The organism is Saccharothrix australiensis, from assembly GCF_003634935.1.
In the GTDB taxonomy this organism is placed as follows: Bacteria; Actinomycetota; Actinomycetes; order Mycobacteriales; family Pseudonocardiaceae; genus Actinosynnema; species Actinosynnema australiense.
Window position 1 is genome coordinate 1 of sequence record NZ_RBXO01000001.1, and the last position, 222,353, is coordinate 222,353.

At 72.6% G+C, this 222,353-nt stretch carries 234 protein-coding genes and 1 tRNA gene (1 of these 235 running past the window's edge); 105 read left to right on the plus strand and 130 right to left on the minus strand.

The annotated features are described in order from the left end of the window. Positions 1–94 precede the first annotated feature (94 nt). Positions 95–2,788: an LCP family protein gene (locus C8E97_RS00005; RefSeq protein ID WP_121000408.1), complete on the plus strand. Its 2,694-nt coding sequence runs from the start codon at positions 95–97 to the stop codon at positions 2,786–2,788. Between the two features lie 107 nt (positions 2,789–2,895). Continuing rightward, a complete protein-coding gene (phoU, locus tag C8E97_RS00010; RefSeq protein WP_121000410.1) occupies positions 2,896–3,561 on the plus strand; it encodes a phosphate signaling complex protein PhoU in 666 nt (221 codons plus the stop codon). A 113-nt stretch (positions 3,562–3,674) separates the two neighbouring features. Here the strand turns inward: phoU and C8E97_RS00015 are convergent, their stop codons facing one another. From C8E97_RS00015 to C8E97_RS00060, 10 genes are all read right to left on the minus strand, one after another. Continuing rightward, the gene (locus C8E97_RS00015; protein ID WP_121000412.1) at positions 3,675–4,472 is read right to left on the minus strand and encodes an ESX secretion-associated protein EspG; all 798 of its coding nucleotides are present in this window, start codon (positions 4,470–4,472) and stop codon (positions 3,675–3,677) included. Next, entirely contained in the window at positions 4,469–6,028 is a 1,560-nt protein-coding gene (locus C8E97_RS00020) for a hypothetical protein (protein WP_121000414.1), read from the minus strand. Before C8E97_RS00020 ends, C8E97_RS00015 begins: the two co-directional genes overlap by 4 nt. Positions 6,029–6,043: 15 nt before the next feature. Further along, positions 6,044–6,616, minus strand: coding sequence for a DUF3558 family protein (locus C8E97_RS00025; RefSeq protein WP_170211538.1), 573 nt, complete (start codon positions 6,614–6,616; stop codon positions 6,044–6,046). Position 6,617: 1 nt separating this feature from the next. After that, positions 6,618–6,977 (minus strand): hypothetical protein, encoded by a 360-nt coding sequence (locus tag C8E97_RS00030; RefSeq protein WP_246018570.1) that lies wholly within the window; start codon positions 6,975–6,977, stop codon positions 6,618–6,620. A gap of 315 nt (positions 6,978–7,292) precedes the next feature. Then, a complete protein-coding gene (gene pstB / locus C8E97_RS00035; RefSeq protein WP_121000418.1) occupies positions 7,293–8,069 on the minus strand; it encodes a phosphate ABC transporter ATP-binding protein PstB in 777 nt (258 codons plus the stop codon). A gap of 10 nt (positions 8,070–8,079) precedes the next feature. After that, a complete protein-coding gene (pstA, locus tag C8E97_RS00040) occupies positions 8,080–8,994 on the minus strand; it encodes a phosphate ABC transporter permease PstA (RefSeq protein ID WP_121000420.1) in 915 nt (304 codons plus the stop codon). Continuing rightward, entirely contained in the window at positions 8,991–10,049 is a 1,059-nt protein-coding gene (pstC, locus tag C8E97_RS00045) for a phosphate ABC transporter permease subunit PstC (protein WP_246018571.1), read from the minus strand. The genes pstA and pstC overlap by 4 nt, the downstream gene beginning before the upstream one ends. 34 nt (positions 10,050–10,083) lie before the next feature. Further along, positions 10,084–11,196 (minus strand): phosphate ABC transporter substrate-binding protein PstS, encoded by a 1,113-nt coding sequence (pstS, locus tag C8E97_RS00050; RefSeq protein WP_121000422.1) that lies wholly within the window; start codon positions 11,194–11,196, stop codon positions 10,084–10,086. Positions 11,197–11,390: 194 nt separating this feature from the next. After that, positions 11,391–12,269 carry a mycothiol synthase gene (mshD, locus tag C8E97_RS00055; protein WP_121000424.1) on the minus strand — a complete coding sequence of 293 codons (879 nt, stop codon included), beginning with the start codon at positions 12,267–12,269 and terminating at the stop codon, positions 11,391–11,393. Between the two features lie 127 nt (positions 12,270–12,396). Beyond that, a complete protein-coding gene (locus tag C8E97_RS00060; protein ID WP_121010453.1) occupies positions 12,397–13,122 on the minus strand; it encodes a winged helix-turn-helix domain-containing protein in 726 nt (241 codons plus the stop codon). A gap of 147 nt (positions 13,123–13,269) precedes the next feature. On the opposite strand from C8E97_RS00060, the gene C8E97_RS00065 reads away from it, so the two are divergent. The 11 genes from C8E97_RS00065 to C8E97_RS00110 all read left to right on the plus strand — a co-directional run bounded on the left by C8E97_RS00065 (position 13,270) and on the right by C8E97_RS00110 (position 22,246). Continuing rightward, a complete protein-coding gene (locus C8E97_RS00065) occupies positions 13,270–14,040 on the plus strand; it encodes an alpha/beta hydrolase family protein (protein WP_246018573.1) in 771 nt (256 codons plus the stop codon). Positions 14,041–14,050: 10 nt separating this feature from the next. Beyond that, on the plus strand, positions 14,051–14,854 hold the full coding sequence (locus C8E97_RS00070; protein ID WP_121000428.1) for an LmeA family phospholipid-binding protein: 804 nt from the start codon (positions 14,051–14,053) through the stop codon (positions 14,852–14,854). 4 nt (positions 14,855–14,858) lie between these two features. Then, entirely contained in the window at positions 14,859–15,284 is a 426-nt protein-coding gene (locus tag C8E97_RS00075) for a TlpA family protein disulfide reductase (RefSeq protein ID WP_121000430.1), read from the plus strand. A 66-nt stretch (positions 15,285–15,350) separates the two neighbouring features. Beyond that, entirely contained in the window at positions 15,351–15,440 is a 90-nt protein-coding gene (locus C8E97_RS36740; RefSeq protein ID WP_425470437.1) for a putative leader peptide, read from the plus strand. A 91-nt stretch (positions 15,441–15,531) separates the two neighbouring features. Next, positions 15,532–15,999, plus strand: coding sequence for a DUF4395 domain-containing protein (locus C8E97_RS00080; RefSeq protein ID WP_121000432.1), 468 nt, complete (start codon positions 15,532–15,534; stop codon positions 15,997–15,999). After that, entirely contained in the window at positions 15,996–16,841 is an 846-nt protein-coding gene (locus C8E97_RS00085) for a sulfurtransferase (RefSeq protein ID WP_121000434.1), read from the plus strand. Before C8E97_RS00080 ends, C8E97_RS00085 begins: the two co-directional genes overlap by 4 nt. After that, positions 16,842–17,141 carry a DUF1416 domain-containing protein gene (locus C8E97_RS00090; protein WP_121000436.1) on the plus strand — a complete coding sequence of 100 codons (300 nt, stop codon included), beginning with the start codon at positions 16,842–16,844 and terminating at the stop codon, positions 17,139–17,141. It begins immediately after the preceding gene. 261 nt (positions 17,142–17,402) lie between these two features. Beyond that, positions 17,403–18,041 carry a heme-binding beta-barrel domain-containing protein gene (locus tag C8E97_RS00095; protein ID WP_121000438.1) on the plus strand — a complete coding sequence of 213 codons (639 nt, stop codon included), beginning with the start codon at positions 17,403–17,405 and terminating at the stop codon, positions 18,039–18,041. A gap of 77 nt (positions 18,042–18,118) precedes the next feature. Next, a complete protein-coding gene (gene pxpB / locus C8E97_RS00100) occupies positions 18,119–18,724 on the plus strand; it encodes a 5-oxoprolinase subunit PxpB (protein WP_121000440.1) in 606 nt (201 codons plus the stop codon). Then, entirely contained in the window at positions 18,721–19,584 is an 864-nt protein-coding gene (locus C8E97_RS00105) for a 5-oxoprolinase subunit C family protein (protein ID WP_121000442.1), read from the plus strand. The genes pxpB and C8E97_RS00105 overlap by 4 nt, the downstream gene beginning before the upstream one ends. Before the next feature lie 109 nt (positions 19,585–19,693). Next, the gene (locus tag C8E97_RS00110) at positions 19,694–22,246 is read left to right on the plus strand and encodes a glycosyl hydrolase family 18 protein (RefSeq protein ID WP_121000444.1); all 2,553 of its coding nucleotides are present in this window, start codon (positions 19,694–19,696) and stop codon (positions 22,244–22,246) included. 91 nt (positions 22,247–22,337) lie between these two features. Here C8E97_RS00110 and C8E97_RS00115 read toward each other — a convergent pair whose 3' ends face one another. After that, a complete protein-coding gene (locus tag C8E97_RS00115) occupies positions 22,338–23,180 on the minus strand; it encodes an aminodeoxychorismate lyase (RefSeq protein ID WP_121000446.1) in 843 nt (280 codons plus the stop codon). 34 nt (positions 23,181–23,214) lie between these two features. Here C8E97_RS00115 and C8E97_RS00120 point away from each other — a divergent pair, with 34 nt between their 5' ends. The 5 genes from C8E97_RS00120 (at position 23,215) to C8E97_RS00140 (ending at position 27,802) form a co-directional block, all read left to right on the plus strand. Then, on the plus strand, positions 23,215–23,649 hold the full coding sequence (locus C8E97_RS00120) for a Fur family transcriptional regulator (protein ID WP_246018574.1): 435 nt from the start codon (positions 23,215–23,217) through the stop codon (positions 23,647–23,649). Beyond that, positions 23,646–24,737, plus strand: a complete 1,092-nt coding sequence (ygfZ, locus tag C8E97_RS00125) for a CAF17-like 4Fe-4S cluster assembly/insertion protein YgfZ (RefSeq protein ID WP_121000450.1) — start codon at positions 23,646–23,648, stop codon at positions 24,735–24,737. Before C8E97_RS00120 ends, ygfZ begins: the two co-directional genes overlap by 4 nt. Before the next feature lie 39 nt (positions 24,738–24,776). After that, on the plus strand, positions 24,777–25,625 hold the full coding sequence (locus tag C8E97_RS00130; RefSeq protein ID WP_121000452.1) for a beta-keto acid cleavage family enzyme: 849 nt from the start codon (positions 24,777–24,779) through the stop codon (positions 25,623–25,625). A gap of 60 nt (positions 25,626–25,685) precedes the next feature. Further along, a complete protein-coding gene (locus tag C8E97_RS00135) occupies positions 25,686–26,267 on the plus strand; it encodes an RsiG family protein (RefSeq protein WP_121000454.1) in 582 nt (193 codons plus the stop codon). A 278-nt stretch (positions 26,268–26,545) separates the two neighbouring features. After that, complete coding sequence (locus C8E97_RS00140; RefSeq protein WP_246018575.1) at positions 26,546–27,802, plus strand: MFS transporter; 1,257 nt, start codon at positions 26,546–26,548, stop codon at positions 27,800–27,802. Positions 27,803–28,161: 359 nt separating this feature from the next. On the opposite strand, the gene C8E97_RS00145 is transcribed toward C8E97_RS00140, so the two are convergent. Then, entirely contained in the window at positions 28,162–29,043 is an 882-nt protein-coding gene (locus C8E97_RS00145) for a DUF8083 family protein (RefSeq protein ID WP_121000456.1), read from the minus strand. A 162-nt stretch (positions 29,044–29,205) separates the two neighbouring features. On the opposite strand from C8E97_RS00145, the gene C8E97_RS00150 reads away from it, so the two are divergent. Then, positions 29,206–29,391, plus strand: a complete 186-nt coding sequence (locus tag C8E97_RS00150) for a DUF3073 domain-containing protein (RefSeq protein ID WP_121000458.1) — start codon at positions 29,206–29,208, stop codon at positions 29,389–29,391. Between the two features lie 69 nt (positions 29,392–29,460). Here C8E97_RS00150 and C8E97_RS00155 read toward each other — a convergent pair whose 3' ends face one another. Continuing rightward, a complete protein-coding gene (locus C8E97_RS00155; protein WP_121000459.1) occupies positions 29,461–30,525 on the minus strand; it encodes an NADH:flavin oxidoreductase/NADH oxidase in 1,065 nt (354 codons plus the stop codon). A 323-nt stretch (positions 30,526–30,848) separates the two neighbouring features. Between C8E97_RS00155 and C8E97_RS00160 the strand changes: the two genes are divergently transcribed. From C8E97_RS00160 to C8E97_RS00170, 3 genes are all read left to right on the plus strand, one after another. Beyond that, a complete protein-coding gene (locus tag C8E97_RS00160) occupies positions 30,849–31,556 on the plus strand; it encodes a Crp/Fnr family transcriptional regulator (protein WP_121000461.1) in 708 nt (235 codons plus the stop codon). Between the two features lie 117 nt (positions 31,557–31,673). Beyond that, positions 31,674–32,471: a hypothetical protein gene (locus C8E97_RS00165; RefSeq protein WP_121000463.1), complete on the plus strand. Its 798-nt coding sequence runs from the start codon at positions 31,674–31,676 to the stop codon at positions 32,469–32,471. Positions 32,472–32,488: 17 nt separating this feature from the next. Continuing rightward, positions 32,489–33,118 (plus strand): hypothetical protein, encoded by a 630-nt coding sequence (locus C8E97_RS00170; protein WP_121000465.1) that lies wholly within the window; start codon positions 32,489–32,491, stop codon positions 33,116–33,118. Positions 33,119–33,197: 79 nt separating this feature from the next. Here the strand turns inward: C8E97_RS00170 and C8E97_RS00175 are convergent, their stop codons facing one another. The 9 genes from C8E97_RS00175 to C8E97_RS00215 form a co-directional block, all read right to left on the minus strand. After that, positions 33,198–33,995: an ATP-binding cassette domain-containing protein gene (locus C8E97_RS00175; protein ID WP_121000467.1), complete on the minus strand. Its 798-nt coding sequence runs from the start codon at positions 33,993–33,995 to the stop codon at positions 33,198–33,200. Next, positions 33,992–35,047: an ABC transporter permease gene (locus tag C8E97_RS00180; protein ID WP_170211539.1), complete on the minus strand. Its 1,056-nt coding sequence runs from the start codon at positions 35,045–35,047 to the stop codon at positions 33,992–33,994. Before C8E97_RS00180 ends, C8E97_RS00175 begins: the two co-directional genes overlap by 4 nt. Continuing rightward, positions 35,044–36,036, minus strand: coding sequence for a substrate-binding domain-containing protein (locus C8E97_RS00185; protein WP_121000469.1), 993 nt, complete (start codon positions 36,034–36,036; stop codon positions 35,044–35,046). Before C8E97_RS00185 ends, C8E97_RS00180 begins: the two co-directional genes overlap by 4 nt. Before the next feature lie 107 nt (positions 36,037–36,143). Continuing rightward, the gene (gene arfB / locus C8E97_RS00190; protein ID WP_121000471.1) at positions 36,144–36,572 is read right to left on the minus strand and encodes an alternative ribosome rescue aminoacyl-tRNA hydrolase ArfB; all 429 of its coding nucleotides are present in this window, start codon (positions 36,570–36,572) and stop codon (positions 36,144–36,146) included. 10 nt (positions 36,573–36,582) lie between these two features. Further along, positions 36,583–37,356 carry a hypothetical protein gene (locus C8E97_RS00195; RefSeq protein ID WP_121000473.1) on the minus strand — a complete coding sequence of 258 codons (774 nt, stop codon included), beginning with the start codon at positions 37,354–37,356 and terminating at the stop codon, positions 36,583–36,585. Then, the gene (locus tag C8E97_RS00200) at positions 37,353–37,847 is read right to left on the minus strand and encodes a SigE family RNA polymerase sigma factor (RefSeq protein WP_121000475.1); all 495 of its coding nucleotides are present in this window, start codon (positions 37,845–37,847) and stop codon (positions 37,353–37,355) included. The genes C8E97_RS00195 and C8E97_RS00200 overlap by 4 nt, the downstream gene beginning before the upstream one ends. Before the next feature lie 144 nt (positions 37,848–37,991). Then, positions 37,992–39,065 (minus strand): phosphoribosylformylglycinamidine cyclo-ligase, encoded by a 1,074-nt coding sequence (gene purM, locus C8E97_RS00205; protein WP_425470438.1) that lies wholly within the window; start codon positions 39,063–39,065, stop codon positions 37,992–37,994. A 17-nt stretch (positions 39,066–39,082) separates the two neighbouring features. Next, the gene (purF, locus tag C8E97_RS00210) at positions 39,083–40,606 is read right to left on the minus strand and encodes an amidophosphoribosyltransferase (protein WP_121000477.1); all 1,524 of its coding nucleotides are present in this window, start codon (positions 40,604–40,606) and stop codon (positions 39,083–39,085) included. A gap of 275 nt (positions 40,607–40,881) precedes the next feature. Beyond that, positions 40,882–41,613: a maleylpyruvate isomerase N-terminal domain-containing protein gene (locus C8E97_RS00215; protein WP_121000479.1), complete on the minus strand. Its 732-nt coding sequence runs from the start codon at positions 41,611–41,613 to the stop codon at positions 40,882–40,884. 137 nt (positions 41,614–41,750) lie between these two features. On the opposite strand from C8E97_RS00215, the gene C8E97_RS00220 reads away from it, so the two are divergent. Both C8E97_RS00220 and C8E97_RS00225 read left to right on the plus strand, forming a co-directional pair. Next, positions 41,751–42,056 (plus strand): hypothetical protein, encoded by a 306-nt coding sequence (locus C8E97_RS00220; RefSeq protein ID WP_246018576.1) that lies wholly within the window; start codon positions 41,751–41,753, stop codon positions 42,054–42,056. Then, on the plus strand, positions 42,053–44,038 hold the full coding sequence (locus C8E97_RS00225; RefSeq protein ID WP_121000481.1) for an alpha/beta hydrolase: 1,986 nt from the start codon (positions 42,053–42,055) through the stop codon (positions 44,036–44,038). The genes C8E97_RS00220 and C8E97_RS00225 overlap by 4 nt, the downstream gene beginning before the upstream one ends. A gap of 19 nt (positions 44,039–44,057) precedes the next feature. Here the strand turns inward: C8E97_RS00225 and C8E97_RS00230 are convergent, their stop codons facing one another. The 6 genes from C8E97_RS00230 to C8E97_RS00255 form a co-directional block, all read right to left on the minus strand. Then, on the minus strand, positions 44,058–44,396 hold the full coding sequence (locus C8E97_RS00230) for a hypothetical protein (RefSeq protein WP_121000483.1): 339 nt from the start codon (positions 44,394–44,396) through the stop codon (positions 44,058–44,060). 94 nt (positions 44,397–44,490) lie between these two features. Then, positions 44,491–44,868: a sterol carrier family protein gene (locus C8E97_RS00235; protein WP_121000485.1), complete on the minus strand. Its 378-nt coding sequence runs from the start codon at positions 44,866–44,868 to the stop codon at positions 44,491–44,493. A 33-nt stretch (positions 44,869–44,901) separates the two neighbouring features. Then, entirely contained in the window at positions 44,902–45,708 is an 807-nt protein-coding gene (locus tag C8E97_RS00240; protein WP_121000488.1) for an ESX secretion-associated protein EspG, read from the minus strand. A 107-nt stretch (positions 45,709–45,815) separates the two neighbouring features. After that, positions 45,816–47,126, minus strand: coding sequence for a PPE domain-containing protein (locus C8E97_RS36390; RefSeq protein ID WP_170211545.1), 1,311 nt, complete (start codon positions 47,124–47,126; stop codon positions 45,816–45,818). Positions 47,127–47,210: 84 nt separating this feature from the next. Beyond that, positions 47,211–47,597, minus strand: a complete 387-nt coding sequence (locus tag C8E97_RS00250) for a transcriptional regulator (RefSeq protein ID WP_121000492.1) — start codon at positions 47,595–47,597, stop codon at positions 47,211–47,213. 116 nt (positions 47,598–47,713) lie between these two features. Further along, positions 47,714–48,310, minus strand: a complete 597-nt coding sequence (locus C8E97_RS00255; protein ID WP_170211547.1) for a DUF3558 domain-containing protein — start codon at positions 48,308–48,310, stop codon at positions 47,714–47,716. A gap of 139 nt (positions 48,311–48,449) precedes the next feature. On the opposite strand from C8E97_RS00255, the gene C8E97_RS00260 reads away from it, so the two are divergent. Continuing rightward, complete coding sequence (locus C8E97_RS00260) at positions 48,450–51,149, plus strand: glycoside hydrolase family 2 protein (RefSeq protein ID WP_147454964.1); 2,700 nt, start codon at positions 48,450–48,452, stop codon at positions 51,147–51,149. Positions 51,150–51,173: 24 nt separating this feature from the next. Then, on the plus strand, positions 51,174–52,226 hold the full coding sequence (locus tag C8E97_RS00265) for an alcohol dehydrogenase catalytic domain-containing protein (protein WP_246018577.1): 1,053 nt from the start codon (positions 51,174–51,176) through the stop codon (positions 52,224–52,226). Positions 52,227–52,313: 87 nt separating this feature from the next. On the opposite strand, the gene C8E97_RS00270 is transcribed toward C8E97_RS00265, so the two are convergent. Both C8E97_RS00270 and C8E97_RS00275 read right to left on the minus strand, forming a co-directional pair. Next, complete coding sequence (locus C8E97_RS00270) at positions 52,314–54,473, minus strand: putative bifunctional diguanylate cyclase/phosphodiesterase (protein ID WP_211346882.1); 2,160 nt, start codon at positions 54,471–54,473, stop codon at positions 52,314–52,316. 90 nt (positions 54,474–54,563) lie between these two features. Continuing rightward, a complete protein-coding gene (locus tag C8E97_RS00275; protein WP_121000498.1) occupies positions 54,564–55,385 on the minus strand; it encodes an SAM-dependent methyltransferase in 822 nt (273 codons plus the stop codon). 538 nt (positions 55,386–55,923) lie between these two features. Here C8E97_RS00275 and C8E97_RS00280 point away from each other — a divergent pair. Then, positions 55,924–56,979, plus strand: a complete 1,056-nt coding sequence (locus tag C8E97_RS00280) for a pentapeptide repeat-containing protein (protein ID WP_211346883.1) — start codon at positions 55,924–55,926, stop codon at positions 56,977–56,979. Here the strand turns inward: C8E97_RS00280 and C8E97_RS00285 are convergent. Next, positions 56,890–57,765 (minus strand): LysR family transcriptional regulator, encoded by an 876-nt coding sequence (locus C8E97_RS00285; RefSeq protein ID WP_121000500.1) that lies wholly within the window; start codon positions 57,763–57,765, stop codon positions 56,890–56,892. The genes C8E97_RS00280 and C8E97_RS00285 overlap by 90 nt on opposite strands. A 108-nt stretch (positions 57,766–57,873) precedes the next feature. Here C8E97_RS00285 and C8E97_RS00290 point away from each other — a divergent pair, with 108 nt between their 5' ends. Together C8E97_RS00290 and C8E97_RS00295 are read left to right on the plus strand one after the other, a co-directional pair. After that, positions 57,874–58,719: an aldo/keto reductase gene (locus C8E97_RS00290; protein ID WP_121000502.1), complete on the plus strand. Its 846-nt coding sequence runs from the start codon at positions 57,874–57,876 to the stop codon at positions 58,717–58,719. Positions 58,720–59,206: 487 nt separating this feature from the next. Further along, complete coding sequence (locus C8E97_RS00295; RefSeq protein ID WP_121000504.1) at positions 59,207–60,004, plus strand: lysozyme; 798 nt, start codon at positions 59,207–59,209, stop codon at positions 60,002–60,004. A gap of 375 nt (positions 60,005–60,379) precedes the next feature. Here the strand turns inward: C8E97_RS00295 and purL are convergent, their stop codons facing one another. The 4 genes from purL to C8E97_RS00315 all read right to left on the minus strand — a co-directional run bounded on the left by purL (position 60,380) and on the right by C8E97_RS00315 (position 64,312). Next, positions 60,380–62,641: a phosphoribosylformylglycinamidine synthase subunit PurL gene (gene purL / locus C8E97_RS00300; protein ID WP_121000506.1), complete on the minus strand. Its 2,262-nt coding sequence runs from the start codon at positions 62,639–62,641 to the stop codon at positions 60,380–60,382. Next, positions 62,638–63,309: a phosphoribosylformylglycinamidine synthase subunit PurQ gene (gene purQ, locus C8E97_RS00305; protein WP_121000508.1), complete on the minus strand. Its 672-nt coding sequence runs from the start codon at positions 63,307–63,309 to the stop codon at positions 62,638–62,640. The genes purL and purQ overlap by 4 nt, the downstream gene beginning before the upstream one ends. Next, entirely contained in the window at positions 63,306–63,545 is a 240-nt protein-coding gene (purS, locus tag C8E97_RS00310; protein ID WP_121000510.1) for a phosphoribosylformylglycinamidine synthase subunit PurS, read from the minus strand. The genes purQ and purS overlap by 4 nt, the downstream gene beginning before the upstream one ends. Positions 63,546–63,772: 227 nt before the next feature. Next, the gene (locus C8E97_RS00315) at positions 63,773–64,312 is read right to left on the minus strand and encodes a DUF3800 domain-containing protein (RefSeq protein WP_121000512.1); all 540 of its coding nucleotides are present in this window, start codon (positions 64,310–64,312) and stop codon (positions 63,773–63,775) included. 376 nt (positions 64,313–64,688) lie between these two features. On the opposite strand from C8E97_RS00315, the gene C8E97_RS00320 reads away from it, so the two are divergent. Then, the gene (locus C8E97_RS00320; RefSeq protein ID WP_121000514.1) at positions 64,689–65,660 is read left to right on the plus strand and encodes an NAD-dependent epimerase/dehydratase family protein; all 972 of its coding nucleotides are present in this window, start codon (positions 64,689–64,691) and stop codon (positions 65,658–65,660) included. Here the strand turns inward: C8E97_RS00320 and C8E97_RS00325 are convergent. Further along, a complete protein-coding gene (locus C8E97_RS00325) occupies positions 65,644–66,801 on the minus strand; it encodes a trypsin-like serine peptidase (RefSeq protein ID WP_121000516.1) in 1,158 nt (385 codons plus the stop codon). The two genes, C8E97_RS00320 and C8E97_RS00325, sit on opposite strands and share 17 nt — an antisense overlap. 109 nt (positions 66,802–66,910) lie before the next feature. On the opposite strand from C8E97_RS00325, the gene C8E97_RS00330 reads away from it, so the two are divergent. Further along, positions 66,911–67,522: an MBL fold metallo-hydrolase gene (locus C8E97_RS00330; RefSeq protein ID WP_121000518.1), complete on the plus strand. Its 612-nt coding sequence runs from the start codon at positions 66,911–66,913 to the stop codon at positions 67,520–67,522. Here C8E97_RS00330 and C8E97_RS00335 read toward each other — a convergent pair. Next, positions 67,444–68,163, minus strand: coding sequence for a DUF2334 domain-containing protein (locus C8E97_RS00335; RefSeq protein ID WP_121000520.1), 720 nt, complete (start codon positions 68,161–68,163; stop codon positions 67,444–67,446). The two genes, C8E97_RS00330 and C8E97_RS00335, sit on opposite strands and share 79 nt — an antisense overlap. 176 nt (positions 68,164–68,339) lie before the next feature. Continuing rightward, positions 68,340–69,224: a phosphoribosylaminoimidazolesuccinocarboxamide synthase gene (locus C8E97_RS00340; protein ID WP_121000522.1), complete on the minus strand. Its 885-nt coding sequence runs from the start codon at positions 69,222–69,224 to the stop codon at positions 68,340–68,342. A gap of 64 nt (positions 69,225–69,288) precedes the next feature. Here C8E97_RS00340 and C8E97_RS00345 point away from each other — a divergent pair, with 64 nt between their 5' ends. Genes C8E97_RS00345 through C8E97_RS00360 form a run of 4 tightly spaced genes read left to right on the plus strand, consistent with a single transcriptional unit; the run spans position 69,289 to position 72,219 of the window. Beyond that, positions 69,289–70,140 (plus strand): ABC transporter substrate-binding protein, encoded by an 852-nt coding sequence (locus C8E97_RS00345; protein ID WP_121000524.1) that lies wholly within the window; start codon positions 69,289–69,291, stop codon positions 70,138–70,140. Beyond that, positions 70,137–70,970, plus strand: a complete 834-nt coding sequence (locus tag C8E97_RS00350; protein ID WP_121000526.1) for an amino acid ABC transporter permease — start codon at positions 70,137–70,139, stop codon at positions 70,968–70,970. The genes C8E97_RS00345 and C8E97_RS00350 overlap by 4 nt, the downstream gene beginning before the upstream one ends. Beyond that, complete coding sequence (locus C8E97_RS00355) at positions 70,967–71,716, plus strand: amino acid ABC transporter ATP-binding protein (RefSeq protein WP_121000528.1); 750 nt, start codon at positions 70,967–70,969, stop codon at positions 71,714–71,716. The genes C8E97_RS00350 and C8E97_RS00355 overlap by 4 nt, the downstream gene beginning before the upstream one ends. Positions 71,717–71,766: 50 nt before the next feature. Further along, complete coding sequence (locus C8E97_RS00360; protein ID WP_121000530.1) at positions 71,767–72,219, plus strand: hypothetical protein; 453 nt, start codon at positions 71,767–71,769, stop codon at positions 72,217–72,219. Between the two features lie 115 nt (positions 72,220–72,334). On the opposite strand, the gene purB is transcribed toward C8E97_RS00360, so the two are convergent. The 7 genes from purB to C8E97_RS00395 all read right to left on the minus strand — a co-directional run bounded on the left by purB (position 72,335) and on the right by C8E97_RS00395 (position 77,661). Then, the gene (gene purB, locus C8E97_RS00365) at positions 72,335–73,765 is read right to left on the minus strand and encodes an adenylosuccinate lyase (protein WP_121000532.1); all 1,431 of its coding nucleotides are present in this window, start codon (positions 73,763–73,765) and stop codon (positions 72,335–72,337) included. A 113-nt stretch (positions 73,766–73,878) separates the two neighbouring features. Continuing rightward, positions 73,879–74,634: a hypothetical protein gene (locus C8E97_RS00370; RefSeq protein ID WP_121000534.1), complete on the minus strand. Its 756-nt coding sequence runs from the start codon at positions 74,632–74,634 to the stop codon at positions 73,879–73,881. Next, the gene (locus C8E97_RS00375) at positions 74,631–75,161 is read right to left on the minus strand and encodes an RNA polymerase sigma factor (RefSeq protein ID WP_121000536.1); all 531 of its coding nucleotides are present in this window, start codon (positions 75,159–75,161) and stop codon (positions 74,631–74,633) included. Before C8E97_RS00375 ends, C8E97_RS00370 begins: the two co-directional genes overlap by 4 nt. Before the next feature lie 44 nt (positions 75,162–75,205). Continuing rightward, on the minus strand, positions 75,206–75,793 hold the full coding sequence (locus tag C8E97_RS00380) for a TetR/AcrR family transcriptional regulator (RefSeq protein ID WP_121000538.1): 588 nt from the start codon (positions 75,791–75,793) through the stop codon (positions 75,206–75,208). 127 nt (positions 75,794–75,920) lie between these two features. Beyond that, the gene (locus tag C8E97_RS00385) at positions 75,921–76,244 is read right to left on the minus strand and encodes a DMT family transporter (RefSeq protein WP_121000540.1); all 324 of its coding nucleotides are present in this window, start codon (positions 76,242–76,244) and stop codon (positions 75,921–75,923) included. Positions 76,245–76,366: 122 nt separating this feature from the next. Further along, positions 76,367–77,125, minus strand: a complete 759-nt coding sequence (locus C8E97_RS00390; protein ID WP_121000541.1) for a hypothetical protein — start codon at positions 77,123–77,125, stop codon at positions 76,367–76,369. A gap of 17 nt (positions 77,126–77,142) precedes the next feature. After that, positions 77,143–77,661, minus strand: coding sequence for a SigE family RNA polymerase sigma factor (locus tag C8E97_RS00395; RefSeq protein WP_121000542.1), 519 nt, complete (start codon positions 77,659–77,661; stop codon positions 77,143–77,145). A 154-nt stretch (positions 77,662–77,815) separates the two neighbouring features. Between C8E97_RS00395 and C8E97_RS00400 the strand changes: the two genes are divergently transcribed. Then, complete coding sequence (locus tag C8E97_RS00400; RefSeq protein WP_121000544.1) at positions 77,816–78,835, plus strand: threonine aldolase family protein; 1,020 nt, start codon at positions 77,816–77,818, stop codon at positions 78,833–78,835. A 210-nt stretch (positions 78,836–79,045) separates the two neighbouring features. Here C8E97_RS00400 and C8E97_RS34200 read toward each other — a convergent pair whose 3' ends face one another. From C8E97_RS34200 to C8E97_RS00455, 12 genes are all read right to left on the minus strand, one after another. Further along, positions 79,046–79,219 carry a hypothetical protein gene (locus C8E97_RS34200; protein ID WP_170211550.1) on the minus strand — a complete coding sequence of 58 codons (174 nt, stop codon included), beginning with the start codon at positions 79,217–79,219 and terminating at the stop codon, positions 79,046–79,048. Between the two features lie 37 nt (positions 79,220–79,256). Further along, positions 79,257–80,402: a pyridoxal phosphate-dependent aminotransferase gene (locus C8E97_RS00405; protein WP_121010474.1), complete on the minus strand. Its 1,146-nt coding sequence runs from the start codon at positions 80,400–80,402 to the stop codon at positions 79,257–79,259. A 9-nt stretch (positions 80,403–80,411) separates the two neighbouring features. Next, on the minus strand, positions 80,412–81,593 hold the full coding sequence (locus tag C8E97_RS00410) for a transglycosylase SLT domain-containing protein (RefSeq protein WP_121000546.1): 1,182 nt from the start codon (positions 81,591–81,593) through the stop codon (positions 80,412–80,414). A 4-nt stretch (positions 81,594–81,597) separates the two neighbouring features. Then, positions 81,598–81,903, minus strand: a complete 306-nt coding sequence (locus C8E97_RS00415) for a hypothetical protein (protein ID WP_121000548.1) — start codon at positions 81,901–81,903, stop codon at positions 81,598–81,600. A 68-nt stretch (positions 81,904–81,971) separates the two neighbouring features. Next, positions 81,972–82,745, minus strand: coding sequence for an ESX secretion-associated protein EspG (locus C8E97_RS00420; protein ID WP_121000550.1), 774 nt, complete (start codon positions 82,743–82,745; stop codon positions 81,972–81,974). Next, a complete protein-coding gene (locus C8E97_RS00425; RefSeq protein WP_121000552.1) occupies positions 82,742–84,064 on the minus strand; it encodes a hypothetical protein in 1,323 nt (440 codons plus the stop codon). The genes C8E97_RS00420 and C8E97_RS00425 overlap by 4 nt, the downstream gene beginning before the upstream one ends. A 10-nt stretch (positions 84,065–84,074) precedes the next feature. After that, the gene (locus C8E97_RS00430) at positions 84,075–84,671 is read right to left on the minus strand and encodes a DUF3558 domain-containing protein (protein ID WP_121000554.1); all 597 of its coding nucleotides are present in this window, start codon (positions 84,669–84,671) and stop codon (positions 84,075–84,077) included. Next, complete coding sequence (locus C8E97_RS00435) at positions 84,658–85,119, minus strand: hypothetical protein (RefSeq protein WP_147454965.1); 462 nt, start codon at positions 85,117–85,119, stop codon at positions 84,658–84,660. Before C8E97_RS00435 ends, C8E97_RS00430 begins: the two co-directional genes overlap by 14 nt. A 195-nt stretch (positions 85,120–85,314) precedes the next feature. Beyond that, a complete protein-coding gene (gene purD, locus C8E97_RS00440; RefSeq protein WP_121000558.1) occupies positions 85,315–86,568 on the minus strand; it encodes a phosphoribosylamine--glycine ligase in 1,254 nt (417 codons plus the stop codon). A 26-nt stretch (positions 86,569–86,594) separates the two neighbouring features. Next, complete coding sequence (locus tag C8E97_RS00445; protein ID WP_121000560.1) at positions 86,595–87,575, minus strand: TAXI family TRAP transporter solute-binding subunit; 981 nt, start codon at positions 87,573–87,575, stop codon at positions 86,595–86,597. Next, positions 87,568–89,547, minus strand: a complete 1,980-nt coding sequence (locus C8E97_RS00450; protein WP_121010477.1) for a TRAP transporter permease — start codon at positions 89,545–89,547, stop codon at positions 87,568–87,570. Before C8E97_RS00450 ends, C8E97_RS00445 begins: the two co-directional genes overlap by 8 nt. A 123-nt stretch (positions 89,548–89,670) precedes the next feature. After that, entirely contained in the window at positions 89,671–89,931 is a 261-nt protein-coding gene (locus C8E97_RS00455; protein ID WP_425470439.1) for a UBP-type zinc finger domain-containing protein, read from the minus strand. 28 nt (positions 89,932–89,959) lie between these two features. Between C8E97_RS00455 and C8E97_RS00460 the strand changes: the two genes are divergently transcribed. Then, positions 89,960–91,513 (plus strand): Na+/H+ antiporter, encoded by a 1,554-nt coding sequence (locus C8E97_RS00460; RefSeq protein WP_121000564.1) that lies wholly within the window; start codon positions 89,960–89,962, stop codon positions 91,511–91,513. 129 nt (positions 91,514–91,642) lie between these two features. Next, entirely contained in the window at positions 91,643–92,764 is a 1,122-nt protein-coding gene (locus tag C8E97_RS00465) for a glycerophosphodiester phosphodiesterase (RefSeq protein WP_211346884.1), read from the plus strand. A gap of 183 nt (positions 92,765–92,947) precedes the next feature. Here the strand turns inward: C8E97_RS00465 and C8E97_RS00470 are convergent, their stop codons facing one another. The 6 genes from C8E97_RS00470 to C8E97_RS00490 all read right to left on the minus strand — a co-directional run bounded on the left by C8E97_RS00470 (position 92,948) and on the right by C8E97_RS00490 (position 98,111). Beyond that, the gene (locus tag C8E97_RS00470; RefSeq protein WP_121000566.1) at positions 92,948–94,090 is read right to left on the minus strand and encodes an LLM class flavin-dependent oxidoreductase; all 1,143 of its coding nucleotides are present in this window, start codon (positions 94,088–94,090) and stop codon (positions 92,948–92,950) included. Continuing rightward, a complete protein-coding gene (locus tag C8E97_RS00475) occupies positions 94,087–95,037 on the minus strand; it encodes an ABC transporter substrate-binding protein (RefSeq protein WP_121000568.1) in 951 nt (316 codons plus the stop codon). Before C8E97_RS00475 ends, C8E97_RS00470 begins: the two co-directional genes overlap by 4 nt. Beyond that, positions 95,021–95,737, minus strand: a complete 717-nt coding sequence (locus tag C8E97_RS00480; RefSeq protein ID WP_121000570.1) for an ABC transporter ATP-binding protein — start codon at positions 95,735–95,737, stop codon at positions 95,021–95,023. The genes C8E97_RS00475 and C8E97_RS00480 overlap by 17 nt, the downstream gene beginning before the upstream one ends. After that, positions 95,722–96,546: an ABC transporter permease gene (locus tag C8E97_RS00485; protein WP_121000572.1), complete on the minus strand. Its 825-nt coding sequence runs from the start codon at positions 96,544–96,546 to the stop codon at positions 95,722–95,724. Before C8E97_RS00485 ends, C8E97_RS00480 begins: the two co-directional genes overlap by 16 nt. Before the next feature lie 42 nt (positions 96,547–96,588). Then, complete coding sequence (locus C8E97_RS36745; protein ID WP_425470649.1) at positions 96,589–96,669, minus strand: putative leader peptide; 81 nt, start codon at positions 96,667–96,669, stop codon at positions 96,589–96,591. Positions 96,670–96,821: 152 nt separating this feature from the next. Further along, positions 96,822–98,111, minus strand: a complete 1,290-nt coding sequence (locus C8E97_RS00490; RefSeq protein WP_121000574.1) for an adenylosuccinate synthase — start codon at positions 98,109–98,111, stop codon at positions 96,822–96,824. Positions 98,112–98,197: 86 nt separating this feature from the next. Here C8E97_RS00490 and C8E97_RS00495 point away from each other — a divergent pair, with 86 nt between their 5' ends. The 3 genes from C8E97_RS00495 (at position 98,198) to C8E97_RS00505 (ending at position 99,861) form a co-directional block, all read left to right on the plus strand. Next, positions 98,198–98,875: a diacylglycerol kinase catalytic domain-containing protein gene (locus tag C8E97_RS00495; RefSeq protein ID WP_425470440.1), complete on the plus strand. Its 678-nt coding sequence runs from the start codon at positions 98,198–98,200 to the stop codon at positions 98,873–98,875. A gap of 117 nt (positions 98,876–98,992) precedes the next feature. After that, positions 98,993–99,613 carry an HNH endonuclease family protein gene (locus C8E97_RS00500; RefSeq protein WP_425470650.1) on the plus strand — a complete coding sequence of 207 codons (621 nt, stop codon included), beginning with the start codon at positions 98,993–98,995 and terminating at the stop codon, positions 99,611–99,613. Continuing rightward, positions 99,613–99,861 (plus strand): hypothetical protein, encoded by a 249-nt coding sequence (locus C8E97_RS00505; RefSeq protein WP_121010483.1) that lies wholly within the window; start codon positions 99,613–99,615, stop codon positions 99,859–99,861. The genes C8E97_RS00500 and C8E97_RS00505 overlap by 1 nt, the downstream gene beginning before the upstream one ends. Here C8E97_RS00505 and C8E97_RS00510 read toward each other — a convergent pair. After that, positions 99,852–100,946, minus strand: a complete 1,095-nt coding sequence (locus C8E97_RS00510; protein WP_246018581.1) for an FUSC family protein — start codon at positions 100,944–100,946, stop codon at positions 99,852–99,854. The genes C8E97_RS00505 and C8E97_RS00510 overlap by 10 nt on opposite strands. 11 nt (positions 100,947–100,957) lie before the next feature. Then, the gene (locus tag C8E97_RS00515; RefSeq protein ID WP_121000582.1) at positions 100,958–101,365 is read right to left on the minus strand and encodes a DUF3151 domain-containing protein; all 408 of its coding nucleotides are present in this window, start codon (positions 101,363–101,365) and stop codon (positions 100,958–100,960) included. A gap of 285 nt (positions 101,366–101,650) precedes the next feature. On the opposite strand from C8E97_RS00515, the gene C8E97_RS00520 reads away from it, so the two are divergent. Then, on the plus strand, positions 101,651–102,787 hold the full coding sequence (locus C8E97_RS00520; RefSeq protein ID WP_121000584.1) for a hypothetical protein: 1,137 nt from the start codon (positions 101,651–101,653) through the stop codon (positions 102,785–102,787). 83 nt (positions 102,788–102,870) lie between these two features. Next, entirely contained in the window at positions 102,871–103,059 is a 189-nt protein-coding gene (locus C8E97_RS33920) for a hypothetical protein (protein WP_147454966.1), read from the plus strand. Between the two features lie 61 nt (positions 103,060–103,120). Here C8E97_RS33920 and fbaA read toward each other — a convergent pair whose 3' ends face one another. Next, entirely contained in the window at positions 103,121–104,155 is a 1,035-nt protein-coding gene (gene fbaA, locus C8E97_RS00525; RefSeq protein ID WP_121000586.1) for a class II fructose-bisphosphate aldolase, read from the minus strand. Positions 104,156–104,248: 93 nt separating this feature from the next. Between fbaA and C8E97_RS00530 the strand changes: the two genes are divergently transcribed. Beyond that, complete coding sequence (locus tag C8E97_RS00530) at positions 104,249–104,533, plus strand: DUF427 domain-containing protein (RefSeq protein WP_121000588.1); 285 nt, start codon at positions 104,249–104,251, stop codon at positions 104,531–104,533. A gap of 63 nt (positions 104,534–104,596) precedes the next feature. Here C8E97_RS00530 and C8E97_RS00535 read toward each other — a convergent pair whose 3' ends face one another. Next, positions 104,597–105,424 (minus strand): LLM class F420-dependent oxidoreductase, encoded by an 828-nt coding sequence (locus C8E97_RS00535; RefSeq protein ID WP_121000590.1) that lies wholly within the window; start codon positions 105,422–105,424, stop codon positions 104,597–104,599. A gap of 112 nt (positions 105,425–105,536) precedes the next feature. Between C8E97_RS00535 and C8E97_RS00540 the strand changes: the two genes are divergently transcribed. Further along, positions 105,537–105,827, plus strand: coding sequence for an aldo-keto reductase family protein (locus C8E97_RS00540; protein WP_121000592.1), 291 nt, complete (start codon positions 105,537–105,539; stop codon positions 105,825–105,827). Between the two features lie 36 nt (positions 105,828–105,863). Then, the gene (locus tag C8E97_RS00545) at positions 105,864–106,838 is read left to right on the plus strand and encodes a short-chain dehydrogenase/reductase (protein ID WP_121000594.1); all 975 of its coding nucleotides are present in this window, start codon (positions 105,864–105,866) and stop codon (positions 106,836–106,838) included. A 7-nt stretch (positions 106,839–106,845) separates the two neighbouring features. Here C8E97_RS00545 and C8E97_RS00550 read toward each other — a convergent pair whose 3' ends face one another. After that, positions 106,846–107,124, minus strand: coding sequence for a YciI family protein (locus tag C8E97_RS00550; RefSeq protein WP_121000596.1), 279 nt, complete (start codon positions 107,122–107,124; stop codon positions 106,846–106,848). A gap of 84 nt (positions 107,125–107,208) precedes the next feature. Between C8E97_RS00550 and C8E97_RS00555 the strand changes: the two genes are divergently transcribed. The 6 genes from C8E97_RS00555 to C8E97_RS00580 all read left to right on the plus strand — a co-directional run bounded on the left by C8E97_RS00555 (position 107,209) and on the right by C8E97_RS00580 (position 112,749). Continuing rightward, positions 107,209–107,787, plus strand: coding sequence for a SigE family RNA polymerase sigma factor (locus tag C8E97_RS00555; RefSeq protein ID WP_121000598.1), 579 nt, complete (start codon positions 107,209–107,211; stop codon positions 107,785–107,787). Between the two features lie 752 nt (positions 107,788–108,539). Continuing rightward, positions 108,540–109,430 carry an ROK family protein gene (locus tag C8E97_RS00560; protein WP_211346885.1) on the plus strand — a complete coding sequence of 297 codons (891 nt, stop codon included), beginning with the start codon at positions 108,540–108,542 and terminating at the stop codon, positions 109,428–109,430. After that, positions 109,427–110,584 (plus strand): N-acetylglucosamine-6-phosphate deacetylase, encoded by a 1,158-nt coding sequence (gene nagA, locus C8E97_RS00565; RefSeq protein ID WP_121000602.1) that lies wholly within the window; start codon positions 109,427–109,429, stop codon positions 110,582–110,584. Before C8E97_RS00560 ends, nagA begins: the two co-directional genes overlap by 4 nt. Positions 110,585–110,588: 4 nt before the next feature. Continuing rightward, positions 110,589–110,774 carry a hypothetical protein gene (locus C8E97_RS00570; protein ID WP_121000604.1) on the plus strand — a complete coding sequence of 62 codons (186 nt, stop codon included), beginning with the start codon at positions 110,589–110,591 and terminating at the stop codon, positions 110,772–110,774. A gap of 9 nt (positions 110,775–110,783) precedes the next feature. Next, positions 110,784–111,497 carry a DedA family protein gene (locus C8E97_RS00575; RefSeq protein ID WP_211346886.1) on the plus strand — a complete coding sequence of 238 codons (714 nt, stop codon included), beginning with the start codon at positions 110,784–110,786 and terminating at the stop codon, positions 111,495–111,497. A 91-nt stretch (positions 111,498–111,588) separates the two neighbouring features. Next, entirely contained in the window at positions 111,589–112,749 is a 1,161-nt protein-coding gene (locus tag C8E97_RS00580) for a glycoside hydrolase family 18 protein (RefSeq protein ID WP_121000606.1), read from the plus strand. A 73-nt stretch (positions 112,750–112,822) separates the two neighbouring features. Here the strand turns inward: C8E97_RS00580 and C8E97_RS00585 are convergent, their stop codons facing one another. Next, on the minus strand, positions 112,823–114,196 hold the full coding sequence (locus C8E97_RS00585; protein WP_121000609.1) for an FAD-binding oxidoreductase: 1,374 nt from the start codon (positions 114,194–114,196) through the stop codon (positions 112,823–112,825). Positions 114,197–114,324: 128 nt separating this feature from the next. On the opposite strand from C8E97_RS00585, the gene C8E97_RS00590 reads away from it, so the two are divergent. Next, positions 114,325–114,993: a DedA family protein gene (locus C8E97_RS00590; RefSeq protein ID WP_121000611.1), complete on the plus strand. Its 669-nt coding sequence runs from the start codon at positions 114,325–114,327 to the stop codon at positions 114,991–114,993. Here C8E97_RS00590 and C8E97_RS00595 read toward each other — a convergent pair whose 3' ends face one another. Next, entirely contained in the window at positions 114,994–115,821 is an 828-nt protein-coding gene (locus tag C8E97_RS00595; RefSeq protein WP_342776160.1) for a nucleoside/nucleotide kinase family protein, read from the minus strand. A gap of 311 nt (positions 115,822–116,132) precedes the next feature. Here C8E97_RS00595 and C8E97_RS00600 point away from each other — a divergent pair, with 311 nt between their 5' ends. Further along, a complete protein-coding gene (locus tag C8E97_RS00600; protein ID WP_121000615.1) occupies positions 116,133–117,089 on the plus strand; it encodes a LacI family DNA-binding transcriptional regulator in 957 nt (318 codons plus the stop codon). An 11-nt stretch (positions 117,090–117,100) separates the two neighbouring features. Here the strand turns inward: C8E97_RS00600 and C8E97_RS00605 are convergent, their stop codons facing one another. From C8E97_RS00605 to pyrE, 5 genes are all read right to left on the minus strand, one after another. After that, entirely contained in the window at positions 117,101–118,189 is a 1,089-nt protein-coding gene (locus C8E97_RS00605) for a glycoside hydrolase family 76 protein (RefSeq protein ID WP_121010489.1), read from the minus strand. 26 nt (positions 118,190–118,215) lie between these two features. Beyond that, entirely contained in the window at positions 118,216–118,908 is a 693-nt protein-coding gene (locus C8E97_RS00610) for a TrmH family RNA methyltransferase (protein WP_121000617.1), read from the minus strand. Positions 118,909–118,956: 48 nt separating this feature from the next. Then, positions 118,957–119,343, minus strand: a complete 387-nt coding sequence (locus C8E97_RS00615; protein WP_121000619.1) for a DUF2784 domain-containing protein — start codon at positions 119,341–119,343, stop codon at positions 118,957–118,959. 63 nt (positions 119,344–119,406) lie between these two features. Beyond that, entirely contained in the window at positions 119,407–120,096 is a 690-nt protein-coding gene (locus C8E97_RS00620; protein WP_121000621.1) for a hypothetical protein, read from the minus strand. Continuing rightward, positions 120,096–120,650, minus strand: a complete 555-nt coding sequence (gene pyrE / locus C8E97_RS00625; RefSeq protein WP_121000623.1) for an orotate phosphoribosyltransferase — start codon at positions 120,648–120,650, stop codon at positions 120,096–120,098. The genes C8E97_RS00620 and pyrE overlap by 1 nt, the downstream gene beginning before the upstream one ends. A gap of 51 nt (positions 120,651–120,701) precedes the next feature. Here pyrE and C8E97_RS00630 point away from each other — a divergent pair, with 51 nt between their 5' ends. Continuing rightward, complete coding sequence (locus C8E97_RS00630) at positions 120,702–121,262, plus strand: hypothetical protein (RefSeq protein WP_121000625.1); 561 nt, start codon at positions 120,702–120,704, stop codon at positions 121,260–121,262. Positions 121,263–121,268: 6 nt separating this feature from the next. Here C8E97_RS00630 and C8E97_RS00635 read toward each other — a convergent pair whose 3' ends face one another. The 5 genes from C8E97_RS00635 to C8E97_RS00655 form a co-directional block, all read right to left on the minus strand. Beyond that, positions 121,269–121,694, minus strand: coding sequence for a hypothetical protein (locus C8E97_RS00635; RefSeq protein ID WP_121000627.1), 426 nt, complete (start codon positions 121,692–121,694; stop codon positions 121,269–121,271). Further along, positions 121,691–122,626: a WXG100 family type VII secretion target gene (locus tag C8E97_RS00640; protein WP_121000629.1), complete on the minus strand. Its 936-nt coding sequence runs from the start codon at positions 122,624–122,626 to the stop codon at positions 121,691–121,693. Before C8E97_RS00640 ends, C8E97_RS00635 begins: the two co-directional genes overlap by 4 nt. Beyond that, positions 122,623–122,976 (minus strand): hypothetical protein, encoded by a 354-nt coding sequence (locus C8E97_RS00645; RefSeq protein WP_121000631.1) that lies wholly within the window; start codon positions 122,974–122,976, stop codon positions 122,623–122,625. Before C8E97_RS00645 ends, C8E97_RS00640 begins: the two co-directional genes overlap by 4 nt. A gap of 91 nt (positions 122,977–123,067) precedes the next feature. Continuing rightward, positions 123,068–123,847 (minus strand): SDR family NAD(P)-dependent oxidoreductase, encoded by a 780-nt coding sequence (locus C8E97_RS00650; RefSeq protein WP_121000633.1) that lies wholly within the window; start codon positions 123,845–123,847, stop codon positions 123,068–123,070. Further along, a complete protein-coding gene (locus C8E97_RS00655) occupies positions 123,844–124,539 on the minus strand; it encodes a type III secretion system chaperone family protein (RefSeq protein WP_121000635.1) in 696 nt (231 codons plus the stop codon). The genes C8E97_RS00650 and C8E97_RS00655 overlap by 4 nt, the downstream gene beginning before the upstream one ends. 340 nt (positions 124,540–124,879) lie before the next feature. On the opposite strand from C8E97_RS00655, the gene C8E97_RS00660 reads away from it, so the two are divergent. Then, positions 124,880–126,085, plus strand: a complete 1,206-nt coding sequence (locus C8E97_RS00660; RefSeq protein WP_121000639.1) for an IS110 family RNA-guided transposase — start codon at positions 124,880–124,882, stop codon at positions 126,083–126,085. Positions 126,086–126,270: 185 nt separating this feature from the next. Here the strand turns inward: C8E97_RS00660 and clpB are convergent, their stop codons facing one another. Further along, the gene (gene clpB, locus C8E97_RS00665) at positions 126,271–128,853 is read right to left on the minus strand and encodes an ATP-dependent chaperone ClpB (RefSeq protein ID WP_121000641.1); all 2,583 of its coding nucleotides are present in this window, start codon (positions 128,851–128,853) and stop codon (positions 126,271–126,273) included. 167 nt (positions 128,854–129,020) lie between these two features. Here clpB and C8E97_RS00670 point away from each other — a divergent pair, with 167 nt between their 5' ends. The 3 genes from C8E97_RS00670 to C8E97_RS00680 all read left to right on the plus strand — a co-directional run bounded on the left by C8E97_RS00670 (position 129,021) and on the right by C8E97_RS00680 (position 131,410). Further along, positions 129,021–129,398: a VOC family protein gene (locus C8E97_RS00670; RefSeq protein WP_121000643.1), complete on the plus strand. Its 378-nt coding sequence runs from the start codon at positions 129,021–129,023 to the stop codon at positions 129,396–129,398. Positions 129,399–129,439: 41 nt separating this feature from the next. After that, positions 129,440–129,820, plus strand: a complete 381-nt coding sequence (locus C8E97_RS34205) for a VOC family protein (protein ID WP_170211552.1) — start codon at positions 129,440–129,442, stop codon at positions 129,818–129,820. A 486-nt stretch (positions 129,821–130,306) separates the two neighbouring features. Next, positions 130,307–131,410 (plus strand): FAD-binding oxidoreductase, encoded by a 1,104-nt coding sequence (locus C8E97_RS00680; RefSeq protein ID WP_121000647.1) that lies wholly within the window; start codon positions 130,307–130,309, stop codon positions 131,408–131,410. Between the two features lie 69 nt (positions 131,411–131,479). Here the strand turns inward: C8E97_RS00680 and C8E97_RS00685 are convergent, their stop codons facing one another. The 8 genes from C8E97_RS00685 to C8E97_RS00725 form a co-directional block, all read right to left on the minus strand. Beyond that, a complete protein-coding gene (locus tag C8E97_RS00685; RefSeq protein WP_121000649.1) occupies positions 131,480–131,908 on the minus strand; it encodes a heat shock protein transcriptional repressor HspR in 429 nt (142 codons plus the stop codon). Continuing rightward, complete coding sequence (gene dnaJ, locus C8E97_RS00690; RefSeq protein WP_121000651.1) at positions 131,905–133,068, minus strand: molecular chaperone DnaJ; 1,164 nt, start codon at positions 133,066–133,068, stop codon at positions 131,905–131,907. The genes C8E97_RS00685 and dnaJ overlap by 4 nt, the downstream gene beginning before the upstream one ends. Positions 133,069–133,493: 425 nt before the next feature. Continuing rightward, entirely contained in the window at positions 133,494–134,222 is a 729-nt protein-coding gene (gene grpE, locus C8E97_RS00695; protein WP_121000653.1) for a nucleotide exchange factor GrpE, read from the minus strand. Next, a complete protein-coding gene (gene dnaK / locus C8E97_RS00700) occupies positions 134,219–136,087 on the minus strand; it encodes a molecular chaperone DnaK (protein ID WP_121000655.1) in 1,869 nt (622 codons plus the stop codon). Before dnaK ends, grpE (C8E97_RS00695) begins: the two co-directional genes overlap by 4 nt. Before the next feature lie 441 nt (positions 136,088–136,528). Next, positions 136,529–137,338, minus strand: coding sequence for a DUF4097 family beta strand repeat-containing protein (locus C8E97_RS00710; RefSeq protein WP_170211553.1), 810 nt, complete (start codon positions 137,336–137,338; stop codon positions 136,529–136,531). 199 nt (positions 137,339–137,537) lie between these two features. Then, positions 137,538–138,110, minus strand: a complete 573-nt coding sequence (locus C8E97_RS00715; RefSeq protein WP_121000661.1) for a hypothetical protein — start codon at positions 138,108–138,110, stop codon at positions 137,538–137,540. Positions 138,111–138,133: 23 nt separating this feature from the next. Beyond that, positions 138,134–138,670, minus strand: a complete 537-nt coding sequence (locus tag C8E97_RS00720; RefSeq protein WP_121000664.1) for a TetR/AcrR family transcriptional regulator — start codon at positions 138,668–138,670, stop codon at positions 138,134–138,136. Continuing rightward, a complete protein-coding gene (locus C8E97_RS00725; protein WP_121000666.1) occupies positions 138,654–138,986 on the minus strand; it encodes a DMT family transporter in 333 nt (110 codons plus the stop codon). Before C8E97_RS00725 ends, C8E97_RS00720 begins: the two co-directional genes overlap by 17 nt. Positions 138,987–139,116: 130 nt before the next feature. Here C8E97_RS00725 and C8E97_RS00730 point away from each other — a divergent pair, with 130 nt between their 5' ends. Beyond that, positions 139,117–141,387: a (Fe-S)-binding protein gene (locus C8E97_RS00730; RefSeq protein ID WP_121000668.1), complete on the plus strand. Its 2,271-nt coding sequence runs from the start codon at positions 139,117–139,119 to the stop codon at positions 141,385–141,387. A 77-nt stretch (positions 141,388–141,464) separates the two neighbouring features. Here C8E97_RS00730 and C8E97_RS00735 read toward each other — a convergent pair whose 3' ends face one another. Continuing rightward, positions 141,465–141,845 carry a phage holin family protein gene (locus C8E97_RS00735; protein WP_121000670.1) on the minus strand — a complete coding sequence of 127 codons (381 nt, stop codon included), beginning with the start codon at positions 141,843–141,845 and terminating at the stop codon, positions 141,465–141,467. Between the two features lie 120 nt (positions 141,846–141,965). On the opposite strand from C8E97_RS00735, the gene C8E97_RS00740 reads away from it, so the two are divergent. Next, complete coding sequence (locus C8E97_RS00740; protein ID WP_121000672.1) at positions 141,966–142,937, plus strand: cation diffusion facilitator family transporter; 972 nt, start codon at positions 141,966–141,968, stop codon at positions 142,935–142,937. Here the strand turns inward: C8E97_RS00740 and dcd are convergent. Beyond that, positions 142,934–143,515: a dCTP deaminase gene (dcd, locus tag C8E97_RS00745; protein ID WP_121010492.1), complete on the minus strand. Its 582-nt coding sequence runs from the start codon at positions 143,513–143,515 to the stop codon at positions 142,934–142,936. The genes C8E97_RS00740 and dcd overlap by 4 nt on opposite strands. 38 nt (positions 143,516–143,553) lie before the next feature. Here dcd and C8E97_RS00750 point away from each other — a divergent pair. The 5 genes from C8E97_RS00750 (at position 143,554) to C8E97_RS00770 (ending at position 145,693) form a co-directional block, all read left to right on the plus strand. After that, a tRNA-Gly gene (locus C8E97_RS00750) sits at positions 143,554–143,624 on the plus strand. A 205-nt stretch (positions 143,625–143,829) separates the two neighbouring features. Continuing rightward, the gene (locus C8E97_RS36395; RefSeq protein WP_121010495.1) at positions 143,830–144,591 is read left to right on the plus strand and encodes an ArsR/SmtB family transcription factor; all 762 of its coding nucleotides are present in this window, start codon (positions 143,830–143,832) and stop codon (positions 144,589–144,591) included. Beyond that, on the plus strand, positions 144,588–144,890 hold the full coding sequence (locus tag C8E97_RS00760) for a DUF1905 domain-containing protein (RefSeq protein WP_170211554.1): 303 nt from the start codon (positions 144,588–144,590) through the stop codon (positions 144,888–144,890). Before C8E97_RS36395 ends, C8E97_RS00760 begins: the two co-directional genes overlap by 4 nt. Further along, positions 144,887–145,261, plus strand: coding sequence for a VOC family protein (locus C8E97_RS00765; protein ID WP_121000674.1), 375 nt, complete (start codon positions 144,887–144,889; stop codon positions 145,259–145,261). Before C8E97_RS00760 ends, C8E97_RS00765 begins: the two co-directional genes overlap by 4 nt. Before the next feature lie 57 nt (positions 145,262–145,318). Further along, complete coding sequence (locus C8E97_RS00770) at positions 145,319–145,693, plus strand: FYVE zinc finger domain-containing protein (RefSeq protein ID WP_121000676.1); 375 nt, start codon at positions 145,319–145,321, stop codon at positions 145,691–145,693. Between the two features lie 4 nt (positions 145,694–145,697). Here the strand turns inward: C8E97_RS00770 and C8E97_RS00775 are convergent, their stop codons facing one another. The 3 genes from C8E97_RS00775 to C8E97_RS00785 are packed head-to-tail and all read right to left on the minus strand — an operon-like array spanning position 145,698 to position 146,972. Then, positions 145,698–146,102, minus strand: coding sequence for a DUF5313 family protein (locus tag C8E97_RS00775; RefSeq protein WP_121000678.1), 405 nt, complete (start codon positions 146,100–146,102; stop codon positions 145,698–145,700). After that, the gene (locus tag C8E97_RS00780) at positions 146,099–146,557 is read right to left on the minus strand and encodes a MarR family winged helix-turn-helix transcriptional regulator (RefSeq protein ID WP_121000680.1); all 459 of its coding nucleotides are present in this window, start codon (positions 146,555–146,557) and stop codon (positions 146,099–146,101) included. Before C8E97_RS00780 ends, C8E97_RS00775 begins: the two co-directional genes overlap by 4 nt. Positions 146,558–146,591: 34 nt before the next feature. Next, entirely contained in the window at positions 146,592–146,972 is a 381-nt protein-coding gene (locus C8E97_RS00785) for a hypothetical protein (RefSeq protein ID WP_121000682.1), read from the minus strand. A 276-nt stretch (positions 146,973–147,248) separates the two neighbouring features. Here C8E97_RS00785 and C8E97_RS00790 point away from each other — a divergent pair, with 276 nt between their 5' ends. Both C8E97_RS00790 and C8E97_RS00795 read left to right on the plus strand, forming a co-directional pair. Continuing rightward, entirely contained in the window at positions 147,249–147,872 is a 624-nt protein-coding gene (locus C8E97_RS00790) for a response regulator transcription factor (protein WP_246018585.1), read from the plus strand. Positions 147,873–147,987: 115 nt separating this feature from the next. Beyond that, a complete protein-coding gene (locus C8E97_RS00795) occupies positions 147,988–149,826 on the plus strand; it encodes an acyl-CoA dehydrogenase (protein WP_121000686.1) in 1,839 nt (612 codons plus the stop codon). Positions 149,827–149,865: 39 nt separating this feature from the next. Here the strand turns inward: C8E97_RS00795 and C8E97_RS00800 are convergent, their stop codons facing one another. The 4 genes from C8E97_RS00800 to C8E97_RS00815 all read right to left on the minus strand — a co-directional run bounded on the left by C8E97_RS00800 (position 149,866) and on the right by C8E97_RS00815 (position 155,348). Next, a complete protein-coding gene (locus tag C8E97_RS00800; protein WP_121000688.1) occupies positions 149,866–150,669 on the minus strand; it encodes a DUF1206 domain-containing protein in 804 nt (267 codons plus the stop codon). 43 nt (positions 150,670–150,712) lie between these two features. Next, positions 150,713–152,446, minus strand: coding sequence for a VanW family protein (locus tag C8E97_RS00805; RefSeq protein ID WP_170212071.1), 1,734 nt, complete (start codon positions 152,444–152,446; stop codon positions 150,713–150,715). Positions 152,447–153,179: 733 nt separating this feature from the next. Continuing rightward, entirely contained in the window at positions 153,180–153,473 is a 294-nt protein-coding gene (locus C8E97_RS00810) for a GroES family chaperonin (RefSeq protein ID WP_121010501.1), read from the minus strand. Between the two features lie 48 nt (positions 153,474–153,521). Next, entirely contained in the window at positions 153,522–155,348 is a 1,827-nt protein-coding gene (locus C8E97_RS00815) for an NHL domain-containing thioredoxin family protein (protein WP_121010504.1), read from the minus strand. 193 nt (positions 155,349–155,541) lie between these two features. Between C8E97_RS00815 and C8E97_RS00820 the strand changes: the two genes are divergently transcribed. Both C8E97_RS00820 and C8E97_RS00825 read left to right on the plus strand, forming a co-directional pair. Next, on the plus strand, positions 155,542–156,027 hold the full coding sequence (locus C8E97_RS00820; protein ID WP_170211555.1) for a helix-turn-helix domain-containing protein: 486 nt from the start codon (positions 155,542–155,544) through the stop codon (positions 156,025–156,027). 3 nt (positions 156,028–156,030) lie between these two features. Further along, positions 156,031–156,471, plus strand: a complete 441-nt coding sequence (locus C8E97_RS00825; RefSeq protein ID WP_121000692.1) for a VapC50 family PIN domain-containing toxin — start codon at positions 156,031–156,033, stop codon at positions 156,469–156,471. A gap of 60 nt (positions 156,472–156,531) precedes the next feature. Here C8E97_RS00825 and C8E97_RS00830 read toward each other — a convergent pair whose 3' ends face one another. The 3 genes from C8E97_RS00830 to C8E97_RS00835 all read right to left on the minus strand — a co-directional run bounded on the left by C8E97_RS00830 (position 156,532) and on the right by C8E97_RS00835 (position 158,978). Beyond that, complete coding sequence (locus tag C8E97_RS00830; protein WP_121000694.1) at positions 156,532–156,906, minus strand: PIN domain-containing protein; 375 nt, start codon at positions 156,904–156,906, stop codon at positions 156,532–156,534. Positions 156,907–157,368: 462 nt separating this feature from the next. Beyond that, positions 157,369–157,515, minus strand: a complete 147-nt coding sequence (locus C8E97_RS34210) for a hypothetical protein (protein ID WP_170211556.1) — start codon at positions 157,513–157,515, stop codon at positions 157,369–157,371. Between the two features lie 269 nt (positions 157,516–157,784). Continuing rightward, entirely contained in the window at positions 157,785–158,978 is a 1,194-nt protein-coding gene (locus tag C8E97_RS00835) for an ATP-binding protein (protein WP_121000696.1), read from the minus strand. 131 nt (positions 158,979–159,109) lie between these two features. On the opposite strand from C8E97_RS00835, the gene C8E97_RS00840 reads away from it, so the two are divergent. Continuing rightward, positions 159,110–159,736 carry an SIMPL domain-containing protein gene (locus tag C8E97_RS00840; protein ID WP_121000698.1) on the plus strand — a complete coding sequence of 209 codons (627 nt, stop codon included), beginning with the start codon at positions 159,110–159,112 and terminating at the stop codon, positions 159,734–159,736. 178 nt (positions 159,737–159,914) lie between these two features. Here the strand turns inward: C8E97_RS00840 and C8E97_RS00845 are convergent, their stop codons facing one another. After that, positions 159,915–161,192, minus strand: coding sequence for an acetyl-CoA C-acetyltransferase (locus C8E97_RS00845; RefSeq protein WP_121000700.1), 1,278 nt, complete (start codon positions 161,190–161,192; stop codon positions 159,915–159,917). An 82-nt stretch (positions 161,193–161,274) separates the two neighbouring features. On the opposite strand from C8E97_RS00845, the gene C8E97_RS00850 reads away from it, so the two are divergent. Then, complete coding sequence (locus tag C8E97_RS00850; RefSeq protein ID WP_121000702.1) at positions 161,275–162,603, plus strand: 3-oxoacyl-ACP reductase; 1,329 nt, start codon at positions 161,275–161,277, stop codon at positions 162,601–162,603. After that, a complete protein-coding gene (locus C8E97_RS00855) occupies positions 162,600–163,454 on the plus strand; it encodes a MaoC family dehydratase (protein WP_121000704.1) in 855 nt (284 codons plus the stop codon). The genes C8E97_RS00850 and C8E97_RS00855 overlap by 4 nt, the downstream gene beginning before the upstream one ends. Here C8E97_RS00855 and C8E97_RS00860 read toward each other — a convergent pair. Beyond that, entirely contained in the window at positions 163,451–164,164 is a 714-nt protein-coding gene (locus C8E97_RS00860; RefSeq protein WP_121000706.1) for a TetR/AcrR family transcriptional regulator, read from the minus strand. The genes C8E97_RS00855 and C8E97_RS00860 overlap by 4 nt on opposite strands. A gap of 96 nt (positions 164,165–164,260) precedes the next feature. Between C8E97_RS00860 and C8E97_RS00865 the strand changes: the two genes are divergently transcribed. The 5 genes from C8E97_RS00865 to C8E97_RS36750 all read left to right on the plus strand — a co-directional run bounded on the left by C8E97_RS00865 (position 164,261) and on the right by C8E97_RS36750 (position 167,415). Continuing rightward, positions 164,261–164,911 (plus strand): SCP2 sterol-binding domain-containing protein, encoded by a 651-nt coding sequence (locus C8E97_RS00865; protein WP_121000708.1) that lies wholly within the window; start codon positions 164,261–164,263, stop codon positions 164,909–164,911. Positions 164,912–164,918: 7 nt separating this feature from the next. Continuing rightward, a complete protein-coding gene (locus C8E97_RS00870) occupies positions 164,919–166,133 on the plus strand; it encodes an acyl-CoA dehydrogenase family protein (RefSeq protein ID WP_121000711.1) in 1,215 nt (404 codons plus the stop codon). A gap of 291 nt (positions 166,134–166,424) precedes the next feature. Continuing rightward, positions 166,425–166,553, plus strand: coding sequence for a hypothetical protein (locus C8E97_RS36400; RefSeq protein WP_281275500.1), 129 nt, complete (start codon positions 166,425–166,427; stop codon positions 166,551–166,553). 57 nt (positions 166,554–166,610) lie between these two features. Then, entirely contained in the window at positions 166,611–166,964 is a 354-nt protein-coding gene (locus tag C8E97_RS35125; RefSeq protein WP_211346890.1) for a hypothetical protein, read from the plus strand. An 85-nt stretch (positions 166,965–167,049) separates the two neighbouring features. Further along, entirely contained in the window at positions 167,050–167,415 is a 366-nt protein-coding gene (locus C8E97_RS36750) for an HAD family hydrolase (RefSeq protein WP_121000715.1), read from the plus strand. Here the strand turns inward: C8E97_RS36750 and C8E97_RS34215 are convergent. The 3 genes from C8E97_RS34215 to C8E97_RS00900 form a co-directional block, all read right to left on the minus strand. Further along, the gene (locus tag C8E97_RS34215) at positions 167,375–168,340 is read right to left on the minus strand and encodes a hypothetical protein (protein WP_211347317.1); all 966 of its coding nucleotides are present in this window, start codon (positions 168,338–168,340) and stop codon (positions 167,375–167,377) included. The genes C8E97_RS36750 and C8E97_RS34215 overlap by 41 nt on opposite strands. Positions 168,341–168,531: 191 nt before the next feature. Continuing rightward, positions 168,532–169,056, minus strand: a complete 525-nt coding sequence (locus C8E97_RS36755) for a DUF4365 domain-containing protein (RefSeq protein ID WP_121000717.1) — start codon at positions 169,054–169,056, stop codon at positions 168,532–168,534. 754 nt (positions 169,057–169,810) lie between these two features. Further along, complete coding sequence (locus C8E97_RS00900; RefSeq protein WP_246018587.1) at positions 169,811–170,716, minus strand: MerR family transcriptional regulator; 906 nt, start codon at positions 170,714–170,716, stop codon at positions 169,811–169,813. A 74-nt stretch (positions 170,717–170,790) separates the two neighbouring features. Between C8E97_RS00900 and C8E97_RS00905 the strand changes: the two genes are divergently transcribed. Further along, positions 170,791–171,435: a hypothetical protein gene (locus C8E97_RS00905; RefSeq protein WP_121000721.1), complete on the plus strand. Its 645-nt coding sequence runs from the start codon at positions 170,791–170,793 to the stop codon at positions 171,433–171,435. Here the strand turns inward: C8E97_RS00905 and C8E97_RS00910 are convergent. Genes C8E97_RS00910 through pdhA form a run of 3 tightly spaced genes read right to left on the minus strand, consistent with a single transcriptional unit; the run spans position 171,335 to position 174,994 of the window. Then, entirely contained in the window at positions 171,335–172,765 is a 1,431-nt protein-coding gene (locus C8E97_RS00910) for a dihydrolipoamide acetyltransferase family protein (RefSeq protein WP_121000723.1), read from the minus strand. The genes C8E97_RS00905 and C8E97_RS00910 overlap by 101 nt on opposite strands. A 13-nt stretch (positions 172,766–172,778) precedes the next feature. Continuing rightward, the gene (locus tag C8E97_RS00915) at positions 172,779–173,801 is read right to left on the minus strand and encodes an alpha-ketoacid dehydrogenase subunit beta (protein ID WP_121000725.1); all 1,023 of its coding nucleotides are present in this window, start codon (positions 173,799–173,801) and stop codon (positions 172,779–172,781) included. Continuing rightward, positions 173,801–174,994 carry a pyruvate dehydrogenase (acetyl-transferring) E1 component subunit alpha gene (pdhA, locus tag C8E97_RS00920; protein ID WP_121000727.1) on the minus strand — a complete coding sequence of 398 codons (1,194 nt, stop codon included), beginning with the start codon at positions 174,992–174,994 and terminating at the stop codon, positions 173,801–173,803. The genes C8E97_RS00915 and pdhA overlap by 1 nt, the downstream gene beginning before the upstream one ends. 492 nt (positions 174,995–175,486) lie before the next feature. On the opposite strand from pdhA, the gene C8E97_RS00925 reads away from it, so the two are divergent. From C8E97_RS00925 to C8E97_RS00955, 7 genes are all read left to right on the plus strand, one after another. Next, a complete protein-coding gene (locus tag C8E97_RS00925) occupies positions 175,487–176,899 on the plus strand; it encodes a M20/M25/M40 family metallo-hydrolase (RefSeq protein ID WP_121000729.1) in 1,413 nt (470 codons plus the stop codon). Between the two features lie 145 nt (positions 176,900–177,044). Next, positions 177,045–179,720 carry an MGH1-like glycoside hydrolase domain-containing protein gene (locus tag C8E97_RS00930; protein WP_246018588.1) on the plus strand — a complete coding sequence of 892 codons (2,676 nt, stop codon included), beginning with the start codon at positions 177,045–177,047 and terminating at the stop codon, positions 179,718–179,720. Positions 179,721–179,878: 158 nt separating this feature from the next. Next, a complete protein-coding gene (locus tag C8E97_RS00935; RefSeq protein ID WP_121000733.1) occupies positions 179,879–180,691 on the plus strand; it encodes a transporter substrate-binding domain-containing protein in 813 nt (270 codons plus the stop codon). Positions 180,692–180,768: 77 nt separating this feature from the next. After that, positions 180,769–181,581 (plus strand): amino acid ABC transporter permease, encoded by an 813-nt coding sequence (locus C8E97_RS00940; RefSeq protein WP_121000735.1) that lies wholly within the window; start codon positions 180,769–180,771, stop codon positions 181,579–181,581. A gap of 4 nt (positions 181,582–181,585) precedes the next feature. After that, positions 181,586–182,368: an amino acid ABC transporter ATP-binding protein gene (locus tag C8E97_RS00945; protein ID WP_121000737.1), complete on the plus strand. Its 783-nt coding sequence runs from the start codon at positions 181,586–181,588 to the stop codon at positions 182,366–182,368. Between the two features lie 120 nt (positions 182,369–182,488). Beyond that, complete coding sequence (locus C8E97_RS00950) at positions 182,489–184,633, plus strand: translocation/assembly module TamB domain-containing protein (protein WP_121000739.1); 2,145 nt, start codon at positions 182,489–182,491, stop codon at positions 184,631–184,633. A 34-nt stretch (positions 184,634–184,667) separates the two neighbouring features. After that, on the plus strand, positions 184,668–185,573 hold the full coding sequence (locus C8E97_RS00955; protein WP_121000741.1) for an ROK family protein: 906 nt from the start codon (positions 184,668–184,670) through the stop codon (positions 185,571–185,573). 500 nt (positions 185,574–186,073) lie between these two features. On the opposite strand, the gene mctP is transcribed toward C8E97_RS00955, so the two are convergent. From mctP to C8E97_RS00970, 3 genes are all read right to left on the minus strand, one after another. Continuing rightward, positions 186,074–187,744, minus strand: a complete 1,671-nt coding sequence (mctP, locus tag C8E97_RS34220; protein WP_170211559.1) for a monocarboxylate uptake permease MctP — start codon at positions 187,742–187,744, stop codon at positions 186,074–186,076. Continuing rightward, positions 187,745–188,008 carry a DUF3311 domain-containing protein gene (locus tag C8E97_RS00965; protein WP_121000743.1) on the minus strand — a complete coding sequence of 88 codons (264 nt, stop codon included), beginning with the start codon at positions 188,006–188,008 and terminating at the stop codon, positions 187,745–187,747. It abuts the gene before it with no gap. A 122-nt stretch (positions 188,009–188,130) separates the two neighbouring features. Beyond that, positions 188,131–188,829 carry a GntR family transcriptional regulator gene (locus tag C8E97_RS00970; RefSeq protein ID WP_121000745.1) on the minus strand — a complete coding sequence of 233 codons (699 nt, stop codon included), beginning with the start codon at positions 188,827–188,829 and terminating at the stop codon, positions 188,131–188,133. 159 nt (positions 188,830–188,988) lie between these two features. Here C8E97_RS00970 and C8E97_RS00975 point away from each other — a divergent pair, with 159 nt between their 5' ends. Next, on the plus strand, positions 188,989–190,296 hold the full coding sequence (locus C8E97_RS00975) for a pyroglutamyl-peptidase I (RefSeq protein ID WP_121000747.1): 1,308 nt from the start codon (positions 188,989–188,991) through the stop codon (positions 190,294–190,296). 4 nt (positions 190,297–190,300) lie between these two features. After that, entirely contained in the window at positions 190,301–191,137 is an 837-nt protein-coding gene (locus C8E97_RS00980) for a septum formation family protein (RefSeq protein ID WP_246018589.1), read from the plus strand. A gap of 70 nt (positions 191,138–191,207) precedes the next feature. On the opposite strand, the gene C8E97_RS00985 is transcribed toward C8E97_RS00980, so the two are convergent. The 5 genes from C8E97_RS00985 to C8E97_RS01005 all read right to left on the minus strand — a co-directional run bounded on the left by C8E97_RS00985 (position 191,208) and on the right by C8E97_RS01005 (position 195,518). Further along, positions 191,208–191,708 carry a hypothetical protein gene (locus C8E97_RS00985; RefSeq protein WP_121000749.1) on the minus strand — a complete coding sequence of 167 codons (501 nt, stop codon included), beginning with the start codon at positions 191,706–191,708 and terminating at the stop codon, positions 191,208–191,210. A gap of 99 nt (positions 191,709–191,807) precedes the next feature. Continuing rightward, positions 191,808–193,619, minus strand: coding sequence for a phosphoenolpyruvate carboxykinase (GTP) (locus C8E97_RS00990; RefSeq protein ID WP_121000751.1), 1,812 nt, complete (start codon positions 193,617–193,619; stop codon positions 191,808–191,810). 355 nt (positions 193,620–193,974) lie between these two features. Next, complete coding sequence (locus C8E97_RS00995; protein WP_121000753.1) at positions 193,975–194,361, minus strand: GntR family transcriptional regulator; 387 nt, start codon at positions 194,359–194,361, stop codon at positions 193,975–193,977. Continuing rightward, the gene (locus C8E97_RS01000; protein ID WP_121000755.1) at positions 194,358–195,239 is read right to left on the minus strand and encodes a hypothetical protein; all 882 of its coding nucleotides are present in this window, start codon (positions 195,237–195,239) and stop codon (positions 194,358–194,360) included. The genes C8E97_RS00995 and C8E97_RS01000 overlap by 4 nt, the downstream gene beginning before the upstream one ends. Positions 195,240–195,296: 57 nt before the next feature. Further along, on the minus strand, positions 195,297–195,518 hold the full coding sequence (locus C8E97_RS01005; protein WP_121000757.1) for a hypothetical protein: 222 nt from the start codon (positions 195,516–195,518) through the stop codon (positions 195,297–195,299). Between the two features lie 108 nt (positions 195,519–195,626). Here C8E97_RS01005 and C8E97_RS01010 point away from each other — a divergent pair, with 108 nt between their 5' ends. The 5 genes from C8E97_RS01010 (at position 195,627) to C8E97_RS01030 (ending at position 197,768) form a co-directional block, all read left to right on the plus strand. After that, entirely contained in the window at positions 195,627–196,481 is an 855-nt protein-coding gene (locus C8E97_RS01010) for a helix-turn-helix domain-containing protein (protein WP_121000759.1), read from the plus strand. Between the two features lie 11 nt (positions 196,482–196,492). Then, entirely contained in the window at positions 196,493–196,675 is a 183-nt protein-coding gene (locus C8E97_RS01015; protein ID WP_211346891.1) for a DUF397 domain-containing protein, read from the plus strand. A 140-nt stretch (positions 196,676–196,815) separates the two neighbouring features. Beyond that, complete coding sequence (locus tag C8E97_RS01020; RefSeq protein WP_121000763.1) at positions 196,816–196,998, plus strand: DUF397 domain-containing protein; 183 nt, start codon at positions 196,816–196,818, stop codon at positions 196,996–196,998. A gap of 411 nt (positions 196,999–197,409) precedes the next feature. After that, positions 197,410–197,589, plus strand: a complete 180-nt coding sequence (locus C8E97_RS01025; protein ID WP_121000765.1) for a DUF397 domain-containing protein — start codon at positions 197,410–197,412, stop codon at positions 197,587–197,589. Continuing rightward, positions 197,586–197,768 (plus strand): DUF397 domain-containing protein, encoded by a 183-nt coding sequence (locus C8E97_RS01030; RefSeq protein ID WP_121000767.1) that lies wholly within the window; start codon positions 197,586–197,588, stop codon positions 197,766–197,768. Before C8E97_RS01025 ends, C8E97_RS01030 begins: the two co-directional genes overlap by 4 nt. Positions 197,769–198,010: 242 nt before the next feature. Here the strand turns inward: C8E97_RS01030 and C8E97_RS01035 are convergent, their stop codons facing one another. Both C8E97_RS01035 and C8E97_RS01040 read right to left on the minus strand, forming a co-directional pair. Further along, positions 198,011–198,400: an SRPBCC family protein gene (locus C8E97_RS01035; protein WP_121010513.1), complete on the minus strand. Its 390-nt coding sequence runs from the start codon at positions 198,398–198,400 to the stop codon at positions 198,011–198,013. Positions 198,401–198,405: 5 nt separating this feature from the next. Then, entirely contained in the window at positions 198,406–199,008 is a 603-nt protein-coding gene (locus C8E97_RS01040; RefSeq protein WP_121000769.1) for a CGNR zinc finger domain-containing protein, read from the minus strand. 21 nt (positions 199,009–199,029) lie between these two features. On the opposite strand from C8E97_RS01040, the gene C8E97_RS01045 reads away from it, so the two are divergent. Beyond that, a complete protein-coding gene (locus C8E97_RS01045; RefSeq protein WP_121000771.1) occupies positions 199,030–199,482 on the plus strand; it encodes a VOC family protein in 453 nt (150 codons plus the stop codon). Between the two features lie 260 nt (positions 199,483–199,742). Here the strand turns inward: C8E97_RS01045 and C8E97_RS01050 are convergent, their stop codons facing one another. The 4 genes from C8E97_RS01050 to C8E97_RS01065 all read right to left on the minus strand — a co-directional run bounded on the left by C8E97_RS01050 (position 199,743) and on the right by C8E97_RS01065 (position 204,262). Then, entirely contained in the window at positions 199,743–200,438 is a 696-nt protein-coding gene (locus C8E97_RS01050) for a hypothetical protein (RefSeq protein ID WP_121000773.1), read from the minus strand. A gap of 130 nt (positions 200,439–200,568) precedes the next feature. After that, positions 200,569–202,386, minus strand: coding sequence for a dynamin family protein (locus tag C8E97_RS01055; RefSeq protein ID WP_121000775.1), 1,818 nt, complete (start codon positions 202,384–202,386; stop codon positions 200,569–200,571). After that, complete coding sequence (gene grpE, locus C8E97_RS01060) at positions 202,383–202,748, minus strand: nucleotide exchange factor GrpE (protein ID WP_121000777.1); 366 nt, start codon at positions 202,746–202,748, stop codon at positions 202,383–202,385. Before grpE (C8E97_RS01060) ends, C8E97_RS01055 begins: the two co-directional genes overlap by 4 nt. Continuing rightward, positions 202,745–204,262 (minus strand): dynamin family protein, encoded by a 1,518-nt coding sequence (locus tag C8E97_RS01065; RefSeq protein ID WP_121000779.1) that lies wholly within the window; start codon positions 204,260–204,262, stop codon positions 202,745–202,747. Before C8E97_RS01065 ends, grpE (C8E97_RS01060) begins: the two co-directional genes overlap by 4 nt. An 85-nt stretch (positions 204,263–204,347) precedes the next feature. Here C8E97_RS01065 and C8E97_RS01070 point away from each other — a divergent pair, with 85 nt between their 5' ends. The 3 genes from C8E97_RS01070 (at position 204,348) to C8E97_RS01080 (ending at position 206,756) form a co-directional block, all read left to right on the plus strand. Then, complete coding sequence (locus C8E97_RS01070; protein ID WP_121000781.1) at positions 204,348–204,806, plus strand: hypothetical protein; 459 nt, start codon at positions 204,348–204,350, stop codon at positions 204,804–204,806. A 120-nt stretch (positions 204,807–204,926) separates the two neighbouring features. Continuing rightward, positions 204,927–206,090: a sensor histidine kinase gene (locus tag C8E97_RS01075; protein WP_121000783.1), complete on the plus strand. Its 1,164-nt coding sequence runs from the start codon at positions 204,927–204,929 to the stop codon at positions 206,088–206,090. Between the two features lie 9 nt (positions 206,091–206,099). After that, positions 206,100–206,756, plus strand: a complete 657-nt coding sequence (locus tag C8E97_RS01080; RefSeq protein WP_121000785.1) for a response regulator — start codon at positions 206,100–206,102, stop codon at positions 206,754–206,756. Positions 206,757–206,888: 132 nt separating this feature from the next. Here the strand turns inward: C8E97_RS01080 and C8E97_RS01085 are convergent, their stop codons facing one another. From C8E97_RS01085 to C8E97_RS01095, 3 genes are all read right to left on the minus strand, one after another. After that, positions 206,889–207,914 carry a YVTN family beta-propeller repeat protein gene (locus tag C8E97_RS01085; RefSeq protein WP_246018590.1) on the minus strand — a complete coding sequence of 342 codons (1,026 nt, stop codon included), beginning with the start codon at positions 207,912–207,914 and terminating at the stop codon, positions 206,889–206,891. A 341-nt stretch (positions 207,915–208,255) separates the two neighbouring features. Then, entirely contained in the window at positions 208,256–209,164 is a 909-nt protein-coding gene (locus C8E97_RS01090; protein WP_121000786.1) for an SDR family oxidoreductase, read from the minus strand. Further along, complete coding sequence (locus C8E97_RS01095; protein ID WP_121000789.1) at positions 209,165–209,734, minus strand: TetR/AcrR family transcriptional regulator; 570 nt, start codon at positions 209,732–209,734, stop codon at positions 209,165–209,167. A 49-nt stretch (positions 209,735–209,783) separates the two neighbouring features. On the opposite strand from C8E97_RS01095, the gene C8E97_RS01100 reads away from it, so the two are divergent. Then, on the plus strand, positions 209,784–210,578 hold the full coding sequence (locus C8E97_RS01100) for an HAD family hydrolase (protein WP_246018591.1): 795 nt from the start codon (positions 209,784–209,786) through the stop codon (positions 210,576–210,578). A gap of 41 nt (positions 210,579–210,619) precedes the next feature. On the opposite strand, the gene C8E97_RS01105 is transcribed toward C8E97_RS01100, so the two are convergent. The 3 genes from C8E97_RS01105 to C8E97_RS01115 all read right to left on the minus strand — a co-directional run bounded on the left by C8E97_RS01105 (position 210,620) and on the right by C8E97_RS01115 (position 214,488). Next, positions 210,620–212,212 (minus strand): SPFH domain-containing protein, encoded by a 1,593-nt coding sequence (locus tag C8E97_RS01105; RefSeq protein WP_170211561.1) that lies wholly within the window; start codon positions 212,210–212,212, stop codon positions 210,620–210,622. A gap of 1 nt (position 212,213) precedes the next feature. After that, on the minus strand, positions 212,214–213,407 hold the full coding sequence (locus C8E97_RS01110; RefSeq protein ID WP_147454969.1) for a GUN4 domain-containing protein: 1,194 nt from the start codon (positions 213,405–213,407) through the stop codon (positions 212,214–212,216). Positions 213,408–214,053: 646 nt separating this feature from the next. Continuing rightward, on the minus strand, positions 214,054–214,488 hold the full coding sequence (locus tag C8E97_RS01115) for a PPOX class F420-dependent oxidoreductase (protein ID WP_121000797.1): 435 nt from the start codon (positions 214,486–214,488) through the stop codon (positions 214,054–214,056). Positions 214,489–214,701: 213 nt separating this feature from the next. Between C8E97_RS01115 and C8E97_RS01120 the strand changes: the two genes are divergently transcribed. The 3 genes from C8E97_RS01120 to C8E97_RS01130 all read left to right on the plus strand — a co-directional run bounded on the left by C8E97_RS01120 (position 214,702) and on the right by C8E97_RS01130 (position 217,466). Next, entirely contained in the window at positions 214,702–215,616 is a 915-nt protein-coding gene (locus tag C8E97_RS01120) for an ABC transporter ATP-binding protein (protein WP_121000799.1), read from the plus strand. A 1-nt stretch (position 215,617) separates the two neighbouring features. Further along, entirely contained in the window at positions 215,618–216,385 is a 768-nt protein-coding gene (locus C8E97_RS01125; RefSeq protein WP_121000801.1) for a hypothetical protein, read from the plus strand. A 172-nt stretch (positions 216,386–216,557) separates the two neighbouring features. Then, complete coding sequence (locus tag C8E97_RS01130; RefSeq protein ID WP_121000803.1) at positions 216,558–217,466, plus strand: ABC transporter ATP-binding protein; 909 nt, start codon at positions 216,558–216,560, stop codon at positions 217,464–217,466. Positions 217,467–217,489: 23 nt separating this feature from the next. On the opposite strand, the gene C8E97_RS01135 is transcribed toward C8E97_RS01130, so the two are convergent. Then, the gene (locus tag C8E97_RS01135) at positions 217,490–218,689 is read right to left on the minus strand and encodes a S8 family serine peptidase (RefSeq protein WP_121000804.1); all 1,200 of its coding nucleotides are present in this window, start codon (positions 218,687–218,689) and stop codon (positions 217,490–217,492) included. A gap of 232 nt (positions 218,690–218,921) precedes the next feature. On the opposite strand from C8E97_RS01135, the gene C8E97_RS01140 reads away from it, so the two are divergent. The 4 genes from C8E97_RS01140 to C8E97_RS01155 all read left to right on the plus strand — a co-directional run. Then, complete coding sequence (locus C8E97_RS01140) at positions 218,922–219,503, plus strand: hypothetical protein (protein WP_121000806.1); 582 nt, start codon at positions 218,922–218,924, stop codon at positions 219,501–219,503. Positions 219,504–219,741: 238 nt separating this feature from the next. Beyond that, positions 219,742–220,383 (plus strand): tRNA (guanosine(46)-N7)-methyltransferase TrmB, encoded by a 642-nt coding sequence (trmB, locus tag C8E97_RS01145; protein ID WP_425470651.1) that lies wholly within the window; start codon positions 219,742–219,744, stop codon positions 220,381–220,383. Between the two features lie 154 nt (positions 220,384–220,537). Then, positions 220,538–221,653: a nitric oxide synthase oxygenase gene (locus C8E97_RS01150; RefSeq protein ID WP_121010519.1), complete on the plus strand. Its 1,116-nt coding sequence runs from the start codon at positions 220,538–220,540 to the stop codon at positions 221,651–221,653. 271 nt (positions 221,654–221,924) lie between these two features. Further along, positions 221,925–222,353, plus strand: the 5' portion of a protein-coding gene (locus tag C8E97_RS01155) for a sensor histidine kinase (RefSeq protein WP_121000810.1). 741 nt of this gene lie beyond the right edge of the window; 429 of the gene's 1,170 nt are visible here — the first part of the coding sequence; it begins with the start codon at positions 221,925–221,927; the stop codon falls past the right edge of the window.

A 222,353-nucleotide genomic window follows, 5' to 3' on the forward strand; every position in this document is an offset into this window, starting at 1 on the left:
CGGGCGACGCGCACGACCCACCCCACCCGAGGACACCGGACGTCGCGCACGACCCACCCCGCCCGAAGAGACCGGGCGGCGGCCTGCCGGGCCCGTGCCGCCCGAGGACACCGGGCGGCGTGCCCGACCGGCCGACGCGTTCGGACCGTCCCCGGAGGCCACCGGGCGACGGCCGCGACCGCCCGCCGGTCCGGGTTCCCGCGAGGACACCGGCCGGCGGCCCGTCCCGCCGAGCCCGGCCGGTCCCGCGCCCGACGACGTCGCCCAGCGCCTCGTCGGACCCGACGCCACGGGGCGACGGCCGCACCCGGCCGGCGCGCCCGAGGACGCGGGCAGGCGACGGCCGCCCGCGAACGGCGCGCCCGGACGGCGGTTCGCGCCCGACGACCCGCGCCGCCCCGACGCCACCGGACGACGGCCCCGCCCCGACGCGGAGCGCCCGGCGACCGGCCCGGACGGCGCTGCGCGCAGGCAGGCGGGCGAACCCGACGGCGGCCCGCGCCGCCTCGCGCACGACCCCGCCGAGGGCGCGCCCGCGCGCGGCCCGGCGGACGGCAGCGGGCCGCGCAGGCCCGCACCGGGCGGACCCGACGCCGGACCCCGACGCCCCGTCGACGGCGCACCCGGTGGCCGACGCCCGCCGGAGGGCGGCCCGGACGGCAGCGGGCCGCGCAGGCTCGCGCCCGGCGGCCCCGACGGCAGCGGCCCGCGCCGCCTCGCCGAGGACGGCCCCGGACCGCGCAGGCCGGTCGACGGCGCGCCGGACGGACCCCGCAGGCCCGTCGAGGGCGCGGCGGAGGGGCCTCGACGACTCGCGGACGGCCCGCCGGAAGGGCCCCGGCGACCGGCGGAGGGCAAGCCCGACCCGCGCAGGCTCGCGGGCGAAGGGCCCCGCAGGCCCGCCGGCGGACCGGACGGCAGCGGTCCCCGGCCCGTCGGGGACGGTGCCCGACGCCCCGCGGCGGCGGCCGACGGCGACATCGCGGGCCGGCTCGGCGCAGGCGCGCCCGAGCCGCGCGAGCAGGTCGACCCGGCGAGCCTCACCACCGAGATGGAGGCCATCAGCGACGACGTCAAGAAGCGTCGCGAGGTCGACCACACGCTGGCGCGGTTCTCCGCCGTGCACGACGAACTCGCCGAGCAGGAGCGCCAGCGCAAGGAGCGCAGGCAGAAGCTCATGCCGTGGAAGGCCGAGCACGACGACGAGGCGACCGTGCACACGCCGCCCGTCGACGGCCCGGACGACCTGGAGACGCCGCGCCGCGGCGTGCGGACGGTCAGGCACAGCAAGATCGTCCGGGTGGTCAAGACGCTGTCGCTGACGGCCGCCGTCCTGGTGTTCCTCTCGACCGGCCTCGGGTGGGTCGCGCTGCGCTACGTCGACAGCAAGATCAACGAGATCGACGCGCTCAACGAGAACTCCGCCGCGGTGCACGAGGCCGAGAAGCAGCTCGGCGACGAGAACTTCCTCATCGTCGGGTCCGACACCCGCGCAGGGGCCAAGCCCACCGACGGCGTCGGCGACGCGGACGCCGAGCCGGGCGCGCGGTCGGACGTCCTCATGCTCGCCCACATCCCGGCCGACCGGAAGCGGGTCGTCGTGGTGTCCGTGCCGCGCGACCTCCAGATCACCCGGCCCGAGTGCGAGAAGTGGAACTGGGAGACCGGCGAGTACACCGGCGAGGTGCTGGCCCCGGTCAAGGGCGTCAAGGCCAACCAGGCGTACGCCGACGGCGGGCCGAAGTGCGTCAGCACCTTCATGACCGAGCTGACCGGGTTGACCATCAACCACTTCATCTCCGTGGACTTCAACGGGTTCAAGGGGATGGTCGACGCCGTCGGCAAGATCAAGGTCTGCGTGCCGAAGGTGATGGACGACGAAGAGCTGGGCATGATCTTCGACAAGCCCGGCCAGTACGAGGTGGACGGTCAGAAGGCGCTGGACTACGTGCGCGCCCGGTACGTGAAGACCGAACCCCTCGGCGACTACGACCGCGTCACGCGGCAGCAGAAGTTCCTGTCCTCGCTGCTGCGCACGGCGTTGTCCTCCGACATGCTGCTCAACCCCGGCAAGCTCAACAACTTCCTCAACGCGTTCGCCGCGTCCACGGTCGGCCAGAACATCGGCGTGAAGGACATGTTGACGCTCGCGCAGTCGTTGCAGGGCATCGAGGCCGGGCGGGTCAGCTTCATCACGGTGCCGCACGTGACGGACGAGGGCCCCACCAAGTCCAACAACGACAACATCGAGCTGCTGAAGGTGGACGAGACCAAGGCGCTGTTCCAGGCCATCATCGACGGGACGCCGCTGCCGGGCGAGACTCCGGACGCGCCCGTCACGCCGAGTCCCCAGCCGGAGAAGGCCGAGGAGCCGAAGAAGGCCCCCGAGCCCAAGCAGGGCAAGGTGGTCGACCCCAAGGGCTTGAAGGTCCAGGTGTTCAACGGCGACCAGGGCAACCCCGGCGCGGCCAAGCGGACCAAGAACGCGTTGGCGGAACTGGGTTTCGAGATCGTCAACAGCGGTGACGGCGAGCCGGTCGGCAAGACGGTCATCCGCTACGGCGCGGGCGGCGAGGACGCGGCGTTCACGCTCGCGGCGGCGGTCCCCGGCGCCACGCTGGAGGTCGCGCCCACCCAGGGCGGCGCGGTGACCCTGATCATCGGGCCGGGCTGGGACGAGAAGGTCGTCAGCCCCAAGCCGAACGGGACGGGCGCGGAGGAGCCCGGCAAGACGACGCCGCCGGCGGACCTGTCCATCGTGAACGCGGGGAAGGACCCGTGCGCGTGACGGTTGGGCCATCCGGCCCGACCGTTGGGCCATCTGGACGTCACGGGTTCACCTCCGGTTCACCTGGGAATGTCGCTACCGCGATGACCTGCACGTAGGCTGACGCCATGCGTGAGGCTTACCACGACCAGCTCGGACAACTCGCCGACCAGCTCGCCGACATGTGCGGGATGGCCGGGGACGCGATGGAGCGCGCGACCACCGCCCTGCTCCAGGCGGACCTCGGCGTGGCCGAGCAGGTGATCGGTGACGACGCCAAGATCGACGACGTCCGCGCCGGCATCGAGGAGCAGGCGTACGCGCTGCTCGCCCTCCAGGCGCCGGTCGCGACCGACCTGCGCATCGTGCTCGCGGTGATCCACGCCGCGGAGAGCGTCGAGCGGATGGGCGACCTCGCGCTGCACGTGGCGAAGGCCGCGCGCCGCAGGCACCCCAACCACGTGCTGTCGGACACGGTGCAGCCGTACTTCGCCGAGATGGGCCGGATCGCGGTCGAGCTGGCGCGCGAGGCGACCGACATCATCCGCACCCAGGACGTCGAGCGGGCGCGTTCGCTGGAGGACGCCGACGACGCGATGGACGACCTGCACCGGCACCTGTTCACGGTGATCATGGACAAGGACTGGCCGCACGGCGTGCCGTCCGCCGTGGACACCACGCTGCTGGGGCGGTTCTACGAGCGGTTCGCCGACCACGCGGTGTCGGTGGCCAAGCGCACGGTCTTCGTGGTGACCGGCCGGATGCCCGGCTACAGCGGCGAACTGGACGACTGAGCCGCCGACCGCGCATCCCGTTCCGGGCGCGCGGTCGCCTCCGGGGGAACGTGCGACGGCCCGGCGGGTGGACCCTGTCGAGTCCACCGGCCGGGCCGTCGCGCGTCCCGCCGTCAGGCGAGCAGGCCGGTCAGCTCCTGGGCGAGCTGGGAGGCGATGCGCGCGTTGTCGGCGGGCGCGTGGGTCAGCCACTTCCGGCCGTCCTGCCCCGGCTTCGTCTGCGACAGGTAGCGGCCCTGGTCGTTGTCGAACCAGCCGACCTGCGGCGCGCGCTGCTCCCGGCCGTGCCTGCCGCGCACCGTCACCCCGAACTGGCCCGCCCGCAGCCGTGGCCGTTCGAAGACCGCTTCCAGGGCGCGCACCTGCGTGGCCGCAGTGGACCGCGGGGCCATCGCCTGCGTGAAGGTGGCGCTGTCGAAGTCGTCGTCGCGGCGGCTCGGTGCCGGTGGCGCGGACGTCGGCACGGGCACCGTCACCGACTGGCCGGGACCGGGGCGCCCCGGTGGGATCAGGTCGACGACCGCGCGCAGCAGCGCCGACGACCGCAGGGTGTCGACCTTCAGCTGCCGGTCGTCCAGCACGGCCAGCGCGGCGACCTCACCCCGCGCGCCGCTGCGGGCCAGCAGCTGCCGCTCGACGTTCTTCGGGTCCAGCGAGGCGATCGCGTTCAGCGAGTAGTCGAACCGCACGAGCAGGGTCAGCGCCTCCTCGACCTCCGCCGAGACCCGGCCGCGCACGGCCAGCCCCCGGGACTCCAGGTCCCGGTAGACGGCGTTGCGGATGCCGCGCCGCTCGTCGTGGGTGCGGCCCAGGTAGGGGAAGTCGAACGGGTAGGGGCGGCTGCCCAGCTCCAGGTCCTCCCAGAGCACGTCGGCCGCCGCGTGGGAGAGGGCGAACGAGAACACCGTCACCCGCCGATGACCGGCGGCGCGACCATCGTGCCGTCACCGAAGACGTCCTCGGTCTCGACCAGGTACGAGGCGGCCTTGTGCTCCTTGTCCTCGTCGCCCTGGCCCTTGCCCGCGCCGGCGCCCATGCCGCCCGCGCCCATGCCCGTGCCGCCCGCACCGCCACGACCGGCCAAGCCGCCACCCGCGGCACTCGGGCCGGCCGGCCCGAAGCCGCCCGCGCCGGAGCGCCCGGCCTCGCCCAGCACGCCAGAGGCGCCACCGGGCCCGAACCCGCCGCCGCGTCCGGCGGCGGCCATGCCGCCGGGACCACCCATGCCGCCGGGCAACCCACCGCGACCACCGGGGCCGCCACCGCCGCCGGGCAGGCCGCCACCGCCGCCGGGCAGACCACGTCCGCCGCCGGGGAGACCCGGCGGGCGTCCACCGGGGCCGGGCAGGCCGGGTGGCCGGCCGCCGGGCAGGCCGGGCGGGCGACCTCCGGGACCGGGTGGCCGGCCACCGGGACCGGGCACCCAGCCGTTGCCGGAGCCGTCGCCGGGACCGGTGCCGGGCCCGCCACCGGTGCCAGGGCCGGGCAGGGGCAGGCCGGTGGGCGGCTTCCAGCCGGACTGGTTGGTGTTGCCGCCACCCGAACCACCGCCACCGGGACCACCGCCACCGGGACCGGGCACGCCGGCGACACCCGTGCCACCCGTGCCGCCACCGGGACCGTCCGGGACGCTCGGACGGCCGCCGACACCGGGCTGCTGGGGGTTGGACGAGTCACCCGTGCCGCCGCCCGTGCCCTCCATCGGTGGGGGCGGGGAGAACGCGGGCATGGTGGAGCCGGACTCCTGGAACGAGGTCGACATGGACGTCATGACCTCGGCCGCCCGCTCGTGCGCCTGCTGCTTCTCCTCGAACTTCTGCTCGATCTTGTCGATCGTCTCCGCCCACTTGAACGGGTTCGGCTCGGAGAAGAACATCTTGTAGGCGTCGGCGGTGCTGAAGTCGACCGGTTCCGGCATGTTCGCCTTGGCCGTCTCGGCGGCCTGGCTCTGCTGGTAGAGCTTGTTGCCGGTCAGCTGCGCGCCCTGGGCGGCGTTGCCCGACCAGGCGGCCATGTTGGTGAAGTAGCCCTGCGCGGCGCTCGCGGCCTTGCCCTGCCAGGCGCCCTTGCCGGCCTCGGTGGCCTTGGTCAGGTTGTTCTGGAGGTCGACCAGCGTGTTGCCGATCTTGGTCCACGCCTCGCCCTGCTCGTTGGCCGAACTCGGCGACATGTTGTCGGTGACCATCGACTTGAGCTGCTCGTGCGGGTAGCCCAGGTAGTGCGACCCGGCCGTCGACATGGGCGGCCGGTAGTTCTCGACCACCTGCTCCAGGTCCTTCTCCTGCTTGGCCTGGTACGCCGCCGCCTCGCTCTTGTACTGCACGTAGGCGAGCACGTTGGGGACGAGGTTGACGAAGCCGGGGTTCTCCTCGACCTTGCGCTGGTACTCGTCACGCAGCTCCGCCTCGGTCTGACCGGCGTAGTCGACCTTGGTCGCGTTCGGGCTCTGCGAGTTCGGCGGTGCCACGTTCCACTCCTGTCCTTACTTGGGCAACTTCGGTTCGATCGCTTCTGCCAACTGCTTGGCCGTGTCGCAGGACTCTTCGACGGACGTGGTCGACGTGGCGTAGAAGTCGACCCTGGAGGTGGCGTTGACCTCGACGGCGATGAGGCACGAGACGTCGGTCAGGCCGGCTTCGACGCGCTTCGCCTTGCGGGAGCCGACGGTGGTGTCGGAGATGCGCGCGCTGGAGCCCCCGGTGGCCCCGCTGAGGCCCACCTCGGGGAACGCCTTGACCCCGACGGCGGTCGTCGTCTGCCCCCACCGCGCCGTGCAACCACGCGCGCCGTCCTTCTCCACCCGGGACAGCGAGAACCGGCTCGCGACGGCGTTCAGCTCAGCGCACGCGTCGAACCTGGCCAACTTGTCGCCACCGCCGGAGGGTTCCGACGTGGCGGTCGACTTCTCCGAGGTCTTGGTCGTGGTGGAGGTGCTGCCACCACCCGGCGTGGCGCTACCAGGGTCCTTGGTCGTGCACCCCGCCAGCACCAGACCGACCACCGCGATCGGCAGGACGGAACGAATCACCGGGTTCCTGGTCAACTGCATCCCCATCTCAGTAACGCTTGAGGCCGTTGGCCGCCGCGTCATCGACTTCGCGGTAGTTGTCGACCGCCTTCTGCAGAGCGGCCCTCGCGTCGACCAAGGCGGCCCTCAACTGCTTGATCGCCGGCACGACACCTGTTGTGCCACCGCCACCGTTCGCGCTTTCCAGGTTGTAGCTGCTCATCGCCTGCGCATCGGGGCTGGTGCCCAGCTTGGTCGGCTGCTGGAGCATATTCAGCTGGACGTCGATGGTGTTGAGTTCGAACTCCGCGTCGTCGATGGCCTTGATGTACGCCTCGGCACCGGACTTGCTGATGGCGAACGACCCCGACTCCGCCGCCTGCTTGAGCCCCTGCATGTTCGACGTCATGGCACGCATGGACTCCGCGCCCCACGCTCCCTGTGCCGCCACCACTACCCCCTGCGATCACGCGATTCCTGCGAGCACGGTACCGCGCACGTCAGAACCTGTCCTCGCTATGACGATGCCCGAATCGGCCCGGTTCCGCCCGACGTGGGCAGCGGTGTGGCGACGCCCACGGCCCGCCGCCCCGACCACGGCCGCGGGCCGGGGACGAGGGTGGCGCGGGCCGAAGGGCGGAGCCGGCGTGACGAGAACCACACCGCAGGGAACGGCGAAGGGGCCTTCCCGCGCGCGGCGGGAAGGCCCCTTCGGACGACGGGCTCAGCCGAAGCGGCCGGAGATGTAGTCCTCGGTCGCCTTCTGGCTGGGGTTGGAAAAGATCTTCTCCGTGTCGTCCACCTCGATCAGCCGACCGGGCTGGCCGACGCCCAGCAGGTTGAAGAACGCGGTCTGGTCGCTGACCCGCGCCGCCTGCTGCATGTTGTGGGTGACGATGACGATCGTGTATTCCTTCTTCAACTCCGTGATCAGGTCCTCGATCGCCAGCGTGGAGATCGGGTCCAGCGCCGAGCACGGCTCGTCCATCAGCAGCACGTCGGGCTGCACGGCGATGGCCCGCGCGATGCACAGGCGCTGCTGCTGACCACCGGACAGCCCGCCGCCGGGGCGGTCGAGGCGGTCCTTCACCTCGTTCCACAGGTTGGCCCCGCGCAGCGACCGCTCGGCCACCTCGTCGAGCTTCTTCTTGTTCCGCTCGCCCGCGAGCTTCAGGCCCGCCACCACGTTGTCCCGGATGGACATCGTGGGGAACGGGTTGGGCCGCTGGAACACCATGCCGATGGTCCGGCGCACCTGCACCGGGTCGACGGTGGAGGCGTAGATGTCCTCACCGTCCAGCAGCACGTTGCCCTCCACCCGTGCGCCGGGCGCCACCTCGTGCATCCGGTTCAGCGACCGCAGCACGGTGGACTTGCCGCAACCCGACGGGCCGATGAACGCGGTCACGTTCTTCGGCGGCACGGCAAGCGAAACCCCGTCCACGGCGTGGAACTTGCCGTAGTACAGGTTGAGGTCCTTCACGTCGATGCGCTTGGCCATAACCGCCCGCTCACTTGGTCTTCGGGGCCAGCCACCGCGAGATCGCGGTCGCCAGCAGGTTGAACAGCGTGATGATCAGGACCAGGGTGATCGCCGCACCCCAGATCCGCTCGAAACCCGCCTGGGTCGGGTTGTTCCGCTCGTTGGCCATCAGCAGCGGGAGCGACGCCATCGGCCCGTCGAACAGGTTGTAGTTGATGAACGGCGCGTACGCGGCCAGGACCAGCACCGGCGCGGTCTCGCCCATGACGCGGGCCAGGGCGAGCATGACGCCGGTCAGGATGCCGGACAGCGCCGTCGGGATGACGATCTTGACGATGGTCTTCCACTTGGGGATGCCCAGCGCGTAGGACGCCTCGCGCAGCTCGTCCGGGACGATCTTCAGCATCTCCTCGGTGGTCCGCACGATCACCGGCACCATGAGCAGCACCAGCGCCAGCGACACCGCGAAACCGCTGCGGCCGAAGCCGAACGTGGTGATCCACAGCGTGTAGACGAACAGCGCGGCCACGATGGACGGCACACCGGTGAGGATGTCGACCATGAACGTGGTGGCCTTCGCCAGCCGGGACCGGCCGCCGTACTCGACCAGGTAGATCGCCACGAACAGGCCGATCGGCACGGAGATCAGGCCGCACACCAGGCCCTGCGACAGGGTGCCGTAGATCGCGTGGTAGACACCGCCGCCCTCCTGCTTGGACAGCAGGCCGGACAGCGACTTCTGCCACCAGTCGACGTCGAGGACGACCGGCAGGCCGCGCTGCACGACGGTGTAGAGCACCCACGCGAGCGGCACGATGGCGATGGCGAACGCCAGGTACACCAGGGCGGTCGCGACACCGTTCTTGAACTTGCGCGCTCCGCTGACGCTCTGGAACGTCGGCGGCGTCGCGAGGCGGTTCAGGTCCGCCGTCTCGGTCGTCATTCGTACTCCTTGTGACCGGCGACGATCGACCGTGCGATGGCGTTGACCACGAAGGTCAGCAGGAACAGGACCAGGCCGGCGGCGATGTACGCGCCCGCCGAGCGCGGGTCGTTGAACTCCGGCGCGGCCAGCGCGATCTTGGACGCGAAGGTCGCGCCGCCGTCGAAGAGGCTCCAGCCGAACGCCGAGTTGGTGGCGCTCAGGATGATCATCAGCGCGATCGTCTCGCCGAGCGCGCGACCGAGGCCGAGCATCGAGGCGCTGACGTAGCCCGCCTTGCCGAACGGCAGGACGGTGGTGCGCACGACCTCCCACTTGGTCGCGCCCAGCGCGATGGCGCCCTCGATGTGGGCGGGCGGCGTGCGCTCGAACACCTCGCGGCTGACGGCCGTGATGATCGGCAGGATCATCACGGCGAGCACGATGCCGGCGGTGAAGATGGTGCCGCCCAGCTCGATGCTCACGTTGCCCTGGGCGAACAGCGGGATGAAGCCGAGCGCGCTGGTCAGCCACTCGCCGATCGGCGTCAGCACCGGCGCGAGCACCAGCAGGCCCCACAGGCCGTAGATGATCGACGGCACGGCGGAGAGCAGGTCGACGACGTACGCGAACGGCCGGGCGAGCCGCCGCGGCGCGTACTGGGTGAGGAACAGGGCGATGCCCAGCGCGATCGGCATCGCGATGACCAGGGCGAACGCGGACGACACCACGGTGACCAGGAGCAGGTCGAGGATGCCGTACCGCATGTTGTTCACATCGCCGGTGGACCACTCGCGGCTGGTCAGGAAGTTGACCTGGTCCAGCGCGAGCGACGGCACCGCCTGCAGCAGCAGGAACAGCCCGATGGCCCCGATGAGGACGACGATGAAGATGCCCGAGCCGGTGGCGAGGCCGCGGAAGATCCGGTCACCCGGCCGGACGTGTGGTGCTTTCTGATCGGCTTCCGTGGTCGGGGGAATCGGAGCCTCCGAGTCGGATCGAGCAGCCGGAACGCCCCGACGGGCACCGGTCGTCCCGGTGCCCGCGGGGCGCTGGGCCACAGTGCGGTCGTTCATCGCTATGGCGTTGGCGTCGGGTGTGCCGGCCGGATCAGGCGATGGCCTTGATCGCGGTCAGCAGCTTGTCCTGGAAGGACTTGGGGACCGGAGCGTAACCCGCGTCCGCCAGACCGGCCTGGCCGTCCGTCGCCGCGACCGTGAGGAAGGCGCGGATGGCCTTCGCGGTGTCGGCGTCGTAGCCCTTGGAGCAGACGATCTCGTAGGTGGCCAGCAGCAGCGGGTACGCGCCCGCGGTGGTGCTGCCGTAGATCGAGTCGAGGTCGAGGACCAGGTCGTTGCCCTCGCCCTTGATCTTCGCGCCGTCGATGGCCTTGCCGACGCTCTCGCTGGTCAGCTCGACCGGGCCGGAGCCGTTGTCGAGCTTGGCCAGCGAGAGCTTGTTCTCCTGCGCGAACGACAGCTCGACGTAGGTGATGGCGCCGTCGACCGAGCCGGCGGCCTGCGCGACACCGGCGGACTTCTCCTTGCCCTCGCCGACACCGCCCTTGAACTGCTTGCCGTCACCCTGCGTCCACGCGCCCTTGGACGCGATCTTCAGGTACTTCTGGAAGTTGTCCGTGGTGCCGGACTCGTCGGACCGGTAGACGACCGTGATGTCCTTGTCCGGCAGCGTGGCGGAGGAGTTGAGCGCCTTGATGGCCGGGTCGTTCCACTTCTTGATGCCACCGTTGAAGATCTTGGCGGTGACGTCGCCGTTGAGCACCAGGTCCTGGACGCCGTTGAGCTTGTAGCCGATGGCGACCGGGCCGAAGACCAGCGGGAGGTGCCAGGCCGGGTTCGTCGCGCAGCGCTTGGCGGCGGCCTCGACCTCGCCCTTGTCCTTGGACAGCGCGGAGTCCGAGCCGCCGAAGTCGACCTGGCCGGCGTTGAAGTTCTTCACGCCCGTGCCCGAACCGGACGCGTTGTAGGCGAGGTCGGAGCCGGGGCACCGCTGCTGGTACGCCTGGATGAACGTGTCGATCGCGTTCTTCTGCGCGGAGGAGCCCTCTGCGTTCAGCTTGGTCTTGCCACCGCACTCGACGGGCACGCCGGACGTGTTCGTCGGGGCGCCCGAGCCGGCGTTGTTGTCGCTGCCACATGCGGTGAGCAGAAGCGCACCGGCCGCGATCAGGCCGACGACGGCGCCGTGCCGCTTGGTCTTCACCTGGGTCCTCCACCTAACGGAAGCGGAATTGACGCGACGAACTCGCCGCTCGACACGGACGGTAGGCAGCGCGAGTGGACAAGTGCCCAGGAGTAGATGAACGGGAGGTGAACTCCGTACGGGAGGTGACTGGTCACACCGCCATTCGGGTGGTGATGTGACCTGCACGTTTGCTTGACGTGACAGGTTTGTCACTACTTGGCGTATTGGGCGTCCGAATCCCACCGGCTGAATCCCAACCGCGTGTACACGGCCAATGCCGGAGCGTTGTCGGATTCGACGTACAACATCACTTCACGTGATCCCGTCCGCCGCAGGTGCGCCAGGCCGGCGAGGGTCAGCGCCTTGCCGAGCCCGCCGCCCTGGGCGTCGGGGTCGACGCCCACGACGTAGACCTCGCCCAGCTCGGCCGTGTGCGCCTTGGTCCAGTGGAAGCCCAGCAGCCGGTCCTCGGCGTCCACCGCCAGCAGGAAGCCGGCGGGGTCGAACCAGCGCTCCTCCTCCCGCTGCCGCACGTCCTCGATGCTCATCGCGCCCTGCTCGGGGTGCCAGGCGAACGCGCGGTGGTTGACGTAGACGACCGCCGCCTCGTCCTGACCGGGCACGAACGCGCGCAGCCGGACGCCCTCGGGCAGCACCGGCTCGGGCAGCGCGTCGTCCAGGGCGCGGCGCAGCCGGAGCAGCTCGCGGACCTTGCGGTAACCGAGCGCGGCGGCGAGCGCCCGCGCACCGGGGTGGTCGCCGTGCGCCCAGACCCGCAGCGGCTCGGCGCGCTCGGCGGCGGCCGTCACCAGCGCCGTGCCGATGCCTTGGCGGCGGTGGTCGGGGTGGACGGCCAGCTCGGCGACCCGGTTGCCGTCGGCGTCGCCGAACAGGTCCAGGTGGAGGTAGCCGACCAGCGCGCCGCCGTCCCGCGCCAGCAGGTGACCGCTGCCCGGCGCGCCGGGCCGCAGGCGCAGGACCACCTGCTCACCCACGGGCGCCACGCCGTCGACGCGCTCCGCGGCCTCGAGCAACCTCGCGACCTCGGCACCCTGCTCAGCGGAAAGCGACTCGATCCAGCTCAATTCCACACCACGAACCTACCCGCGACGCACCGCTCACAACCACACAGCTGATCACGCCACGACCACCGCGCGAGATCTCGTCGGCAGGTCGCGACTCATTTCCCGTCGATCACGCTCTTCGATCGACGGGAGATCAGGCTCGACCCGCCGACTCCTCGGCGATCGAGCCCCGACCTGACGAAGGGAGGTCGAATCCAACGCAGTACTTGTAACCCACGTTCCGCACTGTCCCGATCAAGGACTCGTGCTCGGGACCGAGCTTCGCGCGCAACCGCCGCACGTGGACGTCCACGGTGCGGGTGCCGCCGAAGAAGTCGTAACCCCAGACCTCCTGGAGGAGCTGCGCGCGGGTGAACACCCGGCCGGCGTGCTGCGCCAGGTACTTCAGCAGCTCGAACTCCTTGTACGTCAGGTCGAGCGGTCGGCCGCGCAGGCGGGTCGTGTACGTCGCCTCGTCGATGACCAGCTCGCCGAGTTGCAGCGTGCCGTCGCCGTCCGGCTTGGTCGCGCCGCGCCGGGCGCGCACCAGGCGCAGCCGGGCGTCCACCTCGGCCGGCCCGGCGGTGGGCAGCAGGATCTCGTCCACGCCCCACTCGCCGTTCACCACGACCAGGCCGCCCTCCCGCACGACCGCGACCACGGGCACGTCGACGCCGCTGGAGCCCAGCAGCCGGCACAGGCCGCGCGCGGCGGCCAGGTCGACGCGGGCGTCCACCAGGACGACGTCGTGCGGACCGGCGTCCAGCAGCGCGGACACCTCGGGACGCAGCGGGCGGACCTGGTGCGGGAGCAGCGCCAGCGCGGGCAGCACCGCCTCGGGGTCCGGGTCGCTGGTCAGCAGCAGCACGTCGATACCCATCGCGGCGCCCTCCTGTTCGGCCGGGTGTCCGGTCACCGGACCGGACGGCGGCGAAGTACGGTGACCGGGCCCCGTTGCCTGCGGATGTCGGAGACGATACCGGTGCACACCACGAAAGGCCCAGGTCAGCAGGGCAGCGTCACACTCGTGTCCCCGACCGCCACCCCGGTCACCGCCGTGGCGCGGGACGGGGTCGTCCTGCGCGGGGTGCACGTCACGACCGCCCCAACCGTGACGGAACTGGCGTTCGTCGTGGGCCACGGGTTCACCAACCACGTCCGGAAGCCGTACGTCTCCCGCGTGCTGACCCGATTCGCCAGGCACGGCGGCGTGGTCGCCCTGGACTTCCGCGGCCACGGCCGGTCGGACGGCCTGTCGTCGGTCGGCGGTGACGAAATCCACGACCTGGCGGCCGGTGCCGCGCTGGCGCGCCGCCTCGGGTACCGCCGCGTGGTGACCGTCGGCTTCTCGATGGGCGCCTCCGTCGCCCTGCGCCACGCCGCGCTGCACGCGGAGCGACCGGACGCGATCGCGGCGGTGAGCAGCCCGTCCCGCTGGTGGGTGCGCGACACGCCCGCCATGCGCCGCGTGCACTGGCTGTTGGAGCAGCCGCACGGCCGGCTCGCCGCGCGGGCGCTGGGCGTCCGGCTCGCGCCGCCCTGGCGGACGGTGCCGGAGACCCCGCTGGAGGTCGTGCACCGCATCGCGCCCACGCCGCTGCTGCTCGTGCACGGCGAGGACGACCACTACTTCGGCCCGGCGCACGCCCACGCGCTGCACCGCGCGACGGGCGGGTCCGCCGAGCTGTGGCTGGAGCCGCGCGTCCGGCACGCCGAGTCCGCGATGACGCCGGCTCTGGTAGACCGGATCGCGACCTGGCTCGACCGCGAGACCACCGACCGCGAGACTGTTAGCTGAGGGACGACCGATGACCGCCACGAGCACGAACCGCCGCCCGACCAGGGGCCGCAAGCTGATCATCGCCGGATTGGTGGTGGTCGGCCTGCTGGTCGCGGCCGACTTCGGGCTCGCGGCGGCGGGCGAGTACCAGGTGGCGCAGAAGATGCGCGCCAAGTTCCAGCTCGCCGACGACCCGACGGTGCGGATCAACGGGTTCCCGTTCATCTTCCAGGCGCTGGCCGGCGACTACCGGGACATCGAGATCGCGGCGACCGGCGTGCCGGTCCGCGACGCGCTGCGCGACGTGGAGATCAGGGCGAACCTCCGGCACACCCGCATCGGGCTGTCCGACCTGCTGGCCGGCAACACCCGCAACGGCCGGATCGACCAGGTCACGGGCAGCGTCAAGATCAAGTCGAGGGACCTGAACCGGCTGGTGAACTCGGTCACCCCGTTCTCCGACATGGCGATCGAGCCGGACAACCGGCCGGCGGCGACGCCGACCCCGACGCCCGTCAACCCCGACCCGACCAAGGCGGCGGTGAAGCTCAGCGGCAGCACCACGGTGGCCGGTCGCAAGATCCGGCTGGCCGCGTACGGCACGGTCGCCCTGGTCGGCGGCCAGGTGGCGGTGTCGGTGAGCGACGTGGAGCTGGACGACACGTCGCTCGCGGGCCTCACCGAGGCGCTGGGCGTGGTGAAGCAGGCGTTGAGCGTCACCATCGACCCCGGCGCGCTGCCCTTCACGGTGACGCCGACGGCGGTCCGGGTGGAGAGCGGCGCGCTGACCGTGGAGGGCACCGTCAACGACATCCCGCTCGACGAGGGCTGAGCCGGTGACCGGCGTCTGGGCGTTGGCGGGCGCCGTCGCGGTCGCGCTAATCGTCGGCGCGGTGTGGCGGGCGCGGAACGGGCGGGTCCGGCGCGCGGACCGGCCGGTCGAGCTGCCCGAGCCGGTGCGCGAGCTGCTGGACCCGCCCGCCCCGGTGACGCTGGTTCAGCTCTCGACGGCGTTCTGCGCGCCCTGCCGGCACACCCGCGCGCTGCTGGCGGACCTGGCCGACCGCACGGACGGGCTCCGGCACGTGGAGCTCGACGTGACCGACCGGCCCGACGTGGCCGCGGCGCTGGGCGTGCTGCGGACCCCGACGACGCTCGCGGTGGACGCCGCGGGCGTCGAGCTGCTGCGCGTCGGCGGCGTGCCGGACCGGGGCGCGCTCCTGGCCGCGCTGCGCCCCCATCTACCTCGACCGATCGGGTGAACCTGGGAACTCCCACACTGTGGACGCCACTCCCGGCAGCAGGGACGACCGACTACCCTCCAGCGCATGGGCACGCTGCTGACCAAGCGACTCGCGGTAGACCTGTGCCGCGTGCGCAGCAGCCTGTGTCGCGCGACGAGCCGACCGGGCGGTTAACCCGGCGGTCGGACACCTTGACGGGTGAACGCGGCTGCCTCTACACCGCCTGAAGACGGACTGCCAGCCACGTCCCCGCCAGGAGGTCGCCGTGCCGAGTGATGCCCCCGTGGACCCCCGCGGCCCGCGGTTCAGCGCCTGGATCACGTCCGCGATCCTCGCGGTCGCGCTGCTGACCGGGTCGTGGCGCCTGCTCGCGGCGCAGACGATCCTGTTCGCCCTCTGCGCCTTCGTCTCGCTCAAGCTCAACCCCTGGGGGCACGTCTACCGGTTCGCCGTCCAGCCGCGGCTCACGCCGACGTCCGAGCGCGAGGAGGCCGCCCCGCTGCGGTTCGCGCAGGGCGTCGGGTTCGTGTTCGCCCTGGTCGGGACCGTCGGGTACGCCTCCGGCCTCACCGCGCTCGGAGCGGTCGCCACGTCCGCCGCGCTGGTCGCCGCGCTGCTCAACGCGGCGTTCGGCCTGTGCCTGGGCTGCGAGGTGTTCCTGCTCCTGCGCCGCTACGCACCCGCCCTCGCCCGCCCCAGTAAGTCCGGAACAGAAACAGGAGCGACTCGATGAGCCGTGAAGACGTCCTGGTCTCGGCCGCTTGGTCCGAGGAGAACCTCGACACGCCCGGTGTGGTGTTCGTGGAGGTCGACGAGGACACCACCGCCTACGACGGGGGCCACATCCCCGGCGCGGTGAAGGTGGACTGGAAGAACGAGCTCCAGGACCCGGTCCGCCGCGACTTCGTGGACCGCGAGGGTTTCGAGAAGCTGCTGTCCGCCAAGGGCATCTCCAACGACGACACCGTGATCCTCTACGGCGGCAACAACAACTGGTTCGCCGCCTACGCCTACTGGTACTTCAAGCTGTACGGCCACGACGCGGTGAAGCTGCTCGACGGCGGTCGCAAGAAGTGGGAGCTGGACGGCCGCCCGCTGGACAAGGAGGTCGTCACCCGCGAGGCCACCCAGTACCGGGCGAAGGAGCAGGACCTGTCGATCCGCGCGTTCCGCGACGAGGTCGTCGAGGCCATCGGCAACAAGAACCTGGTCGACGTGCGCTCGCCCGACGAGTTCTCCGGCAAGCTGCTCGCGCCCGCGCACCTGCCGCAGGAGCAGGCCCAGCGCGCCGGCCACATCCCGTCCGCGATCAACGTGCCGTGGAGCAAGGCGGCCAACGAGGACGGCACGTTCAAGTCGAACGAGGAGCTGGCCGCGATCTACGGCGAGGCCGGGTTCGACGGCTCCCGCAAGACGATCGCGTACTGCCGCATCGGCGAGCGCTCGTCGCACACCTGGTTCGCGCTGCACGAGCTGCTCGGGCACGAGGACGTGAAGAACTACGACGGTTCCTGGACCGAGTACGGCTCGCTGGTCGGCGTGCCGGTCGAGCTCGGCAGCGGCAAGGAGGGCTGAATGAGCGACGGTTGCGGCGCGCCGGTGCAGGGCGTCGACATCGCGGTGGGCGCGGACGAGGTGGTGCTGACCGGCAAGGTGAGCACGCCCGAGGGCCCGGTGGGCGGCGCGTTCGTGCGGCTGCTCGACTCGTCCGGCGAGTTCACCGCCGAGGTCGTGTCCTCCCCGGAGGGCGACTTCCGCTTCTACGCCGCGCCGGGCACGTGGACGATCCGGGCGCTGCACCGGTCGGGCAACGGCCAGGCGTCGGTGTCCGCCGACGGTCCGGGCGTGCACCCGGTGTCGGTGTCGGTGGCGTGACCCCCGAGGGGTCGCGCGGGTAGGCCGGCACCCGGTGCCGCGGCGGTCGCGCTCGTCGATCGCCGCGGCACCGGGGCCGGACCGCGCGAGCCGGGTCGACCGGCGTGGTGTCGTTGACCACCGCGGCCCGGTCCGGCCGCGCCGGGGGCGATAAACTCGGCGGGTGGAACACTTCTTCACAGGGCTTCTGGTCTTGGTGTCGCTGCTGGTCGTGTGGTTCGCCGGGTACGTGGTGTACCGCCTGTACTCCGACCAGCGCTGATGGCCGACGACAACGCACCGGTGCCGGGCAGCGGCGACGCGGCCGTCCAGGCCGCCGCCTCGCGCGCCAGGGTGACCGGCTCCCGCAACCTGCCGCAGTTCGACGACCTGCCGATCCCGGCGGACACCGCGAACCTGCGGGAGGGCCCGTCGCTGCACGACGCCTGCCTGGCGCTGCTGCCGCTGGTCGGCGTGTGGCGCGGTGAGGGCGAGGTCGTGTACCCGACGATCGACGGCCCGTACCGGTTCGGCCAGCAGGTCACGTTCGCGCACGACGGCCGCCCGTTCCTGTACTACGAGGCGCGGTCGTGGCTGCTCGACGCCGACGGCGCGGTGATCCGCCCGGCGGCCCGCGAGACGGGTTTCTGGCGTCCCCAGCCCGACGACACGATCGAGGTGCTGCTGACGCACAACACCGGGATCGTGGAGCTGTACTACGGCAAGCCGCGCAACCAGACGTCCTGGGAGCTGGGCACGGACGCGGTGGTCCGCACGGCGACCGCCAAGGAGGTCACCGGCTCGCAGCGGCTGTACGGCATCGTCAACAACGGCGACCTGGCGTACGTCGAGGAGCGGGCGATGGTCGGCCACCCCCTCCAGCCGCACACGTCGGCGCACCTCAAGCGCGTCGTCGGCTGAGGACCGCCGCTCCGGTCGTCCGAAAGTTCACTCATCGGATTGTTCAACAATCCCCCTCGACCACCTACCCTGTAGCTATGCGGCTGCGGCGTTGCGGTACCGACGCGGTGCTGGTCGAGGTCGACTCGACCGGCGAGGTGGAGGCCGTGCGCGCGGCGGTCCGGGCCGCCGACCCGCCCGAGGTGGTCGAGGTGGTGCCGGCGGCGCGCACGGTGCTGGTCGCGGCGCGGCCCGGCGGCCTGCCCGCCGTGCTCCGGCTCCTGGGCACCGTGGACCTGGCGCACCGCGTGGACGTGCCGTCCCGGCAGGTGGTGATCCCGGTCGTGTACGACGGGCCGGACCTGGAGCTGGTCGCGGCGACCGCGGGCGTCACCGCCGACGAGGTGGTCCGGCTGCACGCGGCGGCGACGTACTCGGTGGCGTTCTGCGGTTTCGCGCCAGGGTTCGCCTACCTCGTGGGGCTGCCGCCGCCGCTGCGCCAGCCGCGGCTCGACTCGCCGCGCACGAAGGTCCCCGCCGGCGCGGTCGGCGTGGCGGGCGAGTACACCGCCGCGTACCCGCGCTCGACGCCCGGCGGGTGGCGGCTGATCGGCCGCACCGACGCGCCGCTGTTCGACCCGACCGGTGACGTCCCGGCCCTGCTGGCGCCCGGCGACCGGGTCCGGTTCGAGGCGGTGGGATGACCAGCCGGTCGCTGACCGTCCTGCGCACCGGCCCCCTGGCGCTGGTCCAGGACCTGGGCCGACCCGGCCACGCGCACCTGGGCGTGCCGCCGTCCGGCGCGCTCGACCCGCCGTCCCTGCGCCTGGCCAACCGCCTGGTGGGCAACCCGGAGGACGCCGCCGGCCTGGAGGTCCTGCTCGGCGGGCTGGTCGTGCGGGCCGGCGCCTCGTGCACCGTCGCGGTCACCGGGCCGAGCGCGCCGGTGCTGGTCGGCGGCGCGCACCGCGACTCGCCGTGCCACCTGCGGCCGGGCGACGAGCTGGCCATCGGCGCGCCGACCGGCGGCCTGCGCTGCTACCTGGCCGTCTCCGGTGGCGTCGCGACGCCGCCGGAACTGGGCAGCCGCGCGACCGACCTGCTCTCCGGCCTCGGGCCCGCCCCGCTCGCGCCCGGCGACGAGCTGCCGCTCGGCGCGGTGACCGGCGTCCCGGTCGGCGCGGACGTCCTCCCGCCCGTGCGCGTCGGCGACGAACTGGCGGTGCCCGTCCACCTCGGACCCCGCGACGACTGGTTCGACGACCCGGTGGGCCGGCTCCGCGCCGGGCGGTGGACCGTGTCCGAACGGAGCAACCGGGTCGGCGTCCGGCTCCGGGGCCCCGCGCTCGACCGGACCGACCGCCACCGCGGTCGGGAGCTGCCCAGCGAGGGGCTCGTCACCGGCGCGGTCCAGGTGCCCCCGGACGGCCAACCAGTGGTATTCCTCGCCGACCACCCCACGACGGGCGGCTACCCGGTGATCGGCGTGGTCCCGACGGACGCGCTCCCGCTGCTCGGCCAGGCGCGCCCCGGCACGCGGCTCCGGTTCCACCCGCGCGGCTGAACGGACGCAATTGGTCTAGACCCATTGTCATTCGAGGGAGCACGACCTACGTTCAGACCTGGCCGCCGTGGTTCTCGACTGTCCCTGTCAATCGAGAGGCACAACCGACATGCGCCGACTAGCCATCGCGCTGGTGGCACTCGCCACCATCGCCACCACCGTCACGCCGGCATCAGCCGCTGCGGGCCTGACCGCGACGTTCACCAGAACGGGCACCACGGGCAAGTTCGTGGTCTCCAACCCGACGTCGGCCGCCGTCACCGGCTGGTCGATCAAGTTCGACGTGCCGGCCGGCGTCACGGTCAGCGGCGCGCAGAACGCGTCGACCACGCAGAACGGGACCAGGGTCACGCTCACCCCGGCCTACTACATCAACACCATCCAGCCGGGCCGCAACACCGACCCGTTCAGCCCGACGTTCACGCTCAGCCGGGAGGCCGACCCGACCTCCTGCACGCTCAACGGCGCGAACTGCGACGGCACCGGCCCCGAACCGCCCGCGCCCGCGCCGGTCACCGCGGACTTCAGCCTCTCCGGCTCCACCGGCAAGTTCATCGTCGCCAACAACACCGACGCCACCCTGTCCGACTGGGCGATCACCTTCACGCTGCCCTCGGGCGTCACGGCGAGCAACGCCAACAACGGCACCGTCAGCCAGACCGGCAACACGGTCACGCTGGCGCCGGTCCACTACAACAAGTCGGTGGGCCCGCGGAAGACGACCGAGCCGTACAGCCCGACGTTCACGCTCAGCCGGGCCGTCGAACCGGTGACCTGCCGGATCAACAACGCCAACTGCGACGGCTCGCCGGACGTCCCGCCGACCGCGCCGGGCGACCTGCGCTCGCCGGCGAAGACGACCAAGAGCGTCTCCCTGGCCTGGAACGCCTCCACGGCGGGCTCGCTGCCGGTCGCGGGCTACGACGTCTACAACGGCTCGACGCTGGCCACCACCGTCACCGGCACGAGCGCCACGGTCACCGGCCTCACGCCGAACACCGCGTACTCGTTCACGGTGAAGGCCAAGGACACCAAGGGCACCCAGTCGCCCGCGAGCAACGCGCTCAGCGTCACCACGAACAACCCGGCCGACGACACCCAGCCGCCGAGCGCGCCGGGCAACCTGCGCGGCACCGGCAAGGACGCGGGCAGCGTGACGCTCACGTGGGACGCGGCCACCGACAACAGCAAGGTCGCGAACTACGACGTCTACCAGGGCTCCACGGTCCGCGCCACGGTCACCGAGACCACGGCGAAGATCGACGGCCTGTCGCCGTCCACCGAGTACACGTTCTCGGTGAAGGCGCGCGACATCTACGACAACGTGTCCGGCGCGAGCAACTCCGTCAAGGTGACCACGTCGGACATCGTCGGCGGGTACGCGAAGGTCGGCTACTTCGTCCAGTGGGGCATCTACGGCCGCCAGTTCTTCGTGAAGAACCTGGACACCAACGGCGCGGCGGCGAAGCTGACGCACATCAACTACGCCTTCGGCAACATCGACCCGGTCAACCTGACGTGCCTCCACGGCGTCACGAAGGGCACCTCGCCCAACCCGCAGGACCCGAACCAGGGTGACGGCGCGGGTGACGCGGAAGCCGACTACAGCAGGCCGTTCAGCTCGGCGCAGTCCGTGGACGGCGTGGCCGACACCGGCTGGGAGCCGTTGCGCGGCAACTACAACCAGCTCAAGAAGCTCAAGGCCAAGCACCCGCACCTGAAGATCCTGATCTCGCTGGGCGGCTGGACGTACTCGAAGTACTTCTCGGACGTCGCGGCCACGGACGCGTCGCGCAAGAAGTTCGTCGCGTCCTGCCTGGACATCTACCTCAAGGGCAACCTGCCGACCTACAACGGCGCGGGCGGTCCGGGCACGGCGGCGGGCATCTTCGACGGCGTCGACCTCGACTGGGAGTGGCCGGGCGCGGAGGGCCACCCCGGCAACCACATCAGCCCGAACGACAAGCGGAACAACACCCTCCTGATCGAGGAGTTCCGCAAGCAGATGGACGAGCTGTCCAAGACCACCGGCAAGCGGTACCAGCTGACCGCGTTCACCCCGGCCGACCGGGCGAAGATCGACGCCGGCTGGGAGCTGGCCGAGGTCGCGAAGTCGATGGACATCTTCAACGTCCAGGGCTACGACTTCCACGGCTCCGGCAGCGACAACTCGTGGGAGCCGAACCGGACCGGCCACCAGGGCAACCTGTACAAGGACGCGGACGACCCGTACCCGTTCCACTTCAGCGTGGAGGACACGGTCAACGCCTACCTGGAGGCGGGCGTGAACCCGCGCAAGATCACCGTCGGGCTGGCGTTCTACGGCCGCGGCTGGCAGGGCGTCCAGGACGGCGGGAAGAAGGGCGAGTGGCAGTCGGCGACGGGCGCCGCGCCGGGGCAGTTCGCGGAGGAGGCCGGCACGCGCGGGTACTCGAACCTGCTCGCCAGCGTGCCCAACTGCACGGTGTACCACGACGAGGCGGCGGTCGCGACGTCCTGCTTCACCGGCAACGGCGGGCAGTGGTGGACGTTCGACGACGCGTGGGCGATCCAGAAGAAGACCGCGTGGATGAAGCAGCGCGGCCTGCTGGGCGCGATGATCTGGGAGATGTCCGGTGACACCGGCGTGCTGATGAGCGCCGTGGACAACGGGCTCAAGTAGGCGCCCGGTCCCGTCGGCCGTCCGAGTCCGCTCCCGATCCGGGACCGGGCTCGGACGGCCCGTCCACCGGGCGGAGTTCCGGTGGGCGGGGTCAGTACTCCGACTCGTACAGCTCGACGAGCCGCGCGTGCAGGTCCCTGGAGTCGGGCAGCGTCTTCCCGTCCAACGTGTGCACGCGCGTGATCCTGCGGACGCTGGACACCAGCAGCACGCCGTCCGCGTCGTACAGCTCGTCCACCGCGACCGGGGCGACCTCCACCGCCCACCCGGCGCGCTCGGCGGCCCGGAACAGCGCGGCCTGCGTGGTGCCGGGCAGGATGCCGAGGGTCGCGGGCGGCGTGGTCAGCCGGCGGCCGCGCACCGCGATCAGCGTCGACGTCGGGCCCTCCAGCACCGAGCCGTCCGACGTCGTGAACACGACCTCGGACGCGCCGCGCCGCTCGGCCTCCCGCAGGGCCGCCATGTTGACCGCGTACGACAGCGTCTTCGCGCCCAGCAGCAGCCACGGCGCGCGCTCGGCCAGGCCCGGCTCGACACCGCGCTCCAGGGTCACCGCCGCGAGGCCGTCGGCGCGCTGGGCGACCGCCTTCGGCGGGACCTCCACCCCGAGCGCGAACCCGGTGGGCGTGCCGTCACCACCCTCCACGCCCCGCGTGTGGACGAGCTTGAGGGCGAACTCCCGTCCGCCGGTCCAGGCGCCCAGCACCCGGTCGATCGCCCGCCCGAACGCGGCGCGGTCCGGCGCGGGCAGGTCCAGCATGGCCGCCGAGCGGTCCAGCCGGTCCAGGTGGGGCTCCAGTTCCCTGGGCCGGCCGTCGACGACGAGGATCGTCTCGAAGACGCCGTCGCCGCGCACGAGGCCCAGGTCGTCGATCCGGATGAGGGGTTCGTCGGGATCGGCGAGGGTTCCGTCCAGTAGTGCGAGCACACGCATACCGTGAGACTACTCACGGCCTACCATCGGGTTCGTGGACACCGCTAGCGGCCCGAAGGCCCTGCGCAAGACACTGCACGACCGCGGCATGCGGATGACGCCCCAGCGCCAGCTCGTGCTGGACGCGGTGCGCGAACTCGGCCACGCCACCCCGGAGCAGATCTGCCGCCGGGTGCGCGTCACCGCGCCGACCGTGAACATCACGACGATCTACCGGACGCTGGACCTGCTGGACCGGCTCGGCATGGTGCGGCACACCCACCTGGGTCACGGCGCGCCTACCTACTCGGTGGACGAGCACGAGCACGTGCACCTGGTGTGCCACCGGTGCGGGCACATCGACGAGGCGCCGTGCGAGGCGCTGACGCACCTCGGCGGAACACTGAGGGCCGACTACGGGTTCGAACTGGACGCAAGCCACCTCGCGCTGTCCGGCACCTGCCGAGACTGCTTGAAGGAGAACTCGTGACGTCACCGCTGCTGTCCGTGCCCGGAGCTGTCGCCCCGTTCGAGGGCGCCGTCGACCAGGGCGTGCCCTGGCACTTCGGCGACCCGTTCGCGGAACAACGGTCGGCGGCGCGGTCGGTCGCGGTGTTCGACCGGTCCCACCGGGCCGTGCTGGCGGTGCCCGGCGACGACCGGCTCACCTGGCTGCACTCGCTGACCAGCCAGCACTTCGAGGCGCTCGGCGAGGACCGCGGCACCGAGGCGCTGGTCCTGGACGTGCAGGGGCGGGTCGAGCACCACGCCGTGGCGGCGAACGTCGGCGGCGCGGTTTACCTCGACACCGAGGCGGCGACCGCGCCCGCGCTGCTCTCGTACCTGACCAAGATGGTGTTCTGGTCGAAGGTCGAGCCGCGGGACGCGACGGCCGAGCTGGCCGTCCTGTCCGCGGTCGGGCCGGAGGTCGCCGGGCTGCTCGCCCGGCTGGGGGTGCCGGTGCCGGACGGGTCGGGCGTGGCGGCGCTGCCCGGCGGCGGTTTCGTCCGGCGGATGCCGTGGCCCGGCCACGACGCGGCCGACCTGGTGGTGCCCCGGGGGTCGCTGGTCGAGTGGTGGGGCCGGCTCACCGACGGCGGCGCGCGACCGGCGGGCAGCTGGGCGTTCGAGGCGCTGCGCGTCGAGGCGCTGCGGCCCCGGCTGGGCGTGGACACCGACGAGCGGACCATCCCGCACGAGGTGAACTGGATCGGTTCGGCCGTCCACCTGGACAAGGGCTGCTACCGGGGCCAGGAGACGGTGTCGAAGGTGCACAACGTCGGCCGCCCGCCCCGGCGGATGCTGCTGCTGCACCTGGACGGCTCGCGCGAGGTCCAGCCGGAGACCGGCGACCCGGTGCTCGTCGGCGACCGCGTGGTGGGCCGCGTCGGCTCGGTCGCGCTGCACCACGAGCTGGGGCCGATCGCGCTGGCGCTGGTCAAGCGGTCGGTGCCGGTGGAGACCGAACTGCTGGTCGGCGCCGAGGACCGGGTCGTGCAGGCGGCCGTCGACCCCGACTCCGTGCCGCCGGACACCCCCGGCCTCGGGCGGGAGGCAGCCCGCAACCTCGGGCGGTAGCCGGGTCGGGCGGCGCGGGTTCTGTGCCAGGATCACGACATGCCCCGACCCGGTTCCCACGGCACGCTGCTCACCGTCGCCCCCACCGGGGCCGAGCACGCCAAGGCCGACGTGCCGCAGCTGCCCGTCACCCTCGACGAGCTGGTCGCCACCGCGCAGGCGTGCGAGCAGGTCGGTGCGGCGATGGTCCACGTCCACATCCGGGGCGAGGACACCCGGCCGACGCTCGACCTCGGCCGGCTCAGGGACACCGTGCAGGCGCTGCGGGAGCAGACGTCGCTCGTCGTCCAGCTGTCCACGGGCGGCGCGGTGACCGACCCGGAGGCGGACCGGCTGCGCGTGCTGGACGCGCTGCCCGACTCGGCCTCCTGCACGATGGGCACGGTGAACTTCGGCGACGACGTCTTCCTGAACCGCTGGGAGTTCGTGGTCGCCCTGCACAAGGGGATGCAGGAACGCGGGATCGCGCCCGAGTACGAGATCTTCGACCTCGGCCAGCTCGCCTCGCTGCGCAGGCTGCTGGACCGGCACGGCCTGCCCGCGGGCGGGAAGGTGCACGTCGACCTGGTGATGGGGGTGCCGGGCGGCATGCCGGGTGACGCGGAGACGCTGGTCGCGGCGCTGCGCCTGCTGCCGGACGGCGCGTCGTTCTCGGCCACCGGCATCGGCCGGACGTCCCTGCCCGTGCTGCTGGCGGCGCTGAGCACCGGCGGTCACCTGCGGGTCGGCCTGGAGGACACCCTCAGCTACGCCAAGGGTCAGCCGGTGCGCGACAACGCGCAGCTGGTCGCCCGCGCGGCGGGTCTGGCGAAGATCGCCCAACGGCCGCCGCTGTCCCCGGACGAGGCGCGCGAGCTGCTCGGCGTGCGCGGTCCGGTACAGGTTTGAGACAACTTTGGAAGCAGGTTTGTGTTGGCGGGTGGGCAGGAACTACCTCAGGATGAGTACGTGATCGAGGTGCGTCCTGGCGGGCGCCGCCGAATCGACCGGGTGCTCGCCCCCGACTACGCGGAGGGGGTCGAGCGGCTGTCGCTCGCCGAGGTGCGCGCGCTGCGCGACGAGGCGGCGCAGGAGGAGACCGACCTGTCGTACCTCCGGCGGCTGCTGCACGCGCGGATCGACATCGTGCGGGCCGAGCAGGCGCGGCGCACCGACGGCGGTTCGGCGGTGGTGGACCAGCTGGCGACGATCCTGGCGTCGAACGCGGTGGGTCCGGCGACCGGGCTGGGCCGGTACCAGACGCAGGAGCCGTCGCGGGCGGAGGCGCACCGGCGGCACGTCGAGGCGCTGGTGTCGGACGTGGACCTGTCAGACGTGAGCGCGTTGTCGGACGACAAGCTGGACCTGGCGCTGCGGACGTTCGTGAACGAGGAGGCGTCCGTGTCGGGGCGGCGGCGCGAGGTGCAGGTCGTGGTGGACCGGTTGAACGCGGAGATCGCGGACCGGTACCAGAACGGCCGGGCTTCGGTGGACGAGCTGCTGGCGGCGGAGCGCGGGTGGCCCACGAACCCCGGTCGGGCGAAGGACTGATCTCGACTTCCGTTCCCGCCGTCCTTCCGTTCCCGCCCCTTCCGTGCCTGCTGTCCTTCCGTGCCTGCCGTTCTTCCGTGCCTGCCGTTCTTCCATTCCTGCCGTTCTTCCGTTCCCGCCGATCACCCGATCGTGATCTTGCCCCCATTCGAACTCCCGTTCGACAATGAACACCGCCGGGGCACTGGACGAGGTGGAGGAGGTGATCAGCCCTGGACGATGTACCAAGACCTGGGATGACCCTCCCGGATCGTGAGCTGTCGCCCTAGCGTGCAGGCATGGGGTACCGCTGGGTGGTCCTGGCCGTGGGCGCGCTGGCGCAGGGCACGAACGCGGCGGTGTTCCTCGGGCTCCCCGCGATCACCCCGCACCTGCGCGAGCACTTCGACCTGACGCTGCCCGAGGTCGGGTTGCTGCTGGGCGCGGTCAACCTGGGCACGATGCTCGCCCTCGTCCCGTGGGGCGCTGTCGCCGACCGCCGGGGCGAACGCCTCGTGATGGCGCTCGGTGGCGTGGGTGCGGCGTCGTGCCTGGCGTTGGCGGCCTTGGACGGCCCGGTTGTCGCCGGGCTGGCGCTGGTGGGTGTCGGCCTGTTCGGGGCGAGCGTCAACGCGGCGAGCGGTCGCGCCGTGATGACGTGGTTCCCGGCGGGTCGTCGCGGCCTGGCGATGGGCATCCGCCAGACCGCGACGCCACTCGGCGCGGCGCTGACGGCCGCGGTGCTGCCGGTGGTGGCGGTCGCGGCGGGCGTGCCGGCGGCGTTCCTGGCGCTGGCGGGGGTCACGGCCTTCGTGGCGGTGGCGGTGGCGGTCCTGGTGCGGGAACCACCGGGCGCGCCCCGCACCCGGCACCGCCACGGCGTGGTCCTGTCCGATCGCAGGCTGATCCGCCTCAGCGCGGCCGGCGGGCTGCTGGTGGTACCCCAGTTCACCGCCGCCGCGCTGCTGGTGGAACTCCTGCACCGGCGCGGCGTGCCGGTGGGCGTCGCGGCGGGCCTGTTCGCGACCGCCCAGGTGCTGGGCGGTCTGGGCAGGCTCGGCGTGGGCGTGTGGTCGGACCGGGTGCGCGACCGGGTGGGCCCGCTGAAGGCCCTGAGCGTGGTCATCGCGGCGGGGTTCGCCGTGTGCGCGGTCCTCGATGGGGCTCCGGTGTGGCTGTCGGCGGCGGTGCTGGTGCCGACGACGGCGCTGGCGCTGTGCTGGAACGGCCTGGCCGTGACGGCCGCCGCCGAACTCGCGCCGGAGGGCAGCAGCGGCACGGCGCTGGGCATGCAGAACACGGCGAGCTACCTCGGCGCGACCATCACCCCGGCCGTGGCGGGGTGGGTGGCGGTGAGCCTCGGGTGGCCGGCGGCACTGCTCCTGGCCGCCGCCGGCGCGACGGCGGCCCGCCTCCTGCTCGGCCCCACCTCCGCCAGGGGCGACCTGACCGGGCAACCGGCCGGCACCGAGCCGACCACCGCCGAGCCGACCAGCACCGAGCCGACCAGCACCGAGCCGACCACAGGGCAACCGACCACCGACAAGCCGAACTGAACCAACCCGAGCCCGCCGTCACCACAGCTCCGGCAGCGCCTTCGACACGACCGCGCCGCGCCTACCGGGATGCGCGGCGAGGTCCGCGCGTGGGCCGCCACCGCCACCGGGCAGGAGCCGCGCTCGACGGGGGTCGCGCTGGGCGGATCGGACTCGGCGGGCCGCGCTGGGTGGGCCGGGCCGCGCTGGGTGGGCCGGGCCGCGCTGGTGGGCCGGGCCGCGCTGGGTGGGCAGGGCCGCGCTGGGTGGGCAGGGGCCGGGCCGGCAGGGACACCTTCGGCGGACTCGGACTTCGGACTTCGGACTCGGACTTCGGGCTCGGGCTCGGGCTCGGGTCGGCGGACGGCGGTCCGGGTGGGTCAGCCGTGGCGTTCGCGGCGGGCCAGGTCGCCCCAGAACTCGCGCAGCCGCTCGTAGCGGAGGGCGACCTCCTCCGCGTCCCCGGCCTCCAGCGCGTCGACGATCGCGTTGACGTCCTGCGCGGACGAGTCCTCCAGCAGGTCCCTGTCCTCGATCAGCTGCACGAGCCCGCCGTAGTCCAGCTCCACCGCCGAGTCGGGCGAGAAGTGGTCGAGCCACCGCCCCGTGTCCGCGAGCACCTTGGCCGGCCCCTCGTCGCCCAGCGACCGCGACACGACCGTCCGCGCCCGCGCCACGCGCCGCCGGGCGTCCGCCATCGACGCCCGCCACGACACCTGGCGCTCGGGGTCGTCGCGGGGCGCGGGCACGATGCGGCGCGCGTTCGGGTCGAACAGGGCGAACCACGGCAGCGGCACGGTCCAGGTGGTGGAGATGACGTGGACCGCGCCGCCCGTCAGCTCCGCCATGACGGCCGAGGCCCGCGCCCGGATCGTCTCGGGGCTCACCGACAGCGCCTCGTCCTGGAGCGGGCCGGTGGAGGTCGCCAGGAAGCCCACGAGGGCCGCCGCCGACCGCGCCCGGAGGTCGAGCGGGCACACCAGGGGTCCGGGGCCCACGTCGCCGGGGACCTCCGCCGGGCTGATGGTCATCACGTCGAGCGGCGTGTCGGGCGCGACACGCCCATCGGCGCGTTCACCCGGCAGCAATCGGCGCGGCCGGGCCAGTTGTGATCGCAGCCACAGCTCCCGTTCGCGGTTCCCGGCGTCCGCCCGGCTCAAAGGGCCCGCTTCCAGGGCTTTTCGCACCTGGTCCGCCAACGGCGGGTCAAGAGCCGACAGCGGTTCGTACACCCTGAGGTAGGCGACGAACGGTCTAGGCACCCGCGCATCCTCCCACGCGGAGAATTGGCGGCACGTGTCACGCCTACCGCGTCGCGAGGAACCCCTTCGACACGGTACGGTAGTTACCAGGAACTAGTTGTCGAGACGAGTGGGGCCGCCGTTCCCCCGGCCGCCCCCGTCCCTGTGCGAGGGGGTCGAGCCATGGGGCGCGGCCGAGCGAAGGCCAAGCAGACGAAGGTGGCGAGGGAGCTGAAGTACAGCTCTCACAACACCGACTTTGACGCCTTGCAACGCGAGCTGTCCGGCGATTCCGACGGTGGCCGTCGTAGTAGCGATGATCGCTACGACGACCCGTCGGACGACGAGTACGACGACTACCGTCGCTGACACACCGAGATCCGCTGAAGAGGTTGGGCTGCCGGTTCCGCACCGGCAGCCCGACCTTTGACGCGGCGCCTAGAACGCCCTGGCGTACTGCCGCGGCGGAGCGATCTGCGCCCCCAGCTCCTTGGCCGCGCGCCGAGGCCAGTACGGGTCGCGCAGCAGCTCCCGCGCGAGCAGGACCAGGTCGGCCGAGCCGTCGGCGACGATGCGCTCCGCCTGCCGGGCCTCGGTGATCAGGCCGACCGCCCCGACGGGCACGTCGGCCTTCCGGCGCACGGTCTCCGCGAACGGCACCTGGTAGCCGGGGCCGACCGGGATCTCCGCCTTGGGCACGTTGCCCCCGGTCGACACGTCGATCAGGTCCGCGCCCAGTGCGGCGAGGTCGCGCGCCAGCACGACGGCGTCCTCGTCGGTCCAGCCGCCCTCGACCCAGTCGGTGGCGGACACGCGCACCAGCACCGGCACGTCCTCGCCGACCGCCTCGCGGACCGCGGCCGTCACCTCCCGCGCGAGCCTGGTCCGGTTCTCCAGCGAGCCGCCGTACCCGTCGGTCCGCCGGTTGCTCAGCGGCGACAGGAACTCGTGCACCAGGTAGCCGTGGGCGGCGTGCACCTCGACGACCTCGAAGCCGGCGGCGACGGCCCTGCGCGCCGCGGCGGCGAAGTCCGCCACGACACCCGCGATGCCCGCCTCGTCCAGCTCGACCGGCGTCCGGTACGTCCCGCTGAACGGCACGGCGCTCGGCGCGACCGGGGTCCAGCCGCCCTCCTCGTCGGGCACGCCGCCGTGCCGCGACTCGAACGGCGCGTACGTGGACGCCTTGCGGCCGGCGTGGCCCAATTGCACACCGGGCACGGAACCGTTGGCCCGGATGAAGGCGGTGATCGGCCGCCACGCCTCGACGTGGGCGTCGTCCCACAGCCCGGTGTCGTCGGGCGAGATCCGCCCGACCGCCTGCACCGCGGTCGCCTCCGACAGCACCAGGCCGGCGCCCCCCACCGCGCGCGAACCCAGGTGGACGAGGTGCCAGTCGTCGGGGAAGCCGTCACGAGCGGAGTACTGGCACATCGGGCTGACCGTGATCCGGTTCGGGAGCGTGACCGAGCGGAGGGTCAACGGGCTGAACAGCGCACTCACAAGCGTCTCCTCGGGTGGTCCGTGCGACGACGGGTCCTTCGGGCCCGCCAACAGGTCCAAGGTCCCGGATCGGACAGCTGTTCCCCGCGTGACGGCGGTCCCACCGCTCGGGAGCAGCGCAATTCCATTCGATTCGGTATTGCGCGTGCATTAGCACGTGATCTTGAATAGGAGGTCGGTACGCAAAACGCCCGCCAAGACAGGGTCAGTTACGCCCATTCGGGTGTACTGTCCGCACCACGTTCGGGGAGACCATCACTTGCCGCCCGACGCAGGTCGGTTCGAATTGAGTTCCCGCCGGTCACGACAGTAACAGGAACCACATGCTGCCCATGCCGACCATGATGACAACGGAGCCAGGGTGGCCCAGCAACAGCCTGCTGGGTCGCCTCCGCGACAACACCCGACAAGAACTGCTGAACATCGGGACGGTCGTGCGCTACACGGCCGACCGGGAGGTCATCGAGCAGGACGCGAAGGACACTCACGTCCTCCTGCTGCTCGACGGCGTGGTGAAGGTGCAGACCACCGACGAGACGGGCGACACCGCGCTGCTCGCCATCCGGGTCGCGGGCGACCTGGTGGGCGAGATGGCGGCGCTCGACCAGAAGCCCCGCTCGGCCACCGTCGTGACGTGCGGTGACGTCGTCGCCAAGTTGATCACCAGCGGCGAGCTGATGACCTTCCTGCACCGGCGCAACGACGTGTTCGTGGAACTGATCGGGATGATCAACGACCGGCTGCGCTGGGCCAACCAGCGCCGCCGCGATTTCCTGTCCCACCCCGCCGCCGAACGGGTGGCCAGGGTGCTCGCGGAATTGGTGCAGACCTACGGCCGGGAGGAGGCCGCGGGCTGGACGCTCGGAATTCCGCTGACCAAGGTCGAACTCGCCTCCATCGCCGGGATGAAGCCCAGAACGGCGGAGAAGGCGTTCAGCGATCTGCGCAAAGCAGGGGTGGTCGTCAGCCACCTCCGACGTGATGTACTGGTGCCCGACCTGGAAAACCTGCGAAAATTCGCGGGCATCTGAAGAACTGTCCGCAGTTCTGCGGTTCCCGACCCCCGGCGCGGCACCTCGCCGCGGCTCCGCGCTCCGGGCGACCCCACGCGCGGTGGCGCGCCCGCACCACGTCGAAAGGCCGAGCCCATGAGTCCTGCCACCTTCCGACGCAGCCTGCTGGTCTGCTGCGACCTGCGGCGCTACGGCGCGGCTGACGACCGGTTGCAGCGTGACCTGCAGGAACTGCTGGTCCGCAGCCTCGACCGGGCGGGTGAGGAGGCCGGCCTCGACCGGTCGACGTGGCACCGCCAGGCCAAGGGCGACGAGGAGTGGGCGGTGCTGCCGCCGGACGCGCCCGAGCACGTCGTCGTCGACCGCTACGTCCGCGCGCTCAACGCGGAACTGTCCGCGTCGAACCGCTACCGGGTGCCCGAGGCACGCGCCCGGATGCGCCTCGCGATCCACCACGGCGCGGTGGTCGACGGCGCGAACGGATTCCCCGGCCAGGATTCCGTGCTCGTCTCACGTCTGCTGAACAGCGAACCGGCGCACCTCGCGCTGGAGCAATTCCCGGACGCCGATCTCGTCGTGGTGCTGTCCGAGATCGTCTATTCCACGTTGGTGCTGGCCGGGCACACCACGCTGAGCCCCGCCGACTTCCGCCGGGTCGAAGTGGTGGAGAAGACCTTCCGCGGCCACGGCTGGATGTGGATACCCGACGGCGACGTGCACGCGTTGCGCCTCGACGGCCCGCCGGCCGGGCACGCGACGCCGACCGTCGACCAGCACGCCGTCGCGAGCGGCGGGTCGACGGTGGTCCAGGCCGGCCGCGACGCGCACGTGCCGACCTGGCAGCGCGCCGACGTCATGCAGTACTTCGACCGCAACGACCAGCGCGGCTCGCACTTCGGCCCCACCTACCGCGAGGGCGGTAGAGCCGATTGAGCCGGGGAGGACCGCAGGTGCGTGAGGAACCGCTCCGGCTGCTGGCCGGCGTCGTCGCGAGCGCGTTGGCCAAGTCGGCGGACACCGATCAGTGGCCCGACCTGCGCGCACGGGTGGTGGCGGTGCTCGCGCCGACGCTGGTCGACGTGGTCAGCGCGCGGTTGGACGAGGCGCGCAGGCGGGTCGTGACCGCGCCCGGGGTGCGGCTGGAGCAGGCGCGGGCCGAGTTCACGACGGAGTGGCGCGGCTCGATCCACACGATGCTGTGGCAGCAGCCGGAGGCGGCCACGTCGCTGCGCGAGGTGCTGAACGCGGTGAGCCCGCGCCTGCCCCGGGTGACGGGCGAGGGCGAAGCCGTGCCGCACGCCGCGGCGTACGCGGTGCACCAGACCGGTCGGGAGCAGGCCGGTCGGAACCAGGCCGGTCGAGGTCAGGCCGGTCGAGGTCAGGCCGGTCGAGGTCAAGCCGGTCGAGGTCAGGCCGGCTGGGACCAGGCAGGCAGGGACCAGGCCGGCAGGGGCGGGGTCGGCTGGGACCAGGCCGGGCGAGGCGGGACCGGCCGGGAGCAGGTCGGGCGGGAGCAGGTCGGCAGGGCTCGGGTTCGCCTGGACCAGGTCGGCCGGGGTCGGGGCACTGCCGCGCGGTGATCGCGGCCCGCCCCGCTCACCCGGTCCGCTCACCCCGCCCCGCTCAGCCGATCAGCGGGCCGACCAGCGGACCCGCCGGTCACCCGTCGCCGCCCCGCAGCTCGTGCGCCAGCTCGTCCAGCTCGTCGGAACCGCCCGCCATCTGCCTGGCCAGCTCGTCGGGGCCGATCTCCGACTTCTCGTGCGCGCCCAGCACCCGCCCGCGCCTGAGCAGCAGGAACCGGTCCCCCACCGGGTACGCGTGGTGCGGGTTGTGGGTGATCAGCACGACGCCCAGGCCCCGGTCGCGGGCCCGCGCCACGTGCCTGAGCACCAGCCCGGCCTGCTTCACGCCCAGCGCGGCGGTCGGCTCGTCCAGCACCAGCACCTTCGCCCCGAGGTGGACGGCCCGCGCGATCGCCACGCACTGCCGCTCGCCACCGGACAGCGTGCCCACCGGCTGCTCCACGTCCCGGACGTCGATGCCCAGGTCGGCCAGCGCGGTCCGGGTGACCTCGCGGGCCGCGCGCCGGTCGAGGAACCGCAGCGGCCCGAACCGCGCCGTCGGCTCCGAGCCGAGGACGAAGTTGCGCCACACGCTCAGCAGCGGCACGAGGGCCAGGTCCTGGTGGACGGTCGCGATGCCGCGGTCCAGCGCCTCGCGCGGCGAGGAGAACCGGGTCTCCTCGCCCTCCACCAGCAGCGCGCCGCGGTCGTGCCGGTGCACGCCGGACAAGACCTTGATCAGCGTCGACTTGCCCGCGCCGTTGTCGCCCAGCACGCACGTGACCTCGCCGGCGTGGACCACGGTGGACACGTCCCGCAGCGCGACGACGCTCCCGTAGGTCTTGCCGACGCCCCGGACCTCCAGCAACGGGCGGTGCTCGGGCGGTGTCATCGCCGCGTCCTCTCCGCCCGCCGCCGCAGGGCGTTGTTGACCAGCACGGCCGCCAGCAGCAGCACGCCGAGGAACAGCTGGAACCAGTCGCTGTCCCAGTTGGCGTAGACGATGCCCTGCCGCGCCATGCCGAAGATCAGCGCGCCGAGCGCCGCGCCCACCGCCGAACCGAACCCGCCGGTGAGCAGGCAGCCGCCGATCACCGCCGCGACGATGTACTGGAACTCCAGCCCGACGCCCTGGTTGGCCTGCACGCTGGTGAACCGCAGGATGCCGATCGTCCCGACCAGCCACGCCGCGCCCGCGGTCGTGGTGAACAGCAGGACCTTCGTGCGCCGCACGGGCACGCCGACCGCGCGGGCCGCCGCCGCCGCGCCGCCGACCGCGAAGACCCGGTTGCCGAACCGGGTGTGCGCCAGGACCACCGCGGCGACCACCGTGACCGCCACCCACCACAGGACCGACACCGGGAACGCCGTGCCGCCGACGGGGAACGTCGACGCGAACACGAACCCCGCCGACTCGTAGCCCGCCGCCGACCGCATCCCGGAGACCTGCACGGTGCCGGTGACCAACCGGGTGACACCCAGGTTCAGGCCCTGGAGCGCGAGGAACGTGCCGAGCGTGACGATGAAGCTCGGCAGGCCGGTCCGCACCACCAGCCAGCCGTTCAGCGCGCCGACCGCCAGCGCGAACACCAGCGAGGCGGCGAGCGCGAGCCACACGTGCCAGCCCAGGCGCGTCGACAGGATGGCGGTGACCAGCGCGGTGGACGCCGTCAGGACGCCGGCCGACAGGTCGAACTCGCCGCCGACCATGAGCAGCGCCACCGCCACCGCCACGATGCCGAGCGTGGAGGCGTCGTCCAGCCAGGTCGCCACGCCGCCGGGGCTCAGGAACCGCTCGGTCACCGCGGAGAAGAACGCGAACACCAGCAGCGCGCCCAGCAGCGCGCCGACCTCGGGCCGCCGGACGAGCCGGTCCAGCGGCCCGGCCGACGCGGTCCGCTCGTCCGGCGCCCGCGTGCCGGGCGCCGTCGTCCGCGCGGTCACCGGGTGCCGCGCTCGGCGTGCTCGGCGACCACGTCCACGTTGGACCGGTCCACGAATCCGGGACCGGTGAGCACCGGTCTCCCGCCGCCCACGGTATTGGCGTTGTCGCGGTACAGCTTGAGCAGCACGATCGGCAGGTAGCCCTGCTCGTACTGCTGCTGGTCGACGGCGAACAGCACGTCGCCCGCCTTGATCGCGTCCGTCACGTCGGCGTCGAGGTCGAAGGTGGCGACCACCGCCGCGGCCGACGCGCCCCGGACCGCGCGCACCGAACTGGCCGCGACCTGCGGGTTGAGCGCGAGCACGGCGTCCACCTCCGGGTCGGCCCGCAACGCCCCGCCGATGCGGGACGCCACGTCGGTCGGGCTGTTGAGGTCGACCTGGAGGTCGGTGACCGCGCCGCCGAACCCGGCCCGCGCGCCGGCGCACCGCTGGGCGAGGCCGATGTTGCCCGCCTCGTGGATCACGCACAGCAGCTTCGCCTTGCCGGCGTCCCGGAGCCGGCGGCCCGCCTGCTCGCCGGCGATGCCCTCGTCCTGGCCGACGTGCCCGATCGCGCCGAACGACGCGCTCCGGTCGCCGCCGGAGTTGACGGTGACCACCGGGATGCCCGCCGACACCGCCCTCCCGATCGACGTCTTCAGCGCGTCCGGGTTGGCCATCGACACGACGAGGCCGCCGACCTCCTGCGCCACGGCGTTGTCGATCAGCGTGGCCTGGCGTCCGGGGTCGCCGTCGGAGTGGTAGTCCACGGCGACGCCGAGCTGCCTGCCCGCGTCCGTCGCGCCGTTCTTCACCACGTTCCAGAACGCGTCGCCGGCGGTGCCGTGGGAGATCACCGCGACGCGCAGGTCACCGCCGGGCCGCGCGCCGCCCGTGCCGGCGGTCGGCGGCGGGCCGGCCGCGCTGGGCCCGGTGCAGGCGGCCAGGACGGCGAGCGAGGCGAGCGCCAGGCTCACGCGCGGTAGCCGGGTGCGCAGGGACGTCATCTGCTCTCCTCCGCGGGGACGGTGGGCTCTCCGGTCGACCGGCTCGGGCTGGGCGTCCGTCGCGCCCGGACCTCGGGCGACGGTCCCGCGCGGCCGGCGGGCGGTCGCTAGTCCCAGCCGCCGCCGCGCCTGCCCTGCTTGGTCTGCGCGCGGCGCTTCTTCTCCGCGATCCGGCGTTCCTTCGAGCCCTTGGTCGGCTTGGTCGGGCGGCGCACCGGGGGCGGAGCCGCGGCGGCGTCCCGCAGGAGCCGCGCCATCCGCTCGCGGGCCGCCGCGCGGTTCTGCAACTGGGCCCGGTGCTCGCTCGCCGCGACCGTCAGCACCCCGTCGACCAGGCGCTTCTCCAACCGCGCGAGCATCCGCGACCGCAGCCACGCGGGCACCGACGGCGAGGCGGCCAGGTCGAACGACAGCTCGACGCGGCTGTCCGCCGTGTTCACGCCCTGCCCGCCGGGACCGGAGGACCGCGAGAACCGCTCGCCCAGCTCGGCCGCCGGCACCACCAGCGTCCGCGTCACGACCAGATCCTCCGCCACGGTGACCAGGTTAGAACGTCAACCCCGGTGCGGTCGCGATCTTTGCGGCCTCTTCGACGGTCAGCGGGGTGTCCGCGCCGGTCCGGCGGCCGTGCCCGTCCTCGTTCACCGCCGTCACCGAGACGGTGCCGCCGTCCGCGGTCGCCCCGGTGACGACGATCGAGCGCGACTGCTCGTAGTGGAAGGTCTGGACCGCGACCCGGACACCGCCGACGATCCGCCACTCGCAGGTCGAGTAGGACGGGTTCACCGGGACGCAGGTGAGCCGGCGGTCGCTCATCCGGATCAGCACCGTCCCCTTCCGGTCACCCGTCAGCTCGGCCGCGGCGCGGTACTCGTTCCAGCCGATGAAGAACTCCCACGGGAGGTCCGTCGCACCCCGCCCGCCCTTGGCCGGCACGGGCGGCAGCGCGCCGGAGTGGGCCAGCACCGCGGTCAGCTCGGCGGCGCGCCGCTCGGACAGCGGTTTGGCGGGCGGTGGCAGCGTGACGTCGGGCGGACCGGTCGGCGGCCGGCGCGCCGAGGGCGGCGGGGCGGACGAGGTCGAGGGCGCGGTGGTCACGATGTCGGACGGCGGCGGCGTGCCCGCGTCGACGCCCGGCCCGCGAGCGCCGAGCGCCAGGGGCAGGGATGCCGCCGCGACCGCGACGAGGACGGCGGCGGCCGTCGCGGAGCGCCGCAGGGCCACCCGGCGGCGGCCGGCCCGCACGATCGCCGCCGCGTCCAGCCGCGACGGCGGTTCGTCCGCGAGCGCGGTCGCCAGCACGTGCTTGATGTCGGTCACGCCCGCTCCTCGACCACGTGGTGCCCGAGCAGTCGGCGGAGCGTGGCGAGGCCCTTCGCCGCCTGGCTCTTCACGGTTCCCTCGGACCGACCGAGGAGGCGGGCGGTGTCCGCGACGCTGAGGTCCTCCCAGTACCGGAGCACGACGACGGCCCGCTGGCCGGCCGGGAGGGCGGCCAGCGCGTCCCGGACGTCGAAGTCGGCGGGGTCCGCGCCGGGCACCGGCGTCTCGGGCAGCGACGCCACGACCGTCTCCCGGCGGCGGAACCCGCGGCGCGACTCGTCGATCGCCGTGCGGACCAGGACCTTGCGGGCGTAGGCGTCGAGCGGACCGTCCCGACCCAGGCGGGGCCACGCGACGTAAAGCCTGGTCAGGGCGGTCTGCACCAGGTCCTCGGCGCGGTGCCAGTCACCGCACAGCAGGTACGCGGTCCGCCGCAAGGCCGGCGCGCGGGCGTCCACGAACTCCGCGAAGTCGCTGTCGCGCTCCACTCCGCCCTCCCTCGGTCACCGCTCCATACGGAACGGCCGGTGCGGGAGGTTGCCTCCGGCGGCGCGGAACACCCGCGCGGACCGACCGGTGGGCGGCACCGGGCACGCGGCCGGGCGGGGGACGCCCGCCCGGCCGCGTGCCCGTCAGAACCTCGGGTGGTCGCCGACCAGCGCGGTCGGCTCCTCGGACCGGCCCACCTCGCCCAGCACCCACGCGGGCACGTGGCGGGCGGTCAGCACGGCCAGTGCGCGGTCCACGTCCTCCGGGGACACGACGGCCACCATGCCGATGCCCATGTTGAACGTCTGCTCCATCTCCTCGCGGTCGACCCGGCCGCGCTGCGCGATCATCGCGAACACCGGGGCCGGCGTCCACGTGCCGCGGTCCAGGCGGGCGTGCAGGCCCTCCGGCAGCACGCGCGCCAGGTTCGCCGCCAGGCCGCCGCCCGTGATGTGGGCGAACGTCCGCACCTCGGCCTCCGCCGCCAGCGCCAGGCAGTCCTTCGCGTAGATGCGGGTCGGCTCCAGCAGCTCCTCGCCGAGGGTCCGCCCGAACTCCTCCACGTGCCCGGACAGCGGCATCCGCGCGATCTCCAGCAGCACGTGCCGCGCCAGCGAGTACCCGTTCGAGTGCAGCCCGGACGAGCCGAGGGCGATCACCACGTCGCCGTCGCGCACCCGTTCCGGCCCGAGCATCGCGGACGCCTCCACGACGCCGACGCCCGTGCCGGAGATGTCGTAGTCGTCCTCGCCCATCAGGCCGGGGTGCTCGGCGGTCTCGCCGCCCAGCAGCGCGCACCCGGCCAGCACGCAGCCCTCCGAGATGCCCTTGACCAGCGCGGCGACCTTGTCCGGCACCACGCGGCCGACCGCGATGTAGTCCTGGAGGAACAGCGGCTCGGCGCCGCAGACGACCAGGTCGTCCACCACCATCGCCACCAGGTCGATGCCGATGGTGTCGTGCTTGTCCAGCGCCTGCGCGACCGCGATCTTCGTGCCGACGCCGTCCGTGGACGACGCGAGCACCGGCTCCTTCCAGCGGTCCAGCCGCAGCTTGAACAGGCCCGCGAACCCGCCGATGCCGCCGAGGACCTCGGGCCGGTGCGCCTTCGCCGCCCAGGGCTTGAGCTTCTCCACCGCCTCGTCACCCGCGGTGATGCTTACTCCGGCGGCGGCGTAGGTGGCCTTGGCGGTGTCGGTCACGTCACTGGCTTCCATTGTCTGCGGGCATCCATTCAGGGCCGTCGGAGGGCGTCCTCGGCACCGTACCCGTTCGCCAGCACGGGAGCGGCCGAGCCCGCGACACCCCGGATGCCTTCCAACAGGTGCTTGCCGATCAGCGCGTCCTCGGGCAGCGGGATTGGGTAGTCGCCGTCGAAGCACGCCGTGCACAGGCGCGTCTTGGGCTGCTCGCTGGCGGCCACGAGCTGCTCCAGCGACACGTAGCCCAGCGAGTCGGACCCGATGGAGCGGCGGATGCCGTCGTCGTCCAGGCCGTTCGCGATCAGCTCGGCGCGGGACGCGAAGTCGATGCCGTAGAAGCAGGGCCACTTGACCGGCGGCGACGCGATCCGGACGTGCACCTCGACCGCGCCCGCCTCGCGCAGCATCCGCACCAGGGCGCGCTGCGTGTTGCCGCGCACGATCGAGTCGTCCACCACGACCAGCCGCTTGCCGCGGATCACGTCCCGCAGCGGGTTGAGCTTGAGCCGGATGCCGAGCTGGCGGATGGTCTGCGACGGCTGGATGAACGTGCGGCCCACGTAGGCGTTCTTGACCAGCCCCGACCCGTACGGGATGCCGCTGGCCTGTGCGTAGCCGATGGCGGCCGGCGTGCCGGACTCGGGCACCGGGATCACCAGGTCGGCGTCCGCCGGGTGCTCCTGCGCGAGCCGGCGGCCGATCTCCACGCGCGTGGCGTGCACCGAGCGCCCGGCGATCGTCGTGTCCGGCCGCGCCAGGTAGACGTACTCGAAGACGCAGCCCTTGGGCTCCGGTGCGGCGAACCGGCTGGAGCGCAGGCCGTTCTCGTCGATGGCGATCAGCTCGCCCGGCTCGACCTCGCGGACGAACGACGCGCCCACGATGTCCAGCGCGGCGGTCTCGCTCGCCACCACCCAGCCGCGTTCCAGCCTGCCGAGCACCAGCGGGCGCACGCCCTGCGGGTCACGGGCCGCGTACAGCGTCGACTCGTCCGAGAACGCGAGGCAGAACGCGCCGCGCAGGGTCGGGAGCAGCTGCATCGCGGCCTGCTCGATGCCGATGTCGGCCGCCGCCGCGGCGAGCAGCCCGCACACCACGTCGGAGTCGGTGGTCGCGCCGTGCCGGGTGTCGACGCCCAGCTCGCGGGCCTTCGCCAGCAGCTCGGCGGTGTTCACCAGGTTGCCGTTGTGGCCCAGCGACAGGCCGGAGCCGGTGGCCGTGGTGCGGAACGTCGGCTGCGCGTTCTCCCACGTCGTGGAGCCCGTGGTGGAGTACCGGCAGTGGCCGACCGCGACGTGGCCGTGCAGGGACGACAGCACCTGCTCGTCGAACACCTGGCTGACCAGGCCGAGGTCCTTGAAGACGACCACCTGGCTGCCGTCGCCGACGGAAATGCCCGCCGCCTCCTGGCCGCGGTGCTGGAGCGCGTAGAGGCCGTAGTAGGTGAGCTTGGCGACGTCCTCGCCGGGAGCCCACACGCCGAACACTCCGCACTCCTCGCGGGGCTCTTGCTCTTCGGTGTCGTTTCGGCCGGTTGCTGACGGGTCGGTGACCACCGAGTGCTCCCTAGCGACGAGGTCGGGCTGCACCTGCGAGTGTAAGGCGAACGGGGGGTGAACCACCCCTACCGGGGCCCACGGGAAGTGACGAAACGCACCCTCGACGGCGGAGCCCGTCCCCCGACCGGAGCCATGCACCGGCCCGTGACCACCACCCCGCCGAGCACTCCGGCGCGCGGCACACCGGCAGAAGGGTGACCACGAACACGAAGCAAGGGTTTCGCGCCGGTCGCGGTGCCCGGCCCCCGGCGAGGGGTCCGGGCACCGAGCCGTCAGTCCAGCCGCAACACGCCCAGCACGTCCCGATCGCCCTCGGCGGGCAGCGGCACCCGTCCCCACAGCCCGTAGTGCACGATCACGGCCTCACCGCTGACCAGCGCGTCGGTCTCCTCGCCGGGCCACGCGGCCCGCACCTCGGGCACCGAGCCGGGCTCCAGCCGGACCACCCACGCCTCCGGGACGTCGGTCAGCCGCACCAGCGCCGTGCCCTTGGCGGTGGGCGGCACGTCGGCGGCGTACTTCGCGGCCAGCAGCGTCCCCAGCGACTCCTCGATGCCGTCGACGGCGAAGTCCGCGTCGCCGGGCACGAGCGACCGCAGCGCGGCCTGCGCGTCCCACCGCCGCAGGTCGACCTCGTGCGCGATGCGGCGGTGCCACACCCACGCCAGGTCGGGCGAGGCGGGCGAGAACGTCCAGGCGGGCCGGTTGCCCGGCACGGCGGGCAGCACCTCGGCGGCCAGCGCGAGCTGCGCGTCCAGGTACTCCAGCGGCACCACGTCCACCGGCACCGGCGGCAGCCGCAACCGCGCGGTGCTGCCGCTGCGCAGGTACTCCAGCGAGGTCTGGAGGAACCGGCCGACGTGCAGGACGAGCTCGGTGAACGTCCAGCCGGGGCAGCTCGGCACCGCCGCGGCCGGGTCGGCCTCGCCGACCGCCGCGCGGAACATCGCCGCCTGCCTGGTGAACTCGTCCGTCCACCGCTGGGTGTGCCAACCACCGGCCACGCGTTTCCTCCTAGCTGTGCCGTCCGCGCCATCGTGCCGCACTCCGGCGTCGCGCCGAAGCGGAACCGATGATGATCCGCGTGCGTCGCACCGGTCGGAGCGGTCGGCGGCACGAAGGGTGGGAGACCGTGTTCGGTGTGCGGCCAGAGACGTTGCGCGAGGCGTCGAAGGGGTTCCACGACGGCGCGGAGGCGACCGGTGACGGGGCTGAGCTGATCTCGCTGCTCCGGCTCGACGCGGACGCGCTCGGCCAGGTGCCCGCGGCGGCGGAGTTCGTCGACGCGCTGGCCCGCTGGTCGGGCGAGCAGTCCGACGACCTGCGCCGGGGATCGGCCTGGTACCGCGACGCGGGCGACGGCCTGGTCGAGAACGCCGACTCGTACCAGCGCGCCGACGACGACTCGACCACCTCGTTCCGCGACCTGGAAGGCGGTCTCGCGTGAGCCACGTCGACCCCGAGGTCCTGTACGGGCAGCTGGCGGCGGGCGACGCCGGCCGGGTGGCCGCCGCGGCCGACCCGATCAGCGGCGCGATGAGCGCGGTGGGCCGGGCGGGCGAGGCCGTGACGGCCGGCGGTCGCACCGCCACGTCGTCCTGGCACGGCGGCACGGCGGAGAAGTTCGCCGCCCGCGCCGACCTGTCGAGCCGGTCGGCCGCGGTCGCCGGCGAACGCCTGGGCGCGGGCGCGGAGATCGTGCAGGCCGCGTCGCGGGCGTACGCGCAGATGCGCGGCAGCGCCGACCAGCTGATCGGCTTCTGGCGCGGCCGGCCGCCAGGGCTGGACGAGGCGCAGACCCGTGAGCTGGCGAACCGGGTCAACGAGCAGCTCACCAACATCAGGGGCGGCTACGAGAACGTCCTGCGCTCCTACGCGTCGGCGCTGGCCACCGTGCGGCCCGGCTTCCAGGAGACGGCGGGCAAGGACGCGGGCTGGGCGGCGACGGCGGCCCCGGGCGCGCGCACCACGGCGGCCGTGCCCGGTCCGGGCACCGACCCGAAGCAGGTCGCCGCTTGGTGGAAGTCGTTGACCAAGGAGCAGCAGGACGAGCTGCTGCGCACCAAGTTCCAGGAGCTGGGCCGACTGCGCGGCCTGCCGTCCGGTGTCCTGGACCAGGCCAACCGCGCCCGCATCCAGGACGACATCCGGCGGTTCGGCGCGCAGAGCGACCGGCTCAAGGCGGAGATGGCCGCCCGCGCGCGGGAGCTGGGCCTCGACCCGGCCAAGTCCGACGACCTGACCAAGCTGCTGAACGACCCGCGGTACGCGGAGCTGTCCGAGCAGCAGAAGGAAGCCGCCACCAAGGCAGCGAACGCCGAGAAGGCCCAGCACAGCCTCTCCGACGCGGAGGAGAAGGCCAGGGGCAAGGGCTGGGCCGAGAGCGACGTTCGGGTGCTGGCCTACGACCCGTACGGCCCGCGCGGCGACGGCGGCATGGCCATCGCGTACGGCGACCCGGACACCGCCAAGAACCTCGCGGTGTGCGTGCCCGGCACCGGTTCGGAGCTGGACAGCTTCTCCGTCGGCCAGGCCGCGAACCTGCGCGAGGCGATGGGCGCGGACGGCAACGCGACCATCCAGTGGCTGGGCTACGACGCGCCCGGCTGGTCGCCCGGCGAGGTGGACAACCCGGCGCAGGCGCGGGAGGGCGGCCGGAACCTCGTCGCCGACGTCGACGGCTACCGCGCCGCCGCCGAGGCCGCGGGCAACCGCCAGCACCTGACCGTGGTCGGCCACTCGTACGGCTCCACGACCGTCGGCTACGCGGGCATGAACGGCCTGGCGGCGGACGACATCGCGTTCGTCGGCTCGCCCGGCGTGGGCGCGTCGAACGTCGACCAGCTCTCGGTGGGCCCCGGCCACGTCTACGCGGGCGCGACCGAGCACGACCCGGTGGTGCAGGGCACCAGTTCGAGCTGGTTCACCGAGGACGGCTCGTCGGTCGGGCCGTACGACGACCGGTTCGGCGCGAAGGTGTTCGGCACCTCGGGCTCGACCATGATCGACGGCGCGCACTCGGCGTACTACGACCCGAAGTCCGAGTCGGTGCGGAACCTGGCCCGCATCGCGACCGGCGACGGCGGCTCGGTGACCGACCAGAAGTGGTACGACTCGCCGATCGGGCCGTCGCTGCCCGGTTCGCACCTGCCCGGCGTCGGGCCCGTGGTGGACGCGGTCGGCAGCGTCGGCGCGGGCGCGGCGGACCTGGTGGGCGACGCGGGCGCCGGGCTCTACAACGCCGGGCGCGAGGCGTGGCGGGGCAACTGGTCCGAGGCGGGCACCGGCCTGGTGAACACCGGCAAGGAGGCCGTCAGCGACACGCTCGACGTGGTGGTCGGCGGTGTCGGCGACGTGGTCGAGGCCGGCCGCGACGTGGTGGAGGGCGCGAAGGGCGCGTGGGACAGGACCGTGGGGTCCTGGTTCTGAGCGGTGCGCGAGCCCCGGCTCACGCCTTGCGGCACGCGCGGATGGTCTGCACCGCCTCGGCGTCGTCGAGCTTGCTCTCGTCGCGCTTGTGGACGGTGCAGACCAGCTTGTCGCCGACCGCGGTGCCGGGCGGCACCTGGTCGAGGTGGGCCCACGGGTCGCTGATCGGCGAGCCGGGCTGGTCCTGGTCCAGCTTGAGGGACACCCGGCCCGGCCCCCGCTGCCCGGACACGAGGTCCTCGCCCGGCTTCACCGCGGTGACCTCGAACCGGACGTCGCCGCTCCAGTCGCCACCGCCGCCGCACGCCGCGAGGAACCCGATCGACACCACGACCACACCCGTTCTGAACGCCTTCACCCGGCGAGCTTAGCCAGGCCGCGCACCGGTTTCCGGCGAATCCGGGCACCTCGACCGCACGCCGGCACGAGGTCCGCGCCAGGGGTGGGTGCGGTCAGAAGCGCAGCACCGGCAGCAGGCCGGACAGGTCGGCCCGGCTGCCCGACGCGGTGACCCGCGCGTCCTCCAGCGCCGTCGCCCAGTCCAGCCGGCCGACCGCCAGGCTCAGCCACGTCCGCGGGTCGGTCTCCACGACGTTCGGCGGCGTGCCGCGCGTGTGCCGGGGGCCCTCGACGCACTGCACGGCGGCGAACGGCGGTACGCGGACCTCGACGCTGCGGCCCGGCGCGACCTGCTCCAGGGTGCGCAGGCTGAGGCGGACCGCCGCCGCCAGCACGGGCCGCTCCGGCTGGTCGGCGGCGCCCTCCAACCAGGGCAGCACAGCGGCGACGGCGGCGCGCAGCTCGTGGGGGTCGACCGGTTTCGACGGCATCCGACCAGGCTAGCGGTGCGGCGGAGCGCCTGGTCAGAGCCCGGCCGACCGCACGGCCTCGGCGAGCAGCTCCTCCACCTGGTGCGCCAGCCGGCGCGAGTCGGTCGGCGAGAAGGTGCTCCACGGCACGGACCCGTTCGACGCCCGGCGCTGCTGGAGGTAGCGGCCGTCCTCGGTGTCGAAGAACGCCACCACGCGGTCCGGCCGGCAGCGCTTGCCGTACCGGTCACGGGCCGCCGCGCCGAAGTTGCCGGTGTGCACGAGGCCGGTGAACATCTTCACCAGCGTGGCCGCGTCCTCCTGCCGCACGCCGTGGCCGCGCAGCGAGTTCTCCAGGCTCTTGGGCGAGCCGTCGGACTTCTGCACCGCCGCCTCCAGGTCGGCGCTGGGCATCGTCACCGAGTGCCCGGTGCCCGCCGGGTGCGCGGGCAGCGTGGCCAGCACCGCCGACGGCAGCCCGCTGCCCGCCGCGCGGCGGAACGTCAACCGGTCGTCGGCCAGCGTCGCCACCGCGCCGTGGTCGCCGTTCGCCACGGCCAGCACGCGGACGCTCTTGCCCACCCACACCCGGCCGTCGACCTCGCGCTCCGGCCGGAAGAACAGCCGCAGCAGGTAGTCCAGCTCCGGGTGCAAGCCGGTCGGGCCGCCGAGGCCGCGCGCCCCGATGCCGTGCCACACCCGGCGTTCCAGCTCGGCCCGCTCCGCGTGCGTCCTGCCCGGCGACGGCACCTTGATCACCAACGGCATGGGGCCGAGGTCGAGGCGTTCCCACAGGACGTCGAACTCCTCGGCGGAGAGGGTGATCGGTTCCCGCTCCGCCTGCCCCCCGAAATAGGTCACTGCTGCTCCAGGTCGACCAAGCACCGGCCCCACCCCGACGGTGGGGCCCACCAACCGGTCCAGGCCAGGTCCGCGCGGGACCTGGCCTGGACGCCACGACGTCGGACCTACCTCGGGGTCTCCCCGATCACCGGCGGCGCGACCAGGCGGTCGTCGCCGAACACGTCGTCCGCCTCGACCAGGTAGTCGGCGGACTTGTGCTCGATGTCGTCCTCGCCGTTCGCGCCGTGCCCGGCGCCCGCGCCCATGCCGCCCGCGCCGGGGCCGCCGGGACGACCGGGCGCGCCACCGCCGGGACCGGCCGGACCACCGGGGCCGGCGGGACCGAAGCCGCCGACACCGGTCATGCCGCCGCGACCGGGCGCGGCGCTCGGCTGGCCGCCGGGCGCACCGGGACCACCGGGCGTGCCGAGCCCACCGGGACCGCCGGGCGCACCGGGGCCGAACCCGCGACCCTGACCGCCGGGGCCCTGGCCGCCGGGGCCCTGACCGCCGGGTCCGGGCAGACCGGGGTGGCCGGGCAGGCGGGGACCGGGCATGCCGGGTCGAGGGGGCAGGCCCTTGGACGTCACCGGGGGACCGCCGTTCGGCGGTCCTCCGCCCGGCGGCAGCCACGCCGGGACCGGCACGCCGGGCGGCTTCTGACCGGGCACCGGCCCACCGCCGGGCGGCGGGAAGGCGGGCGGGGGCGGAGGCGGCGGGGTCGGCGGCGCCCACGACGGGTGGGTGTTGCCGCCACCCGGCGGGACGATGCTCGGCGGCGGCGCGACCGGCGGCGGCGGCGCGACGGGCGGCGCCGACGAGGTCCGCGTGCTGCCGCCGTCACCCGGCGGGGTCCACGTCTGGGAGCTGGTGTAGTTCGCGCTGCTCTGGTTGTAGCTGCCCGGACCACCCGGCGGCGGCGTGTCGATCACGACCTGCGGCGGCGGCACGAACTCGCCCAGCGTGCCGCTGTTCCACTCGCTGCTGGACTGGTAGTTGTTCATCACCTCGACGGCCTTGGCCTCGGCGTTGTCCTGCGCCGCTTCCTGGGCCTCGTGGTCCTGCTGCTGCTTGATGACGTGCATCATGCCGATCGGGCCGGACAGCGCGCCGAGGATCTTGTCGCCGGTCGACGGCGCCTCGGTGGTCACCGGCACCGGCTCGGGCATCTGCTTCCGGGCGTCCGCGATGTACTCGCCCTGGAGCTGCGCGGACGTCTTCATGGTGTCCGAGCCCTGCTTGGCGTCGCCCGCCCAGGCGGCCAGCGGCGACAGCGCGGCCTGCGTCTCCTCGGCGGTGGAGCCCTCCCACTTCGCGCCGAGCTTGCCCAGCGCGGCGTGGATCGACTCGTCCACTTCGGCCAGGGCGTCGGACAGGCCCTTCCAGCCGTCCTCCACGGGACGGGAGGCGGCGACGCCGGGCCCTTCGTTGATCATGCGGTGCAGATCGGGGTGGGTATACCCGCGCCAGCGGTGGTCACCCATCGTGCTCGCCCCCCTCGGGTGCGTGGTCCATCACGGTCAGTCGTTGTGGATGCGTCCCCAGGACGCCACGTTGTCGCCCTCGACGCGGCGGTAGTCCGCCTCGATCGCGGTCAACTGGTCGACGCAGCCCTGGAGCTGGTCGCGGTAGGCCAGGATCGCGTTGATCGCCGCGGCGTCACCCGCGTCGAAGGTGTCCCGGTTGAACGCCTCGGCGGTCTCCTTGCTGACCGGGTCGCCCGCCCACGGGCGCGCCTGCACGGCGGTCAGCGCGCTGCGGATCTCCGGCTCCAGCCGGGCCAGCGCGTCCATGAAGACCTTGCGCGCCTCGGGGATCGCCGTGGGATCGACGCTCAGCTTCTGCTGCTTCCCGCTGTACTCGGGCGGAGTCGACGTGGACCCCCCACCACCATCCGCGATGAACACGGCACACCCTCCTCAGTGCTGCACAGACCCCAAGCGTGTGCATTCGGGACGACTCTAGCTCTGATGCACGACGCGGGTGGTCGGTTCCCGTCGCGAAGGGAGTAGTTGGAGTAGTTCTACTTGGCCATCAGCGTTGCCACGATCGCGCCGGCGACCCGGGGCGCGAGTTGGCACAGGGTGTCGACGTCGGTCTCGCCGAAGCTGCCGATGTTGGCGTCCACCATCTGGCCGTCGGAGACGTCGACCGCGACGACGCAGCTCGGCGCGCGGCCCGGTCGCTTCACCAGGACCGCCGGGAAGCCGCCGACCTCCAGCTTCTCGGCCTCGTCCCGCTTGGCGCTCCCGGTGTAGAACTCCAGGCCCTCGGTGGTGATCACGGTGGCGCCGACGATGTACTTGTGGTCGGCGCGGTTGAAGTAGCAGACCGACCAGTCGAGGTTCGGCACGGTGCTCTTCCGCGGCGCCTGGTCCGCGCCGAACTCGGCGCGCTGGGCCTCGGTGAGCAGCGTGCACGGGTCGACGTCCCGGACGTTGATCGTCTTCGGGCGCTTCTTGGGCTCGGCGGCGGACCCGGACCGGCTCGACGACGGCGGCGCGTCCGACGTCCCGGACGACCCGGTCGGTGCGGAGGCCGAGGTCGGGGAACCGGTCGTGGTCTGGGAGCAACCCGCGAGCAGCAACACGGCGGCGAGGATCGGCACGGCACGGCGCATGGGGCCAACGTATCGGACCACCGGGCACGGAGCGTCGCGAACGCGGGCACTCGCGTCACTCGTCAGCCGCATTGCCAGGCGTCACCCGGCCGGGAAACGCTCATCAGCGAGAGCCGCCGCCCTCGGATGGGGAGGAGCCATGCGCTCACGAGCAGCACCGCTCGTGGCGGCCCTGGTGCTCGCGTTCGCCGTGCCGGACGCCGTCGCACAGCCCGTCGCGCCACCCGCCGCGCCGCTCACCGGTCCGGGCGGTGGCGCGCCGCTCACCGGTCCGGGCGACCTCGGTCGAGCCGCCCCGCCGCCCGTCACGGCGACCGACCTCGCCGTCACCGCGTCGCCCGGTTCGGCGGTCGCGGTCCCCGACTGGCGGATGCAGTCCAGCGCCCGCGCCGCGCAGGGCGGCGACGTGCTCTCCAGGCCCGACTACGCCGACACCGGGTGGCTCACCGTGCCCGCCCGCTCCACGGTCCTCGCCGGGCTGGTCGCGAACAACCGGTACCCGGACCTGACCCACGGCGACAACCTCAAGCGGGTCGACCGCGCCGACTTCGCCGTCCCCTGGTGGTACCGCAAGGTGTTCAGGGCCGAGCCGACCGACGGCGCGCACGCCTTCCTCCGGCTCGACGGCGGCGTGATACCGCGCGGCGAGGTGTGGCTGAACGGCACGCTGGTCGCCGGGTCGGACCGGGTCGTCGGGGCGTACCCGACGCACGAGTTCGACGTGACGCGCCTGCTGCGCCGGGGCGACAACGCGCTGGCCGTCCGGGCCTCGCCGGCCGACCCGCGGACCGACCTCGCGATCCACTTCATCGACTGGGCGCAACTGCCGCCGGACCGCAACCAGGGCCTGTTCCGGGACGTGCGGCTGACCGCGTCCGGGCCGGTCTCGCTGCGCCACCCCCGCGCCACGGCCGACCTGCCGCTGCCGAGCCTGGCGTCGGCGGCGGTGACCGTGGAGGTGGAGGCGCGCAACAACACCGACGCGCCCGTGACCGCCGAGGTGACCGGCACGATCGGGCTCGCGCCGTTCCACCGGAGCGTGCCGCTGGCGGCGCGGCAGACCACGACGGTCTCGTTCACGCAGACCGTCGAGCGGCCGCGGGTGTGGTGGCCGTTCGGGCTGGGCGCGCAGCCGCTGTACACGGCGTCGCTGGAGGCGACCGCGGGCGGCACGCGCTCGGACGTGGCGTCCACCCGGTTCGGCGTGCGCGAGGTGACGTCGTCGCTGGTGGACGGCGGCGGACGGCGGTTCTTCGTCAACGGCGAGCCGTTCCTGGTGCGCGGCGGCGGGTGGGCGTCGGACCTGTTCCTGCGCACGGACGTCCGCAGGATCGAGGACCAGTTGACCCTGGTGCGCGACATGGGGCTGAACACCGTCCGGCTGGAGGGCAAACCGGAGAACGACGAGCTGTACGACCTCGCGGACCGGCTCGGGATCATGCTGCTCACCGGCTGGGAGTGCTGTTCCAAGTGGGAGGACTACGACTCGTTCGACGCCGAGGACAAGCGGGTCGCGGGCGAGTCGGCGGAGAGCGAGGCGCGGCGCGTCCGCAACCACCCGTCGATGCTGGGTTTCCTGATCGGCAGCGACGCCGCGCCCGGCGCGGAGCTGGAGGGGATCTACCTGGACGCGCTGGAGCGCGCCGACTGGGACCTGCCGGTGATCTCGTCGGCGAAGGCGCTCGCCTCGCCGCGGCTGGGCCCGTCCGGGCTGAAGATGGCGGGGCCGTACTGGTGGGTGCCGCCGAACTACTGGTACGACAAGCGGTTGGGCGGCGCGTCGGGGTTCGCGTCCGAGATCGGGCCGGGCCCGACCGTGCCGGAGCTGGACGAGCTGCGGAAGTTCCTCACCCCGTCGGACATCGCGCGGCTGACCGACTACGACGCGGTGCAGTACCACCTGTCGCCGTCGACCACGTTCAACCGGTTCTCGTCCTGGGGCACGGCGCTGGACCGGCGCTACGGCCGGCCGTCGTCGCCGGAGGCGTTGGCGCGCAAGGCGCAGCAGGCCAACTACGAGGCCAACCGCGCGCAGTTCGAGGCGTTCGGGCGGAACTCCTCGGACTCCTCCGCGCCGGCCACGGGCGTCATCTACTGGATGCTGAACGACGCCTGGCCGACGATGTACTGGCACCTGTTCGACTACCACCTCGCCACGGCCGGGTCGTACTTCGGCGCGAAGGCTGCGCTGCGGCCGCTGCACGTGCAGTACTCGTACGACGACGGGTCGCTGGCGGTGGTCAACACCGGCTTGGCCGACGTGCCCGGCCTGAGCGTGCGGGTGACGCTGTTCAACCTGGACGGCACGGTGAAGGCGGACGAGGCGCGGCCGGTGACCAGCCGCGCCAACGGCGCCGTGCGGGTCGGCGCGCTGCCGCGCCCGGACGGGCTGTCCACCACGCACTTCGCGCGGCTGCTGCTGACGGACGCCCGGGGCGCGGTGGTCGACCGGAACGTCTACTGGCTGTCCACGAAGCCCGACCTGCTCGACTACGCCGCCTCCACCTGGTACCACACGCCGCAGACCGCGTACGCGGACTACCGGGAGCTGGACCGCCTGCGCCCCGGACGGGTGGCGGTGACCACGGCGGCGAAGGACGGCGGCACCGAGGTGACGCTGCGCAACACCGGCACGTCCGTGGCGTTCTTCGTGCGGGCGTCGGTGCGCAAGGGCGTCGGCGGACCGGAGGTGCTGCCGACGCGCTGGAGCGACAACTACGTGACGCTGTGGCCGGGCGAGTCGGTGACGCTCGACGCCCGCTACCGCGCGGCCGACCTCGGCGGCGCGACCCCATCCGTGGAGGTGACGGGCCACAACGTCGCCCGGATCGTGCGCTGAGCGCGGAGAACGTAGCCTCGCCCCGTGGGCGACGACACGGGGCGGGGCGGCATCCGGGCGGCGCAGGTGGTGCCGGGACGGCCGGAGCTGGCGCGCGTGGTCGACCTGGCCGTCGAGGAGCGACCCGGCGAGGTCGTGGCGGACGGGCTGCTGGCCGGCGTGTGCGGCACGGACGTCGAGATCGTGCGCGACGGGTTCGGCGCGGTGCCGCCGGGCCGGGACGCCATCGTGCCGTTCCACGAGTCGCTCGGCCGGGTGGTCTCCGCGCCGGACGGGTCGGGGTTCGCGGTGGGCGACCTGGTCGCCGGCGTCGTGCGGCGGCCGGACCCGGTGCCGTGCCCGGCGTGCGCGGCGGGCGCCTGGGACTTCTGCCGCAACGGCCGCTACCGGGAGCGCGGCATCAAGGAGCTGGACGGCTACGGGATGCGGCGGTGGAGCGTGCCGCCCGGCTTCGCGGTGCGGCTGGACCCGTCGCTCGGCGACCTGGGCGTGCTGACCGAGCCCGCGTCCGTGGTGGCCAAGGCGTGGCGGCGGGCCCGCCTGCTGTGGGAGCACTCCCACCTGCCCGCGCGCTCGGTGCTGGTGACCGGCGCGGGGCCGATCGGGCTGCTCGCCGCGCTGCTCGGCGTGCAGGAGGGGTTCGCGGTGCACGTGGTGGACCGGGCGACCAGCGGGCCGAAGCCCGACCTGGTGCGGGCGCTGGGCGCGGCCTACCACACCGACGTCGACCAGGTCACCGCCGACGTGGACGTCGCGATCGAGTGCACCGGTGTCACGGCGCTGATCCGGGGCTCGGTGCTGCGGGCGTCCGTCACCGTGCTGGCGGGCATCACCGGCGACCAGGACCCCGTGCCGCTGGACCCGAGGGTGTTCGACGACGTCGTGCTGCACAACAAGGCCGTCGTCGGCACGGTGAACGCGGCCCTGGCCGACTACCGCGCCGGGGCCGACGCCCTCGCGCGGGCCGACCGGGGCTGGCTGGCCGGCCTCATCACCCGCCGCGTGCCGCTGGACGACTTCACCGACGCCCTCGACCGCCGGGAGGACGACGTCAAGGTCGTGGTCGACCTGGCCTGAGCGACCGGGGGCGCGGCGACCGGACGGCCGACGGCACCGTCCGACGGCGACACCGCCCCACCGCCCGGCGGGGTGGCGCCGCGCCGCTCAGCGGCGCAGCATCTCGTCGATCTCGGCGGGCTTCATCGGCTTGGCGAAGAACCAGCCCTGACCGGTGTCGCAGCCGATCCGGTGCAGGCGCTTGGCCTGCGCGGGCGTCTCGACGCCCTCCGCCGTCACGCCGAGCCGCAACGCGTGCGCCAGCTGCACCAGCGTCGACACGATCTGCACGTCGACCGCGTCCTCCTCGTCGGCCGCGCGCAGCCCCTCCATGAAGGAGCCCGCGATCTTCAGCTCGTGCACCGGCAGGTGCTTGAGGTAGGCCAGGTTCGAGTAGCCCGTGCCGAAGTCGTCGATCGCGATCCGCACGCCCATCTCCGACAGCGCGCGCAACGCCTCCAGCGGCTCGTCGGCGGTCCCCATGATCGCGCTCTCGGTCAGCTCCAGCTGGAGCTGGTTCGGCGGCAGGGCGCACTCGTCGAGGATCCGCTTCACGTCCCGCACCAGCTCCGGGTCGCGGGACTGGCGCACGGCGAGGTTCACGCTCACGAACGGCGCGCTCTCGCCGAACTCCTCCCGCCACCGCCGCGCCTGCTCGCACGCCCGGCGCAGCACCCACCGGCCCAGCGGCACGATCAGGCCCGTCTCCTCGGCCAGCTCGATGAACCGGTCCGGCGCGAGCCGCCCGAACTCCGGGTGCTGCCACCGCACCAGCGCCTCGACGCCGACCACGGTGCTGTCCTCCAGCCGCACCAGCGGCTGGTAGTCGACGTAGAACTCGTCGCGCTCCAGCGCCGCGGGCATCGTCGCGGAGAGCGTGAACCGGGCGACCTCCTTGGCGTTGCGGTCCGGGTCGTACAGCGCCCAGCGCGACTTGCCGTCGGCCTTCGCCCAGTACAGCGTGATGTCGGCGTCCCGCATCAGGTCCGCCGCGGTGGTGCCGGCCAGCGCGCGCTCGACGATCCCGATCGACGCCGACACCGTCAGCTCGTGCCCGCCGATCCGGATCGGCGACTCCAGTTCCCGTAAGACGCGGTCGGCGACGTCCACGATGTCCTGGGTGTCGCGCGAGCCCTCCACCAGGATCACGAACTCGTCGCCGCCCATCCGCGCGACCAGCTTGCCGTCGCCGGACACCGAGTGGTCGAGCCGCCTGCCCACCTCGACCAGCAGCTGGTCGCCGATGTCGTGGCCGAGGCTGTCGTTGATCACCTTGAACCCGTCCAGGTCCAGGTAGCACAGTCCCGCGCGCCGCCGCGCCCGGTTGTTGAACACCCGGCCCAGCCGCTCCAGGAACAGCGCCCGGTTCGGCAGCCCGGTCAGCGGGTCGTGCAGCGCCTGGTAGCGCAGCCGGTTCTGGAGCAGGTGCCGGTCGGTGACGTCCTCGATCATCGCCACCTGGTACTGCGGGTCGCCGTGGTCGTCGCGCACCAGCGACAGCGTCAGGTGCGTCCACACCTGCTCGCCGTCCGCGCGCCGGAACCGCTTCTCCGCCCGGTAGTGGTCGCACTCGCCCGCCGTGAGCTGGTCGTACAGCCGCCAGACGCCGGAGCCCTCCTCCGGGTGCATCAGGTCGCGGATGTTGTACTGCCGCATTTCCTCGACGCTGAACCCGAGCATCTCCTGCAACGCCTGGTTGACGTCCAGGATGCGGCCCTCGATGTCGGCGATGCCGATGCCGATCGCGGCCTCGGTGAACATCGCGCGGAACCGCGCCTCGGACGCCCGCAGCGCCGCTTCGGCCTGGTCGCGGGCGTCCAGCACGGCCGCGCGGATCGCCTCCTGCTCGGCCAGCGTCCGCTCGCGCAGCGCACGCGCGTACCCGGCGGCCAGCGCGCCCTGCAACGCGGCCAGCCGGGACCGCATCAGCTCGTCCGGCGCGATGCCCAGCTCGGCCAGCAGGTCGTCGCCGAGCAGCTGGACGCTGCGGCCCAGCGTGTCCGTGCCGGTGAAGTGGGCCTCGACCAGGCGTGCGCCGATCTCGTAGCCGGGCGCCGTGCGGAACGGGCTCGCGTACAGCGCGTGCACCAGGACCTCGGTCAGCGCCTGGAGGTGCTCCGCGACCTCGGCCCTGGTCATCGGGACGTAACTGCTGCCGATCACCGCGGTGGCCCAGGTCCGCGCGAACGACTCCGCCCCGGCCAGTACGGCGGGGTCGAGGTTCGATCGGCCTGGAGCTGCCACCCGATGGTCAACCTGTTCCGTCATGTCCGTCGGCCTACCGCCACAACGCAGAGGATACGGCCGGTCTCGTTGCGAGGTCGACAACCAAGGTACAGACCATTTCGTACGACACCATCAGGGCTTCCGTCCCATCGCGCCGAATCCGAGGAAGTGCGCGGAGTTCCCGTCCACGTCGTCCGGCGACTCCGGGTGCCACAGCGGCAGGCGCGCCACACCCGGCTCCACCAGGTCGAACCCCGCGAAGAACGCTTCCAGCTCCCGCTTCGTCCGGTACGTCATCTCGCTGACGCCCCGGTTGTACACGCCCTTGGCCTCGTCCCACGCCGGGTCCCACTCGCCCTCCTCGTACCCGGCGTGCGAGAGCGCCAGGTAGCTGCCGGGCGGGATGGCGTCGCGGTAGGCGGCCACGATGCCGCCCGGATCGTCCGAGTCGGGCACGAAGTGCAGCAGGGCGACCATCAGCACGGCGATCGGCCGGTCGAAGTCGAGCAGGTCGCGCACCTCGGGCGACTTCAGCACGCCGCGCGCGTCGCGCACGTCGGTCTGGAGCACGGCGACCGACTCGTTCCCGGTCAGGATAGCGCGGCTGTGCGCGACCGCCACCGGGTCGATGTCGACGTAGACCACCTTCGCGGTCGGGTCGACGGCCTGGGCGATCTCGTGCACGTTGCCGACGGTCGGTATGCCGGACCCGAGGTCGAGGAACTGCCGGATGCCCCGCGCGAGCAGGTAGCGCACCGCGCGCCGCAGGAAGGCCCGGTGGTTGAGGATGACGTTCTTGAGCACCGGCACGTCGCCGAGCACCTTGTCGCCGACCGCCCGGTCGACGGCGAAGTTGTGCGCGCCGCCCAGCCAGTAGTCGTAGACCCGCGCGATGCTGGGGCGGCCCAGGTCGACGTCGCCCGGTGCCCAGGCCGGCCGGTCCGCGTGCTCCACGTGCGCTCCTTCGGTTCCTCACCGTCGCGGTGACCCCCACATCATGGGCCAATCCGGTGAGTTGGCACACCGTTGGTTTGCCGACGGCTCGGATTCGGTCGTCCTGGCGCCGGTCACCCGGAAGAATGCCCCTCCGGTGGGCTACCGGGAAGCGCGGGTGTGGCGGGTGTTGACGTGACCGGGGTGTTGTTCGTGGTTCCGCGACGCGCGGGCGGTCGCCGGTCGTCGGCTGCCGCGCCGGGTGCGCCCGGCGCGTTCCGGCTGGTCGGGAGGGGGCCGCGGGTCGTGGGCCGGTGCCCGTCGGAGGGTCGGGCGGGCACGTGCGGCGGCCCGGCGGGTGGCGCGGGCGAGGGGCCGGGCACGCGGCGGCCGGGCGCTCGCGCCGGGCGGACGGCGGGAGGAGGCCCAACGGCCTGGTCCGGGCGGCGGCCATCGGCGGGCGCGCGGGCCGGGCACGACCGGTCGCGGAGCGTCGGCCGCCGGATCGCCCGATCGGTGGCACCACCGGGTCGGCCCACCGGTCCGGTGAGGGGCTGACGTGCGCGGCGGACGGTTGTTGCTCGCGGCCAGCGTGGCCGCGGCGATCCTGGTGACCGTGGCGACCACGGCCGTGCTGCTGTGGGTCGAGCCGAAGCTGTCCAAGGCGGAGGCGATCAAGACCGGCGGGCTCGCGGGCGGCGCGGTCGTGGCCCTGTACGCGCTGTGGCTCAACGACCGGCGGCGGCGCACCGAGGAGGCCCGGCACGAGCTGGAGAGCGACAAGGTCGCCGACGAGCGGTTCGCGCGGGCCGTGGAGATGCTCGGCAACGACGCCGACCAGGTGCGGGTCGGCGCGATGCACGCGCTGGCCGGCCTGGCGCGGTCCACGCCCCGGTACAAGCAGACCGTGCTGGACGTGCTGTGCGCGTACCTGCGGCGACCGTTCACGCACCCGGCGTTCGCGCGCCGGCCGGACGACCCCGACCAGGCGTTCCACCCCCGCGAGCAGGTCGCGCCGGTGGCCGGCGGCCCGGCGGGGAGCGCGGCCGAGGTCCCGGCGGGCGAGCGCGGCCCGACCCCCGAGGAGGACCGGGAGCGGACGGTGCGGCTCACCGCGCAGCGGCTGATCACCGACCTGCTGCCGTGGGGGCGCGACACCGACCCGACCCTGTACCACCTGGACCTGACCGGGGCGAGCGTCGAGTACCTCCGGCTCGAAGGCCGCCGCATCGGGCGGCTCACGGCGCGGCGCACGCGGTTCCACGGGATCACGACGTTCCGCGAGGCCCGGTTCGGCAAGCCCGCGCTGTTCTCCGGCGCGACCTTCCACGGTCGCGTCGACGTCCGGGACGCCCGGTTCCCCGGCGGGATGTCGTTGCAGGACGCGGCGTTCGGGCGCGAGGTCGACCTACGGGGCGCGGAGGTGGGCCTGTTCCTGCACCTGCCGCCGACCCCGCCGGAGCGGATCGGGACGCCGGCCGTGACGCCGGGCACGCGCGTGAAGGCCGACCCGACGGGCTGGGTGCTAACCGGCGGTGAGCACGCGACCTTCGAGCACCATGTCGAGCAGGACGGCGGCGGCGGCGCCGACGGTACCGCCGGTGACGACCGATGAGCCGGTGACCGGCGCGGCCTCCAGCGCCACGAAGCGGGCGCGGCTCTGCTTGTGCCGGAACGACTCGGGCACCAGCGCCACGCCGAGGCCGAACCCGACGAAGTCCAGCAGCGAGTGCACGTCGTTGACCTCCACCGCCACCCGGCGGTCCACCCCGGCCTCCGCGAGCGCGCGGTCCGTGTCCTCGCGGGTGCCCCAGCCTGGGTTGAAGTCCACGAAGGACTGACCGGCCAGGTCGGCGAGCCGGAGCGCTTCCCGCTGCGCGAACGGGTGATCCGCCGCGCACGCCACCACCATCGGCTCGCTGTCCACAGTGGACGAGCGCAGGTCGCCGACGTGCGCGGACGCGACGAACGCGAGGTCCAGCCGGCCGGCGCGGACCGCGTCGACCAGCTCGTCCGAGCCGGCCTGGCGCACGCGGACCTCCACGCCGGGGTGCAGCTCGTGGAACCGGGCGAGCACGGCGGCCAGGTGGACGGCGTGCAGGCACTGGATGCTGCCGACGGCCAGCGTGCCGCGCAGCAGCCCCTGCACGGCCGCCACCGCGTCGCGCGCGGCGTCGACGGCGGCCAGCGCGCGGCGCGCCTCGACCAGCAGGGCGCACCCGGCCTGGGTCAGCTCGACCTGGCGGGTGGAGCGCACGAACAGCGGCGCGCCCAGCTCGACCTCCAGCGCGCGGATCGACGCGGACAGCCCCGACTGGGCGACGTGCATCCGCCGCGCGGCCCGCGTGAAATGGCACTCCTCAGCCACGGCGACGAAGTACTCGAGCTGGCGCAGTTCCACGATTCATCACCCGTACTGCTGAATGGCATCAGGTCCTTCTGTTGGACAGCTTAATGCGCAGGGCGCAGGCTGGCGGCGGGAAGAGCACCACCGGGAGGGAACACCACCATGCGCCAGCGCCGGATCGCGGACGTCGAGGTCAGCGCCATCGGCCTCGGCACGATGCCGATGTCGTTCACCGGCAGGCCGCCGAGGGAGCGGTCGATCGCCACCATCCGGTCGGCCGTCGAGGCGGGCGTCACGCTGATCGACACGGCCGACGCGTACTCGGCCGACGACACCGACTTCGGGCACGGCGAGGAGCTGGTCGCCGAGGCGCTGCGGGGCGTCGACGGCGTCCTGGTCGCCACCAAGGGCGGCCACGTCCGCACGCCCGGCGGCGGCTGGGCGCTGGACGGGCGGCCCGAGCACCTGAAGGCGGCCTGCGAGGCGTCGCTGCGCCGGCTGGGCGTCGACGCGATCGACCTGTACCAGTTCCACCGGCCGGACCCGGAGGTGCCGACCGCCGAGTCCGTCGGCGCGCTGGCCGACCTGCTGGACGCGGGCAAGATCAGGTACGCGGGCGTGTCCAACTTCGACGTCGCGCAGATCCGCGAGGCCGACGACGTCCTGGGCGGTCGGCTCGCGGCGGTGCAGAACCAGCTCTCGCCCGCGTTCCGCTCCAGCGAACCGGAACTGGCGCTGTGCGCGGACCTCGGCATCGCCTTCCTGCCGTGGAGCCCGCTGGGCGGGATCGGGGCGGGCGGCGACCTGGGCACGCGGTTCCGCGCGTTCGCCGAGGTGGGCGCGGACCGCGGCGTCAGCCCGCAGCAGGTGTGCCTGGCGTGGCTGCTGGCCAAGGCGCCCGTGGTGATCCCGATACCCGGATCGTCGCGACCGGACAGCATCCGCGACTCGGCCGCCGCGGTGCACCTGGAGCTGTCCGACGAGGAGCTGAAGCGGCTGGACGGGTGAACGCCGGCATGCGGAAGCGGGAGGGAAGCGTGAGTATCTGTGTTGGATTGCCGCGACTCCGTCGCGGCGGCTCGGCCGCCCTGTGGTCGGGCCGTCGCGCCTCATTTCCCGCCGATCGAAAAGCGTGATCGGCGGGAAATGAGGCGCGACAACCCGACGGCGGCCTCGCGGCGCGGGAGCAGGTGGGCGGCGTGGGAGCAGGGAGGTGTGGAGCGGCGCGGGGGGTGTGGGGGAGCGACCAGGGCCGGTGAGAGTGGAGGTGGCGTGGTGGCCTGGTTCGGCGAGTCGGGTCGGTTGGGTCGGTGGGTTGATCGGGTTGATCGGGGTGATCGGGGTGATGGGGTGATCGGGTTGCGTGGGGATGACGTCGGGATGGCCGTGCCGGTCCGGTTCCGTGACTGATTAACACGAACTCTGGATGTTCGGTTAGGGCGGCGGCAGACTGCCCCACGAGTCACCACCCTGCACTGGCTCGAAAGGTATCGCGATGAGAGCAGTCCCGACCGGCGTGGCGGTCCTCGTCACCAGCGCCGTCCTCACCCTGACCACCGCGCTCGTCCCGGCCGCCGCGACGCCCGCCGCGGAGGACCACGCGATGGGCTCGCAGATCGCCAAGCACGAGGGCAACCGCGACCAGCGCGTCGTCATCGACACCGACCCCGGCGCCCGTGCGGTGGTCTACGGCATCGACGTGAGCAGCCACCAGGGCAACGTCGACTGGGCCCACTGGTGGGGTCAGGGCAAGCGGTTCGCCTACGTCAAGGCCACCGAGAGCACCACCTACCGGAACCCCTACTTCGCCCAGCAGTACAACGGCTCGTACCGGGTCGGCATGATCCGCGGCGCGTACCACTTCGCCCTGCCCGACCGCTCGTCCGGAGCCGCCCAGGCCGACCACTTCGTCGACAACGGCGGCGGGTGGTCGCGCGACGGGAAGACCCTGCCCGGCGCGCTCGACATGGAGTACAACCCGTACGGCTCCACCTGCTACGGGCTGTCGAAGGCGTCGATGGTGGAGTGGGTCAAGGCGTTCAGCGACCGCTACCACGGCCGCACCGGCCGCTGGCCCGTGATCTACACGTCGACGAGCTGGTGGAACCAGTGCGCGGCGGGCGACTTCAGCTCGACCAATCCGCTGTGGGTGGCGCGCTACTCGCCCAGCGTCGGCACCCTGCCCCACGCGTGGGCCTACCACACGATCTGGCAGTACTCGTCGTCACCGATCGACCAGAACGCGTTCAACGGCTCCCACGACCGCCTGCAAGCCCTGGCCAACAACACCTGACCAGGCCACTCCCCGCTCCCGCGCCGCCCACCTGCTCCCGCGCCGCGCGAGGCCGCCGTCGGGTTGTCGCGCCTCATTTCCCGCCGATCACGCTCTTCGATCGGCGGGAAATGAGGCGCGATGGCCCGACCACAGGGCGGCCGAGCCCGCCGTCTGCGAAGCAGCGGCAATCCAACACAGCGGGAAATGAGGCGCGATGGCCCGACCACAGGGGCGGCCGAGCCGCCGCGACGGAGGAGCGGCAAATCAGACACAGCTCTACGCCCTGCCCAACCGCTCCCGCCCCAGCTCCCTCTCGTCGCCAGCTCCCTACTAGTCGCCAGCTCCCTCTCGCCCCAGCTCCTCCTCGCCTCGCCCTGGCCTCACAACACCCGCTCAGTCGAACAACGCCGGCAGCGTCCCTTCCCAGGCCGCGCGCAGCTCGGCCAGCGGGAGGCGGCCCAGGTCCTGGACCTCCAGCGCGTCCGACTCCGGGTCGACCACGCCGACCTTGCGCCACGGCAGGCCGCGCGCCGTGCACATGTCGGTGAACCGCAGCTCCTCCGTGCGCGGCACGGCCACCAGCACCCGGCCGGCGGACTCGCTGAACAGCTCGGTGAACAGGTCGCCCTCCAGGAACACCCGCGCGCCGGTCTCGCCGATCAGGCAGGTCTCCACCAGGGCCTGCGCCAAGCCGCCCTCGGCCAGGTCGTGCGCGGCGGACAGCATCCCGTCCCGCGAACCGGCCACCAGGATCTCGCCGAGCAGCTTCTCGCGCGCCAGGTCCACCTTCGGCGGCACGCCGCCCAGGTGGCCGTGCACCACGTGCGCCCACTCCGAGCCGCCGAACTCCGGCCGGGTCTCGCCGAGCAGGAGCAGCGTCTCGCCCGCCTCCGCGCCGACCCCGGTCGGGATGCGGCGGCGCACGTCGTCGATCACGCCCAGCACGCCGACCACGGGCGTCGGCAGGATCGCCGTCGCGCCGGTCTGGTTGTAGAAGCTGACGTTGCCGCCGGTCACCGGGATGCCCAGGGCGACGCAGCCGTCCGCGAGGCCCTTCACGGCCTGCTCGAACTGCCACATCACGCCGGGGTCCTCGGGCGAGCCGAAGTTCAGGCAGTTCGTCACGGCGACCGGGGTCGCGCCGCTGGTCGCCACGTTCCGGTACGCCTCGGCCAGCGCGAGCTGCGCGCCCGCGTACGGGTCGAGCCGGGTGTAGCGGCCGTTGCAGTCCGTGGACAGCGCCACGCCCCGGTTGGTCGACTCGTCGATCCGGATCATGCCCGAGTCGGACGGCTGCGCGAGGACCGTGCCGCCCCGCACGTACCGGTCGTACTGCTGGGTGACCCACCGCTTGGACGCCAGGTTCGGCGACGCCGCCATCGTCTTCACCAGGTCCAGCAGCTCGTCCCGAGCCGGCCGGGGCAGCGCGTCCGGGGTGTTCGCCCGGAGTTCGTCCTGGTCCGCCGGGCGCTCGATCGGCCGGTGGTACACCGGGCCCTCGTGCGCGACGGTGCGCGGCGGCACGTCGACCACGACCTCGTCGTGCCAGGTGATGACGAGCCGGTCGCCCTCGGTGACCTCGCCGATCTCGGTGGCGATCACGTCCCACTTGGCGCAGACCGCCATGAACGCGTCCACGTCCTCGGGCCGCACGACCGCGCACATGCGCTCCTGCGACTCGCTGGACAGCACCTCCGCCGGCGTCATGCCGGCGGCGCGCAGCGGGACCCGGTCCAGGTACACCCGCATGCCGCCGTCACCGGCGCTGGCCAGCTCGCTGGTCGCGCAGGACAGGCCCGCGCCGCCGAGGTCCTGGATGCCGACGACGAGCTTCTCGCGGAACAGCTCCAGCGAGCACTCGATCAGCACCTTCTCGGTGAACGGGTCGCCGACCTGCACGCTGGGGAGCTTCTTGCGCTTGCCCGCCGTGTCGTCGAACGTCTCGCTCGCCAGCACGCTGACGCCGCCGATGCCGTCCAGCCCGGTGCGCGCGCCGTACAGGATGATCTTGTTGCCGGTGCCGCTGGCGTGCGCCAGGTGCAGGTCCTCGACCCGCATCGCGCCCACGCACAAAGCGTTGACCAGCGGGTTGCCCGCGTAGGTCGCGTCGAACACCACCTCACCGCCGATGTTGGGCAGGCCGAGGCAGTTGCCGTAGCCGCCGACGCCGGCCACGATGCCCGGCAGCACGCGGCGGGTGTCCGGCGCGTCGGCGGGACCGAACCGCAGCGGGTCCATCACGGCCAGCGGCCGGGCGCCCATCGCGAGGATGTCGCGCACGATGCCGCCCACGCCGGTCGCCGCGCCCTGGTAGGGCTCGACGTACGACGGGTGGTTGTGGCTCTCCGCCTTGAACGTGATCGCCCAGCCGTCGCCGATGTCCACGACGCCGGCGTTCTCGCCGATGCCCGCGAGCATCTTGGCCCGCATCTCGTCCGTGGTGGTCTCGCTGAAGTACTTCAGGTGCACCTTGGACGACTTGTAGGAGCAGTGCTCGCTCCACATCACCGAGTACATGGCGAGTTCGGCGTCCGTGGGGCGGCGGCCGAGGATCTCCCGGATGCGGGCGTACTCGTCGTCCTTCAGGCCCAGCTCCTTGTAGGGCTGCTCCTGGTCGGGCGTGTTCTCGGCGTTCTTGACGGTGTCCGTGGTCATGCGCTTACCACCGCGTCGAGCAGGGACAGGAACAGGCCGAGCCCGTCGTCGGTCGGGCCGGTGAGCGCGTCGATCGCGTGCTCGGGGTGCGGCATCAGGCCGACGACCCGGCCGTTGGCGCTGGTGATGCCGGCGATGTCGTTGCGCGAGCCGTTGGGGTTGCCGCCGACGTAGCGGAACACCACCCGGCCCTCGCCCTCCAGCTCCGCGAGGGTGTCCGCGTCCGCCTGGTAGCCGCCCTCGCCGGACTTGAGGGGCACGAGGATCTCGGCGCCCCGCTCGTAGCGGCTCGTCCAGGCGGTCTCGGTGTTCTCGACGCGCAGCCACTGGTCGCGGCACACGAAGTGCAGCTTGTCGTTGCGCGTCAACGCGCCCGGCAGCAGGTGCGCCTCGCAGAGGACCTGGAAGCCGTTGCAGATGCCCAGGACCGGCATGCCCTTGGCGGCGGCGTCGACCACCTCGCGCATGACCGGCGCGAACCGGGCGATCGCGCCGGCGCGCAGGTAGTCGCCGTAGGAGAACCCGCCCGGAACGATCACGGCGTCGACGCCCTTGAGGTCGTGGTCCGCGTGCCAGAGCGGGACGGCCTCGCCGTCGGCGTACTTCACGGCACGGGCGGCGTCGACGTCGTCCAGCGTGCCGGGGAACGTGATGACCCCGACCCTCATGCGTCGATCCGCCTGACGACCCAGTCCTCGATCACCGGGTTGGCGAGGAAGGACTCGGCGATCTTGGCGAGTGCTGCGTCGTCGACGTCGTCGGCGACCTCCAACTCGAAGTGCTTGCCCTGGCGGACACTGGCGATTCCGTCGAAACCAAGGCGGGGCAGCGCGTTGGCCACCGCCTGTCCTTGCGGGTCGAGGATTTCGGGCTTCGGCATGACGTCGACGACGACTCGGGCCACGACAGGCTGCTCCCTGGTAGGAGGGCTGGCGGTACCGGCAGAGCCTACCTGAGCTGGGTGTTCATCAACTTCGCAGGTGGCGGGCGGCACAGGCGCACCGGGATTCACCTGATCGGAACGGGCGCGCGGCCACGCCGGGCTGTTAACCTGGTCGCAGCTTCGGCCCGTAAGCCGGAGAAGTGAGCGCGGTCCCCCTCCGGACGGTCGGCGGCCGCGCTTCGCGCTGTTCAGGGCCAATCCAACCGGATCACCGAGCCGATCACCGGCGCCGCGCGACGAGCCCATTCACCACCTGCGCCGTGGCACCACACCGCGATGTCCGCCAACCACAACAACGGCTCGGCCGCGCTGTCCAGGTGCTCGTACACCACACCGGTCTCGCTGGCACATTTCCCCAGCGCGTGCCGAATGGTGAGGTCGTCGTGCGCGTTCCGCCCCTGCCGGCTGTCGAGGACGAGCCGTCGACCGTCGACATCCAGCAGGTCGTCGACCAGCCGCGCCAAGCACGCCTGCCGCGCCTTCTCCTCGCCGCTTCGACAGCCGGCCCGGTAGATGTCGACCCGGACCTGCCACGCCGACACCCGCGAGATGATCAAACGTCGCCGGGCCGGTTTCTCCTTGTAGAAGTGCAACTCCCGCTGACCGGGGAACAGCAGGGCACGCAATTGGGCCCGCAGCGGGTTCAGCCTGTCCGGTCGGACGACGGCGGCCGCGAGGTAGTACGTGTCGTTGCGGCGGGACTCGTCGACGAACGCGTGCACTGTCACGGCCGTGCATCGGCACCCTCCAGTGCCGACTGGAACGACTCCGCCCGAACGTGTGTTCGCGCACCGATGCCGCTCGGGGAGCCCGATGGCGCGGCGGCGGCGCTGTCAGCGCACAGGCGCACCGGGATTCACCTGATCGGAACGGGCGCGCGGCCGTGACTCGCTGTTGCCGTGCGGTCAGCTCCCGCCCGCGAGCCGGAGAAGTGGGCACGGTCCACGTCCGGACGGACGTCGGTCGGGCTCGCGCTGTTCGGGCCCGCGTGCCGGGCTCGCAACGGGCCGTGGGCGTCCACCGCGAAACGGGCGCGGCGGGATGGCGTGTTCGCTGTGGGCAAACGGGCTGGCGGGAGCGCCGCCCGGTCTCCAGGGTGGGACCATGCGGATGTTGGTGCTGGGCGGGACGGTCTTCCTCGGCAAGGCGGTCGCCGCCGAGGCGGTGCGGCGGGGGCACGAGGTCCTGTGCGCGGCGCGCGGCGAGTCCGGGCGGGTGCCCGACGGGGCCGCGCACGTCGCCGTCGACCGCGACCGCGGGTTGGGCGCGCTGGCCGACGAGTCGTTCGACGCCGTGGTCGACCTGGCCACCATGTCCGTGACCTGGGTCCGCGAGGCCGTCCGCACGCTGCGCGCGGGCCACTGGACGTTCGTCTCCACCTGCTCCGTCTACGCCGACCACTCGACGCCGGGCGCCCGCCAGACGCTGCCGCCGCTGGAGGACGAGCCCGGCGCGCCGAACACGCCCGAGCGGTACGGGTCGGTGAAGGTCGCCAGCGAGAACGCCGTCCACGAGGTCCGCGGCGACGACGCGTTCATCGTCCGCGCCGGGCTGATCACCGGTCCGGGGGACAAGAGTGACCGGTTCGGGTACTGGGCGAACCGGCTCTCCCGCGGCGGGCGGGTGGCGGTGCCGGACACGCCGGACCAGCCCGCCCAGCACGTCGACGTCCGGGACCTGGCCGCGTGGATCGTCGACTCCGCCGAGAACCGGAACACCGGCACGTTCGACGCGATCGGCCCGGCCAACCCGCTCAGCCTGGTGCTCGGCGAGATCGCGGGCGCGGTCGCGCCGCAGGGCACGGAACTGGTGCGCATCCCGGAGCCCGTCCTGCACGAGCACGGCGTCGCGCCGTGGTCCGGTCCGCGCAGCCTGCCGCTGTGGCTGCCCGACTCGCACCGCTGCCTGATGTTCCGGGACGCGGGCCCCGCGCTGTCCGCCGGCCTGCGCCCCCGGCCGACGGCCGAGACCGCGCTCGACTCCCTGGAGTACGAGCGCGCCCTCGGCCTCGACCGCCCGCGCCGCGCCGGCCTGCCCGCGGCCGACGAGGCCGCCCTGCTCACAGCAGCGGGTTGACCTCCGCCGCGACCAGGTCGATCCGCACGCCCTGGTTGGGGCAGCCGCCCCAGTGGTGCAGGCCGACCACCCGGTGCGTCCGCCGCGACAGCACCGGCGAGCCGGACGAGCCGCCCTCGGTGTCGCAGCGGTAGGCGATGTCGGACTGCGGCGAGTCGCCGTCGACGCGCACGCCCGACACCGTGCAGTAGCCGCCGGCGTTCTGGTCGTCGTGCAGGGACACCTTCTTCGGCTTCCCGGACGGGTGGCCGACGACGTACATCTCCTCGCCGACGTCGGGCACCCGCTCGTCGAGCGCCAGGTGGCCGAACGGGGCGAGCTTGTCGAAGTCCGTGACGCTGAACAGCGTGTAGTCCAGCGCGGTGCTGGTCTTGAGCACCGACGACACCAGCACCTTGGTGACGGTCCCGGTCGTGGTGCCACCGCAGGTGTCGCACTGGTAGTCGAACCACACCTCGATGCCCGCGCCGCTGGTGAAGCAGTGGTTGTTGGTGAGCATCCGGTTGTTCGGGCCGACCCGCCACGCCGTGCACAGCGAGCGGCCGTTGCGCAGGAGCCTGGCGACCGCCCCGGTGCGGCCGAACTCCCCGGGGTTGCTCGTCCGGTAGCAGACGGCGTCGCGGTAGTCGTTCGCGCCGCAGATGCTCCTCGGTGCGCGCTCGGCCGCCGCGGCCGACTCCGCCGGGGTGTGGCCGCGGGTGATCCGGTCGACCCGCACGCGGGACCCGGGGTGCGGCCGGCCGCCGTCCCGACCGGTCAGCGCCACCGCGGCGCGGTCGCCCGTGACGGACATCGCCCAGAACCCGGTCCCGTCGACGGACGCCGTGCCGGAGGCGCGCACGTCCGCCTCGTAGCGGTAGGTCTCCGCACCGGTGGGGTCGGCGACGGTGAGGACGTCGCCACCCACCAGCCGCAGGTCCGTGAAGTGGATCTTGACGTACCAGGAGCCGGGTCGCTCGACCGCGCCGGCCGGGGCCGACCCGTCGAGGGCGACCGACACGACCTCCTCCTCGCCGACCTGCCGGGGCTGCCCGGCGTGGCCGGTCGGCGGGGTCGGCGCGGGGTCCGCGGCGCTTGCGGTTCCCGTCAACACGGGTACAACGAGCAGGGCGGCGGCGAGGAGGCGCAGGGTGCTCCGCACGGGTTCACCTCACGGTGTGCGCAGGTATGGTGACACCTGGTGAGCCTGTCGGAGCCGCCCCGTCGTGTCTGCCGCCGAACGTCGGCACATCGCAACGGAAGGACCAGGGATGCGGATCGTCCACTTCGGACACTCGTGCGTGCTCGTGGACACCGGGACGGCCCGGCTGCTGTTCGACCCCGGCGCGTGGTCGACCGGGTTCGAGGGGGTGACGGGGCTGGACGCGGTCCTGGTGACCCACCTGCACCCCGACCACCTGGACGTGGACCGCCTGCCCGACCTGCTCGCCGCCAACCCGGGAGCCGCGTTCTACTCCGCCGAGGAGCGGCACGGCGCGACGCCCGCCCGGCCGGGCGACGTGCTGGACGTCGCCGGCGCCCGCGTGCACGTGGTCGACGCGCCGCACGGGCAGATCCACCGCGCGGTCGAGGTGCCGGTCAACGTCGGCTACCTGGTCGACCACGGCGCGTTCTACCACCCCGGCGACTCGCTGACCGTGCCGGAGCAGCGCGTCGACGTGCTGGGCCTGCCCACGGCCGCGCCGTGGATGAAGCTCTCCGAGACGGCCGACTTCCTGGCGGCCGTCCACCCGCGGGTCGCCGTCCCGATCCACGAGGCGGTGCTGGCCCGCACCGACCTGTACTACCGCCTCCTGGCGGCCACCGCGCCGGAGGGCGTGGAGCTGAGGGTGCTGCCGCGCGGCGAGTCGGCCGAGCTGTAGGTGGCGGGCTCGGCGGCGTGGTGCAGCGCGAGGTCGACGGACTCCAGCAGCACGTCCCGCACGCCGATCCGCGCCAGGTCGGCGGCGTCCACGCCGATCCGCACGAACCCGCCGCGCCGCGCCGCCCGGCCCACGCCGAGCAGGTAGTTCCAGTGCTCGGTGACCATCCGCACGCGGCCCGCGCGCACGTCGCCGGTGCGCAGGTCGCGCACGCCCGCCATGTCCGCGCACACCCCGAACCGGTGCTTGCGCAGCGCGACCAGCGTGCCGGGTGACGCCAGCCAGCCCGGCGGCGCGAACACGTCGGTGGCGAGGTCCAGCCGGTGCAGCGCGCCCCGCGCCGCGACCAGCCGCAGCCCGGCCTCGTGCGCGGGCAGCGCCGAGAACTCCGCGCGCCTGCGCAGCGGCACCGCGCGGCGGCACGGGTCGGCGCTGTGGTCGAACCCGTGCAGCACCAGCACGTCACGGCCGCGCACGCGCGAGCGGACCCAGTCCAGGGCCTCGCCCGCGACGGCCTTGCGCGGCGCGAGGAGCAGCGACAGCGGCACGCGCCGGCGGTCCAGCTCGGCGGCCAGGTCGGCGCACCGGGCGAGGGTGCCTGGCCCGATGCCGGACAGCGAGACCACGAGGGTGGCGACCATGTGACCCAGTGCGCCGCACGGGCGTGTCATCGGCCTGACCGCCAGGTGACGGGCCGTGACCGATCGCGCGAACTGTTGCGCCCAGGGGCCACCGAGCCGCGACCCGCACCCGCCGAGCCACCGGCCGCCCGACGGCCCCGGCCCCGGCCGCCCCGACCGCCCCGACCGCGGGCGCGCTACCGGATCCAGTCCGCGAACGACAGCCCCGTGATCCGCTCGTAAGCCTCGACGTACCGCGCACGGGTCGCGGCCACCACGTCCGCGGGCAGCGGCGGTGGCGGCGCGTCGGACGTCCGGTCCCACCCCGACGCCTCGGACGTCAGCCAGTCGCGCACGAACTGCTTGTCGAACGACGGCTGCACCCGCCCCGGCGCGTACCCCTCGGCCGGCCAGTAGCGCGACGAGTCCGGCGTCAGCACCTCGTCGCCCAGCACCAGCGCGCCGCTCCCGTCGACGCCGAACTCGAACTTGGTGTCCGCCAGGAGCAGGCCCCGCGACCGCGCGAAGTCCCGCGCCATCCCGTAGACGGCCAGCGTCGCGTCCCGCAGCCGGCCGGCGAGTTCCGGACCGACCTGCGCCGCGACCTGGTCGAACGAGACGTTCTCGTCGTGCTCGCCCAGCGCGGCCTTGGTCGCGGGCGTGAAGATCGGCTCCGGCAGCTCCGACGCCTCGACCAGGCCCGCCGGCAGCGGCACGCCGCACACCGCGCCCGACGCCCGGTACTCGACCATGCCCGAGCCGGTCAGGTAGCCGCGCGCGACGCACTCCACCGGCGCCATCGCCAGCCGGCGCACCAGCAGCGCCCGGCCGCGCACCTCCGCCGGGATGCGCGGGTCGTCCCAGGCCACGAGGTGGTTCGGCACCACGCCCGCCGTCTTCTCGAACCAGAACACGCTCATCGCGGTGAGCACGCGGCCCTTGTCCGGGATCCCGGTGGACAGCACGTGGTCGAACGCGGAGATCCGGTCCGAAGCGACGAGCAGCAGCAACTCGTCGTCCACCGCGTAGAGGCGGCGGACCTTGCCTGCGGCGACCTGCGGGTAGTCAGCGAGCTTGGGCACGGGCGGAAGCCTACTTCGTCCCGGACCGTGGGCAGCCCTTCCCACCTGCGGCAAGATTCCTCACATGCGCGTACCTGCCCTGCTACTCACCGTGACCGCGTTCGCCGCGGTCGCCTGCGCCCCCGCCGACCAGGCGCCGTCCGGGCCGACGGCGGTCGACGGCGTCGCCTGCTCGAAGGACAAGCTGCCCACCCTGACGCCGGGCAAGATCACCTTCGGCACGGACCAGCCGGCCTACTCGCCGTGGTTCGTGGACGACGACCCGACCAACGGCAAGGGGTTCGAGTCCGCCGTCGCCTACGCGGTCGCCGGTGAACTCGGCTACGCCAAGGCCGACGTGGTGTGGACGCGGGTGCCGTTCAACGCGGCCGTCCAGCCCGGCAAGAAGACCTACGACGCCGACATCAACGAGTTCTCCATCACCGAGGAGCGCAAGCAGGCCGTCGACTTCTCCGCGCCGTACTACGACGTGGACCAGGCGGTGATCACGCTGAAGACGGCCAAGGCCGCGGCGGCGAAGTCGCTGGCCGACCTGCGGTCGGTGAAGATCGGCGCGCAGGTCGGCACCACGTCGTTCCAGGCCGCCGAGCGCCTGTCCACCGAGCAGGACGTGGCCGTCTACAACACCAACGACGACGCCAAGGCCGCCCTGCGGGCCGGGCAGATCGACGCGCTGGTGGTCGACCTGCCGACGGCGTTCCAGATCACGTCGGCCGAGTTCGCGGACGGCCACATCGTCGGCCAGATCCCCGGCGGCGACGGCCGTCCCGAGCAGTTCGGGATCGTGCTGGACAAGGGCAGCGCCCTGACCGGGTGCGTGTCCAACGCCGTCGAGGCGCTGCGCTCGAAGGGCACGCTCGGGAAGCTGGAGCAGGAGTGGCTGTCGTCGGCGGGCACCGCACCCGAACTCAGGTGAGGATCAGCGAGCTACAGCGGGAACGCCTGGCCTACCAGCGTTCCCGCTCGCGGCGGTCCACCCTGGTCGCGCTGCTGTCGACCGCGGTGTTCGCCGTCGTCGGCTACCTCACCGTCACCAGCGCGCCGGGCTGGCCCCGCGTGCGCGAGGCGTTCTTCGACGTCGACACGGCGTGGCGCGCGCTGCCCGCCGTGCTGGAGGGGCTCTGGCTGAACCTGCGGGTGCTGGTCGTGTGCGGCGTCCTGATCCTGGTGCTGGCGCTCGGCGTGGCGGCGGTGCGCACGCTGCGCGGCCCGGTCTGGTTCCCGCTGCGCGTGCTGGCCACGGCGTACGTCGACGTGTTCCGCGGCCTGCCGCTGATCATCCTGCTGTACCTGGTGGGTTTCGGCCTGCCCGCGCTGCGGCTGTCCGGCGTGCCCAACGACTACGTCGTCCTGGGCGGCGCCGCCCTGGTGCTGGGTTACACGGCGTACGTGGCCGAGGTGTTCCGGGCCGGCATCGAGTCGGTGCACCCGTCCCAGGTGGCGGCGGCCAGGTCGCTCGGCCTGGACCCGCGCCGGACGATGCGGCTGGTCGTGCTGCCGCAGGCGGTGCGGCGGGTGCTGCCCGCCCTGCTCAACGACTTCGTGTCGCTCCAGAAGGACTGCGGCCTGATCTCCGTGCTGGGCGCGGTGGACGCGGTGCGGGCCGCGCAGATCGAGCAGGCGAAGTCGTTCAACTTCACCCCGTACGTGGTGGCGGGGCTGCTGTTCGTGCTGCTCGCGGTGCCGTCGGCGCGGTTCGCCGACGCCGCGGCCAGGCGCGCCGAGCGCAGGCAGGGCGCCCGGTGACCGCGCCGGTGCTGCGCGTGCGCGGCCTGGTCAAGCGGTACGGCGGCAACACCGTGCTGGCCGGGGTCGACCTCGACGTGCGCGAGCACGAGGTGGTGGCGCTGATCGGCTCGTCGGGCTCGGGCAAGTCGACCCTGCTGCGCTGCGTGAACCTGCTGGAGGAGCTGGACGACGGGCAGGTCCTGCTGGACGGCGAGGACGTGTCCGACCCGCGCGTGGACGCCGACGTGGCGCGCCGCGGCATGGGCATCGTCTTCCAGTCGTTCAACCTGTTCCCGCACATGAACGTGCTGGACAACATCACCCTCGCGCCGCGCGTGGTGCACGGCGTCCCGCGCGCCGAGGCCGAGCGGCGGGCGGTGGAGCTGCTGGACCGCGTCGGGTTGGCCGACCGCGCCGACAGCTACCCGGACCGCCTGTCCGGCGGCCAGCAGCAGCGGGTGGCGATCGCGCGGGCCCTCGCGTACTCGCCGCGGCTGCTGCTGCTGGACGAGATCACCAGCGCGCTGGACCCGGAGCTGGTCGGCGAGGTGCTGTCGCTGGTGCGGGAGCTGGCCGACGCCGGGCGCACCATCCTGATGGCCACCCACGAGATGGGGTTCGCCCGCCAGGTGGCCGACCGGGTGTGCTTCCTGGACGGGGGTCGCCTGATCGAGTCGGGACCACCCGATCGGGTGTTCGGCGCGCCGGAGCACGAGCGGACCAGGCAGTTCCTGCGGCGGATCGTCGAGGCGGGCCGCCTCTGACCCCTCCGGCGCTTGGGCATCCGCGGCGGGGGCCCTTACCCTGGCTCCCCGTGACGCCTCGGAAGGCAATCCGGGCACCCGCCGCGCTGGCCGCGGCGGGCGTCGGGCTCGGGCTGCTGCTGGGCGCGTGCGGCGAGCAGCGGGCGGCGCCCACCCCGGCTCCCACGACCGGCGGCCCGACGACGTCCACGTCCCGGTCGGTGCCCGCCGTGGCGTCGATCTCGGTGCGCCCGCTGCCCACCACGGAGACGACGACGACCGTCGAGCCGACGACCGGGGAACCGCCGCCGCCACCGCCACCGGAGCCGCCGCCCGCCACCGGGCAGCCGACCACGGCGGAGCCGACGACGACGTGGGTGGAGCCCACCCCGCCGGCCGACGACGAGGTGGCGTTGCGCGGCTTCCCGTGCGAGGAGGAGGGCGCGACCGCCGTCGACCCCGCCGGGCGTCCCCTGGTGTGCGCGAAGACGCGGCGGGGCCTGCTCCTCTGGCGGCGGGCCTGAGCCGACCGGGCGCGTCCGGTCGCGCCGACCCGGACCGCGCGGCCCCGGGGGCGCACGGCCGGGATCACACCGACGGGGCCGCGCCGACGGTACCGCGCGGCCCGTCCCGCGTCGGTTAGAGGATCGGCTCCGGCGCGTACCCCGCCGCGGCCGGGTACTTCGCCAGCACGTCCTCGACCCGCGCGACGACCGCGGCGACCTGCTCGCCGGCCACGCCGGTGAACGACAGCCGGTCGTCCAGCAACGCGGTCAACCCGGCCCGGTTGAGCGGGATCCGCTCGTCGGCGGCCAGGCGGTCCAGCAGGTCGTTGTCCGCGCCCCGCTCCCGCATGGCCAGCGCGACGGCGACCGCGTTCTCCTTGATCGCCTCGTGCGCCGCCTCCCGGCCGACGCCCTGGCGCACCGCCGCCATCAGCACCTTCGTCGTGGCCAGGAACGGCAGGTAGCGGTCCAGCTCGCGCGCGACGACCGCCGGGTACGCGCCGAACTCGTCCAGCACGGTCAGGAACGTCTCCAGCAGCCCGTCGAGCGCGAAGAACGCGTCCGGCAGCGCCACCCGCCGCACCACCGAGCAGGAGACGTCGCCCTCGTTCCACTGGTCGCCCGCCAGCTCGCCGACCATCGACAGGTAGCCGCGCAGGATGACGGCGAACCCGTTCACCCGCTCGCACGACCGGGTGTTCATCTTGTGCGGCATGGCGCTGGACCCGACCTGGCCGGGCTGGAAGCCCTCGGTCACCAGCTCGTGGCCCGCCATCAGCCGGATCGTCTTGGCCAGGCTCGACGGCCCGGCGGCGACCTGCACCAGGCACGACAGCACGTCGAAGTCCAGCGAGCGCGGGTACACCTGCCCGACGCTGGTCAGCACCTGCTCGAACCCGAGGTGGCCGGCGACGGAGCGCTCCAGCTCGGCCAGCTTCGCGTGGTCGCCGCCGAGCAGGTCCAGCATGTCCTGGGCCGTGCCGACCGGGCCCTTGATCCCGCGCAGCGGGTACCGGGCGACCAGCTCGTCCAGCCGCCGGAACGCGACCAGCACCTCGTCGGCCGCCGACGCGAACCGCTTGCCCAGCGTGGTCGCCTGCGCGGCGACGTTGTGCGAGCGCCCGGCCATCACCAGGTCGGTGTGCTCGGCGGCGAGCCGGGCCAGCCGGGCCAGCACCGCCGCCACCTTGCCCCGCACGTGCTCCAGCGACCGCAGCACCTGGAGCTGCTCGACGTTCTCGGTCAGGTCGCGCGACGTCATGCCCTTGTGGACGTGCTCGTGGCCGGCGAGCGCGTTGAACTCCTCGATCCGCGCCTTCACGTCGTGCCGGGTGACGCGTTCCCGCTCGGCGATGGAGGCCAGGTCGACCCGGTCCACCACCCGCTCGTAGTCGTCGACGGCCCCGGCCGGCACGGCGACGCCCAGCTCCGACTGGGCCCGCAGGACCGCGAGCCACAGCTGCCGCTCCAGCACGATCTTGTGCTCGGCGGACCACAGCGTGGCCAGCTCGGTGGAGGCGTAGCGACCTGCGAGGACGTTGGCGATGCGCGGCTTGCTCGTCACCGGGCCAGGATAGTCGGCCCGGACGCGGCCCCCGCCGCGCGGCGACGGCGGCCGGGCGGGGGGTGGGCGGCGGGCGCGGCTGCCGTGCCGCGCCCGCCGACCTGGAGGGGGGATCAGGACGCGGCGAGGTTCGGGTCGGTGGCCAACGTCGCCAGCTGCTCGGCGGTCACGGGCAGCGAGTCGCGCACCTGCCCGCCGCCGATCGGGTCGTAGTTGTAGCCGCTGACCTGGACCACCACCCCGTTCGCCCGGAAGTGGGCCACCGAGAAGGTGACCAAATCGTGGTCGGGGCTGCTGGACGTGGCGAACTCCAGGTAGGTGCCGTCGGGCTGCCGCCGGGGCGCGTCGCACCGCACGCCCGCGCAGAAGTTGTCGCGGGTGATCAGCAGGGGCGGGCCGCTCAGCTGGACCCACACGCCGCTGCTGCCCTGCTCGTCGACGAAGTGCACGAACCCGGTGACGTGGCCGGGCTGGCCCTTCAGGGAGTCGGTGAAGTCCGCTTCCACCTTCATCGCACCCGGCACGACCTGCGGGAACCGGTCCATGAGGTAGGCGCCCAGGTACTTGGCGCGCTCCAGGGTCGTGACCGGTGGGGGCGTCACGACGGGTGCGGCCGACGGCGCGGCCGACGTCGTCGTCAGCACCTGGCCCAGCGCGTCGACGTCGTGGCCGCGGTGCGGCGCGAGGGCGTTGGGCAGCGACAGCACCGTGGCGGTCAGCACGGCGGTCACCACGCCCACCGCCACCAGCGCGCGCCGCCGCTTCCGGGCCAGCCTGGCCCGCTGGATGAGGGCGTCCGCGTCGAACCGGAGGGGCGGTTCGTCGGCGACCACCGCGCGCAGGCCCTTCCGCAGGTCCTCCTCGCTCATGACGCCACCACCGCCCCCTTGTCCAACTCCTCCACCGCCGCCCGCAGCGCCACCAGGCCACGCGCGGTCTGGCTCTTGACCGTCCCCTCGGTGCACCCCATCGCCACGGCGACCTCGCTGACCGGCAGGTCCTCGAAGTAGCGCAGCACGAGCACCGCGCGCTGGCGGGGCGGCACCCGCAGCAGCGCCGCCTGCACCAGGTCGCGGGCCCACAGCCGGTCGCCCGCCGACGCGGGGTCGGCCGACGAGTCCGCCACGTCGGGCACCTCGCCGTCGCGCTGCTCCACCCGCCGCCACGGCCGGCGCTTCTCGTCCAGCCACGTCCGCAACAGCACCTTGCGCGCGTACGCCGAGGGGTGCTCGCGCCACTCCACCCGGTGCCACGCCTGGTAGAGCTTGAGCAGGCTGGCCTGCATCAGGTCCTCGGCGGTGTGCCAGTCGCCGCAGAACAGATAGGCCGTGCGCCGCAACGTCGCGGCGTGACCCACCGCGAAGTCGCGGAACGCCTGCTCGTCGGCCCCGCGCATACCAACCCCCTCCGGCACCCTCCACCCACTACACGCGGGCGGGGTCAGCGGGGTTGCATCGCCTTGGCGAGCATCCGGCGGGCCGCCGCGCGGGGGTCGGGGCTGATCTCCAGGAGGGCGTTGACCACGGAGCCGTCGACGAGGGCGATCAGCTCCTGCACCCGCTCCCGGTCGACCGGCCGGCCGGCGCGCCCGAAGATGTCGACCAGCAGGCCGTGCAGCTGGCCGCTGAGCCGGCGCATCACCGGCCGCAGGTAGGGCCGCCGGCCGGTCGCGACGAGCCGTTCGTAGCGCAGCAGCACGGCCTCCGCGTCGCGGTCGCCCGCGGGCGGACCGAGCAGGAGGTCCAGGACGAGGTCGATGAACGCGTCGCCGCCGCACTCGCCGGGGTCCAGCTCGGCCAGGCGGGCCTTGCCGTACGCCAGCTCGGTGTCCCCGTGGAACTCCAGCGCGGCGGTGATCAGCTCGTCGAGCGAGTCGAAGTAGTAGGTGGTGGAGGCCAGCGGCAGCCCCGCGCGCTCGGCGACCGCGCGGTGCCGCACCGCGTCGAAACCGCCGTCGACCAGCAGGCCCGCGGCGGCTTCGACGAGCGCCTGCCTGCGGCGCTCGCCCTTCGGCGTTGCGGCTGTCATTGGGGGGAAGGTACTAGGCGGGCGGCCCGGCGCGGACCCGATCGGGCGCCTCGGCGCCGCGACGGCGCCGGGCGCACGCCGCACCGGGGCCGGTGGTACCGGGGGACCGTCGCGCGCGGCACGGGCACTAGTGGCCGCCACCGGCCAGGTTGAGGCCGATCACGCCGCTGACGATCAGCCCGAGTGACACGAGCTTCAGCGTCGACACGCCGTCGCCGAGCCACACCATGCCGATCACGGCGGTGAGCGCCGCCCCGATGCCGGTCCACACGGCGTACGCCGGACCGGCGGGCAACTGCTTCATCGCCCAGGCCAGACCCGCGAAGCTGATCAGCGCGAACACGGCGAACGCGACCGTCCACCACAACCTGCTGAAGCCGTCGGACAGCTTCAGCGCGACCGCCCAACCGGCCTCGAAGAAGCCGGACACGATGAGCACGGCCCACGCCACGACAACCACCTCCAGAATCTGGCACGAGCGTACCAATTTACTGGTACACCCGTTCCAGAATGAGGCGGGGATCTCCACCGCGCAGCGCGGTGACCCGCCCGGACGGGGGGTGGGGCAAGCGCTCAGAGGCGGGACGCGACCCGCTCGGCCAGGCCCGGCAGCTCCGCCTCGAACGGCCCGGAGGTCGCGCCCTGCGCGGGCTCGCTCAGCAGGTGCACCGTGCCCGCGCCGCTGCGCGCCGGGCCGCGGGACTCGGCCACCGCGGTGGACGCCGGGGCGCCCTCGCCGGGCGGCACCAGCACCACCGACACCAGCCCCGTCACCCCGCGGTCGTCGCGCACCAGGTAGGCCGCGCCGCGCGCGCCGGACGGGCAGTTCGCCACCGCGTGGGAGGGCTGGAGCCCTTCGGCGGCCGGGAGCTCGTCGGCGAGGGCGACGGCGAGCTCCCGGTCCACCTCCTGGCACCCGGAGGCGCCACCGGTCGTCGGACGACCGGTTGTCCCCGAGGTTCCGTCCCCCTGCGTAGACGGGTCCTCGGGGATGCTCTCGGGCGGCTGCCCGCCGCTGGGCACGACCTCGGCGCGCTGCTCGCCCTCCCGCGGCTCGGGAACCGCGAACGGGGTGAGGTTAGGGGACTCGGGCGGCTGAGCGGAACCCGCAGAGGTCGTGTTCCCGTGGTCCGGCCGTCCCAACAGGTCGGCGGACACCAGCGCGCCGCCGAACACCAGCACCGCGGCGAGGGTGGACCCGAGCGCGACGCGCGACCGCCGCCGCGCGGTCGCCCGCGCCGACGCCGACCGGACGTTGCCCACGTCGAAGGACGCGGGCGGCGCGTCACCGGCCGCGGCGCGGAACAGCTCCGCGATCCTGCGCTCGTCCACCTACCCCCACCTACCCTTCACGACGCGGGCCGCAGGTCGTCCAGCGCGTCGCCCAACGCCTCGCGCAGCGCCTCCAGCCCGCGCGACGTCTGGCTCTTCACCGTGCCCTCGGAACACCCGAGCGCCTCGGCCGCGGCCGACACGTCCAAGCCCTCCAGGAACCGCAGCACGAGCACCGCCCGCTGCCGGGGCGGCACCCGCTTCAAACCCGCGACCAGGGCCTCGCGCGTCGCCACCGAGTCGGCGACCTCCCCGTCGTGCGCCGGCGTCTCCGGGACCTCGTCCACGAAGCGCTCCCGCCGCCAGGGCCGCCGCGACTCGTCGATCACCGCGCGCACCAGGGTCCGGCGGACGTAGGCGTCCAGGGCCTGCTTGTCCCGGACCTTCCGCCACCGGCGGTGCAACGCGACGAACGCGGTCTGCGCGAGGTCGTCCGCCCGGTGCCAGTCGCCACAGAGCAGGAACGCCGTTCGGCGCACGGCCTCCCGGCGAGCTGCGAAGTACTCCGCGAACTCCTGCTCGTCGCGCTGATCCACGCGGACTCTCTCCGCTCGTCGTGCTTGCACCTACCGGACGTAAGCGGGCCGCCCCGCGGTTGCACGACCGCGGTCCGAGACTTGCGTCACCCTCCCATCGTGGTACGCCCGGCACGGCCGGGTCAGGGCTTGCCGCGTGTGATGTGATCCATTCGTGACCCTGCACGCGCCCCTGGACTTCCGATCCGACACCGTCACGCGCCCGGACCAGGACATGCGCCTGGCCATGTCGGGCGCCGAAGTGGCCGATGACGTGCTCGAACACGACCCGACGATGCGCGCGCTGGAGGAGCGCGTCGCCGACCTGCTCGGCGTGGAGGCCGCGCTGTGGGTGCCGTCCGGCTCGATGGGCAACCTCATCGCGCTCACCGTGCACCTGCGCCCCGGCGACCGGTTCCTGGCCGCGCGCGGCGCGCACGTCCTGGACAACGAACTCGGCACGGCCGCGTGGATCGCGGGCGGGATGCCGCACGCCCTGGAGTGGGACGCGCCCGGCCGGTTCTCCGCGGAGGCCGTGCGCGCGGAGGCAGGCGCGGACGGGCCCTACTACACGCTGCGCACGACGCTGTTGTGCCTGGAGAACACCCACAACTCCGCCGGCGGGACCGTGACGCCGCCCGACGAGCACGCGCTGCTGGTGTCCGCCGCCAGGGAGACCGGCCTGCGCGTCCACCTCGACGGCGCGCGGCTGTGGAACGCGGCCGTGGCGCTGGGCCTGCCGCCCGCGGCGCTCACCGTCGGCGTCGACACCGTGCAGGTGTGCCTGAGCAAGGGCCTGGGCGCGCCCGTCGGGTCCGTCGTGGCCGGTTCGGCGGCGTTCGTGGCCGAGGCGCGGCGGGTGCGGAAGATGCTCGGCGGCGGCGTGCGGCAGGGCGGGGTGCTGGCGGCGGCCGGGCTGGTCGGCCTGGACCGGATCGACGACCTCGCCGCCGACCACGCGAACGCGAAGGCGCTGGCCAAGGGCCTCGGCGAGCTGGGCTGGCAGGTGACCGAGCCGGAGACGAACATCGTGCTGGCGGGCGTGCCCGACCTGGAGGTCACGCTCACCGGCCTGCGGCACCTCGGCGTCTACGCCGGGCCGATGGGCGGTCGGGTGCGGTTCGTGCTGCACCGGGACGTGAACGCGGCGGACGTGGCCGAGGCGCTGCGGCGCATCCAGTCGGTCAGCTCGTGACCCGCCGGGTGGTGTTCGACCACGCCGGGTGAGCAGCGAGCCGGTGTCGACGCCGGGCGACCTCGCGGCGCGGCCGGGCGTGCCGGGGACCGGTTCACGGCCGCCCACCGGGGCGCGGGCCGACTACGGCCGCGGGCTGCCCGACCTGGCGTTCCGGCGGTCGGTGGCCCGCGCGGTGGGCGTGCCGCGCCCGAGGTCGCCGGGCCGCGGTCAGCGGGAGCGGTCGACGCCCTTGCGGCCGCTGCTCTTGATCGCGCCGTACGCCGCGGTGGCGAGGAACAGCACGCCGCCGACGACCGCGAGCCAGAACAGGCCCTTGACCACCGCGCCCACCAGGGACAGCACCAGCCAGGCGGCGAGCAACCACAGGATTATCTTGACCATGTCCCTCCAACGCACGGCGTGACGTGCGGGTTCCGGCTCAGAGCCACGCCTTCAGCCGGCGCAGCGCCTCGCCCAGGTCGTCCGCCGACCCGGCGAAGGACAGGCGGACGAACTCGTGCCCCCGCACGGGGTCGAAGTCGACGCCCGGCACGATCGCCACGCCCGTCTCGTCGAGGAGCCGGCGGCAGAACGCCATCGAGTCGCCGGTGAGGTGCGACACGTCGGCGTAGGCGTAGAACGCGCCCTCGGCCGGCGCCACCCGGTCGACGCCGAGGTCCCGGAGGCCGGCCAGCAGGAGGTCCCGGTTGCGGCGGTAGCCGTCGACGAGCCGCGCCGCGTGGGCGTACGAAGCCGGCTCGAACGCCGCGACCGCCGCGTGCTGCGCGAGCGCGGGCGGGCAGAGCGTGAAGTTGCCGGTCAGGCGGTCGACCGCGCGGCGGAGCGCGGGCGGCAGGAGCATCCAGCCGAGCCGCCAACCGGTCATCGCGAACGCCTTGGAGAACGAGTTGACCACGACGGCGTCCCGCGAGGTCTCCCAGGCGCCGGCGAGCGGCGTGCCGTAGCCGGTGCCGTGGTAGATCTCGTCGCTGACCAGGCGTGCGCCGCGCTCGGCGCACCACTCGGCGAGGCCGGCCAGCTCGTGCGGGCGGAGCACCGTGCCGGTCGGGTTCGCCGGGCTGGCCACCACCAGGCCGGCGAGCGGGCCCGCCTCGTCCAGCATGTCGACGGTGGGCTGGAACCGGGTGTCCGGGCCGCACGGCAGCTCGACCACCTCGCAGCCCAGGGCGCGCAGGATGTTCCGGTAGGCGGGGTAGCCGGGCCGCGCGAGGGCCACCCGGTCGCCCGCGTCGAAGGCCGCCAGGAACGCCAACAGGAACGCGCCGGACGAGCCGGTCGTGACCACCACGTCGTCCGGCGTGACGGCCAACCCGTACTGCCGCTCGTAGTGGCCGGCCAGCGCCGCGCGCAGCTCCGCGGTGCCCAGCTGCTCGGTGTAGCCCAGCGGCTGCTCCCGCAGCGCCCGCTCGGCGGCGCGCAGCACCGGCTCCGGCGCCGGACCGGCCGGCTGGCCGGCGGCGAGCGACACCACGTCGCCGTGCGTCCGCTGCCGGCGCGCGGCGGCGGACACGATCTCCATGACGTGGAACGGCGGCACGTCGGCCCGCGCGGCGACACCCGGCATGGGCACAGGCTAGTAGCCCTGGTAGCCGCCACCGCCCGCCATCGACTTCAGGCCGGGGTGCCCCTCGAACCCGCCGTACCGGGAGAACGTGTAGCGGACGCCCGCGATGATGTTGTCGACCGGGTTCCAGATGTCGTCGTGGCCGGGCAGCTTGTGCGCCTGGAACGTGGGGTCGATGCACTGCATCAGGCCCTTGGACGGGGTGCCCTTGGCGGCGTTGGAGTCCCAGTCGTTGAGCGCGTGCGGGTTGCCGCCGGACTCCTTCTCGATGATCGTCCAGATCTCGTCGATGTTCTCCTCGGTCACCGGGATGCCGTTGGCCTGGAGGATCCTGATCGCCTCGCGGATCCACTGCTCGACGTTGCCGGGCGGCGGGCCGCTGCTCGGCGGGCCGCCGCTGGGCCCGAGGCCGCCCATGCCGCCACCACCGCCCCCGCCGACGCCACCGCCACCCGAGCCGCCACCGGAGCCGCCTGAGCCTCCTGAGCCGCCGCCGGGACCACCGCCCTGGGAGCCGCCCGCGGCGGGCGGCTGCGTCGGCTGCGGCTCCGCCGACGACGGCTTGGTCTCCGGCTCGGGCGTCGGGTTCCAGCTGATCGGCCGGCCGGGCGCGGGCACGAACGCCTGCGTGCCGGGGTCGGGCATGGTCGAGAACGCGGGCGTGATCGAGCCCGCGCGGCCCTTCAGCGCGCCCAGCGCCGTGCCCAGCGCCTGGTCGGCCTGCTCGATCACCGGCTGGGCGTCACCCGCGGCCTCCCCGCACAGGAGGCGGATCCCGTTGTCCACGTCCGCCTGCGACGTGCCCTGGCTCTGCTCGCGCAGCCGGCGCACGCGGGAGAGCAGCGTCTCGCAGATGCGCGTCACCGAGGACTTCGCCGATTCCAGCGCCGCCGCCGCCGAGTCGAGGTCGCCCGCCGCCCCGTCCAGCGCGTCGTGGAGGGCGTTGCCGCCCTTGGTGAACTCGGCCATGTAGGCGACGAACCCGTCGGCGGACCCGCCCTCCCACGCGCCGTCCAACCGCCCCACGGACTGCTGGACCGCGTTGCCCGACTCGGCGCACTTGGCGGCGGCCTGCCGCCACCGGTTCGCGATCTCCCGCACCGCCTCCGGCCGGGCCTTCTCCACCTTGCCCGCGAGCTCCGCCAACGCCTGCCCGCCGGGCAGGCCCGCGACCTCGTCCACCGCGCTCATCCGCTCACACCGCCCGGAACGAGGCCGCGTTCGCGCCCTCGGTGTCGACGACCGCGCCCTGGACCGCGTCCAGCGCCCGCTCCACCTTGCCCAGCAGCGATTCGGCCGCCGCGAACTCCGTGCCCGCCTTGCCGTCGAGTTCGCCGGCGGCCGAGGAAAGCCCGCCCGAATTCGCCAGCGTGCCGAATATGCCCGGATCGGTGTAAAGCCCGGAGAACCCGTCACCCACCGCGCCGAATTGCCCCGCCTGAGCGCTCACCGCGCTCCGGCACTGCTCCATCGCCTCGGCGTTGAACTTCGCGACCGCCATTCCCCGGATACTAGGGTTTCCGGCCGCCGCGCACCCCCGTAACGGGCGGATCGCGACCGCGCCCACCGCTAGATCTCCTGGACCAGTTCCCACACGCACGAGGCGAGCCGGGCGTTGTCGATCGGGGTGATGGTGCTCCAGCTCCGGCCGTCCGAGCTGGGCCGCACCTGGTGCAGGTAGCGGCCGGACGGCGTGTCGTGCCACGCCACCACGCGGTCGGCCCGCGCCGGGGAACCGCCGGGCCGGGCGCGCTCCGCGCCGAACTGGCCGCGGGTGCCCATGCCGTCGCACATGCCGGCCAGCTCCTGCGCGTCGCTCAGCGGCAACCCGCGCCGCTCCAGCGCCAGCACCAGCTTCTCGGCGTCCCGGCCCGCCTCGTCCGAGGCGGCGCGCAGCACGTCGTTGGGCAGGCTGATCGACCGGCCGTAGCCGGCGGGCATCTCGCCCGTGACGGACACCGCCGCCTCGGCCAGCGCGCTCGCCCGCGACTCGATCAGCCACACCTCGTCGCCGTCGACGACGGCCAGCACCGCCGCCTCGCCGACCGCCGCCGCCAACCCCTTGATCTTGCGCCGGTCGACCCAGATCCAGAGGTCGACGGCGACGTGCGGGTTGGCCAGCAGGGCGAAGGAGTCCGCCAGCTCCGGCGCCAGTCGCCGCCCGGACGCGAGGCCGCGCTGCTCCAGCGAACCCCACGCCCGGTCGACGAACACCGCCCGTTCCGCGTGCGTGACACCGGGGCTGGGCACGTCCAGCGCGACGTTGCGCCTGCTGAGCCGTTCGGCCTCCCACGCGACGTCGAACTCGAGCGTGGACAGGACTACGGTGCCCGCCGCGGTCACTTGCGCTCTGGCTCGTCGCCGATGACGGACTGCACGACCATCCGCTCGTCGCCGAAGACGTCGTCGGAGTCCACCCCGTACTTGCGGATGTGCTCGCCGTCCTCCTCGCCCTCGCCGTTCTTGGCGGTGGCGGCGGGGTGCAGCATCGAGCCGGCGGCGCCCGCCTTGCCGGTCGCCGCCGCGCCGGACGCGCCGGGCCGCGCGGGCACCCGCTCGTCCGGGTCGATGGCGCCGATGGTGGCGGAGACGCCCGCCTTGCCGGACAGCGGCGCCGCGCCGGGCAGGGCCACGCCCTTCACCGGCGCGCCCGGTGCCTTGCCGCCGCCGCCCGCGGCGCGCGGCGCGTCACCGGCCGGCTTGCCGCCGGGCCCGGTGGGCGTGTTCCGGACGACCTTCCCGCCGCGCGCGGCGCCCGCCGCGAGCCCCAGCGACGTCCCGGCCGCCAACCCGAGCCCGAGCCCGAGGCCCAGGTTCGAGGGACCCGCCTTGGCGGGCAGCACCGGACCGACGCCCGGCGCGGTGACGGGGTTCGGCACACCCGGCCCGATGCCGGTCGTGCCGCCACCCGGCAGCTGCGGCGCCGGGCCGACCGGGCCGCCGGGCAGGTGCCCCGGCACGCCGCCGCCGAGCGGGCTGCCCGCCACGCCTGCGGGCAGGCCGCCGGGCACGCTGCCCGGCACACCGCCGCCGACCGTCGGCACGCCGCCGCCGAACTGCTGCACGTGGGCGACCGGCGTGCTGACCGCGCCGGAGGTCGTGGTGACGTCGAAGCTCGACGGCTTCGTCATGCCCTGGTACTGGCCCAGCGAGTCGCGGCTGGCCTCGACGTACTGGTCGAACCCGCGGATCACCTGCTCGCGGGCGGCCTGCGTGGCCTTGACCTCCTTGGCGTGGTCCGTCTCGTACCCGAAGAACCCGCCCGCGTCGTCCCAGAAGCTGGTCTCGGTGTCGCCGCGCAACTTCTGCGACTCGGGCATCCCGTTCCGGGAGTGGCTGTAGGTCGCGCCCTGGACGGCGGTCGTCTGCGAGTTCTGCTGCCCGGCCTCGGTGCCCGAGGTGGCGACGTCGGCCGAGACCGTGACGGCCTTGCCGGAGTTCTCACCCGCCGCGCCCTGCCAGTCGATGCCGAGCTTCTTGAGCTGCTCGCGCAGGGTGCTGTCCACGGTGTCGAGGCTGGCCGCCAGCGAGCGCAGCGCGTGCGAGGCGTCGCTGAAGCGCTGGGCGGCGTCGCTGCTGGTGAACCGGTCCAGCAACTGCGCGAGCGCGCCGTTGTCGTATCCCTCGAACCGGTGATCCTTGAGCTGCTTGAAGTCGGTCACGACTTCCCCCTCACTTCAAGGTCTGCAAGGTCGCGAGCGCCACCTCGGTGGCCTGCTCGGCTTTCTGGCACATCTGGGCCTGGTCGAAGTCCCGGTTGTTCGGGAGGAACTGCACGTAGAGCTGCTCGCCGTCCGCCACGTCGACCGCGTAGAAGCAGTCGGTGCGCGTCGTGCCGGCGAAGTTGACCTGCACCGCCGGGAAGCCCGAGACCTTCGCCGGGTTCACGTCGAGGTTGCCCGACTCGTCCCAGTACCCGTACCCCTCCGGCACCAGCGAGACGTTGTACTCGAACGAGGGCAGCACGCCGGGCCCCGTCCGGAAGCTGCACGAAGGCGCGGGCTTGCCCTTGACCACCTCGGTCGGGCGGTTATCGGTCCTCGAAGTGCCCCACTCCTTGCGCTTCGCCTCCGGCAACAACGCACACGGGTCCACGCCGGAGAGCTTCAGCTCCTTCGGCCGGGCTTCCCTGGGCGCGCTCGACTTGGTAGTCGTGGTTCCGGTGGTGCCGGTCGGCGGCTCGGGGGTCGGAGTACCCGGCTCGTTCCCGCAACCGGCCAGGAGGACGGCGGCGAGGACGGCGAGCGCCGCGGGCTTAGCGAGCCGCACCGGCTGCCCCGAACGCCGCTTCGATCTCGCTCTCGGTGAACCCGTACTGCTCGGCCGCGGCGCGCAACTGGGAGACCAGCCCGTTCAAGCTGTTGACGTACGCGTTGACGCGCTCGGCGTACGACTCGGGGCTGTCCACCAACCGGTCGTTCCACGCGATGGCGATGTCCCGGTTGACCTCGTCCAAACCGTCGACCTTGATGCGCAGGCCGATCAGCGCATCCCCGTACGCGCGCTTCAGCTCCCAGATCTGTTCCTCGACGACCTTGGCGGCCTGGAGGACCGTGTCCCTGGACACGCTGAACTTCTGACCCGCGCCCGGCGAGTTGGTCACGGTGTCCGTGAGGTGCTTCTCCGCCGCGAACATGTCGCCGACCGCGCGCCCGATGGCACCACCCACGCCGGCGACGGCTCCCAGTAGGCCGTTCTCCTCTGCCACGACGCCCATCCCCCGTACGGTCGGTAACGGATTGGTCCCGGTTCGCAGGCTACCAACGCCCGCGTGAACCGCGTCCGAGGTTGGACGAACTCAGGGGCGGGCCGGTTCCGCCCTCGCCCGGATGTCGCAAGCACGGGTGGTGTGGATCACCCGATGTCGGGACGTCCGGACGGGTGCCCGGCGCCGGGCGCCCGTCCGGGCGGCTCACACCTCGATCTCGCCGTTCGCCGCGCGCAGCGCGATGTCCGTCCGGTGGTGTGAGCCGGTCAGGTGGACGCCCGCCACCCGCCGGTACGCGTCGTCCCGCGCCTCGCCCAGGGACGCGCCGGTGCCCACGACGGACAGGACGCGGCCACCGGTCGACACCACCGCGCCGTCCTCCCGCCGCCGGGTGCCCGCGTGCAGCACGCCCTCCGCGTCACCGCCGGTGATGACGTCACCGGTCCGGGGCCGGCCGGGGTAACCCTCGGCGGCCACCACCACGGTCACCGCGTACCCGTCCGACCACTCCAGCGGCTCGGCGGACGCCAGCGCCCCGTTCGCCGCCGCCAGGAACAGGCCCGCCAACGGCGTCCGCAGCAGGGCCACGACCGCCTGCGTCTCCGGGTCGCCGAACCGGCAGTTGAACTCGATGACCTGCGGCCCCGACGACGTCAGGGCGAGGCCCGCGTACAGCAGGCCGGTGAACGGCGTACCGCGCGCGGCCAGCTCGTCCACCACCGGCTGCACGCACGTCGACACGATCGTGTCCACCAGGTCGGGCGGCGCCCACGGCAGCGGCGCGTACGCGCCCATGCCGCCCGTGTTCGGCCCGGAGTCGTTGTCACCCACCCGCTTGAAGTCCTGCGCGGGCAGCAGCGGCACCACCGCGGCACCGTCCACCAGGCAGAACAGCGACACCTCCGGACCGTCCAGGAAGGACTCCAGCAGCACGGGGTGGCCGTTGTCGAGCAGCGTCATCGCGTGGGCGCGGGCCACCGCGCGGTCGGACGTGACCACCACGCCCTTGCCCGCCGCCAGCCCGTCGTCCTTCACGACCCACCGGGGGCCGAAGTGGGTCAGGGCCGCGTCCAGCCGGGCCGGGTTGTCCACCACCTCGGACGTGGCCGTCGGCACGCCCGCGGCGGCCATGACGTCCTTCGCGAACGCCTTGGAGCCCTCGATGCGGGCCGCCGCGGCGGACGGGCCGAAGCAGGGGATGCCCGCGTCGCGCACGGCGTCCGCCGCGCCCGCCACCAGGGGCTGCTCCGGCCCGACCACGACGAGGTCGGCGTTCCACTCCTTGGCCAGCGCGGCGACCGACTCGCGGTCGCCGACGTCGACCCCGCGGATCTCCGCCAGTCCCGCGATCCCGGCGTTGCCGGGCGCGCAGGCCAGCGCGGTCACCGCGGGGTCGCGCGACAGCGCGAGGACAAGGGCATGTTCACGGGCGCCAGACCCGATGACCAGGACACGCACGGGGGGAGCCTAGATGACCGAGCCGGTCATCCGCCGAACGCGTCCAGCGAACCGGCGTGCAGCGGCACCGGGTCGGTCAGCGCGGCCTTCTCCTTCAGGATGTCCTTCACCGCCGGGTGGATCTTCTCCAGCTCGGCCTTCTTGTCGAACAGCAGCCTGGTGATGGCGCACGCGTCACCGGCCGGGAAGTCGGACCGCACCAGCAGGACGTTCGGCACGACGACGGTCGGCACGTCGGCGGGTTGGCCGTAGGTGGCGGCCGGGATCGTGCCCCGGTCGTAGACCGGGTTCAGCTCCTTCAGCTCCGGCAGCAGCGGCGTGACGTCGATGAACTTGACCTGGTCGCGCAGCGACGTCGTGAGGTCGGTGAGCTGCGCGGTCGGCAGGCCGCCGGACCACACGAGCCCGTCGAGGCTGCCGTCCTTCATGCCGTCGGCGGTCTTCGCGAGGTCGAGCCGCTGCGCCGAGACGTCCTTCTCCGGGTCCAGGCCGGCGGCGGTGAGCAGCCGGTTGGCGATGACCTCGGTGCCGGACTTGGGCGACCCGGTCGAGATCCGCTTGCCCCTCATGTCGGCGATCGAGTCGATCCCGCTGGACGTCCGCACCAGGACCTGCGTGTAATTCGGGTACAGGCGGGTCAGCGCGCGCACCTGCTGCGGCGCGCCCTCGAACGCGCCCTTGCCGTTCACCGCGTCGGCGGCGGTGTCGGCCAGCGAGAACGCCACGTCGTAGTCGTCGGCGACCAGCTGCTGGATGTTCTGCACGGACGCGCCGGTCTCGGCGGCGGTCGCCTTCAGCTTCGTGTTGTCGCTGATCAGCTTGGCCAGCCCGCCGCCGACGACGTAGTACACGCCGCCCGAGTTGCCGGTCGCGATGGTGATCCGCCCGTCGGCGGCCTCACAGCCCGCGCCGGACCCGGTGTCGGTCGCGGCCCGCTTCCCGCCACAGCCCGCCGCGACCAGCGCGACCGCGAGCACGGCGACCGGGACCACCTTCCAGCTACGCATCTTGTTCCCTTCCCCGCGAGAAGACCTTCGGCAAGAGCACGTGCACGGCGACCGCCACCGCCAGCAGCCCCAGGCCGACGGCGACGGCGACCGGTTGCAGGTGGAGCAGGGCGACGGCGGCGAGCAGGCACAGCACCCGCTCCGGCCACCGCGCCGGACCGAACAGCCACCCGCCGGTGAGCGCGGCGAGCGCCGCCACCCCCACCGCCGACGCGGCGAACACCCACAGCGAGTCGACGAGCGACGACCGCAGCAGCAGGGCCGAACCGTGGTCGGTGAGCACGAACGCGAGCGGCACGAGGAACGCGGGCAGCGTGTACTTCCAGGTGCGCCACATCGTCTTCAGCACGTCGCCGCCGGTGATGGCCGCCGCGGCGACAGCGGCGAGCGCGGTCGGCGGCGTCACCTCGGACAGCACGGCGTAGTAGAAGATGAACATCGCCGTCTCCTCCCGCGCCACGCCGAGTTCGACCAGCGCGGGCCCGATCACGACCCACGAGATGATGAACGACGCGGTGACCGGCACGGCGAGCCCGAGCACGCTCACGGCGACCGCCGCCAGCACCACCGTCACGAACAGGACGACGGCGGGGTCCGACGACACGAACCCGGCGACGTCGACCAGCGCGGAGGCCAACTCCTGCCCCAGGCCGGTCTTGGTGATGGTGGAGGTGATCACGCCGGCCGCCGCGCACACGGCGACGACCGGCAACGCGCTCCGCGCGCCGGAGGACAGCGACTCCGCCATCGCCCGCGCCCAGCCGCGCACGTCACCGCGCCGCGCCACGAGCGCGAACACCGCCGCGACCCCCGTCGCGTACACCACGGCCGAGTACACCGGGATGTCCAGCGCCAGGAACACGACGATCACGCCGAGCGACAGGAAGTGGTACCCGCCGCGCTTGAGCAGCGCCCAGGGGCTCGGCGCGTCGATCTCGACGGGCGCGGCCCCGAACCGACGGGCGTCGACCTCGACCGCCAGCGCGATGCCCAGGTAGTAGAGCAGGGTGGGCAGGATCGCCCAGATCAGCACCTGGAGGTAGGAGGTCTCCAGGTACTCGGCGATGATGAACGCCGCCGCGCCCAGCGTCGGCGGCGACAGGATCGCGCCGATCCCCGACGCGGCCAGCAACCCGCCCGCGCTCTCCTTGGGGTAGCCGGCCTTCTTCAGCATGGGCCAGGTGACGGCGCCCAACGACACCGTCGTGGCCGTGCCCGACCCGGACACCGTGCCCAGCAGGAACCCGGCCGTGGCGGCCGTGCGACCGGGCGCGGTGCGGGACTTCCGGAACGCCGAGAAACTGATGTCCACGAAGAACGCCCCGGCCCCGGACGCGTTCAACACGGAACCGTAGATCGTGAACAGCACGATGTAGGTGGCGGCCACGTCCAACGGCGTGCCGTAAAAACCGGTGGCGTCGTTGTAGAAACCGTTGATGATCTGCCCGAAGTCCACCCCCGCGTGCGAAATGGACCACGACGGCGGCAGGTAACCGCCGTAATAGGCGAACGCGACGAACACCAGGCACACCACCGGCAACACCCACCCGGTGGTCCGCCGGCAAGCCTCCAGCACGACCAGCAGCAACACCGTCCCCGCCACCACGTCGAGCGCGGTCAACTGCCCCTGGCGGTCCAGGAACGCGTCGAACCCGCCGAACAGGGGATAGGCGCCCACCAGGAAAGCCACCCCGGCCAGCGCCCAGTCGACCGGCCCCGGGTCCTCCCGCCCGCCCCGCCGCCCGCGGTAGCAGAGGAACACCAGCGGCAGCGTCACGGCGAGGAAGATCACCAGGTAGTACTGACCACCCTCGCGGAACGGCCAGAAAACCTGCTTGAGCACCAGCAGCGCGATCCCGAGCCCGGCCACCCGGACGCCGTGCTCCCAACGCCGCGACAGGGCACGGGACGGCCGTTCCTCGTCATACTCGGCAATCAACCCGTCGACATCGGCCTGCGACTTGATCGACACGCGCACCCCTTCGTGTCGCGCCCGGAAAACCTGCGCCACCGAAGCTACTTGTGTCACCGGTCACAGCAATAGCCCGACCATCTAAAGGGACTGTAAAGACCCGTCACTCACACGCCCGGCCACTCACACCACCCGCCCATCCGGGTAACACCACCTCCACGACTCCCCCGGCTCGAACGAGCGCATCACCGGGTGCCCCGCCGAGTGGAAGTGCGCGGTGGCGTGCCGGCGCGGGCTGGAGTCGCAGCAGGCCACGTGCCCGCAGCTCAGGCACATCCGCAGGTGCGCCCAGTTGCGCTCGCCGGCGGCGAGGCAGTCCGCGCACCCGTCGACGGCGTCCGGGGTGACCGAGGCGGGCAGTTCGGCGAGGTGAGGACAGGTCATACCCGCCATCATCACGCAAGATGGCGCCATGCACGGACCGGAACTGCTGCTCCTCCTCGTCGGCGCCCTGCTGGTCACCGCCGTCGCCAAACGGCTGTCCGCCCCGGCGCCCCTCGTGCTCGTCGCGACGGGCCTGGCGGTCAGCTTCATTCCGGGCCTGCCCGAGTTCGCGCTGGAGCCGGAGCTGATCCTGGTGCTGGTCCTGCCGCCGCTGCTCTACTCGGCGGCCCTCGACAGCTCGTACCACAACATCCGGGCCAACCTTCGCCCGATCGGGTTGTTGGCGGTGGGCCTGGTGATCGCGACGACGGTCGGCGTCGGGTGGGTGGCGCATTTGGTGCTGCCGGAGCTGCCGCTCCCGGCGGCGCTCGTGCTGGGCGCGGTGGTCGCGCCGCCCGACGCCGTCGCCGCCGTGGCGATCGGGCGGCGGCTGAACCTCCCGCGCCGCACGATGACCCTGCTCACCGGCGAGAGCCTGATCAACGACGCCACCGCGCTCACCGTCTACAAGGTCGCCATCGCCGCCACCGTCGGCGCCACGGCCACCTGGGTCGACGGCGCGCGGACGTTCGCGCTCGGCGCGGGCGGCGGCGTGGTCGTCGGCCTGGCCCTCGGCGTCGCCGTGCGGTGGGTCCGGTCCCGGCTCGACGACGGCGTGATGGAGAGCGCCCTGGGGATGCTGGTGCCGTTCGGGGCGTACCTGTTCGCCGAGGAGCTGGGCTCGTCCGGCGTCCTGGCGGTGGTGGTGGCCGGCCTCTACATCGGGCACCACGCGCCGGAGGCGTCCTACTACACCCGCCTCCAGGACACCGCGGTGTGGCGGTCGGTGGACGTGCTGCTGGAGTCCCTGGTGTTCGCCCTGATCGGCCTCCAGCTGAAGAACATCGTGCTGGGCGTGGACGTCTCGACCGGCCTGGCCGCCGCGGCGGCCGTCGTGCTCGCGGCGACGATCGCGGTCCGGTTCCTGTGGATGTACCCGGCGGCCTACCTGCCGCGGCTGCTGTCGAGGCGCATCCGCGAGCGGGAGCCGGCACCCGGCTGGCGCGGCGTCACCGTGCTGTCGTGGGCCGGGATGCGCGGCGTGGTGTCGCTGGCCGCCGCCAGCGCGCTGCCGCTGGACCTGCCCGGCCGCGACGTGATCGTGTTCTGCGCGTTCGTGGTGACCGTCGGCACCCTCCTCGTCCAGGGGCTGACCCTGCCGTGGGTGATCCGGAAGCTCGGCGTCGAGGGCGACGAGGAGCGGGCGGACGCCCTGGCCGAGGCCCGGGTCCAGCACGCCGCCGCCCAAGCCGCGGTCGACCGCCTCGACGCGCTGGTCGACGAGGGCGACCGGACACCGGAGCACGTCGTGGAACGCCTGCGGGTCATGGCGCAGCACCGGGGCAACGCGGCGTGGGAGCGGCTGGGCCGCCAGGACGACGAGAGCCCCGCCGCGGCCTACCGCCGCCTGCGCCGCACCATGCTGGACGCCGAGCGGCAGGTCTTCGTGGCGGCGCGCGACGAGGGCCGGATCGACGACGAGGTGCTGTTCCGGGTGCTGCGCGAGCTGGACCTGGAGGAAGCGGCCATCTCCAGGGAATGACCCGCAGAACCGTCTGACCCACCACCCGTTCACCACGACGTGGCCCTCCCTTCACCCGGCGGAGACGAGCACGTCGTGGTGCGCAACAAGGCTGCGGCCCGACCGGTTCGCGGAACAGGGAGGTCGGCGATGGTGCGGACGAGGATCACCGGGGCGGCGCTCGCGGCGCTCGCAGTGCTCGCGGTCGGCGGGGCGGCGGTGACCGTGCCGTCGGCGGCGGCGCGCGACGACGCGCCGACGGCGGCCCACAAGCCGAGGGGCCCGGTCGTCATCGGCCACCGGGGCGCGTCGGGCTACCGGCCCGAGCACACGCTCGCGGCGTACGAGCTGGCGGCGCGGATGGGCGCGGACTACATCGAGCCGGACCTGGTGCCCACGAAGGACGGTCAGCTGGTCGCGCGGCACGAGAACGAAATCGGCGGCACGACCGACGTCGCGGCGAAGCCGGAGTTCGCGGCGCGCAAGACCACCAAGGTCGTCGACGGCGCGGCCGTCACCGGCTGGTTCACCGAGGACTTCACGCTCGCCGAGCTGAAGACGCTGCGCGCGAAGGAGCGCATCCCGGACACCCGGCCGCGCAACACCCTCTACGACGGCCGCTACGGGATCCCGACGCTCCAGGAGGTCATCGACCTCTCCCGCCGGCTGTCCCGCGAACTCGGCCGGGAGATCGGCGTCTACCCGGAGACCAAGCACCCCACCTACTTCCAGGACGCCGGGCTCGCCCTGGAGCCCCGGCTGGTGGACGTGCTCAACCGCAACGGCCTCAACCGGCGCGGCGCGAAGGTGTACGTGCAGTCGTTCGAGGTGGCCAACCTCAAGGCGCTCAAGAAGCAGCTGCGCGTGCCGCTGGTGCAGCTGGTCAACTCCTCGGGCGCGCCCTACGACTTCGTCAAGGCGGGCGACAAGCGCACCTACGACGACCTCGTCACGCCGGACGGCCTGCGGGAGATCCGCACCTACGCCGCCGGTGTCGGCGCGGCCAAGGACCGCGTCATCCCGCGCGACGCGCAGGGCTTCCTCCAGGCGCCGACCTCCCTCGTGCGGGACGCGCACGTGCGCGGCCTGATCGTGCACGCCTGGACCTTCCGCAACGAGAACGCGTTCCAGCCCGCCGACTTCCGCACGTCGACCGACCCGGCCGCGTACGGCCGGGCCTTCGACGAGTACGCGCGCTTCTACGCGACCGGCCTCGACGGCGTGTTCGCCGACCACCCGGACACCGCAGCCGAAGCCCGCGCTGCGCGCTGAAGCGAGGTCGCCGCCGCGACGAACTCACGACAATCCAACACAGCGAGGTCGCGTCGGTAGGTCGAGGCTCATTTCCCGGCGATCACGCCCTTCGATCGCCGGGAAATCAGACTCGAACTACCGACTCCCCGGCGACCTCGCCGTCGCGACGGAGTCGCGACAATCCAACACAATCCAACGCACTCAGCTCGCCGACGTGAGCACCCTGGCGCTCGGCGTGGGTTGCCCGACATCCAGCAATCCCCGCCGGGCCAGCTCGGGCCGCACACCCTCACCGAACCAGTACGCCTCCTCCAGGTGCGGGTAACCGGACAGCACGAACTCCGATACCCCGACCGAGTGGTACTCCTCGATCAGGTCCGCCACCTCCGAGTGGCTGCCCACCAGCGCGGTGCCCGCGCCACCGCGCACGAGCCCGATACCCGCCCACAGGCCGGGGTGGACCTCCAGCCCCCGCACGCCCTTCGACAGGTCACCGCCGTGCAGCGCGACCATCCGCTGCTGCCCCACGGACTGGCTGGCCCGCAACTGCGCCTGCGCCCGCTCCACCTGCGCGGGGTCCAGCGCCGCCAGCAGCTTCTCCGCCTCGCGCCACGCCTCGGCCGACGTGTCCCGGCTGATGGTGTGCAGCCGCACGCCGAACCGGATCGGCCGGTCACCGGCCAGCGCGCGCACCCGCCCGATCTTCTCCGCCACCTGCGCAGGCGGCTCGCCCCAGGTCAGGTACACGTCCGCCCGCCGGGCCGCCACCGGCAGCGCGGCGTCCGACGACCCGCCGAAGTAGATCGGCGGCACCGGCGACGGCGGCGTCGACAGGGTCGCGCCCTCCACCCGGTAGTGCGCGCCGGCGAAGTCCACCGGCCGCCCCGACCACACCGCCCGCACGACGTGCAGGAACTCGTCCGTCCGCGCGTACCGCTGGTCGTGGTCGAGCCAGTCGCCGAACCGCCGCTGCTCGACCGCGTCCCCACCGGTCACCACGTTCAGCAGCAGCCGGCCGCGCGAGATCCGCTGGTAGGTGGCGGCCATCTGGGCCGCCAGCGTCGGCGAGATCGCGCCCGGTCGGAACGCCACCAGGAACTTCAGCCGCTCGGTCCGCGCGATCAGCGCGGCGGTGGTGAGCCACGCGTCCTCGCACCACGTGCCGGTCGGCGTCAGCACGCCCTCGAACCCGTTGCGCTCGGCGGCGGCCGCGACCTGGGCCAGGTAGTCGATGTCCGGGTCGCGCTGGGCGGCGGGACCGGCCGACCGGTTCGCGTGGAAGCGCTCCACGACCGTCCGACCGTCGCCCGAGGTGGGCAGGAACCAGTGCAGCACCACGCTCATGACAGCTCTCCCTGGAACCGGGTGTCCACGAACTTCCTGAAATCGACCCCGCCGGGCAGCGTGCCGTCCGCCGTGAACGCGTCCGCCAGCTCCTGCTCGGACGCGATCACCGCGTCGTCCAGCGCCACCGGCAGGTCCGCGCCGCGGTCCACGGCCGCCCGCGCCACCTCGGGCTTCAGCCCGGTCTCCGCCGCCCACGCCCGTGCCCACTCGTCGCGGTGCGCGTCGGCCCACCGCTGCGCCTTGCCGATCCGGATCAGGTACTCCTTGATGGCGGCGCTCTTCCCTGGGTCGTCCAGCGCCGCGCGGCCCGCCACCTGGAACGCGTACCCGTTGGCCTTGCCCCGGCCGTCCGTCAGCACCCGCGCGTCGGTCTCCTGCAACGCCTGCGACGTGTACGGGTCCCACACCGCCCAGGCGTCGACCCGCTTCTGCCGGAACGCCGCGTAGGCGTCGGACGGCTGGAGGAAGTTCAGCCGGACGTCCTTGGTGGTCAAGCCGGCCGCGCCCAGCGTGAGCAGCACCTGCCCGTGCGCCGAGCTGCCCTTGGCCACCGCGATGCTCCTGCCCCGCAGGTCCGACGCGCTCCGCAGCGCGGAGTCACCCGGCACCAGGATCACGTCGCTCTCCACGTTCCCCTTGGCGGAGTACACGACGGCGATCCTGGCGTCGGCCGCCGCGGCGAAGATCGGCGGTGTGTTGCCCACCGCGCCGATGTCGATCGCGCCCGCCGACGCGGCCTCCAGCAGCGGAGGGCCGGACGTGAACGTGGACCACTCGATCCGGTGGGGGAAGTCGTCCAGCAGCCCGGCGGCCGTCAGCAGCGTCTTCGAGTTCCCCTTCTGGTCGCCGATCTTCAGCACGACCCCGCCGGACGACGACGGGGCCGCGCCGCACCCGCTCGCCACCAGCACCGCCGCGGTCAACGCGCTAAGCAGCTTCCACATCGTCCACCCCCAGGTCGGCGAGCACGTCCGCCCGCAGGTCGGCAAAGGACGCCCGGCGACGCGGGCGCGGCAGGTCGACCCGGTGCTCGGCGACGAGCCGGCCCGCGGCCAGCACGACGACGCGGTCCGCCAGCAGCAGCGCCTCGTCCACGTCGTGGGTCACGAACAGCACGGCCGGCCGGTGCTCGCGCCACAACTGCGCCACCAGGCGGTGCATCGCCGCCCGCGTCAACGCGTCCAGCGCGCCGAACGGCTCGTCCAGCAGCAGCAGCTCCGGTTCGCGGACCAGCGCCCGCGCCAGGGACACGCGCTGCGCCTCGCCGCCGGACAGCGTCAGCGGCCACGCGTCGGCGTGGTCGCCCAGCCGCACCTCCGCCAACGCCTCCTCGGCGACGCGCCGCGCCCAGTCCTTCGGCCGCCCCGCGCCGCGCAGCCCCAGCGTGACGTTGCGCCACACCCGCCGCCACGGCAGCAGCCGGGGCTGCTGGAACGCCACCGACACCCGGTCCGGCACCGAGACCGAGCCACCGATCTCCGGGTCCAGCCCGGCCAGGACGCGCAGCAGGGTCGACTTGCCGCACCCGCTGCGCCCGAGCAGCGCCACGAACTCGCCGCGCGCCAAGTCGAGGTCCAGCCCGTCGAGCACGCGGCGCGGGCCGAACTCCTTCACCAGTCCCCGGACCCTCACCGCGTCCGCCACCGCAGCACCCTCCGCTCCAGGCCGCGCACCAGGGCGTCGGTGGACAGCCCGAGCAGCGCGTACACCACCAGCCCCACCACGACGACGTCCGTGCGCAGGAACTCCCGCGCGTTGTTGATCAGGAAGCCGATACCCGCGTCGGCGTTGACCTGCTCGCCGACGATCAGCGACAGCCACGCCGCGCCGAGCGCGATCCGCAGCCCCACCAGGGTCTGCGGCACCGCCGACGGCAGCACGACGTGCGCGACCCGCTCGAACCGCGTGAAGCCCAGCGCCCGCGCGGCCTCCAGCAGCGCCGGGTCGGCCTGCCGGATGCCCGAGTGCAGGTTCAGGTACAGCGGGAACGCCGCGCCCGCCGCCACGAGGGCGATCTTGGGCTCCTCGCCGATGCCGAACCAGAGGATGAACAGCGGGATGAGCCCCAGGTGCGGCAGCGTGCGCAGCATCTGCACGGGCGGGTCGAGCAGCCGCTCGCCCCAGCGGGACAGGCCGGAGACGAGCCCGAGCGCGCCGCCGACCACCGCGCCGAGGGCGAACCCGACCGCGACCCGGCCGGTCGACACGAGGAGCGCGTCGACCAGCGAGCCGTCCAGCGCGAGGTCGCGCGCGGAGCGCAGCACGGTCACCGGCGAGGCGAGCTTGTCCGGCGGCAGCACGCCGGCGGCGCTCGCCGCCTGCCACAGCAGGACCAGGCCGATCGGGCTGAGCCAGCGGCGGAGGTCGGGCCGTCGGCGGTGCTTCTTGGCGGGTGCGCGCGGTATCGGTGCGGTTTCCGGGCGCGCGACAAAACCCGCGGTGGAAATCGACAAGATTTCTCCCGAGGACGCGGAAAATGAATCGGACGAGCTTCGTCAGCGCGCAGAACAGATAGCGCTCGCCTGCCGCCGCAGATCGACGTGCAGACGGGCGACCAGGATTCCGCGCCTACTCATGGAGCCGAGTTTTCGGTGCGCGTCGGGAGAAGTCAACGGTCCGCGGTCCGGTCCCGCGATGTGAAAGTGCCTCCGGTGCCGACAACATCGGCTCCGGAGGCACTTCCCCGCGGCGGTGGCGCGCGGCGGGCCCGGCCCACCGCCGCGCCGGATCAGGCCAGCATGTCGTGGCGGACGATGGTCTGGTCGCGGCCGGGCCCGACGCCGATCGCCGAGATCCGCGCGCCCGAGATGGACTCCAGGTGCTCGACGTAGGAGCGCGCGTTGGCGGGCAGCTCCTCGAACGTCCGGCAGTGGCTGATGTCCTCGAACCAGCCCGGCAGCTCCTCGTACACCGGGACGGCGTGGTGCACGTCGGTCTGCGTCATCGGCATCTCGTCCACGCGCTCGCCGTCGATCGTGTACCCCACGCACACCGGCACCTTCTCCAGGCCGGACAGCACGTCCAGCTTGGTCAGGAAGTAGTCGGTGATGCCGTTGACCCGCGACGCGTACCGCGCGATCACCGCGTCGAACCAGCCGGTGCGCCGCGAGCGCCCCGTGGTGACGCCGAACTCGCCGCCGGTCTTGCGCAGGTGCTCGCCCATCTCGTCGTTCAGCTCGGTCGGGAACGGGCCGGAGCCGACGCGGGTGGTGTACGCCTTCAGGATGCCGATCACGGTGGTGATCCGGCTCGGCCCGATGCCCGAGCCGGCGCTCGCGCCGCCGGAGGTCGGGTTGGACGACGTGACGAACGGGTAGGTGCCGTGGTCGACGTCGAGCAGGGTGCCCTGCGAGCCCTCCAGCAGCACCGTCTCGCCGCGCTCCAGCGCCTGGTTGAGCAGCAGCCGGGTGTCGGCGATGCGGGAGGCGAACCGCGCGCCGTGCTCCAGCACGCTGTCGACGACCTGCTCGGGGTCGAGCGCCTTGCGGTTGTAGACCTTGACCAGCACCTGGTTCTTGAAGTCCAGCGCGGCTTCCACCTTCTGCCGCAGGATCTTCTCGTCCAGCACGTCCTGGGCGCGCACGCCGACGCGGGCGATCTTGTCCTGGTAGCACGGCCCGATGCCGCGGCCGGTGGTGCCGATCTTGGCCTTGCCGAGGTACCGCTCGGTGACCTTATCGATCGCCACGTGGTAGGGCATGATCAGGTGCGCGTCGGCGGAGATGAGCAGGCTCGACGTGTCCACGCCCTGCTCCTCCAGGCCGGCCAGCTCGTCCAGCAGCACGCCGGGGTCCACCACCACGCCGTTGCCGATGACGCTGGTGACGCCGGGCGTGAGGATGCCGGAGGGGATGAGGTGCAGGGCGAACTTCTGCCCGTCGGGCAGCACGACCGTGTGCCCGGCGTTGTTGCCGCCCTGGTAGCGGACCACCCACTGGACGCGCTCACCGAGCAGGTCGGTGGCCTTGCCCTTGCCCTCGTCGCCCCACTGGGCGCCGATCAGCACTACGGCCGGCATGTGAAACTCCAAGCGGTTCGACGGGTAAGAGCGGAGCTTACGACGGCGCAGCCGTCACTTGCCGGTGCTCGAGGGTAGACCAGGAGATGATTGTGCGCGGAATCGTGTTGGCCTGCGGGAACTCGCTGTCGCCGTCGATCACTGACGGTGATCGGTTCGAGGTGCGCCGGCTGCCGACCCGACCGGGAAAGGCCGAGGTGGACCCGGTGCTGGCGGAGCTGGGTGAGCGGCGTCTCGTCGTGCACGGGACCGACGCCGACCTGAACGCGGTGGTGCTGAGGTTGCTTCGGACCGAACGCCTGGCCGAAGTGGCGGTCGGGTACGTGCCGGTGGACGAGCGGTCGGACGCGGCCCGCGTCTGGGGCCTGCCGACCGATCCGGGCCGCGCCCTCGACCTGGCGCTGTCCGGCGAGCCCGACCGCGTGTCGCTCGTCCGCGACGACGTGGGCGGCGTCCTGGTCGGCCTCGGCTCGCTCGGCCCGGTGCGCGGCGTCGGGTACGCCGACGACACGGTGGTGCTGCGGGGCCAGGCGAGCCGGCTGGAGGTGACGCCGGACCCGGACGGCGGCCTCGGCCTGCTGGTGACCGTGATCCACAAGAGGCTGTTCACCCGCAAGGCGCAGACGACCGAGGGCCGGGCGTTCCAGCTCGGGTGCCTGCCGGTCCAGGTCGACGTCGACGGTGTCGCGCACCCGCGCCCGATGGGCAAGTGGACCTGGTACCGCCACACGGAGGACCTCCGGCTGGTGCGCGGAGTGTCGTGACGCACAGTTCGTTCATCGTCCATTGGTGCGTCACTCGACAGCATTGAGCAGGCAGGAGAATCGACCCAAGGTGATTCCGACAGCTTCCCCCTCCGGAAGGTCGGAACCTTGTTACGGATCAGCACAGCCCCGCTCACCCTGTTCCTGACCGGCGCGCTCGTCCTCGGCGTCGCCGCGCCCGCGGCGGCCACGCCGCCCGACATCCCCGGCACGGCCACCGCCCAGGCCGAGCTGGCCGGGCTCACCGTCGCCGCCGAGGGCTCGACGGCGGGCTACTCGCGCGACCTGTTCCCGCACTGGACCACCGTCTCCGGCACGTGCAACACGCGGGAGACGGTGCTCAAGCGCGACGGCACGTCCGTGGTCACCGACGCCTCCTGCGCCGCGACGTCCGGCCGCTGGTACAGCCCGTACGACGGGGCCACCTGGAGCGCGGCGTCCGACGTGGACATCGACCACGTCGTGCCGCTGGCCGAGGCGTGGCGGTCCGGCGCGTCCTCGTGGACCACCGCGCGGCGGCAGTCGTTCGCCAACGACCTCGCCGGACCGCAGCTGATCGCCGTGACGGACGACGTGAACCAGGCCAAGGGCGACCAGGACCCGGCGCGGTGGCAGCCGCCGCTGACCTCCTACCGGTGCACCTACGCCAAGATGTGGGTGCACACCAAGCACCGGTGGGGCCTGAAGGTCGACTCCGCCGAGAAGTCCGCGTTGCAGTCGATGCTCGGGAGGTGCTGATGGCCGACCGCTCGTCCCGCCTCGTGGCCGGGCCCGGCGGCGTGATGACCGACGAGGTCGGCGTCGTCACGGGCGACCTCGAACTGCGCACCACGCTGGTGGACGGCGTGCTGCGGGCACAGGTGCGCTACGAGGGCGCGGACGAGTGGTACGCCGTCACGGGCGCCGAGTGCCGCATCGCGGACCCGCGCGACCACGACGCCGTGCACCGGGTGCTGGTGGGCGTGCTCCACCGGCCTCAGGGCTGACGGTCGTTGCCGCCCCGGCGCGTCAGGGGCGGCAACGCCTCCGCCGCCTCCGACCGCGACAACCCGGTGGCCTGGAGCAGGTCCACCGCCACGGACCGCACCTGGGCCAGCACCACCTTGGTGGACAGCCCCTCGCCGCCGAGCCGGTGGGCGGTGGCCGCGCGGGCCGCGTCCCGGACCGCCGCGCGGGCGCCCGCGGGCTCGTCGCCGCGGGCCAGCTCGACGCGCAGCAGGTCCACCGCGTCCGAGTACTGCCGCAGCACCTCCGGCAGGACCTCGGGCAGCTGCTCCCCGTCCCGCAGCGCCGCCAGCGCCCGCCGCGCGAGCACCCGCATGTTGCGCAACGCGTAGTCGACCGGCGCGGCGGTCGCCTGGTAGCGGCCCAGCTCGTCGCGCCGCCGCCAGCGGATCGGCGCGATGGTGGCGATCTCGCCGCCGGTGCGCAGCGCGGTCGTGAACTCGTCCAGCGCCTCCTGGCTGGTGCGCAGCCGCGCCAGCACGCCCGCCGCCTGCACCGCGTCGCGCTCCTCGACGGCCTTCGCCACCCCGCGCAGCGCGGTGGTCAGCTCGCCGAACACGACCTTGCCCTGCCGGTGCGCCACGGTCAGCGGGTTCGCGGGCAGCAGCGCCGTCACCGCCAGCCCGACCAGCCCGCCGACCAGCGCGTCCACCATCCGGTCCAGCCCGCCGCCCGCGCTCGGCGGCAGCAGGGTCGCGACCAGCACGGCGGACGAGCCGGACTGCAACGCGATCACCGCGCCACCGTCGAGCAGCACGGCCGTGGACATGGCCAGCGCCACGACCAGGCCGATCTGCCACGGGCCTGAGCCGATGAGCGAGATCAGCACGTCGCCGACACCGACGCCGACGGCCACGCCGACGACCAGCTCGACCACGCGCCGCAGCCGCTGCCCGAGCGACACGCCCAGGCACACCACGGCGGCGATCGGGGCGAAGAACGGGCGCGTGTGGCCCACGACGGAGGTCGCCACCAGCCACGACAGCCCCGCGGCGAGCCCGGCTTGGCCGATCGGCAAGGCCGTGCTCTGCCACCGCCGGAGCCTGCGCGCCACCTCGTCGCGCACGGCTCCCACGGTCAGCCCAGGCCGAGCGCGGCGGGTGCGGCGGGGTCGCTGTCGGCGAGGAACGTGGTGCAGCGCTCGTGCTCGTCGGCCTCGCCGATCCCGTCGGCCGCGCGGGCCAGCGCGGCGAGCGCCCGGAGGAAGCCCTGGTTGGGGCGGTGCGACCAGGGGATCGGGCCGAAGCCCTTCCAGCCGGCCCGGCGCAGCTGGTCGAGCCCGCGGTGGTAGCCGGTGCGGGCGTACGCGTAGGCGGCCACCGGGTCGCCCGCCTGGAGCGCGCGTTCGGCGAGCAGCGCCCACGCCTCGCTGAAGTCGGGGTAGGCGCGGACGATCTTCGCCGGGTCGGTGCCCGCCTCGGCGGCGGCCTGCGCCTCCGGCCGGTCGGGCAGCAGCGTCGGGTCGGGGCCGAGCAGGTTGTCCATGTGCTCAGGATAGGAAGGCGCGGGCCGCCGCAGCGACCAGTGCCAGCGCCAGGGCCGCCACGACGATCCCGGCGACGACTTTCCGTACCATGCTCGCCACTCCGTTCTCAGCAAACTCTCAGGCCGCACCTTGCCCGGCTCGGCTGAAAGGAGCAACGTTCGTCACCCTTTCGCGCCGACCCGCCGGGAAACGCGCAGGTCGGCCACGTCCCCTAGGGGTCGGTCCGGGAAAGACCAGGGGCGGGCGCGCTTCCCGACCGTCCACCCGCGACGCATCATGGGCGGGTGAAAACGGGGGTTACCGCACGCGTCGCGCAGTTCCGCGACCGGTACTGGGAGCGGGGCGAGCCGGGGCGCGAGTCCCCGCCCGCGCTCGTCGCGGGGCTGTACCGGCTGTGGCTGGTCGGCCTGCTGCTCAAGCTCCTCGGGTCGTCCTGGGACGTCGCGTGGCACTTCAAGTGGCTGCGCGACGAGCTGGCGCCGCCGCACGTGATCAACACGCTCGGCACGGTCATCGTCGTCGGGCTGACCCTGTTCCACACCTACACCGGCTACGGCGTCGACCGCCGCTCGCTGCGGCTGATGCAGTGGGGCACCGGGATCTTCCTGGTCGCGCTGCCGATCGACCTGATCAACCACCGGGTCAACGGCCTGGACATCACGTCGTGGAGCGGGTCGCACGCCCTGCTGTACCTGGGCACGGCGATCATGCTGGCGGGCGCGCTGCGCGGCTGGGTGCGCCTGTTCCCGGCGACGGCGTGGCGCGTGCCGGGCCTGGCGGCGCTGTGGTTCTTCTTCCTGGAGAACACGTGGTTCCCCAACCAGCACCAGGAGTACGGCGTGCTGGAGATCGCGTCCTGGGACCGGGGCGACCCGTACGCGGAACCGATCCTGCTCCGGTTCGCGGCCGACCAGATCGGCCGCCCGGTCGACCGGGAGTCGATCGTGCAGTTCTCGCTCCCGATCCCGGACTGGGTCTACCCGGTGTGGGGGCTGGTCACGGCGGCGCTGGTGCTCGTGGTGGCCCGGCGGACCATCGGCGGGCGCTGGGCGGCGACGGCGGTGGCCGCCGGGTACGTGGCCTACCGGTGCCTGATCTGGCCGCTGCTCGCGGGCATGGACTTCCCGCTGTCGGCCGTGCCGCTGTTCCTGGTGCTCGTCGGCCTCGCCGTGGACGCGGCCCACCTGGGCCGGGTGCCCGCGCCGCTCGCGGCGGTGCTCGGCGCGGCGGCGGTGACGGGCCTGGGCTACGGCGGCATCCGGGCGCAGCAGGCGCTCGACGCCGCGCCGCCGATCGACTTCACGTCGGCGGCCGTGACGTTCGTCGCGCTGGCCGCGCTGTGGACGGTCGGCGACCTCCTGGCGCGGCGCCGGGAACTCGCGGCGGGCGGCGCGGCGCGGGTGGGGGCAGCCCCGCTGTGAGCACGGGCGCCCGCCCGGTGTTCCGGGCGGGCACGGGTCCCGAGGATTGATCGCGCACCTGTCGATCACCCCCAGGGCCTTCGATGACGCGACTCCGAGCGCGCGTGCCCGCCGTCGTCCTGGTGGCCTGCCTGGCGCTGACCGCCGCCGGCCGCCGCACCGTGACCATGCCGGCCACCGCCACCTACGGCCTGCGCGCGCCGGGGGCAGCCGCCGCGCAGGACGAGCCGGTCGAGGCCGCCGTCTGCCGCATGTGCGGCCGGACCGGCTGACCCCGGACGCGGAACGGCCCCCGCCGGGTGTGGCGGGGGCCGTCGCGCGGGTCGACCGGGGTCAGCCGGCGATCATCCGACCGGAGGACTTCAGGTGCTCGCACGCCTGCGCGACGCGGGCCGCCATGCCCTGCTCCGCCGCCTTGAGGTAGCTGCGCGGGTCGTACGCCTTCTTGTTGCCGACCTCGCCGTCCACCTTCAGCACGCCGTCGTAGTTGGTGAAGAAGTGGCCCGCGATCGGGCGGGTGAACGCGTACTGCGTGTCCGTGTCGATGTTCATCTTGATCACGCCGTACGAGACCGCCTCGTGGATCTCCTCCAGCAGCGAGCCCGAGCCGCCGTGGAAGACCAGGTCGAACGGCTTGGCGCCGGCCGCGAGGCCCAGCTTCTCGGCCACCACGTCCTGGCCCTGCTTGAGGATCTCCGGGCGCAGCTTCACGTTGCCCGGCTTGTACACGCCGTGCACGTTGCCGAACGTCGCGGCCACCAGGTAGCGGCCCTTCTCACCGGTGCCGAGGGCCTCCACCGTCTTCAGGTAGTCCTCGGGCGTGGTGTAGAGCTTGTCGTTGATCTCGTTGGCGACGCCGTCCTCCTCGCCGCCGACGACGCCCACCTCGATCTCAAGGATGATCTTCGCCTTGGCGGTGGCCTCCAGCAGCTCCGCCGCGATCCGCAGGTTCTCGTCCAGCGGCACGGCCGAGCCGTCCCACATGTGCGACTGGAACAGCGGGTCGAGGCCGCGGTCGACCCGCTCCTGGCTGATCGCGACCAGCGGGCGGACGTAGCCGTCCAGCTTGTCCTTGGGGCAGTGGTCGGTGTGCAGCGCGATGTTCACCGGGTACTTCGCGGCGACGACGTGCGCGAACTCCGCCAGCGCGACCGCGCCGGTGACCATGTCCTTGACCTTGGTGCCGGACGCGAACTCGGCGCCACCGGTCGAGACCTGGATGATCCCGTCGCTCTCGGCCTCCGCGAAGCCGCGCAGCGCCGCGTTGAGAGTCTCGGACGAGGTGACGTTGATCGCGGGGTAGGCGAACTCGTTCGCCTTGGCGCGGTCGAGCATCTCGGCGTAGACCTCGGGGGTTGCGATGGGCATCGGTGGTCCTCCTCGGGTGCCCGGAACGCGGTGTCGGGGGCATCCTACGGGCACCGCCCGGTGGGAGAAGTCGATCACCGGCATAGTGGGGTCATGGCGATCGCACGGTGGAACGGCGAGATCATCGCCGAGAGCGAGCGGACCGAGATGGTGGAGGGGAACCACTACTTCCCCGCGGAGTCGGTGCACGCCCAGTACCTGAGGCCATCCGACACCACGACCGTGTGCCCGTGGAAGGGCACCGCGAACTACTACACGCTGCACGTGAACGGCGAGGAGAACGCCGACGCCGCTTGGTACTACGCCGAGCCGAAGGAGGCCGCGGCGAACATCAAGGGCCACGTCGCGTTCTGGCGCGGCGTCGAGGTCTCGGACTGACGGGTCGCGGGGGCGGTCCGCACCGCCCCCGCGGTCCCGCCGGCTCCGTCCCCCGCGGTCCCGCTACTCCGCGAGCGCGGCGGCGAGTTCGCGGAACTCCGGCGACGTGTCCTGCCGCTCGCCGAGCAGCTGCACGGACACGTGGTCCGCGCCCGCCTCGTGGTGCTCGCGCAGCCGCCGCGCGACCCGGTCCACCGGGCCCCACGCGACCAGCGCGTCCACCAGCCGGTCGCTGCCGCCGCCGCTCAGGTCCTCCTCGGTGAAGCCGCTGCGCAGCCAGTTCCGGGCGTAGTTCGACAGCCCCAGGTAGCGGCTGAGGTTCGCGCGGCCGATCTCGCGGGCCCTGGCCGGGTCCTCCTCCAGCACCACGTGCTGCTCGGGCGCGAGGACCGCGCCGGAGCCGATCGTCTCGCGCGCCCGCGCGGTGTACTCGGGCGTCACCAGGTAGGGGTGGGCGACGCTGGTGCGCGCGGCGGCCAGCCGCAGCACGCGCGGCCCGAGCGCGGCCAGGGCGAGCCGGTCGCGGGGCACGTCCAGCTCGTCCAGGTAGTGCACCAGCTTCTGGTACGGGCCGTGGTACTCCTCACCGACCCGCTCGCGGTGGCCCGCGCCGACGCCGACCAGGAACCGGTCGGTCCACGCGAGGTCGCGGTAGCCGGCGTTCACCTCGGCGGCCGGGGTCGTCCAGACGTTGAGGATGCCGGTCGCGACGACCAGCCGGTCGGTGGCGTCGAGCAGGTCGGACACCAGCCGCAGCACACCGCCGTCGGGCGCGCCGCCCAGCCACAGCGTGCCGAACCCGAGCCGTTCCAGCTCGGCCGCGGCCTCCGCCCGGCCCTCCCAGCGCTCGGCCAGTGCCCACACGCCGAACCTGCCCAGCTCCACGGTCATGTCGATTCCTCTCGAAAAACCCGGCGTCGACCACCGCAACCCGAACATCCGACCATTTAGTCCTGGCTGTGACGTTCAGCGCGCCCCCGCCCGGTGCGGTCGGGTTCCCAGCATGACGAAACCCTCCGTCTCCCGGCGCGAGGGGTTCGCCGCGCACGTGGCGCTCCAGCCGCACGACAACCTGCTGGAGCGGCCCTACGAGGGCGAGCCGCCAGCGGCGGTGGCGGACGCCGGGCCGTACTGGTCGCTCGCGCGCGACTCCCTCACCGGCGAGTACCGGCCGGGCGCGGACGTGGGCAGCGCGCGGGCCGCCGCCGCGTCGGGGCACCTGGACGAGCGGGGCCCGCGCGTCCTCGCCGTGCTGGACGAGGTGGCCCGGTCGACGGCCGCGAGCGACGCCTGAATTTCTTTAACTCGCCAGTAGCTTACTGTCGGTAAGTTGCGTTACGGTGACCTCCAGGCGAACCCGTTCGAGGAGGTCACCGTGGACGTTGCGGGCAAGGTTGTCCTGATCACCGGCGCGGCCAGGGGCATCGGCGCGGAGGTGGCCCGCCGGCTGGCGGCCGGGGGCGCGCGGGTGGCGCTCGTCGGGCTGGAGGGCGACGAGCTGCGCCGGGTCGCCGAGCGGTGCGGCGGCCGGGCGTGGGAGGCCGACGTCACGGACTGGCAGGCGCTGGAGGCCGCCGTCGAGGGCGTGGTCGGGCACTTCGGCGGCATCGACGTGGTGGTGGCCAACGCCGGCGTCGCCGCGACCGGGTTCGTGCGCTCCATCGACCCGGCCGCGTTCGAGCGGGTCGTCGACGTCAACCTGCTGGGCGTGTGGCGGACCGTGCGGACCTGCCTGCCGCACCTGATCGCCAGTCAGGGCTACTGCCTGGTCGTGTCGTCGCTCGCCGCGATCGTGCACATCCCCGGCAACGCGGCGTACTCGGCGGCGAAGGCGGGCTGCGAGGCGTTCGCGGACAGCCTGCGCGCGGAGGTGCGGCACCTGGGTGTCGGCGTCGGCGTGGCGTACTTCTCGTGGATCTCCACGGACATGGTCGAGAGCGCGGACCGGCACCCCGTCTTCGGGCCGCTGCGGCGCGGGATGCGCGGGCCGGCGGGCCGGAAGTACCCGGTGTCGGCCGCGGCCAAGGCCGTCGTGCGGGCCGTCGAGCGCCGCGCCCGGACCGCGCACGCGCCCGGTTGGGTCGCCGGCCTGAAGCTCTTCCGCGCCCTCGCGCCGAGGGTGGTGGACCAGCAGGCGGCGAGCCGGGTGCCCGCCGCCGACCGGGCGATGGCGGACGGCGTCCGGTCCGACCTGTCGGGCCTGGTCGGACCGGGCGGCCGGGCGGCGGGCCTGGCGAAGCCCGCCCAGGGGAAGGGCGCCCAAGGGAAGGACGCCCAAGGGAAGGGCGCCGACGCCGGCGGCTGACCCGAGGTCAGAGCCACATCCCCGTCACCGGCTGCCACTCGTGCACGCGCGTCTCGGCCACCACGCCGGCGGGCGTGTACGGGTCGGCGGCCAGGACCTCCCGCAGCTCGGCCTCGTCCTCGACGTCGTAGACCAGCACCGCGCCCGACTGGTCGGTGTACGGCCCGGACACCAGCAGCTTGCCCCGCTCGACCAGCGTCGCCAGGTACTCGCGGTGCGCGGGGCGCACGGCGAGCCGCTCGTCCCGGTTGTCCCCGAACACCAACTCGACCACGTACCGGGCCACCGTCCACCTCCGGAAGAGACCAATGTCCAGCCCGAAGTTACCGGCCGGCCCGAGCCCGACCACCCACCAGGTAACGTCTTTTCCGTGGTCGGTTCGGAACACAACAGCGGCGGCATCGCGCGTGTGCAGAACACGCTGACGAACCTGCGCATCCAGGACGGCGTGGCTCCGCCCCCGACCGGTCCCCTGACGCTGGAAGACCTCTACCGCCAGCACCGGATGAGGCTCGTCCGCCTGGCCCTGCTCCTCGTGGACGAACCGGCGACCGCCGAGGACGTGGTCCAGGAGGCGTTCACCGGCCTCCACCGGAACTGGTCCAACCTGCGGGACGCCCAGGCGGCCGTCGGCTACCTGCGCACGGCCGTCGTCAACGGCTCACGCAGCGTCCTACGCCGCCGCAAAACGGCCCGCGACTACACACCGCCCCACGTGGCGAACGCCCGCTCGGCCGAGAGCCTGGCCATGCTGACGGCGGAACACCAGGCGGTGGTCGCGGCCCTGTCCCAATTGCCGCCACGACAGCGCGAAGTGCTCGTGCTGCGCTATTACGGCGACCTCTCGGAAGCCGAGATCGCCGAGGCGACGGGCATTTCCAAGGGCACCGTGAAGAGCACGGCGAGCAGGGCCCTCGACGCACTTCAGAAGATCATGGCCGCCCGCTGACCGCCAGGACACACCTCTGCCGGCTGCGTGTCATCCCCGTACGGCCTGCCCGCAGGGCAACCACGCTTGGCAGGCCAGGTCAAGCACGCTTCACCGCTTGACCTGGCCTGACAAGCGTGGTGGTCTTTGACAGGCCGTACGGGGATGACACGCAGCCACAAAGCTTTTCACGCTTCGAAGAAGCTTGAAAAGCTCGCAAAGCTTCGAAGAAGCTTTGCCCTCATCCTTGGTGGCCTGCCCAGCGGCGAGCGCCCTTCTTTAAGCTTTGACCCGCTCAAACCGAAGAACTTCTGTGCTGATCTCAGCCGAAAGAAAAGAAACGCTCGCCGCTGGGCAGACCTCCGGGGAGGAAAAGCTTTAAAGGCGTCGTGTTCTCCCCGCATGACCTGTCAAAGACCACCACAGTCGGTCAGGGGGCGCAAGCGGTGAAGCGTGCTTGCGCCCCCTGACCGACTGTGGTTGCCCTGCGGGCAGGCCATACGGGGAGAACACGAGACCAGGAGTCTGTGCTGCGCGGTGCGGTGTGCCCGGATCTGTGCTGCGCGTGCAGGGGTCCGGGTCGGTGTCGGGGGGCGGAGGCAAGGGGCTTGGTGCCGGGAGTGGGGCTGGGGTCCCGGAGGGCTTGACGGGGGCTTGCGTTCGGGGGTGCGCAAGGCGGCCGGAGGTGTACCGGGTGGGGGAATCGGGCACTTGGTATAGACCAATGGTGGGCCGATGCCGCACTATCGGTCCTCGTGGCGCGCACTAGACACGTGATAGCCGTCGATGTCGGCGGTACCGAGACCAAGGCTGCCCTCGTGGCCGGCACCGCCGGCGGCGTGCGGGCGGTGAAGCAGCGGCGTCGGGCTACGACTCGGGACGCCGAGGCCGTGGTCGGCCAGGTGGCCTCGTTGGTCGACGAGTTGCGCGCGGACACCGAGGTGGAGGCGGTCGGGCTCGTCGTGCCGGGTGTCGTGGACGAGGACAACGGCGTCGGCGTGTACTCGGCCAACCTCGGCTGGCACGACTTCCCGTTCGTCAAGCAGGTCGAGGCCCGGACGGGGACGAGGACCGCGTTCGGCCACGACGTGCGGGCGGGCGGGTTGGCCGAGCTGCGCGTCGGCAACGCCCGTGGGCTCCGGAACGCGGTGATCATGCCCATCGGCACGGGCATCGCCGGCGCCCTCGTGCTCGACGGCAGGATCTACCGGGGTGACGGCAGCGTCGGCGAGATCGGCCACGTCGACGTCGGGCACGGCGACCCGTGCGGCTGCGGCCAAACGGGTTGTGTCGAGGCGCGGGCCTCGTCGGCGGCCATCGCGCGCCGGTACGCCGAGCGGACCGGTGATCCGGTCAGCGGTGCCGCCGACGTCGCGAGGTTGGTCCGCGAGGGCCGGCCGGACGCGGTGGTGGTGTGGCAGGAAGCGGTGGACGCCCTCGCGAAGGGCATTCTGCTGGTAGCGGCTCTACTGGGGCCGGAGGCGGTGGTCCTGGGCGGAGGTCTCGCGCTCGCCGGGCCGCTGCTCACGGACCCGTTGCGGGACCGGCTGGACGGGTTGATCACGTTCCAGCGGCGTCCGGAACTGCGGCTCGCGGCGTTGGGCGACGAGGCCGGGTGCCTCGGGGCCGCGCTGCTGGCCATCGACATGCTGGAGGAGACATGAGCACGTGGGGTGGACCGGTGGACGTGACCCTGACCGGTGGTCGGGTCGTCACGCCCGACGGGGTGCTCGACCAGGGCTGGGTAGCCGTGCGCGACGGCTTGATCGTCGCCGTCGGCGAGGGTGCCGCCCCTGACGGGCCGACCACGGACGTGGGCGGCGACTGGCTGGTGCCGGGCTTCGTGGACATCCACTGCCACGGTGGCGGTGGGGAGGCGTTCACCAGCGCCGATCCGGAACGGGTGCGCAAGGCCGCCGCCGCGCACCGCCGGCACGGCACGACGACGATGCTGGCGAGCCTGGTGTCGCGACCGATCCCGGAACTCGCCGACCAGGTGGCGGCGCTGGCCGAACTCGTGCAGGACGGGGTCGTCTCGGGCATCCACCTGGAGGGCCCGTTCCTGTCGGCGGCCCGCTGCGGCGCACACGATCCCGCCATCCTGTGCCCGCCGGACCGCGCGTCGGTGAACCAGCTGCTGATCGCCGGTCGCGGCACCGTCCGCATGGTCACCGTCGCGCCGGAGCTGGAGCACGGCGTGGAGGCGGTCCGCCAGTTGGTCGACAACGATGTCCTGGCCGCGATCGGCCACACGGACGCGACCGAAGCCCAGATCCGGCCCGCCGTGGAGGCCGGAGCGACGGTGGCGACGCACCTGTTCAACGGGATGCGCCCGCTGCACCACCGGGAGCCCGGTCCGATCGGCGCGCTGCTGGACGACGAGCGCGTCACCGTGGAGCTGATCTGCGACCTGGTGCACCTGCACCCGACGGCGGTGCGGTTGGCCGCCCGGCACGCGGGGCGCGGCCGGACCGTCCTGGTCACCGACGCGATCGCGGCGGCGGGCGTGGGCGACGGCGTGTACGACGTGGGCGGGCTGGAGGTGCGCGTGGTGGACGGCGTGCCGACGCTCGCGGGCGGCGCTTCCCTGGCGGGCAGCACGCTCACGATGGACGTGGCGTTCCGGAACGCCGTGCAGTCGTGCGGGTTGTCGGTCGAGGACGCGGTGGTCGCCACCTCGACCCGGCCGGCGCGGCTGCTCGGGCTGGCGGACCGGACCGGCGAGATCAGGGAGGGCCTGGCGGCCGACCTGGTGGTGCTGGACGCCGACTTCCGGCCGCGCGACGTGATGAGCCGCGGCGAGTGGGTGAAAGACTGACGGGGTGCCCGACGACCACGAGCGGCTGGTGGCCGACGCCCTGCGCGCGCAGGCCACCAGCACCGGCGGTGGACCCGCCCCGACGTTCCGCCCGGCGCGCCCCGCGCCGGGCGCGGGGTGGGTGCTGCTGGTCGCCGCGCTGCTCGGCCTGGTCGCCGGAGCGGTCGTGGCGGTGATCACGCTCGGTTGACGCTGTACCGTGGTCCGGGTGACGGTCGCGATCGCCTCCTCCTCGCTCGCCCTCGGCCCGGAGTGGCTGGACCCGCAGAAGCTGCTCGAAGGTCTCGGGCCGTACATGCTGGTCGGCCTGTGCTTCATCATCTTCGCCGAGTGCGGTCTGCTGGTCGGCTTCTTCCTGCCCGGCGACTCGCTGCTGTTCACGGCGGGTCTGTTCGTGGCGAACGACCTCCTGGACTACCCGCTGTGGCTGGTGTGCCTGCTGCTCACGGTGTGCGCCCTGGCGGGCAACGTGGTGGGCTACTGGATCGGCTGGCGCGCCGGTCCCGCGCTGTTCAACAAGCCGGAGTCGAAGATCTTCAAGAAGGAGTACGTCGACAAGACGCACGAGTTCTTCGACAAGTACGGCGCGCGGGCCATCGTGATGGCCCGGTTCGTGCCGATCGTGCGGACGTTCATCACGGCGATGGCCGGCGTGGGCCGGATGGACGCGCGCAAGTACTTCACGTACTCGCTCATCGGCGGCATCGCGTGGGCGGCGGGCCTGACGGTCCTGGGCTACTTCCTGGGCCAGATCACGTTCGTGCGCGACAACCTCGAAATGATGCTGATCCTGATCGTGCTGCTCTCCGTGATCCCGATCATCATCGAGGTCATCAAGGCGCGCCGGGAGAAGAAGGCGCTCCTCGCGCAGGAGGCCGACGACATCACCCAGCAGTTCCGGCGGATCGACTGACCCCGCGCCGCCGCCGGGGACCCCGGTCCCCGGCGCGGCTGCCCTGATCAGCGGTTGACCGCGCCCCGCAGTGGTCTGTACCAGTTGAGGGGTGCTTCGGAACGCCCTCGCCGCGTGCGCGGCCCTCCTGCTCGTGGTGACCGGCGCCTCGGTGCCGGCGGCAGCCGCGCCGCGCGCCGTCGTCGGCGCGTACTACGGCAACTGGTTCAGCGCGTCCGAACCGATCTCCGGCATCCCGTCGGACACCCCGATCACGCACCTGTTCTACGCGTTCTCGACCATCGAGGACGGCCGGTGCGTCGTCACCGCGCCCACCGCCGCCGAGGACTTCGCCGACATCCTGGACCTCAAGCGCCGCAAGCCGTCGCTGAAGGCCCTGATCTCCATCGGCGGCTGGGGCGCGGGCGGCTTCTCCGACGCGGCGCTGACCCCGGAGTCGCGGCGGGCGTTCGTGGCGTCCTGCGCGGAGCTGTTCTTCGAGCGGCACGAGGGCGTCTTCGACGGGGTGGACGTCGACTGGGAGTTCCCCGTCTACGGCGGGCCGACGGAGATCACCGACCGCCCGGCGGACCGGCGCAACATGACCCACCTGGTCCGCGAGTTCCGCCGCCAACTGCCCCGCGGCAGCCTCGTCACCGCGGCCCTGCCCACCGGCCGGTTGCAGACCGACGGCCCCTACGACCCCGCCCGCAGCTTCGAGCTGGGCGCGCTGGGCCGGGAGCTGGACCTCGTCGCCCTCATGACCTACGACATGGGCACCGGCTTCTCGCCCGTGTCGACGTTCAACGCGCCACTGCGCGAGGTCCGCGAAGACCCGATGCCCCGGGCCGACCGCCGCTGGAACAACGTGGCGGGCGCGGTCGACTACTACCTGCGCCACGGGGTGCCCGCGCACAAGCTCGTGCTCGGCACGCCGTTCTACGGCCGGGGCTTCCAGGTGCGGCAGGAGGGGCCGGACCACGGCCTGTACCAGCCCTACGAGAGCACGTTCTGGGTCGACGGGGTGGAGGCGGTCGAGCGGCTGAAGGCGTCACCGGGCTGGCGCGAGTACTGGCACCCCGTGGCGCGGTCGCCGTGGCTCTACAACGCGGCCGAGCGCAAGTTCGTGAGCTTCGAGGACGCACGTTCCATCGGGCTCCGCGCCCGGTACGCCAAGCAGCGCGGCCTGCGCGGCGCGTTCATGTGGGAACTCGGCCAGGACGACGCGCGGCACAGCCTGCTGACCGCGATGGCCCGCCCGTTCACGGGCTGAGCACCGGTACCGCGCACGACCCGGCCCACCGGGCGAACCGGGCACCGGACACCGGGCACCGGACGCCCCGGCGTCACGGGCTGAACATCGAACCGGGGTTGAACAGGTTCCCCGGGTCCAGCGCCTGCTTGATCCCGCGGTGCACCCGCAGGCCGACCGGCCCGATCTCGGTGGCCAGCCACTCCCGCTTGATCTTGCCGACGCCGTGCTCGCCGGTGATCGTGCCGCCCAGCTCCAGCCCCAGCCCCAGAATCCGGTCGAACGCCGCGCGCGCCCGCGCGAACTCGTCCGCCGAGGACGGGTCGTACACGATCGTCGGGTGCATGTTGCCGTCGCCGGCGTGCCCGGTGACCGCGATCCGCAGCCCCGCCTCCGCGCTGATCAGCTCGCACCCCGCGATCAGGTCGGCGATCCGGTTCCGGGGCACGCACACGTCGTCGGTCAGCCACGCGCCGTACAGCTCCAGCGCCATCAGCACCGACCGGCGCGCGGTCAGCAGGTCGCGCCCCTCGGCCAGGTCGTCCGTCACGTAGGTCAGCACCGCGCCCGAGTCGGCGCACACCTGCTCGATGGCGGCCAGCTCCCGCCGGGCGGCCTCGCCGCCGGAGTCGGACTGGCAGAGCAGCAGCGCCGCGTCGGCGTTCAGGTCGGTCTTCAGGTACTGCTCGACGGCCTTGATGGACGTGCGGTCCATGATCTCCATCAGCGACGGCACGACGCCCTCGCGCACCACCCGCGCCACCGCGGCGCCCGCCGCCACCGTGGTGTCGAACGTCGCCACCAGCGTCGACGGCGCCTGCGGCAACGGCCGCAGCGCGAGGGTGGCCCGCGTGATGACGCCCAGGGTGCCCTCGCTGCCGACGAACAGCTTGGTCAGGTCGTACCCGGCGACGCCCTTGACGGTGCGCCGCCCCGTCTTCAGCAGCGAGCCGTCGGCCAGCACCACCTCGACGCCCAGCACCGAGTCGGTCGTGACGCCGTACTTGACGCAGCACAGGCCGCCCGCGTTGGTGGAGAGGTTCCCGCCGATCGTGCACCAGTCGTAGCTGGACGGGTCGGGCGGGTAGAACAGGCCGTGCTTCTCGACGGCGGCGCGCAGGTCGAGGTTCACCACACCCGGCTCCACGACGGCCAGCCGGTTGTCCGGGTCGACCTCGACGATGGCGTTCATCTTCGTGGTGACCAGCACCACACACCCGTCGATCGCGTTCGCCGCGCCCGACAGCCCGCTGCCCGCGCCGCGCGGCACGATGGGCGTCCGGTGCGCCGCGCACGCCCGCACCACGGCCTGCACCTGCTCGGTGGACGACGGCAGCACCACCGCCAAGGGCTGCCCGTACGGCGCGAGCGGCATCATGTCGCGCTGGTACGCGACCGTCACGTCGGCGTCCGTCAGCACCGCGTCCGAGCCCACGGCCGCGCGCAGTTCGGTGAGCAGGGCCTCCATACCGCCACGGTAACCCGCTGGGACGCTCCGTGTCCGGACGACTTCGGAGCGAACCCGAAGCCGAGCTTTCGACGAGCGTTCGCCCGGAGTCGCCCTGAACGCGGTGGGCGGCCACGTAGGGTGGGGCCGTGGTGTTGTCCGCATCGTCCGAAGTCGTCGCGTTCGCTCCCCTGGAGACCGCCGGCCCGCTGGCCGTGTGGCTCATCACGCTGAGCTTCGTGTTCTTCGAGTGCGCGTTCATCTTCGGCCTGTTCCTGCCCGGCGACTCGCTGCTGTTCGCCGCAGGCGTCGTGCTCGCGCAGCACGACGGCGAGCTGAGCGCGTGGCTGCTCTCGGTCGCCGCCATGGTCGTCGCCGTGGTCGGGAACCAGATCGGCTACTACGTCGGTCGGCACACCGGGACCAGGCTCCTCGCCAGGCGCGGCGGCAAGGTGCTCAGCCGGGAGAAGCTCGACAAGGCGCGCGACTTCCTGGACCGGCGCGGCTTCCTGGCCATCGTGCTGGCCCGCTGGATCCCCTGGGTGCGGACGCTCGCCCCGATGATCGCCGGCGCGGCGGGCATGGACCCGCGCAGGTTCATGCTGGCCACCACCGTCGGCGCGCTGGCGTGGGTGCCGACCCTGGTCCTGGCGGGCTACTACGGCGCGGGCCTGCTCAACTCCGTGCCGTGGTTGCAGACGGCGGCCGTGGTCCTGAGCGTGGCGTTCTTCGTCGTCGGCACCGCCTACGGCCTCTACCGGTACCGCCAGGAGATGCGCAAGCCGGTCGAGGAAGAGGTCGGTTCGACCAACGCCTAGCTAGCGCAGGTCGGTGATCAGCAGGTCGGCGGTCGACTTCGAGGCGTTGACCAGCAGCGCGTTGACGTGGTCCGGGCCGTTGAGCACGCGTTCGCGGGCCTCGTCCACCGAGCGCCCGTACCGCACGTGCCGGTCGATCAGCCGGGCCACCCGCACGTCCTCGTCGACCAGCAGGAACCACGCCTCGTCCAGCACGGTGCGCACGCCCTGCCACTTGTCGTACTGGAGGAGGAGGTAGTTGCCCTCGGTCACCACCAGCGGCACGTCCGGCGGCACCGGCACGGCGCACGCCACCGGCTCCTCGATCTCGCGGCGGAACTCCGGCGCGTAGACCACGTCGGGCCCGCACGCCTTCAGCCGGCCGAGCAGGTCCACGTACCCGGAGATGTCGAACGTGTCCGGCGCGCCCTTGCGATCGGCGATGCCGAGCCGCTCCAACTCCTTCTGCGCCAAGTGGAACCCGTCCATCTCCACGAGGACGGCCAGGCCACCCAACGCACCGACCAACCGCCGGGCCAACGTCGACTTCCCCGAACCGGGCGCACCCCCGATCCCCAACAACCGCCGCTCCCCGGAGCCCGCCAGCCCCCGAGCCCGATCGACCAACTCGCTGAACAGCACTGTGTTATTTTGCCGCTGCTCCGCAGACGGCGGGCTCGGCCGCCTGAAAGTCGGCCTGTCGGGTCTGATTTCCCGCCGATCGAAAAGCATGATCGTCGGGAAATGAGACCCGACAGGCCGACGCGGCCTCGCGGCGCGGGAGCAAGGCCGGTCCTGTCCCCGACTCGGCCCAAGACCGCACCCGGACGCTCCCCGCGACAACCACATCCGAACTGTCCTCACCTGTCCCCGCACCGCGAGGCCGCGTCGGTCTGTCGCGGCTCATTCGCCGACGATCGCGCTTTATGATCGGCGGCGAATCAGCCGCGATGGACCGACCACCAAGCGGCCTCGCCGCCGCCTGCGGAGCAGCGGCCACCAGGCACAGCCGCGTCGGCCTGTCACGGCTCATTTTCTGTCGATCGCGCTTTATGATCGACAGAAAATCAGGCGTGATGGGCCGACTCCCAGGCGGCCTCGCCCGCCGTCTGCGGAGCAGCGGCAATCCAACACAGCGGCAATCCAACACAGGGGTCTCGATGGTCACCATGAAGGAGGTCGCCGCGTTGGCGGGCGTCTCCATCACCACGGTCTCGCACGTCGTCAACGAGACCCGGTCGGTGGCGTCGAGCACCAGGGAGCGGGTGCTCCGGGCCATCGCCGAGACCGGCTACACGGGTGACGCCATCGCCCGCTCGCTGGTCACCGGCGGCACGAAGTCGCTCGGCCTCGCCGTGTCGCTGGTGTCGCACCCGTACTTCGCCGAGCTGATCGCCGCCATCGAGGGCGAGGCCACCGCCGCCGGGTACACGCTGGTCCTGATCGACACGCGCGACTCCGCCGAGTCGGAGCGGGCCGCCGTCCGGATGCTGCGGTCCCGCCGGGTCGACGGGGTGCTGCTCACCCCGACCTCCGGGTCCGCGGCGCTGCCCGAGCTGCGCCGGCTGGGCGTGCCGACGGTGCTGGTGGACCGGCTGACGGTGGCCCGCGACCTGGACCAGGTGGGCCCGGAGAACGTGCAGGCCACGTCGGCGCTGGTGCGGCACCTCGCCGAGCTGGGGCACCGGCGGATCGGCCTGGTCACCGGCACGCCGGGGCTCGCGACCACCGACGAGCGCGTGCTGGGCTACCGGCTCGGGCTGGGCCGCGCCGGCCTGGCGTGGGACGAGGAGCTGGTCGCGGGCGCGCTCGACCCGTTGCTGGGCCGGGTGTCGGCGGTCGTGGTGGGCGACCACCAGGTGCTGGTGGAGGTGGTGCGCACGGCCCGCGCGCGGGGCGTGCGGATCGGCGCGGACCTGGCCCTGGTGACCTACGACGAGGTGGAGTGGGCCGAGCTGGTCGACCCGCCGCTGACCAGCATGGCGCAGCCGGTGGAGGAGATCGGCCGCACCGCCGTCCGGCTGCTGCTGGCCCGCATCGCGGAACCGGACCGCGCGCCGGAGACGATCCGCCTGCCGCCCGCGTTCCGGCACCGTCAGTCCTGCGGGTGCCGCTAGCGCGGGTACCTTCACCACCGCGGCGGCGGGAAGCCGTTGCGCTCCAACAGGGCCGCCGCCTCCAACGCCATCCAGCCGCCGAGCTGGACGGACAGGTCCCGTTCGGCGCCGCCGTTGACCGGCCGCATCGCCCGTTCCGTCCACTCCGGACCGAACAGCGGTCCGCTGACCACCATCAGGCGGTTCGACCACGCCGCCTCGGCCGAGGAGAACACGAGTTCCGCGGCGCGCTCCGCCTCCGGCCGGTCGAGCCGCAGCGCCGCGAGCGCGAGGTAGCGCACCAGGATCCCGCCGAACAGCCCGCCGTCGCCGCCGCCCTGGCCGCGCACCACGCCGTCGGTGGCGAGCACCTTGTCCACGGCCGTGATGATCCGCGCGGCCCGGTCGGCGTACCGGTCGCCGCCGAGTTCGACGCACGCGCCGAGCATCACGCCCTGGCAGTAGGTGTAGAGGTTCCGCTCGACCTCGCGGACCGAGCCGTCCGGGTGGACGTGCAGGCCGTCCCAGTACAGCCCGGTCTCGTCGTCCAGCAGGTTGTCCTCGACCCAGTCCGCGATGGACCGGGCGCGGCCGAGGTCGGTGCGCTCGCCGCCGCGGCGGGCGAGCCGGGCGAAGAAGATCGCCGCCGGCCCGTTGGCGGGCACGTTCTTGAAGTCGTCGTGGCGCTTCCACCAGATGCCGCCGCCGGCGTGGTCGGTCCACCCTGAGCGCAGCCTGCGCGCGATGGCGTCGACCGCCTTGGGCTTCGCGACGCCCGCGTCGGCGGCCCGCTGGAGCGCCAGCCCGAGCCACGCGACGTCGTCGTAGAAGTCGTTCGTCCAGCCGACGACGTTGCGCACCCGGATACCGCGCACCAGCCGCCGGACGACGCGCAGGCGGGCGGCGGAGGGCGCGCGGAGCTGGGCGTCGAGGAGGCAGTCGAGCAGGTGCGCCTGCCACCAGTAGCCGAACCGGACGTGCGCGCGGGACGCCCAGTCGACCGGCCAGCCGGCGGAGCCGAGGCGCGTGCCGGGCAGCCCCCACACGCGTCGGAGGTGACGGGATTCGACGGCACGTTCGGCGACGCCCGCACGGGCGGCGAGGAGCTTGGGCGGCGTCACGAAACCCAGCTTCCGCGCTTGACCGATCAAGACGCTCGTCGGAACAGTTCCCAGTGGTAGAGGGCCATGCCCACGCTCGTCGTCAGGTTGTAGCTGGACACCTTCGGCCGCATCGGCAGCGACACGACCCGGTCGGCCCGCGCCCGCACCGCGGCGGACAGCCCGTGCCGCTCCGAGCCGAACGCCAGCACCGCGTCGTCCGGCAGCCGGGCGTCGCGCAGGGCCTCCCCGCCGGCGTCGAACGCGATCACCTCGCCCGCCACGTCGGCCACCGAGTCGAGCCGGTCCACCGGCAGCGCGAAGTGCAGCCCCGCGCTGCCCCGCAGCACGGCCGGGTGCCACGGGTCGACGTCGCCGAGCGAGACGACCCCGCTCGCGCCCAGCCCGGCGGCCACGCGGACCACCGCCCCGAGGTTGCCGGGGTTGCGGGGGTTGTCCAGCAGCACCAGCGGCGCGGTGCGCCCGGCGGCGTCGACCCGCCGCGCGGGCCGCTCGGCGAGCCCGCCCACCCCGGTCGGGTGCGACCGGCCGATCACCCGGACGAACCCGGCCGCGTCGACCTCGGTGGCGCGCTCGGCGAAGACGTCCACCAGGTCGGGCGCGTGGGACCGGGCGAGGGCCACCGCCCCGGCGCGGTCGAGCACCACCACGGGCGCCACGACGGCCCCGAACCGCAGGGCGTGCTTGACCGCGTGGAAACCCTCCAACGTCACCTTCACCGGACCATCATGCTCGGCCGGGCGGCGCGCACCGCCGGGGCTCGGCCGTCAGCGGCACGCCTCGGTGCGGTGCGGCGCCGCGTGCGCGGCCCGCCGCCGCAGGCAGAACCCGGCCCACGAGGCGGCGACCGCGAGGCCGACCACCAGCTGCACGGTGCCGGCGGCCGACTCCGGGTACAGCACGCCGTCGAGGTAGGTGTCGATGAAACCGCTGGTCAGCTCGGGTCGACCGGCGGCGACCCGGAAGGTGTTCTCCAGCCACGTCAACGGGCAGGCCACCGGGAACAGCACGACCAGCAGGCCCCACGCGGCCATCGCGACGTGGGGGTAGATCAGCCAGGGCGTCCGCCAGGCCAGGAAGCCGCCCACCACCAGGAACAGGAGCACCCCGAAGTGGACCACCATGACCAGATCGGCCAGCGCCCACGCGACCATAGCGACCTCCCTGCACCCCAGAGTAGGCCGCGGTGTGGTGCCGTGCGCGGCATATAACGCGCGTCACCCGCGCGGCAGCGCCTGCCACGGCACGCCCGCCGCGACGTCCAGCAGCAGGTCGGCGAGGTGCCCGAGCGGCGCCTGGAGCACCGGTCCGGGCACGGCCGCCGCGAGGTTGTGCTCGTCGAACGCGATCGCGGTGCCGTTCGCCCGCGGGTCCTGGAGCAGCGCGGCGGTCAGGCCGGAGCCCAGCAGCGCCGAGGCGAACGCCGGGTTCTTGCGGCGCACCTCGTAGCGCGCGTCGAACGCCGGGTCGCCGGTCGCCACGGGCTGCTCGAACAGGCCCCACGCGCGGTCCTCGCGCGGGCTGATCAGCACCCACGGGCCAGGCATCGGGCGCGGCACGACGACCACCGAGTACGTCCGGTACGCCGCGGTCACCGCGTTGTCCGCGCGCAGCACCACCTCGACCGCCAGCACGGGCACGCCGCGCCAGTGGCCGACGAGCTGGGACTTCACCCGGCTGCGGTCGGCCTCCAGCAGCCGGCCGAGCTGCGGCACGCGTTCCGGGAAGCCCTGGTCCTCGGCGACGAACCGCCAGCCGAGGGCCGCTTCCAGGGCCCGCATCCGCTGCTCCCACTCGGTCGCGAACCCCTGGTTCGCGACCGGGTGGCGCCTGCGCCGCGACAGCCCCACGGCGATCCCCACCGCGAGGACCGCCACGAGCAGCACCAGCAGGAGGACGCCGACCATCAGGCCAAGCCGAGGTCGGCGAGGTCCAGCAGGTAGCGGTACGGCAGGCCCTCGGCCTCGATCACCTCACGCGCGCCGGTGGCGCGGTCGACGACGGTCGCGACGCCCACCACGTGCGCGCCCGCCTCGCGCAGGGCCTCGACGGCCGTGAGCACGCTGCTCCCCGTCGTCGAGGTGTCCTCCACCGCGAGCACGCGCTGGCCGGCGACCTCGATGCCCTCGATCCGGCGCTGCATGCCGTGCTGCTTGGTCGCCTTGCGCACCACGAACGCGTCCAGCACGTCGCCGGCCGCCGCCGCCGCGTGCATCATCGCGCAGGCCACGGGGTCCGCGCCCAGCGTGAGGCCGCCCGCCGCGACGAAGTCCCAGTCGGCGGTGAGCTGGCGGAGGAGCCTGCCGATCAGCGGGGCCGCGGCGTGGTGCAGCGTCGCGCGGCGCAGGTCGATGTAGTAGTCGGCCTCGGCGCCCGAGGACAACGTCACCTTGCCGTGCACGACGGCCAACTCGCTCACCAACCGCGCCAGTTCGGCCTTGGCGCCGGAGTCCAGAACCACTTCAGTTCGCACGGGGTCCAAGACTGTCATACGCCCGTACGCTGGCACACCGTGACGCTTCCCGACACCCTGATCATCGAGCAGCCGTGGGGCGCCGCCCGGCACCTGTTCGGCACCCGCTACGAGACCCGCGCCTACACCGAGCACGGCGCGCCGGTGGCGGTGGCGGCGGACCGCAAGGGGCTCGGGCCGCTGCGCAAGCTCCTCCGCACCACGGGTTTCTCCGGTCGCACGACGTTCGACCTGGTGGTGTCGCACCTCGGGCAGCCGCTGCTGCTGGTCCGGAAAGGACCGGGCAAGCCGCCCACGCGGGTGTCCCGACCGGACGGCGCGCCGCTGGGCTCGGTGCGCCGGGAGAGCCGCAGCCACTACGCGCTGCTCGACCCGTCCGGGCAGCGGATCTGCTACTTCGGCGACGTCGCCGGCTTCACGCAGGGCGCGATCGCCAAGCGGGACGGCCGGCGGGTGCGCCGGGACGTGCTGCACGTGCGCCCCGGCACGCCCGAGCCGGCGCGGACGCTGGCGCTCGCGGTGGGGCTGGCGTTCGACGTGGTGCGCGGCGTCGGCACCAGCCACACCGGTGGCGGCGGGTTCGACTTCCCCGCCGCCTGACCGGCGCTACCAGGCGTCCTCGGTGAACTGCCCCGGTTCGTCGTCGTCGTCGCGACCGCGGCGCGGGTTGCCCGCGGCGGCGACGTCCTCGGGGTCGTGGCCCTCCTGGAGCGCCCGGTAGGCCCGTTGCAGCTCGGGCACGCCCGCCTGCAACGCGCGCTGCACGCCCTCGTCGCCCGCCCGCTCGCCGGACGCGACGTCCTGCCAGGTCAGCTCGCCCGCCTCGACCCGGCGGGCGAGGTCGCGCAGCTCCCTCGGCGCGCCGGGGCCGGAGGCGTACCGGGAGATCTCGGCGTAGTCCGCCTCGGACAGCCCCTTGGTCCTCAGCTGCACCCCGGCGGCCTCGCGCGAGACCCGCTCCGCGTCCGACATGCGCTTGTCGACCTCGGCGACCAGCGCCTCCAGCCGAGCCCGGTCGTAGGGGAAGGTCACTGCCCACCACCGCCACCGGCGCCGCTCGGGGCGGGCGCGGGAGCGCCGCCGCCACCGGTGCCACCACCGCCGGTGCCGCCGCCACCGCCACCGGACCCGCCCGCGCTGTACCGGCCCGTGCCGCCGACGGCACCCTTCAGCCCGTAGCCGTCCAGCGCGAGGCTGAACGCGCCGGACTTCACGGCCGACTTGCCGTTGTCGAACTTCTGCTTGCCGTCCTGCACGCCGTCGACCACGTCGAGCAGGTCGTTGACGTCGCGCACGTCCTTGAGCTTGGCCAACGCGGTGCCCATCGCGACGATGCCGTCCACCATGCCCTGGACGCCCTCGATGATGGTCTGGATGGAGAGGATGATCTTGCGGATGGCGTCCACGATCTGGATGGCGTCGTAGACCATCCACACCGCCTTGCCCCAGCCGACCACCGGGATGGGCGCCATCAGCACGGCTTCCATCAGCTTGGTGACCAGCTTGTCCAGCAGGGTCAGCGCGAGGCTGGTGGCCGTGCGGCAGGTCGACGCCAGCGACTGGAACTTGTTGCCGATGATGCGCGCGACCTGCGAGTCCGCCTCGATGGCGAGCACCCACATGGTGCTCATGCGCTGCTCGAACGCCTGCGCCGCGTCGCCCTCCCAGTGCGGGGACAGCTGCTCGACGCCCGCGCCCACGTTGTGCCGCACGGAGTCCAGGGCCTTCGACACCTGGTCCCACGCGTTGGCGTTGGCGTCGATCTTCTCGAAGTCGCCCAGCAGCGGGTTGATCAGCGACTCGACCAGGTTCTCCCCGGTGACCTTCTCGTAGATCCAGTTGACGCCCTGGATCTTCCAGCCGGCCTTCTCGATCAGCTCCTTGGTGGTCTGCCTGCCCGGCCGGTCCTCGGCGGCGGCCCGGAGCGCGGCGGAGGGGTCCTCGACGTCGGCGTACGCGGTCACCGGCCACCCCCGAGCACCGGCGCGTCCGCGGCCTCGGCCAGCTTGGCCAGGACCTGGTCGAGGACGCCCAGCGCGGCCTCCTCGCCCTTGGCGTACAGGTCGGCGGCCTTGGTCAGCCCCTCGGCCTCCCTGGTCATCATCCGGTTCGCGAAGTCCAGCGTCTCGCCGTAGAGGTTCGCGACGCCGGTCACGACCGGGTGCAGCAGCGAGAGCAGGCCGGTGAAGCCCGCCGTGTCACCGCCCTTGGTGACCGCGTGGTCCTTGATGGTCAGGAAGTGCTGTGCGTTGCGGGTCAGCAGCTCGCCGTACCCGTGCAACTCCGCAGGCTCGACCTTGAAACCGTCGCCCATAGACCGCTCCCTCCTCCTCCGATGCGCCGGAGTGGGACGGTCCGAACGGCCGCCGGGTTCCCACCGTTCGCGGGGAATCGGCGCGCGGCGGTCAGGTGCGACCGCGCGCGCCCGCCGCGCGGGACGCCAGGGCGCGCAGCAGCGGGCGCGGGACGAGCCTGCTCAGCGTGGTGATGGCCTTGTACTGGAGCCCCGGTATGGACAGCTGCCGCCCGGCGCGCAGGTCGGCGAGGCAGTCGTGCACGACGCGGTCGGCGTCCAGCCAGAGGAACTCCGGCGTCCCGGACATGTCGATGCGCGCCCGCTCGTGGAACTCGGTGTGCACGAAACCGGGGCACAGGGCGAGCACGCGGACGCCGGTGCCCGCCGTCGCCTGCGCCATGCCCTCGGAGAACGCCGTCACCCACGCCTTGTCGGCGCTGTAGGTCGAGCCGCGGCCGGGCAGGAAGCCCGCGACGCTCGACACGTTGACCACCGCGCCGCGGCGGCGGCGCACCATGCCGGGCAGCGCGGCGCGGGTCAGCCGCAGCACGCTGGTGACGTTGACGTCGAGCTGGCCCTGGAGCCGGTCCGCGTCGGCGTCGAAGAATTCACCCGAAATAGCGAACCCGGCGTTGTTCACCAGGAGGTCGAACGGGCGGGTCTCCAGCACGCGCTCGACCCCCGCGCGGTCCTCCGCCGAGGCGAGGTCGGCGGGCAGCACGTCGACGGCGACACCGTGCCGCTCGCGCAGCCCGGCGGCGGTCTTCTCCAGCCGGTCCGCGGTGCGGGCGACCAGCACCAGGTCGTGGCCCTCGGCGGCGAGCCTGCGCGCGAACGCGGCGCCGAGGCCCGCCGTCGCGCCGGTGACCAGGGCGAGCGGCGGCGTCACGACTTGCGCCCGAACTGCGGGCGGTGGACCTCGCCGCCGGCTTCGAGCTCCGGATCGGCGTCGAACGGGTCGACCACGTCTGCCAACTCCCCGAGGTCTCGCAGCAGTCTCTCCAGGCGGGCGGGCGTCGAGTTCGGCGGCGCGGCGGCCAGCACCCAGTCGTTCTCCAGCCAGACCACGGTGACGTCCGCGCCGATCTCCTCGGCGGCGTCCACCAGGTCCGGGGTGATCAGCCTGCGGGCGGCGGCCAGCTCGCCGACGAACGCGTACCGCGAGCCGACCGGCCCGAGCAGGTCGGGCATCTGGTCGCGCTGGAACGGCACGCTCGGCAGCCACAGCTCGACCACCACGCCGAGCGCGCGCCGGCAGCGCACGCCGACCAGCACCGAGTTGACCTTGCCGCCGGTCTCGTGGTCGAGCACGTAGACCTGGCGGCGGCCGTCCGCGGTGAACGTCGAGCCCGCCACCACGTCCTTCGCCACGCCCGTGCCGTAGTACGCGATCGCGCCGCTCTCCCAGCGGGTGGGCAGCACGTGGTCGGTCTCCTCGAACTGCCACCCGCGCAACGCCGCCCACCGCCGCCGCTCGCGGTTGCGCGCGGTGCGCTGCGCTCGGTCGGTGGCGAGCAGAGCGAACCCCGCCACGCCCGCGACGGCGGCGACGGTGAACCAGACCCACGCCGGTATGCCCACGGGTGCGAGGGTAGCGGCAGTGGCCGGCAGAACGAAGATCACCGCCGCGAGTGTCGGCACCACGCCGCCACCCCCACCCCCCACCCCTATCCCCTACGCCCCTGTCCCCCGTTACCTTTTTCGTAGCTCCTGATCAAGGAGTTGTGGTCGCCGGGTCCGGCATGACTGACGCCCCCAGCCGAAGGCATGATCCGGGGGGGGGTGGTGTCACCGGACCCGGTGGCATCGCCGGACCGCTGATAGGGACACGGCCGCCCGCCGGGCAGGTCTCGTCGTAACGTGGGTGCCGGCCTGCGATGCCCACCGCGCGACCACCCGCGACGAACGAACGGCACGACCGATGACCAGTACTTTCGGGGTGTTCCTCGGCCTGGACGTGGGCAAGGGCGAACACCACGCCGTGGGCCTGGACCCCGCCGGGAAGCGGCTGCACGACGCACCGCTGCCCAACAGCGAACCGAAGCTGCGCGCGTTGTTCGACAAGCTCGCCGTCCACGGGCCGCTGCTGGTGGTGGTCGACCAACCCGCCACGATCGGGGCGCTGCCGGTCGCGGTGGCCCGCGCGGCCGGTCACCGGGTGGCCTACCTGCCCGGTCTGGCCATGCGCCGCATCGCCGACCTCTACCCCGGCCGGGCCAAGACCGACGCCCGCGACGCGTTCGTCATCGCCGACGCCGCCCGGAGCCTGCCGCACACCCTGCGCCCGGTCGACGTCGGTGACGACGCCCTGGCGGAGCTGGACGTGCTGGTCGGGTTCGACGACGACCTGGCCGGCGAGGCCACCCGGATCGCCAACCGCATCCGCGGCCTGCTCACCGGCGTCCACCCCGCCCTGGAACGCGCCATCGGCCCCCGCATCACCCACCCGGCGGTGCTGGAGATCCTGTCCCGCTGCGGCGGCCCGACCGGCATCGCCAAAGCTGGCCGCCGCAAACTCACCGCGATCGCCACCGCACACGCGCCCCGCATCGGCGAGGAGCTGGTCGCCACGATCCTGGCCGCGCTGGACGAACAGACCGTCACCGTTCCCGGCACAACGGCAGCGGACACCGTGCTGCCGCGTCTGGCCGACAGCCTGAAGACCGTTCTCCTGCAACGCAAACAGGTCGCCGCCGAAGTCGAAGGGATACTCGATGCGCACCCTCTCGCCGGGGTCCTGACCTCCATGCCCGGCATCGGGGTCAGGACCGCAGCCCGCATCCTGCTCGAGATCGGCGACGCCTCGGCCTTCAAGTCCTCCGGGCACCTGGCCGCCTACGCCGGCATCGCCCCCGTCACCCGCAGCTCCGGCAGCAGCATCAAGGGCGAACACCCGGCCCGCACCGGCAACCGCAAACTCAAACGCGCGTTCTTCCTCGCCGCGTTCGCCGCCCTCTCCGACCCGACCAGCAGGGCCTACTACCAGCGCAAACGAGACCAGGGAAAGAAACACAACGCCGCCCTGATCTGCCTGGCCCGACGACGCTGCGACGTCCTGTTCGCCATGCTCCGCACCAAAACCCACTACCGACACCCCGAGACCACTTCTGCCCCGGCTGCGGCTTGACAACCACATAGGGACACCCCCCGATCCCCCGCGCCGCGAGGCCGCCGTCGGGCTGTCGCGCCTCATTTCCCGCCGATCACGCTTTTCGATCGGCGGGAAATCAGGCGCGACAGCCCGACCACAGGGCGGCCGAGCCCGCCGTCTGCGAAGCAGCGGCAATCCAACACAGCCCGCCTCTGCTCTCCCTACCCCCTGCCCACGATCAGGCCCGACTGGTCTTCCAGCACGTCCACCGCCACCGTGTCGCCGTCGCGGACCTCCCCGGACAGCAGTTCCCTCGCCAGTTGGTCGCCGATCGACGACTGCACCAGGCGCCGCAGCGGGCGCGCGCCGTACACCGGGTCGAAGCCGTTGATCGCCAGCCACTCGCGCGCCGCCGGCGTCACCTCCAGCAGCAGCCGGCGCTGGGCGAGCCGCCGCGCCAGCCGGTCGACCTGGATGTCCACGATCGAGGTCAGCTCCTCGGTGGCCAGCGCGTGGAACACCACCACGTCGTCCAGCCGGTTGAGGAACTCGGGCTTGAAGTGCGCCCGCACCACGGCCATCACCGCGTCGGTGCGCTGCCGCTCGTCCAGGTTGGCGTCCGCGATGACCTGCGAGCCGAGGTTCGAGGTGAGCACCAGGATGGTGTTGCGGAAGTCGACCGTCCGGCCCTGGCCGTCGGTCAGCCGCCCGTCGTCCAGCACCTGGAGCAGCACGTCGAACACGTCCGGGTGGGCCTTCTCGACCTCGTCCAGCAGCACGACACTGTACGGGCGGCGGCGCACGCTCTCGGTGAGCTGGCCGCCCTGGTCGTAGCCGACGTAGCCGGGGGGCGCGCCGACCAGCCGGGCCACCGAGTGCTTCTCGGAGTACTCGCTCATGTCGATGCGGATCATCGCCCGCTCGTCGTCGAACAGGAACTCGGCGAGCGCCTTGGCCAGCTCGGTCTTGCCGACGCCGGTCGGCCCGAGGAACAGGAAGCTGCCGGTCGGCCGGTCCGGGTCGGCCACGCCCGCGCGGGTGCGCCGGACGGCGTCGGAGACCACGCGGACCGCCTCGGCCTGCCCGACGACGCGCCTGCCCAGCTCCTCCTCCATGCGCAGCAGCTTCGCCGTCTCGCCCTCCAGCAGGCGGCCGGCCGGGATGCCGGTCCACGCGCTGACGACGTCCGCGACGTCGTCCGGCCCGACCTCCTCCTTCAGCATGACCGCCGCGTCCTGGGTGGTCCGGGTCGCGGCCTCCAGCTCCTTCTCCAGCGCGGGGATGCGGCCGTACCGGAGCTCGGCGGCCCGCCCGAGGTCGCCGTCGCGCTCGGCCCGCTCCGACTCGCCGCGCAGCTGCTCCAGCCGCTCCTTCAGGTCGCGGACCTTCTCGATGGAGCCCTTCTCGTTCTGCCAGCGCGCGGTGAGCGCGGCCAGCGCCTCGCGCCGCTCGGCCAGCTCGGCGCGCAGCGCGGCCAACCGCTCGCGGGACGCGTCGTCGGACTCCTTGGCGAGCGCCATCTCCTCGATCTCCAGCCGGCGGACGGCGCGCTCGACCTCGTCGATCTCGACGGGCCGCGAGTCGATCTCCATCCGGAGCCGGGACGCCGACTCGTCGACCAGGTCGATGGCCTTGTCCGGCAGGAACCGGGCCGTGATGTAGCGGTCGGACAGCGTCGCCGCCGCGACCAGGGCCGCGTCGGTGATGCGCACGCCGTGGTGCACCTCGTAGCGGTCCTTGAGGCCGCGCAGGATGCCGATCGTGTCCTCCACGGACGGCTCGCCCACCAGGACCTGCTGGAACCGGCGTTCCAGGGCCGGGTCCTTCTCGACGTGCTCGCGGTACTCGTCCAGGGTGGTCGCGCCGACCATGCGCAGCTCGCCGCGCGCCAGCATCGGCTTGATCATGTTGCCCGCGTCCATCGCCGACTCGCCGGTCGCGCCCGCGCCCACGATGGTGTGCAGCTCGTCGATGAACGTGATGACCTGGCCCGCCGAGTCGGTGATCTCCTTGAGCACGGCCTTCAGGCGCTCCTCGAACTCGCCGCGGTACTTCGCGCCCGCGACCATCGCGCCGAGGTCGAGCGCCACGACGCGCTTGCCGCGCAGCGACTCGGGCACGTCGCCCGCGATGATCCGCTGCGCGAGGCCCTCCACGATCGCGGTCTTGCCGACGCCGGGCTCGCCGATCAGGACGGGGTTGTTCTTGGTGCGCCGGGACAGCACCTGGACCACCCGGCGGATCTCGGCGTCCCGGCCGATCACCGGGTCGAGTTCGCCCTTGCGCGCGCGGGCGGTCAGGTCGACGCCGTACTTCTCCAGCGCCTTGTAGGTGCCCTCCGGGTCGGGGCTGGTCACCCGCGCCGAGCCGCGCACCTTGCCGAACGCCTCCTTCAGCGCGTCCGGCGTCGCGCCGTGCCGCTTGAGCAGGTCGGCCACCTGCCCGCCGTGCTCGGCCAGCCCGACCAGCAGGTGCTCGGTGGAGACGTACTCGTCGCCCATCCCGGTGGCCAGCTCCTGGGCCTTGCCGAGGACGCGGACCGCGTCGCGGGACAGCTGGGGCGCGGACACCGACGACCCGCTCGCCGCCGGGAGGGCGCGGGCCAGCGTCGACAGCTCCTCGTGCACCCGCGCGGGGTCGGCGCCCACGGCGGACAGCAGCGGCGCGGCCAGCCCGTCGCCCTGCGCCAGCAGCGCGCCGAGGAGGTGGACCGAGCTGACGTCGGGGTTGCCCGCGACGGTCGCCGCCTGCACGGCGGCGGACACGGCCTGCTGGGTCTTCGTGGTCGGGTTGAAAGCGTCCATTCCTCACCTCGGTCGGCGTGTCGTGCATGGGCCCGGCCCTGCGGCGCCGGTCCGTCCTCCCGGTCAACGTCAGAAAAGTTGAGCCGGTTCCGCTCAACCTACCGGAAGGGCGGTGTCGTGGCCCACACCTTGACCTCCACCATCATGGAGGTTTTACGGTCGGTGACATGACCGTGAAGCTGAACCACACGATCGTTTCCGCTCACGACGCCCGCGCCACCGCCGACTTCCTGGTCGAGGTCTTCGGCTTCGGCCCCGCCACCCCGTTCGGGCCGTTCCTGTCCGTCGAGACCGACAACGAGGTCACCCTCGACGTCATGGCGGTGACCGGGGACATCACGCCCCAGCACTACGCGTTCCTGGTGTCCGAGGCCGAGTTCGACCGGATCTTCGGCCGGGTGCGCGAGCGCGGCCTGCCGTACTGGGCCGACCCGTTCCACCGGCAGGCCGGCGAGATCAACACCAACGACGGCGGCCGGGGCGTCTACTTCGAGGACCCCAACGGGCACAACCTGGAGATCATCACCGTCCCGTACGGCGGTTAATACCGGTGCGCCCGGCCCGGTCCGCCCGTGATGATCCGCGCATGACGTCTCTTGTGCACAACATCACGTTCGACTGCCGGAACGCCTACGAGCTGGCCGGGTTCTGGAGCAGGGTCACGGGCCGCCCGCCGGCCGACGACGCCTCCCCCGGCGACCCCGAGGTGGTCATCCGGCCGGCCGGCGGCCCGAACCTGCTGTTCATCGAGGTCCCGGAAAGGAAGACGGCCAAGAACCGGGTGCACCTCGACCTCCAGCCCGAGTCCACGCGGGACGAGGAGGTGGAGCGGCTGCTCGGCGTCGGCGCCACCCTGGTGGAGGACCACCGCCGCCCCGACGGGACCGGCTGGGTGACGCTGGCCGACCCCGAGGGCAACGAGTTCTGCGTGGAGCGCAGCGCGGCCGAGCGCGCCGCCACCCCCTGATCGCACCCTTCGGCCGCAGCGAGTTGTCCACATCACTGGGATAGTTGTCCACAATCCGCAGGTGTGAATCCACAGGCCGTCGAGGCTGCCCGCACCGGTGCGGAGAGGCTGCCGCCGAGGGCGGGCACCCCGTCCCGTCGAGGGGCCGGGGCGGGGTCGCGACCGGTGGCGGGCGACCGCGCCGTGCTCGCCGGACGGTGGAGGACGACCCGCGCACCGGGTATACGTGGTGGGGAATAATCAGCCGGGAAGCGCAGCGCTGGTCACCGGCCGTGACCGGCCTGCACTCGAACGTGGCATCAAGGAGTCAACCGGCCAGTCGACGGGTTAGCCTCGCACCGTCGGGGATGGATGCTTGACGAGGACGTAGCGCCTTGCTGGCGCCGCCAGAAACGTGGAGACTGCGCCCGGACCATGACTGCGAACGCCGTGTTGAGCCCCATCCCGAGCCCGCCACACCGAGAACCTCCTCCGGGTGTCGCCGCAATGGTGCGGATGATCCGGGAGAGCTTCGCGGTGGTCGAGCCGCGCTCGGACGAGGTCGCGAAGTTCTTCTACGGGATGCTCTTCAGCCTCGCGCCGGCCACCCGCGAGATGTTCCCGGCGAACATGGAGGTGCAGCGGAGCAGGCTGCTCCGGGCCCTGGTCCACGTCGTGCAGATGGTGGACCGGCCCGACGACCTGATCCCGTTCCTCCGCCAGCTCGGGCGCGACCACCGCAAGTTCGGCGTGGTCAACGTGCACTACGAGTCGGTCGGGACGGCGCTGCTCGCCGCCGTGAAGAAGTACGCGGGCGACACGTGGACGCCGCAGGTCGAGCTGGCCTGGGCCGAGGCGTACACGATCATGGCCCGCGCCATGCAGGAGGCCGCGGCGGCCGACGACGGCCCCGCCTACTGGCACGCCACCGTCCTGGACCACCAGCGGGTGAGCTGGGACCTCGCCGTCGTCCGGCTCCAGCCGGACCACCCCATCGGCTACCGCGCCGGCCAGTACGTGAGCGTCGAGACGCCGCAGCGGGCGCGCCTGTGGCGGTACTACTCGCCCGCGAACGCGCCGCGCGACGACGGCATCATCGAGTTCCACATCCGCTCGGTCGAGGGCGGCTGGGTGAGCCGGTCGGTCGTCGGTCACACCCAACCGGGTGACGTGTGGCGCATCGGGCCGCCGATGGGCCGCCTGCACGTGGACCGCAAGTCCGGCCGCGACGTGCTCATGGTGGCGGGCGGCACCGGTGTCGCGCCGATGCACGCGATCATCGACGAGATGGCGCAGTGGGGCGAGAACCCGCGCGTGCACCTGTTCGTCGGCGGGCGCACCAGGGAAGACCTCTACGACCTGGACAACCTACAGCGGTTCGCCATGACCAACCCGTGGCTGACCGTCGTGCCGGTGCTGGAGTCCGACCCCAACGTGCGCGGCGTCGAGCAGGGCACCCTCGCCGACGTGGTCACCCGCTACGGGGCGTGGGAGGAGCGGGACGTGCTGGTGTGCGGGTCGCCGTCGATGATCCGGGCCACCGTGTCCCGGATGCTCGTCGCGGGCACCCCGCTGGACCGCATCAAGTACGACCCGTTCACGCTGGACTGAGCGGCCCGCGCGCGGTTCGGCACGCGCGGTTCGGGCCGCTCCGCGCGTCGTTCGAGCTGCTCGGGCGGCTCAGCGCTTGCGGTTCGGCTTCCAGACCACGAGCGCGGTCTCGTGGCGCACCGGCACGAGGTCGCGCCGCAGCGAGGCGTGCACCGACGCCGCCGCGTGCTCGGCGGCCGCCAGGGCCGACGCCAGCTCCTCCGTCAGCTCGGCCACGCGGGCGCGCAGCGCGCCCACCTCGTTCTCCAGCTCGATGATCCGCTTGATGCCGGCGAGGTTCACGCCCTCCTCCTGGGAGAGGCGCTGCACCTCGCGCAGCAGCACGATGTCGCGCATCGAGTACCGCCGCCCGCCACCGGGCGTGCGGCCGGGCGACACCAGGCCCAGTCGGTCGTAGGACCGGAGGGTCTGGGCGTGCAGACCGGACAGCTGGGCCGCCACGGAGATCACGAAGAACGGGGTGTCCTCGTCCGTTCCGGGCGGGAACGGAAAAGTCATGTCGACCTCTTCTCCACCAAGGCGTTCAGGTCCGCCCTCGGGTCGTGCCGGGCGGTGGCGGCGGCGTACGCCTCCAGCGCCTCGCGCGCCGCGGCGTCGAGGTTGTTCGGCACGGCCACCTGGAGGGTGATCAGCAGGTCGCCGACGCGGCCGTCCCGCCTGCCGATGCCCTTGCCCTTGGCGCGCAGCACCTGGCCGGACGCCGTGCCCGCGGGCACCTTCAAGGTCACCTTGCCGTCCAGCGTGGGCACGGTCAACGTGGTGCCCAGCGCCAGTTCGGGGAACGTCACGGGCACCGTCACGGTCAGGTTGTCGCCCGAGCGCCCGAACACCGGGTCCGGGTTGACGTGCACGCGGACGAACAGGTCACCGCTCGGCCCGTTGTTGCGCCCCGGCTCGCCCTGCCCGGCCAGCCTGATCCGCTGCCCGTCGTCCACGCCCGCCGGGATGCGGATGGTCAGCGTGCGGGTCCTGGTGCTGACGCCGTCGCCACCGCAGTCCGGGCACGGGTCGTCCACGATCCGCCCGGTGCCGCGGCAGTCCGCGCACGGCTCGGAGAACGCGAACGCGCCCTGGCTGCGGGTCACCAGGCCCGCGCCGGCGCAGTTCGGGCAGACGCGCGGCGTCGTGCCCGGCCGCGCGCCGGAACCGGCGCAGGTCGAGCAGGTCGCCGGGCTGGACAGCCGCATCGGCACCGTCGCGCCCCGCACGGCCTCCTGGAAGTCGATCCGCACGTCGGTCTCGACGTCCTCGCCGCGCCGCGGCCGGGTAGCGGACGTCGCCGCCCCGCTCCGCCGGTTGAACAGGCCGCCGAGCAGGTCGCCCAGACCGCCCATGCCACCGGCCTGCTGCTGCCGGTTGAACAGGTCGCCGACGTCGAACCCGCCGCCCTGCCCGAACCCGCCGGGAAAGCCGCCGCCGCCCGCGAACAGGCGACGGGCCTCGTCGTACTGCTTGCGCTTGGCGGCGTCCGACAGCACGCCGTACGCCTCGGACACGGCCTTGAACCGCGCCTCGGCCTTGGCGTCACCGGGGTTGGCGTCCGGGTGGAGCTCCCGCGCCAGCTTCCGGTACGACTTCTTGATCTCGTCGGCCGAGGCGTCCGAGGAGACACCCAGCTCCCGGTAGAAGTCCTTGTCGATCCAGTCTCTCGCACTCACCGGACGCCCCTGTGTTCAATTGCCTCGGCTCCGCCGAGGCGGGCGAGGCCGCCTGGAAGTCGGCCCATCGCGCCTGATTCCCCGCCGATCGAAAAGCGTGATCGGCGGGAAATGAGGCCCGACAGGCCGACGCGGCCTCGCTGTGTCGGATAGCCGCTGCTTCGCAGACGGCGGGCTCAGCCGCCTGGGAGTCGGCCCAGCGGGCCTGATTCCCCGCCGATCGAGAAGCGTGATCGGCGGAGAATGAGGCCCGACAGGCCGACGCGGCCTCGCGTGGTGGTCGGTTCGCCGGATCGGGGCCCGAGGCCGGTCGGCTTGTGCCGACCTCGCCTCGTGGCCCTGGTCCGGCGGCCGGACCGGGCGCCGTGGTCCGGTCCGGCGGCCGGGGTGGGCCTGGTGGCCTGGCCCGGCGGCCATGTGGTCGGTCAGGGCTGGTCGGGCGGCGGCTGGTCGGATTCCGGGGTTGCCGGTGCCTCGGCGGTCGCCGGGGGCTCCGGGGTCGCCGGGTCCGGGGTTGCCGCCGGCTCGTGGTCGGTCACCCCCACCAGGGCCGGACGCACCACCCGCTCGCCGAACCGGTAGCCCCGGCGCAGCACCGCGGTCACGGTCGGACCGCTCACGTCCGGGGACGTGCTGTGCTGCACCGCCTCGTGCACGGAGGGGTCGAAAGCCTCGCCCTCGTGCCCGAAGGGCTCCAGCCCGGTGCCGCGCAGGGCGCTGACGAGCTTGTCCGCCACCGCCTTGAACGCACCGGTCAGGTCGCCGTGCGCGCCGGCCCGCTCCAGGTCGTCGAGCACGCCCAGCAGCTCGGACGCCACCTGCGCCTTCGCGTTGGTGATCACCAGCTCCCGGTCGCGCTCGACGCGCTTGCGGTAGTTGGCGTACTCGGCGGTGAGCCGCTGGAGGTCGGCGGTCCGCTCGTCCAGCTGGGCCTTCAGCTCGGCGGCCGGATCGGCGTCGGCGTGGCCGGCCTCGGGCGCGGCGTGCTTGCCGCCCTCCTCGGCCGAGCCCTCCACCGGCGCGTCCGCGGCGTCCGGCGCTCCCGCCGCGTCGGGGGTGTCCGACGCGGGCGGCGTGCGCACCTCCCCGGTCTCGGGGTCGATCCGACGGCGGTCGTGCACCACCAGGTGGGGCTGCTCTTCCGGCTGCGTCACTTCTTCTCGTCCTCGTCCACGATCTCGGCGTCCACCACGTTGTCGGCCTTCGCGCCGGCGGGGCCGCCCGCGGCGCCGGGCGCACCGGCGTCACCGGTCGGCGCGTCGGCGGCCGGCGCGCCCGTGTTGGCGTACAGGGACTGGCCGATGGCCTGCGACTCGGTCGCCAACTTCTCCACCGCGGACCGGACCTTGGCGATGTCCGTGCCCTTCAGCGCCTCGTTGGTCTCCTCGATCGCGGCCTTGACCTTGTCCTTGACGTCGGCCGGGATCTTGTCGTCGTTCTCCTTGACGACCTTCTCGGTCTGGTAGACGAGCGTCTCGGCCTGGTTGCGGACCTCGGCCTCGTCGCGGCGGCGCTTGTCCTCCTCGGCGTGCGCCTCGGCGTCCTTGATCATCCGGTCGATGTCGTCCTTCGGCAGCGCCGAGCCGCCGGTGATCGTCATCCGCTGTTCCTTGCCCGTGCCCATGTCCTTCGCGGACACGTGCACGATGCCGTTCGCGTCGATGTCGAAGGTGACCTCGATCTGCGGGACGCCGCGCGGCGCGGGCGGCAGGCCGGTCAGCTCGAACATGCCGAGCTTCTTGTTGTCCGCCGCGAAGTCGCGCTCGCCCTGGAACACCTGGATCTGCACGGACGGCTGGTTGTCGTCGGCCGTCGTGAAGATCTCGGACCGCTTGGTCGGGATCGTCGTGTTGCGCTCGATGAGCTTGGTCATCACGCCGCCCTTGGTCTCGATGCCCAGGGACAGCGGGGTGACGTCGAGCAGCAGGACGTCCTTGACCTCGCCCTTCAGCACACCGGCCTGGAGCGCCGCGCCGACCGCGACGACCTCGTCCGGGTTCACGCCCTTGTTCGGCTCGCGACCGCCGGTCAGCTCCTTGACCAGCTCCGCCACCGCGGGCATCCGGGTCGAGCCGCCGACCAGCACGACGTGGTCGATGTCGCCCACGGAGATGCCGGCGTCCTTGATCACGTTGTTGAACGGCGCGCGGGTGCGCTCCAGCAGGTCGCTGGTGATGCGCTGGAACTCCGCGCGGGACAGCGTCTCGTCCAGGAACAGCGGGTTCTTGTCCGCGTCGACCGTGATGTAGGGCAGGTTGATGGTGGCGTTGGACGAGCTGGACAGCTCGATCTTCGCCTTCTCCGCGGCCTCGCGGATCCGCTGGAGGGCCATCTTGTCCTTGGTCAGGTCGATGCCGTTGGACTGCTTGAAGCGCTCCACCAGCCAGTCGACGATGCGCTGGTCCCAGTCGTCGCCACCGAGGTGGTTGTCACCCGAGGTGGCGCGCACCTCGACCACGCCGTCGCCCAGCTCCAGCAGCGAGACGTCGAACGTGCCGCCACCGAGGTCGAAGACCAGGATGGTCTGCTCCTTCTCGCCCTTGTCCAGGCCGTAGGCCAGGGCGGCGGAGGTGGGCTCGTTGACGATGCGCAGCACGTTGAGGCCCGCGATCTGGCCGGCCTCCTTGGTGGCCTGCCGCTGCGCGTCCTCGAAGTAGGCGGGGACGGTGATCACCGCGTCGGTGATCTCCTCGCCCAGGTACGCCTCGGCGTCGCGCTTGAGCTTCATCAGCACGCGCGCGCTGATCTCCTGCGGCGTGTACTTCTTGCCGTCGACCTCGTCGGTCGTCCAGTTCGTGCCGATGTGCCGCTTGACCGACCGGATCGTCCGGTCGACGTTGGTCACCGCCTGGTTCTTGGCGGGCTGACCGACGAGCACCTCGCCGTTCTTGGCGAAGGCGACGATGGACGGGGTCGTCCGCGAACCCTCGGAGTTGGCGATCACCGTCGGCTCGCCACCTTCGAGAACCGCGACGACGGAGTTGGTCGTCCCCAGGTCGATGCCGACCGCTCGCGCCATTTGGATTCCTCCTGGTAGTGCGTTCGTGAGAGCCCCGCGTTGAGCGGCGTGCGCTCAAGTTTGCCAGGAATCCCGGACTTGAGTCCACTGGGCTCAACCTTCCTGCTCGTCCAACGATCGGCGGGCGGGCGGTGTTCCCGGAGGGACGTGATACACGCCACCCGGACCTCGACCGGGACGACGGCACGACGGCCGCCTGCTCCGCGTCGACGCGGGGGCGCACCGGCCGCACGCTGGGCGAACGGCCTCGCGGGTGGGGTTCCCGGCACACCCGACGCGAAGCCTCCCGGCGACCGCGCGGGCCGGGCAGCAGGAAGCCCCGGCCGGTCGACGGGGTGTCGACCGGCCGGGGCCGCCGAGGTGGACGGCGCGGCGCCGTCGTGCACGGCGACGGCTCCGGCGCGCGGCGAAGGCGCGCCGGCGCGCGCGACGGGGGAGCGGCTAGGCGGCGCGCAGCGTCAGGTCGCCGCTGCCGGACCTCAGGTACAGCTCCACCGACGCGCCCGGCTCGTCCTGCACCTCGATCTTCCTGTCACCGCTGCCCGTGTCCGCGTCGACCTTGTACGAGCCGCCCTTCGGCACCCGGACCTCGACGTTGCCCGAACCGGACTCGGCGCGCACCGGCTGCGGCGCGGACATCTCGACCACGACGCTGCCGGAGTTGTTGTCGACCAGCACCGGGCCGTTCATGCGCACCAGCCGGGCGTCACCCGACCCGACCTTGCCGTTGAACTCGCCGCCGATGTCGGAGGCGTGCACCTCGCCGGACCCGTTGTCGACGCGCACCACGCCGGTCACGTCGCGGATGGTCGCGTCACCCGAGCCGAGGTTGATCTCGACGCTGGCGACACCCTCCACCGTCACGTCGCCCGACCCGTTGCCGCCGACGACCTTCACGTCCTTGGAGGGCACGGACACCTCGTAGTCCACCGAGCAGTTGCCGCGGCACCCGTCGAGGACGAGCGTCGCGCCCTCCACCCGGTGCGTGTCACCGCTCGGCTTGTCGGTGTTCTTCGAGTACTGGACGGTCCGCCGGATCTCGATGCCACCCACGCCACCGTCCCGGCTGCGCAACACGACGTTGCCCGCGCCGTTCTGGATGCGCACGGCGGAGACCGGCTCCGTCACCTCGTGCCGGTCGTCGAAGCTCTCCCTCACCAGCCGCACGCAGGAAGACATCGAACCCGCCACCGCCACCACCGCGAGGGCCGCCAACGCGAACCGCTTAACCACCACTGCCCCCCTAGGCATCAAAGTCATCGGCGACAAACCTAAGGTCCGCCCCCTCGCACCGACACCGGGGAAGCCCCCGACCCCGTACTGGGGTTGTCCCTACCCCAGCTTCAGAAGAAGGCGCCGGCCGCCGGGAGGAAAAACAAAGACAGGCGTCGTGCCCCGCGCGAGCAAGGGCGGAGGTCCGTGCGCGCGAGCCGGAAGACCCGCCTTTCACTCAGGCGAGTGATTCCACCACCGCGCGCAGCGCGGGCGCGCAGCGGGCCGGGTCGCCGAGGTAGCGCTCGGACGCGATCACGTGCGTGTCGGTCATCCGTTCCCACACCAGCCCCTGCACGGACACGACGGTGATCACCAGCCGGAAGGGTTTGACGTACCGGCCGAGCCGGCTCTCCACCCCGCGCACGACCTCGCCGATCGGCAGCGCGCCCGGCGAGCGCCCCGCGTGCCGCTGCTCGTACTCCGCCGCCGCCCCGCGCAGCGCGATCACCGCCGCCCGCAGGCTGGGTCGGATCGACAGCGAGGGCCCGGCCGGGTCGATCGGCGAGCCGGAGGGCAGTTCGGTCCGCGCGTGGTCCAGCACGTCGGCCCACCAGCCGAGCCACTCCTCCGCCGCGCCGGCCCGGTCGACGCCCGGTGGCACGAGGACCGGCACCGAGGGGTCGAGGCCGGGCAGCTCCGGCACGGTGTCGACCGACAGCGCCAACGTGTCGCGGAGGAACAGAGCGGTGTTGACCGTCTGATTCGTCCCGTGCGACACCTGCCACGACTCGCGCCCCGCGAACCTCATGCGCCCAGTGTCCCGCGTGAAGGTCATCGGGAAGGCATCAGAAGGGACACGACCGGCTCCATCTGTTCGGCCGTTGGGGGGAAATCCGCGATGAGGCCCTGGATCAGCAGCCCGTCGAGCGCCGCCACGAACCCTAGGAACGCCGCCGGCTCCATCGTGCCGAACACGGACGTCAGCAGCGTGATCCACCGCCGCGCGGCGGGCCGCAGCTCGGGTCGCCGCGCCGCCACCAGGTACAGCTCGTACTCCGCCAGGGTCCGCCCCCGGTTGGGCCCGACGGCGTCGGCCAGGAACCCGGCCACCGACGCGGGCGTGGGCTTCACCGCGCCGAACGCGAGCGCCATCTCCCTGGCCGACCACGTCAGGGTCGCGACCAGCAGGTCGTCGAGGGTCGCGTAGTAGTAGGTCGACGACGACACCGGGACGCCCGCCTCCCGCGCCACGGACCGGTGCGACACCCCCGCCACGCCGTCGCGCTCGATGACCCGCAGCGTCGCTTCGAGGATCGCCCGCCGCCGCCGCGCGCCGCGGGCCCGCCTGCCGTCAGCCGGTGGGCGCACCGCTGCCCAGTTCGATCACGACCACCCCGGCCACGACCAGCACGAGGCCGATGATCGTGGTGAGGTTGAGCGGCTCCTTGAACAGCACGACCCCGATGCCGGCGACGGCGGCGATGCCGAAGGCGCACCAGATGGCGTAGGCCACCCCGATGGGCATCCCGAGCTTCAGGACGAACCCGAGTGACGCGAACGCCACGAGGTACCCGACGACCACCGCCACCACCGGCCAGGGCTTGGTGAAGCCCTCGGACAGCTTGAGCGACACGGTCGCCGTGACCTCGCCCACGATCGCCAGCGCGAGCAGCAGGTACACCAAGGCGAGCCTCCGACAAGTTGAACGTTCGTACCACTAGTTTATGTGATCGACCACGCTCGGCTGGTTACCCACCGGTAATCGGGCGTAGGCTGCCCAGCCAGGAGAACGGACGAGAAAGGCCGCCACCACAATGGGAGCCCTCCAGCTCACCCTCGGCGCCATCGGCGTCGCCGTCAGCGTGTACGCCTGGGGTCTGTTCGTGGCCGGCGTGGTCCGGATGGTCCGGATCATCCGCCTGGGCCAGCCCGACGCGACGCGCAACGGGCCGTTCCTGCCCCGGCTGCGCACGCTCCTCGTGGAGTTCGTCGCGCACACCCGGATGGCCAAGTTCCGCAACGTCGCCCCGTGGCACTGGATGGTGATGTGGGGCTTCCTCATCGGCTCCGCGGTGCTGTTCGAGGCGTACGGCGAGGTCTTCGACCCCGCCTTCCACTGGCCGATCATCGGCGCGTGGCCCGCGTGGGGCCTGCTCGTCGAGCTGCTGGGCATCGGCACGGTCGTCGGCGGCGTCGCGCTGGCGATCATCCGCCAGCTCAACCACCCGCGCCGCGCCGACCGGCTGTCCCGGTTCGCGGGCTCGAACTTCGCGTTCGCCTACTTCGTGGAAGCGGTCGTGATCATCGAGGGGCTGGGCATCCTCGGTGTGAAGGCGTTCAAGCTGTCCTCCGGGCTGGAGGACCTGCCGCTGTGGTCGTCCTTCGTGACGCTGCCGCTGAGCCACGTCCTGCCGGCGAACCCCGACTGGGTCTCCGTGATGGCGATCATCAAGCTGCTGTCGGGGATGGTCTGGCTGATCGTGCTCTCGCGGAACCTGACGATGGGCGTCGCGTGGCACCGGTTCAGCGCGTTCTTCAACATCTACTTCAAGCGCGAGGACGACGGCGGCGTCGCCCTGGGCGCGCTCAAGCCCATGATGAGCGGCGGCCGGGTCCTGGACCTGGAGGAGGCCGACCCGGACGAGGACGTGTTCGGCGTCGGCAAGGTGGAGGACTTCTCCTGGAAGGGCTGGCTGGACTTCAGCACCTGCACCGAGTGCGGTCGCTGCCAGTCCCAGTGCCCCGCGTGGAACACCGGCAAGCCGCTGTCGCCCAAGCTGGTCATCACGCAGCTGCGCGACCACGCGTTCGCCAAGGCCCCGTACCTGCTGGCGGGCGGCAGCCGGGACGTGGCGGGCGACGAGGTCGGCCTGACCGAGGACAAGTACGAGGACTACAAGAAGCGCCTGGAGTCCATCGACGTGCTGGCGATGGCCGAGTCCGAGCGCCCGCTGGTCGGCGGCGCGGCCGAGCTGGGCGTCATCGACCCCGAGGTGCTGTGGTCGTGCACGACCTGCGGCGCGTGCGTCGAGCAGTGCCCGGTCGACATCGAGCACGTGGACCACATCGTCGACATGCGCCGCTACCAGGTGCTGATCGAGTCTAACTTCCCGTCCGAGCTGGGCGGCATGTTCAAGAACCTGGAGAACAAGGGCAACCCGTGGGGCCAGAACGCCAAGGACCGCCTCGCGTGGACCGAGGGCCTGGACTTCGACGTGCCGGTGTTCGACGGCGAGCTGGGCGACGCCGAGTACCTGTTCTGGGTCGGCTGCGCGGGCGCGTTCGAGGACCGGGCGAAGAAGACCACGCGGGCGGTCGCGGAGCTGCTGCACACCGCGGGCGTCAAGTACACGGTGCTCGGGCCGGAGGAGACCTGCACGGGTGACCCGGCGCGGCGCGCGGGCAACGAGTTCCTGTTCCAGATGCTGGCGCAGCAGAACGTCGAGGTGCTGAACGCGGTCTTCGACGGCCGCCCGGCGGGCCGGCGCAAGATCGTCGTGACGTGCGCGCACTGCTTCAACACCCTGGCCAACGAGTACCCGCAGGTCGGCGGGCAGTTCGAGGTGGTGCACCACACCCAGCTGCTGAACCGGCTGGTGCGGGAGCGCCGGCTGGTGCCGGTCGCGGAGGCCACGGAGGACGTCACCTACCACGACCCGTGCTACCTGGGCCGCCACAACAAGGTCTACGAGGCGCCGCGCGAGCTGGTCGGCGCGTCCGGCGCGAAGCTGCGCGAGATGCCCCGGCACGGCGACCGGTCCATGTGCTGCGGCGCCGGCGGCGCGCGGATGTGGATGGAGGAGCGCATCGGCAAGCGGATCAACGTCGACCGCGTGGACGAGGCGCTGGGCACGGCCCCGTCGAAGATCGCGACCGGCTGCCCGTTCTGCCGCGTGATGCTCACCGACGGCGTGACGGCCCGCCAGAACGAGGGGCGGGCGGCGGAGCACGTGGAGGTCGTGGACGTGGCGCAGCTGCTGCTCACGGCCGTCCGGCGGGGCGCGGAGCGGCAGGACGTGCCGACCGACGAGACGCCGACCGGGACCCCGCTGCCGGACGAGGACAAGACGCCCTCGCAGGGCTGACCCGCTCGACGGCGAAGGCCCGTCCGTCCCGCGGTGGACGGGCGGGCCTTCGTCGTCGGGCGGCCGCGCGGGAGGGGTCAGTCGCCGTCCCGGAGCCGGTCGTAGACCAGGTCGAGCACCCAGCCGGTGAGGGCCACGATGATCGCGCCGAAGAACGCCGGCCAGAAGCCGGTGACCTCGAACGGCAGGCCGAGCCGCTGGGCGAGCCAGCCGGTGAGCCAGAACAGCAGGCCGTTGACCACCAGGCCGATCAGGCCGAGCGTCACCAGGTAGAAGAGGCAGCCGAAGAACTTCACCAGCGGCTTGACGACGGCGTTCACGAGCCCGAACAGCAGCGCCACGCCGATCAGCGTGCCGATCCTGGCGGGTGTCGAGCCGCCCACCAGGTCGATGCCGGGGATGACCGTGGAGACCCAGACCGCCACCGCGGTCAGCAGCACGTGAACCAGAATGCCCATGCCGCGCAGGCTAGCGCCGGCAGTGCTCCGAACGGGTGAGGCCCGGTGACGTCCGCGTGCCGCCGGGCCGGCCGGCGTCGCGAACGCGCGGACCGCCGCCTCCGGTCCTACCGTCGGTCCATGAGTCCCAAGGGCGGGGAGAGCACCCTCACCGTGCTCCTGGCGCTGGCCGTGAACCTGGCCATCGCGGTGATGAAGGCGATCGCGGGCGCGATCACCGGGTCGGCGGCGATGCTCGCGGAGGCCGCGCACTCGGTGGCGGACACGTTCACGGAGGGCCTGCTGCTCACCGCGCTGCGGCGGTCGACCCGCCCGGCCGACCGCCGCCACCCGTTCGGGTACGGGAAGGACCGCTACTTCTGGTCGCTGCTCGCGGCCGTGTCGATCTTCGTGTCGGGTGCCGTGTTCGCGTTCTACGAGGGCATCCGCACGGTGTTCGGCGAGCCGACCGAGCAGACCAGTCCGGGCGTCGGGTACGCGGTGCTGGCGATCGCGTTCGCGCTGGAGTCGGTGTCGTGGGCGCAGGCCGTGCGGCAGGTGCGGCGGGAGTCGCGCGCCGAGGGGCGGTCGGTGCTCGCCTACCTGCGGGTGTCCGACGACCCGACCGTGAAGACGGTGTTCTTCGAGGACTCGGCGGCGCTGGTGGGGCTGCTGCTCGCGTTCGGCGGGCTGGGCCTGCACCACCTGACGGGGTCGTCCGTGTGGGACGGGGTGGCGTCGCTGCTGATCGGCGTGCTGCTGGCGGTCGCGGCGTACGTGCTCGCCGGCACCAACCGGGGGCTGCTGATCGGCAGGCAGGCGGACCCCAAGCTGGTGCGGGCGGTGTGGGAGCACCTGCGCGGCGTGCCCGAGGTGGAGCAGGTGGTGGACCTGCTCACGATGGCCGTCGGCACCGACCGCGTGCTGCTGTGCGTGCGCCTGGACTTCGACGACGCGCTGTCGGCGGGCGACCTGGAGCGTGCGTGCGTGCGCATCGACGCCGACCTCCGCACCCGGTGGCCGGACCTGGACGAGGTCTTCCTGGAGCCGGTGCCGCGGACCGACCCGGAACTGCGTTCGCGGGTGCTGGCCAGGTACGGCGACCTGCTCTAGCGGCGGGTGTCCGAGCGGTGGAAGTTCAGGTGGGCGCGGGAGGGCGTCGGCCCGCGCTGCCCCTGGTACCGCGAACCGGCCTGCGTCGACCCGTACGGGAACTCGGCGGCGCTGCTGAGCCGGAACAGGCAGAGCTGGCCGATCTTCATGCCGGGCCAGAGCGTGATGGGCAGGTTGGCGACGTTCGACAGCTCCAGCGTGATGTGGCCGGAGAAGCCGGGGTCGATGAAGCCGGCCGTCGAGTGGGTCAGCAGGCCGAGGCGGCCGAGCGAGGACTTGCCCTCCAGCCGGCCGGCGAGGTCGTCGGGGAGGGTGACGAGCTCGAACGTCGAGCCGAGGACGAACTCGCCGGGGTGCAGCACGAAGGGCTCGTCGTCCTGCGTCTCGACCAGGGAGGTCAGGTCGTCCTGCTGGATCGAGGGGTCGATGTGCGTGTACCGGGTGTTGTTGAACACCCGGAAGAACCGGTCGAGGCGGACGTCGATGCTGGACGGCTGCACCATGACGTCGTCGAACGGCTCCAGCACCAGGCGGCCCGAGCCGACCTCTTCGCGCAGATCGCGGTCACTCAACAACACGGGCACAGCCTATGTGTATGATCGGAGCCGCAGGACGCGCGGGTGTAGTTCATTGGTAGAACGACAGCTTCCCAAGCTGTAGAGGCGGGTTCGATTCCCGTCACCCGCTCAGCAGCCGAAGGCCCAGGACGACATGTCCTGGGCCTTCGTCGTAACCGGCTCCGGGTCGGGCCCTCCGCGGTCACCGGTACCTCCGACGTGAGCCTGCTCGGTGATCACAGCACGGGCCGGCGGCACGGGCGCCACAGCTCCGCGTGATCGGCTCCGCTGACAGGCGTTGACATGAAACCAAAAGGTTTCCTATGCTCGTTCCCGTGGAACTGGTCTTCAAGGCGTTGGCCGACCCGACGCGCCGCGAGCTGCTCGACGAGCTGTTCCGGCAGGACGGCCAGTCGCTCAACGCCCTGGCGAGCAGGTTCGCGATGACGAGGGTCGCCGTCGCCAAGCACCTCCGCCTCCTGGAGGAGGCCGGCCTGGTCGTGCCGGACCGCCGGGGCAGGGAGAAGCTCCACTTCCTGAACCCCGTGCCGATCCGCCTCCTCCACGACCGCTGGGTCAGCAAGTACACCGGGACGTGGGCCGCCGGCCTCGTCGACCTGAAACGACATCTGGAGGCAAGCGTGGAGAAGGTGTTCGAGATCTTCATCCGCACCACGCCGCAACGGCTGTGGCAGGCGATCACCGACCCCGGCACGCGGGCGCGGTTCCAGTTCGGCGCCCGCGTCGAGTCGGACTGGACCGCCGGCTCCGCCTACCGGGTCACCCACGACCGGACCGGCGGGTTGGTCGAGGGCGAGAACCTGGAGGTCGACCCGCCCCACCGGCTCGTGCAGACCTACCACGCGATCTGGGACGACGACGTCGCCGCCCAGGGCACCAGCCGCGTGACCTGGGAGATCGAGCCGGTGGGCGACAGCTGCCGGCTCGTCGTCCGGCACGACCGGCTCGCCCCCGACGCCGACGAGCACCTCTACGGCGGCTGGCCGATGGTCCTGTCCGGGCTCAAGACCTGGCTGGAGACCGGCACGGAACTCACCACGCCCGGCTCACTCATGTACGGAGGCGAATCCTCATGACCGCGAACCGCACCACAACCGACGTGACACTGGACCGGGTGTTCACCGCGACGCTGCGCACGAGCCCGAACAAGGGCGGTTGGACCTACGTCGTGATGCCCGGCTCGGCCGAGTTCTTCGGCACCCGCGGCCTGGTGAAGGTCCGGGGCCGGGTCGACGGCGAGCCGTTCCGGGGCTCGTTCATGGCGCTCGGCGACGGCACGCACAAGCTCGCGTTCACCGCCGCCACCCGCGCCCGCATCGGCAAGCAGGCCGGCGACACCGTCACCGTCGCCCTCGACGAGCGGATCGGGCGATGACCGCGCCGGCGGAGGTCGTCACCGGCATCCGGGCCGTCAGCGTGCCCGTCGCCGACCAGGACCGGGCGCTGCGGTTCTACGTCGACCGGCTGGGCTTCACCGTGCTGCGCGACGTGCCGACACCCAACGGCCGGTGGATCGAGCTCGCGCCCGGCGGCGGCGACGTCGTCGTCACGCTGGACCACGTCACCGGGGAGGTCACCCGCGGCCCGGTCGCGATCCGGTTCACCACGGACGACGCGGCGGCCGCGCACGCCGCCCTCACCGACGCCGGCGTCGACACCGACGAAATCCTCACCTGGCCCGGCGTGCCACCGATGTTCGCCTTCCGCGACCCCGACGGCAACGCCTTCTCCCTCACCGAGACCTGACCCCGCCCCCGGGCAGCCGGGTCGACCGGATACCGCCGAACGGCGCAGACTTGCCGCATGCAGACGAACGCCCGCCGGCACGGCCCGATGCACGAACGCGCCCGCCTCCACGGCACGCGCGAGGTCCTCGGCGCGGCGCTGACCGGGGCGCGTTCGGTCTTCCAGGACGACGCCCACCGGCCCCGGTGCCCGTACTGCGCCGAGCGGCTACGGCCCGGTCGCGTGCTGGGCGGCTGGACGCCGGGCCGTCGGCGGCGGCACCACTACTGCCTGCTGTGCGACGGCGGCTGGTCCGTCGTCGACGACCCGGCCGAGCTGGTCGACGCGCTGGCCGCCTACTGGGTCGCCCGCAACCGCCCCGGACGGCCCGCGCTGCACGCCGCCGAGGCCAGGCTGGCGACCCTGCACCTGGAAACCCCTCGGCCGGCGTGAGCACTCACTCGTCGGACGTCCGCCACGCCTCCCGGTACCGGCGTTCCCGCTCGCGGTCGCTCTCCGACGCGTGCTCCCTGCGGTACGCGCTCGCCGCCCCGGCGGGGTAGCCGTACTTCGTCATGCGGTGGTCCGTGCTCTCGATCGCGTAGGACACCGCGAAGTAGACGCCCACCACCAGCCCCAACGACCCGCAGGCCACCGCGAGCGGCCACGGCGAGCCGAGGCCCCAGACCAGCGCCAGCGCGATCACGACGGTCAGCGGCAACACCTGGAGCAGCGCCCGCACCACGAACCAGACCAGCCACGTCGGCTTGGTCGCCTGGTGGAAGACCCACTCGCGGTACCGCATCGGCAGGCGTCCGCCCACGAGGTACCAGCCGCGCAGGAACACCGGCGGCCTGGTCATGACGTGCGGTCCGTCGCCGCGATCACCCTGGTCAGCACGGCGTGCAGGGCCTCCAGCTCGGCGCGCTCCATGCCCAGCCGCTCGACGACCGCGGGCGGGATGGCCAGCGCCTGCTCGCGCAGCGCCGCGCCCTTCTCCGTCAGGCCGACGGCGAGCAGGCGCTCGTCGGACTCGGCCCGCGAGCGGGTGATGTACCCGATCGCCTCCAGCCGCTTGAGCAGCGGCGACAGGGTGGCCGGTTCCTGGGCCAGCAGCCTGCTCAGCTCCTTCACCGACAGCGGCGTGCCGCCCCACAGCGCGAGCATCACCAGGTACTGCGGGTGGGTGAGGCCCATCGGCTCCAGCAGCGGCCGGTAGAGGGCCACCACGTTCCTGGACGCGATGGACAGGGCGAAGCAGACCTGCCGCTCCAGGGCCAGCGGGTCGTCCCCGGCAGTAGTTTGTGCGCTAATCATTAGCGCGCACAGTACTACCTGGTCTCCAGCTCCACTACCTGGACTCCAGCTCCGCCCAACCGCCGCCCGCCGCCAGCACCGCCCGCACCTCCGCGGCGTGCTCGACGACGCCCGCGAGGTCGCCGTGCAGCAGCGCCGCCCGGTCCGCGTCCACCGGCAGGTGGTCGTCCCACCACAGCTCCAGCGGCAGGCTGACCACGAACACCACCGAGTCCACGAGCCGCAGCACGGGCGCGTCGGCCGGGCAGGCCGCCCTGATCTCCCCGCACGCCGCCGCGATACCGCGCAGCCCGGCGACGGCCGACGCGGGCGTGCCGTCCCACGACGCGTCCGGCCACACCCGCCCGCTCAGCGCCAGCCACAACCGCCACCCGGCGGCCGACTCGGTCCCGTCCCGCGGCAGCCACGCACCCATGCACTCCACTGTGGCCCAGGCAGCCGGGCCCACCGAGTGAAACCGCGCACACGCGCACACGGCGGACACCCGTCGCGCGACACCGCACCGGCCGTTCCGCCACGTGCGCGGCCCGCGTCCACGCGCGGGCACCGGAACATCCCCGAAGTTTTTCCGCGAAAGACCGTCATGTCCGGTCCGCTCGCTACTCCTATGACCATGCGAACCGGTGACAACGCGCGCCCGTCGGCCACGGCGGGCGCAGGTCGGCATGTCACGGGGCCGGGAATCGCGCTGGTGGACCCCATACCGCTGTTCCGCGAGGGCTTGTCGGCCGTCGTCCGGCGAACACCGGGGCTGCACTGGCTCGGCTCGACCGGCCACCTGCACACGGCCGTCCGCCTGCACGAACGCCTGCGGCCCGACGTGCTGCTGGTCGACTCGGTGCTCGACCCGCAGGGCCACCTGGCGACCCTGCTGACCGGCAACGACCCGCAACTGGTGGTGATCGCGCTGGTCCGGGAGCCGCACCGGACCGCCAAGTACGTCCGCACCGCCCTGGCCGCCGGCGTGCGCGGCATGGTGCCGCGGGCGGGCGAGATCGGCGAGGTGGTCCAGGCGATCGTGCGCGGCCACCAGGAGCGCATGTACCTGGACCCGACGCTCGCGCCGCTGGCGGCCGGCTTCACGCCCACCGCCGAGGCCGGGTCGCGCCGCGCGCTGTCGCGCCGCGAGTACGAGGTGCTCCAGCTCATCGCGGACGGCCTGGAGAACCAAGCCGTGGCGAACGAGCTGTACGTGTCCGTGGAGACCGTCCGCACGCACGTGAAGAACATCCTGCGCAAGCTCCGCGCGCGGGACCGCACGCACGCCGTCTCGCTCGCCTACCAGGCCGGGCTGCTCAACGGCAACATGCGGTGAGGCGTGCCGCCCCTCCTCCCGGCACCCCCGACCTTGCCGGTGTTACCGACAGGTAATACCCTGGTTGTTACCGGTCAGTAAGGGGCCGGCCCCGACCTTCATGGAGTGAGACGAGATGGGGCACTACAAGAGCAACGTCCGGGACCTCGAGTTCAACCTGTTCGAGGTTTTCAACGTGCAGGACCACCTCGGTGCGGGGCCGTTCGAGCAGTCCGACGAGGACACCGCGCGCGGCGTGCTGGCCGAGCTGAACAACCTGGCCGTCGGCCCGCTGGCGGAGTCCTTCGCCGACGCCGACCGCAACCCGCCGGTGTTCGACCCGAAGACGCACTCCGCCACGCTGCCCGAATCCTTCAAGCGGTCCTACCGCGCCATCTGGGACGGCGAGTGGTACCGCCTGTCGCTGCCCAACGAGCTGGGCGGCTTCGGCATCCCGCCGTCGGTGCAGTGGGCGGCGTCCGAGCTGATCCTGGGCGCGAACCCGGCGATCTACATGTACCTGGCCGGCCCGAACTTCGCGACGGTCGTGCACAAGAACGGCACCGAGCAGCAGAAGCGCTGGGCCGAGATCATGATCGAGCGCGGCTGGGGTGCCACGATGGTGCTCACCGAGCCCGACGCGGGCTCCGACGTGGGCGCGGGCCGCACCAAGGCCGTCCTCCAGGAGGACGGGTCGTGGCACCTCGACGGCGTGAAGCGCTTCATCACCTCGGGCGACCAGGACCTCACCGAGAACATCATGCACCTGGTGCTCGCCCGCCCCGAGGGGCCCGGCATCGAGGCCCGGCCCGGCACCAAGGGCCTGTCGCTGTTCCTGGTGCCGAAGTTCCACTTCGACCCGGAGACCGGCGAGCCGACCGGTGAGCGCAACGGCGCCTTCGTCACCAACGTCGAGCACAAGATGGGCCTCAAGGTCTCGACGACCTGCGAGCTGACCTTCGGCCAGCACGGCGTGCCCGCCAAGGGCTGGCTGCTGGGCGACGTGCACGACGGCATCGCGCAGATGTTCCAGGTCATCGAGTACGCCCGGATGATGGTCGGCACCAAGGCGATCGGCACCCTGTCCACGGGTTACCTCAACGCCCTGGCGTACGCCAAGGAGCGCGTGCAGAGCGCCGACCTGACCCGCATGACGGACAAGACCGCGCCGCGCGTGACCATCACCCACCACCCGGACGTGCGCCGTTCGCTGATGCTCCAGAAGGCGTACGCCGAGGGCCTGCGCGCGGTGTACCTCTACACGGCGACGTTCCAGGACCGGATCGCGCTCGGCGGCCCCGACAAGGAACTCGCCGAGAAGGTCAACGACCTGCTGCTGCCCGTCGTGAAGGGCGTGGGCTCCGAGCGGGCGTACGAGCAGCTCGCGCAGTCGCTCCAGACGCTGGGCGGCTCCGGCTTCCTCCAGGAGTACCCGATCGAGCAGTACATCCGGGACTCCAAGATCGACTCGCTGTACGAGGGCACCACCGCCATCCAGTCCCTGGACTTCTTCTTCCGCAAGATCATCCGGGACAAGGGGCAGGCGCTCGGCTTCCTCAACGGCGAGATCCAGAAGTTCCTCGACAACGAGAGCGGCAACGGCCGGCTCAAGGAGGAGCGCGCCCTGCTCAAGCAGGGGCTGGAGGACCTCCAGGGCATGCTCGGCGCGATGGTCGGCTTCCTGACCGCCTCGCAGGAGGACGTGCGCAACCTGTACAAGGTCGGCCAGAACACCGTCCGGCTGCTGATGACGGCGGGCGACGTGCTCGTCGGCTGGCTGCTGCTGCGGCAGGCCGAGGTGGCGCTGGCCAAGCTCGACGGCCAGGTGTCGGCGCGCGACAAGGCGTTCTACGAGGGCAAGGTCGCGGTCGCGTCGTTCTTCGCGAAGTCGGTCCTGCCCGAGCTGACGGCCCGTCGCAAGATCGCCGAGAACACCGACAACTCGCTGATGGACGTGGACGAGTCCGCGTTCTGAGCCGGGTCCTGATGCCGGCGGTGCGCGTCACCGCCGGCATCAGTCCTTGTGGGCACGCGCAGCCGCGAAGCAGTAGCCGCCGAAGCCCAGGAAACCCAGGGCGATCACGGCGAGCAGGAAGACGCCGTAGGGCTGGGCGGCGAGGGTGTGCAGCGCCTTGTCGAGGCCGCCGGACTCCCGCGGGTCGGCGTTGACCGCCGCGAACCCGACCAGGACGCCGATCAGGGCGTACGAGATGCCCTTGCCGACCCACCCGATGCGGCCGAGCCGCTCCACCCACGTCCGGGTCGCGACGGGCAGCTCGGACATGTCGAGGTCGTCCTCGAACGACTTCTTGACGCCCTTGCGCGCCACCGCCACCCCGAGCCCGATGACGAGCAGCGCCACCGCGCCGACCAGCACCTGGCCGAACGGCAGCGCGAGCACGCGGGCCGTCCACGTCTGGGACTGCTCGGTGGAACCGGACTGGCCGGCACCGGTCGCGTAGTTGACCGCGGCGACGCCGATGGCGACCGCCGTGATGGCGCGGCCGGCCGCGCCGAGCCGCCGGACCACCCGCTTGCGCCCCGGCGGGACCCACTGGTAGCCGGAAGCCGCCAGGGCCACCTGCCAGAGCGCGAAGGCGAACAGGCCGACGGCCACCACCCACAGCAGGACCGGGCCGAGCCCGGTCTCGGCGAGGGTCGCGACCGCGCCCTTCTGGTCGGCGCGTTCACCGCGGTCGCCGAGCACCACCTGGGCGGTGAGCACGGCGAGCAGCACGTGGACGAGCCCGTAGCACACCATCCCACCGCGGCCGAGCACCTGCACGGCCGGGTGACGTCGTACCGAGTGAACGCTCACGGACGGGTGAATACCCCGGTCCGCGGCGCGCCAACCGCGCCCGTCAGCCCGCGGGCGGGGCCTCGCAGACGATCTTCGGCGACGGGTCGTAGCGGACCGTGCGGGACTCCGAGCGGGTCTGGCCCGTGCGGCGGTCCTTGATGGTCCGGGTGTCGGTCACCGTGAAGCCCTCGGCGCCCGCGCTGGCCACGCAGGGCTGGGTGGTCTTCTTGACCTCGTTCGGCGGGGTCTGGTTGGTCTTGGCGCTGGTGGAGCCGGTGACGTCGTAGTTCTTCGTGCCCCAGAGGACGATCCGGATCGTGCTCGGCGTCCAGATGGTCTGGATCGCCACGCCCGTCTCGTCGGGGTTCGTGAACTTGATGTCGATGAGGCTGTTGCCCGCGGCGTCCATGAACACCGTCGCCTCGCGACCCGCCGGGTAGCGCGAGATCCAGTAGCTGTGCTCCTTGTGGCCGGCGTCCTTCATGCCCGCGTTGTACGCCGCGTTGTACAGCGTCGTCGCGAACTGCGAGATGCCGCCGCCCACCGCGCGGCCGGGCGCGCCGTTCTCGATGATGCCCGCCTCGACGTAGCCCTGCGCCACGCCGCGCGGACCGGTGTGGCCGTTGAGGGAGAACGTCTCGCCGGGCTTGACGATCGCGCCGTTCACCTCCTCCGCGACCACGCGGATGTTCACCCCGGAGTCGGCGGCGAAGTTGCTCGTCTCGAACTCGCCGATGACCTCCTTGATGCCCATCTTGTTCGCCTGCTCGGTGGTGACCTTGGCGGGCGTGTGCTTGTACTCCGCCTTGATCTCCCGCTTGTCGGCGCTCTTGAGCACGTCCATGAACGGGGTCAGGGACTTCTCCCAGTCGATGCCGAGCCCGTCGACGGACTCCTTGACCGTCGGCCGGCCGCCCTCGAACACGATCTGGGCGTCCTTGCCCTCCTTCTCGGTCTCCTTCAGCTGCGGGCCGGCGGCCTCCACGACCTTGTTGTTGTCGACCTTCGCGGTCAGGCCGCCATCGTCGGCGGGCTCGAACACCAGGGTCGCGGCCAGCTGCTCGGGCGTGAGCGTCGCGTCCTTGCCCTGGCCCCGGACGACGACCGGCGCGGCGGTGGCGGGCTTGGCGACCTCGTCGAGCGCCTTCCGCACGCCCTCCTTGGTCGTCTTCACCGGCGTGGTCGCGACCGGCAGCTCGACCGTGCCGCCGTCGGCCCAGTCGGCGAGGAGCTTCTCCGACGCGCCCGCGACGTCCAGCTTCTGGCCCTGCTTCGGGTCGACCGGGACCGGGGTCGCGCCCTCGAACCGGATGGCGCCCTCGGCCGGGTCGTGGTCGATCTTGGCGCGCAACGCCTCCAGGGCCGCGGTGAGCTTGGCGCCGTCGCTGCGCGTGGCGAAGCCCACCTCGCGGGACGTGAAGAACGAGGTGACCCGCGTGATCGGGGACAGCGGCTGGTCGCCCGCCCGGTCCAGCGTGGCGGCCCAGTCCAGCTCCAGGCCCGCGCCCTTCGGGTCGAACTCGGTCGTCACGTCGCCCGCCTGCGCCTTCACCGGCGCGGCCAGGCGCGGTTCGATCGTCTCGCGCAGCTTCTGCTCGGCGTCGGCGTGGCTCATGCCGCCCACCTCGACCCCGGCGACCGTGACGCCGCGCGGCACGTCGCCGCCGGAGACGAGCATGTCCGCGCCGTAGAGCACGACCAGCAGGCCGAGCACGCTCGCCGCGACGACCAGGATCCTGCGGCGGTTGCGGCGGCGGTCGTCGGTCTCCCGCGCGTCGGAGCCCTCGTCCACCATCACCGGGCCGAGCACGGTGGCCTCGGGCGGCGACACCGGGTCGGCGAAGACGGTCGTCCGCTCGGCGGGGGACGGGCCCTGCGAGCGGTCCGGCGCGAAGGCGCGGGTCTGCTCGGCGGGCGGGGCGATCGCGCGGGTCTGCTCGGCCGGGTGCACCCGCGGCTGCCCCGCCGGCGGGGTGTTCAGGCGGGTCTGCTCGGCCGCGTTCACCCGCGGCTGCCCGGCGGGCGGGGTGTTCACGCGCGTCTGCTCCGCGGGCGGGACGATCGCGCGCGGCTGCTCCGCGCCGTTGGGCCGCGGCTGCTCCGGCGCGTTCAGGCGCGTCCGCTCGACGCCGTCGGGGTGGTGCTGCTCGGCGGTCGGGGCGTGCCCGCGGGTCGCCGGGTCCGGCGGGTTCAGCGCGGAACCGATCGCGCGCGTCGCCTCGTCGGGGCCGTGCCTCGGCACGTCGGCGGGCGTGGTGCGCACCGTCGGGGCCGACGCCTGCTCGTCGGGCTCCTCCTGCGGCCAGGCGTCGTCGCCCGGCCACTGGTCCTCCCGCACGGACGACGCCGACAGCTGCGTCGTGCGCTCCGAAGCGGTGCCCGACGGGCGGACGGGCTCGAAGGCCCTCGTCCGCTCAGCGTCGTACTCCGGTCGTTGGTTCTCCGGCACCGCTTCCCCCTCTTGCCTCTCGCAAGTTCCTGGGACTGCTTACCCGACCGCCGTCACGCGTCGATCACTTCCCGGTGCTTCACAGGTAAAGACCGGTCCCGTGGTCCGACCGCTCGGTCGCGGTCGCGTGCACGTCCCGCTCCCTCATCACGAGGTAGGTCGCGCCCTGCACCTCGACCTCGAACTGGTCCTCGGGGTTGAACAGCACCCGGTCGCCCACCTTGACGTGCCGCACGTTCGTACCGACACCCAGGACGTCGCCCCACGCCAGGCGCTTGGCCATCTGCGCGGTCGCCGGGATCACGATGCCGCCGCTGCTGCGGCGCTCACCGTCCTCCGGGGAGATCCGCACCATGACGCGGTCGTGCAGCATCTGGATCTCAAGCTTGACATCGGCCACCGGCCGAGTCTACGTGGCGCTTCAGCGGTCCTCGTCCAGCCCGCCCATCAGCAGGGGCAGCCGGCGCGGCCCGTCCGCGGCGATGCGGACCGGCACGCCCCAGTCCTGGCGGGTCAGCTTGCACACCGGGTGCTCGACGGCCGGGTCGTCGGTGCAGCTCGCGGCCTGCGCGACGACGTGCAGGACGCCCTCGGCGTACCCGTCCGCGATGCGGATCGCGCGGCGGAGGTCCGTGCCGGCGCCCGCGCCCTCGGCGAGCAGGCCGGGCGGGGAGCTGGTGACCTCCAGGCGGGTCGACGGGCCGTAGCGGTCGTCCAGCTTGGTGCCGGCGGGCGGCGTGAACACGACGGTCAGCTCCAGGTCGCCCGGTGCGAGGACGGTCGGCGGGCGGCGCACCCGGTGCGCCTCGCCGAGGACCTTGGTGCCGGGCGCCACGGGGCGTTCGAGGCGGTGCGCGGCGGAGGCGACGACCACCAGCTCACCGTCCACGAACAGGACGTCGGACGGCTCGCGGACGTCCGTGGCGAGGGTGGACACCTCGTCCGTCGCCGGGTCGTAGCGGCGGATCGCGCCGTTGTACGTGTCCGCGACCGCGACCGCGCCGTCGGGCAGGACGGCGACGCCCAGCGGGTGCTGGAGCAGCGCCTGGTCGGCCGGCCCGTCGCGGTGGCCGAAGTCGAACAGCCCCTTGCCGACGGCGGTGCGCACCTCGCCGTGCTCCAGGTAGCGCAGGGCGGAGGTCTCGGAGTCGACCAGCCAGAGCCGGTCGCCGTCGGCGGCCAGCCCCGAGGTCTGGGCGAAGAACGCCTCCTCGCGCGGTCCGTCGCCGAGGCCCTCGACGGTGGTGCCGGCGAGGCGCTCCAGGCGGCGCTCGACGGGCTTGAACAGGCCGAGGGTGTGGTTGCCCGCCAAGGCGATCGCGACGCCGCCCGCGGGTTCCCACCAGGCGACGTCCCAGGGGCTGGTGAGGTGGATCGCGTCGGCCGGCCCGTCGGTGTCGCCGTCGCGCCACTGCTCGCCCGTGCCGGCGACCGTGGTGACCTCGCCGGTGTCCAGGTCGAGGCCGCGCAGCAGGTGGTTGACCGTGTCGGCGACGACCACGTGGTAGCCGACCTCGGCGGCGACGTCGGGCGGCAGCAGCGCCAGGCCGGCGGGCTCGGAGAACGTCGGCTCGACACCGTCCCGCCGCCCCCGCTCGCCCGTGCCGATGCGGCGGAGGACGGTCTCGCCGTCGAGGTCGAGTTCGACCAGGCTGTGGTGGGCGGAGTCGCTGACCAGCAGCGTGTTCCGCGGGGTGACGACGGCCTTGGCGGGGAAGCGCAGCTCGGTGTCGGCGGGCGCGGGCGGGACGTACGGCCCGTCGCCGCGGTGGAGCGTGCCCTTGGCCTCGTGCTCCGCCACGAGTTCGGTGACGATCTGGCGGAGGGCGTCGACGTGGCCCTCGCCGGCGGCGACGTGCACGACGTAGCCCTCGGGGTCGACCAGGGCCAGCGTGGGCCACGCCTTGACGGCGTAGTTCTGCCACGTGGTCAGCTCGGGGTCGTCCAGGACGGGGTGGTGCACCTCGTAGCGCTCGACGGCGGCCCGGAGCGCGTCCGGGTCGGCTTCGTGCGCGAACTTCGGCGAGTGGACGCCGATCGTGACGAGGACGTCCTCGAACTCGGTCTCAAGGGGGCGCAGCTCGTCCAGCACGTGCAGGCAGTTGATGCAGCAGAAGGTCCAGAAGTCGAGCAGGACGACCTTGCCGCGCAGGTCTTCGAGCTTGAGCGGTCCGGCGGTGTTGAGCCAGCCGCGGCCGACGAGTTCGGGGGCGCGGACACGGGCACGGCGGCGTTGAGCGGTCGTCACGTCCAGGCTCAACGCCGTGCCCGCGGCCCGGTATTTCGACGTCCAGGATGTGGACGACCACGCCACCGCCACCTGTCACCCGAAGGGGTACCGACGACCGTTCGGGCCGGCGCTCCTGGGTGATCGGCAGGCACGCGACCGCCGGGCGGATGACCCTGCTTTCGTTTTGTTCGTTTCGAGCTACGATCAGTCCATGACGACCATCGTGGAGGAACGGACGGTACTGCCACCCGCGCAACCGGAGAGCCTGTCGCCGTGGGTCGCGGCGCTGTCCCGGCCGGGTGGGGGCGCCGCGGTGCTCGTCGGCCCTGATGGGAGCCGGTTGGACCTGCCGGTCGAGGTGTTCGAGGTGCTGCGCGACGTCGTGACGGCCATGTCCCAGGGCTTGGCGATCACGGTCGCGCCCCAGCACACCGTGCTCACCACGAGCGAGGCCGCACATCTGCTCGGAGTTTCCCGACCGACGCTGGTGCGCCTGCTCGAAGCGGGGGAGATCCCCTACGACAAGCCCAACCGCCACCGCCGGGTCAGGCTCGCGGACCTGCTCGCCCATCAGGAGCGCACGCGCCGGGCCCGTTCCGCCGGTCTGGACCAAATGGTGCGGGACGGCGAAGAGGGTGGACTCTACGACCTCCCGCTCGACGCACCGGTCGAGCGGCTGCCGGTCGACGACAGGTGAGCATTGTTCCCAGCGTTTTTCGACACGTGCGTGCTGTTCAAGCCGTACCTGCGGGACACGGTCCTGAGCATCGCCGAAACCGGCCTCTACCGACCGCTGTGGTCGACGTCCGTCCTGGAGGAACTCGAGCGCAACCTGCGCAGGCGGGGAGTGGACGAGCACCGGATCAGCCGCCTCCGAGGGCAGCTGAGGAGCGTGTTCCCGGAGGCGGAGGTCACCGGTTACACCGACCTGGTCGACCAGTTGGACCTCGCCCCGCGAACCGTGCACCGGGCGTTGCGGACGCAGGTCTCGCGTTACCGGCGCTCGCCCCGGTCGGTCGCGGAACTGCTCGACGTCCTGGCGAACGACGGCCACGCCTGCAAGGGGTTCGCGGACGCCTGCCGGCGGGACATCACGTGGAGGAGCAGCGCGAGGCCCGTGCGCGGTCACCACTCGTCGTGACCCGCTGCTCGACGCGCGCCGGCTGCCGCGAATCGTTCACCGCCGCCGCCACCCGACCGGTCAGCGGACGGTCCGGGGGCCGAGGACCGTCGCGCCCAACGCGGTCACCCGCCGGCGGAGTTCGCGGTCGGCGGTGATCACCGCACAGTTGCGGTCCAGACCTTCCGCGCGCACCACGGCGACGATCGCGTCGTCACCCGACGCAGTGGCGGAGACCACACGGACGCCGGGCACGGACTGCACGTGGCGGGCTTTGCCTTCGACCACCAGGACGACCTCCACCGGACCCTCGGCGAAGCCCGGCAGACCCTGCGCACCCACCTCTACCAGGGAATTCCGCAGTCTGATCGCCGCGCCTTCGCGGTCGCGCCACCAGCCGTCGGGCACCGAGCCGATGACATTTGCCGCGTCAACTACCAGGAGCGGGCGGTTCATCGCCTCATGCTCTCAGCAAACCCTCAAAAAACTGTCGTACCCCGATGGCACCATGGGTGGTGTCCATGGGGGACAAGACACATTCAGGGGGATAGTGATGATGAGGCACGCCTGTAGACAGGACGAGGACACCTGGACCGGCTCGGCCACGTCCAAGTAGTAGTCCGGTTCTGAAGCAGTCGGGGGAGACATGGGAAACCCCGCGGTGCTGCCAGGTCGGGGGTCCGACAGCACCGCGGGGTCACCAGGAACATCGAGACACGATCGTGGACTGTTACACCCCCGAAAGGGTGTGACAGATATCACATCTTGACTCGCCACACCGTCGAAGGCCCTGTCGCGCGGGAGGTGCGACAGGGCCTTCGACGTTCTCCCCCTTCGCCGACAGCGCGGGACGACGGGGCGCGTACCCGGTGTCGATCGGGTTGTCGTCCGCGCGCTCAGGGCACCGGCGCACGGTGGTCAGCGCAGGGTGGTCACCTGAGCCTGGGCGATCGCCATCAGCTCGTGCCGCATCGCCGGGGTGGGCGCCATGTCGATCGCACGGGCGACAGCCTTGCGGTTGCGAGCCTCGACACGACGAGCGCGGAGCTTCGCAGTGAAGTTCATCAGGGTTTCATCCCTCTCGAAGGAGTTCCTCGGTGTTGTGCCTCAAGTATGCACCCTCCAGGTGATCAAATCACCCGATTATCCGGTGAGATGGCGCACAGGCCGATGAATCTCCGGTCGACACTGGGAAGACTACCCCGATTCGTCCGGTGGACACCTATGTGAACCGGACGGGCCTGCCGACTCCCCCGACCTGCCGACGGACGGGTCCGGGCACCCCGGTGGACGGCGTCGCGCACAGCCGCGGACGCCGGGCGAGCGGCCGGCGCTCAGTCCTCGCGGCCCAGCAGGAACCGCCCGAAGTGCGGCACGGTGAAGGCGATCTGCCCGCGCTCCGCGCTGAAGACCAGGCCCTTCTTGATGAGGCTGTCCCGAGCGGGCGACAGCGAGGACGGTTTGCGGCCCAGGTGCCCGGCCACCTGCGCGGTCAGCACGCCCGCGTCCTTGCCGTCGGTCAGCTCCGCCATCGCCCGCAGGTACTCGCGCTCGGCCGGCGTCGCCCGCTCGTACCGCGACCCGAAGAACCCCACCGCCAGCTCCGCGTCCGCCTCCGGCGCGGCCACCGCCACGTCCAGCGGGCTGATCGGGTCGGCGGGCGCGGCGTCCCACGCGGCCTTCCCGTACGCCTGGATGAAGTACGGGTAGCCGCCCGAGGCGTCGAACAGCGCGTCCAGCGCCTCCTCCCGGATGCCCGCGCCCTCCCGCTCGACGGGCGCGAGCACGGCCCGGTCGGCGTCCTCGCGGGTCAGCCGGTCGATCCGCACGTACCGGAACAGCCGCTCGGAGTACGACTTCGACGCCGACAGCACGGCGGGCAGGTGCGGCAGCCCCGCGCCGACGACGACCAGCGGCGCGCCCGACTGGGACAGCTCGTGGCACGCCGCGCACAGCGCCGAGACGTCGTCCGGCGGCACGTCCTGCATCTCGTCGACGAGCAGCGCGACCCCGGTTCCGACGTCCTGCGCCAGCTCGGCGACCTCGGTGAACAGCTCCACCAGGTCGATCTCGATGTCGCCGGAGTCGGCGCGCCCGTGCGCGGCGGGCACGTCGATACCCGGCTGCCAGCGGTCGCGCAGCTTCGCGTCGCCGGGGTTGGCCCGCAGCGCGAACGCCTTCAGCACGCCCAGCACCGCCTCCACCCGGTCCGGCGCGCGGTGCCGCACGGCCAGGTCGCGGATCGCCCGGTGCAGCGCGGCCGACAGCGGTCGCCGCAGCCCGGCGTCCGGCCGCGCCTCGACCTTGCCCGCGCCCCAGCCGCGCTTGAGCGCCATCGAGCGCAGCTCGCCGAGCAGGACGGTCTTGCCGACGCCCCGCAGCCCGGTGAGGACGAGGCTGCGCTCGGGCCGCCCGCGCGCCACCCGTTCGAGCACCACGTCGAAGGCGGCCAGCTCCTTGTCCCGCCCCGCCAGCTCGGGCGGTCGCTGGCCCGCGCCGGGGGCGAACGGGTTGCGGACCGGGTCCATCCTCGGACGGTATCCAGCCGTCTACGGCCGATCCAATACTCGGCGCGTGTCGCTGCATATTCGGCTTTCTAGTGAACGAGCTAGAGAGGCTTATCGTTGCGCATGATCCGGCCGCCCGGTTGGCTGGGCGCGTGGCTGAAGTCGTGACCAAGGGCACCGGCAAGGTCGAGCGCACCGCCGACCGCGCCGAGGTGCAGGTGAACTTCGAGACCGTCGGCGCGACCCGGAACGAGGCCGTCGAGCTGCTGAACGAGCGCGTGGCATCGGTCGAGCCGGTCCTGGGCCGCCCGGGGGTGGAGGTGCGGTCGCGCCAGTTGTCCGTGCACGACAACTGGGACGGGCAGCAGCGGGCGGGCAGCCGGGCGTCCCAGCAGTACGTGGTGCGGACCGATGACCTGAGCCAGCTGGACGCGCTGCTGTCCGCTCTCGTCGCGGCCGAGCCGACCTGGCTGAACGGCCCGCAGTGGCAGCTCGCGCGGGACGCTGAGGCGATCCGCGAGGCGCAGCGGGAGGCCGTGGCCGACGCCCGCCGCCGCGCCGAGGGCTACGCGGAGGCGCTCGGCGCGCGCTTGGGCACGCTGCAGCGCCTGTCCGACGGTGACGGCGAGGTGTGGGCCGCCGAGGCCGCGGGCGGGCGCGCGTTGGCGGCCTACGGGGGCGCGGTCGGCGCGCCGCCGCAGATGGACCAGTTCAACCTGGAGGCGCAGCAGATCGTGGTGACGGTGCGCTGCACGGCAACGTGGATCTTGTTGGACTGAGTTGAATTGCCGCTGCTCCGCAGACGGCGGGCTCGGCCGCCACTGAGGTCGGGCCATCGCGCCTCATTTCCCGCCGATCGAAGAGCGTGATCGGCGGGAAATGAGGCGCGACAGCCCGACGGCGGCCTCGCGGTGCGGGGGGCTGGTGGTTGTGTGAGGGGGCGACTTGGGGTGGGGGTCAGCGTTCCAGGATTGCGGTCAGGCCCTGGCCGCCGGCTGCGCAGATGGAGATCAGGCCGCGGCCGGAGCCCTGGTGGGCCAGTTGTCGTGCCAGGGTCGCCACGATCCTCGCCCCGGTTGCCGCGAAGGGGTGGCCCGTGGCCAGCGACGAGCCGTTGACGTTGAGCTTCGACCGGTCGATCGGGCCCAGCGGCCCGGTGAGGCCGAGCCGGTCCGTGCAGAAGTCCGCGTCCTCCCACGCCTTCAGCGTCGCCAGCACCTGTGACGCGAACGCCTCGTGGATCTCGTAGAAGTCGAAGTCCTGGAGCGTCAGGCCGGCGCGGGCCAGCATCCGGGGCATCGCGTGGGCGGGTGCCATGAGCAGCCCTTCGCCGCCGTGCACGTAGTCGACCGCCGCCGTCTCGACGCACGTCAGGTAGGCCGCCACGGGCAGGTTGCGCGCCGCCGCCCACTCCTCGCTCGCCAGCAGCACCACCGACGCGCCATCGCTCAACGGCGTCGAGTTGCCCGCCGTCATGGTCGCGCCCTCACCCCGCCCGAACACCGGCTCCAGCCGGGCGAGCCGTTCCGCGGACGAGTCCGGCCGCAGGTTCTGGTCCCGCGTCAGCCCGCGGAACGGCGTCACCAGGTCGTCGAAGAAGCCGCGGTCGTAGGCGGCGGCGAGGTTGCGGTGGCTCGCGGCGGCCAGCTCGTCCTGCTCCTCCCGCCCGATGCCCCACTCGCGGGCGGTGTCGGCCGCGTGCTCGCCCATCGACCGGCCGGTGCGCGGCTCGCCGTTGCGCGGCACCTCCGGCACCACGTGGCGTGGCCGCAGCTTCAGCGCCGCCCTGATCCGCGCGCCCGCGCCACGCGCCCGGTTGAACTCCAGCAGCACCCGGCGCAGGCCCTCGTTGACGCCGATGGGCGCGTCGCTGGTGGTGTCGACACCGCCCGCGACACCGGACTCGATCTGGCCCAGCGCGATCTTGTTCGCGACCGCGACGACCGCCTGGAGGCCCGTGCCGCACGCCTGCTGCACGTCGTGGGCGGGTGTCTCGGCGGACAGCCCGCTGCCGAGCACGGACTCCCGGACGAGGTTGAAGTCGCGGCTGTGCTTGAGCACCGCGCCGGCGACCACTTCACCGAGCCGTTCGTCCCGCAACGCGAACCTGCTCACGAGGCCGTCCAGGGCGGCGGTCAGCATGTCCTGGTTCGAGGCCGTCGCGTAGGGGCCGTTCGAGCGGGCGAACGGGATGCGGTTGCCGCCCAGGACGGCAACCCTCCGGATCTCGGCCATGTCGTCCTCCAGGTGCGGGTGCGCCCGCCATCCTACCTACTCATCAGTAGACCTACTAGCGAGTAGGGAGTGTGATGTCCCCATGGATCGCTACCAGTCGTTCGCCAGGTCCGGTGTCGGGCGGTTCGTCGTCCGCAAGCTCGGCCTGCCCGACCCGCACCCGCTGCGCAGGCACTCGCCCGACCGGCCCCCGCTCGACGGCCCGGTGCTGCTCGGCGGCGGTGGACGCCTGGTGGCGCCGGTCGGCGCGGTGCTGCGGTCCATCGGCCTGGACGTGGTGCGGGGCGGTCACCACGCCCCCGGTGCGGAGCGCTACGGCGCGCTGGTGTTCGACGCGACCGCGATCGACGGCGTCGAGCGGCTGCGCGAGCTGTACGAGTTCTTCCACCCGGTGATCCGGTCGCTCGGGCCCTGCGGGCGGGTGGTCGTGCTCGGCACGCCGCCCGGTTCCGCCGCGTCCCCGGTCGCGCAGCGGGCGCTCGAAGGCTTCACGCGCAGCGTCGGCAAGGAGCTGAAGCGCGGCGGGACGGCCCAGCTCGTGCACGTGGCGGAGGGCGCGGAGGGCAGCACCGAGTCGACGCTGCGCTTCCTGCTGTCCGGCCGGTCCGCGTACGTGTCCGGGCAGGTGATCCGCATCGGCACGGACCCGGTGGCGGCGCCCGGTGACTGGTCCCGGCCGCTCGCCGGCAAGGTCGCCCTGGTCACCGGCGCGGCGCGGGGCATCGGCGCGGCGATCGCGGACGTCCTCGGGCGCGACGGCGCGCACGTCGTCTGCCTGGACGTGCCCGCGCGGGGCGAGGAGCTGTCCGCGGTGGCGAACCGGGTGGCCGGGTCGGCGCTCCAGCTCGACGTCACGGCGGCCGACGCGCCCGCCCGGCTCGTCGACCACCTGCGGCAGCGGCACGGCGGCGTGGACGTCGTCGTGCACAACGCGGGCATCACCCGCGACCGGACGCTCGGGCGGATGGACGAGGGCCGGTGGGACGCCGTGGTCGCGGTCAACCTGGCCGCGCAGGAACGGCTCAACGAGGCGTTGCTCGACTCGGGCGCGCTGCGCGCGAACGGGCGGGTCGTGGGCGTCTCGTCCATCGCGGGCATCGCGGGCAACGTCGGCCAGACCAACTACGCCACCACCAAGGCCGGCGTGATCGGCATGGTCGACGCGCTGTCCGCGCGGTTCGCGGGCACCGGGACGACGGTCAACGCGGTCGCGCCCGGCTTCATCGAGACCGGGATGACGGCCGCCGTGCCGCTGGTCGTGCGCGAGGTGGGTCGGCGGCTGAACAGCCTGGCGCAGGGCGGCCTGCCGGTCGACGTGGCCGAGGCGATCGCGTGGCTCGCGCACCCCGCGTCCGGTGGCGTCAACGGCAACGTCGTCCGGGTGTGCGGGCAGAGCCTGATGGGCGCGTGACGGTGAGCCCGACCTGGCTGTACGCGAAGGCGGCGCTGACCGGGCTCACCCGGCGCGGGTCGTCGCCGGCGGACGTGCGGTTGCCGCCGGAGGTGAAGTCGACAAGGGCACTCGTCGATCGGGAGCACCTGGCGGCGTACGGCCGCGTGTGCGGGTTCCGGGTGGGTGACGAGCTGCCGATCACCTACCCGCACGTGCTGGCGTTCCCGGCGCAACTGGCGCTGTTGACCGGGCGCGGGTTCCCGTTCCCCCTGCCGGGGCTGGTGCACGTGGCGAACCGCGTCGCGCGGACCCGGCCGCTGCTCGCGTCCGAACCGCTCGACCTGCGGGTGCGCTTGGACGACCTGCGACCGCACGAGCGCGGGTGGCAGTTCGACGTGGTGTCCACGGCCTCCGTCGACGGCGTGGAGGTGTGGGTCGACGTGTCGACTTATCTGCGCCGGGAGCGCGGCGCTCCCGGCCGCGGTGGGGGTCCCGTCGGCGGTGAAGGGTCCGGTCCGGGCCCCGAACGGGGTGGACCGCCGATGCCCACGGCGGTGTGGCGGGTCGGCGGTGACGTCGGGCGGCGGTACGCGGCGGTCTCCGGTGACCGGAACCCGATCCACCTGCACGCCGTGCCGGCCAGGGTGTTCGGGTTCCGGAGGGCGATCGCGCACGGCATGTGGTCCAAGGCCCGGTGCGTCGCGGAGTTCGAGGGCGGGCTGCCGGACGCCTGCGCGGTGGACGTGCGCTTCAAGGCCCCGATCCCGCTGCCGGGGCAGGTCGACTTCTCGATCACCCGGACGGGTGACGGGTGGCGGTTCTCGCTGTGGTCGCGACGTCCTCACCTGGAGGGCGTCGTCACCGGTTAGCCCGCCGGCGGCGTCGAACCGCCGATGTCGGTGTCGACCTCGGGCGCACGCCGCGACGGCGGGTGCCAGACGTTGCCCGCCACGAGGTCGCCGAAGCCCATCCAGACCAGGTTCATCAGGCGGGCCGCGACGACGCCCGCGGGTTCCTCGGGGTTGTCCAGCCACCAGTCCGCCAGCGACTCGCCCGCGCCGACCAGGGCGGCGGCCAGGGACTCCGCCTCCTTGCCGCCGTCGCGCGGCCCGTCGGGGAAGCCCGAGGAGTGCAGCAGCAGGGCCGCCACGAGGCCGATCGCCCGGCCGCGCAGGTCGGCCAGCTCCTCGGCGAACGGACCGCCCTGGGACGACGCCTGCCGGTGCAGGACCTGCCAGCTCGCCCGGTTCTCGCCGACGAACCCGAAGAACGCCCGCAGGCCGCTCCACAGCTGCACGTCCGGCGGCTGGTCGGGCTCGACGCCGTGCGCGATGGCCTCCATCATCCGCGTGGCCTCGCGGCGGATGCAGGTCGCGAACAGCTCCTCCTTCGAGCCCAGGTACGCGTACAGCATGGGTTTGGAGATGCCCGCGACCTCGGAGATCTCGTCCATCGACGCGGCGTGGAAACCGAGGCGGGAGAAGACCTCCACCGCCGCGTCCATGATCTGCCGCTCGCGCACCGCGCGGGGCAGCCTCTTGGCTCGGCCGGTCCGGACCGCCGGTTGCTCTGCGTGCATCACACCCCCTTAGGCCCGCCCAGGTTATCGGACCCCCTTGCCGCTCTACCTACTCACCAGTAGTCTTACCTCCGAGTAGGTAGTGGAGGAGCCCTCATGACCATCGACCTCACCGCCGAGGCCATCGCCCGGCTCAGCCCCGGCGAGCTGCTCTCGGCGCTCCGGCGGGTCGCTCCGGGCGATCCCGCGCTGGAGGACCTGGACATCGACGTCCTCGCGCGCGGCATCGACCCGAAGGAGCTGGGCCGGGACGAGTTCGCCGACCTGCTGGGCGCGCTCGCCGACCTGGCCGACGGCGGCGCGGCCCTCGACCTGTCCCGGATGGACGCGGGGAACTTCGCCCGCATCGTCTCGCGCGCGTCGAAGGACCAGATCGACGCCGTCACCGGTCGCGCCGGCCTGCGCGAGCGCGTCCTCGACGAGGTGTTCCGGCGCATGGAGGTCCACTTCCGCGCCGATCGCGCCGGCGCGACCCGCGCCGTCGTGCGCTTCCGGCTGACGGGCGGGTTCGGCGAGGGCGGCCACGACGTGTACGAGGCGGTCGTCGAGGACGCGAAGTGCACGATCACCAAGGGCGCCGCGCGCGAGCCGCGGGCCACCGTCACCCTGGGCCCGGTCGACTTCCTCAAGCTGGCCACCGGCAACGCGTCCGCTCCCGTGCTGTTCATGACCGGCAAGCTGAAGGTCAAGGGCGACCTGGGTTTCGCGGCCGGTTTCATGAGCCTGTTCGACGTGCCGGGGGCGTGAGGACCACATGGGCGGCTTTTCGCTGGAGCTGAACGAGGACCAGGTGGCCCTGCGGGAGTGGGTGCACGGGTTCGCGAAGGACGTCATCCGCCCCGCGGCGGCCGAGTGGGACGAGCGGGAGGAGACGCCGTGGCCGGTGATCCGCGAGGCCGCGAAGATCGGCCTGTACGGGTTCGAGGCGCTGGCGACGTGGTTCTCCGACCCGATCGGCCTGTCCCTGCCGATCGCGACCGAGGAGCTGTTCTGGGGTGACGCGGGCATCGCGCTGGCCCTGATGGGCACCGGCCTGGCGGCGGCGGGCATCTTCGCGTCCGGCGAGCCCGAGCAGCTTGCCGAGTGGGTGCCCGAGTGCTTCGGCACCGAGGACGACCCGAAGCTGGCGGCGTTCTGCGCGTCGGAGCCGCAGGCGGGGTCGGACGTGGCGGGCTACCGCACGCGCGCGGTCTACGACGAGGCGACCGACGAGTGGGTGCTCAACGGGCAGAAGGCGTGGGCCACCAACGGCGGCATCGCGAACGTCCACGTCGTGACCGCCGTCGTCGACCCGGCGCTCGGGTCGCGCGGGCAGGCGGGTTTCATCGTGCCGCCGGGCACGCCGGGCTTGTCGTCGCCGGGCAAGATCCGCAAGCACGGGATGCGGGCCTCCCACACGGCCGACGTGTTCCTCGACGACGTGCGCGTGCCGGGCCGCTGCCTGCTGGGCGGCAGGGAGAAGCTGGAGGCGCGCCTGGCCCGCGCCCGCGAGGGGCTCCGGGCGGGTGGGCAGGCGGCGATGGCGACGTTCGAGACGACCCGGCCGACCGTCGGGGCGATGGCGGTGGGCGTCGCGCGGGCGGCCTACGAGTACGCGCTGGAGTACGCGGGGGACCGCGAGGCGTTCGGGCGGAAGATCATCGAGCACCAGTCCATCGCGTTCGACCTGGTGAACATGAGGACCGAGATCGACGCGGCGCGCCTGCTGGTGTGGCGGGCGGCGTGGATGGGGCGCAACAACGTCCCGTTCACGGCGGGCGAGGGTTCGATGTCGAAGCTCAAGGCGGGCGAGGTCTCGGTGTGGGCGACGGAGCGGGCGATCCACATCCTGGGCGGTGCGGGGTACACCCGCGAGCACCCGGTGGAGCGGATGCACCGGGACGCGAAGATCTTCACCATCTTCGAGGGGACGTCGGAGATCCAGCGGTTGGTGGTGGCCAGGGCCATTTCCGGGCTCCACATCAAGTGAGTTGATCTCCCCAGGCCGTCTCTAGGCCGTCCGGGGGTTGGACGGGGTCTTTCGGGCGCGGAAGACCCCGTCCACTGTTTTCGGGCGCGCTCGTGGCTGGACGGCATCAGGTGGGTGTAGGTGCGGAGGGTGAAGCCGGGGTCTTCGTGGCCCAGATACTCCGCGAGTTCCTTGATAGACACGCCCTGGGCCAGGAGGACCGAGACGTACAGGTGCCGCATGGCGTGCATCCCGTCCTGACGCTTGGTGTAGATCAGTCCGGCCTGCTTGAACGCCGGCACCCAGACGACCTTGTTGAACAGGTCGCCGTGGCAGACCTTCCCGTCCGCCCTGGCCATGAGCAGGTTCACCGTCACCAGCTCGCCGTTCGGCTTGTCCCAGGGCAGCGTCACGGCGATGGGCGGGAACATCTCCATGTAGTCGTCTACCGCGTCGAGCACACCTTGCGACAGCGGCACTTGGCGCTCCTAGTTGCGCTTGGGCAGCGAGAACACCGCCACGCGGTCGATCAGCCTGACCTGCCGCTGGACGTTGATCACCATCGCTTCCCCGGTCGATGTACAAGCGGTGACCACAAATCGCGTGTCGGTGGACGACCCCGAGGTCTTGCGCGGCATCCTAGCGACCACCGACGCGCTGTTCCTCGACTTCGACGGTCCTGTCTGCTCCGTCTTCGCCGGGATACCCGCTCACCTTGTGGCTGCTCAACTGCGTGATGTCCTCAAAGATGGAAGTCACACCGCGCTGCCACTTGAGGTTGAGAAGACTGACGACCTTTCGAAATATTCCGTTTCGCTGCAGTCAAAGGCTATCAAGAGGCAACCTACGTAGAAGCTGCACTGAGAGCTCATGAGATGGAAGCCGTACGACTCGCAGAGCCTACTACGGGGCACACGAGGTTATCCGTCAACACTCGATGCTTGGCCGCGCCATAGGAATTGTGAGCAACAACAGTCGTTCCGCAATCGAGGCATATGTCCGACTCCACGAACTCGGCGAGTACGTCGACTTTATCGCCGCACGCGACACCGCCGATCCATCAAAGCTGAAGCCCGCTCCACACCTACTCGACAAGGCGATCAAAGGTGTCGGGGTTAGTCTGTCGAGGTGCACATTCGTGGGTGACTCGACAACCGACATACAGGCCGCTAAACGATCGAGTGTGAAGTCGGTCGCGTTCGCGAATAAGGCAGCCAAACTGGCGACCCTTGCATCCAAGATGCCTGACGCGATGGTGACTTCTATGGATCGATTCCTTCCTGCGAGTCGCCATCTTCAGTGAAGCTGAGGTACAACTCGTCTACTGGGTGACATCTCGACGGTTGCGAGATCGTCAAGTGACCCCGGTCGCGCCCAACCTCACCTTCTGCGATTATTGTCCGAGCTTGTTTATGCCAGTCTACTGCCATCCGGTAACGCGGATACGGCAATCGAATGGTGATTTCTGCATGCCTGCCGTCCCGCACGGTAGCAATAGTAATGTACCCATCCGGGTCAGGATCTTCGTGACGCAGAGCCACAATCGGTCCGGTGAAAGTTCGCGGTGGCTCGATCCGGTTTTCCTGAAGTTTTCTTGCTGCGGTTTGCACAACCTCCTGCGCCTCGACAGGGAGCTCGACGCGTTTCGGAATATTGGTTGGCGTGCGTACCGCATCAGCCCATGTGAATATCGTTTCGAGTTCAGCAAGCGCAGGCTGTGCGAGCACGTTACTTACCGCCCTGCACAGCTCTCGACTCACGCCGACCTCGACGGCGGAATACAAAACATCGATAGACGGCTCCACCGCTGGCTCAATAATAAGCTGTTGGATAGCCGCCAACGACTGTGCCAGAGTCCGGACCGCGCGCCGCTCAAGCGGTTCTGGCGTTCTCTTATCGACATCGAGAAGGGCGACCTGACTCTCGGTCTTACTTGGAACCTCTGATAGTGGAACCAGTACAGGAATGATGAAAGAACCGTTCTTAGTGTGGCCCATACGAGCGCCACGAACTATCTCATAGCTAAGTCGGGAATAATTTCCACGTAGGTCACCCTGGGGCCGGAGTGACGTACTAGCCGCACTTCGAAGCATCATTCTTGCAGACTTCATCATCGCCGACGCCGTATCGAGCGGAATCGAATCACTGCTTCGCGTGTCGACCACTGCTCGAAAATCCGTGACATCGGTTCGATAGTATCGAATCTTCTCCGAGAGCCGTTCGGGCACAGTTTCACGGAATGACGCCAGTCGCTCGACTATCCCGACGCGGAAGTCAGGGTCGTCGTTAGAGGGAACCGCAATGGATCGACCGTCCCGTACCCACAGGCTGCCTGCCGGACCAGGAGGACTCTCTTGCCAGCCTTCGTAGCTCAGAAAGGTCCGGATCTCACTTAGACTAGGGACCGCGTATTGCCCCCTCATGCCGTCATTCCCTGCTCAGCAGGAGTAAAGCATGCGACAACGTCCTTATGCCACTCAGTCAGAGTTTCTGCAGTAAATCTTTGCGCCTTAGGAATGCTTATCCTGTCAGTTACGATTCCAGTGTTAACACGGACCCAGAAAGCAGCCGACCGGTGATCAGTCCCAATCGCTGGATGGGCAATCCATTCCGTGTTCAAGTCGTGCTCGAGTATCACAAGTACTACATAGACTGGAACCTGAGCCGCGCTCCACTTCTGCCGCCAGGAGACGTCACAGGGCCAACTAGCAGAATTTCCCGCAATCGTGAACTTGGAGGTGCATTTAACCTGCACGCGTGCCGAGGCCGGAAGATATTGTATCTCGCCATCGACGGCCAGTACGTCTTCGTCGGGCGAGGTCTCGATGAAACCGATGCCAGCTTGGCTGCATATGGATCTGACGTATGCGACACCATACCGAGCCTTCGCCGCACTATCGTGCAGCGTCGCAACGACAGCGTTGCCATCCCCCGCAGCTAACATCGGTTCATCCTCCGTCGATACCGTCCGAAGTGAAATCCTCCGGACAGGTGGTTCACGGTGCTTACCGGACCATCGCTCAGCGGGTCGTCTGTGTTGCAGAACTTGGCTCTATGGGATCAAGGCGCGCCGGCTTCGCTCCGCCCGTCGGCCGCGCGCGGAGTCGGTGCACCAGGCTGGCACGGCGGCGCACCACAGCGGCGGGTGCCTGACCTACAGCAGCTCCCAGCGGCCCGACTCGGGACGATCGCGCGGTCATGGCGGTTGGCAGCGCTGGGCGCGGCGTTCGGCTGCCGCGACGGCTTCGCCGCCTTGCCAACGGGAAGGCCACTCGGCAACAGCACCAGGCGCAGGATGCGTGAAGGGCGTCGCTCAGCCGGCCGTGCGTAAGGCACAGCTAGCCGCAGCGACGCCCTTCGTGGAGATCAGCCGCCAGGCCGTCTCCAGGCCGTGAGGTGTCGGAGAGGGTTGATCAATAACGACGAACGTTGACCAGGTATGCGCAGGTCAGGCCGCCATTCCACGCCGAAGCGCCAGGTCCGCCCAGACCCGGCGCAAATCTTCACCATTTTCGAGGGGACGTCGGAGATCCAGCGGTTGGTGGTGGCCAGGGCCATTTCCGGGCTCCACATCAGGTGACCGGGCCCCGGTGGGCGGGGGTCGTTCAGGACGCGGACGACCCCCGCCCACCGTGTCGCGTCAACCGACCGCGGTCCGGTCGGCGTGCTGCCTGCCGTGCGCTCGGCCCGACCTGAGGTCAGCGGCCGGCTTCCGCCAGCCACGCCCGTTCCGCCGTCGTGTCCGGCACCGGCGGCCAGCCGTTGATGACCGCCAGCAACGACCAGTAGCGCTCCGCCCGCGGGTCACCGAACTCCGCCAACCACCGGGACAGCTCCGGGCCGACGCGGACCGCCAGGACGTCGCCCCACCGCTCGTTGATCTCCTCGACGATCCGCCGCGCCTCCTCCGACGCCGGCGGCACGCCCGCGTCCAGTGCCGCGCGGGCGCGGGACATGACGTGTTGGAACGCCTCAAGCTGTTCCGGCGTGCCGCCCGTGGACAGGTCCGCGCCCTGCGCCCGCATCTCCTGGTGCCGCTCCGACATCCGCCGGATCGACGCCCGGAAGTCCTCGTCGCGCACCAGGTTCGCCAGCTCGACCCACGCCTCCAACTGCTCGGCCGTCGGGTCGTCCGGCAGCTCCACGCGCACCGAGCGCATCCGGTCGCGGAAGGCCGGGTCCAGCTCCAGCCCCCCGAACACCTCGTCGAAGAAGTCGTCCAGGATCGCCTGCCGCTCCTCCTCCGACAGCCGCGCCAATTCGTGCACCGCTTCCACCTCCCCGTTCCGCGCCACGACCCGCAGCACGGCCCGGCGCAGCCGGAGCGTGCGCAACTGCGCGTCGATGGCGTCCGCGTGCGTCCGCGCCACGTCGGCGACGGACACCTCCCGCGCGAGGACGCGTTGCGCCGTGGGCAGGTCCACCCCGAGGTCGCGCAGCGTCCGCACGAGCTTGAGCCGCGCCAGCCCGTCGACGTCGTAGGTGCGGAACCCGCCCGCGGTCCGCCCCGCCACGGGGACCAGACCGGAGTCGGAGTAGAACCGGATCGTCCTGGTGGACAGCCCGGTCATCCGCGCCAGGTCGCCGATCGAGTAGTGCGTCACGGGGACCACCTTGGACTCTCCAGTCGCTGGAACTTCAACCCGATTAACGCGATGATCGGGCAGCATGTCCCGTCGTGCACGGGGTGCGGGAGCTGATCGACGCGTACGGGCCCGCCCTGCTCGCCCTCCTCGCCTTCCTCGTGGTCTGGCGGCTGGCGCGGTCCGCGTTCCTGGTGTGGTCCGGGCAGGACGCCGAGGACGAGGAGGAGCCGGCGCCGCGCAGCGCGGTCGACGGTGCGCGCGGGTCGATGGGCTGGGCGGTGGCGCGGTGGCTGCTGCTGGCCGTCGTGCTGGCGGGTGTCACCGGGTTCGGCCTGTTCTGGCTGTTGGGCAGGCCCGCGCTGCCGTCCGGCGCGAGCTTCACCACGGCCGAGCTGCCGGACCTGCTGAAGATCGGCCTGGCGGTGGTGGACGTCCTCTGCGGGTACCTGCGCGCGCCCTACCCGGAGGACGACCGCACCGAGCGCACGGTCCGCTTCACCGGCAGCCGACGAGGTCGCGGCCACCTACGCCGGGCTGAGCGCGGCGGACGTGTCGCCCGACGCGTTCGCCGCCGGGCTCCGGGCGATGCGGCGGGCCGGCCGACCGGAGCCGGCCGACCCGTCGACGGGGTGGGGCTCAGTACGTCATCGCCACACCGGGGTCGGCCAGCAGCGCGCCGACGTCGGCCAGGAACCGCGAGCCCTGCTGGCCGTCGACCACGCGGTGGTCGAAGCTGAGCGCCAGCTGGCACACCTTGCGCGGCACCACCTGGCCGTCGACCACCCACGGCATGTCCCGGATCGCGCCCAGGGCGAGGATCGCCGACTCGCCGGGGTTGATGATCGGCGTGCCGGTGTCGACGCCGAAGACGCCGACGTTGGTGATGGTGATGGTGCCGTTGAGCATGTCCGCCGGTGGCGTCCTGCCCTCGCGGGCGACCGTGGCCAGCTCGTCGAGCGCGATCGCCAACTCCCGCAACGACATCCGGTCGGCGTCCCGGACCTTCGGCACCACCAGGCCGCGCGGCGTGGCCGCCGCGATGCCCAGGTGGACGTAGTCCTTGTAGACGATCTCGCCGGCCGCCGCGTCCCACGTCGCGTTCACGTCGGGGGTGCGGCGGGCCGCCAGCACCACGGCCTTCGCCGCGAACGCCAGCGGCGTCAGCTTGACGTCCCGGAACTCGGGCGCGTTCTTCAACCGCGCGCGCAGCTCCATCATCGGGGTCACGTCGACGGTCAGGAACTCCGTGACGTGCGGCGCGGTGAAGGCGCTGTCCACCATCGCCTGCGCGGTCGCCTTGCGGACGCCCTTGATGGGCACCCGCCGCTCACGCGCCCCACCGTCCACAGTGGACGCGGTGGGCGCGGTCGACGGCTCGGGCGCACCCGCGAGGGCCGCTTCCACGTCCTCGCGCGTGATCACGCCGCCGGGGCCGCTGCCGGTCAGGCCGTGCAGGTCGACGCCCAGGTCCTTGGCCAGCTTGCGGACCGGCGGCTTGGCCAGCGGCACGTAGCCGCCCGGAGCCGGGGTGACCGGAGCCGGGGTGACCGGGTCCGGAGCCGTCGCCTGCCGCGCCACCGGGGCGGGCCGGGGCGGTGCGACCGCAGCCGCCGGTGCCGGTGCCACGGCCGGCGCGGGCGGCGCCACCGGGGCCGGGGTCGCGGCCACCGGGGCGGGCGCGGGCGCGTCCTTGCGGGCGCGGCGCTTCGCCGGACCCGTCTTCGGCCCGTACCCGACCAGGTTGGCGACCCGGCCCTCGTCCTCGGCGCCCTTCGCGGGCGCGGGCGCGCCGTTCGTCGCCGGCGCGCCCGCCGCCCCGGTCGGGTCGACGTCGATGGTGATGATCGGCGCGCCGACCTCGACCGTCTGCCCCACCTCGACCAGCAGCTCGGTCACCACGCCGTCCCACGGGCACGGCAGCTCGACCGCCGCCTTGGCGGTCTCGATCTCCACGATGATGTCGTTGACCTTGACCGCGTCACCCGGACCCACGTGCCAGGTCAGGATCTCGGCCTCGGTCAGCCCCTCCGCCGTGTCGGGCAGGGGGAACTGCTTGAACTGCGGCATTCCCGGTGTCCCCTTACCAGGCCAGTGAGCGGTCGACGGCGTGCAGCACCCGGTCGAGGTCGGGGAGGAACTCCTCCTCCAGCTTCGACGGCGGGTACGGCGTGTCGAAGCCGGTCACCCGCAGCACCGGCGCTTCCAGGGAGTAGAAGCACTCCTGCTGCACCTTCGCCGCGATCTCGCTGGAGATGGACGACTCGCTGGGCGCCTCGGTCACCACGACCAGCCGCCCGGTGCGCCGCACCGACTCGTACACCGGGGCCAGGTCCAGCGGGGACAGCGTGCGCAGGTCGACGACCTCCAGCGAGCGGCCCTCCTCCTCGGCCGCCGCCGCGGCGTCCAGTGCGGTGCGGACCATCGGGCCGTAGGCCACCAGGGTCGCGTCCGCGCCGGTGCGCAGCACCCTCGACGCGAACAGCGGGCCGGGCGCGGCCGTGGTGTCGACCTCGCCCTTCTCGTAGTAGCGGCGCTTGGGCTCGAAGAACAGCACCGGGTCGTCGCACCTGATCGCCTGCTGGATCATCCAGTACGCGTCGGCCGGGTTCGAGCACGACACGACCTTCAGGCCGGCGGTGTGCGCGAAGTACGACTCGGGCGACTCGGAGTGGTGCTCGACCGCGCCGATGCCGCCGCCGAACGGCACCCGGATCACCATCGGCAGCTTGATCCTGCCCTGGGTGCGGAAGTGGAGCTTCGCGACCTGGCTGACGATCTGGTCGAAGCCGGGGAAGATGAAGCCCTCGAACTGGATCTCGCACACGGGCCGGTAGCCGCGGATCGCGAGGCCGACCGCCGTGCCGATGATGCCGGACTCCGCCAGCGGCGTGTCGAGGACGCGCTGCTCGCCGAAGTCCTTCTGGAGGCCGTCGGTGATGCGGAAGACGCCGCCGAGCTTGCCGACGTCCTCACCCATCACGAGGACCTTGGGGTCGGCCTCCATCGCCGCGCGCAGGCCGGTGTTGATGGCCTTGGCGATGGTCAGCGTCTGCTTCGCGGCGGGCGCCGCGGACGTGGGTCGGTCCACCGTCGGAGCAGCCATCAGTGCTCACCTCCCGCGAAACCGGCCTGGTAGGCCAGGAACTCGTCGCGCTGGGCGTCCAGCACGGGGTTGGCCTCGGCGTAGACCTGGCTGAAGATCCGCGACGCGGGCGGCGTCGGCAGGTTGACGCAGTACTCGCGCATCCCGATCGCGAGCTCCTCGGCGTCGGCCTCGACGGAGTCGAAGAACGCCTGGTCGGCCCACTGCTGCTTGACCAGGTGCACCTTCACCCGCTCGATCGGGTCCTTCAGCTTCCACAGCTCCAGCTCGTCGGACAGCCGGTAGCGGGACGGGTCGTCGGACGTGGTGTGCGCGTCCATCCGGTAGGTGAACGCCTCGATCAGGATCGGGCCGTTGCCCTGGCGGCACTCCTCCAGCGCCCAGCGGGACACGGCGAGCGACGCCAGCACGTCGTTCCCGTCGACCCGGATGCCGGGGAAGCCGTAGCCGCGCGCCCGCTGGTACAGCGGCAGGCGGGACTGGCGCTCGGTGGGCTCGGAGATGGCCCACTGGTTGTTCTGGCAGAAGAAGACGAGGGGCGCGTCGTACACGGCCGCCCACACGAAGCCCTCGTGCACGTCGCCCTGGCTGGTCGCGCCGTCGCCGAAGAAGACCATCGTGGCCTCGCTGTCGGCGTCGCCCACCTTGCCGTCGAACTTCTGGCCCATCGCGTAGCCGGCGGCGTTGAGGACCTGGTTGCCGATGACGATCGTGTACGGGTGGAACCGGTGCTCCACCGGGTCCCAGGAGCCGTTGTCGGTGCCCCGGAACATGCTCAGGATCTGGCCCGGCTGGACGCCCCGGCACCAGGCCACGCCGTGCTCGCGGTAGCTCGGGAACGCCATGTCCATCGGCTTGAGCGCCCGGCCCGCGCCGATCTGCGCGGCCTCCTGGCCGAGCAGCGGCACCCACAGGCCCAGCTCGCCCTTGCGCTGGAGCGCGTTCGCCTCGCGGTCGATCCGCCGCACGAGGACCATGTCGCGGTAGAGCCCGCGCAGCTCGTCGGCCGTGATGTCGATGTCGAAGTCGGGGTGCCGGACCCGCTCGCCCTCGGGGGTGAGCAGCTGCACCAGGTCGGCGCCGCCCTCGTCGGTCGCTCGCAGGCCCGCGATCACCTGTGCCGCGGTCGGTGCGGCGGCGGTGGCCGGCGGGCTGTCCGGCCCCGGGTGCGTCCATTTCTCAGGGGACGACATTGCGCCTTACTCCTCGTCTTCGAGGCCGCCAAGTCGCTCGTGACGACCATGCGCGGCGGCACCGCCAGTCGCCGCCACCCTGGTGAGGGAGGTCGGACAACCGTCGGCGCTGACGGTGTTCTCATCCACATCCTGACACGCGTTCACCCGTGATGGTGAGCCCCGTCCCACTTCGTCATCTTCCCGGCACCCGCCTGAACAGCGGTAACGATAGGATGGCCAATCTTCGGCAGTCCGACTGAGGCGTTCGGGGGACGGACACCCGTGTCCCGGTTACCGATCGTTAACCCGGTCCCCGCTCCGGTGGGCGCGGCCGGTCGGCGCAGCGCCGCTCGGCCGACCAGCCCGTTCGCCCGGCCGGCGCGCCCGGCACGGGTGGACGCCCGACTGTCGGCGTCGCGCGGGATTTCCACGACCCGGTACGCCCGGTCCGCCGGGTCCCGAGGGCAGGTCGCGGCGATCCGCCGGACGCGGGGCATTTAAGTTGCGGGCATGGACCGTTCAGCGCTGACCCGTACCGTCCGCGGCCTCTGGGACGACGACATCCTCCCGAGCCTGTCCGATCTGGTCGCGGTGCCCGCGATCTCACCCGCGTTCGACCCGGCCTGGGAGGAGCACGGCCACCTCGCCGCCGCCGTCGAGCACGTGCGGGCCTGGCTCGCCGACCGCGACCTCCCCGGCGCCACGATCGAGGTGGTGCGGCTGGCGGGCCGCACGCCGCTGCTGCTGGTCGACGTGCCCGCCACGGGCGCGACGACGGACACCGTGCTGCTCTACGGCCACCTGGACAAGCAGCCGCCGGTGGCGAACTGGTCCGAGGGCCTGGGCCCGTGGACGCCGGTCGTGCGCGACGGGCGGCTCTACGGCCGGGGCGCGGCCGACGACGGCTACTCGGGTTACGCGGCGATCGCGGCCGTCGAGGCGGTGCGCGCGGCGGGCGGCGAGCACGCCCGGTGCGTCGTGCTGCTGGAGACCGGCGAGGAGTCCGGCAGCCCGGACCTGCCCGCCTACCTGGAGCACCTGCGGCCCCGGCTCGGCGACGTGTCGCTGGTGGTGTGCCTGGACTCGGGCGGCAGCGACTACGACCGGATGTGGCTGACCACGTCGCTGCGCGGGCTGGTGCAGGTGACGATGACCGTGCGGGTGCTGGAGAGCGGCATGCACTCGGGCATGGCCAGCGGCATCGTGCCGAGCTCGTTCCGGATCGCCCGGCGGCTGCTGGACCGGCTGGAGGACTCCGCGACCGGCGAGGTGCTGATCCCCGAGATGCACGTCGAGGTGCCCGCGAACCGGGTCGCCGAGGTGCGCCAGGCCGTCGCCAGCGCGCCGGGCGTCCAGGTCGGCACGGTGCCGTGGGCGGCGGGCACGCGGCCGGTCGCCTCGGACGAGGTCGAGCTGGCGCTGAACGCGGGCTGGCGGCCCACGCTGTCGGTCACCGGCGCGGACGGCCTGCCCGCGCCGGACGACGCGGGCAACGTGCTCCGGCCGTTCACGACGCTCGTGCTGAGCTTCCGGCTGCCGCCGACCGCCGACGCCGCGGCGTCCGTCGAGGCCGTGCGGCAGCGGCTGACCACGGACGTGCCCTACGGCGCGGTGGTCGAGCTGAGCCGGGTCGAGCACGCCGACGGCTGGAACGCGCCGGAACTCGCGCCGTGGCTGCGGGACACGCTGGACCGCGTCGGCGAGGACGTGTTCGACGCGCCGTGGCGGACCGTGTCGCTGGGCGGCTCGATCCCGTTCATGGGGCTGCTGCACGAGGCGTACCCGGACGCGCAGTTCCTGGTGACGGGCGCGGTCGGGCCGGACAGCAACTGCCACGTGCCGGACGAGTGGCTGCACCTCGCGCACGCCGCGCGGGTGACCGAGGCCGTGGCGGTGGTGCTGGACGCGCACACCCGCCGGTGAGGCGGCGCACCCGACCGGGTTCCCGCAGCTCAGGGTGCATACCCGCCACGGCGCCGGGTACACCCGGAAGTGCGCTGCACCCGGTGGGGTGTGCCCCTGACCCGTCGGTAACCGCTTTACTGGATCGATGCCGCACACTGGCCCAGTGAACGAGCACCGGCAGCAGGCGGAACGGGCGCGGTTGGGTGAAGCCGACGCACCCACCGCGCCCTGGCGCCGCTGGGGTCCCTACCTGGCCGGACGGCAGTGGGGCACGGTCCGCGAGGACTACTCGGCGAGCGGCGCCGCCTGGCGCTCCTTCCCGTTCGACCACGCGCGCTCGCGCGCCTACCGGTGGGGCGAGGACGGCATCGCGGGCATCTGCGACGTGCACGGCTTCCTCAACCTCGCGCTCGCGCTGTGGAACGGCCGCGACCCGATCCTCAAGGAGCGGTACTTCGGCCTGACCAACGACGAGGGCAACCACGGTGAGGACGTCAAAGAGCACTGGTGGGTGACCGACGGCACGCCGACCCACTCGTGGATGCAGGTGGTCTACCGGTACCCGCAGGCCGAGTTCCCCTACCGCGAGCTGCGCGAGATGGCCGCCCGCGCCGGGCGGCAGGCCCGCGAGCCGGAGCTGTCCGACACGGGCGTGCTGGACGACAACCGGTTCTTCGACGTCCAGGTGACCTACGCCAAGGCGTCGCCCACCGACATCTGCGTCGACGTCACGGCCACCAACCACGGCCCGGCCCCGGCACCGCTGCACCTGCTGCCGCAGCTGTGGTTCCGCAACACCTGGTCGTGGGGGCGCGACGACCGCCGGCCGACGCTGGAGGCGTCCACGAAGGACGGCTGGCGGCGGGTCACCGCCGAGCACGGCGCGCTCGGCCGGTACACGCTGCACGTCGAGGGCTCGCCGACGCTGCTCGTCACCGACAACGAGACCAACGAGGCGGAGCTGTTCGGGGCGGTCGCGAACCCGACCAGGTTCACCAAGGACGGCATCGACCGGTACGTGGTGCGCGGCGACACCGGCGCGTGCCAGGTCGTCGGGCCGGACGACGTGGGCGCGCCCGGCACGAAGGTCGCCGCCTGGTACTCGTTCGACCCGGTGGAGCCCGGCGAGTCGGTCACCGTGCGGCTCCGGCTGGTCGAGGGCGACGGGCACGTCGACGCGTTCGGCCCGACGTTCCGGTCCACCCTGGACGCCCGCCGCGCGGAGGCGGACGAGTTCCACCGCACCGACCTGGACCCGTTGCGCGCCAAGGTGGTCCGGCGCGCCCTGGCGGGTCTGATGTGGACCAAGCAGCACTACCGGTTCCGCACCAGGGAGTGGCTGGACGGCGACCCGGCGCAGCCGGCCGCGCCGCAGTCGCGGCGCTCGCCGCACGCCCGGAACGCGCACTGGCAGCACTTCGACGTCGCCGACGTGATCTCCATGCCGGACGAGTGGGAGTACCCCTGGTTCGCGGCGTGGGACCTGGCGTTCCACACGGTGCCGTTCGCGATGGTGGACCCGGCGTTCGCGAAGGAGCAGCTCCTGCTGCTGTGCCGCGAGTGGCTGATGCACCCCAACGGCCAGCTCCCCGCCTACGAGTGGGAGTTCGGCGACGTGAACCCGCCGGTGCACGCGTGGGCGGCGTTGCAGGTGTACCAGGTCGACGAGGACCGAAAGTTCCTGGCGAAGGTCTTCCACAAGCTGCTGCTGAACTTCTCGTGGTGGGTCAACCGCAAGGACGCCGATGGCAGCTACCTGTTCGAGGGCGGCTTCCTCGGCATGGACAACATCGGGCCGGTCAACCGGTCCGAGCCGATGCTGGGCCAGTGGCGGCTGGAGCAGTCCGACGCGACCTCCTGGATGGCGGCCTACAGCCTGCACCTGATGCGGATGGCGCTGGAGCTGGCGCGGCACGACGAGTCGTACGAGGACGTGGCCACGAAGTTCGTGGAGCACTTCCTGAGCATCGCCGAGGCGTCCACCCGGTTCGGTTCGGGCGGGCGCGGCATCTGGGACGAGGCGGACGGCTTCTGCTACGACGTGGTGTCCCGCCGGCTGCCGGACGGCACGGTCGAGTCGCAGCCCGTGCGGGTGCGGTCGATGGTGGGCCTCATCCCGGTGCTGGCGTGCGCGGTGCTCGAACCTCGGGTGTTCGAGGAGCTGCCCGGCTTCGGCCGCCGGCTGGAGCACCTGCTGGCGCGCCGCCCCGAGCTCGGGCAGTTCCTCACCCGGCGGGAGGGCCGCGTGCTGCTGTCCCTGCTGGACGAGCCCAAGCTGCGCCGCGTGCTGCGCCGGATGCTCGACGAGGGCGAGTTCCTGTCGCCGCACGGCATCCGCAGCCTGTCGGCCGCGCACCGGGAGGGCCTGGAGGTGCAGGTCGCCGACCAGGAGCACCGGATGGGCTACGAGCCGGGCGAGTCGCGCACGCCGATGTTCGGCGGCAACTCGAACTGGCGCGGGCCGGTGTGGTTCCCCACGAACGCCCTGCTGGTGGAGGCGCTGCGGACGATCGAGTCCTTCCACGGCGGTCGGTTCCACGTGGAACTTCCCACCCGGTCGCAGCGCCACCTCACGGCGGGCCAGGCGGCGGACGAGCTGGTCAGGCGGCTGGTGTCGCTGTTCCTGCCGGACCACGACGGCAGGCGGCCGGCGGACGGCAAGCGGATCGAGTCGACCGACTCGGCGCTGTGGCGCGAGCACATCACCTTCAGCGAGTACTTCGACGGCGACACGGGCGAGGGGCTGGGCGCCACGCACCAGACCGGGTGGACGGCCCTGGTCGCGAGCCTGTTGACGGATCGTCGCCAAACCGGCGCTCCGGGTGCATCTATTGTGTGATCTACCGCAACCATCTGGACATCTTTCAGTCAAATCGACCGTGTGACGCAAGATTCATGCGTGCGGCGGGGCTGTAACACTGATGTGCTGTGCACCACGTCACCCAGGTGGCAGTATGCCGAGCACTCGACCGACACAGTGACGAGGAGTGACCCGCCGTGGCCCGTCGTACCAGGAACGCAGCGCTCGCCCTGCTACCCGTGCTCGCGCTGGCCGCGTCGGCGTGCGCGACCAAGGTCAACACCGGCTCGTCGGACGGTGGTTCGGGCATCAGCCTCGTCAAGAGCGGCAAGCTGGTCACCTGCACCCACCTGTCCTACAAGCCCTTCCAGTTCAGCGAGGGCGAGAAGACCGTCGGCTTCGACGTCGACCTGGTGGACCTGGTGGCGAAGGACCTCGGGGTCGCGCAGGAGATCTTCGACACGCCGTTCGAGACCATCACCTCCGGCGAGGTCTTCAACACCAACAAGTGCGACCTCGCGGCGGCCGGCATGACGATCAAGCCGGAGCGCGCGGAGGCGATCGACTTCTCCGAGCCGTACTTCGACGCCAAGCAGGCGCTGCTGGTGAAGAAGGACTCGCCGGTCAAGGGCCTCGGTGACCTCCGGGGCAAGAAGGTCGGCGTCCAGCTGGAGACGACCGGCGAGATCTACGCCAACGAGAAGTCCGCCGAGTTCGGCTACACCGTCGTCCAGTTCGAGGACCTGCCGCTGATGCAGACCGCCGTGCGCACCGGCGCGGTCGAGGCGGCCATCAACGACGACCTCGTGCTCCGGGACTACGTCAAGGAGTTCCCGGACACCGCGGTCACCGCCGAGTTCGACACGAACGAGCGCTACGGCATCGGCATGAAGAAGGGCAACACCGCCCTCAAGGCGAAGGTCGACGCGGTCCTCAAGAAGGCCAAGGACAGCGGCGAGTACGACACCATCTACGAGAAGTGGTTCGGCAAGAAGCCGCCGAAGAAGTAGTCGGCTTTCACCGCGGGGCCGGTGCTCGACGCAGCGCCGGCCCCGCCCCTTGTCCCCACTCCCCGCGAGGTATCGACATGGCACTCTCCAAGCGACAACGGGCGAAGGTGTTCCGGGGCGCCCAGTACGCGCTGCTGGTCGTGGCCGCCGCCGCCCTGGCGCTGTTCGCCGACTGGGGCGAGATCAAGCGCGCGTTCTTCAACCTCGACACCGCGGCGGCGATGTTCCCCAGCGCCATCACGGTGGCGTTGAAGAACACCGTCATCTACACCGCGCTCGGCTTCGCGTTCGGCCTGCTGCTCGGCCTGGTGCTGGCGCTGATGAAGCTGTCGCCGGTCGCGCCGTACCGGTGGCTGGCCACCATCTACATCGAGTTCTTCCGCGGCATCCCCGCGCTGCTGGTGTTCATCGCGGTCAGCTTCGGCGTGCCGCTGGCGTTCGGCATCCAGTTCGACATCTACTCCACGGTGATGCTGGCGCTGGGCATCGTCGGCGCCGCCTACATGGCCGAGACGATCCGCGCGGGCATCCAGGCGGTGCCCAAGGGCCAGCTGGAGGCGGCCCGCTCGCTGGGCATGTCGCAGGGCCGCACGCTGGTCACGGTCGTGATACCGCAGGCGTTCCGGATCATCCTGCCGCCGCTGACCAACGAGCTGATCATGCTCACCAAGGACTCGTCGCTGATCTACATCATCGGCTTGGCGCGCGAGCAGTACGAGCTGACCAAGTTCGGCCGCGAGACGTTGAGCCGGTCGCCGTCGCTGACCCCGATCCTGGTGGTCGGCCTGTGCTACCTGCTCATCACGTTGCCGCTGGGCCACCTGTCGCGGTACCTGGAGCGGCGCACCGGCGGGCGCAAGGTGCGCATGCCGGAATCGACGGAGGTGTAGGTCCATGACCGCTGCAACCGAGGCCCCGGACGGCCTGGCCGTCGAGATCACCGGGCTGGCGAAGTCGTTCGGGTCGCTGGAGGTGCTCAAGGGCATCGACCTCTCGGTCCGGCGCGGTGACGTGGTGTGCGTCATCGGGCCCTCCGGCTCGGGCAAGTCGACGCTGCTGCGGTGCGTGAACCTGCTGGAGGAGCCCAGCGCGGGCCGGATCGTCGTCAACGGGGTCGAGCTGACCCACCCGGACGTGGACATCGACCGGGCGCGGACCGGCATCGGGATGGTGTTCCAGGGCTTCAACCTGTTCTCGCACCTGAACGTCCTGAACAACCTGACCGTCGCGCAGCGCAAGGTGCTCAAGCGCTCGCCCGACGAGGCGCAGCGGATCGCGCTGCGCAACCTGGAGCGCGTCGGGCTGTCGGAGAAGGTCGACGCCATGCCCGCGCAGCTGTCCGGCGGGCAGCAGCAGCGGGTGGCGATCGCGCGGGCGCTGTCGATGGAGCCGTCGGTGATGCTGTTCGACGAGCCGACCTCGGCGCTGGACCCCGAACTGGTGGGCGACGTGCTGGGCGTGATGCGGCAGCTCGCCGACGAGGGGATGACGATGCTCGTGGTGACGCACGAGATGCAGTTCGCGCGCGAGGTGGCCGACCGGGTGCTGTTCGTGGACGGCGGGCTCGTGGTCGAGGAGGGCCCGGCGGAGCAGGTCATCGGCGACCCGCGGCACGAGCGGACGAAGTCGTTCCTGGCGCGCGTGCTGAACCCGACCCACCAGGGGCCCGGCGCCTGACGGCCGGGGCGGTCGCCGGACCGCCCGCCGGGCGCGCGGCCGGGCGGTTCGGCACCGGATGGGCGGCGTTTTGGCGCGTTTCCTTGCGGGCACGGCGTCCGAACCCCCATTGTCGATCACATGACGGAGACGGGCGCGCGGGGGCTGGACGTGTTCGACCCCAGTCCTCCGCGCGCCTACCGGATGCCGGCGGCGGACGTCCTGCGCGGGCTCGGGGAGGCCGAGGGCGGGTGGCTGCTGCCCCGCCGGAAGCCGAACGTGCCGCCCGTCATCCGGGTCGCGGACAAGTTCCTCACCGGACCGCTCGACCTGCGCGCGGTGGAGCTGAACTACCTGCTGGAGTTCGTCCGCTGCCGGTTCGAGGAGCCGCCCGACCTGCGGCAGGGCAAGCTGGCCGGCATCGAGTTCGCCGAGTGCCGGCTGCCCGGCCTGCTGGCCCGCAACCTCAACAGCGCCAACGAGGTGTCGCTCGCGGGCAGCACCGTCGAGGGCCTGGTGGACCTCACCGACGCCGACATCGCCGCGTCCCTGTCGCTGCGCGACAGCGTCCTGCGCGCGCCGGGCGGCGTGGCGCTCCAGGCGGACCGCGTGAAGCTGGCGGGCGCGCTGCTGGGCCAGCGGGTGTCCGTCGCGGGTGAGCTGCGGCTGGCCAGCGCCCACGTCGGCGGCTACGGCAACTTCACGGGCGCCACCCTCGACAACCCCGCGGGCTACGCGGTGCGGGCCACGAACTGCCACGTCGGCGGGAGCCTGCTGCTGAACAACACCACGATCCGCGGCACGGTCCTGCTGGCCAGCGCGCGGGTCGAGTCGGAGCTGACGCTGCGCGCGGCGGTGGTGACGGACGGCCGCGAGGAGGAGGAAGCCGCGCTCGACCCGCACGCCGACCCCACGTCGACCGTCGTGCTGGACCGCGTCACGGTCGGCGGCGACGTGCACCTGGACCGCGGTTTCAGCGGCGCGGGCACCGTCCGGATGGTCAACGCGGCGCTCGGCGGGACGCTGTCGCTGTCCGGCGGCCGGTTCGACGCCCGCCAGGCGCCCGAGGACAACGACCCGACCGGCCACGGCCGGGCCCTGCACCTGGACGGCGCGCGGATCGGCGGCGACATCGTCGGGCGGCGGGCCCACGTGCGCGGCCAGGTGCGGATGGTCGACCTCCAGGTCAAGGGCAGCCTCACGCTCGACGGGTCCAGGCTGGACAACCCGCGCGCCGACGCCGTGCTGGGCAACCGCTCGCACATCGGCAGCAACCTCACCCTCCGCGAGGTGGAGGTGGCGGGCGGGGTGGAGCTGCGCGGCGTCCGCATCGGCGCGAACCTCGACCTGCGCGGCAGCCGCATCACCCGACCCGGCCGGTACCGGCACATGGCGGCGGGCAAGCCGTCGCTGGACGTCGGCGGCGCGGTCATCGGCCGCGACCTGATCTGCGCGCGCGGCGCGAAGGAGTTCGTCGCGCACGGCGGTGTGCGGGCCCGGCGGGCGCAGGTCGGGCGGATGGCGAACTTCGCGGGCTCGGTGCTCGGCGACAAGCTGGACAGCCACGCGCTGAACCTGCTCGGCCTCCAGGTGCAGGAGCTGGTGCTGACGCCGATCAGCCCGCCGCGCGGCGACGTGACGCTGCGCCAGGTGCGCTGCACGTCGCTGGACGACAACGAGGCGTTCTGGGCCGCCACGGGCTGGATCGACCTGGAGGAGTTCCGCTACGACTCGCTGCGCCACCCCATCGACCTGCGCGACGACGACGAGGTCGACCGCCGCCTGCGGTGGCTCCGGCAGGCCATGCGGCGCACCTACCGGCCGGGGCCCTACGACCAGTTCGCCGAGATGCTGCGGGCGTGCGGCAACGACGAGCACGCCTCGACCGTGCTGGTGGAGAAGCAGCGGCTGCGGTTCCGGGCGCTGGCCGAGGGCAGGCGCTGGCTGCGACCGCTGGTGCTGCTGTGGAGCTGGCTCCAGCGCAGCATGGTGGGCTACGGGTACCGGCCGGCGCGGGCGCTGGCGTGGCTGGTCGTGTCGTGGGTGCTGGGCAGCGTCTGGTTCACCGTGGCCGGGCCGCTGGAGGTCATCAACTCCGACGACCGCCTCTCGTGGCACGCGTGGCTCTACACGATCGACCTGGTGGTGCCGATCGTGGACCTGGGCAACAAGAACCGGTGGCAGACCTCCGGCGTCTCGCAGTGGATCGCGGCGGGGCTGATCGTCACGGGGTGGGTGCTGGCGACGACGGTCGCGGCGGGCCTCGGGCGGCTGCTCAAGCGGTAGCCGCCGCGCCGCCCGCGTGACCTAGGGTGCTCGTGTGACGGACTCGGTGCTGGCACTGGACATCGGCGGCACCAAGGTCGCCGGTGGGCTGGTGGACCGGAGCGGCGGGGTGCGGCGGGCGGTGCGGGTCGCGACGCCGACCGGGGACGCCGAGCGGACGTGGCGGGCCGTCGTCGACGTCGTCGAGCAGGTGCTCGCCGGCGAGCCGGTCGCGGGCGTCGGCATCGCGTGCGCGGGTCCGGTGGACGCCGCCGCGGGCACCGCGAGCCCGATCAACGTCCCGGCCTGGCGGGGGTTCCCGCTGCGCGACCGGGTGTCGGCGCTGCTGCCGGGCGTGCCGGTCGAGCTGGCGGGTGACGGCGCGTGCATGGCGCTGGGCGAGCACTGGCTGGGCGCGGGGCGCGGCAGCCGGTTCATGGTCGGGCTGGTCGTGTCGACGGGGGTCGGCGGTGGGCTCGTGCTGGGCGGGCGGCCGTTCGGCGGGCGCACCGGCAACGCCGGGCACATCGGGCACGTCGTCGTGGAACCGGACGGTGCGGACTGCACGTGCGGCGGGCGGGGCTGCGCGGAGACCGTGGCGGGCGGGCCGCGCATGGTGGCGTGGGCGCGGCGGCAGGGCTGGCAGGGACCGGAGCACGCGGACGCGGCGCACCTCGCGGCGGCGGCGCTGAGCGGTGAGGAGCTGCCGAGGGCGGCGTTCGAGCGGGCGGGGCGCGCGGTGGGGCTGGCCATCGCGGCGACGGCGGCGCTGTGCGACCTCGACCTGGCGGTGGTCGGCGGCGGTGTGGCGCAGGCCGGCGAGCTGCTGTTCGAGCCGATCCGCCGCACCATCGCCACGCACAGCGGTCTGTCCTTCGTGGACGGATTGCGCGTCGAGCCCGCGCGGCTCGGTGGTCAGGCCGGGCTGGTCGGCGCGGCGGCCCTGGTGCTCCAGTCTTAACGTTCCGACGCGCGCCAAGAGCATTGCGTGGTTCGTCTTTTGAAGCAGCTTGACGGCAGACGGGCAACCACGGACTCAACACGCGCACGGAGCACGCAGGTCCGGGCTCAAGCCGGGAACAGCACGCAACGGGACCACATCATCGGTGAAATACCCATGCCCTGCCAGGGGACGGCCGCCAACCGGACGCGCCGCCCGCAGGGCAACCCGCCCAGCGTGCCGAGTGGCGGGGCCGAGAGCCGTCACCGAAGGACCTGAGGGCCACGCGAGTCCATCGGCTGGGGAGGTTGCTCGGCGGGCGGCGCGTTGCGTCCCGGCCGTCCCCTGGCAGAAGGCTCAACCGGGTGGTGTGGTCCCTTTGCGTAGTGTTCCGCCTTGAGCCCGGACCTGCGTGCTCAAGGCGTGCGTTGAGTCCGTGGTCCCCCTTCTGCCGTCAAGCTGCGAAAAAACGCGAAGATGAAGAGTGATCCGCCAACTGTGTAAAAGCTCAAGGGCAAGGGTCAGTGGGCGGTGGCCACGGGCTTGACGCGGGTGCTGTCCTCGTCGACGTGGTAGTCGTCGCCGTCGGTCTCGTCGGTGCCGTTGAAGACGTGCAGCCGCTTGGCGATCAGCGTCACGAGCACCGCCACCACCAGGTTCGCCACCACGGCCACGATACCGACGTAGACCTGCACGGCGGAGCCCGCGAACGGGTGCCAGCCGAACAGCGACAGCTTGTCCAGCGCCAGCGCGGAACCGGCGAAGTGCGGCCGGCCCGCCGTGACGACCTTGCCCGTGACCTGGTCCTTGATGTCCGGCGTGCTGATGTTGTAGAGCAGCCACATCCCCCAGCCCATGCCGACGACCCACCCGGCCACCAGGCCGTAGACGTGGAACCACCGGGTGTAGAGGGCGATCGCGACGGCGGGCAGCGTCTGGAGGATCATGACGCCGCCGATGAGCTGGAGGTCGATGGAGAACTGCGGGTCGATGAAGACGATGAACGCGACCGCGCCGAACTTCACCACCAGCGAGGCGATCTTGGCCTGCTTGGCCTCCTGCTTGGGCGTGGCGCCCTTCTTCAGGTACTCCTTGTAGATGTTGCGGGTCCACAGGTTCGCCGCCGCGATGGACATGATCGCCGCCGGCACGAGCGCGCCGATCCCGATCGCGGCGAACGCGATGCCGGCGAACCAGGACGGGAACTCGTTGCCGAACAGCACCGGGACGATGGTGTTGGTGTCGGCGCGCCCGGTGGCCTGGTTGGTGATCGGCTTGACGCCCGCGCTGATCGCCACGAAGCCCAGCATCGCCAGCAGGCCCAGCAGCAGCGAGTACGCGGGCAGCGCGACCATGTTGCGCTTGATGACGTTGCGCCCGCGCGAGGCGAGGATGCCGGTCAGCGAGTGCGGGTAGAGGAACAGCGCCAGCGCGGAGCCGAGCGCGAGCGTCGCGTACTGGAGCTGGTTGTCGGCATTGAGCAGGATTCCGTCGGACTTCGCCGGCGAGGCGTCGTACTTGGCCTGCGCGGTGTCGAAGATCTGGCCCCAGCCGCCGAACTTCGCGGGCAGGTAGACCACGGCGACCAGGATCACCACGTAGATCAGGATGTCCTTGACGAACGCGATGAGCGCGGGCGCGCGCAGGCCCGACTGGTACGTGTACAGCGCGAGGATCACGAACGCGATGAACAGCGGCAGGTGGCCGAGCACGCCGGAGCCGTTGAGCCCCATCGTGCGCAGCACGGCCTCCAGGCCGACGAGCTGCAACGCGATGTAGGGCATCGTCGCGACGATGCCGGTGATGGCGATCAGCAGCGCCAGCCAGTGCGACCCGTACCGGCCGCGCACGAAGTCGGCCGGCGTCACGTAGCCGTGCACGCGCGACACCGACCACATCCGCACCAGCGGCAGGAAGACGATCGGGTAGAGGATGACCGTGTACGGCAGGGCGAAGAAGCCGGTCGCACCGGCCCCGAACACGAGCGCGGGCACCGCGACGAACGTGTACGCGGTGTAGAGGTCGCCGCCGACCAGGAACCAGGTGATCCACGAGCCGAACTTGCGACCGCCCAGCCCCCACTCGTCGAGGTGGTCGAGCGTGTCGCCGGCCCGCCACCGCGCGGCGACGAACCCGAGCACCGTCACCAGCAGGAACAACGCGCTGAAGACGACCAGTTCGGTCCACTGCATCTACTTCGCCCCCTCGTCCAGGTCGTCCACGCCCAGCAGGTCCGGTTTGCCCTTGACGGCGGGTTCGCCCCTGGTCTTGACGTAGACGAGGCCCACGCACACGACACCGACCGGCACCCAGGCGAACTGGAACCAGTAGAAGAACGGCAGCCCGAGCAGCCGCGGTTCGTCGGAGTTGAACCACGGCGTGACGAGCATGAGCAGCGGGACCAGCAGCAGCAGGTTCCAGTTGCTCCAGCGCAGGCTGGGTGGTCGAGGCGGCATGGGTGCCCTCCGTGCGGCGGCCTGGTGACTCGGTGTCGCGCGATGCTAGGCCCGTGGAGGGACGGCCGTCACCGGGTCGTGTGGGTTCCCGGCCGTTGACGTAGTTGAATCGTGACCCTCGTTCACTCCCCGCGCAGGCCGATCACCAACTGCTTCTCCGCCCGGTCGAAGTAGTCGGTGAGCAGGTCTTCGGCCTCCCGCACGCGGTCGCGCTCCAGGTGGTCGAGGATGTCGCGGTTGAGCGGCAGGTAGTCCTTGTGGAAGCGCTCCGGGTCGCCCATGACGTGGAACGCGAGCCGGACCTCGGCGAGCAGGCGCTGCATCTCCTCGTCGAGCCGGCGGCTGCCCGCGAGCGCGGTGATGGCCTGGTGGAACTTGACGTTGGCGGTGCCGACGGTGATCCAGTCGCCGGTCCTCGCGCCGGCCAGGCCGAGGTCGACCGCGTCGCGCACCGCGCCCCTGGCCCGGTCGTCGGCCCGTGGCCAGTAGCGCAGCGCGCCCGTCTCGATGATCCGACGCGCGCCGTAGAGGTCGACGATGTCCTGCCAGTCGGGTTTCCGGACGAAGACGCCCTTGCTGTACTCGTGCACCAGCAGGCGCTCATGGGTGAGCAGGCGGAACGCCTCGCGCAGGGTGTTCCGGGACACCCGGAGTGCGTCGCCGAGCGCCTTCTCGTTGAGCTGCCGGCCGGGCTGGATGCCGCCGTCGAGGACGGTGGTGCGGAGCTTGTCGGCGACCCGTTCGGCGGTGCTGGAGCGGTCGATGTCGCCGCGCTCCCCCGCCAGTGCCCGGAGCCAGTTGTCGCCGTCGACGCTCGTCATGGGGCGAGTCTAGGGCTCGGCGGTCACGGGGAGTGTCGCCGGATCGTTGAACGATCCCCGCCTCGGCGCGGGGTTCGGGACGTCCGGTCGGGTCGGTGGCCGATCGCGTGCGCCGGTTGGGGGTTCCGGGCGTGCGCGGGCCTCCGCGAGGATCGTGCCGTGATCAGACGACTGCGCACCGTGGCGGTTCCGGTGATCGGGGTGGCTTTGGTCGGGGTGGTCCTGCTGGGGTCGCCTGGGGTGGCGAGCGGGCAGGGCTCGGCCGGGCGGGGTGGCGCGGCGGGGCCGGGGCGGCCCTGCTTCGACGTCACCGCGCCGTTGACGGTCGAGGAGCAGCGGTTGGACGACGCGCCCGCGCCGGGACAGCCGGCGGCGGGGCCCGAACTCGTCCGGCTCGGCGGGTTCGACGACGACGTCCGCCGGTTCGAGGACCGGCTGTGCGCCGGGCTGCCGCGGTCGGAGGCCGAGGCGTTCGTCGCCCGCGCCGGGCGGCAGCTGTGGCGGGCGGCGGTCGAGCGCGCCCGGTCGACCGCGGCGTGGGACGCCTACGACGACCGACCCCTGTACTGGGCGCGGCTGCTGCTCACCAGGGCGGTCCGGCAGTGGGCGCCCCGGCGGTACCCGCTGCCCGACGCCGAGCGCGCCCGGTTGGTGCGGCGGCTCGACGACGCCGCCCGCGGCGTGGACGACGTCGGGTCCCGGCCCGGCGCCCGGCGGGTGGCCGTCACGGGGTTCGACCCGTTCCAGCTGTCCGGCGCGGCGGTGCGGCGGTCCAACCCGTCCGGCGCGGCGGCGCTGCGGCTCGACGGCCGGGAGTTCGACACGCCGCGCGGCCGGGTCGTGGTCGAGGCGGCGGTGCTGCCGGTGTCGTGGGAGTCGTTCGACGGGGGGATCGTCGAGCGGTTCTACGGCGGCGTGCTCACCGGCGGGCGGGCACCGGACGCGCTCGTGACGGTGAGCCAGGGGCGACCGGGGCGGTTCGACGTCGAGCGGTGGGCCGCCCGGTGGCGGGGCGGCGCGCCGGACAACAACGACGTGGCCGCGCACGGCGTCGTGCCCGACGCCCCGGGGTGGCCGCAGCCGGCCCACGAGTTCATCGAGACCACGCTGCCCGCGCAGCGGATGGTCGACGCCGGCACCGGCCCCTACCCGGTGCTGTTCAACCGGTCGTTCTGCGAGTGGCCGCCCGGCTCGACGCCCGGCGTCGGCGCGCCGGACTGCCGCACCGACGAGCCGACGCCGGGCGCGGTGGCCGCGGTCGGCAGCGGTGGCGACTACCTGTCCAACGAGTCGATGTACCGCGCGAACCGGCTGCGGCTCGGGTTGTCCGCGACCGCCGCGGGCGGCCACCTCCACACGCCGGTGCTCGGGCTGCCCGCCGACCCTGCCGCGCTGACCGACCCCGCGTTCGAGGCGGACCGGCGGCGGGTGGTCGACCAGGTGGCCGCGTTGATCGCAGTAGTCTGACCCCGTGCGGCGCAGGCGGGCGGTGGTCGGGTTGCTCGCGCTGTCGCTCGCCTGGGCCACCGGGTGCGCCGCGCGGGTCGCGGGCGCGCCGGACGGCGAGGTCGTCCGGCCCTCGATCACGCCCGGCGTCGCGGAGCTGCCCGCGCCCGGCCGGTGCACCGACGGCGGCCTCACCGCCGTGGACTGCGCCCGGCCGCACGGCGGCGAGGTGGTCGACATCGGCGAGTTCACCGGGCTGGGCGACGACTATCCGGGCGAGCGGGACTTCCGCCGCCAGGCGATCCCCGCGTGCCGGGCGGCGCTGGCCGGCTACCTCGGCAGCGCCGACCACGACGCCACCCGCCTCCAGGCCCACGTGCTGTGGCCGAGCCGCGACGGGTGGGCGAAGGGCGACCGCTGGCGGCTGTGCACGGCGGTCGAGCTGACCACCGACGGGCGGCGCGGTCAGCGCACGGGCCGGGTGAAGGACCTGCTCAAGGCGGCCGGGTTCGCCGGGGTGCAGTTGTGCGCGCAGGGTTCGCCCGCGCACGACGCCGATCCGGTGATCACCGCCTGTGACGGCCCGCACCGCGCCGAGGCCGTGCCGGGCGTGCTGGACCTCGGGCGGCCGGGCGACCCCGCGCCGCCGCGGGACCAGGTGGACGCCAGGGCGAAGGAGCACTGCGCGACCGCCGTCGCCGGGTACGTCGGCGCGGAGCGGCAGGACGTGTTCGCGTCCTGGCGCTCGTTCGGCAGCCAGGCGTGGTCCGAGGGCTTCACGACGGTCGTCTGCTACGCCGAGGCGACCCGGCCGTTCACCGGTCGGCTGTGGGGGCTGGGCACGAAGGCGCTGCCCGCCTGAGGCCGGCCGCGCGGTTCGGCAACACGAAGTCCACAGCCTGTGCACAGCTTCATCCACAACCTGTGGACAACTAGCGCCGCCGGAAGGCGATCACGAGCAGCAGGACGCCCACCACGACCGCCGCGCCACCGTCGAACACCGGCCTGAACACGGGTAGGACCGGGAAGACGCCCAGTTCCCACGCCACGCCGGCGGCCAACGACAGCAGGCCGGCGGTGAGCGGTGCGGCTGGGGACAGCCGTCCCACCGTCACCAGCCCCACCACCAGTCCCGCGAGCACCAGCGCCACCAGGCCGCGCACGCGGGTCACGTCGAACCGGAGCGCCGCGCCGAACTGGGCGACCTGCTCGACGTGGCCGAGCCGGCCGAGGCCGTAACCCCACGCGAACGCCGCGACGACGATCCCCAGCGCGCCGACCACCACGCCGAGCACGTGCCACCCCGGCCGGGCGCGGCGGCGGGGCGGCGGGCGGACCGGCTCGTACCGCACGACACCGGCCCGCGGCCCGACCCGCTCGTCGCGGTCCTCGTCGAAGTGCAGGCCGCCCAGGAACTCGTCCCGCCGGGTCACCCCTCCTTGGTACCGCGCGCCCCGGCGAAAATCACCGAGGGTGATCGAAAAGAGACCCGGTGGACGCCCTTGTCCACCGGGTCCCGGTCACGGTGCGGGTCAGCCCAGGCGCTGCCGCAGCGCCTCCAGCTCGTCGCGCAGCGAGGTCGGCACCTTGTCGCCGATCTTCGCGAACCACTCCTCGATCATCGGGAGCTCGGCGCGCCACTCGTCGGCGTCGAACCTCAGCGCCGCCTCGACGTCCTCGCGCGGGGCGTCGAGGTTCGACAGGTCCAGCTCGTCGGCGGTCGGGACGTGCCCGATCGGCGTCTCCTGCGCGGCGGCCTTGCCCTCGATGCGCTCGATGGCCCACTTCAGCACGCGCGAGTTCTCGCCGAAGCCGGGCCACAGGAAGCGCTTATCCTCGCCCCGGCGGAACCAGTTGACGTAGAAGATCTTCGGCAGCTTGTCGGCGTCGGCCGACTTGCCGGTGTCGATCCAGTGCTGGAAGTAGTCACCGGCGTGGTAGCCGATGAACGGCAGCATCGCCATCGGGTCGCGGCGCACCACGCCGACCTGGCCGACGGCGGCGGCGGTCGTCTCACTGGACAGCGTCGCGCCCATGAACACGCCGTGCTGCCAGTCGCGCGACTCGGTGATCAGCGGGATCGTGGTGGCGCGCCGCCCGCCGAAGAAGATCGCCGAGATCGGCACGCCCTTCGGGTCCTCCCACTCGGGCGCCTTGATGTCGCACTGGGCGATCGGCGTGCAGTAGCGGGAGTTCGGGTGCGACGACAGCTCCTCGCTGTCCGGCGTCCAGTCCTGCTTCTTCCAGGAGGTCAGGTGCGCGGGCGGCTCGCCCATGCCCTCCCACCACACGTCGCCGTCGTCGGTCAGCGCGACGTTCGTGAAGAGCGAGTTGCCCTTCTCGATGGTGCGCATGGCGTTCGGGTTGGTGTGGTAGTCGGTGCCGGGCGCGACGCCGAAGAAGCCGTTCTCCGGGTTGACCGCGTACAGGCGGCCGTCCTCGCCGAACCGCATCCACGCGATGTCGTCGCCGAGGGTCTCCACCTTCCAGCCGGGGATGGTCGGCTCCAGCATGGCGAGGTTGGTCTTGCCGCAGGCGCTGGGGAACGCGGCGGCGATGTAGTACGCCTTGTTCTCCGGCGAGGTGAGCTTGAGGATCAGCATGTGCTCGGCGAGCCAGCCCTCGTCGCGCGCCATCACCGAGGCGATGCGCAGCGAGTAGCACTTCTTGCCCAACAGCGCGTTGCCGCCGTAGCCCGAGCCGAACGACCAGATCGTCCGCTCCTCGGGGAAGTGCGTGATGTACTTGGTGTCGTTGCAGGGCCACGGGACGTCCGCCTGGCCGGGCTCCAGCGGCGCGCCGATCGAGTGCAGCGCCTGGACGAAGTCGGCGTCCTCGCCGAACCGCGCCAGGGCCTTCGTGCCCATGCGGGTCATGATGTGCATGGAGACGACGACGTACTCGGAGTCCGTGATCTCCACGCCCAGCATCGGCTTCTCGGCGTCCAGCGGGCCCATGCAGAACGGGATCACGTACATCGTGCGACCGCGCATCGAGCCCCGGTACAGCTCGGTCATGATCCCCTTCATCTCGGAGGGGTCCATCCAGTTGTTCGTGGGGCCGGCGTCGGCCTCGTCCACGGAACAGATGAACGTCCGCTCCTCGACGCGCGCGACGTCGGTGGGGTCCGAGGCCGCCCAGAAGGAGTTGGGCTTCTTCTTCAGCGGGACGAAGGTGCCGGCGTCCACGAGTTTGGCCGTGAGGCGGTTCCATTCGTCCTGGGAACCGTCGGCCCAGACGACCTGGTCCGGGCAGGTCAGCTCGGCAACCTCGCGCACCCAGGAGAGCAGCCGCGCGTGGTTGGTCGGTGCCTGGTCGAGACCGGGAATGGTCACTGCCGTCATCTCGTCTCGTCTCCTAGCTGAGCGCCAGCCCACGGTGGACGCCGTTGTCCGGTGGGACGTCCTCGGGAATGGCTCCGCCCGCCCGGTGGAGGGCGTGCCGGTTAAGGGGATAGACGGAGGTTAGCCGGGTTAATCCTCGGTAACGCACATCTGACCTGTCGGCTCTCTCACAAAACCGATTCTGGAATCGATTCAGCACCCGATCACCACAAACCCCGCTGCGACCTGCGCTTTAGCGCGGCGAATGCAAGACCCGGCGGGTGCGGCGACCACCACACGACGCGGTTGCGACTCCGTAACGATGTGGAAGCGCTCTCATGGCGGAGCGCAAGAATTGCGCGGAAAATGTCCGGGTTCAGCCGGCCTGCCACGCCGCGCGCACCGCGCGCACGGCCGCTTCCGGGTCGACGCCCAACGCCCGCGCCTCGGCGGCGAACCGGGCGGCGGACGCGGCGAGCGCGGTGCCCGCATCCGTTGCCGCGCTTGACATCGACGGGTCGGGCGCGGCGGCGACCACGGTGCCCCTGCGCCGGGCGGTGCGCAGGAGGCCGGCGACCTCCAGGTCCCGGTAGACCCGCGCCACCGTGCCGGCGGACAGGCCGAGGTCGCGGGCCAACTGGCGGATCGACGGCAGCGGCGAGCCGACCGGCAGCTCACCGGTCCGGACCAGGTGGACGAGCTGGTCCCGCACCTGCCGCCACGGCGCGACCCCGCTGTCCGGGTCGACGACGACCTGCTTCACCGGCCGGGTTCCACGGCGCGGGCGGTGCGGCTGGGCGGGTTCGCCACCCAGATCCAGCCCAGCACCCCGACGAGCAGCACGAGCAGCCCCACCGAGTCGATCAGGCGGACGGCGCCCAGCCAGCCCGGCCCGTCGCCACTGGACCGCGACAGGCTGTGCAGCGCGGAGAGCCGGCCGTTGGCCAAGGTCACCATCCAGGCCATCCACGCCATGCCGATCCCGACGGCGACCCGTGCGCTTCGGGTGCGCAGCACCGCGTCGACGGCGGGATCGGCCACCGACCCGCGCCGCACCGCGAGCCGCACCACGCCCAGCACGGCCACCAGTCCCAGCACCACCCCGACCACCACGACGACACCGACCGGCCGGGCGACCTCGGCGCGGTAGGGCTCGCTGAACCCGACCGCTCCCACCGCCCGACGCGCCCACGACTGCGCGGACAGCCCGGCGAACGCGGACAGCAGCGACACGGCGGCCAGCGTCGAGAGCAGCGCGACACCCCAGCGCGGCAGGAGGTCGCGCCACCGGCGCGGGGTGAGCGTCGCGACGCGAGCGCCCCGCACCGGACGCAGCGCCGCGACCACTTCCGCGATCAGCAGCGCCGCGATGCCGGACGCGAGGTGGCGCAACGCGCCGGCCGTCGGCGTCGGCAGGCCGAACAGCTCGGCCACCGCCCCGGCGACGGGTGGGACGAGCACGAACAGCAGCGGGTAGAGCAGGCGGCGGTCGCGGAGGTAGCGGAGGGCCGGCGCCACCTGCTCCTCGGTGGGTTCAGCGACGCCCCAGCGGCGGAGGAACTTGGCGGCACCGGACCGCGTCGGCCACAGCACGAGCAGGATGGCCAACCCGACCAGTCCGTATAACAGCGCCTCTCCCATGCCCCCGCCTCTCTTTGTATCGACCCCTTGTTACAAAGGGTCGCACACGGGCGGTGGTCAGGCGAGGGCGACATCCGTCCGGACGCGCTGGGCCGCTTCGTCGAGCGAGGTGCGGAAGCCGTCGATCAGGTCGCCGTCGAGGCTGAAGCAGAAGCTGTCGCCGGGGCCGAATATCTCGATCACACCCTGCGACACCTCGATCGAGCAGACGGCCGGCTCGCCGCGGTTGGTGGCACAGCGGACCAGCCACTCCCGACGCTCGGACACCTCGTTGGCCATCACGGACTCCCTACGTGTTGTATGTGATCGAGCACGGAACGAAGTGGCCTCACGCTAGCCTAAAGTGAGGCTAACTGGGGTGTACCGATCGGGTGAAGGAATCGCCGAATGGGCATGGCAGAGCAGACTGTCGAGCGCCGTCAGCTGGGCCTCGCCTTGGCCCGGCTCCGGGATGACGCAGGCAGGTCGCAGCTCGAAGCGGGTAGGGCGATCGGCCGCAGCGCTGGACGCATCAGTCAGATCGAGCACGGCAAGGGCACCCTCGGGCCCGATGAGTTGATCAAGCTGCTCGACTTCTACGAAGTGGGCAACGACGAACGCGCGACGATCCTGGCGCTCGGCACGGCCAGTCGACGCCGGGTGAAGCCACGCGGCTACCTCGACGTGCTGCCACAACCCTTCAAGCGCCTTGGCGAACTCCAAGCCGCCGCAGAGGTGATCAGTTGGTACGAGTGCGGCGTGATGCCAGGTCTGGTGCAGTCCCCGCAGTACATCCGATCACTCCTCGGCAGCGCCGACTCCATCTTCTGGGAGGCATCCGAGGAGGAGACCAGTGAGCGCATCGAGTTCCGACTCGCGCAGCAGCGGCTGGTGTTGGAGTCGCAGTCTCCTCGGAAGATCAACCTCATCTTCACCGAGGACACCCTGCACCACGTGGTGGGCGGCCCGTCCGTCATGCGCGGGCAAGTGTTGCACCTCCTCCAGATGATGGAGGAGTACCCGATGCTGGACGTGCGAGTGGTACCGAACGCCGTGCCGGACAACCCCGCGTTGGGCGGAGGACTGGTGGTTCTGGACTTCCCGGAGGGGACTCCGGTGGCCTTCGTGTCAACCCTCTACGGGGCGTACACCTACTACCATCAGCCATCGGACATCCAACCGATGCGCCGGATCTTCGAGCGGGTTCACCAGTTGGCGTTGAGCGCCGAGAACACCCGCTCCCTGTTGGTCAACACGCTGTGAGGAGCAGAGCCGTGGAACGCCACACCGGGTGGTTCAAGAGCAGTCACAGCACGGCTGGCAGCAACGGCTGCCTCGAAGTGCGGTTCGCCGAGACGACCGTTGACGTCCGGGACTCCAAGAACACGGCTGGACCACGGTTTTCCTTCAGCAGCCGCGCTTGGCGATCGTTCCTTACCTCAGCCAAGCGCCACTAGTTCGTGGCGGTTCCGCGAGGGTCGCGCACCTCCTACGATCAGCGGGAGGACACCGTCCCGAGGCAAGCTCCAGCGCGCCGGACGGTGGGCGTCGGGCACGTCCGCGCGCTGGTCATCGACAGGACCGAGGAGGGCCGGCGATGACCCGCGACACCGAATGGTTCAAGAGCAGCCGTAGCGCGGCCGGCAGTGACGCCTGCGTCGAAGTGCGCTTCACCGAGACGACCGTCGGCGTGCGGGACTCCAAGGACACCGCCGGACCAGAGTTCTCCTTCGGCCTCCACGCCTGGCGATCGTTCCTCACCTCGGCCAAGCGCCACTAGCTCCCCGCCCCGCCGGCCGACCTACGCACCCGCAGCCCTGAACGCAACGCGACCGGCAGAAGAGGGACCACGACGCAAGCCGCCCCCACCCACCCAAGCCCGGAACACAGCCGGGAACAGCACGCAACGCAACCACACCAACGGTAAACCCCGGCCGGGGACGGCAGGCAGCGCCACACCCGGCAGTCCACCGCCCTCCCAGCGGAGCCCAGCCGGGGTTGTCCGACCATTCCAGTTCACCGACCAAGCGCTTGGTCCTGGCTCCGGTGCCCCTCGCAGCGGTTCCACACAGGCCGCGCACCTCCTACGATCAGCCGGAGGACACCGACCCGAGGCAACTTCCGGCGCAGCGACCGGTGGGGCGTCAGCACATCCGCGCGCTGCTCATCGGCAGGACCAAGGAGGCCGGCGATGACCCGCGACACCGGGTGGTTCAAGAGCAGCCACAGCTCCGGCGGCAGCAACGGCTGCCTCGAAGTGCGCTTCACCAACCTGGCTGTGGACGTCCGGGACTCCAAGCACCCCACCGGTCTTCACTTCTCCTTCAGCCCCCACGCCTGGCGATCGTTCACGAACCGGATCAGCGCATGACCCGTGACACCGGATGGTTCAAGAGCAGCCGCAGCGCCGCTACCAGCGACGCCTGCGTGGAGGTGCGGTTCGTCGACACCACCGTCGGCGTGCGGGATTCCAAGAACACCACCGGACCACGGGTTTCCTTCAGCCCCCGCGCCTGGCGATCGTTCCTCACCTCGGCCAAGCGCCACTAGCTCCCCGCCCCGCCGGCCGACCTACGCACCCGCAGCCCTGAACGCAACGCGACCGGCAGAAGAGGGACCACGACGCAAACCGCCCCCACCCACCCAAGCCCGGAACACAGCCGGGAACAGCACGCAACGCAACCACACCAACGGTAAACCCCGGCCGGGGACGGCAGACAACGCCACACCCGGCAGTCCACCGCCCTCCCAGCGGAGCCCAGCCGGGGTTGTCCGACCACCGGCGATCAAGATCACCGCCCGTCGAGGGCGGCGGCGACCCGGTCCATGACGCGCTTCCAGTGCGCCCGCCGCTGTTCGCGCTCCTCGGCGCTCGCCAGGTGTTCCTCGTGGAAGCGGAGCACCGTGCCGGACCCGCCGGGCGCAAGGGCCACCTGCACCGTCGACGAGCCGCGGGTGACGCGGATGCGGTCCGCCGGCCGGTAGCCGCGCACCTCCCCCGTCACCCCGGCATCGGTCCGGTAGGGCGCGCCGCGTTCCGGCGTGAGGACCGCGCCGGCCCCGAGCCAGAGCGCCAACCCCTCGGCACCGCTGATGAACTCCCACACGACCGGCAGCGGGTGGGGCAGCGTGCGGGACACGCCGATCTGCCAGCCGACGTCCTTGGTGAGTCCGGTGGGCATGGTGGTCATCCTTCCTCTGCATTCCGGGCGCGCAGGGTCCTCACCTTGTGGCGGTTGCCGCAGTGCTCCATCGAGCACCACCGACGACGGCCGGGGCGTGAGATGTCCACGTAGATCAGGTGGCAGTCCTCCGCCGCGCAGGTGCGGACGCGGTGGGCGTACGGGCCGGTCAGCAGTTCGACCGCGTCCCGCGCGACGGTGGCCAGCAGGTGCGAGCCACCGGGCGAGCCGGCCCACCGCCGCTCCCCGGTGGGGGCGATGGCGGGTGCCAGGGCCGGCTTCGCGGCAGCCTCGTTGACGACCGCCAGGTCGTCGGGCGGGTGCGGATCGCCGCGCACGTGGGCGAGGACGACCCGGAACAGCGCGTCGCGCAGCCCCCGCGCGTCGGCCACCTCGTCGGCGGAGATGTCCAGCTCGGGCGTCGGGACCAGCCGCGACCGCTCCGCCCACGCGGCCAGGTCGGCCGGCTCGTGCAGGACCTCGTACCGGCGGTAGGGGCCGGGACCTCCGGTGACCAGCAGTTCCAGGCACAGCGCGCCGGGATCGAACCGGTAGGCGACGCCGGAACGGGAGTGCAGCGTCAGCCCCCTGGTTGCGGGCGATTCCATGTAACCACTATAACTGGTTACATGCCCCTGAGCTGGAAGCTGGTCATCGACAGCGCGAACGCACCCGTCCTCGCGGATTTCTGGGCCGCGGCCCTGGAGTACGAGGTGGAAGACCCGAGCGCCCTCGTCGGGCAACTGCTGGCGGCGGGCCACCTCGGCGAGGAGGCCGTCGCCGAGCACCGCGGCCGCAAGACGTTCCGCGGCTACGCGGCGATCCGCCACCCCGACGACCCGTTCGACCCGACCAGCGGCGTCGGCCGGGGTCGACGGCTCCTGTTCCAGGACGTGCCCGAGGGCAAGGCGGGCAAGAACCGCCTGCACATCGACGTCCACAGCGAGCCGGGCGGCCTCGACGCGCTGGTGGCCCGGCTCGAAGGGCTGGGCGCGACCCGCGTCCAGGAGGTCGACCGGGGGCCGGCCGGGCGCTGGTGGGTCATGCGCGACCCGGAGGGCAACGAGTTCTGCGCGGCATAGGCAGGCCGCGAACGCCCAGCCGGGAACACGGAACACCCGGCCGGCAGCGCACGAGCAACGGCACGGTCGGGACGCGCCGGGACGACACCGTCGGCCCGGCGCGTCCCGACCGCGCCACTCACCCCGACCGCGCCACTCACCCCGACCGCGCCACTCACCCCGACCGCGCCACTCACCCCGACCGCGCCACTCACCCCGACCGCGCCACTCAGCCCACCGCGCCACTCACCCCAGCACCGGCGCTCAGCCCGCCACGGCGCTCAGTTCGGGCTGATCCACTGCCCGGTCACGGAGTCGATCCGCACCACGCCCGACACCGTGACCTTCCCGCCGGGCGACCAGACCTCGTCGCCCGCCGACTCGTCCCCGCCGTCCGGCACGTACTTCCCGTTCTCGTCGATCCGACCGTGCTCGACCTCGGTCCACTGGTCGTCGCCGGTGTGCTTGGACATGGTGACCTCGCCGTCCGCCGTGATCTCGGTGGCGATGTCGGCCGTGCCGTCGCCGTCCGAGTCGGTGAACAGCCAGGTGTCGCCCTGGTCGTCCTTGACCACCGCCGTGTCGGCGCGCCCGTCGCCGTCGGTGTCCTCGGTGGCAGGCCCGACGTTCTGGTCCGCGCCGCCCTCGACGTCGACCAGGATCGACTTGCCGTCGTTCGTGCTGGTCTTGCGGCTGTGCTCGTCGGAGGGCTCGACGGCGACCCACTCGCCGGAACCCTCGTCGAACCGCGCCTGCCCGACCAGCGCGCCGTCCTTGTCGAACGTGCTCATCAGGTCCGCGTCACCGTCGCCGTCGGTGTCGCTGAACGCCAGGTGGCCGCCGTCGTCGGTCTCGACCACGGCGCTCTCGTCGACGCCGTCGTCGTCCAGGTCGTACGTCGCCTCGGCGGTGTACTCCTCGTCCTCGACGGTGACCTTCAGCTCGCCATCGGTCGCGCCTGTCTCGTCGATGTACACCGGATACCACCCTCCTGCGCTCTGTACCGGTAGGACTCACGTTATGCCGATTCGGTTCCGCGGCGGAACCCGCGTCACCCTTTGACAGCACTCCGTGACGCTGGATCGCTCAAGGCACGGTCAGGCGCGGTCAGGCGCGGTCGCGCAGGGCGCGGATGCGGGACAGCAGCTCGTCCACCTTCGCCCGCCCCGACTTCAGCTCGGCCAGTCGGCGGGTGGCCCTGCCCAGCTCCTTGGCCCGCTCGCCCGCCTCCATGCGCAGCGCCCTGTCCACCTCGCGCAGCTCCGCCTCGATCGCGTCCACGCGCCTGCCGAGCGCGTCGTCCAGCGCCAGCGACAACTGCTGCTCGGCCTCGATCAACTGCTCCGCCACCAGTTGGTCCACAGTGGACCGGGCGTCGGCGATCGCGTCCGACAGCCACTGCTTCAGGTGCTGCTTGTCCGCCGAGTGCTTGCGCGTGCGAGCCATCCACCAGCCCGCGCCGAGCCCGAGCACGATCGTCACGGGCAGCACGACGGGGTTCAGCGCGGCGACGCCCAGGCCCGCCAGCGGCATCGCGGCGAGCCTGCCCGCGCCGAGGCCGCCCGAGACGCCCATGAACACCAGCAGCTTGTCCTCGGCGGTCGGCGCGCGCTTCTCCGGTGGGCGCAGCACGATCGGCGGTGTCGCGCCGCGCGCGAACTGGCCGCGGATGACGGCCAGCTCGTCCGGTGCGAACAGGTCGGCGAGCGCGGCGTCGGCGACGCGGGCCAGCCGCGCGCCCAGCCCCCCGCTGATCCGGCCGGACACCACCTGCAACGCCGCGTCCACCTCGTGCGGCAGCGCCGCCAGCCGCTCGGGGGACGCCGTCTCGATCGCCGTGCGGAACCACGTCTGCACGTCCCTCATCTGCCTGCTGACCTCGTGGGCGCCCTCGACGCGCGCCCGCTGCACCTCGCCGCGCAGGCGCACCTGCCAGCTCCGGGTGGACGACCGGCGCTGGGCGTTCAGCTCGTCGCGCCGCGCGCGCAGCGCCTCGGCCTCCTCCTCGCCCGCCGACAGGGCGCGCTGGTCGGCCTCGCCGCGCGCGACCAGCTCGTCCAGCACGGTGGCCAAGGCGCGCAGCGCGTTCGCCTCGCCGAGCATCGCCGCCCGGCCGACCACCAGCTCCTGCAACGCCGCCTGCAACGCGCCGATGCCGGACCGCTCGCGCAGCATCGCCGCCGCGTCGGGGTTCGGCGCCTTGCCCGCCAGCTCGAACATCCGCGACGACACCGGGTGGAACGTCGCTCCGGCGAACCTCGGCGCGTGCTCGGCGAGCAGCGCCTGGTCGGCCTCCAGGACGGTGCGCCAGCCCCGGTACTGGTCCACCTTGGTCAGCGCGAACACGACGGTCTCGACGCGTTCGCCCACGGTGGCGAGGAAGTCCAGCTCGCCGCGCGTGAACGGCGCGGACGCGTCGACCACGAACAGCAGCGCCGTGGCGGACGCCGCCGCCTCGGCCGCCAGCTCGCCGTGCGCCGACTCCAGGCCGCCGACCCCGGGCGTGTCCACCACGGACAGCCGCTCCAGCAGCGGTATCGGCGCGTCGACCTCGACGTACCGGGGCGGCAGCATGCCCTCGGGCAGGTCGTGCGCCGCGGACACCCAGTCGACCAGCTCCGAGCGGTCGAACGGCACCGGTGGCGTCGAGCCCGCGTAGCACGCCCGCGCCGACCACTCGGCACCGTGGCGGAACACCAGGTAGGTCGCGGTGGCGACCTCGGCGTCGACCGGCGACAGGTTCGGTGTCGCCAGCAGCGCGTTCACCAGCGAGCTCTTGCCCCGGTTCGTCTCGCCCACGACGACGACCGACGCCGCGCCGCCGCGCCGCGTCTCCACGAACGACGCCGCGCGCGGGTCGATGCCCCGGACGAGCGCGGTCAGGCGTTCCCGCGTCTGCCGGACCGCCTGCGGCAGCGTGCTCATCGCGTGGTGTACACGGTCACGACCGGCGCGCGGAGCGTCCGCCCGCGGTCCGCGAACCCGACGACCTCGGTCTCCGCCACCAGGCCGTCCAGGGACGCGTCGTCGGTCGGCACCGTGCCGCCCGCCTCGTGCACGGACGGGTCGAACCGCTCGCCGTCCGGGCGCAGCGCCGTGACGCCGATGCCCGCCAGGCCCTCCTCCAGCCGTTCGACCACGCCGGAGCTGCGGGCGCGGTCCAGCGCGTACAGGCAGAGCTGCACCAGGGCGCGCCGCTCCGCCAGCGCCTGGTCCAGCAGTTCGCCGGCGATGGTCTCCACGCCGGGGTCCGACGCGCGCGGCCCGGCTTCCGTTCCGTCCGTCATCTCCGCCCCCGCAATTGTTGCCAGATCAGGAAGTACGCCCGGTGCACCACGTGCGCGACCCGGCTCTGCGCGGGCGTGGCGCCGAAGGAGGCGAACGACCGCCACCAGCCCGCGCGTTCCAGCGCGTGGGCGACGAGTTCGTGCGTCGGCCTGCCGCGCAGGCCGAGCTGCTCGGCCGCGTCCGGGGAGGCGCCGAACCTCAGCACCTCCTCGGCCAGGTCCGCGGGCATGGCCACCGCGCCCGACGCCACCAGCGTCAACGCCTCCAGCAGCCGCAACTGGTGCGCCTCGGGCTTGGCGAGCAGCACCTCGATGGCGTCGTGGACGCGCCGGCGCTCGCCGGGGTCGCCGGACGCGGCGGCCAGCGCGGTGACCGACGCCAGCGCCGCGGCGGCCTTGATGCCGTCCGCGCGGGACCGGAAGACGGCGTCGAGCTTGCCGCGCACCCCGTCGAGGCCGGACGCGTCGAGCAGCACGCGCCGCAGCGCGCCCGCCGTGATCGCCGGTTCGGCGTCGATCGCCGCCAGCGCCCGGCGGACCCCGTACAGGTCGAGCTTCTCCAAGAGCCGGGTGCGCACGCCCACCGGCACGTCGCAGTCCCAGCCGACGAACAGGTCCGCCGAGATCAGCATCGTCTCGCGGGTCGCGTCGTCCAGCGCCGCGAGCTTGCGCAGGGCGTCGGCGTCGGCGGAGGCGAAGCCGCCGGTCTCGACCGATTCGGCGATCAGGCCGATCACCGGCAGCACGTCCGCGACGCGCGGCTTGAGCGTGTGCGCCTGGCGCTCCGCCAGCAGCACCGCCGCCCGCCACGTGTCGCCGTCCGCGCCCTCGACGGTCTCGGCGGCGATCGTGTCGGCCTTGTTGAGCACCGCGATCGCGTTGACCGGGCCGGCCTCCCGGCTCGCGGTGGCGGCGGTGAACGCGGCCAGCGCCTGCTGGTCGTCGCCGCGCACGCCCTGGGTCACCACGTACAGCACGGCCTCCGCGCCGGCGACCGCGCTGCGCGACACCGGGTCCAGCTCGTTGCCCAGCAAGGCTTCCGTGCGCGCGACGGACGCCGCGTCGAGCGAGCCGAGGCCGGGTGTGTCGATCACCGTCAGGTCGCGCAGGACGGCGTTGGTCAGGTACGCCTCGATGTGCGAGACCTCGTCCACGTCGACGCCGAGGTCGGCCGGGATGCCGCCGTCGGCGTCGAACGGCAGCACCTGCTTGCGCCCGTCGGTGAACACGACCTCGACCCGGTCCACCGTGCCGTACTGGAACCGGGTGACCAGGCGGGTGCACTCGCCGACGTCGGTCGGCGCCACGCGCCTGCCGATCAGGGCGTTCACCAGCGTCGACTTGCCGGACTTGATCCGGCCCGCGACCGCGACCTGGAGCGGCGCCGACAGCCGGCGCAGCACCTCGCCGAAGCCCGCCGCGGTGCTCGGCGACACCTGCGACCGCAGTCCCGCGCACAGGTTCGCGACGGCGGCCGAGAGCGGGCCGGCGAGCTGCTGGGCCTGGGCGGTCACGCGCAGATCGTGCCACGCCACCCGGGGTCGCGGTTTGCGAACGAGCGCGCCGGGGTATTCCGCGCAGTGAGAGGGAGGTCACGTCATGGAACAGGGTTATGCCGTTTTCCTGCTGCTCGGCGTGGTGCTGGTGCTGATCGACGGCCAGCTGATCTACCGGAGCGGGCGGGCCTACATGAACCGGGCGTACGGCGACCCGGAGGCGGCCAGGTCCATGACCGCGCTCGCCACGGTGTTGTTCCACCTCGTCGTGCTCGGCCTCCTGGCGATCGTCTCGATCATCAGGGTCGACACCGGTGACGCGGTGAAGGACGTCGTCCTCAAGCTGGGCCTGATGCTCCTGCTGCTGGCCTTGGTGCACGCCGTGACGATGATGATCCTCGGCCGCATCCGGGACCGCCAGATCCAGCAGCAGCTGGCCGACGAGATGACCGAGGAGCACCGCCAGTACGAGCGCGAGCACGGCGTGCCGTCGCAGTCGCCGCGCATCGAGCCCGTTCCGCCGTCGCAGACGACTCCGCCGCAGATCAAGACCACGCGGTGAACGGGCGCGGGCCAGCGGGCGACATCCGTCTGGAGGATTAGGCGGGGGTCAGACCGTGGCGCGACGCGCACCGGCCGGCACCCTGCCTAACCTGGTCACGTGCGTCGCCTGAGCCTGTGGATGCGAGCCCACCCGGCGTTCGGGGACTCCCTGATCGCCGGGTCGCTCGCGTTGTTCGACCTCGGCGCGATGCTCTCGGCCGGCGTGTACCTGCCCACCTCCGTCCTGTACCTGGTCGGGCTCCTGCTCGTGGTGCCGGTGATCTTCCGGCGCAAGCACCCGCTGGCCAGCAGCTACACGATCCTGGTCGGCGGCGTCATCCAGCTGTTCACGCACGGCTCGTTCGACCAGGGCCTCCCCCTCCGGCCGGCGGACTTCGCGCTGGCCGTCGCGCTCTACACGATGGTGGCGTTCGTCGGCAGGCGGCGTGCGCTGGTCTACGCGCTGTGGCTGACCATCGGGACGTTCGTGTGGGCGGTGTGGCGCGTCGGGCCGGGCGCCGAGGCCGTGTTCCTCGTGTTCCTCATCGCCGTGATCTTCGGGTTCAGCTGGGCGCTCGGCGAGTTCGTCGGCGCGCGGCGCGCCTACCAGCGGGAGTTGGAGCAGCGGCTGAAGCTGCTGGAGACCGAGCGCGACCAGCAGGCCCGCATCGCCGTCGGCGAGGAGCGGTCGCGCATCGCGCGGGAGCTGCACGACGTGGTGGCGCACGCGGTGTCGGTGATGGTCGTGCAGGCCGACGGCGCGGGGTACGCGATCAAGTCCAACCCGGACCTGGCCGCGGCGGCGATGCGGACCATCGCCGACACCGGCCGGCAGGCGCTGACGGAGCTGCGGCGGCTGCTGGGCGTGCTGCGGTCGGAGGACCGGTCGCAGACGCAGTGGGCGCCGCAGCCCGGCGCGGCCGACCTCGGCGCGCTCGCGGACAACCTGCGCGCGGCCGGTCTGCCGGTGCGGCTGGAGGCCGGCGACGACCTCGGCGCGCTGCCCGCCGGGCTGGGGCTCGGCATCTACCGCATCGTGCAGGAGGCGTTGACGAACACGCTGAAGCACGCCGGGTCGGGCGCGTCGGCCCTCGTCCGGGTCACGCGGGTCGAGGACCACGTGGAGCTGGAGGTGTCCGACGACGGGTTCGGGACGCCCCACGACCTGGTCGCGGTGTCCGGGGGCAACGGGTTGATCGGGATGCGCGAACGGGCCGGCGTGCTGGGCGGCACGCTGGAGGCCGGGCCGAACCCCGGCGGTGGCTGGCGGGTGCGCGCCCGGCTGCCGCTGGTGCCGTCATAGGGTGGGGACGTGATCCGAGTACTGCTGGTGGACGACCAGGAGCTCATGCGCATGGGCTTCCGGATGGTGCTCGGCGCCCAGGACGACATCGACGTGGTGGGCGAGGCGGGCGACGGGCTCGACGCCGTGCACATGTCCGCGTCGCTGCGGCCGGACGTGGTGCTGATGGACGTGCGGATGCCCGTGCTCGACGGTGTCGAGGCGACCAAGCGGATCACCGAGGCCGGCACGGCGAAGGTGCTGGTCATGACCACGTTTGACATGGACGAGTACGCGCTGTCCGCGTTGCGCAACGGCGCTTCCGGGTTCCTGCTGAAGGACACGCCGCCCGGCGACCTGGTCTCGGCGCTGCGTGCGGTCGCGTCCGGGGACGCGGTGGTGTCGCCGTCGGTGACCAAGCGGCTGCTGAGCCGGTTCCTCGGGGAGGGCGGCGGCGAGCTGCGGGACGCCTCGGTGCTGGAGGCGTTGACCGAGCGGGAGCGCGAGGTGCTCGTGCTGATCGCCAAGGGGCTGTCGAACACCGAGATCGCGCGGAAGCTGTTCCTGTCCGAGGCGACCGTGAAGACGCACGTGGGGCGCATCCTCGCGAAGCTGGAGCTGCGGGACCGGGTGCAGGCCGTGGTGCTGGCCTACGAGACCGGGCTGGTCCGGCCCGGCGACGTCTGACCGGACGGCCCGGCGACGTCCGACCGCCTGGCCCTGCGACGTCCGACCGGACGGCCCGGCGGCATCCGACCGACCCGGCCCGGCCGGTCCGCCCGGCGGCGTCCGAGCCGGACCGGTCCCGCCTCCGGGCGATCACGACGTCACGGCCACGCCCTCCGGTTTCGCGCCGACCGGCACGACCACGACCGGTTGCGCCGTCACCGCGTCGAGCACCGTCATCGAGTCGGCCCCGTTGTTGGTGATGAAGACGAGGCTGTTGTCGGGTGCCGCGGCGGAGCCCTCGGGGCGGTCCGGCACGGGCACCTGCGGCACCACCGGCGCGCCGTTCAGGTCGAGCACGGACACGGTGTCCGACGCCGCGTTGGCCACGTAGACCAGGTTGCCCGGAGTGACCGAGACGCCCATCGGCGCGCGTCCCACGTCGGTCGTCGTGATCGGCGCGTTGGTGGCGGTGTCGATCACCGTCACGGTGTTGGAGCCGGTGTTGGCGACGAAGACCCGTTGGTCGTCGGGGCTGACGGCGACGCCCGCCGGGTAGCGGCCCACCGGGATGGTCGCCACCGGCGCCTGGCCGGCGGTGTCGATCACGGTGACGGTCTGGTCGCCGTTGTTGGTCACGTAGACCCGGTCGCCGTTGGGGCTCACGGCGGGCGTGTGCGGGAACCGGCCGACCGGGATCTCCATCACCGGCACGTTGGTGGCCGTGTCGATGACGGTGACGGTGTTCGAGCCGAAGTTCGTCACGTACGCGTGCGTGGGGGTCACCGCCACGCCGAACGGGTGCAGCCCGACCGGCACGGTCGTCGTCACGACGAGGGCACGCGCGTCGATCACCGACACGGTGTTGGACTGCTCGTTGGTCACGTACACCACGTCACCGCTCGGAGTGGCGCCCACGCCTACCGGCGTGAGTCCGACCGGAATAGTGCGCGTCACCTCACCCAAACGCGTGTCGTAGACCGTCACGGAATCGGAACCGCTGTTCGCGACGAACACCTGGACGCGGGCCGGGTAAGGGGCCGCCGACATCGTCGGTGCGGGCATGAGAAGAATCATCGCGAGCAACGCGAGCAAACATGTTCGGGCAATCCCGAACTTCGGGGCGGCGCTCGGAAGGAATAGCGAACCACCCCTCCGACTGCCGGAGAAGAACATCATCGACTCCTCGATCCTGGGAACCCGGACGCCGACCGGCGGGCGCGCCCGACCGGCGGTCAGGCCGGGGGATACCTGCTGGCCTGCACGTCCGGGGTGGTGTCACAGTGGCGCGGTGACCGCGGCGGTCCGGCTCGCCGTCGAGCCGGACCGCCACCACCGACTGCTGACACTAATGACCGCGCAAAGCGTGTCGCCTTTCGAGGAAGGGGCCATGCCTCGACCGCGCAGGGGATTCCCGCGAAAGTGTTTCAGGCTCGCGGCGCCCGCGCGGGAGCGGTAACCGCGGCACGCCGCCCATTCGGTTCTCCGGTGGTCAACCCGCCCATTCCGGCACTACCGCGTCAGCGGTACCGGGAAACGTCGACCGCGGTGGGGTCCAGCCCCGGCTTGACCACTTCCTCGTACCACCGGCCCCAGTCGGGCCGCGAGCCGTCCACGTCGGTGAAGCCGTACTCCCGCATGAGCGTCCACGACGCCAGCGCCCGGCCGGTGAACCGCTCGCGCTCCGGGTCGGCGGCGAGCGCGGCCACCGCGCGCCCGACGTACCGGGGCGTCTCGGACATCGCGTAGTGCGGCTCCTTCGCGATCGCGTCCCGCCAGTTCTCCTCGGTCACCCCGAAGTGCTCCAGCATCTGCTCCGACCGCAGGAAGCCCGGCGTGACGGCGACCGACGTCGTGCCGAACTTCCCGAGGTCCTGCGCGAGCACCACGCCGAACCGCCGGATCGCGACCTTGACCGAGTCGTACGCCAGCATGCCGGAGTACGGCGCCTCGTCGTCGCCGTCGGTCACCTCCACCAGCAGCCCGCCCGGCCGCCGGGTGAGCAGCGGGATGAGCCGGTGCAGCGCCACCAGGTGCGCCTGGACGCTGTTGCGCCACATCGCCAGCTGCCGCTCCAGGTCCTGTTCCCAGAACGGCTTGAAGTCGGCGTCCGCCTCGCCGCCCCACACGTCGTCCACCAGCACGTCGAGCCGCCCGCCCGCCTCGGACTCGATGCGGTCGCGGAAGGCGTCCACGTCGGACGGCACCGTGAAGTCGCACCGCACCGGGACGCCCCGGCCGCCGGCCGCGGTGACCAGCTCGGCGGTCTCCTCGATCGTCTCGTCCCGCCCGATGGGCGACTTCCGCTCCCGCGTCGAGCGCCCGCCGACGAACACCGTCGCGCCCGCCGCGCCCAGCTCCACCGCGATGGCCCGCCCCGCGCCCCGCGTCGCACCCGTGACCGCGGCGACCTTGCCCCGCAATGACATTCAGTTCCCCTTCCACGCGTCCAGCACGGCGTCCACGTCCTCCGCCAGGCGGTCGGCCAAGTCGCCGCGCGGCCGGACCGACCAGTCCACCGCCACCCCGTGCACCAGCACCGTGAGCACCCGCGCCGCGCGTTCCGGCGAGGGCGCGCGCGGCAGGTGCACCCGCCGGGTGAGCGCGAGCACCGTCCGCTCGGCCGCCCCGTAGAGGTCGGCGAGCAGGGCGCGCAGCTCCGGGTCGACCAGGTCGACGCCGAGCTGGGCGAGGTGGTTGCCCGCCTGCCCCGGATCGGCGATGCCCTCGAACCACGACAGCAGCGCGGCCCGCAGCCCGGCCAGGGGGTCGCGCCCCTCGGCCGCCGCGCGCATCCGGCGCTCGACGTCGACCGTCGCCCGCCGGGTCAGCGCCTGGAGCAGGCCGTTCTTCGAGCCGAACCGCTGCGCGACGGTGCCGACCGACACGCCGGCCTCGGCGGCCACCTCGGCCAGGGTGAACGCCGGGCCGCGGCGGCCGATGACCGCGCCGGTGGCGGTCAGCAGGCGTTCGTCGGTGATGGTCTTCGGACGTGGCACCCAGTTATTGAACCATGGTTCATTAATGTCGTCCATTAGGGTGACGCCAGTGACCTGGAGACCGCGCCTGATCGCCCTGGACATCGACGGCACCCTCACCCGCACCGGCGAAGAGGCGGTCGCGCCCGCGGTGCGCGCGGCCATCCACCGGGCCGTCGACCGCGGCGCGCACGTGGTGCTCTCCACCGGGCGCAGCCTCATCGGCACCCGCCCGGTCGTCGACGACCTGCGGCTGCTCGGCACCACCGCGATCTGCTCCAACGGCGCCGTCTGGTGGGACACCACGTCCCGCGAGGTCACCCGCAAGGTCGGGTTCGACGCCGGCCCAGCGGTCGCCGCGCTGCGCGAGCTGTTCCCCGGCGCGGTGTTCGCCACCGAGGTCACCGGCGAGGGCAGCCTGTCGCTCGGCCGGTTCCCCGACGGCGACCTGTGGGGCGTGGTGCGCGAGGTGGACGCCGCCGAGCTGACCGCCGAACCCACGTCCCGCCTGGTCATGCGGTGGGTCGGCCGGACGCCCGACGAGGTGGCGCTGCGGATGCTCGACGTCGAGCTGCCCGGCGTCACGTGGTCGGTGGACCACACGGAGCCCTGGCTGACCGTGTCGCCGTCCGGCGTCACCAAGGGCGCGGCGCTGGAGGAGCTGCGGCGCATCCTCGACGTGCCCGCGGCGGACACCCTCGCCATCGGCGACGGGCACAACGACGTCGAGATGCTGCGGTGGGCCGCGCACGGCGTCGCGATGGGCCAGGCGCCCGCGACGGTGCGCGCGGCGGCGGACGCCGTGACCGGGACCGTGCTGGAGGACGGCGCGGCGCTCGAACTCGACCGCTGGTTCGCGGCCTGAGCGCTCGGGGCAGCACCGGCCCCGAGCGCGCCGACCGCTCGTCACAGCTCCGTGTCGTCCTCCGCGGTGAGGTGGGGATCCTCCGGGTCCTCCGGGTCCTCGCCCTCGATCGCCGCCCGCTCCGCGGGTTCCGGCAGCGTCCGCTGCGCGCCGCCCGCCATCGCCAGCAGCATGTCCTTCGCCTGGCTGAACGGCATCGCCTGGAGCAGCGCCTGGGCCATGCCCGAGTCGCCGCCGCCGACGAACTGCGGCACGTTCGCCTTCACCCACTCGCGCAGCATCCGCTCCAGCGCCACGTTCTGCGCGCCCAGCAGCTCCACCATCGTGGTGAGCTTGATCAGCTCCAGCTTCTTGCGCGCCTCCTCGACCTTCACCTGCTGGAGGTCGATGAGGGTGCGCACCTCCTCGTTCGCGAGCGTCGCCTCCAGCTCGGCCAGCTTCTCGTGCTCCAGCTTGGCCAGCTCCTGCTGGTGGGCGATCTTCCGGCGGATGCGGTTGATCTCCTCGTCGTCGCAGCGGAACTCCTCCAGCGTGGTGGCGAGCCCCTTCACGCCGATCGGGGCCAGCGCCTGCCGCACCTCGGCCGCCAGCTCGTTGCACAGCGCGTCGTACTCGGTGATGAACTGCTGGATGCGGTAGTGGGCGGAGATCCGGCGGAAGTAGCCGGTGACCGTGCCGGCGAGGTGCTTCTCCACGAACCGCTGCACCGACTCGCGCCCGTCCTCGCCGTCCGCGCCGTAGCGCTGCACGAGCCGCGGCGCGGCCTGCGCCGGGATCTCCACCGTCTGCTTCATGTCCAGCCACACCTTGTGCCCCTGGACCTCCAGCTCCACCTGGTCGAGCGACGCGTCGAGGTTGGAGTCCGACTTGTCGCCGCCGTGCCACTCCAGCACCAGCACGCGGGTCGGCACCTTGACGACCTTCGCGAACCACGGGTTGATCGCGTACCGGCCGGCCTCGGCCAGGGTGTCCTGCTGCACGCCGATCCGGCCGCCGCCCGCGAGGAACGCCCACGGCCGCTGGAAGTCCGCGTGCCCCTCGACCGGCGGCCCGACCTCGTTCGGCACCGGTTTCGCGCCGACCCGCGTGACGACCACGCCGGTCTCGCCGATGTCGATCTGCACCTCGCGCAGCGCGTTCACGGTCAGCTCCTCGGCGGCCAGGTCCTCCTCGGGGCTGTGCACGGTGAGCACGTCGAACAGCTCGGTGTTGATCGCGTACGAGCCGCCGGTCAGCGGCTGCTGCTGCCGCCCCATGACGCCCTCCTCGCGCAGGAACCGCGCGCCGTCCTGGAACGAGTCGCAGTCGACGTACTTCGCCACCGCCGAGCCCAGCTCGCGGTTGCGCCCGGCCTTGGCGATCACCACGCCGACCGTCCCGTTGGGCACCGTGACCATCGGGACGACGCGCACCTCGTACAGGAACGGCGGCAGCCAGGCCGTCGTGTTGGGCCGCAGCACCTCGGCCTGCACGCCGCGCGAGCCCAGGAAGCTGACGCGGGCGTCGTCGCCGGGCTTGCGGGCCATGCCGAGCGTCTTCGTCACGATCCCGACCCGGCCCGGCGGGACGCGGTGCAGGCCCTTCCACCACGTGAGCCCGCCGAGCGCGATGAAGGCGATGATCACGTATTCCACTTCAGCGCTCCCAGGATCGCAGTCGGAGGTGCGTCGCCAGCACCGTGGTGGCCCATTCGTCGGGCCATTGCGGGTCGTCTTCGCGGGCCGGGTTCCGCAACGTCGGATAACGCGGGAGATCGTCATTTTCGGCGGTGCGCTCGAATTCGGGATAGGCGAGGACGGTCCCGTCCTCGGCGGAGCGCCAACCCAAAGCGGAGCAGATCTCCCAGAATGGTCGCCTGCCCGTGAGGACGAGCCCGTCGAGGCGTGCGCGTTGCGCGCGGAAACCCCACCGGCCGCCCGACGCGGCGGACCACGCGTCGTCCAGGTCGGTGAGCAGCGCGTCGGTGAGCAGCGCGCCGTCCGTGCCGCGCAGCCCGCCCGTGCGACCCGCCTGCGCGAGCAGCGCGAGCGTGGTGAGCCGGTCCGCCCGCGCCAGCTTGCCCGCGGCCAGCGCGTCCCGGACGCAGTCGACGAACTCCCGCACGCGGGGGCTCGGCGGTTCGGCCACCTCCACCCGTGCCGCGCGCGGCGCCTCGGCAGGCGTGGCGACGGGGCGCGCCGGCGCGGGCGCGGGCAGGTCGCGCACGAGCGAGGTCAGCACGGCCACCGGTGAGCCGACCGGCCGCGCCACCGGCCCGCGGTGCGGCAGGTGCAGGTAGGCGCTCTCCCGGAAGCCCTTCTCCGGCAGGTCGACGCGCACCTCCTCGAACTGGCCGGGCCGCAGGCCGCCCAGCTCGGGCAGCACCGCCCTCCGGTACAGCGACGCCGACAGCAGCTGCGCGAGGTTCCCGTCGGGCGCGGCGCGCAGGGCCCGGCGGAGCACCGCCGAGTCGAGCAACCGGCTCAGCACGACCAGCGCCGGACCGGCGTAGCCGAACGCGCCGGGTGTCAGCACGTCGGTGTGCATCGCGACCCGGAGGCGGATGCGGACGCCGGGGTCGTGGTCCTCGTTGTGGTCGGTGAGCAGGGTGTCCAGCTCGCGCACGAAGGTCCGGACGAGCGCGACCAGCTCGACGTCCGGCGGCAGGACGGCCACCTCGCCGTCACCGGCGGGCTGGCGCACCCAGCCCGCGCGGTCGAGGCCGGCCTGCGCGGACGCCTCGTCGAGCATCCGGTCGAGTTCTTTCTGGATGCGCAACTGGTGGCGGGCGGGCCGCGCCGAGAACTTTTCCACATCGACACCGACGACACAGCGCTCGACGAGTGACAAAGGAGCCTCCTGCGGCGGAGGAGCGTTTCGACGCGCTCGGGGAATTCCAGCCTGGCACCCGCCATGATGTGCACAGCGACCGCTTGACGTGCCGCAATACTGCGGACACCCCGAATCGTTGCCAAAAATGCGCGCCGATGATCTCGGTCGTGGCCGGCGCGGGGCGCGAATGGGGCGGCGGGGATGAGCGGCAGGGCGCGGCGCGGGCGGACGGCACGCGTGCGGCAGGGCGCGGCGCGGGCGGCACGGGTGGGCGGCGGGCACGGCGGGGCGGCGGCAGGTGCGGCGGGCGCGGGCGAGCACGACGCGGGCGGAGCCAGACCAGGCGGGCGGGTCAGGCGCAGCGCGGGGCGGTGCCGGGGCGTGGCGGGTGGTCGGGCGGGTGTGGCGGGGCGCCGGACGCGGCGGGCGGTCGGGTGTGGCGGAGCGGGCAAGGGGGAGCGGGCAAGGGGAAGCGGGCGGAGGGATGCGGGCCGGGAGGCGTGGCGCGTGGCGGCGGTTCGGCGGCGATGTACGTCCTTCGGCTACACCCACACGGGTGAACTCGGTAGGCCGCTCCACCGAACCCCGCGACCGCTCACCCCGACGCGGCGCACGCCCCGCCGAGCCGGTCCGCGCCGGCCACCTCCGCCGAACCCACGTCCCGCTAGTCCGCCACGGCCACCTTCGCCACGACGCGCGCCTCGCGCACCCGCACCACGACCTCGCCCGGTACGCCGTTGCGCTCGGCGTACTCGTCGGCGCGGTCCGCGCCCATGTAGCGGCCGGCGATGCGGCCCGTCCAGTACCGGACCTGCTCGGGGTCGTCCTCGATCTCCGCGCGCCCGGTGACCGTGACGAACGAGAACGGCGGCTCCTCGTCGTCCAGGCAGATCGACAGCCGGCCGTCGCGGACGAGCGAGCGGCCCTTGACGGACTCCAGGTGGGTCGTGAAGACGAGCGTGCCGCCGTCCAGGTCGACCCAGATGGGCGAGACGTGCGGCGAGCCGTCCCTGCGCACGACGGCCAGCTTGCCGGTCCGCGCCGGGGTGGCCGCCACGAACTGCCGCCACCAGCCCTCGGGGGCATCCGTGTAACCCATGCGCACAACCGTAGGGCCGGCCGTTCCCTGAGAACCCCGCGGGGAACCCTCAGGGTGACACTCAGGGTAATCACGGATTACTACGACCGAGGTAGCCGACACCATAAGACTGAAGTCGCACCGACACGTCAACTACAGACCGATGCGGCCGACCCCCTGCACGAGGCAGAGTTGTCGTCGAGATCGGGGCACGTGCCGTCCAGGGGAGAAAACATGATCGAGGCGATCGGCCTCACCAAGCGCTACGGGAACACGGTGGCGGTGGACAACCTGTCCTTCACCATCGCGCCGGGACGCGTCACCGGCTTCCTCGGACCCAACGGCGCGGGCAAGTCGACCACCATGCGCATGATCCTCGGCCTCGACCGGCCGACCTCCGGCAAGGTGCTCATCGACGGCAGGCCGTACGCGAAGCTCGACCGCCCGCTGAAGACGGTCGGCGCGCTGCTGGACGCCAAGTGGGTGCACCCCAACCGCTCCGCGCGGGCGCACCTACAGTGGCTGGCCAAGTCGAACGGGCTGCCGGACCGGCGCGTCGACGAGGTCCTGGACCTGGTCGGCCTGACCAAGGTCGCCAAGCGCCGCGCGGGCGGCTTCTCGCTGGGCATGTCGCAGCGCCTGGGCATCGCCGGCGCGCTGCTCGGCGACCCCAAGGTGCTGCTGTTCGACGAGCCGGTCAACGGCCTCGACCCGGAGGGCATCCTCTGGATCCGCCAGTTCATGCAGGGCCTGGCCGCCGAGGGCCGCACCGTGCTGGTGTCCAGCCACCTGCTGTCGGAGATGGCGCTGACCGCCAGCGAGCTGGTCGTCATCGGCCGGGGCAAGCTGATCTCGCAGTCCAGCACCACCGAGTTCGTGGAGCGGTCCACGGAGAACACCGTGCTGGTCCGCAGCCCGCACGCCGACAAGCTGGGCGCCCTGCTGCTCGACAAGGGCTTCACCGTCCGCGACGACAACGACTCGACGTTGACCGTGTCGGGCGCCACCAGTGACCAGGTCGGTGACATCGCGGCGTCCGCCGGTGTGGTGCTGCACGAGCTGAGCCCCCAGCGCGGTTCGCTGGAAGAGGCGTTCATGCAGCTCACCGGTGATTCTGTCGAGTACCACGCGGCCGAGACGGGAAAGTGACATGACGCTGCTCGCTGTTGAACGGATCAAGCTCTTCACCACCCGCTCGCCGTGGTGGTGCATGCTCCTCGCGCTCGGGCTGACCATCGGCATCAGCGCGGTCATCGCGACGAACTGGAACAACTCGCCGATGCCGGTCGTCGCGACCGTGTACACGCACACGTTCGGCCTGTACGTGATCATGGTGATGGCGGCCCTCGCGGTCACCACCGAGTACCGGTTCGGCACGATCAAGTCGACGTTCCAGGCGGCGCCGGACCGCATCTCGCCGATGGTGGCGAAGGCCGTCGTGGTGACGTTCCTGGCCGGCCTGGTCGGGCTCGCCGTCGGGTTCGGCTCGTGGGGCATCGGCAAGCTGCTCGCCGACGACGCCTCGCAGCTGGCCCTGGAGAGCGCCAACGACTGGCGGCACGTCGCGGGCGTCAGCCTGGTGTACGCGGCCGGCGCGGTGCTCGCGCTGGGCGTCGGGGCGCTGGTGCGCCAGACGGCGGGCGCGGTGTCGATCATCCTGGTGTTCGCGCTGGTGCTGGAGAGCGTGGTCGGGTTCATCCCGAACATCGGCGACGACATCCAGAAGTGGATGCCGTTCAGCGTGGTCAGCAAGTTCATCCTCGGCGAGCCGGACGCGATCGCGGGCGCCGAGGCCGGTGTCGGCGGGCCGCCCACCGTCGGCGACCTGTCGCCGTGGGGTTCGTTCGCCTACTTCGCGGGCGTGGCGCTGGTCGTCTACATCGTCTCGCTGGTGGTCGTGAAGCGCCGGGACGCCTAGGTCGTCCGCCCGCCGGACCGGGATCGGGGCCGGGCCGGCGGGCGTACAGGGGGAAGGGGAAGGAGGGAGCTCGGGTCACCTTCGGGGGGTGGCCCGAGCTTCCGTCTTCCGGGCTCGGCAGTCCAAGCTCGGCAGTCCAGGTTCGGCAACGGTGGATCGGACGGGAGAAGTCATGATCGAAGCGACCGGACTCACCAAGCGCTACGGGAGCACGGTGGCGGTGGACGACCTGTCGTTCTCCGTCGAGGCGGGCCGGGTCACCGGCTTCCTGGGCCCCAACGGGGCCGGCAAGTCGACCACCATGCGGATGATCCTCGGCCTCGACCGGCCGACCTCCGGCAAGGTGCTCGTCGACGGCCGCGCCTACCGCGACCTGCACCGCCCGCTGAGGACGGTCGGCGCGCTGCTGGACGCCAAGTGGGTGCACCCCAACCGCTCCGCGCGGGCGCACCTACAGTGGCTCGCCAAGTCCAACGGCATCCCCGACCGGCGCGTCGACGAGGTCCTGGACCTGGTCGGCCTCACGCAGGTCGCCAAGCGCCGCGCGGGCGGCTTCTCGCTGGGCATGTCGCAGCGCCTGGGCATCGCGGGCACGCTGCTCGGCGACCCCAAGGTGCTGCTGTTCGACGAGCCGGTCAACGGCCTCGACCCGGAGGGCATCCTCTGGATCCGCCAGTTCATGCACCGCCTCGCCGACCAGGGCAGGACCGTCTTCGTCTCCAGCCACCTGCTGTCCGAGATGGCGCAGACCGCGCAGGACCTGATCGTCATCGGCAAGGGCAGGCTGATCGCCCAGACCAGCACCGCGCAGTTCATCAAGGACGCCACCGAGGACACCGTGAAGGTGCGGTCGCCCCAGCTGGACCGATTGCGGGAGCTGCTGGTGGCGCAATCGGCGCGGGTCACCGATTCGATCGAGGACAACGCGCTCGTCGTGCACGGCGTGGAGGCCGCGCGCATCGGTGAACTGGCCGCCGGAAACGGGTTGACCCTTCACGAGTTGAGCCCGCAACTGGGTTCCCTGGAGGAGGCTTTCATGCAACTCACGCGCGAATCCGTGGAATACCACGCACACGAGTAGGGCGCACGAGCAGCGCGCTCCATTCACCCTTTCCGGCACTCGTCGGGCGGCCCGTCCGCGCGATCGGCGGCCCGCCGCGCCCTGCGGCCGCACAGCACGGCCACCACCACCGCCCCCAGTGCCACCGCCCCGAGCGCCACCGCCCCGCCGAGCGCCACCGCGGCCCGCACCCCGCCGTCCCCGGCCGGGTCGCCGCCCGCCCGCCGATCGCCCTCGGGCCGCGTCGGGGCGGGCCGGGTGGGCGGCGGCACCGTCGTCGTCGGCGGCAGGAGCGGGTTCCGGTCGACGCGCGCCACCTCGCCGAGCACCGCCGGACCGGGCGCGACCAGGCCGAACCCGGTGGCGTCGTCCCGGCCGACCGGGCCGAGGTCGGTGGCGGTGGTGACCAGCCGGTGCACCACGTTCCCCGCGTCGAGGTCCGGGTGCCGGGCCCGGACCAGGGCCGCGACCCCGGACACCAGCGCGGTGGCGGCGGAGGTGCCGTCCACCGCCGCGAACCCGGAGGCGGCGACCGACCGGGGAAGCGCGGTGCGGATCCCCTCGGCGGGCGCGGCCAGCACCGTCTCCGGGCCGGTGTTCGACGAGGGCCAGGGCGCGCCGCCGGGCACCGTGCCGGACACCGCGACCACGCCCTCGACACCCGCCGGCGCGCCCACGCGCCCGACGCCCTCGTTCCCGGTGCCCGCCACCACCACGACGTCGTGGTCGAGCGCGTGGGCGACGGCCCGCAGCAGGTCGGGGGTGGTGGGCGCGGTCGAGGTCAGGGAGACGTTGAGCACGTCGGCCCCGTGGTCGACGGCCCACGTGATCCCCTCGGCGACCGCCGCGGTGGTGAAGTTGCCACCGCCCGCGCCGACCGACACCGGCAGGACGCGGGCGGCGGGCGCGACGCCCAGCACGCCGCCGGCCACGCCGCGCCCGGCGATCAGCGCCGCCATCGCGGTGCCGTGCCCGGTGGCGTCCTCCGTGCCGTCGGAGCCCTCCGCCGACCCGAAGCCCGCTCCCGGCAGCAGCGCGCCGGCGAGGTCCGGGACGGTGTCGTCCACGCCGGAGTCGACCACCGCCACCACCACGCCGTCACCGCGCACGACCCGGTGCACCGCGGGCACGCCCAACTCGTCCAGGTGCCACTGCCGTTCGGCGGCCGACCGGGCGGCGGCCGTTCCCGGACACGCCGCCAGGAATAGCGCGACCGATACGGCGGTGAACCCCGCTCGCCCCATCCGGAAATCCTCCTGTGGTCGAGGTCACAGATATTCCGAGTCGTCCGTGTTTCGTCCGTACCCGATAAGGCGATCGGAGTAAGAACCACGTTAAGGCCCCGTGAACTCCCGCACAGCACCATGACAGGATCAGCTGAACAGGGTCAGATGGAAAGCAGCGAATCGTGAGGTGGCCACCGACCGCACACGAATTCGCTCACCCCCCGTCAAGGAACCCACCGGAGGTGAACCCGTGACGGTGCTCGATCCGAACCGCAACGCCGGCCCGTCGGCGACCGCGGCCGAGGAACTGCCCCGGCAACGCGACCACGCCCTGCGCGTCGTACCGATGATGGCGCTCGAATGGTCCCAGGCCATCGAACCCGCCGGCTCCGCCGGCCTCGCCACCGAGCCCGCCCAGACCCGCCGCGCCTGGATACACCGGGCCGACGAGCAGCAGGTGCTCGCCCTCTACCGGGCCGTCGGCGGCGACGCGCCCGCGCCCTGGTGGCTGCGCGCCCTCGACCGGGGCGGCCTGCCCTCCCGCGCGGCCGGCTTCGCCGTCGAGGACGAGGTGTCCGACCTGCTGGCGCGCCGACCGGGCTGGGTCTTCGTGCCGTGGGCGGCGGACGGCGAGGTCGGCTACTGGGAGTTCGTGCCGTCGGAGAGCGGCGTGTGCGGCCCGGCCGAACCCACCACCGTCCAGTTCACCGACCGGCACCCCGGCTGGGTGGACGTGCTCCCCGCGCACCGGGGTCCCGGCCCGCGCCGGCCCGTCGCGGTCACCCCGGCCCGGCTGCGCGAGCGGATCGAGGAGCTGGAGCGCATCGCCTGACCTGGCGGATCGCCTGACCGGGCACGGCGCCGGCAGGCGCGCCGGCGCGTGGCCACCACCGGGCACGGCGCCGGCAGGCGCGCGGGCGCGGGGTCACCACCGGGCGCGGCGTCGCTCGACGTCGCCGCGCGGCCCGCGCCGCCGCGCCCACCGCCTAGGCTGTACGCCCGTGACGACGTCCAGCCAGCGCCCGCCCCACCACCGGTCCATCGTGAGCTACGTCCAGCGCGGTGAACGGATGACCGTGGGCCAGCAGCGGGCCTGGGACCGCCACTGGGAGCGCCTCGGCCGCGAGGTCGCGGCGCTCCCGGCCGGCCCCCTGGACTTCGCCGGGTGGTTCGGCCGCGACGCGCCCGTGCTGCTGGAGATCGGCTCGGGCATGGGCGAGACCACCGCCCAGCTGGTCGCCGCCGCGCCCGAGCTGAACTACGTGGCCGTCGAGGTCTACAAGCCCGGCCTGGCGCAGCTGCTGATGCGCGCCGAGAACCTGGGCGCGACGAACCTGCGCGTGCTGCGCGGTGACGCCGTCGACCTGCTCACCGACCACGTGGCACCAGACTCGCTGGCCGGGGTGCGCATCTTCTTCCCCGACCCGTGGCCCAAGAAGAAGCACCACAAGCGCCGCCTCGTGCAGCCGGCGTTCGTGCGCCTGCTCGCCACCCGGCTGGCGCCCGGCGGCACCCTCCACCTCGCGACGGACTGGGAGCACTACGCGGAGCAGATGCTGGAGGTCTGCTCGGCCGAGCCGCTGCTGCGCAACCGGTACGAGCGGTGGGCCCCGCGGCCGGACTGGCGTCCCGTGACGAAGTTCGAGCAGCGGGCCGTGGAGGAGGACCGGGTCAGCCACGACCTCATGTTCGAACGGGTGGAACTCACCTGACCGTGTCATAAAGTTGCGGCAACGATCGACCGATGCGGCAACTCAGCGTTCCTTCATCACCCGGTGGGGTGGATGCCGTCGATCACCGGTCGTGCCCCGTCCGGCAGTGACGCGTGACACCGGTCCGCAACTACGGTTGCCGCCCGTGACCGCCATGCACACCACGGAATCGACGGCGCTCGACCCGGCCGCGGCGGAGGGCTTCCTCCGCATGTTCCACATCGCGCACCCGGAAGCCGGGCCCGTCGGCACCCGCCTCGCGCGGGTGCGCGAGGAGATCGCCGACACCGGCACCTACCGGCACACCGCGTCGGAGCTGGCGTACGGCGCGCGCGTCGCGCTGCGCGACAGCGGCTGGTGCACCAGCGGCGTGCCGTGGCGGCGGCTCAAGGTCCGCGACCTGCGCGGCTGCCGCGACGCCGCCACCGTGGCCGCCGAGTGCGTCGAGCACCTCCGCCTGGCCACGAACGACGGCCGCATCCGACCCCTCGTCACGGTCTTCGCGCCCGACGCGCCCGCGCGGCCCGGACCGCGCGTCTGGAACGAGCAGGCGGTCCGGTACGCGGGCCACGCCGACGGCACGGGCGACCGCCGCTACCGCGCGTTCACCGGCGCCGTGCGCGCGATGGGCTGGCAGCCGCCCGCGGCACCCGGGCCGTTCGACGTCCTGCCGCTGGTGGTGGAGACCGAGCACGAGGGGCCGCGGCTGTTCGCCGTGCCGCCCGAGGTGGTGCACGAGGTGTCCCTGGAGCACCCCGACCTGCCGTGGTTCGGGTCGCTGGGGCTGCGCTGGCACGCCGTGCCCCTCATCACGAACATGCGGCTGTCCATCGGCGGCGTCCACTACCCGGCCGCGCCGTTCAACACCTGGTTCGTCGGCTCCGAGATCGGCGCGCGCAGCCTCGCCGACGAGCACGCCTACGGCGCGGCGCGGCCGGTCGCCGAGGCGCTCGGCCTGGACACCTCCGCCGAGCGGTCCCTGTGGCGGGACCGGGCCGTGGTCGAGCTGAACCGGGCCGTCCTGCACTCGTTCGACCTGGCCGGGGTCACCGTGACCGACCACCACGCGGAGTCGCTGCACCGGCTGTCCTGGCTGCGCTCCCGCCAGCGGCCGGCCGGCGAGCGCCCCGCGTTCCGGCTCGACCCGGCCGCCGCCCGGCGCGCCAGGGCGGGCGGTCCGGCCCGCTTTTCCGGCAGCCCGGTGGAAACCACCCGACCGCATTCCACCGGCCGACTTGCGGAACTGCTCCGCCGGCCCGCCGAAAAATGATCACCTCACCGCTGCGAATCGACCAGCACCCCCGCCAGCGCCATCAGGACCAGCACCAACAGGCCGAGTACCGCGCCCGCCCACGTCGCCACCGCACTGAACACCACGTTCCTCCGTTCCCCGACTGCCACTCCAGAGTCACCCCGGAAAAGGTCGTCCCACATCGGCCACCGGGGTATTTCCGGTCGCGTTCGGGTCAGTCCGGTGGATGACCGACACCACGACCGGGGTCGGACGCGGGATCAGCCCGGAGGACATACGGTGACGTCCCGTGGAGAGCACTCACCTCGGCTGGCGCGCCCTGGCCCGCCGCCAGTGGCCGCTGGCCTGCGCCCTGCTCTTCCTGATCGGCACCGAGGCGTTCGCCGTCGACACCTGGTGGCAGCTGCCCGGTTCCCTCGTCCTGGGCGGGCTCGCGGTGCTCGCGCCGCGCCGACCGTTCGACGCGGCCCTCGCGGCGGCGACCGCGCTGCTGGCGAGCTCGGTGCTGCTGCGCGCGGCGAACGTCCCGCCGACCGTGCCGCTGGTCTCGGGCACGACGCTGTCCGAGGCCGCGGCCGTGATGGCCACCGTGGCGATCGTCGTGCGGCAGGGGACGGTCAGGCGGGTGCTCGTCGGCACGGCGGCGCTGGTCGCGGCGGTGGTCGCGACCGCGGCGATCCGGCCGTCGTACTGGGACCGGTACTACCGGGACCTCGAC

Bases quoted from the DNA above. Each gene is read 5' to 3' on its own strand.
- C8E97_RS00490 (WP_121000574.1), bottom strand. From the start codon at position 98,111: ATGCCGGCCGTAGTGCTGATCGGCGCCCAGTGGGGCGACGAGGGCAAG.
- C8E97_RS00915 (WP_121000725.1), bottom strand. From the start codon at position 173,801: ATGGCTGCTCCGACGGTGGACCGACCCACGTCCGCGGCGCCCGCCGCG.
- C8E97_RS00150 (WP_121000458.1), top strand. From the start codon at position 29,206: ATGGGGCGCGGCCGAGCGAAGGCCAAGCAGACGAAGGTGGCGAGGGAG.
- pstA (WP_121000420.1), bottom strand. From the start codon at position 8,994: ATGACGACCGAGACGGCGGACCTGAACCGCCTCGCGACGCCGCCGACG.
- C8E97_RS00830 (WP_121000694.1), bottom strand. From the start codon at position 156,906: ATGAACCGCCCGCTCCTGGTAGTTGACGCGGCAAATGTCATCGGCTCG.
- C8E97_RS01030 (WP_121000767.1), top strand. From the start codon at position 197,586: ATGACCCGTGACACCGGATGGTTCAAGAGCAGCCGCAGCGCCGCTACC.
- C8E97_RS00515 (WP_121000582.1), bottom strand. From the start codon at position 101,365: ATGGACAACCTGCTCGGCCCCGACCCGACGCTGCTGCCCGACCGGCCG.
- pstC (WP_246018571.1), bottom strand. From the start codon at position 10,049: ATGAACGACCGCACTGTGGCCCAGCGCCCCGCGGGCACCGGGACGACC.
- C8E97_RS00925 (WP_121000729.1), top strand. From the start codon at position 175,487: ATGGACCGTTCAGCGCTGACCCGTACCGTCCGCGGCCTCTGGGACGAC.
- C8E97_RS00760 (WP_170211554.1), top strand. From the start codon at position 144,588: ATGACCGCGAACCGCACCACAACCGACGTGACACTGGACCGGGTGTTC.
- C8E97_RS01090 (WP_121000786.1), bottom strand. From the start codon at position 209,164: ATGTCATTGCGGGGCAAGGTCGCCGCGGTCACGGGTGCGACGCGGGGC.
- grpE (WP_121000777.1), bottom strand. From the start codon at position 202,748: ATGACGGACGGAACGGAAGCCGGGCCGCGCGCGTCGGACCCCGGCGTG.
- C8E97_RS00965 (WP_121000743.1), bottom strand. From the start codon at position 188,008: ATGCCGCCTCGACCACCCAGCCTGCGCTGGAGCAACTGGAACCTGCTG.
- C8E97_RS01035 (WP_121010513.1), bottom strand. From the start codon at position 198,400: ATGCCCACCGGACTCACCAAGGACGTCGGCTGGCAGATCGGCGTGTCC.
- C8E97_RS00295 (WP_121000504.1), top strand. From the start codon at position 59,207: ATGAGAGCAGTCCCGACCGGCGTGGCGGTCCTCGTCACCAGCGCCGTC.
- C8E97_RS00730 (WP_121000668.1), top strand. From the start codon at position 139,117: ATGGGAGCCCTCCAGCTCACCCTCGGCGCCATCGGCGTCGCCGTCAGC.
- C8E97_RS00025 (WP_170211538.1), bottom strand. From the start codon at position 6,616: ATGGGGATGCAGTTGACCAGGAACCCGGTGATTCGTTCCGTCCTGCCG.
- C8E97_RS00375 (WP_121000536.1), bottom strand. From the start codon at position 75,161: ATGCGCGGGGCCGACGAGCAGGCGTTCCGCGACTTCGCGGTGGGTCAC.
- C8E97_RS00530 (WP_121000588.1), top strand. From the start codon at position 104,249: ATGGCGATCGCACGGTGGAACGGCGAGATCATCGCCGAGAGCGAGCGG.
- C8E97_RS00795 (WP_121000686.1), top strand. From the start codon at position 147,988: ATGGGGCACTACAAGAGCAACGTCCGGGACCTCGAGTTCAACCTGTTC.
- C8E97_RS00030 (WP_246018570.1), bottom strand. From the start codon at position 6,977: ATGACGTCGAACATGCAGGGGCTCAAGCAGGCGGCGGAGTCGGGGTCG.
- trmB (WP_425470651.1), top strand. From the start codon at position 219,742: ATGACCGTGGGCCAGCAGCGGGCCTGGGACCGCCACTGGGAGCGCCTC.
- C8E97_RS36390 (WP_170211545.1), bottom strand. From the start codon at position 47,126: ATGATCAACGAAGGGCCCGGCGTCGCCGCCTCCCGTCCCGTGGAGGAC.
- C8E97_RS01010 (WP_121000759.1), top strand. From the start codon at position 195,627: ATGGGCATGGCAGAGCAGACTGTCGAGCGCCGTCAGCTGGGCCTCGCC.
- C8E97_RS00380 (WP_121000538.1), bottom strand. From the start codon at position 75,793: ATGACAGCCGCAACGCCGAAGGGCGAGCGCCGCAGGCAGGCGCTCGTC.
- C8E97_RS00540 (WP_121000592.1), top strand. From the start codon at position 105,537: ATGACGAAACCCTCCGTCTCCCGGCGCGAGGGGTTCGCCGCGCACGTG.
- C8E97_RS00165 (WP_121000463.1), top strand. From the start codon at position 31,674: ATGAGTCCTGCCACCTTCCGACGCAGCCTGCTGGTCTGCTGCGACCTG.
- C8E97_RS00255 (WP_170211547.1), bottom strand. From the start codon at position 48,310: ATGCGCCGTGCCGTGCCGATCCTCGCCGCCGTGTTGCTGCTCGCGGGT.
- C8E97_RS01150 (WP_121010519.1), top strand. From the start codon at position 220,538: ATGCACACCACGGAATCGACGGCGCTCGACCCGGCCGCGGCGGAGGGC.
- C8E97_RS01000 (WP_121000755.1), bottom strand. From the start codon at position 195,239: ATGGGAGAGGCGCTGTTATACGGACTGGTCGGGTTGGCCATCCTGCTC.
- C8E97_RS36750 (WP_121000715.1), top strand. From the start codon at position 167,050: ATGCTTGGCCGCGCCATAGGAATTGTGAGCAACAACAGTCGTTCCGCA.
- C8E97_RS00115 (WP_121000446.1), bottom strand. From the start codon at position 23,180: ATGCGTGTGCTCGCACTACTGGACGGAACCCTCGCCGATCCCGACGAA.
- C8E97_RS00585 (WP_121000609.1), bottom strand. From the start codon at position 114,196: ATGGAGGCCCTGCTCACCGAACTGCGCGCGGCCGTGGGCTCGGACGCG.
- clpB (WP_121000641.1), bottom strand. From the start codon at position 128,853: ATGGACGCTTTCAACCCGACCACGAAGACCCAGCAGGCCGTGTCCGCC.
- C8E97_RS00335 (WP_121000520.1), bottom strand. From the start codon at position 68,163: ATGGTCGCCACCCTCGTGGTCTCGCTGTCCGGCATCGGGCCAGGCACC.
- C8E97_RS00860 (WP_121000706.1), bottom strand. From the start codon at position 164,164: ATGCACGCAGAGCAACCGGCGGTCCGGACCGGCCGAGCCAAGAGGCTG.
- C8E97_RS00465 (WP_211346884.1), top strand. From the start codon at position 91,643: ATGGTGCGGACGAGGATCACCGGGGCGGCGCTCGCGGCGCTCGCAGTG.
- C8E97_RS00435 (WP_147454965.1), bottom strand. From the start codon at position 85,119: ATGGGCGTCGTGGCAGAGGAGAACGGCCTACTGGGAGCCGTCGCCGGC.
- C8E97_RS34210 (WP_170211556.1), bottom strand. From the start codon at position 157,515: ATGAACTTCACTGCGAAGCTCCGCGCTCGTCGTGTCGAGGCTCGCAAC.
- C8E97_RS01025 (WP_121000765.1), top strand. From the start codon at position 197,410: ATGACCCGCGACACCGGGTGGTTCAAGAGCAGCCACAGCTCCGGCGGC.
- C8E97_RS00085 (WP_121000434.1), top strand. From the start codon at position 15,996: ATGAGCCGTGAAGACGTCCTGGTCTCGGCCGCTTGGTCCGAGGAGAAC.
- C8E97_RS01125 (WP_121000801.1), top strand. From the start codon at position 215,618: ATGACGCTGCTCGCTGTTGAACGGATCAAGCTCTTCACCACCCGCTCG.
- C8E97_RS01020 (WP_121000763.1), top strand. From the start codon at position 196,816: ATGACCCGCGACACCGAATGGTTCAAGAGCAGCCGTAGCGCGGCCGGC.
- C8E97_RS00945 (WP_121000737.1), top strand. From the start codon at position 181,586: ATGACCGCTGCAACCGAGGCCCCGGACGGCCTGGCCGTCGAGATCACC.
- C8E97_RS00455 (WP_425470439.1), bottom strand. From the start codon at position 89,931: ATGACCTGTCCTCACCTCGCCGAACTGCCCGCCTCGGTCACCCCGGAC.
- C8E97_RS00870 (WP_121000711.1), top strand. From the start codon at position 164,919: ATGGGCGGCTTTTCGCTGGAGCTGAACGAGGACCAGGTGGCCCTGCGG.
- C8E97_RS01120 (WP_121000799.1), top strand. From the start codon at position 214,702: ATGATCGAGGCGATCGGCCTCACCAAGCGCTACGGGAACACGGTGGCG.
- purM (WP_425470438.1), bottom strand. From the start codon at position 39,065: ATGGAAGCCAGTGACGTGACCGACACCGCCAAGGCCACCTACGCCGCC.
- C8E97_RS00470 (WP_121000566.1), bottom strand. From the start codon at position 94,090: ATGAGCGTGGTGCTGCACTGGTTCCTGCCCACCTCGGGCGACGGTCGG.
- C8E97_RS00645 (WP_121000631.1), bottom strand. From the start codon at position 122,976: ATGGGCGACGGTTTCAAGGTCGAGCCTGCGGAGTTGCACGGGTACGGC.
- C8E97_RS00740 (WP_121000672.1), top strand. From the start codon at position 141,966: ATGAGTCCCAAGGGCGGGGAGAGCACCCTCACCGTGCTCCTGGCGCTG.
- C8E97_RS00475 (WP_121000568.1), bottom strand. From the start codon at position 95,037: ATGTGGAAGCTGCTTAGCGCGTTGACCGCGGCGGTGCTGGTGGCGAGC.
- purL (WP_121000506.1), bottom strand. From the start codon at position 62,641: ATGACCACGGACACCGTCAAGAACGCCGAGAACACGCCCGACCAGGAG.
- C8E97_RS00765 (WP_121000674.1), top strand. From the start codon at position 144,887: ATGACCGCGCCGGCGGAGGTCGTCACCGGCATCCGGGCCGTCAGCGTG.
- C8E97_RS00505 (WP_121010483.1), top strand. From the start codon at position 99,613: ATGGCCGACCGCTCGTCCCGCCTCGTGGCCGGGCCCGGCGGCGTGATG.
- C8E97_RS01045 (WP_121000771.1), top strand. From the start codon at position 199,030: ATGCCCCTGAGCTGGAAGCTGGTCATCGACAGCGCGAACGCACCCGTC.
- C8E97_RS00090 (WP_121000436.1), top strand. From the start codon at position 16,842: ATGAGCGACGGTTGCGGCGCGCCGGTGCAGGGCGTCGACATCGCGGTG.
- C8E97_RS01040 (WP_121000769.1), bottom strand. From the start codon at position 199,008: ATGGAATCGCCCGCAACCAGGGGGCTGACGCTGCACTCCCGTTCCGGC.
- C8E97_RS00810 (WP_121010501.1), bottom strand. From the start codon at position 153,473: ATGCTGCACGACCGCGTCATGGTGCGGATCTCCCCGGAGGACGGTGAG.
- C8E97_RS00615 (WP_121000619.1), bottom strand. From the start codon at position 119,343: ATGGTCGCGTGGGCGCTGGCCGATCTGGTCATGGTGGTCCACTTCGGG.
- C8E97_RS00785 (WP_121000682.1), bottom strand. From the start codon at position 146,972: ATGGGTGCGTGGCTGCCGCGGGACGGGACCGAGTCGGCCGCCGGGTGG.
- C8E97_RS00970 (WP_121000745.1), bottom strand. From the start codon at position 188,829: ATGACGAGCGTCGACGGCGACAACTGGCTCCGGGCACTGGCGGGGGAG.
- C8E97_RS00620 (WP_121000621.1), bottom strand. From the start codon at position 120,096: ATGGTCGGCGTCCTCCTGCTGGTGCTGCTCGTGGCGGTCCTCGCGGTG.
- C8E97_RS00415 (WP_121000548.1), bottom strand. From the start codon at position 81,903: ATGGCGGTCGCGAAGTTCAACGCCGAGGCGATGGAGCAGTGCCGGAGC.
- C8E97_RS01135 (WP_121000804.1), bottom strand. From the start codon at position 218,689: ATGGGGCGAGCGGGGTTCACCGCCGTATCGGTCGCGCTATTCCTGGCG.
- C8E97_RS00260 (WP_147454964.1), top strand. From the start codon at position 48,450: ATGCGCTCACGAGCAGCACCGCTCGTGGCGGCCCTGGTGCTCGCGTTC.
- phoU (WP_121000410.1), top strand. From the start codon at position 2,896: ATGCGTGAGGCTTACCACGACCAGCTCGGACAACTCGCCGACCAGCTC.
- C8E97_RS00850 (WP_121000702.1), top strand. From the start codon at position 161,275: ATGGATCGCTACCAGTCGTTCGCCAGGTCCGGTGTCGGGCGGTTCGTC.
- C8E97_RS00685 (WP_121000649.1), bottom strand. From the start codon at position 131,908: ATGACTTTTCCGTTCCCGCCCGGAACGGACGAGGACACCCCGTTCTTC.
- C8E97_RS01075 (WP_121000783.1), top strand. From the start codon at position 204,927: ATGCGAGCCCACCCGGCGTTCGGGGACTCCCTGATCGCCGGGTCGCTC.
- C8E97_RS00780 (WP_121000680.1), bottom strand. From the start codon at position 146,557: ATGATTAGCGCACAAACTACTGCCGGGGACGACCCGCTGGCCCTGGAG.
- C8E97_RS00160 (WP_121000461.1), top strand. From the start codon at position 30,849: ATGCTGCCCATGCCGACCATGATGACAACGGAGCCAGGGTGGCCCAGC.
- C8E97_RS00270 (WP_211346882.1), bottom strand. From the start codon at position 54,473: ATGACGGAACAGGTTGACCATCGGGTGGCAGCTCCAGGCCGATCGAAC.
- C8E97_RS00130 (WP_121000452.1), top strand. From the start codon at position 24,777: ATGCCCCGACCCGGTTCCCACGGCACGCTGCTCACCGTCGCCCCCACC.
- C8E97_RS01085 (WP_246018590.1), bottom strand. From the start codon at position 207,914: ATGATGTTCTTCTCCGGCAGTCGGAGGGGTGGTTCGCTATTCCTTCCG.
- C8E97_RS00710 (WP_170211553.1), bottom strand. From the start codon at position 137,338: ATGCCTAGGGGGGCAGTGGTGGTTAAGCGGTTCGCGTTGGCGGCCCTC.
- C8E97_RS00320 (WP_121000514.1), top strand. From the start codon at position 64,689: ATGCGGATGTTGGTGCTGGGCGGGACGGTCTTCCTCGGCAAGGCGGTC.
- C8E97_RS00595 (WP_342776160.1), bottom strand. From the start codon at position 115,821: ATGTGGTTGTCGCGGGGAGCGTCCGGGTGCGGTCTTGGGCCGAGTCGG.
- C8E97_RS01130 (WP_121000803.1), top strand. From the start codon at position 216,558: ATGATCGAAGCGACCGGACTCACCAAGCGCTACGGGAGCACGGTGGCG.
- C8E97_RS00140 (WP_246018575.1), top strand. From the start codon at position 26,546: ATGGGGTACCGCTGGGTGGTCCTGGCCGTGGGCGCGCTGGCGCAGGGC.
- C8E97_RS00990 (WP_121000751.1), bottom strand. From the start codon at position 193,619: ATGACGGCAGTGACCATTCCCGGTCTCGACCAGGCACCGACCAACCAC.
- C8E97_RS00070 (WP_121000428.1), top strand. From the start codon at position 14,051: ATGACCGCCACGAGCACGAACCGCCGCCCGACCAGGGGCCGCAAGCTG.
- C8E97_RS00715 (WP_121000661.1), bottom strand. From the start codon at position 138,110: ATGAGGTTCGCGGGGCGCGAGTCGTGGCAGGTGTCGCACGGGACGAAT.
- C8E97_RS00535 (WP_121000590.1), bottom strand. From the start codon at position 105,424: ATGACCGTGGAGCTGGGCAGGTTCGGCGTGTGGGCACTGGCCGAGCGC.
- C8E97_RS00060 (WP_121010453.1), bottom strand. From the start codon at position 13,122: ATGGGTATCGACGTGCTGCTGCTGACCAGCGACCCGGACCCCGAGGCG.
- pstB (WP_121000418.1), bottom strand. From the start codon at position 8,069: ATGGCCAAGCGCATCGACGTGAAGGACCTCAACCTGTACTACGGCAAG.
- C8E97_RS00735 (WP_121000670.1), bottom strand. From the start codon at position 141,845: ATGGGCATTCTGGTTCACGTGCTGCTGACCGCGGTGGCGGTCTGGGTC.
- C8E97_RS00845 (WP_121000700.1), bottom strand. From the start codon at position 161,192: ATGGCCGAGATCCGGAGGGTTGCCGTCCTGGGCGGCAACCGCATCCCG.
- C8E97_RS00940 (WP_121000735.1), top strand. From the start codon at position 180,769: ATGGCACTCTCCAAGCGACAACGGGCGAAGGTGTTCCGGGGCGCCCAG.
- C8E97_RS00345 (WP_121000524.1), top strand. From the start codon at position 69,289: ATGCGCGTACCTGCCCTGCTACTCACCGTGACCGCGTTCGCCGCGGTC.
- C8E97_RS01115 (WP_121000797.1), bottom strand. From the start codon at position 214,488: ATGGGTTACACGGATGCCCCCGAGGGCTGGTGGCGGCAGTTCGTGGCG.
- C8E97_RS00410 (WP_121000546.1), bottom strand. From the start codon at position 81,593: ATGAGCGCGGTGGACGAGGTCGCGGGCCTGCCCGGCGGGCAGGCGTTG.
- C8E97_RS00950 (WP_121000739.1), top strand. From the start codon at position 182,489: ATGACGGAGACGGGCGCGCGGGGGCTGGACGTGTTCGACCCCAGTCCT.
- nagA (WP_121000602.1), top strand. From the start codon at position 109,427: ATGAGCACGTGGGGTGGACCGGTGGACGTGACCCTGACCGGTGGTCGG.
- C8E97_RS00805 (WP_170212071.1), bottom strand. From the start codon at position 152,446: ATGGTGGACGAGGGCTCCGACGCGCGGGAGACCGACGACCGCCGCCGC.
- C8E97_RS00865 (WP_121000708.1), top strand. From the start codon at position 164,261: ATGACCATCGACCTCACCGCCGAGGCCATCGCCCGGCTCAGCCCCGGC.
- C8E97_RS00600 (WP_121000615.1), top strand. From the start codon at position 116,133: ATGGTCACCATGAAGGAGGTCGCCGCGTTGGCGGGCGTCTCCATCACC.
- C8E97_RS00775 (WP_121000678.1), bottom strand. From the start codon at position 146,102: ATGACCAGGCCGCCGGTGTTCCTGCGCGGCTGGTACCTCGTGGGCGGA.
- C8E97_RS00835 (WP_121000696.1), bottom strand. From the start codon at position 158,978: ATGGACCCGGTCCGCAACCCGTTCGCCCCCGGCGCGGGCCAGCGACCG.
- pdhA (WP_121000727.1), bottom strand. From the start codon at position 174,994: ATGTCGTCCCCTGAGAAATGGACGCACCCGGGGCCGGACAGCCCGCCG.
- C8E97_RS00680 (WP_121000647.1), top strand. From the start codon at position 130,307: ATGGTGCGGATGATCCGGGAGAGCTTCGCGGTGGTCGAGCCGCGCTCG.
- C8E97_RS00495 (WP_425470440.1), top strand. From the start codon at position 98,198: ATGATTGTGCGCGGAATCGTGTTGGCCTGCGGGAACTCGCTGTCGCCG.
- mctP (WP_170211559.1), bottom strand. From the start codon at position 187,744: ATGCAGTGGACCGAACTGGTCGTCTTCAGCGCGTTGTTCCTGCTGGTG.
- C8E97_RS34200 (WP_170211550.1), bottom strand. From the start codon at position 79,219: ATGGTCAAGATAATCCTGTGGTTGCTCGCCGCCTGGCTGGTGCTGTCC.
- C8E97_RS01005 (WP_121000757.1), bottom strand. From the start codon at position 195,518: ATGGCCAACGAGGTGTCCGAGCGTCGGGAGTGGCTGGTCCGCTGTGCC.
- C8E97_RS00660 (WP_121000639.1), top strand. From the start codon at position 124,880: ATGACCAGTACTTTCGGGGTGTTCCTCGGCCTGGACGTGGGCAAGGGC.
- C8E97_RS01055 (WP_121000775.1), bottom strand. From the start codon at position 202,386: ATGAGCACGCTGCCGCAGGCGGTCCGGCAGACGCGGGAACGCCTGACC.
- pxpB (WP_121000440.1), top strand. From the start codon at position 18,119: ATGCGGCTGCGGCGTTGCGGTACCGACGCGGTGCTGGTCGAGGTCGAC.
- C8E97_RS01070 (WP_121000781.1), top strand. From the start codon at position 204,348: ATGGAACAGGGTTATGCCGTTTTCCTGCTGCTCGGCGTGGTGCTGGTG.
- C8E97_RS33920 (WP_147454966.1), top strand. From the start codon at position 102,871: ATGACGCGACTCCGAGCGCGCGTGCCCGCCGTCGTCCTGGTGGCCTGC.
- C8E97_RS36745 (WP_425470649.1), bottom strand. From the start codon at position 96,669: ATGAGTAGGCGCGGAATCCTGGTCGCCCGTCTGCACGTCGATCTGCGG.
- C8E97_RS00670 (WP_121000643.1), top strand. From the start codon at position 129,021: ATGACCGTGAAGCTGAACCACACGATCGTTTCCGCTCACGACGCCCGC.
- C8E97_RS00370 (WP_121000534.1), bottom strand. From the start codon at position 74,634: ATGAGCGAGGAGGACCTGCGGAAGGGCCTGCGCGCGGTGGTCGCCGAC.
- dnaK (WP_121000655.1), bottom strand. From the start codon at position 136,087: ATGGCGCGAGCGGTCGGCATCGACCTGGGGACGACCAACTCCGTCGTC.
- C8E97_RS00290 (WP_121000502.1), top strand. From the start codon at position 57,874: ATGCGCCAGCGCCGGATCGCGGACGTCGAGGTCAGCGCCATCGGCCTC.
- C8E97_RS00330 (WP_121000518.1), top strand. From the start codon at position 66,911: ATGCGGATCGTCCACTTCGGACACTCGTGCGTGCTCGTGGACACCGGG.
- C8E97_RS00445 (WP_121000560.1), bottom strand. From the start codon at position 87,575: ATGCGTAGCTGGAAGGTGGTCCCGGTCGCCGTGCTCGCGGTCGCGCTG.
- C8E97_RS00110 (WP_121000444.1), top strand. From the start codon at position 19,694: ATGCGCCGACTAGCCATCGCGCTGGTGGCACTCGCCACCATCGCCACC.
- C8E97_RS00185 (WP_121000469.1), bottom strand. From the start codon at position 36,036: ATGACGTCCCTGCGCACCCGGCTACCGCGCGTGAGCCTGGCGCTCGCC.
- fbaA (WP_121000586.1), bottom strand. From the start codon at position 104,155: ATGCCCATCGCAACCCCCGAGGTCTACGCCGAGATGCTCGACCGCGCC.
- C8E97_RS36755 (WP_121000717.1), bottom strand. From the start codon at position 169,056: ATGTTAGCTGCGGGGGATGGCAACGCTGTCGTTGCGACGCTGCACGAT.
- C8E97_RS00095 (WP_121000438.1), top strand. From the start codon at position 17,403: ATGGCCGACGACAACGCACCGGTGCCGGGCAGCGGCGACGCGGCCGTC.
- C8E97_RS34205 (WP_170211552.1), top strand. From the start codon at position 129,440: ATGACGTCTCTTGTGCACAACATCACGTTCGACTGCCGGAACGCCTAC.
- C8E97_RS00235 (WP_121000485.1), bottom strand. From the start codon at position 44,868: ATGCCGTCGAAACCGGTCGACCCCCACGAGCTGCGCGCCGCCGTCGCC.
- purQ (WP_121000508.1), bottom strand. From the start codon at position 63,309: ATGAGGGTCGGGGTCATCACGTTCCCCGGCACGCTGGACGACGTCGAC.
- C8E97_RS00175 (WP_121000467.1), bottom strand. From the start codon at position 33,995: ATGACACCGCCCGAGCACCGCCCGTTGCTGGAGGTCCGGGGCGTCGGC.
- C8E97_RS00105 (WP_121000442.1), top strand. From the start codon at position 18,721: ATGACCAGCCGGTCGCTGACCGTCCTGCGCACCGGCCCCCTGGCGCTG.
- C8E97_RS00820 (WP_170211555.1), top strand. From the start codon at position 155,542: ATGACGACCATCGTGGAGGAACGGACGGTACTGCCACCCGCGCAACCG.
- C8E97_RS00405 (WP_121010474.1), bottom strand. From the start codon at position 80,402: ATGCCGGGTGTCGCCGCGCGGGCCGACGTGCCGCCGTTCCACGTCATG.
- C8E97_RS00770 (WP_121000676.1), top strand. From the start codon at position 145,319: ATGCAGACGAACGCCCGCCGGCACGGCCCGATGCACGAACGCGCCCGC.
- C8E97_RS00910 (WP_121000723.1), bottom strand. From the start codon at position 172,765: ATGCCGCAGTTCAAGCAGTTCCCCCTGCCCGACACGGCGGAGGGGCTG.
- C8E97_RS00460 (WP_121000564.1), top strand. From the start codon at position 89,960: ATGCACGGACCGGAACTGCTGCTCCTCCTCGTCGGCGCCCTGCTGGTC.
- C8E97_RS36740 (WP_425470437.1), top strand. From the start codon at position 15,351: ATGGGCACGCTGCTGACCAAGCGACTCGCGGTAGACCTGTGCCGCGTG.